A 230,686-nucleotide genomic window follows, 5' to 3' on the forward strand; every position below is an offset into this window, starting at 1 on the left:
AGCGAATTCCGCGACAAGCAAAGCCACCTCGCCATTGTGGTGGACGAGTACGGCGGCATTTCCGGGCTGGTGACGCTGGAAGATGCTCTGGAACAGATTGTCGGCGACATCCATGACGAACACGACGATGCCGATGAGGATTCGCACTGGATCAGTGAACAGGAAGACGGCACGTGGGTGGTGCAGGCCATAACCCCCATTCCCGATTTCAACGAACAGTTTGACACCCAATACAGCAACGAGGACTTCGATACCGTGGGCGGCATTGTCCTCAGCGAATTCGAGCGTATGCCCACCATCAACGAATCCATCACCATCAGCCCTTACCGTTTTACGGTCATGGCCGCCGATGCCCGCATGATCCGTGTGCTCAGGGTCGAAAAAATCCCGCATGATTAAACTGCTTTCCACCCTGCGCGGCCCTTGGGCGGCGCCTGTGCTGGCCCTGCTTGCCGGGGCGGTCTTTGTTCTGTCGTTGTCTCCCTTCAATGTCTGGGGGCTGGCGCTGCTGTCCCCCGCCTTGCTGGCGGAACTGCTGCATGGCCAGCGCCCCGGCCGCGCAGCACGCATCGGCTGGATGTACGGCATCGGCCTGTGGGCCGCCGGGGTATGGTGGCTGTACATTTCCGTGCATGACTATGGCCACACGCCGGCCTGGCTGTCGGTGATCATGGTGGGTCTGGTGGCTTTGGTCATGGGCTCGTTGACCGGGCTGATGGGTTTCCTGTATCGCCGTTTCAACCTCGATCGCCGCGCCCTGCTGACGTTCGCTCCTTTGTTCATCGGCTTCGAGTGGATGCGCAGCTGGCTGTTCACCGGGTTCCCGTGGCTCTATACCGGCTATGCCTTCCTCGACACGCCGCTGGAGCATTACGCGCCGTTGCTGGGGGTGTTTGGCGTGGGGTTGCTGGCCATTGTCAGCGCCCAGTCGGCGGCGGCGCTGCTGAAGACCGGCGGTCGCGCCTGGATGGCGGCGATATTGGCCGCGCTGGTGTGGGGCGGCAGCTTTGCCCTGTCACAGCATGTCTGGAGCAAACCGGACCTGCAACGGCAACTCAGCCTGAGCATCATCCAGGGCAATATTCCGCAAGACATGAAATGGCAGATGGAGTGGCGTGACAAGACGCTGGACATCTACCGCCAGTGGTCGAAAAACGAATGGGGCCGCGATCTGGTGATCTGGCCGGAAGCGGCGGTGCCGATGTTCCAGTACGAGGCCGCCGAGTTCCTGTCCGAGATGGAAAACAACGCGCTGACCGCGCACAGCACGCTGGTGACCGGCATTCCCTTTGCCGATCTCCGGCGGCTCGACAAGGCGGGCATTCCGCCGTTCTACAACAGCGTGGCGGCCATCGGTCAGGGCTATGGCTTGTACTTCAAGCAACGGCTGGTGCCGTTCGGGGAATACATTCCCTTTGAAAGCCTGCTGCGCAACACCATTCCCTTCTTCAGCCGCGACATGTCCAGTTTCAGCGCCGGCACGCCGGGCCAGATGCCGTTGATGGTGGGGAACTACCGGGCCGGGGCCGCCATCTGCTACGAAGTGGCTTATCCGGAACTGACGCGGCGCAATGCAACAGATGCCGACTTCCTGATCACGGTCAGCAACGACGGCTGGTTCGGGCATTCCATCGGCCCCGACCAGCATTTGCAGATGGTGCGCATGCGCTCGCTGGAAACCGGCAAATGGTTTGTGCGCGCCACCAACAACGGCATTTCGGCCATTATCAATGAGCACGGCCGGATTGTGGCGCAAGTGCCGCAATTCAAGCGCACTGTGTTGCGCGGCACGGTGTACATGACCTCGGACAAGACGCCGTATCTGCGTTGGGGCTATGCCCCGGTGATGCTGCTGGCGGGATTGATGCTGGCGGCGGGGGTTTGGCGTGTGAGAAGTGGGCAATCGGATGTCTTGTAGGTCGGGTTTCAACCCGACAACAGTCTCCGACCGAAGGGCATTGTCGGGCTGAAGCCCGACCTACAGGCGGGTGCGCCCTACTTCCGCCAGACGCTGTTCTGTTCGTTTTCTTGCCACCGACATGTCTGTCAACGAGGGCGCACGCAGTTCGCCCCTACGCTGTGATCCTGGCGTGGATGGTGTTCCAGCCCGCCTCAATTTCCCCCACCACACGCTGCATCACCTCCTCCGCTGACACCACATCGCGAATCAAGCCCTGCGACTGGCCGATGAACTGCATGCCCTGCTCCAGGTCGCCCTGCTGGGTGGCGGCCTGCAGCCGCGGCGCGGCGGCACCAAACAGGGCCAGCATGCGAATCTTGGTTGGATCCAGCAGCAAGCCCGCCAGCACTTTCCAGATCGGCACCGCCAGCGCGCGGGCGGCCAGCATGGCGTGCCATGCGGCGGGTATAATGCCCATCGGCTTGCGGGTCAGCTTTTCAGCAATGGGGGTTTTCATGTAGCGGGCGTTGAGGCCGTCAAAATGGGGGGAATAGATGGTGTCGTGCTGATCCTTGTCCACTACAGCCTGCTTGGTGCGGGCATGCACCGGACTTTCAGCACAGGTGGCAAAGCGCGAGCCCATGGCTATGGCGTCCGCCCCCAGCGCCAGCGCCGCCAGCAAACCGCGCTGGTCGGCAAAACCGCCGCAACCGATCACCGGAATCTTCACCGCATCGGCAATGGCCGGCACCAGCACCAGCGAGGTGACTTCACCGCCATGCGCCGCCGCTTCATGGCCGGTCACCAGCAAGGCATCCACGCCTTGCGCCTGCGCCGCCAGCGCGTGTTTCGCCGTGGTCACGGTGGCGATGGCCTTGCCGCCGTAGGCATGGCAGCCCGCAATCAACCAGTCGCCCTTGCCCAGTGAAAAGTTGATCACCGGCACCTTCTCCTGCAGCGCCACTTCGGCGTTTTCCTTGGCGCCGGGCATGATCAGCGCACAATTCACCCCGAACGGCTGGTCTGTGAGTTCACGCACGCGGCGGATGGAGGCGCGGGTCTGTTCCGGATTAAGGGGGCCGAGGGCGAGGATGCCCAGACCCCCGGCATTGCAGACGGCGGCGACCAGCTCCGGGGTGGAAATCCAGCTCATGCCGGGCAGGATCACGGGATAACGGATGCCGAGCAGTTCGGTGATGCGGGTTTTCATGGCAAGTCTGCGCCTGACAGAGGGTTCAGGCGCTATTTGTAACAGAGCGGACGCTTGGTTGGGAAGTGTGGATCAGGCCACGCCTTCCGGCTCCACCCCCAAAACCGCTTCCAGCTCTTCCAGTACCTCCCGGCTGTACACCGCCAGCCGTTGCAAGTGCGGCAAGGCATCGCGGCAGCCGATGAAGCCGAAGTTCAGCGTATCGACATAGCTGACCACCGTGATGTTCAGCGCATAGCCCTTGAACGGTATCGACAGCGGGAAATAGGAGTCCATGCGGTAGCCCCGGAAATACAACGGTTTCTCCGGCCCCGGCACATTGGAAATGGCGACATTGAAGGCCGGACGCACCCGCCCCGCCGCGCCCGGAATCTGTGACAGCAGCATCGGCGCCATCAGCAGGCCGGTAAACTGGATGATGGCGTCCTTCGACATGCCTTGCAGTTGCTCCTTGGCGTGCGTGGTCGAGGTGACAATGGCATTCACCCGTTCCAGCGGATCGGCGATATCGGTCGCCAGCGAGGCGAGGATCGCCCCCACCGCATTGCCGCCGCCCGGATCATCCTTAGGCCGGACATTTACCGGGAGCATGGCTGTCAGGGCATCGGCAGGCAGTTTCTCCTGTTCAAGCAGGAATCGCCGCAACGCCCCCGAACACAGCGCCAGGACCACATCATTCATGGTGCCGTGACAGGCGCGGGCGACACGTTTGAGACGCTCCACCGGGAATTGCTGGGTGGCGAAACGACGGTTGCGGCTGATCTTCTGGTTGAGCGGGGACAGCGGCGCCTGCATCGGCGCAACCAGTTGCTGGTCATGCTTGCGGGCGGACCGGATGACCGCCAGCAGGGCCGAGGCGGCGCTGCGCGAGGTTTCCAGCTGACCCTGCATGCCGTTCCACAGCGCTTCCAGCGTCGGCGGCTGCTCTTCCCGTTTTTCGCGGGGGTTGCGCGGCAGGGGCGGAATCAGGTGGAACATCGGGGTGCGGCGATCGGCGGGGTCGCTGGACAGGCTGCGCGACAAAATCTTGATGCCGGTATAACCGTCCACCAGCGCGTGATGCACCTTGAAGTAAATCGCGAAACGACCGCCCTCCAGCCCCTCGATGAAATGCACTTCCCAGGGCGGACGATGGAAGTCGATGTTGTGGCTGTGCAGGCGCGACACCAGGATGCCCAGTTCGCGCTCATCACCCGGCACGGGCAGTGCGGAACGGCGCACATGGTATTCCACGTCGAAATTGCGGTCTTCCACCCACGACTGCAACGGGTGGGTCAGCAGGTCGGGGTGACGCAGCTTGAGGTTCCACGGCGCATAGACGGTAGTGTCATGACGAACCTCCTCCATCAGTTGCCGCAGGAAATCCGGAGATGCGTCGGCGGGCGGGATGAAGGTCATCAGGCCGCCGACATGCATCATCGATTCACGGGTTTCACCGGCCAGGAACGACCAGTCCAGACTGTTGAGACGTTTTGACGCGGCCATGGTTTTTTTCCTTATGCGGACCGTCGGAATGTGGATCGAGAGTAGCAAGGCCGGGACCGGTGCTCAAGTCATGAAAGCGCGGGCGGGTGCGCCGGGTGCGACAATATGTCGCAGGCGGTGGGCAGTCCATTATCCTTATAATTCATATGTGAATTACGCCGCATGGATGACGTCGATCCCGCAACCGGAGACTGAAACCCGTGCATGCCGCCCTCGAAGACCGCTGTTCGCTGTGCCAGCCGCCGAAAAGCCCGGGAATCGGCGGGCCTTTGCTGCTGGCCATCGGTTTGCACGCGGCGCTGCTGGCCTGGCCCGGCTCGCCGGTTGTCATGCCCAAGCCGCAACACGAAATCCGGCTGCTGACGACGCTGGTCACGCCAGCCAATGCTCCGGCCGCACAAAGCATCCGGCGGGAAGCTGTTGCGACGCATCCCGCCGGATCCAACACATCGGCGTCATCGTTTTCACCAGTCCCACGCCTGAAAACCACTGCTGACAGCCCTCATCTGATGACAACCGCCGACGGCGGCATCCCCTCACCCGCTGTTGCGACGGTCGCGACGGACACCTTCCCGGAACAGGCCGACATCACGACTCCTGCCGCTGCCGCCCAATCCCAGCCCGGAATCACAAGCTCTGCGACAGCTGAGACAACGCCGCTAGAGCTGGCTGACCTGAATGTCGTCTGCCCGCAGCAACCCACGCCTGTGTACCCCTTGGCCTCCCGGCGTTTGCATGAAACCGGCCAGGTGGTGCTGAAAGTCGCCCTCGACAACGCCGGGCGCATCCTCAGCAGCGAAATCCGCCAGTCCTCCGGCTCCGGCCGCCTGGACCGCGCCGCTCAGGAAACCGTCAGGGCCTGGCGCTGCCAACCGGCCCGCCGCGACGGTCAGGCGGTGGCCGCCGTCGCCCTGCAACGCTTCGAGTTCGCCCTGCAATGACGGACTCCGCCCCGAATTCCCCTAACCCCCTTGTCACAGGAATACTTCCATGACCTTCCATCGCAACCTGCTGGCTTTATCCATCCTGACCGCACTGTCCGCCGCCGCCCATGCCGGTGACGAGCCGACCCGCCTGCCCACCATCCTGGTGACCGCTCCCGGCATGGACCAGCCGCTGCAAGTGCATACCGACCCGCGAACCCCGCGCCAACCCCTGCCCGCCCACGATGGCGCCGACTTCCTGAAGACCATCCCCGGCTTCAATGTGGTGCGTAAGAGCGGCACCGACGGCGACGCCACCTTCCGCGGGCTGGCCGGTTCACGGCTGGGCGTGCTGGTTGATGGTGAGAACATTCTGGGTGGCTGCAACGCCCGCATGGACGCCCCGACGGCGTATATTTACCCGGAAATCTACAACGCCATTACCGTGATCAAGGGACCGCAGACCGTGCAGCACGGCCCCGGCAACTCGGCCGCCACCATCCTCTTCGAGCGCAAGGTCAAGGCCTTCAGCGAACCGGGCTATCGCGGTTACGCCAGCCTGCTGGGCGGCAGCGCCGGTCGCCATGATGAAATCCTGGATGCCCAGTTCGGCAATACCCTGGGTTATGTGCAACTGACCGGCAGCAACTCCGCCTCGGGAGATTATCAGGACGGTGACGGCAACGACGTGCATTCGGAATTCAAGCGTCACAGCGTCAATGGCGCGCTAGGCTGGACTCCGGGTAAAGACTCCCGACTCGAACTCTCCGGCGCACAAAGCGATGGTGAAGCGGCGTATGCCGACCGGGGCATGGACGGCACCAAGTTCCTTCGCAACAGCGCCAGCCTGCGCGGCGAATGGAAAAACCTCGGCCCGGTCGACAAACTGGACATTCTGCTCTATGAAAACAGCGTCGACCACATCATGGATGACCAGACCCTGCGCAAGCCCGGCACCATGGGCTACGCCAACCCGAAACGCGAAACCCGCGGCGGCAAGATTGCCGGGATGTTCGCCGTGTCCTGGGAAACCACCCTGACCCTGGGGCTGGATGCGCAGGAAAACGACCACAGCTCCCGCAGCGCCCCGGCCAGCGGGGTTTACAAGGCTTGGATCAATGACGCTTCGTTCAGCCAGCAGGGAATGTTCGCCGAAATGGAACATGCCTTGGGTGAGCGTCAGCGCGTGCTGGCCGGTGCGCGTTTCGACCAATGGGAAGCGACCGACCAACGCCCCATGCTGATGGTGATGACCATGGGCGGCATGGCCATGAACCCGAACCCGACTGCCGGCCATACCCGGGATGACAATCTCAGCAGCGGCTTCTTGCGCTACGAACAGGACCTGAGCGGCAGTCCCACCACCGTGTTCGCCGGGCTCAGCCAGAGTGAGCGCTTCCCGGACTACTGGGAACTGGTGGCCAAGCGCGGCGCCACGTCCAACAGCGCCTTCGACACCGCCGCCCCGGAAAAGACCCTGCAACTGGACTTCGGCGCCCTCTACAAATCGGAGCGTACCGAGTACTCCGCCTCGCTGTTCTACAACCGCATCCAGGACTACCTGCTGGTGGACTACACCTTCATGGGCATGGACAAGATGGCCACCGGCGTCACCCGCAACATCGACGCCCGCAGCTTCGGCGGTGAGTTGGGTGCAGCCAGGGAATTCGGCGCTTGGAAAGCCGATGCGACGCTGGCCTATACCCGAGGCGACAACACCACCGATCACACCGCCCTGGCGCAGGTTTCACCGCTGGAAGTCCGCTTGGGACTGAACTATGCCGCGTCAAACTGGTCGGTCGGTGGCCTGGTGCGGCTGGTGGATGACCAGAGCCGGGTGGATATCGGCAGGGGCAACATTGTCGGCAAGGACTTGGGCAAGACTCCCGGTTTTGCGGTGTTCTCGCTGAACGGCAACTGGAAGCCCTGGCAGGACGGCACGCTCAGCGCCGGGGTGGACAACCTGTTTGACCGGACCTATGCCGAAGCCGTGAGTCGCGCCGGGGGGAACGGCATGGGCGGAGCAATTCCAGGCTATGTGCAGACCACGCGGGTCAACGAACAGGGCCGCACCTTGTGGCTGAAACTGTCGCAAAGCTTTTAAGACCCTCCGTTTGTCAGGCGTCGCCATGCCCCATTCGGAGCGACGCCTGTTTTTATGTGCAGCCATGATTGCCGGTCTTATCACAACTTGGATTGTTACCTAAAAGTTGAACTATCAATTCCGCTGGCTATTCGATAGTCTGAACAGACCGTTCCGGTATGGAGAACATAATCATGGCGAGAAAAATTCCAAGACCAAGCCACGACACGTCCTATCACCTCCGTTTAAGCACAATGCTGATCATTGTCGCCATCATCACCCACAGTCACATCGGGTTGGATATCCTGCTCTGGATGGCCGGCATCTTCGACAGTGATACTTTAAAGGAGGGCTTGACGGCCTTCAGCCGAATGACCGACCGCTTGCTGGTGATCGCCATGATCAGCGCCCTGTTTTTCGGTGTCATAGCGTTCAGGAAAAGGGAATACGCAACACAGTACTGGCTGGAAATCGGTTTTTCGCTGGCACTGATCGCCTTGATGAACGGGCCTGCTCCCTGAGCCGGGTCAGCTTATGCCATGCCGTGATTGTCCAGATAGGGATTGACCGGCTGCAGCGTCTCCGGCTCATCTGCTTCGGCGCTGCCCGTCAGCTTGATTTTCAATGACAGGTCGGTGCGCGAATCCGCGTGCAGCAAGGCCTCCTCACCGGTAATCCGGTCATCCAGGTATAGTTGGTACAGGGAGTCGTCAAAGGTCATCATGCCGGGGTACATATGGGTCTTCATCGCCTGCTTGACCTCGGACAGCTTCCCGGTCCGGATCAGCTCGGCGATATGGGCCGTGTTCAGCAAGACTTCCACAGCAGGCAGGCGCTGACCCCGTTTGTCCTTGACCAGGCGCTGACTGATGATGGCCTGCAACACCATCGACAGGTCAGCCAGCACCTGTTCACGCACGGTCTCCGGGAAAAACCCGATGATGCGGTCCAGCGCCTGGTCGGCGCTGTTGGCGTGCAAGGTGGACACCACCAGCATGCCGGTATCCGCATAAGACAACACCTGCCGCATCACTTCGGGGGTGCGGATTTCGCCGATGAACAGCACATCCGGCGCTTCACGCAGCGTGTTCTGCAAGGCCCGCTCAAAAGACTTGGTATCGACACCGACTTCCCGCTGGTTGATGACGCAGTTCTGATGCAGCAAGCGGTACTCAATGGGATCCTCGATGGTGAGGATATGGCCCCGGTCGTGCAGGTTGCGGTATTCCAGCAGTGACGCAATGGTGGTCGACTTGCCTGAGCCCGCCGCCCCCACCACCAGCACCAGCCCGCGTTGGCGCAGGATCAGGTCATAGAGCATCGGCGGCATGTTGAGCGCACCGAGCTCGGGAACCTTGTTGGCAAGGAAGCGCACCACCATCGCCACCTGCCCGCGCTGGCGGAAGACATTGGCGCGGAACCGTCCCAGTCCCGCTTTCTCAAAGGCGAAATTCAGCTCCCATTCGGACTCGAATTCCTGAATCTGGCTGTCGGTCATCAGCGAATAGATCAGTTCACGGGTTTCACCCGGTTCCAGCGACTCCGTGGTCAGGGCGCGGGTGATACCGTTGACCTTGATGCTGATGGGATTGTCCGGCGTGCAAAACATGTCCGAGGCCTTGTGCTCGCACATGACCTGCAGCACCTGGGTAATATCCTTCATGTTCGGATTCTCGTGGGAAGACAGGACTGCCTTGACGGCAAGGTATCCCAATGAACCGGGGACTGCAATGACAAGGGGTGGCGGATGAAGCGGCTCAGGGAAGACCCGCGCCGTGGATGAAGAAGTCCCAGACATCGCGGTATTGCGACTCCAGGCTGCCCTCACCGGCCAGCCAGCGCAGGGCGGCCATTGCCATCAGGGCATACAGGTCTTCCCGCAGGCGCTCCGGCGTCCGGTCGCGGCGCAAGCGTCCTGCCTGCTGTGCATCCCGGATCAGCCGGATGAACGCCGGACTGGCCCCGCATTCCGGGGACTCCGGGTGGTTGAATCGGTATTGCAGGAACGGGCCGTAGCAATCCTTGTAGGACTCCGCCCACCAGGCGCTGCCGATCAGGAACAAGTGCAGGCGGTCGAGCGGGTCCGGCATCAGCGCCAGTTGTTCCAGGATCGGTCGCGTCTCCTCGGCCACCCTCACACTGAAAAACTGCGCCACCAAGGCTTCCTTTAGCGGGAAATACGCATACAGCGTGCCGCGCGACACACCGCCGGCTTCCGCGATCTCCTCCATGGTGACCCGGGCATAGCCCTTTTCCAGAATCAGGCTCATGGCGACTTCCGCCAGATGATCACGCGTCTGCTGTCGCTTGCGCTCTCGCAAGCCGGGGGACTGGGGCATGGCAGGGACCGAAAATATTTATACAATGTTAATTTTTATACATTGTATAAATTTAGGGGTCAAGTAATAATCAGGCAGACTTACTCGGCTGACCGGAGCCGCTCATGATTCCGCTTCGTTTGTTCAAGGCTTATCTACTGTTGTCCCTGACGGTATCCGCACCGGCGTCGGCGTCGGCCGCCCCGATGCTCTGTGTTTTCGACATGGCGGGCAAGCAAGGCCCGTTGTTCGCCGCCATGAAGGAATACGCGCTCAGCGCCCGCGCCTGGGGAGCCCGTCTGGATGTCAGGGCCTATATCGACGAACGCGTCGTCGCCGAGGATTTCAAGGCGGGCCAGTGTGACGCCGTGCTGCTGACCGGCGTGCGGGCGCGGCAATTCAATTTCTTCACCGGCAGCATCGATTCCATCGGCGGGCTGCCGGATTACCCGGCGCTGAAGCAGGTGATCGCCACCCTGGCCCGCCCGGAAACCCGACCGCTGCTGCAACAAGGTGACTATGAAGTTTCCGGCCTGCTGCCGTTGGGCGCAGCCTACCTGTTCCTGCGCGACCGCCAGATCAACTCGGTGGCGAAAATGGCCGGGCGCAAAATGGCGGTGCTGGACTATGACCCGGCGCAGTTGCGCATGGTGGAGCGGATTGGCGCGCAGGCGGTGGCTTCGGATGTCACCAACTTTGCCGGAAAATTCAACAACGGCCAGGTGGACGTGGTGGCGTCCCCCGCCATCGCCTATCTGCCGCTGGAACTGTATAAGGGCGTCGGCAGCCAGGGGGTGGTGCTGAAGCTGCCGGTGGCGCAACTCACTTTCCAGATGGTGACGCGCAAGGCGCGGTTTCCCGAGGGCTTCGGCCTGTCTTCGCGGCAGTGGTTTCTGGAAAAGTTCGATCCCATGATCCGGGAAATCCGCATGGCCGAGGACGACATCCTGTTTTTCTTCCCGCCGCCCGACGGTGATGCCCCAAAGTACACGGAGATGATGCGCGAGGCTCGTATCGCCATGACACAGCAGGGCTTGTATGACCCGAAGATGATGCGACTGATGAAGAAGGTGCGCTGCCGGCAGTCGCCGGAACAGGCCGAATGCGCGGACAACCGGGAGTAAGCGCATGACCAGACCACTGATATGGCTGACGCTGGCGCTGTGCCTGAGCAACACGGCCCGGGCCGATGCTGCCGCACAGATGCTGATGAACCGCTACCAGCAGGCGCTGCGCGCACATGATGCGGCCACACTGGAAACGCTGATTGAAGACGGTGTGGCCATTGAGGTGACATGGACCGATGTCAACCCGCCGCAGCGCTTCACCCTGAGCAAGTCAGAGTATTTGCAACAGAGTCGCGCCGCTTGGCGTTACGGAACGCAGGAAAGCTATACGTTTACCGCTGTGGACTGGCAACCGGGTGCGGGTGGAGCGCCCTTGCAAGGGCAGCTCCGCGTCACCGAACGGCGCACCTTGTTCGGCAAGGACAGCGGTCAACGCAGTGACCTGGTGGTGAAACTTGCTCCAGGGGGCAAGGGCTGGAAGATCAACGGCATCCGGGCAACCGTCAGCATGTGGTGAAGGTCCGGGGCGGTCATTCAACCCTCCTCCACCCCCTCCTCACTCAACTGCAACGCCCACATTTTGGCGTAAACACCATCCTGCGCCAGCAACTCCCGATGCGCCCCGCGCTCCACGATCCGGCCATGCTCCATCACCAGAATCTCATTGGCGTCGACAATGGTGGACAGGCGATGGGCAATGATCAAGGTGGTGCGCGACGCCGAAATCTGCGCCAGTTCGCTCTGGATCGCCTTCTCGGTGCCGGAATCCAGCGCCGAGGTTGCCTCATCAAAAATCAGGATCGGCGGGTTCTTTAGAATGGTACGCGCAATCGCCACCCGTTGCTTCTCGCCGCCCGACAGCTTCAGCCCGCGCTCGCCAACGGTGGTTTCCCACTTGTCCGGCAGCGACTCGATGAAAGTCAGGATGCTGGCTGAGCGCGCCGCTTCCATCACTTCCTCCCGCGTGGCATCCGGGCGGCCATAGGCAATGTTGTAGAAAATGGTGTCATTGAACAGCACCGTATCCTGCGGCACGATGCCGATATGGGCGCGCAGGCTGGCTTGCGTCAGTTGGCGGATATCCGTGCCATTGATGCGGATAGCGCCGCTGCCAACGTCATAAAAGCGGTACAGCAGCTTCGACAGCGTCGACTTGCCCGCGCCGGAACTGCCGACCACTGCGACCGTCTGCCCGGCCGGAATGCTGAAATCCACCCCGTGCAGGATCTGCCGCTTGGCGTCATAGCCGAAATCCACCCCGGCGAATTCCACTGCCGCCGAGCGCGCCGCTAGTGGTACGGCATCCTTGCTGTCCTCGATTTCCGCATCCTCGCGCATCAGGCTGAACATGCGCTCCATGTCGGTCAGCGCCTGCTTGATCTCGCGATAGGCCATGCCCAGGATGTTCAGTGGTGCATATAACTGGATCAGGAAGGCGTTCACCGCCACCAGATCGCCCAGCGTCATGGTGCCCTTGGCGACACCGTCCGCCGCCAGCCACACCAGGATGGTAATCCCCACCGCAATAATGCCGGACTGGCCGCTGTTGAGGATGCCGATGGACATTTCATTCTTTACCGCCGCGTCTTCCCAACGCACCAGCGCGTGGTCATAACGCTTGGCTTCCCACTGTTCATTGCCGAAATACTTCACCGTTTCATAGTTCAGCAGTGAATCGACGGCGCGGGTGTTGGCCTTGGAATCCAGTTCGTTCATCTCGCGGCGGGTCTTGTTGCGCCACTCGGTCACAATCACGGTGAAGGTGGTGTAGATGACGATGGTGCCCAGGGTCACCACCGCAAAACGCCAGTCATACAACGTCACCAGGATGGCGGTGATCATGCCGATTTCGAGAATGGTGGGCAGGATGTTGAACAGCATGAAGCTGAGCAGCGACCCGATGCCGCGTGTGCCGCGCGAGATGTCGCGGGTGACGCCGCCGGTCTGGCGGTTGAGGTGATAACGCAGGCTGAGCTTGTGCAGGTGGTTGAAGGTTTCCAGCGCCACATTGCGGATGGCGCGCTGCGCCACCTTGGCGAAGACGGCGTCGCGCAGTTCGCCAAAGGCGGTGGATGCCAGCCGCAGCACGCCATACGCCAGGATCAGCCCGATCGGCACCGCCACCAGCGCCTTCGGGCCGATGGAAAGTCCGTCGACTATGTGCTTCAGGATCAACGGGATAGCCACCATCGCCACTTTCGCCAGCACCATGCAGGCCAGCGCCAGCACGACACGGGTCTTGTACTGCCACAGGTAGGGAAACAGGGTTTTCAGCGTTTGCCAGTCATTGCGGGGGGCGCCGGGAACGGCGACATCTTCAGGCAGGGTGTGGCGCATGGGTGTTCAGTCATATATTCGAAAGCGGTGGCGTAGGATACACCCGCAGGGGCGCACTGGGTGCGCCCTCGACGCCGAACATGACGCTCATTCTGTCCGTTCACGCAGTGCGCCCCTACGGTACAATGCTGGTCCCATTGGAGAACTTTTTTGCCCACACCCCGCCCCTCCTCGTCCTGGCTGCTGTTGCTGGGGGCCATTGTCGCCCTGGGGCCGCTGGCCATCGACATGTACCTGCCCGCCTTTCCGGCCATCGAACAGCAGTTCGGGCCGGGTGCGCAGCTGACGCTGTCCGGATTCTTCATCGGGCTGGTGCTGGGGCAGTTGTTTTACGGGCCGATCAGCGATCGTATCGGCCGCCGCAAGCCGCTGCTGTTCGGGCTGGCGGTCTACACCCTGACCTCCTTCGCCTGCATCTTTGCGGGCAGCCTGATTGAGCTGACGGCCTTGCGCTTCCTGCAGGCGCTGGGCGCTTGTGCGGGGATGGTGCTGAGCCGGGCGGTGGTGCGCGACCGCTGTGACGCCAAGTCGGCGGCGCAGGCGCAATCGAAGCTGATCCTGGTGATGGGACTGGCGCCGATCCTGGCCCCCAGTCTGGGCGGATTGCTGCTGGAAGTGGCGGACTGGCATGCCATTTTCGCGGTGCAGGCAGCCGCCGGGCTGCTGTTCCTGCTGTGGGCGTGGCGCAGCCTGACCGAGTCCCACGGTGAAGCGCATCGCAGTGAAAAACTGTCGGTGATGCAGGTGCTGAAAACGTTTGGTGCGCTGCTGAAGGAAAGGCGGTTCATGGGCTATACGCTGTCGTCGGGACTGGCCTTTACCGGCATGTTTGCCTATATCGCCGGGTCGCCGCAGGTGCTGATTACGCTGAAGGGGCTCAGCCCCGGCCACTATGGCATCGCCTTTGGGCTGAATGCGGCGGGATTCATCGCCGCCAGCCAGATCAACGCGCGGCTGTTGCGCCGGGTGGACATGAACTTCCTGCTGCAACGGGCCATCTGGCTGCCGGGGTTGGTCACGCTCAGCCTGCTGGGGCTGGAGTTGTCCGGCATGCTGAACCTGCCGCTATTGCTGCTGGGGTTCTTCCTCTACCTGGCCAGCCTGGGCTTCATTTCCCCCAACGCCGGGGCGGCGGCCCTGGCGACACAGCCGCAACACCGGGTGGGAGCGGCGTCCTCATTGATGGGGTCGTTGCAATTCCTGATGGCAACACTGGTCAGCGCCTGGCTGGCGCTATGGCAACGGCCGGACGCGCTGCCGCTGATGGTGGTGATGGGCGTTTGCGGTTGCGGAGCCTTTATCTGGCACCGGCTGTTATTGCATCCGGCCAGATCCAGATAAGGCCTTACTCCCCGATATCCTCCGCCCACAACTCCGGGCGCTGGGCCATGAAATCGCGCATCAGGCTGATGCAGCGTTCATCCTGATGCACCTCAATCTGCACCCCATGCGACGCCAGCCATTGCTCCTCGCCCATGAAAGAACGGTTCTCGCCAATCACCACCCGCGGAATGCCATACAGCACCGCCGCGCCGCTGCACATGGGGCACGGCGACAAGGTGGTGTAGAGCGTACATTCCCGGTAGAACTTCGCCGAACGACGCCCCGCATTCTCGAAGGCATCCATCTCGGCATGGAGGATAGTGCTGCCTTGCTGTACGCGCCGATTGTGGCCGCGCCCGACAATGACGCCGTCATGCACCAGCACCGAACCGATGGGAATGCCGCCCTCGGCCAGCCCCAGTTCGGCTTCTTCGAGTGCGGCTTGCAGGAAAGGATCCATGATATGACTCCGGTAGGCATATGCTTTCCAAAGTCACACAAAAGACGGGGTTTTTCAACCCCGGTGTTCGTGAACTACTTGCGGTTGCGGCCCAGCTGGTCATGGCTGGACACCCACTGGTCCGATACCACCGCCGAGGCCAGCGACAACTCACCGCACAGCACCGTCGCCGCCACCAGCTCAGCCAGCTTATAGACCTTATCTTTACCGGCGCAGCCCATGACTTCCAGGCATTCCCGCTGCGTGGGCAAACCCGTTCCACCGCCATAGGTGGCGACAATCAGCGACGGAATGGTCACCGAGAAATAGTAATCACCGTTGTCCTTCAGTTCCCCATAGACAAACCCCGCCGAAGACTCCGCCACATTGGCCACATCCTGACCGCAGGCAATGAACATGGCGGTAATGCCATTGGCGAAGTGCGCACCGTTGTTGACGGAGCCGGACAACAGGGTGCCCATGTTGGAAAACTGCCGCTGCTTGTGCAGCGCCGCCGCCGTGGTGTGCATGATGTTGGTGATCAGCGCCGACGGCAGGGTGATTTCCGCCACAACGCGCTTGCCACGGGTGTGCAGGCTGTTGAGCTGCGAATGTTTCTTGTCAGTATCCATTTGCGCCGCCAGCGTGAAGTGCTCCAGCCCCGGCGGCTGGTGATCCAGAATCCACATGCAGGCGTGGCGGGTGGCCTTGCTGACCATGTTCTGCCCGGCGGCGTCGCCGGTGGTGAAGTTGAAACGCAGCCAGCGCATCTTGCCGACCGCATATTGCTCGATGTTGCGCAGTTTGCCGCTGGAAGTAGTTTCTTCCGCCTGCGCCTTGATACCGTCAAAGTTCGCATCCACCCACTGCCCGAAATCACGGGCGGCGCGGGCATCCCTGAACACGAACAAGGGGGCGCGCTGCATGGCGTCGTCAATCACGGTGGTGGTGATGCCGCCCGCCTCTCGGGTCAGGCGCATGCCGCGTGAATAACTGGCCACCAGCGTGCCTTCGCTGGTGGCCATGGGGATGTAGAAATCGCCTTGTGCATGCTCGCCATTGACGCGCATCGGCCCGGCCATGCCCAGCGGTACTTGCGCCACGCCCACAAAGTTTTCGATGTTGCCGGGTAACAGCGCCGGGTCGAAGGAAAAGCCGCCAACGTGTTCCAGAGTGGCGCCGGTCTCGGCCGTCACCACGTCACGCCGGGTGGCGGCCATGTCGCGGGAATAGTCGTTTTGGGGGTCGCGGGGGAGCTTTTGCATGAAGGGATTCCTTGTTGTTATTTACATGGCTGTAGGTCGGGTTTCAACCCGACAATGCCCTTCGATCGGAGAGTGTTGTCGGGCTTAAGCCCGACCTACAGGCTAGCGGCCGAAGCGGTCACGAAACTCGCGGGGGGTGCGGCCAGTCCAGCGCCGGAAGGCCCGCGAGAAATTCGAGACATCATGATAGCCCAATTGATGGGCCACTTCCGCTACCGGCAGACGCTCTTCCACCAGCAGGCGTTCGGCGCGCAGGCGCATCTCCGTTTCCACCAGATCGCTGTAGCGCGCCTGCTCGCCCTGCAAACGGCGTTTCAGCGTGCGGGAAGACATGCTGAAACGCTCCGCCATCTGTTCCAGCGACGGCATGGCTTCGCGCACCGCGGCCAGTGTGCGCTGGACCGTCGCTTTCATGGATTCCGCCCGCATAAAACGGGCGGCGGGCGCGCGGTCAAGCCCGGCCGGGTGTAGGGATTCCTGCATCATGACCTCGATTCACCGGTTGTCCGGTGTCACACGTTGACTCGCCACTACCTTCGCACAGCCGCGACAGACAGGCATTGGTCCCCGGAACCGGCGCTCAGGTCAAAAAAGATACCTGCCCGCTCCGACGACACGCACAAAAAAGGCAGGACGCTGAAACAACGGCCTGCCCGGAAGAAACGGATAAACGATCAATGGACGCCGACGGCCGCCTTGTTCTTCAACTGGCCATACAGCTCGCCGCCCGGAGCAAACAGGATCTGCTTCCATTCCGCCAGCAGCGCCGTGGTGTCGTGGTCATTGGGGTGGAAATCGGTACGGAAGAAATCCAGATACTTCGGCACCAGGGCGGCAAACAAGCCCTTGAAGCCGAACAGGAAACGGAAGCCCTTCAGGTTCTCGCGGAAATTGAACAGCTTGCCGTCCGCCGCCAGCATGCGGCCCTGGAACACGGCCATCACCGAGAACAGGATGACGGTGGCTATCACCATGGTGAAGACACGCAGCGCATAGCTGCCCACTTCCTGCTGGTACAGGTCCCAGGCGACCGTCTTGTGTTCGTTTTCTTCCAGGGCGTGCCACATCCACATGTGCAGGATGTCCGGGTCATTCATCATGCCCTGGTGATCCTTATCGCGCAGCAATTGCTCGGCCATGATGGCCGTGTAGTGTTCCAGGCAGGCCGTCGCCGCCAGCTGCACGCTCTTCGGCAGGGTTTTGCCAACCAGCTTCAGCAGCTTGCCTACGTCACGGTCCAGCTTGTCCACCGGGAAGCCCATTTCCACCAGCATCTTGTTGTAGCTGTCATGTTCCTTGCTGTGCATGGCTTCCTGACCAATGAAGCCGGAAACCTGGGCGTTCAGCGTCGGGTCGGTAATGCGGTCACGGTAGGCGCGCACCGAGCGCACGAAGAAGAACTCCCCTTGCGGCAGCAGCGAGGAAAAGGTGTTCCAGAACGAGGACAGGAATGGATCGTTGCCGTAGAAATAGCGGGGTTTTTGTTCAGCCTTGAACTCGAAATCCAGACGACGCGGGGGAATATTGACGGTAGTGCCCAGGGCCTGACGGGAAGCGGCCTTGGGGGCCGGGGTAGCGTGAAGTTCGGTGGCGGCTGCGGTCATGATTGGCTCTCAATGTGACATTGGCTGATGTATGCATTGAAATTAACAATACGTGCGTCCGGTAAACAGGTGCGTTGGGGTCAGTTTTTTATCATTTGGGGACAGGCCGGCTTTTGGAGACCCCTGAATACCGGTAATGCCCGGTAGCGGCTTTCGTCCGCCATCCGCATAATACCCACAGAACCCTAATGGTCGTGATCATGGACAATAACAACGACACCGGGGCTGCCCCTCAAGCGCCGGCGTCCGAGACAATCATCGGCTCTTCTGCCGGCAACAGACGGCCGGAGAACTGTGAAGAAACCTGGCGTACGCTCTTCAAATTACTGCCGGTGGGCGTGTCGATTCTGGATGAGCATGGTCGCATGAAGGCCATAAACCCGGCACTGGAACAGATTCTGGACATGCGTCATGCCGACATCCTGTCTGGCAGCTATAAACAACGGCGTTATGTCCGGCCTGACGGAGAGCCGTTCAACCCCACTGACTTCCCCACCACTCGCGCCATTCAGGAAAAATCCACAATCCGGCGCGAAGTCATCGGCATCGTCACGGAGGATGAGGCGACCATCTGGGTGGAAGTCAGCGCCGCCCCCCTGCCCTTTGCCGATGCCGCCTGCGTCGCGGTCACAGTCGATATCACTGAACGCATGCAGTCCCAGGAAGAGGCTGAGGCCAGCCTGCGCTTCACCGAAGCCGTGGCCGACAACGTGCCCTGCATGCTGGGCTACTGGACCGGTGACTTGCGTTGCGCCTTTGCCAACCGGGCATACATCACCTGGTTCGGGCGCACCCCGGAGCAGATGCAGGGCATCCTTATGACGGAATTGCTGGGCCCGGAGTTGTTCGCCATGAACGAGCCCTATATCCGCGCCGTGCTGCAAGGCAAGGACCAGCAGTTCGAGCGCATGCTGACCAAGACCAATGGCGACAAATGCTGTGTCTGGGTTCAATACGTGGCGGATCGGGTGGACGGTGTCGTCATTGGCTTCTTTGTCATCACTACAGATATCACCAACTTAAAGCGGCAACAGGCGCTGGAAGCCAGCGAACGGCAATACCGCCGCCTAGCCGAGGACATGCCGCTTTTCATCGCCACCTTTCGCCCGGATGGCACGCTGACCTACGTCAATCAGGAGCTTGCCGCCTCGGTTGGCATGTCGCCTGCGGAGCTGACAGGCATCAACTTTTTCGCCTTCCTGACCCCGGAGGACCGCGAACGCGTCAAAGCCCGCCTGAAAACCCTGACACCCGATTCACCACTCGAAACCCACGAGCAGGATCAAATCCGCCTGGACGGCACCCCCGCCCTGCATCGCTGGACCAATCGCGCCTTTTTCAACAGGGAGGGTGAAGTCACGGGTTATCAGTCCGTAGGACAGGACATCACGGATCTCAAGCTGGCTGAGGAGGCATTACGGGAACTGAACCGCCATCTGGAACAACGGGTCGCCGAACGTACTTCCGAACTGGACCGGACGTGTGAGGAATTACGGCATCGTAACCAGCAATTCCGGTTACTGGCGGCTGATCTGGTTCAAACCGAAGACCGTGAGCGCCGACGCATTGCCCGACTGCTGCACGACCATAACCAGCAATTGCTGGTGGCCGCCAAGCTGATGATCGCCCGCATCCAGTACAAGATGCATGACTCCGAACTTCAGGAAGAAGCCGCGCAGGTTCAGGAAATTCTCGACCAATGCATCGAGGCCTCGCGGGAACTGACCATGGAGTTGGCGCCGCCCATTTTCCGGGATGCCGGTTTTGCAGCGGGCATCCAGTGGCTGGCGCGATGGATGATGGACAAACACGAACTGGCTGTGACGGTCCGTTGCGAAGCGCCGCTACCGCCGATTTCCGAGGAAACCAGCCTGATGCTGTTCCAGACAGTTCGGGAACTGCTGTTCAACATCGTCAAACATGCCGGTGTGCGTGAGGCAACCGTTACCCTGGAATCCATGCCGGACGGTGTAAAGATCACTGTGGCGGATCAGGGCAAGGGCTTTGAGGTGGAACGGGCGCTGGACATGCCTCACTCCTTCGGCTTCGGCCTCATCAACATCCAGGAGCGGCTGACCTTGATGGACGGCCGCCTGACCTTCGACAGTAGACCCGGTCAGGGCTCCCGCATTGAGTTGCATGCGCCATTGTACGGACTGTCCGGCCCGCACATTGATAATGGTCAAGCACACCAGATCGAGGCAGTCGCCGCTCACCGTCCAAATGCAGAGGATGACGCACTGATCCGGCTATTGGTGGTGGATGATCATGCCATATTGCGTCAGGGGATTGTGGAAATGCTGCGGCGCGAGCCGGATCTGGATATTGCCGGCGAGGCGGTGGACGGGCTGGATGCCGTGAACAAGTGCCGTGACCTGAACCCGGATGTGATCCTGATGGATGTGTCGATGCCGCGCATGAACGGTCTGGAAGCCACCCGCCACATCATGGCGGAAATGCCGGAGGTGCGGATTATCGCGCTGTCAATGCATGCCCGCTTTGAGATGGCGGAGCAGATGCTGGCGGCCGGGGCCAAGGCTTATCTGGTGAAGGATTGTCCGGTAGAGGATATTCTGGCGGAGATCAGGAAGGTTGGGTGAAGGACTGCTGCTCAATCCGTATTGATCCCGATCAGCACCTCCAGCCGCCCCGGCAACACCCGCATTGAACGGATCTCAAACTGGTTGACCAGCCGGATCAGCATCTCCCGGCTGTCCTTCAGGATCGACAAGCCCGGCAACACACTCAAATCGCTCAGGCTCATCAGCTTGTCCACCATCCACGACCGGTTGTTCAGCAAATCAATCATATGGCTTTCGTGCAGCGCCACCCGCCACAAACGCGGCCCTTCCTGGCTCAGACCGGGGAAACGCTCCAGCAGTTGCGTCATCGGCGCATATACCGGCAACTTGTTCGCCACCTTGAAGCCCCGCTTCGCCACTTGCCGGATGGCAAAGTTCGACAGCAGGTTCGCCTCGCGCATCTGCACGTCCAGCCCTTCATCCACCAAACGCAACAACAGGAATTTTTCCTCCTGCGATACCTTGCACTCCAGCACATCGAACTGCAATGTCACTGTGTACACCCAACGCTCATGATGACCATCCAGCGCCACCGTCAGGCGGTCCTTGCCGCAATCCACCGTCACGTAATCAATATAGGAATAGTCCTTCGCCATTTCACGCAGGTGCTTGTTGATCAGGTTTTCCGGCAGGGCGAGGGTCAGGGTAGATTTGCCCAGATAGGTCTGGGCCATTTGCAGGGCGGTTTCCTGCGCAATCTGAGCCGCAATGCGGGCGGTGCCGCTGGCTATCTGCGCCGAGACCCGGGCGCCGCCTTCCGCCAGATGCGCCACCATGGAAGCACCGCTGGATGTCAGCTCCAGCGCGGTGCGGGCGCGCTCCCCGGCCACTTCCACCACGGTGGCTGTGGCATCTCCGGCCGCTTCGACCACGGCGCGGGCAGTGCCACCCGCAACATCGACCATGGTCTTCGCCGCCTCACCGGCCACACCCGCCAGACCGACAGCCACATTGGTGGCTTTGTCAAATGTCCTGCGGGCAAGGGTACTTTTCGGGGCGTCGGGTTGATCGGTCATGGCTGGTCTCCGTAGCGCATGCGCCGATCATAACAGCACTGACCGCTTTCGTTGCAGGTGTGATAGGGACAAACTGCGCTTCCTGCGCCATTTTGGCTCATACCCGTAAAAACACCTCTCCCCCCTCCACCACCACCGCATACGACGGCACCTTCACCCCCGCATCCTCCAGGCACTCACCCGTTTGCAGGTTGAAGTGATGCTTGTAGATCGGTGACGCCACCACCTTCTGTCCTTGCAGATCGCCAATCAACCCGCGCGACAGCACATTGGCTTCGGAGAACGGATCGAAATTGCCCAAGGCGTAGATTTCACCGGTGGGCAGATGAAACAGCGCCACTTGCTCGCCCTTCACCAGCGCACCGACGCCAAGGTTGACGGGAATATCGTGGACTTTGCAGACTTTGACGAGATGGCTCGACATGATGATTTTCCTCTTGATGATGTAGTCCCCTCTCCCCCTGTGGGAGAGGGTTAGGGAGAGGGGTGCGGACAGTCGCTCAAACACACCGTCAACTCAGGGCCACCGCCGCACCCCTCTCCCCCGCCCTCTCCCACAAGGGGAGAGGGAGCCAATCGTGTTCGTTTGCGCTCAAACCTCCGCCACCACAATCCTCCCCTTCTTCTCCGCGACGGTGGCTGGGCGGATTTGGCCACGCTCATCAACAAACACCACATTGCTGTCGGTTTCGTCGCTGTTGACGAAGGGCTTGAAGCGCTTCAGGGTTTCCGGGTCATTGATGGCGGCCTTCCATTCGCATTCGAAGGTGTCGACCAGATACTGCATCTGCTTTTCCAGCTCTTCGCCAATGCCCAGCGAGTCGTCAATGATTACCGCCTTCAGGTATTCCAGGCCGCCTTCCATGTTGTCGCGCCAGATGCTGGTGCGTTGCAAGCGATCGGCGGTGCGGATGTAGAACATCAGGAAACGGTCGACGTACTTGATCAGCGTCTCGCGGTCGAGGTCGCTGGCCAGCAGCTCGGCGTGACGGGGTTTCATGCCGCCGTTGCCGCAGACATAGAGGTTCCAGCCCTTCTCGGTGGCGATGATGCCCACGTCCTTGCTTTGCGCTTCGGCGCATTCGCGGGTGCAACCGCTGACCGCGAACTTCAGCTTGTGCGGCGAACGCAGCCCGCGATAACGGTTTTCGATGTCGATGGCGTAGCCGACGGAATCGCCGACGCCGTAACGGCACCAGGTGGAACCGACGCAGGATTTCACTGTGCGCACCGATTTGCCATAGGCGTGGCCGGACTCGAAACCGGCATCGACCAGTTCCTTCCAGATGACGGGCAGTTGCTCCATGCGCGCGCCGAACAGGTCGATACGCTGGCCGCCGGTGATCTTGGTGTACAGGTTGTACTTCTTGGCGATGGCGCCGATGGTGATCAGTCCGTCCGGGGTAATCTCGCCGCCGGGAATGCGCGGCACGATCGAGTAGGTGCCGTCCTTCTGCATGTTCGCCAGGAAATAGTCGTTGGTGTCCTGCAGACCGGCCAGCGGCTTTTTCAGGATGTGTTCGTTCCACAGCGAGGCGAAGATGGAACCGGCGGTGGGCTTGCAGATGTCGCAGCCCAATCCCTTGCCGTGCTTGCCTATCAGGTCGTCAAAGCTGCGAATGCCTTCCACCTTGATCAGGTGGAACAGCTCCTGGCGGGAGAAGGCGAAGTGTTCGCACAGGTCCTTCTTCACTTCCACGCCGCGCTTTTCCAGCTCGCATTTGAGGATGGAGCCGGCCAGCGCCGAGCAACCGCCGCAGCTGGTCGCCAGCTTGGTGCCCGCCTTGAGGCTGGGCAGGTCTTTCACACCGCCGTCAATGGCGCTGCAGATATCGCCCTTGGTGACGTTGTTACAGGAGCAGATCACAGCCGTCATCGGCAGCGCATCCGGGCCGAAAGCCTTGCGCGGGCTGCCTTCCATCGCGGGCAAAATCAGCGCCTCCGGCTTGTCCGGCAGCTCCATGTCGTTGAGCTTGAGCTGCAGCAGATCGCCGTAGCTTTCCACGTCGCCGACCAGCACCGCGCCCAGCACTTTCTTGCCGTCGGAAGACACCACCAGCTTCTTGTAGATTTCGGCGCGGTCATCGACGTAAACATAGGTCAGGCTGCCCGGCGTGCTGGCGTGGGCGTCACCGATGGAGGCGACATCGACGCCCATCAACTTGAGCTTGGTGCTCATGTCGGCGCCCAGGAATTCCTTGTGATGACCGTTCAGCAGATGATTGCACGCGACATCGGCCATGCTGTAGCCGGGGGCGACCAGACCGTAAATCTTGTTGTCCCACAACGCGCATTCGCCAATGGCGTAGACGTCTTCGTGGCTGGTGCGGCAGACATTGTCGATGGCGATGCCGCCGCGCGGGCCGACGGTCAGGCCGGAAGACTTGGCCAGTTCGTCACGCGGGCGGATACCGGCGGAGAACAGGATCATGTCCGTTTCCAGTACCTTGCCGTCGGCAAAGTTCATGGCGTGACGGCAGGTTTGGCCATCGACGATTTCCTTGGTATTGCGTTCGGTATGCACGCCGACGCCCAAGGCTTCGATCTTGCGGCGCAGCAGGCGGCCGCCGCCGTCGTCAATCTGCACCGCCATCAGCCGGGGGGCGAATTCGACGACGTGGGTTTGCAGGCCCAGATCCTTCAGCGCCTTGGCAGCTTCCAGTCCGAGCAGTCCGCCGCCGACCACCACGCCCACCTTGGACTTGGCGGCGGCGTCGCGGATGGCTTCCAGATCTTCAATGGTGCGGTAGACCAGACAGCCTTCGCGGTCGTTGCCCGGCACCGGTGGCACGAAGGGGTAGGAGCCGGTGGCCAGCACCAGCTTGTCGAATGGCACCACTTCACCGGTGGCGGTGCTGACGGTCTTGGCCGCCAGGTCGATGCCGATGGCGCGGGTGTTCAGCTTCAGCTGGTAGCCGGTGGCGTCAAAGAAATCGTGCGGGGTGACGCTGAGGTCTTCCGCCGTCTTGCCGTTGAAGAAGGCGGAGAGTTGCACCCGGTCATACGCGGGGCGGGCCTCTTCGGCAATGACGGTGACGTGCACCATGTCCCCGGCGCGGGCGGCCAGGGTTTCCAGAAAACGTTGTCCGACCATGCCGTGACCAATCATGACTATACGCATCGCTGTCTCCTGCGGTTAATTGCTGGACGTGCCGTGCCGGTTGCGTTCCGGTCAGCACACACAGACGACGTTGTCTGCAAATAGGGTAACGGTGTTGCTGAAGTCCCACCGCCGACGACGTTGCCGGTTCGGAGGACTGGTTTGTCAGGCGGGAATCGCCTCACAGGGGATAAGTTTTTTCAGTTCTGGCTGACATGATCCACAATTCGTGCCAGCTTTCAGACATTGGCCGATTTCAGCGACATTTTTTAAATTTTGCTGACCAATGGCGCGGGTGATGGTCCTCTCCCCCACCCCGAAACAGGCGCAGATGATGCGGCCAACGTCAGCCTCCGGATCGGCGGGCTTGCCCGACAGCAGCGCACGGCGGCTCAGCGCATCCACCGGCTTGCCCAGCAGCGACTGCAACCAGGCGCGCGGCGGCAGTTCGGCTTCCGGCCCGAAGAAGGCCAGCGCCTTCAGCACGCCGTCGGCAATCCAGGCGTAACGGTGAATTCCGCGCGTAACATCCTGATATTCCAGTTTTTCTCCAACAGGATCATGCAGCCAGGCCGTAGCCCAACCGGTCCAGTCATCCGGAATATGGTCATTCGCCAGTTCGTACCGCCAGCCGTTCTCCAACCGGATGGCGACCGCATAATCCAGCGCCGGCAGCGCCAGCGGCGTTGCACTGAGCAGGTAGCCGTGCCAGGCCGCCGGGTAGATATCGGCGGCTATCGGGGTGTGCTTGTTCTCAGGCTGGCCGGATATCGGGTCCACGGCCGGATTCACCACCGCGCCGACGCGGCCGCTGCGGCTGAGCACACCGGTCCAATGCATGGGCATAAAGAGGTTGCCAGGCTTCTGGCCGTCGCTGATTTGCACACGCGCCACCGCCGAACCCCAGCGACTGCGCAGTCGCACCAGCCCCCCCTCCTTCACCCCCATTTTTTTTGCCTCATCGGGGTGCATTTCCGCAAACGGCTCACCAATATGTTGCAGCAGGCGCGGGGTCAAACCGCTTCGGGTCATGGTGTGCCACTGGTCGCGGATACGGCCGGTGTTCAGCACCAGCGGGTACTCTGCCGACAACGTATTCACCGGTGCGCGATAAGAGAGCGCGACCAACCGCGCCTTGCCGTCCGGAGTATAGAAACGGTGGTCGGCAAACAGGCGTTCGGTACCCAGCGGCGCGTCCGGCGTCACCGGCCACTGCACCGGCTTCAGCGCGTTGTATTCGCTGTTGTCCAGTTGCGCCAGCAGACCGATATTGAAGTCGCGGATACCGGTTCCGGCATTGTTTTCGAAGGCGGACAAGGCGGCGTGCTCGCGGAAAATTTGCGCCGGATGGGTGTAGTTGAAGCCATTTTTGAAGCCCAGTGACCTACCCACTTCCGCCAGCGCCCACCAGTCCGGCTTCGCGTCGCCCGGCGGCGGCAACAGTCCGCGCTGCCGGGAAATGCGGCGCTCGGAGTTGGTGACGGTTCCATCCTTCTCCCCCCAGCCCAGCGCGGGCAGGCGGATATGCGCCAGCCGCATGGTGTCAGTGTCGGCGATGCAGTCGGAGACAATAACCAGCTCGCATTTTTCCAGCGCGGCGCGCACTCGGTCGGCGTTGGGCAGCGACACCACCGGGTTGGTGGCCATAATCCACACCGCCTTGATGCGGCCGTCATGCACTGCGTCGAACAGGTCTACCGCTTTCAGGCCGGGCTTGTCCGGGATAGACGGCGACTGCCAGAAGCGCTGCACACGCTCGCGATGCGCCGGGTTTTCCAGGTCCATGTGCGCCGCCAGCATGTTCGCCAGCCCGCCCACTTCACGGCCGCCCATGGCGTTGGGCTGTCCGGTCAGTGAGAACGGGGCGGCGCCGGGCTTGCCGATGCGGCCGGTGGCGAGATGGCAGTTGATGATGGCGTTGGCCTTGTCAGTGCCCGCGCTGGACTGGTTGACGCCCATCGAATACATCGTCAGTGTGCGCTCGGTGGCGGTGAACCAGTCGAAGAAGGTTTGCAGGCGGTCGGCGGGAATGCCCAGACGCCCGGCCAGGGTGGCCCGGTCGCCGCGATCCGCTTTCGCCGACACCACGGCAGCGTCAAAGCCGGAGCAATGGGTGGCGGTGAAATGCGGGTCCACCGCCCCACGCTCCGCCAGCTCGGCCAGCAGAGCGTTGAACAGCAGCACGTCGCCACCGGACTTGATCGGCAGGTGCAGATCGGCAATTTCATTGGTCGCGGTTTCACGCGGGTCAATGACAACCACTTTCAGGTTCGGCTTTTCGGCCTTGATTGCCTTGATGCGCTGGAAAATGATCGGGTGGCACCAGGCGGTGTTAGAGCCGACCAGCACCATCAGCTCGGCATGGGCAAAATCGTCGTAACTGGCGGGCACGCTGTCGGCCCCGAAGGCGCGTTTGTAACCCGCCACCGCCGACGACATGCACAGCCGGGAATTGGTGTCGATGTTGGCGCTGCCGAGGAAGCCTTTCATCAGCTTGTTGGCGACGTAGTAATCCTCGGTCAGCAACTGCCCGGACACGTAAAAGGCAATGGCGTCCGGACCGTGCTGGTCACGGATACGCTTGAATTCCGTGGCGATTTTCGAGGTGGCGGTAGACCAGGCCACCTGCTGGCCATTGATTTCGGGAAACAGCTGCCGCCCTTCCAGACTGATGGTTTCGCCCAGCGACGAGCCCTTGGAACAGAGACGGCCAAAGTTGGCGGGATGGGCGATATCGCCCTTGATTTCCACCACCCGCGCCGAGGCGTCGGTGACGGTGGCGGTGATGCCGCAACCGACCCCGCAATACGCACAGGTGGTCTTCACAACCGCATCATCAAGCATCCGCCATCTCCCGTTTGCCAAACAGCAACTCATCACGCAGACCGGCGACATTGGTTTGCCGGCCAATCAAATCGAAATACCAGGAGCCGTCCTGGGTATCGCCGAACAGCACCGCACCCACCAGCTTGTTTTCCTTTAAAAACAGACGCTTGTACACTCCGGCGGACACATCGCGCAGCACGATCACCTCTGCATCCTTACCTGAAAAATCCCCGGCCGAGAACAGGTTGACACCGCTGACTTTCAGCGTCGTCGCCGTGGCTTTCTGCACATAACGGCTGACGCCGATTTCCGCCAGATGGGTGGCGCAGACCCGCGCTTGTTCATACAGCGGCGCCACCAGCCCGAACAGGCTGCCGCGATGCTGCACGCACTCGCCGACGGCATAGATTTTCGGATCGAACGTTTGCAGCGTGTCGCTGACCAGAATGGCCTTGTCAACCTGCAGCCCGGCCTGCTTCGCCAGCGCCACGTTAGGACGGATGCCCACCGCCATGATCACCAGATCAGTTTCCAGCAAGCTGCCGTCCTTGAACTCGATGTGGCTGAGATGTTCACTGTCACGGGCGACAATCTGTTTTGTCTGCGCACCCAGCTTGAATTTCATGCCGCGCGCGGCCAGATCGCGCTCCAGCAGGTGCGCCGCTTCGCTGTCCAGCTGGCGGTTCATCAGGCAGGAAACATCATGGATCACCGTGGCTTCCACCCCGCGCTTCAGCAGGCCGTTGGCCGCCTCCAACCCCAGCAGGCCGCCGCCGATCACCGCCACACGGCGCTTGTGCTCGGTCACGGCCAGCATGCGCTCCACATCCTGAATATCGCGGAAACTGACCACCGAAGGATGATCGTGCCCCGGCACCGGAATGATGAACGGCACCGAACCGGTGGCCAGCAGCAGTCGGTCATAAGGAAAGACCAGGCCTTCATCCGTCAGCACTTCACGGCGGGAACGGTTGATATCCACCACCGTCTGACCGGACACCAGCTCGATGCCGTGGCGCTTGTACCACTCGGGCGTGTGCAGCACGATGTCGTCGAAGTGCTTTTCCCCGGCCAGCACCGGCGACAGCATGATGCGGTTGTAGTTGCCGTAAGGCTCGCGGCCAATCACCGTGATGTCGTAGCGGTCGGGAGCCAGCTTCAGCAGCTCTTCCACCGTGCGCATCCCGGCCATGCCGTTTCCGATGACCACAAGTCTGGATTTTTTCATGGCAGTCGCCAGTCGTCCAAATGAAGGTTTCAATCCGCCATTGCAAAAGTTGCGCCAACCACACGCCCTCCTCCGCCGCAACCTCCGCATGCCTTTATATGGCGTGCGAAAACGCGAAGATCCGGATCTATGCCTGCCTGTAGTGCATCGCACCAGATCAATGCATAAATCGCCCCAAAAGCACGCCTAACGTCCCTTTTAGGGCCTTTCCCGCCGCCAATGCCGGAAAAACCCGGCTTTTCCGATGGCATGAAATTTGCTAGGAGTTAGCCAAGACTCAGGTTTCACGCAACGACGCGCTGAAAGACCTCCGATTCCGTCAACGACGACGTTATCCAAAACCCTTTAGCCCCCGTTGTGAGTACTGAACCATGAAATTCAAAACGCTCCCGCTACTCTCGTGGAACGAGCCGCGCATCCGTACGCTGCACTACACCTGGATGGCTTTTTTCATCACGTTCATTATCTGGTTCGCCGCCGCGCCGCTGATGCCCACCATCAAGGCCTACTTCCACCTCACCGACGCGCAGGTAAAAGCGCTGCTGATGCTCAACGTCGCTATCACCATCCCTACGCGGATTCTGGTGGGCGTACTGGTGGACAAATACGGCCCGCGCAAGAGTTACAGTTTCCTTCTCGCATTCTGCGGCGTGCTCTGTCTGCTGTTCGCCGCCGCCCAGTCTTTTGAATGGCTGGCCGTCACCCGTTTCCTGCTGGGTTCCGTGGGCGCGGGCTTCGTGATCGGCATCCGTCTGGTCAGCGAATGGTTCCCGGCTCGGGAAGTCGGCATTGCCGAAGGCATCTACGGCGGCTGGGGCAACTTCGGCGCAGCCGTGGCCTCGATGTCGCTGCCCGCCCTCGCCCTGGCCTTTGGCGGTGACGACGGCTGGCGCTATGCCATCGCCTGCACCGGCGTCATCGCGATCGTCTACAGCTACATCTTCTACCGTGGCGTGCGCGACACCCCTGAAGGCTCCACTTACTTCAAACCGCAAAAAGTTGGCGGCCTGGAAGTCACCAGCAAGGGCGACTTCATTGCCTACGCACTGATGAACATTCCGCTGTACCTGGCGCTGGTGGTGCTGGCCTGGCGCTTGTCCCCCGATGGACTGAAACTGCTGTCGATGAACAGCGTCTACATCGCATACGCCGTCATCGCCGCGCTGGCCGTGTATCAGTGGAGCAAGATCTGGCACGTCAACAAGCACCTGTTCACCGGTGAACATCCTGCGGCGCCGCGTTACCAGTTCAAGCAAGTGGCTATCCTCAACGTCGCCTACATGGCCTGCTTCGGATCAGAATTGGCGGTGGTGTCGATGCTGCCGATGTTCTTCATCGACAACTTCGGTGTCAGCCATGTGGTTGCGGGCATGACTGCCGGCTGCTTCGCTGTGATGAACCTGTTTGCCCGTCCGGGCGGCGGTTTCCTGTCGGATGCTTTCGGCCGTCGCAAAATGCTGCTGATTGCGCTGGGTGGACAAACCCTGGGCTACCTGCTGATGTCGCAAATGAACGGCAGCTGGTCGCTGGGTGGCGCCATTGCTGTGGTGATCGCCACCTCGGTGTTCGTGCAATGTGCTTGCGGTGCGGTCTACTCGGTGGTGCCGCTGATCCAGCGCCGCATGACCGGCCAGATTGCCGGAATGGCTGGAGCCTACGGCAACGTCGGCGGCGTCGTGTTCCTCACCGTGCTCAGCTTTATCAGCCCGGCCGCTTTCTTCGTGGTGCTGGCGGCGACCTCGGCGGTGGCTTTCCTGGGCGGCATGTTCATCAGCGAACCCAAGGGCCATATGGTGGAAAAGGATGCTGACGGCAATGTCCATCTGATCGCCGTGGAGTAAAAATGAAGTTATCCGCCCGCGCCGCCCAACTCTCCTCGCCCGGCCCCAAACCGGGCAACGACGACGCTATCGGCCTGCACCTGCCGCAGGGAAACGGCCTATCAGCCTGCACCCTCGCGGCGGCCATCGCCGACGGTGTCAGCAGCGTGGAAGGCGGGCGGATCGCGGCGGAAACCAGTGTCACCAACTTCCTCAATGACTTTTTCGCCACCCCGGCCAGCTGGTCGGTCAAGACCTCCGGCGCCAAGGTGCTGGAAGCGCTGAACCGCTGGCTGCACGGCCAAGGCCAGCATTATCAACACGCCCATCAGGCCTTCCTCACCACGTTTACCGCGCTGGTGATCCGGGGGGCCGCCGGGCACATTTTCCATATCGGCGACAGCCGTCTGTGGCGCTTGCGCGGCGACGACTGGGAATGCCTCACCACCGACCACGCACTGGTCACCCGCCACGGCAACCAGCTGACGCGGGCGCTGGGCATGGCCTGGCGCGTGGAAATGGATTACCGCGAAATCGATGTGCAACCGGGTGACATTTACCTGCTGACCACCGACGGTATTCACGGTTTCATCCCCTCGCGGGAACTGTACGACATTGTCGCCATGCGCTCGGAAACGCTGGAAGCGCGCTGCGAGGAATTGCTGGCCTGTGCCGAAGCACGTCACAGCGACGACAACCGTTCCTGCCAGCTCGTAGAGATCGTCTCGCTGCCGCCCGCCGACAAGCATGTCGCCGACGACAGCGCCCTGCCGTTGCTGCCGGACACCCTGCAACCCGGCCAGATCATTGACGGTTACCGCATCGAGGCCGAAGTGCACGCCAACGCTCGTAGCCACCTTTATCGCGTCACCGACCTGGCCAGCGGCAAGGTTTACGCCCTGAAATCACCCTCCCCCAACCTCAGCGACGACCCGGAAGCCCTGCGCGCCTTCCAGCGCGAGGACTGGATCGGCCAACGCTTCCAGCAGCAGGAGATCATCCGCACCCATGCCCCCGAACGGCCGCGTACTTTCCTGTACCTGATTCAGGACTATGTGGAAGGGCAAACCCTGCGCCAATGGCGCGCGGATAACCCGGATGCGCCGGTGGAAACGGTGATGGCCTTTGCCTTGCCGGCGGTGAAAGCCCTGCGGGCGCTGCATCGGCGGGAAACACTGCATCAGGACGTGAAGCCGGATAATTTTCTGGTGACGAAGGACGGAAAACTGGTGCTGATTGATTTCGGCAGCGCTACGGTGGGCAGCCTGAGCGAGAACCTGACTCTGCGGCCGGGAGCGGCGGAATATGCGGCGCCGGAATATGCGCTGGGCATCAGCCGCGACCAGCGGGCGGACCAGTTCGGGCTGGCGGTGATGTTTTATGAATTGCTGACCGGGCATTACCCTTATGGTGCAGGCTATGTGCAGGCGCAGAGTCCGGCGGATTTCCGCAAGGTGGGCTATGTCAGCGCCTGCAAGCACAACGCGCATGTGCCGGTGTGGCTGGATGCGGCGCTGTCGAAGGCGTTGAGCCTGAATGCGGAGCATCGCTATCCGGAGTTGAGCGAGTTTCTGGCAGATATCCGTAAGCCGAATACTGCGTTGACGCTGGCGGGGAAGCCGTGGCTGGAGCGGGATCCGGTTTTGTTCTGGAAGGTGCTGGCGGCGGTGTCGGTGGTGGGGAATCTGGTGATGGCGGGGGTGTTGCTGCGTTAGGCCGTCCATACACTGTTTGCCCTGTAGGTCGGGTTTCAACCCGACAATCTCCTTTGATCGAAGAGTGACTGTCGGGCTGAAGCCCGACCTACATTCGGGGCAACCGGAGCGGGAATACAAGTCGAGCCGATATCCGGCACATTTTTAATGCGCCCTACACGGACTGCCGTCGGCTGGATGTCGTGGGCGAATTGTCGGGTTGATTGAGCTGCGGTGTGAGTTGACGGTGAGGCTATTCACGGGGTAGGTTGACAGTCATTCAGCGCATTTTTAATTCGCCCTACACGAACCAACCTAATAAGAGATGCTATGTGGAGTAATTATAGTGGGGAGAGAAAGATAGGCTCGGATAAGCAATCTTGGTGGAGCAATAAGCGAGCAGCACAGTTTTTATATGTTCTGTTTTTCTTGATGATCGTCTCAGGTGTTTGGCGGGGAACTCTTAGCGCTAAAGGATATGAGTACTATCCTGAAATCGTGCGGATTTCGGCGCACTTAAATAGAGGCGGGGCAAAAATCATTCATCACGAATCGATTCTTAAAGGAACGACTGCGTGGTTAGGAAACAGTGTTGAATCGGTCTACTCACCAAATGAAATGTTCAAGACATACACAAAAAACCTGACTCATAACGAATGGTTATTAGCCCATATAGAAAACGAGCGGTTAATATTTTGCAAAGGAGAACTTAGCCTTCAGATAAAGTATCTGGGAACTTCTGCTCAATTTAGAACTGGGAAGTCGTTGTACAAATATTCCGAAGACTTCCAATGGCCCGACTGGGGGGGTTACTGTAAAAACATTGAGTCTACCTCACCCCCGACGGCGCCACCCCCTCCCATCGTTTAAACGCCCGCCTGAAATTCGCCACATCCGAATACCCCAGCAAAAACGCAATCTCCTGAATCGACAACCGCCCCGACTTCAAATGCTCCAGCGCCAGCATATGCCGCACCTCCTCCAGAACCAGCTTGAACGACGTCCCCTCCTCAATCAACCGCCGGTGCAGCGTGCGCGGCGTCAAATGGAACAACCGCGCCACCATCTGCAACGACGGAAAACCGTTCTGCTGCTCCAGCATCAAACGCCGCACCCGCGCCGCCATCGACACCTGCCGCGTCATCTTATCCAGCTCACGGCGGCAAATGTCCACCGCCTCTCTGAACGCCGCCGGATCGGCCATCTTCAATGGCATATCCAGTTGCGCCACCGGCAATGAAAACCCCGTCCAGCCCGCCCCGTAACGAACCCCGCACTTGCAGAATTCCTCCGCCAGCCGCGCATCCGCGTCGGACCCGGCAAAGTCAAACGCCACCTCCCGCACCTGACACGCGCCCATGGTGACGAAATCGAGGATGTTGCGGATCGACAGCACCACCGTTTCCAGGACCAGCCGCCGCACCTCGCCCAGCGGCATGGGCTCATTGAAGCGGACCCGCACCTCGTCCCCGATAGGCTGCATCTCAATCGCCACCAAGGTTGTCCGCAGCGGCAGGTAATGCTGCAACAACCCCAACACCTGCCGGATCGAACCACCGTTCATGGCGGCGTAACTCAAAATGCCGTGGGTATTGCCCAGCAGCCGCGCGCCCAGCAACAAGCCCAGCGCAGGTTCCTGCGCCAGCGTTATTGCCTCCAGTAGAAACCGGCTGAAAATGGGAAAGGACAACGTGACCACCGCTTCATCCAGCCGCGCCTCGGCCAGACCGGCTACCGCCAGCCACGGCTGGATATCCGCGCCGCGCCCCTTCACCAGATCGGCCATCTGGCGGATGTAGTAGCCGGGAAGGCTGACGTCTAGGCTGGTCATAGATGTGACTCTGGAGGATTCATGTTATGGGAATGAAGCAGAGTGGCCTGCCAAGGCTCTGTCCCGGCCTCTTCATACATGTTAAGCCTTCCCCGTTTTGCTCAACGACCGCCACCAGTCTGCATAAGCGCCCAGCGCAATCACCACCGGATTCGCACTGGCCACGGCCGGTTCCACCCCGAACCGCACCGGATTCCCCGCTTCCTCCTTGGCAAAGGTCCCGAACAACCGGTCCCAGACAATCAGCACCCCGCCGAAATTCCGGTCTACATACGGTGCATTGCTGGCATGATGCACCCGGTGATGCCGGGGCGTATTCAACACCCAGTCCAGCGGCCCCAGTGAACCCACCACCTGAGTATGCAGGAAGAACTGGTAGAAGAGGCTGCACATCTGCATGGTCATGATCATCAACGGATCAAAGCCCAGCAAGGCCAGCGGCAGCCAGAAAACCACCGCCGTAAACGGCGTCCAGGTCTGGCGCAAGGCCGTGGACAAGTTGAAATCCGGGGACGAATGGTGGGGAACATGGGCCAGCCAGAGGAAGGCGAAGCGGTGGTGAAAACGGTGAAAGGTGTAGAAGCATAGGTCTTCCAGCACAAACAGCAGCAGCCATTCCTGCCAGCCGCCATGCCCGAACAGGTGCCAGTACCCGCTGCCCAACGCCACGATCTTGAACTGAGCCGCCAGGGTGTACAGCCAGAACACCGCGTGCACCCAGAACAGGTTCACCAGCGAATAGCCGGCAAACAGCCCCAGATTGGCCAACAACTCGCTGCGCCGGTACAGCCCCTGCCCCAATGCCCGGCTCCAGCCGATTTCGGTCAGGATCAGCAACGTCCACAGAGCATACATGGCGCTGTAGATCACCGTCACCGGCGCATTCAGCGACAGCCGCACCAGTTCCCACATCTCATTCCACCGACGCGGCCAATTGCAGCAGCTGCGGATAGGACAAGTTGCCAATCAGCGTTAGCTGTGTCTTGTCCTTGATCCAGACGATGGTGGAAAACGGTCCGGTGAAACTGAGCATCCCCTTGTTCTTGCCAATGCGTACTTCCTTGCCAAACTTCATCAAGGGCGTGGTGCCGAAGGCATGCGACTGGAACAGGCTGACACGGGTGCCGCCCTGATCCATGATCATGTCCAGCATCGGCACGGTGCCTTTGGCGCGAATCATCTTCGTCACTTTCAGACCGTCGGGCAGTTTGCCGGGCTGCATAACCGTGAAATTCATGGTTCTGCGTGCCTCCTCCAGCGAAATGCCGGGATCGGCGTAGTCAAAATCTATGACCATGGCATTGGAGGGGAATTCGAAGGCAAAGGCATTGTCCAGCAAGGGTTTGTTGAAGCTGGCCTTCTTGTATTCCATGCCATACCACAGCTTCTTGTCCTTATCGAGGATCTCGACCTTCAGCGGGATGGAATAGCGCTCCACCATCCACATCTGGTGATAGTGGTGATAACCGTCATCCACCATCGGCAACACTTTCCACAGGTTGGTGTCCACCCCCGCCACTTTTTCCACACCGCTCATCGAGAAGGCATAATCACGCAACGCCACCGTGCTTTCATGAGCCAGATGCCTGAAAATCCCGTCACGATCCGGGCTGCTGATGTTGCTGACCCGCATCCCGAACAATTCGGTCGGCCACCAGACCAGACTGCGGTTGCCGTCGTACAGGAACAGACTGCCCTTGATGGAAGCGGGCGCCGTGACCTCGGCGCGTATTTTCCAGGGTTTCTGGTAGATCACGCTCTGGCGGACATCCACGGCGGGAGCATCCGGCAGGATCTTTTTCTGGACCAGCTCTCCCTCCAGGCTTTCCAGCAACAGCAGGTTATCCGTCATTTTCGAGGCAATGGAGTTGGCCCAGATGCTGGTGCAGGCGCTACAGGCCAGCAAGGCGGCCAAGACCATAATCCGGTTGTTTTTCATGTTTTCCGGCTCGCAGGAAGTCCGGCTGCCATCGCCGGTTTATGGACGTTTTAACCTGACTCGTCCAGTCAAGCAAGCCATACAAAAAATTCCGGCCAACAGTGCTAGAATCCCTGCCATGCAACCCTCCCGTCACCCGAATCCAGGAACCGCACGCACCATGGCCCGTATGCTCGCCGCCTTCGGCTTCGCCGCCTTCACCGCCACTGTCGTTAATGCCGCCACCATCGTTCCCTCCGCCCCTGTCCTCGAAAACAAGGCTTACCTGCTGATGGATTACGATTCCGGTCAGGTGCTGGCCTCCTCCAACCCGGACCAGCGCGTCGCCCCGGCCTCGTTGACCAAGATGATGACCAGCTTTCTGGTGGAACAGCGTCTGATCAAGGGCACCCTGAAGGAAACCGACCCGGTGCTGATGAGCGAATCCGCCTGGTGTCGCGGCACCAGCGCCGAATCCTGCATGTATGTGCCGGTCAACACCAGCGCCTCGGTCATCGACATGCTGCGCGGCGTCATCATCCAGTCCGGCAACGATGCGTCCAAGGCCTTGGCCGAACATCTGGCCGGCAATGAACCCGCCTTCGCCGAGATGATGAACGCCGAAGCCAAGCACCTGGGCATGAACGGCACCCACTTCGCCAACGCTACCGGCCTCTCCGACCCCAACCACTACACCACCGCACGCGACATGGGCCTGCTGGCCCACGCCATCATCAAGGACAGCAGCAAGTACTACCCCATCTATTCCGAAAAGGAATTCACCTTCAACAACATCAAGCAAGGTAACCGCAACGCCCTGCTCTACACCGACCCCACCGTCGACGGTCTCAAGACCGGCCACACTGATGAAGCCGGTTACTGCCTGGTGGCTTCCAGCAAGCGCGGCCCCATGCGTCTGATCTCGGTGGTCATGGGCACCAACGCCATGCAGGCCCGCGCCGACCAGACCCGTGCCCTGTTCAACTGGGGTTTCGCCAACTATGAAACCGCACAGGTGCGTCCCAAGGGTCAGGAACTGGGCAAGCCGGCAGTCTGGTTCGGCAAGGGCGACGCCGTCTCCATCGGCCTGGCCAGTGACATGAATGTCACCCTGCCGCGCGGCCAGAAGGACCAACTGAAGCTCACCCTGCAAGTCCCCGCCTCGCTGGACGCCCCGCTGAAGCTGGGTCAGGAAATCGGCAAGATTGTGGTGACTCTGGATGGCAAGACCGTTGCCGAACAGGCGCTGGTGACGTTGCAACCGGTGGAAGAAGCCAATTTCGTGGTCCGAATCTGGCACCACATCAAGAAATTCTTCGCCGGGCTGTTCTAACTTTTTTGTTGACCGAGACCCGCCATGACGCCTCCCGAATCACACCTCGTCCACAATATTGACGTGTGGGAACTGCCCTGCAACCACACCTTCAAGATCATGGGTGAAATGCAGTATCCGCTGGCGCAGGTGGCCGCTGAAATCGCCACCCGCCTCTGCCCCGGCTTTGATCCGGCCGGCATCACCATGCGCCCCTCCAGCGGTGGCAAGTACCTGTCGGTAACCATTGAGGTGTATCTGGAAACCCGCGAGCAGATCAACGCCCTTTACGCCGCCTTCAACGCCGCCCCTGAAATCAAGCTGGTGTACTGAGCCGTGCTGATAGTCCGACACATGGCCGGGGACTTCCAGACCGTCTGGCAGGCCATGCGTGACTTCACCGACCAGCGCACGCCGGAAACCCCGGACGAACTTTGGTTCGTGGAACATCCGCCGGTATTCACGCTAGGGCAGGCAGGTAAAACCGAACACATCCTTGCCGCCGGTGACATCCCGGTGGTGAAGACCGATCGCGGCGGCCAGGTCACTTATCACGGCCCCGGCCAACTGGTGGGTTACTGCCTGTTTGATTTGCGACGCACTGGCACCGGCGTGCGCGATTTGGTGGAATTTATTGAAGACTGCCTGGTGGATGTACTGCAGCAGAATGGCATTTCCGCCCGTGCCGACCGCGACGCCCATGGTGTTTATGTCGGCGACCGCAAGATCGCCTCACTCGGCCTGCGAATCCGCCGGGGCTGTTCGTATCACGGTTTTGCTCTGAACGTGGACATGGACCTGGAACCCTTTAACCGCATAAATCCCTGTGGATACACCGGCTTGCAGATGACCTCCGTTCACCAGGAAACCCCGGCCCCCCCCACGATGAAAACCTTGCAGGACCAGATCCGGAACTCCCTCGAAAAAACCTTCTAAAACAGTATGTTATTAACAATTATTTTACGATTCCCCTTGCATTTATATGCCTTGTATTTGTATGGTTAAGATGAAGATTCACTCCATACAAGGTATAAAACATGATCATCGAAGTATCCGGCGACATCCTCCTCACAAACGCTCAGGTTATCGCCCACGGCATCGCCCCGAATGATGACTTTGCTGTCGGTCTGGCCCACTCCCTGCGGGAGAACTGGCCTGCGCTGTATAAGGACTTTCGCCATTTCTGCCAGACTCAGCACCCCAAAGCCGGGACGCTGTGGTCTTGGATGGGTTCCGACGGCAAGGTCGTGGTCAATTTGCTGACCCAGGAAGGCGCTTATGAACACGGTCAAAAGCCCGGCCGCGCCACCACCGCACACGTCAACCACGCGCTGAAGGAACTGCACAAGTTGATTGAAAGCGAAAAGTTCAGCAGTGTTGCCCTGCCCCGCCTGTCCACCGGCGTTGGCGGTCTGGAGTGGGATGAGGTGTACCCGTTGATCCAGCATCATCTGGGTGCACTGTCCATCCCGGTGTATATCTACACCACCTATCACAAGGGACAAAAGGCCAACGAAGCCTGAAACCCTGACAATGCCGCTGACAAAAGCCCCTCCCTTTGGAGGGGCTTTTGTCTTTTTGTATCAATAGTTTTACTGAATTGTTAATGTAATACTTCAGCTTTATCGCATTCTTGCCACCATCAATCCCCAATAGCTTGACGCTGTTCACACAAGCGGCTATAGCTAAACCATAAGGGAGCTATTCATCCCATAGGCATTCGTGTCCAAGGTGGCGTCACGCGTCGGACAGGTGCACAAAAACAATGAGGTCATCATGAAAAAAATCCTTCTGGGCGCCATGCTGTGCCTCAGCCTGCCCACTACGGCCTTGGCCGCACGCGACGATCTTGATGAAATCCGGGACTCCGGCCTCAACAAGAATGAATGGCGCATGTCCAGGCACGACAAGATGCGCGGCATCAAGGTATTCGTCAAAAATGAAGAAGGGAAGAACATCCGCTCGTTCCGGGTGGAGGCCACCTTCAACTCCCCGATCGAAGATCTTGCGCGCGTTCAGGCCGACGTCGAAAGCTATACCAAATGGTACTTTGCGGTTCTGGATGCGAAACTGCTGAAAAAGGTTTCGGACAAAGAGTTTATTTTTTACATGGTCCATGACGCTCCTGTCGGCATGCCGGATCGCGATGTCGTTTTGCGCGCCGTTATTGAACCCATGACCAAGAACCGGCCGTATGTCCAGATCCGCATGTCCGCCCTGCCTGATTTCATGCCCCCCAAGCCGCCGCTGGTCCGCATGGAGGCCGAGAACTACACCGTCAAATGGACTCCGATCGGCAAGGACAAGACCCTGCTCGAATCTGAAGGCTATGTTGATCCGGGCGGAACTTCCCCGACATGGGCCATCAACTATGTGCAGGGCAAGGGGCCTTACGCCAACATGATGGGCATGTCCCGCATGCTGGACCTGCCCAAGTACAAGGACAAGGAACAGAAGGAACCCAACCCCTACAAGTTCTTCGAGTAATCCCTCGTACCATGAAAAAGGCCCGGAGAGTCCGGGCCTTTTTCATGTCCGCACCATCAGCCTAAAACAAGCGGTTCAGCCCGTTCAGCGCCGCCACACGGTAAGCTTCCGCCATGGTCGGATAGTTGAACGTGGTGTTGACGAAATACTTCAAGGTATTACCATCACCTTTCTGCAGCATGATTGCCTGGCCAATGTGCACAATTTCCGCCGCATTATTGCCAAAGCAATGAATCCCCAGGATTTGCAGCGTATCGCGGTTGAACAGTATCTTCAGCATGCCCACCGTTTCACCGGTAATCTGCGCCCGCGCCAGATGGCGGAAGAAGGCCTGCCCCACTTCATAAGGCACCCGCTCCTCGGTCAGTTGCTTCTCGGTCTTGCCGATGGAGGAAATTTCGGGAATGGTGTAGATGCCGGTGGGTACATCGTCCACATGCTCCATGTCGCCGGTGCCGGTCATGTGCGCCGCTGCGCAACGCCCTTGGTCATAGGCTGCCGAAGCCAGTGAGGGATAGCCGATGACATCGCCCACCGCCCAGATATGCGGCACCGAAGTCCGGTATTGGCGGTCAATGGCAATCTGCCCCCGGCTGTTGGCCGTCAACCCGACATTTTCCAGCCCTAGGGTATCGGTGTTGCCGGTGCGGCCGTTACACCAGAGGATGGCGTCCGCCTTGATCTTCTTGCCGGACTTCAGGTGCATCACCACACAGTCATCAAAGGTTTCCAGCTTTTCGTACTGCTCCTGGTGACGGATCAGTACGCCCAGCTCCCGCAGGTAGTACGACAGCGCATCGGCAATTTCGTCATCCAGATAGGACAGCAACTGGTTCTGGGTGTTGATCAGGTCCACCTTGTAGCCCAGCCCCACAAAAATGGAGGCATATTCGCAGCCGATGACACCCGCTCCGTAGATGATCAGCTTGTGCACCGGGTAGTCCAGCGACAGTATCTTGTCGCTGTCAAAAACGCGCGGGTGCTTGAAATCAATATCCTCCGGCTGGTAAGGCCGGCTGCCGGTGGCGATGACCGCCTGTTCAAAGGTGACTGTTTCCTTGCCGCCTTCCAGCGTCTTGATGCGCAGGGTATGGGCATCCATGAAAGTGGCCTGACCGTGATGCAGGTCGACGCGGTTGCGGTCGTAGAAACGGGTATGGACACTGACCTGTTCCTGGATAATGTTCTTGGCGCGCGCCAGCACCTGCGATACCGGCACGTTGCGCAACTCGCCAACCCGCTGGAACAACGGATCGCGCTGGTAGCGCATGATGTTGAAAACCGTCTGCCGCAGCGCCTTGGAAGGAATGGTGCCCACATGGGTGCAGTTGCCGCCCACTTCCGGACGGGCATCCACCACCGCCACCTTGCGGCCCTCCTTGGTCAGTTTCATGGCGGCGCCTTCTCCGGCGGGTCCGGCTCCAATCACAACAACATCATAATGGCTTTGCATGGGCGACAATCCTTCAGGCTGGGCATGGGTGGCAGTTTAACAGCCTTGCCGGGGCAGGTGGCAATTCGCCAAAGGTATGGTATGAATGCAAGATTGAAGCCATGCGCCAAGCCCCCTGTCAAACAAGCAGGAATTGGGGTAAAAGAAAAATACCGTACGATCGTACCATTTGCCGATTTCGCATTAGAGGGGGAAACCACATGGCATTTCACGGACATCTGGCCGTCATCACCGGCGGCGCCAGCGGCATGGGGCGTCTCGCCGCCCGCCGGCTGGCCGCCCAAGGCGCCACCGTCGCCATCATCGACATGAATGAAAAAGGCCTCGGCGAAACGGCGCATGGCCTGCGCAACATCCATCCGTACATTTGTGACGTGTCCAATCATGTCGACGTCGAGCGCACCATTGCCGACATCCAGCACCGCCACGGCCATATCGACCGGCTGATGCACTGCGCCGCCATCATGCCCATGGGCCTGCTCAATGAACTGCCCAGCACCCAGATTGTGCGCCAGATGCACATCAACTATGACGGCACGGTGTTCCTGACCAAGGCGGTGCTGCCGGAAATGCTGAAGCGCAAGACCGGTGACATCGTTATTTTCGGCTCACTGACCGGCTACCTGCCCTCGCCATGGATGGGCGCCTACAGCGCTACCAAGGCCGCCACCAACATGTACGCCCGGCAGCTGATCCGTGAGAACCGGCACAACGGCCTGCGGCTGGCCCTGGTCTGCCCGCCTGCCGTCAACACGCCTCTGCTGGATGCGGGCAAGACCCACCACGAAGGCGGCTTCCTGGCGCTGTGCAAGAAGGCCGGGCTGGTGATTGAACCAGACTTTGTGCTGGATGCCGTAGAGCACGGTCTGGAAAAAGGCCGGGAAGTCATCTATCCCGGCAAACTGGCGCAGGCCGCGCAGTTGATCAACCGCGCGGCGCCCAACTTCAGCTGGCAGGTGATGCAGTTGCTGGACAAGGCGGGCGACAGCAGCAAGTCCTGAATCGTCCCGCAAGCCCGGCTTTTTGCGCTAGAATACGGCCCTCAAAATGCGGGGATGACCATGAACGATCCAGTCAAGGTGGTACAGGGCGAGAAGCTGCGCGGCGCTGAAAAGCTGGCCCGCATTCCGGTCAAGGTCATTCCCACCGAAACCCTGCCGCGCAAGCCGGACTGGATTCGCGTCCGCATCAGCAACCCCGGTGAAGTGCAGCGTATCAAGAGCCACCTCCGGGAGCAGAAGCTGCATACGGTGTGCGAGGAAGCCGCCTGTCCCAACCTGCCGGAGTGTTTCGGCGGCGGCACCGCCACCTTCATGATCATGGGCGACATCTGCACCCGCCGCTGCCCGTTCTGCGACGTGGCCCACGGCCGCCCCAACGCACTCGATCCGGACGAACCGCGTCACCTGGCTGAGTCGGTGGCCAACCTCAAGCTGAAATATGTCGTGGTGACATCCGTGGACCGCGATGATCTGGAAGACGGCGGCGCCCAGCACTTCGTGGACTGCATCCGCGAAACCCGCGCCATGAATCCTGACATCAAGATGGAAGTGCTGGTGCCCGACTTCCGCGGCCGCATGGATATCGCCCTGCGCATCATGCGCGAGTGCCCGCCCGATGTTTTCAACCACAACATCGAAACCGTTCCGCGCATCTACAAGGCCATTCGTCCCGGCTCGGACTACCAGCACTCGCTGCAACTGCTGAAACGCTTCAAGCAGGAATGCCCGGACGTGGCCACCAAGTGCGGTCTGATGGTGGGGATTGGCGAGACGAAGGAAGAAGTGCTGGCAGTGCTGGACGACCTGCGCGCCCATGATGTGGAGCTGATTACCATCGGCCAGTACCTGCAGCCGTCCAAGAACCATGCTCCGGTCGACCGTTTTGTGCATCCCGATGAGTTCAAGGAATATGCGGACTACGGCCGCCAGCTGGGATTCACCAATATCTGGAGCGGTCCGATGGTGCGTTCTTCCTACCATGCGGACCGTCAGTTTGAAGGCAAGTCGCTTTAAACGGCCTGTACCGGCCAGCGCTCCTCACACCGCAACAACCACTCCGCCGCCCGGTCGGCTTCGCTGAACCGGGGGGCGCGCTGCAATACCCCGCTTTTTTCCCAGACATCAAACGACGTCAGCCAGCGCTGCACCATCAACTGGTCAATGGCTTGCGTAATGCGGTCCGACTGCAGGCGCGGCGTCTGCAATACCCCTACCTGCCCGCCGGCGGTCAGGCTTTCAAAAATCATCGAGATACTGTCCTCGCTGACCCAAACCTGCCCGGCCTCCTGCAATTGCTGCTCCACCCAGCCCTGCGGGGTTTCACTGGAGGTCCAGACCTTCGCATTCGGGGCAATATTGCGGATTTCCAGAAAGGTATGCTCCGGTGTGCGGCGAGAAGTCGTGATTTGCCATTGCACATCCGGGTTAGCGGCCAGCACCGCTTTCATTTGCCGAACCATGCCTTCTTCGTCCCAGCCATGATGCTTGGACGGGCCGCCCAGCAGCATCAGACCGCGATCGCTTTTCAGCGTCGACGAAGGCACCACCGGATTCAACACCCCATAGGTTCCCATGATATGCGGATGGTGGGGCGGATTGTCATGCTGCGGCATGATCACGTAATCGAACCAGGCCATGGGCAGCGACGGCTTCATCAGCACCACGGAGCGGCCGCCGGTGGCCAGACGCGCCGCCAGCAGCGGGATATGCGTGCCATGACCCGCGCCCAGCACCAGATCAGGCTTGGGATAATCGTGTGGGAAGCGGCGCAACAGGATATCCATCAGCCCGACCGGCTGCTGTCGCAGGTCAATACGAATGGTCTGAACAGGAACCAACCGCTCCATGGCGCGAATCAGACCCAGTGTTTGCTGTTCATGACCGGGCTTTCCGTCCGTCAGTTGCCAGACAATGAGTGGTGTATTCATAGGATTTGACTGCGGAAGATGAAACAGAAAGGAGAGGCCGGAGAGTTCCGGCGCTCCGGGGTGGCAGAAACCGCCCCGGAGCCTGAAGCACTTAACGTACCTGGGTCAACCACTCCAGGTGCTTGGCGTTGCGGCCGTTCACCGTGTCGAAATAGAGCTGTTGCAGACGGGTGCTGACCGGGCCGCGACTGCCGCAACCGATCTGACGGCCGTCCACTTCACGGATCGGCGTGACTTCAGCGGCGGTGCCGGTGAAGAAAGCCTCGTCCGCAATATAGACTTCATCGCGGGTAATCCGTTTTTCCACTACTTTCAGGCCCAGATCTTCGGCCAGATGGAAAATGGTGTTGCGGGTGATGCCGTTCAGGCAGGCGGTCAGCTCCGGGGTGTAGATGACATTATCCTTGACCAGGAAGATGTTCTCGCCCGAACCTTCAGCCACATAGCCTTCCGGGTCCAGCAGCATCGCTTCGTCGGCGCCGCCCGAAAGGGCTTCCTGCAACGCCAGCATCGAGTTGATGTAATGACCATTGGCCTTGGCGCGCGTCATGGAAATGTTGACGTGGTGGCGGGTGTAGGAACTGGTGCGCACCTTGATGCCGCGCTCCAGCGCTTCCTGCCCCATGTAGGCGCCCCACTCCCACGCGGCGACAATCACATGCACCTTCAGGTTGGCGGCGCGCAGGCCCATGCCCTCGGAACCGAAGAAAACCATCGGCCGCAGGTAGGCGCTGGGCAGGTTGTTTTCACGCACGGCAGCCCGTTGAGCTTCATTGATCTCGTCCTTGGAGAACGGGATCGTCATGTTCATGATGTGTGCGGAATCAAACAAGCGGTTGGTGTGTTCCTTCAGGCGGAAAATGGAGGTGCCCTGCTCCGCCTGGTAGGCGCGAACGCCTTCAAAGACACCCATGCCATAGTGCAGGGTGTGCGTCAGCACGTGGGTCTTGGCCTCACGCCAGGGAACCATTTCCCCATCAAACCAGATAACTCCGTCACGATCAGCCATACTCATGGCAACTTCTCCACAAAATCAGCGGCTTTACAGCTTGCAAAATAATCAAGGACGCCATCCGTCCACCGGACCGCGCCCACCGGGAAATCATCACACTATTTCAAACAGGTTGTTCCAGCACTGCTGTACCAGCGCCCGGATTTCAACAAATTCCGTTGGAGACACCCGGGCAGGTTGTTGCGCCAGGGCCAGACGGTGACTTTGGGCGCGAAACGCCAGATAGGCTTCCTTGAGGCGCACGGCCAGGTCGGCCGGCATGCACCCGGAGGCGGCAAAGCCGTCAAGGATTCGCACATTGTCGGGGTAGCGGGCGAGTTCGGGATACGTTTCCGCCCAAGCTAGCACGCCATATTGCACCATGAATTCTATATCGACAATACCACCGGCGTCGTGTTTCAGGTCAAACACCGCGCTATTTTTGTTTTTGGCGGTGCTGGACAGGTGATCACGCATTTTCTGGCGCATCTCCAGCACCTCGGCGCGCAGCTTGGGCAACTCCCGATGCCGGGCCAGGATGCGCAGGCGCAACTCGTCAAACAGCGCGCCCAGCGCCGCATCCCCGGCCACCAACCGCGCCCGCACCAAGGCCTGATGTTCCCAGGTCCAGGCGTGGTGCAACTGGTACTCCTCGAAGGATTTCAGGCTGCTGACCAGCATGCCGGAAGCGCCGGAGGGCCGCAGCCGCATATCCACGTCATACAACTGCCCGGCGGAGGTGGACGTGGTGAGCAGACTGATGATCTTTTGCGCCATGCGCGCATAGAACTCGCCGCCGCTGATCGGTTTCGGTCCGTTGGTATCCTCGTCATTGGCGACGTTATGCACAAACACCAGATCCAGGTCAGAACCATAACCCAGTTCGATGCCGCCCAGCTTGCCGTAACCGGCCACCATGAAGTCGCCGGTGGACAACGAGCCGTCTGCGCGCCGGGGAAAGCCATAACGGGCCGTCATCTGCTGCCAGCTCAGCGCCACCACCGACTCCAGCGCTGCTTCGGCAATCCACGACAGGTAGTCACTCACCTTCATCAGCGGCAAGGTGCCCTGCAGGTCGGAGGCGGCCACGCGCAGCACATGGCTCTTCTTGAAGATGCGCAGCACCCGCATTTGTTCTTCCACATCGTCCGGCAGCACCCGCAGCAGTTGCTGGCGCAATTCGGACAGCAGTTGCTCCTTCTGCGGCGGCATGTAAAGGGTTTCCGCATTCAGCAATTCATCCAGCAAGACTGGATAGCGGGACAGTTCTTCGGCTATCCACGGGCTGGCGGCGCACAAAGTCACCATGCGTTGCAGCGCAGCGGGATTCTCCAGCAGCATCACCAGATAGGACGTGCGGCGCAGAACCGACTCCACCAGCGGCAGGCAGCGGGCCAGCGCCAGATCGGATTCGGCGTGCGCGCCGGCCTCCTCCAGCAATAGCGGCATGAACTGGTCCAGCCGCTCACGGCTCAACAGCGGAAGGGTTCGCAAGGCACGGCCGGCTCGCAGTGACTGCAACAGCCCCGCCGATCCTTCCGGATTGCCGAAGCCTAACTCTGCCATCAGCACAGGACTAACGTCGCCGCTATCCAGCCACAAGGCCTTCGCCTTCTCACTGGCCGGGGTCACCGGCTTGGCTTCCGACCGTTCCTCCACCACCAGCCGGAATTGATCGCGGACTTTACCGCGATGACGCTCCAGCTCTGCGTAAAACGCCTGCCAATCGCCAAAACCCAAGCTGGCGGCAAGACGGGACCGCGCAGCCTCATCCACCGGCAGCAACTGGGTTTGGTGGTCCTGCACCGCCTGAATGCGATGCTCGACCTGGCGCAGGAACAGATATGACTGTGTCAGGTCATCCCGCACGGTGGCGGGCAACAACCCCAACTCCACCAGGACATTCAATACTGGCAGCAACGGACGCTGCTGCAAGGCCTTATGCACGCCGCCGCGAATCAGCTGGAAGGCCTGGGCGATGAACTCGACATCACGAATCCCCCCGGAGCCCAGCTTGACGTTGTCCGCCATGTCCTTGCGCCGGACTTCGCGCTCAATCATGCCCTTCATTTCCCGCAGGGCGGCGAACGCACTGAAATCAATGTAGCGCCGGAAGACAAAGGGACGCAGGGTGGCCAGTAACTCCTCACCGCCCGGCAGGTCTCCGGCCACGGGGCGCGCCTTGATGAAGGCATAACGCTCCCACTCACGGCCATGCTGTTCGTAGTAGCGCTCCATGGCGGCAAAGGACAGGGCCAGCGCACTGCCATCTCCCCAGGGCCGCAATCTCATGTCGATACGGAAAACAAAGCCGTCAGCGGTCTGTTGGTCAAGCAGGCGGATAATGGCCTGCCCCAGCTTGATGAAGTATTCCTGATTGCTGATGCAGGTCTTGCCCGAAGTTTCGCCGGGCTCAGCGTAGGAAAAGATCAGGTCGATATCGGAAGACAGGTTCAGCTCCTGCGCCCCCAGCTTGCCCATGCCGAGCACCACCATTTGCTGCCGGGCGCCGGAATCCTCTCCGACCGGGTCGCCGTATCGCGCCTGCAACGGGACGTTCGCGAACGCAATGGCGGCGTCCGTCGCTGCCTCGGCAAACGCCGAGAGTTCGTCCGTCAGCTCCTGCAGGGAACACAAACCGTTCACATCACGAAACACCCAGCGCAGCATCTGCTGGTTGCGATAAGCGCGAATCGCCTGCATCCAGGCCGCCTCATCGGCGCAACCGGCCAGCAGCACCGGCAATTGCTGATGAAACCATGGACGGGGCTGGGCCTGCAACAACTCGCCGGACTCCGCCATGCGCCGGAATTCCCGGGGAAAACGGCATAAAGTGGACATGGCGAAGTCGCTGGCCAGCGCCAATCGCCGGAGTCCGGCCTCTAATTGCGGAGATAGGGTGTTCCAGAAAGATTCATCGCCACACTCACGGAATGCCGCCTGGCCATCAGCCAGACGCAAGGCGATCAATGATTCCAATGCGGGGGGTAACACGTCAGCGGTCATGCCAGAATTATCCCGAGGTTGTTTCCCTCATGATAAATCCGGACTGCCGGCCGGGTCACTTGCTTTTTGCCGGCGGGCGATTCAATACACTGACATGCTGCACATGGAAATCCTGCCCCTGGCTGGCCACGACCTTGCCTTTGGCGTCCATCACCTTGATCTCCAGGCGGTGCTGGCCGCGATCCAGCTTGGCAGGGTCCAGCTTGGGGCTGTAACTATCCTTGGCCAGCCGCACACCATCAATCAGTACTTCAAAGTGATGGTCACTCCACAACTTGGGCTCCAGCTGGAAAGCTACGGCAAACGCTCCGATCCCATGGGCCAGGGTTTCATCGGCCAAGGGCCGGGAAATACCGATCTGGTAGGTTTTCGGCTCCGCATCCGCTGCTTTTGCGGTCGCTTCCGGACGGAGTTTCTTCTGAATCACATCCGGTGACAACGCCGGCACCACCATGGTTTCACGGGTTTGTACGGATTCCGACTCTCCGGACGCAGAATCGCTGAAAACCGGGTTTCCATTCTTGTCATAGGTCCTGAAAATTTCGGCCGACAGCTGACCGGACAACAGGATGGCAATACCCAACGCCAGAAGACGCATACCTTTCTCCCCAAACAAGACTTGATGATGAGTTCCAGTATAGAAAACAAAAAGGCCCGCCTAAGCGGGCCTTTTGTAACAGACCGCCCCCAAGGGGCCGTCCGCCAGCCAAATCAGCAACTGTAGTACAGGTCGAACTCGACCGGGTGCACCATGGTGCTCACCAGACGGGCTTCTTCTGTCTTCAGATCGATGTAGGCTTCCAGCATTTCCTTGGTGAACACACCGCCCTTCAGCAGGAAGTCATGGTCAGCCTTGAGGGCGGCCAGAGCAACTTCCAGGCTTTCGGCCACGGTCGGGACCTTGGCGTCTTCTTCCGGCGGCAGGTCGTACAGGTTCTTGTCGGCCGCTTCGCCCGGATGGATCTTGTTCTGGATACCGTCCAGACCGGCCATCAGCAGAGCTGCGAAGGCAAGGTACGGATTGGCAACCGGATCCGGGAAACGGGCTTCAATGCGCTTGGCCTTCGGGCTGGACACGTAGGGAATACGGATCGAGGCCGAGCGGTTGCGGGCAGAGTAAGCCAGCTTGATCGGGGCTTCGTAGTGCGGCACCAGACGCTTGTAAGAGTTGGTGGCCGGGTTGGTGATGGCGTTCAGGGCACGGGCGTGCTTGATGATACCGCCAATGAAGAACAGGGCCATTTCCGACAGACCGGCATACTGGTCGCCGGAGAACAGGTTCTTGCCATCTTTGGAGATGGAGATGTGCACGTGCATGCCGGAACCGTTGTCACCCACCATCGGCTTGGGCATGAAGGTTGCAGTCTTGCCGAAAGCATGGGCGGTATTCAGTACGGCGTACTTCAGCACCTGGACTTCGTCAGCCTTGCGCACCAGCGTGTTGAAGGACACACCGATTTCGCTCTGGCAGGACGCCACTTCGTGGTGTTGCACTTCGACGCGGCCGGGGCCCATCATGGCTTCGATGGCGTTGCACATAGCGACGCGCAGGTCTTGGCCGGAATCAACCGGGGGAACCGGGAAGTAGCCGCCCTTGACGCGGGGACGGTGGCCGGTGTTGCCGCCTTCGTAGTCATTGTTGGTGGACCAGGCGGCCTCTTCAGCAATGATTTCGTGCGACACGCCGGACATGCCGATCTTCCACTTCACTTCGTCGAAAACGAAGAATTCGGGTTCCGGACCGAAGAAGGCGGTGTCACCAATACCGGAGGCCTTCAGGTAGGCTTCGGCGCGCTTGGCGATGGAGCGCGGATCGCGTTCGTAGCCCTGCATGCTGGTCGGTTCAATGACGTCGCAGGTCACGACAACGGTCGGCTCGTCGAAGAACGGGTCCATGAAGGAAGTTTCGGGATCCGGCATCAGGATCATGTCGGAGGCTTCAATGCCTTTCCAGCCGGCAATGGAGGAGCCGTCGAACATCTTGCCGCTGACGAAGGTTTCTTCGTCCACTGTAGCGGCCGGGAAGGAAACGTGCTGTTCCTTGCCCTTGGTGTCGGTGAAGCGGAGGTCAACCCACTTGGCTTCGTGTTGCTTGATCAGGTCTAAGGTCTTGTTGGACATTTACAAAAGCTCCAGAGTTGCCGGAAATCGGGAAAATCTTATAGGTGAGTCAGTCGCGAACAGGCCCGGCTCAGCATCCGTCCACGACAGGTGCGCGTTCGGTCGGGGTGCAGTTTATAGCTTTGCCAAGGCAAAACTCAACATGAAAAGCAGCCTCGTCATTATGCCTGTTTTCGGTGCACAGACATTATAGCAAAAGTTATGCCAGCCATGCAGTTCCGTCTTGAGCAGCATGAAACACCCCAATGGCAAACATTCCGGAGCAATGTTCCGGCTATTGCTCCGCTCACGCCCCAAAAAGACGCACTAAATCAGGGCGCGGTCGCCAGCCATTGCACCGAAAAAGAACATCAGACTTTCAGCGTCAAACGCATGACACGGCCTTCATGCACGCATCCCAGATACTGGTGTCCCTGCACCCTGCACCAGGCCGGAATGTCATGCATCACGCCCGGGTCTGTAGCCAGAACCTCCAGCGTTTGTCCGGGTTGCAACTGACGCACGGCGGCTTGCACGCGAATGACCGGCATGGGGCACAACAACCGGCGCGCATCCACAACCACATCCACCAGGGGTTCAGACATACCAAGCCCTCTCCAGTTCGGCATCTGGCAGGGGAAGCACATCCAGCTCCCGCACAGCTCCGCCTGGCTCATGTATGGCCACGCGCACCCGGTCACTGTCGCGCCCCTGGCTGAAGCGGGCGGCAACACGGGCAGCCAGCAACAGATCCTGCTCCAATGGGTGACCATCAATCAATGTCAAAGGCCCGCCATGGCTAAGGATGCGGATATGTGGAAACTCCTGATGATAGCCTTCCAGAAAATTGTTCTCGCCCTCCTCGCGCCCGATCATCAGCTTGAAGTGAGGTGCGGGACGGATATGCCTGCCAACTTTCAACAACAGGATGTCATCCAGCTCATAATCCTTCTTGCCGCGTGTCGTCCATAAGTCCTTGAGCTTGCGGGAATAAGCGGCATCGGTCAGGAAGCAACAACCACCGGCCGGTTGCGACCAGTCCTCCAGCCCGAAGGATTTCGCCAGAGCAATTTGCGGAGCACGGCTGCGGCCGCTGAAACCATAGAGCTGGTCACGATCCACCCAGCCTTCGCGCTCAGGCAGGGTCGGCGGAATCAGCTTGGCGGACAGCGGTCGCAGCAGCCGGTCCTCGGCTCCGGACTCACGGGCCACCAGACGCATACTGTCGGCTTTTTGCGACTTGGGGCGCTGCCCGGGCACCTCGCCGGTAATGATGAAGTCGAAGCCCTCTTCCGCCGCCAGCTCCCGGGCCCGGTTCAGGAACAGCGTCGCCTGGCTGACCATGAACACCTTGCAGTCCAGACAGGGATTCAGATGCGCGCCGTAGCCATATTGCGGCTTCAGCACAATGCGCTTGTACTCCTCGCTGATGTCCTCGATACGCAAACGGATGCCCAGTTGCTCCGCCACCCACAGGGCGTTGTTACGTACCGGCTTGTCGGGGCTCTGGCGACGGATGGCGTGGGTGTGCCCTTCCACACAAAACCCGGTGTAGAAATTAATGCCCTCCACAGCAATGCCTTGCACCTGCATCAGCTTGACCGCGAGCATCGAGTCCAGACCGCCCGACAGCAAGGCCAGCGCACGCCGCTGAATCGCCATGCTTCACTTCCCCAACGTCAACCGGGCGCGAATTATACGGCAAACCTTGCGTGACAGTCGCTTTGCCCGATAAAGTTGGGCATTACCCACCCGCGACGGACTTTACGATGGACTGCCTGTTCTGCAAGATTGCCGCGAAACAAATTCCGGCCCGGATCGCCTTCGAAAACGAACGCGTAATCGCCTTCCACGACCTGTTTCCGCAAGCTCCAACCCATATCCTGATCATCCCCAAGGCCCACTACACTACACTGAATGATGTGCCAGCTTCTGAAGCGGCGCTGGTGGGCGAGTTGGTGACTACCGCCTCGCAACTGGCCAAAGAGCTGGATTTTGCCGAACCGGGTTATCGGGTGGTCATGAATTGCAATGCGGACGGCGGACAGAGCGTATATCACATTCACCTGCACCTGCTGGCCGGACGCCGCCTGAACTGGCCGCCGGGTTGACCCTGCGAACAGACTACGGCTTTCTCCCATTAATCCAGACCCGACAGGTTTACCATGCGCCGCTATACCCTTGCTGACCGCCTGATCGAACATGCTGACCAGGTGCTGCGCACCCTGACCCCGAACAACCAGGCCGCCCTGCGCGGCAACCCCGGAGCCCAGCGTCCCGCCACCGACCTGACCGCCGAGCAACAGCGTGAAGTGGCCGGACTGATGCGCGTCAACCACAGCGGCGAGGTCTGCGCCCAGGCGCTGTATCATGGCCAGGCGCTCACCGCCCGGCTGCCGACGGTGAGACTGGAAATGGAGCGGGCGGCGCAGGAAGAACAGGATCACTTGGCCTGGTGCGAAGACCGGCTGAAGGAACTGGGGAGCCACATCAGCATCTTCAACCCGCTGTGGTACGGACTGTCCTTCGGCATTGGCGCGGCGGCGGGCATTGCCGGAGACAAATGGAGCCTCGGCTTTGTCGCGGAGACTGAAAAGCAGGTCTGCTCCCATCTGGAAAGCCACATGCAGCGTGTACCGGCTTCGGACGAGCGCACCCACGCCATCCTGAACCAGATGCATATCGACGAAGACCATCACCGTAACCAGGCGCTGGCGGCCGGGGGGCTTGAACTGCCGCCACCCATCAAGCGCATCATGGGACTGGTCTCGAAAGTCATGACGCAAGCCAGCTATCGTGTTTAAGCTTTTGTCCAAATCCCGGCTGCTGAGCTGGCGGCTCAATTCCTACCTGCCTTATGTCGGCGCCGGTATCCGCGTTACCCGCATCAGCCCGGACTTTCAGGCCATTGATGTCCGCATGCGCCTGTACAAGGGCAATGTCAATTATGTCGGCACACACTTCGGCGGCAGCCTGTACAGCATGACCGATCCCTTCTTCATGCTGATGCTGATGGAAAACCTGGGGAATGACTACATCGTCTGGGACAAGGCCGCGCACATTGACTTCATCGCCCCGGGCCGGGGCACTGTCCACGCCAATTTCAGGATGGAAAAAGCGGAAATTGAAAGGGTTCGGCAGTTGGCTGAGAACGGCAAACCGGTGCTGCCGGAATATACCGTCCATGTAATTGATGACGAGGGCAAAACGATCGCCTGCGTCCACAAGACCCTTTATGTCCGCAGGAAAAAACGCACGATTGCCGAAAGTCAGGCTTCCTGAACAATCTCGTAATCATGGGTGATTTTGACGCCGCCGGCTGACAGCATTGCGGACGCCGAGCAGTACTTTTCCGCCGACAACTCCACCGCTTTTTTCACTTGCGAATCCTTCAACTCACGACCGGTCACTACGAAATGCAGGTGGATGGTGGTGAAAACCGCCGGAATGGTATCGGCGCGTTCCGCCTTGAGTTCGGTGCGGACATCGGTTACCTGTTGACGGGCCTTCTTCAGAATGGTCACTACGTCAAAGGATGCACAACCACCCAGCCCGATCAGCAGCAACTCCATGGGGCGCGGACCGATATTGCGACCACCATATTCCGGTGAACCATCCATCACCAGCGCATGGCCGCTGCCGGACTCCCCTACAAAGGAAACATCTTTGACCCACTGTATGGTTGCTTGCATCTTGACTCCCGCCTAATATCAAATATGACTCATGGCAATGACTGCCTGATTATTTGACTGTTTTGCCAAATAATCGCTACTGATTTTCCGTGAGTTGTCTATTATAGGGAAGTTATTCCAAGAACCAACAGGACACGAACAAGATGCCCGTCACTCCAGCTCTCGCACACATCCCCAACCTGCAAATGTTCCTGGAACAGTGCCATCTCCGCCAGTATCCTGCGCGCACCGCCATCATTCATGCCGGTGATGCCTCTGACTCCCTGTTCTTCATTGTCAAGGGGTCGGTCTCGGTCGTTATTGAAGATGACGAAGGCCGGGAGATGGTGGTGGCTTACCTGAACGCCGGGGATTTCTTTGGCGAAATGGGTCTGTTTGAAGAACGGCCCATCCGGTCCGCCTGGATTCGCGCCAAGAGCGCCTGCGAAGTGGCTGAGATCAGCTATCGCAAATTCCGGGATCTGGCCCGCCAGGATGCTGGTCTGATGTTCGCCCTCTCCGCACAACTGGCCGGCCGACTGCGCGTCACCACCCGCAAGGTCAGTGATTTGGCTTTCCTGGATGTCACCGGCCGTGTGGCCCGTTGCCTGCTCGACCTCTCCAAACAACCGGATGCACTGACTCACCCCGACGGCATGCAGATTCGCGTGACCCGTCAGGAAATCGGCCGCATTGTCGGCTGCTCACGGGAAATGGTGGGACGGGTTCTGAAATCGCTGGAAGAACAGGGACTGATTGACGTCAAGGGCAAGACGATGGTGATTTACGGCTCGCGTTAATAAGCACGGGCCTTGACGTCCGGAAAGAACATCGCTTTCAGTGCTGTACCGGGGTCTTCTTCCCTCATGAAGGCCTCACCCACCAAAAACGCATTGATATTATTGGCGCGCATCAACATCACATCCGCCGGGCTGTGAATACCGCTTTCGGTGACAATCAGACGATCCTTGGGCACCGCCTTCATCAAGGCCAAGGTCGTATTCAAGCTGACCTGGAAGGTCTTGAGATTGCGGTTGTTGATGCCGATCATCGGCGTCGGCAGTCGCAGCGCACGCTCCAGTTCACTGTAGCTGTGAACCTCCACCAGTACATCCAGATTGTAATCCCGCGCCAGCGCGTGGAACTCTGACAACTGCCCGTCGGACAAGGCCGCCACAATCAGCAAAACACAGTCTGCGCCCAAGGCCCTGGCTTCGACAATCTGGTAGGGGTCAATCACAAAGTCCTTGCGAATCACCGGCAAGCTGCAGGAATAACGCGCCGCCTGCAAATGACTGTCAGCACCCTGAAAAAAGTCGATATCGGTCAATACCGACAGGCAAGCTGCACCGGCGCGCTCATAGCTTCGGGCAATCTGCGACGGAATGAAATTCTCGCGAATGACTCCTTTGGAGGGGGAGGCCTTTTTCACTTCGGCAATGACCGCCGGATCACCGGCATCCACTTTCTTGCGCAACGCCTGATAAAAGCCGCGCACCGGACCCGCCACCCTCGCCCGGGTTTCCTGGGTCGCCAGCGAGAATTGCCGTTGACGCAACTCAACTTCTTCGGCCTTGCGCTGGAGGATGGTCCCGAGTATGTGTGAAGTCATATCTTATTTATCGCTGTCTTTATTCAGTCGCCGCAAAGGCGCGGGTAAATTCACGCAACGTAACCAGCTTTTCCAGCGCCAGCCCGCTATAAATGGCATCTTCCGCCATAGCCACGCCATGCCGCAATTGCCCCGCCGCTCCGGATACATACAGCGCCGCGCCGGCATTCAGGGCAATCATGTCGGCGGCCTTGCGCTCAGCCACCGTCTTGCGTTTGCCCAAGGCGCCTTCAATCAGCGCCAGAGAAGCGGCGGAACTGCTGACGTCCAACCCATCCAGCGGTTGCGTCTGCAAACCCGCCTCCTCAGGTTGTAGGTCATATTCACGAATTTCGCCACCTTTTAATTCAACTACATAGGTCTTTCCGGCCAGACTGATCTCATCCAGGCCATCGGCGGAATGAACCACCATTACATGCTCGGAACCGAGACGACCCAGAACCTCCGCCAGAGGACGACACCATTCCCGTGAATACACACCCAGCACCTGTCGACGGACCCCGGCGGGGTTGGTCATGGGGCCCAATACATTGAAAACGGTGCGTACACCCAGCTCACGGCGCGGGCCGATCGCATGCTTCATGGCTGCATGGTGATTGACAGCAAACATGAAGCCGACGCCCACCTCTTCAATGCACCGCGCTGTCTGCTCCGTGGTCAGTTGCAGGTTGATGCCGGCCACTTCCAGCACATCGGCGCTGCCGCTGGACGAAGACACGCCGCGATTGCCGTGCTTGGCCACGCGGATACCGGCCGCCGCCGCCACCAGCGAGGCCGCCGTCGAGACATTAAACAAATTCGCGCCGTCGCCGCCGGTGCCGACGATATCGACGGTGCGCTCCAGCGTCGTCAGGTTCACCGGATTGCACAGGGCGCGCATTACCCGCACCGCCCCCTCAATTTCATCCAGCGACTCGCCTTTCATGCGCAAGGCAATCAGCAGCCCGGCAATCTGCGCAGGCGTGCACTCCCCCGTCATCACGGAGCGCATGACCGCTTCCATATCATGCAGGGACAAGGACTGGCGTTGAGTCAACTGACCGATGGCGGAGCGGATATCCATGTCAGTTCGCCTCCAGAAAATTCTTCAGCAAGGCATGACCTTGCTCGGTCAGGATGGACTCAGGGTGAAACTGCACCCCCTCCACCGCCAATGTCTTGTGGCGGACCCCCATGATTTCATCCATGGAGCCGTCTTCGTGCTGCGTCCAGGCTGTAATTTCCAGACAGTCCGGCAAGGTGGCCCGGTCAATGATCAGGGAATGGTAGCGTGTCGCGGTCAATGGGTTGGACAGTGAACGGAACACGCCCCGGTCAGCATGGTGAATGGGGGATGTCTTGCCATGCATCACCTGCCGGGCGCGGACGACATCGCCGCCAAAAACCTGACCGATGCTTTGATGGCCAAGACATACCCCCAGCAATGGGATCTTCCCGGCAAAATGACGGATTACCGCCATGGAGATACCGGCTTCATTCGGGGAACAGGGACCCGGTGAAATCACGAGATGATCCGGCTGCAGCGCCTCGATCTGCTCCAGGGTGATTTCGTCGTTGCGATAGACACGCACATCCTCTCCCAGCTCGCCGAAATACTGGACAAGGTTATAGGTAAAAGAGTCGTAATTATCGATCATTAACAACATGCAGCCATCCGGAGTCAGGCACTGATTCAAACCCCCGATTGTAGCCCAAGCGCCTGCCTTTGGGGGCATTAAATGAGCACCGCCGCACATCTGCTGCATCAATCGCCCAAAAAAAACCCCGCACGAATGCGGGGTCTTTTTCAGTAAAACCGCATCAATGGCCGGAACCGTTAATGCTCTTCACCATGTCTTCCACCACCTTCTTGCCGTCGCCGAAGATCATCATGGTCTTGTCGAGGTAGAACAGGTCATTGTCGAGGCCGGCATAGCCAGTGGCCATGGAGCGCTTGATCACCATCACGGTCCGTGCACGGTGCGCTTCCAGAATCGGCATGCCGTAAATGGGCGAACTCGGGTCATCCTTGGCCGCCGGATTGACGACGTCGTTGGCGCCGATCACCAGCACCACGTCGGTGGACGCGAAGTCGCTGTTGATTTCGTCCATTTCCTTGACGTCCTCATAAGGCACATCGGCTTCGGCAAGCAGCACGTTCATGTGGCCGGGCATGCGGCCCGCCACCGGGTGAATGGCGTAACGCACCTTGACGCCCTTCTCCTTCAGGCTGATCGCCAGTTCCTTGACGGCGTTCTGGGCACGAGCCTGCGCCATGCCGTAACCGGGCACAATCACCACGCTGTCGGCATTGGCCATCAGGAAACCGGCGTCATCAGGAGAACCGGACTTGTAGTTCTTCTGCTTCTGATCGCCTTCCACCGCCGGACCGGCCGCCGCCGCCCCAAAGCCGCCAAACAGCACGTTCATCAGCGAGCGATTCATCGCCCTGCACATCACATAAGACAGGATGGCGCCCGACGAACCCACCAGCGAACCGGCAATGATCAGCATCGAGTTATTGAGTGTAAAGCCGATACCGGCCGCCGCCCAACCCGAAAAGGAGTTCAGCAGCGACACCACCACCGGCATGTCGCCGCCGCCGATCGGAGCAATCCAGATAAAACCGAGCAGCAAGGCCAGCACGGTCATGGCATAGAAAGCTTCCAGGCTTTCCGTGGTGAAATAGACCGTCCCGCAGGCCAGCATGGCCAATGCCAGCGAAGCCTGAACCGGTTTCACCCACGCACCCTTGACGGACTTGGCCCACTTCTTTGCGGCCAGCTTGCCATAGGCGAAGACAGAGGCCGTAAACGTAATGGCGCCGACAAAGCAGCCGATAAACAACTCGAAGCGGTGTATGCCATCGTGGTGGATGCCTTCATGCAGCACAGCGGCAACAGCAATACACACGGCGGACAAACCCACCAGAGAGTGCATCATGGCCACGGTTTCGGGCATTTGCGTCATCGGCACAGTGCGGGCGCGATACAAACCGATGGCTGCACCGGCCACCATGGCGGCAATGATCAGACCCAGCACCGGATTCGGGGCCACAAAAAAAGTCGTCAGCACGGCCAGCGCCATACCGATCATGCCGTAGCGGTTACCCATGATTGCGGTCTTAGGACCGGACAGGCCGCGGAGCGTCAGGATGAAGAGGACTGCGCCAATCAGATAGAACCAGTCAGCATATTGTGCGAAATCTTGCATGGTCGTGGCTCCTTACTTCTTTTTCTTCTTGAACATATCAAGCATGCGTTCGGTGACTGCGAAGCCGCCGAAGATGTTGATACTGGCCAGGAAGACAGCGAAAGCGCCCAGAAGGCTGGTGGGGGTGATGGCTTGCAGCGCCGACGGATCGGCCCCGGTAGACACGGCTTGCAGCATGGCGCCGACGACAATGATGCCGGACAACGCATTGGTCACCGCCATCAACGGCGTGTGCAGCGCCGGGGTGACACCCCAGACCACGTAGTAACCGACAAAAATGGCCAGCACAAACACCGTGAACACACTGATGAAGGGCACGCCGGAGGCATGTTCGACAGCCTGAGCGGCTGCCTGAGCGATTTCAGGATTCATGATTCAGCTCCTCACTTCTTCTGCAGCAGCACTTCGCCGCCGAATGTCACCAGCAACGCCTTCTGGATTTCGTCTTCACGATTGATGGCAAAAGCTCCGCTCTTGTCAAACAGGGTGACGACAAAGTTCAGCAGGTTGCGGGAATACAGGGCGGATGCTTCTGCGGCCACGGTGCCGGGGATGTTGGGAATACCGAGGATCTTGACACCGTTTTCGGTGTAGACGGTTTCACCGCACTTCGATCCCTCGACGTTGCCGCCGCTTTCCACCGCCATGTCCAGGATGATGGACCCGGCGCGCATCTTGGCGACCGTTTCGGCCTTGATCAGACGCGGCGCATTACGACCCGGTATCAGCGCCGTGGTGATGACGATGTCGGCGTTCGACACGGCCTTGTCCACAATCACCGCCTGGTCCTTCACATATTGCTCGGAGGGAATCCAGGCATAACCGCCGGTGCCGAGGGCTTTGGCCTTCTCTTCATCGGACATCGGCACATCCAGCCATTTGCCGCCCAGCGACTCCACTTGCTCCTTGGCCGTGGGTCGAAGGTCGGTGGCTTCCACGACCGCGCCGAGCCGCTTGGCGGTGGCGATCGCCTGCAACCCGGCAACACCCACACCCATGATCACGACACGGGCGGGCTTGACGGTGCCTGCCGCCGTCATCAGCATCGGGAACATGCGCTGATATTCACCGGCCGCCAGCAGCACGGACTTGTACCCGGCCAGATTGGCCTGGGAAGACAGCACGTCCATGTTCTGGGCGCGCGACAGGGTGCGCGGCAGCAGCTCCATGGCGAAGCCGGCCAGCTTGCGTGCGGCATAAGCCTCAAGGTTGGGGTTGCGGAAAGGGTCAAACATACCCACCACGGTGGCGCCTTCCTTGATCAGGGCTATTTCTTCCGGCTGGGGTGAACGCACCTTCAGCACAATATCGCTGTTTGCCAGGGTTGTTGCCGCATCTGCAGCGATGGTAGCGCCTGCAGCCACATAATCCGCGTCCGGCACACTGGCCTTGACGCCGGCTCCCGCCTGCACCACCACGGTATTTCCGGCGGCAATGAATTTCTTCACTGTTTCCGGAGTGGCGGCAACCCGCGTTTCGCCAGCGATGATTTCCGCTGGAATCCCGATTTGCATGGTCAACCCTCAATATTGAGTTTAACTTCACCGGCTGAGCAGCTTGTGGCCGCGCAACCTCCCACAAAAAGTCAAAAAGCGGGCGATTGTACCCCACCTTTTGCTGTATTTTTACCGTGAATACCCCTATTTCGGGCAATTTTCACAGTATCGCCTGTCATTGTCGGCTTGTAATTGGCCGGAAAGACTGTCGTAATCCGCAGCCACCCGAATTCTTTTGCCCTGCCATGACCCGAAACCATACCCTGGGTGTCTTGTGCGTCTTGCTGTCGGCTGTCCTGTTCTCCGCCAAATCGGTGCTGGTGAAGCTGGCCTACCAGTACCCGGTGACTCCGGAAACCCTGCTGGTCTTGCGCATGCTGTTTGCTCTGCCGTTCTTCCTGATCATGTTGTGGATGGCGCATGAACCCGGCAAACCCCTGAGTCCAAGGGAATGGCTTGGAGTGGTTCTGGCCGGAAGCGCCGGATATTACGGCGCGAGCATCCTCGATTTCTGGGGCTTGCAATACATCAGCGCCAGCCTGGAACGGCTGCTTTTGTTCATGTACCCGACCCTGACCGTGTTTATTTCCGCCATTTTCCTGCATACCCGTATCAGCCGCCGGGTGTGGCTGGCCATTGCCACCAGTTATGCGGGCATGGGCTTGGTGTTTGCCGGGGATGTTGCGGTGGACGCGCCTCATTTATGGCTGGGCAGCCTGCTGGTATTTGGCGGGGCGCTGGCCTATGCCGCCTATCTGGTCGCCAGCGGCGAGCTGATGAAGACGGTTGGAGCCGCCCGTTTTACGGCGCTGGCTTTGAGCACGGCCACGCTCTGCGCCGTGCTGCATTTCTCAGTAACCCAATCATGGACCTCACTGAACCACCTGCCCTCGCCACTATGGTTACTGTGCGCGGCCCTGGGTTTCTTCTGCACCTTCCTGCCCGCCAGCCTGATCACTCAAGGCATCCGCCATATCGGTGCCTCTTCAGCGGCCTTGATCGGAGCTGTCGGCCCGGTGTTTACCCTGATTTTCAGCGCCTTGATCCTGCAAGAAAAAGTAACCGGCCTGCAAGCGGCCGGCGGCTTGCTGGTGCTGGCTGGCGTGGTGCTGATTTCGCTAAAGCCGTCACCGCGTCCTGTGGAATAAGGCAGGCAGCCTCAGCCACCAGCCCGTAGCGAACGTAAAAAAAGCCCCAGTCCGCCAATGGACAGCACCAGAATCACAATCAGTTCAAAGGCATTCATGCTGCGAAAACTGAAGTGGATTGAAGAAATCACCCCCATGATCATCGCCGCCAGTGATCCGATGGCCATGCACCAGCCAAGAATGCTCTTGCCTTGGTAAAACACCAGTCCGACACCGATCATGAACGGAATCATGATCATGCCGGTGGTGATGGTAAACATGCCGCCGCCCCATCCCGAAAACCGGTACAAGCCGTAACCCATGCCAAAACCGGATGACACCACGATGGCGCTCAGCAGCATATAAAAGCCGCCGCACATCATCACCAAACCCAACAGGAATTCGCCCGCACCGCCTTGGGTGCCGCCCGCGCCACGCATCATGTTTCTCCGTTTAGCTGATTGCCGCCCAAAGAAAAGGGCGCATTGCGCCCTCTACTTTATACAGAAGCCCACCAATTGTCAGGGGAGGATTTCACCCTCTTCCACCACTTCTTCGCCTTTGGGCGCAATCAGGAAGTCTTCCTTGTTCAAGCCCATGGCCAGCGCATAACTGGTGGCGATGTAAACCGAGGAGTAAGTGCCCGCAAAGAGACCTATCAACATGGCCATCGAGAACCACTTCAGCGCCGGGCCGCCCAGCAACAACAAGGCCACCACCACCAGCACCACGGTTGCCACCGTCATGATGGTGCGGCGCAAGGTTTCGGTCAGCGACACATCCACAATTTCAACCGGGTCGGCCGTGCGCAGCTTGCGGAAGTTTTCACGAATCCGGTCAAACACGACGATGGTGTCGTTGAGGGAGTAACCGATCAACGCCAGTATCGCAGCCAGCACCGACAGGTCAAAAGGCCAGCCCATGATCGAAAAAATACCGACAGTAAACAGCGTGTCGTGCAGCAGGGAAGTCACCGCGCCGACCGAAAACTTGAAGCGGTAGCGGATCGCCACATACAGCATCATCAGGCCCAACGACAGCGCAACCGCCATCAAGGAATTCAGATACAGCTCCTCGCCGACCTGGGAGCCAACGGAATCGACCTGCCGCAGGGTCGCGGGGTTGCTGTTGTCCTGCCGAACCGCATCCACAACCCGCTGCCCGATGTTGCTGCCGGCTTTGTCCTGCGCCGGCATGCGGATCAGGATGTCGGTGGCGCGCCCCAGATGCTGCACAACCGCATCATGAATACCCGCCTCTTCCAGCTGGTTCTGGATAGCCATCTGCTCAACCGGCTTGGCAAAGGTCAGCTCGACAGACGTGCCGCCGGTAAAGTCCTGCCCCAGGTTCAGCCCCTTGGTGAACAACGAAACCACACCCGCCAGCACCACCAGCAGCGAGAAAATCGCCATGGGCTTGCGGAAGCGCATGAAACGGATGGTACGGTTTTCAAACATCATGGCCGTTCTCCTCAAATGCTCAGACGGTCGACGCGACGGCCGCCGTAAATGATCTGCACGACGGCGCGGGTCACGGTCAGGGCCGAGAACAGCGAACAGATAATACCGATCGACAAGGTAACCGCAAAACCTTTGATCGGGCCGGTGCCAACCGCAAACAGGATGACCGACACAATCAAAGTGGTGACATGGGCATCGATAATGGTGATGAAGGCGCGATCATAGCCCGCAATAATGGCATGATGCGGCGAGGCACCGGCCCGCAACTCCTCGCGGATGCGCTCATAAATCAGCACGTTGGCATCCACCGCCATACCCACCGTCAACACGATACCGGCAATGCCGGGCAAGGACAGCGCAGCCCCCAGGGCCGACATCACCGCCACCAGCATGGCCACGTTCATCAACAACCCGATGTTGGCGACAATGCCGAACACCCGGTAGAAAACCACCATGAACACCGCCACCAGGCTAAAGCCTACCAGCGTCGACATCAGGCCCTTGTCGATGTTTTCCTGACCCAGGCTTGGGCCAATGGTCCGTTCTTCTACGAAGTACATGGGCGCAGCCAAGGCGCCGGCGCGCAGCAGCAGCGCCAGTTCAGCACCCTCTCCGGGTGAATCAAGGCCGGTAATGCGGAACTGCGAACCCAGCATGGACTGCACGGTGGCGCGGTTGATGACCGTCTTTTCAACATAAGGCTCACGCACTTCGGTGACTTTACCGTCAAGTCCTGTCACCAGGCGCGTTCGCTGCTTGTGCTCCACAAACAACACCGCCATCTGCTTGCCGACATTATCACGGGTGGCATCGGCCATCATGCGTCCGCCGCGGCTGTCCAGCGTGATGTTGACCTGTGCGTTGGAGAATTCATCGAAACCTGACTGGGCGCCGACAACGCGCTCACCCGTGACGATTTTCTTTTTCTGCAACAGCACCGGCGCGCCGCCCATTTTATCAAAGGGGTAGATTTCGGTGCCGGGTGGCGCAATACCGGATTCCGGCGCCACGCCGCCGTTGTCCCAGTCCACAAAGCGGAATTCCAGCGTTGCGGTGCGGCCAAGTACGCGCTTGGCCTCAGCGGTATCCTGCACGCCCGGCAACTGCACAACAATACGGTTGGCGCCCTGCCGCTGCACCAGCGACTCGGCAACCCCCAGTTCATTGACGCGGTTGCGAATGGTGGTCAGGTTCTGCTCAACGGCATAATCCGTCACTTCCTTCAGCTTTTCCGGGGTAAAGCCCATATCCAGGAACATGCCGCCTTCACGTGTCGCATTGGCGAAAATGAACTCCCGGTATTCGGGCTTCAACAGTTCGGCTGCCTTGACCCGGTCTTCCTCGGACTCAAAACGGATGGCGATGCCGCTTGGGATATCAATCACCGCCCGATAGGACAGTTTGGCCTCGCGAAGCTTGGCCTTGACCTCGGAAGTATAGGTTTCCTGACGCAACTCCAGCGCCTTGGCCATATCCACTTCCAGCAGGAAGTGCACACCGCCCCGCAAGTCCAGCCCCAGCTTCATCGGCTTGGCGCCGATGGCCAGCAACCATGACGGCGTCGTCGGCGCCAAGTTCAGCGCCACGACATAACTGTCGCCCAAGGCGCGCTTCAGGACATCCTGAGCCTTTAACTGTGCATCGGCGGTTTCAACCCGCAACAAGACACCCTTGGCTTGGACTTCAGAGCCATGAAACGGAATTCCCGCCGCCTTTAGACCGGCTTCGGCACGCTCCAGAACGGATTTGTCCGTCGTTATGCCGGCATTGGCTCCCGATACCTGCAACGCCGGTTCATCCGGGTACAGGTTCGGCAAGGAATAAATGATGCTGACCAGGGCGATCAGCACAATCAGGACGTATTTCCAGGCGGGATAGCGCATTTTAGGGGTTCTTTAGTTCTGGCCGATATTTTTCAGGGTTCCGGCGGGCAACGATGCCACCACGGAACCTTTCTGGATGCGCAAGGTGACCTTGTCACCCAGATCCACGACGGCATATTCGTCATCCACCTTCTGGATTCGGCCCAGCAGGCCGCCGGCGAATACCACTTCGTCGCCCACCTTCAGACCGGCCATCAGTGTTTTGTGTTCTTTGGCGCGCTTGGATTGCGGACGCCACAGCAGGAAATAGAACACGACAAAAAACAGGCCCAGCATGACCAGATTGGCCATTCCGGCATCGGGACCGGCAGCAGCGGGTGCAGCGGCATGGGCTTCGGCAATGAACAGACTCATTGGGGATGTCTCCTAAAGGGCGGGCACGGGCAGGTCGCGACGGGCATAAAAATCTTGCACAAAGTCGTGCAATGTACCGGTTTCAATGGCAGTCCGCAAACCGGCCATCAAACGCTGGTAGTAACGCAGGTTGTGGATTGTACCCAGCATCGCCCCCAGCATCTCCCCGCATTTGTCTAAATGATGTAAGTAGGCGCGCGAGAAATTGCGGCAGGCATAGCAATCGCAGTGCGGATCGATGGGCTGCTGGTCGGTTTTGTACTGGGTGTTGCGGATGCGGACAATGCCATCCGTGACGAAATAATGGCCATTACGCGCATTGCGGGTGGGCATCACGCAATCGAACATGTCCACACCCCGGCGCACCGCTTCCACGATATCCTCCGGCTTGCCGACCCCCATCAGGTAACGCGGCTTGTCGCTTGGCAAGCGCATGGGCACATGGTTCAACACCTTGATCATTTCATCCTTGGGTTCACCGACAGACAGGCCGCCAATGGCATAGCCGTCAAAGCCGATGTCCATCAAGCCCGCCAGCGACACGTCACGCAGGTTTTCGAACATGCCGCCCTGCACGATGCCGAACAAGGCATTGGGGTTCCCTTCGTGCGCGGTTTTACACCGGGCCGCCCAGCGCAGGCTGAGCTCCATCGACTCACGGGCCTGCTGCTCCGTCGCCGGATACGGGGTGCATTCATCAAAGATCATCACAATGTCGGAATTCAGCGAGCGCTGGATCTGCATCGAAATCTCCGGCGTCAGGAAGACTTTCGAACCATCGATTGGTGACTGGAACTTGACGCCTTCCTCGCTGATCTTGCGCAAGGCACCCAGACTGAACACCTGAAAACCGCCGGAATCCGTGAGAATGGGTTTCTGCCAGTTGATGAAATCGTGCAGGCCGCCAAACTGGTTGACCACGTCCGTACCCGGACGCAGCCACAGATGGAAGGTATTGCCAAGGATGATATCGGCGCCGATATCATCAATGTCGCGCGGCAGCATGCCCTTGACGGTGCCATAAGTGCCCACCGGCATGAAAGCCGGGGTTTGCACCTTGCCGTGTTGCAGGGTGAGCTCACCGCGGCGTGCCTGGCCATCGGTGACCATCAATTTAAACTGCATGTATGTCTCCGGGACGCTCGACCAGCATGGCATCGCCATAACTGAAAAAACGGTATTGGTTTGCCACCGCCGCCTGATAGGCGGCCATGACGCGATCACGCCCGGCAAAGGCGCTGACCAGCATCAGCAAGGTGGATTCCGGCAGGTGGAAGTTGGTAAACAGCACGTCCACCACCCGCCAGTCATAACCGGGATAGATGAAGATTTGCGTATCGCCCGACCACGGCTGCAACTTACCGCCGTTGGCCTGCGCGGCAGATTCCAGCGCACGCACGCTGGTGGTGCCGATGGCGACCACTCGCCCTCCCCGCTCACGGGTGCGGCGTATCGCCTCGACGGTTTCCGGCGGCACGCTCAGCCATTCGGCATGCATGCGATGATCACGGATATCCGCCGTGCGCACCGGCTGGAAAGTGCCGGCACCCACGTGCAGCGTCACATAGGCAAACCCGCAGCCGCGCTCACGCAGGCTCCCCAGCAAGGCCTCATCAAAATGCAGACCGGCGGTAGGCGCCGCCACCGAGGCGGTGTTTTCAGGCTTGCTGTACACTGTCTGGTAGCGCTCGGCATCGGACGACCCCACACTGCGCCCCAGATATGGCGGCAGCGGCATTTCCCCGACCTCCGCCAGCACCTCGCGCACCGGCCGCGAGAACCTCAACTTAAAGAGGTCATCCACCCGCTCCAGCATTTCAGCCTGAACGCGTCCATCAGCAAAGGACAACTTCGCACCCGGCTTCGGCGACTTGCTGGCGCGCAGGTGCACCAGCGCCGTATCGTCGGCCACAATGCGCTCCACCAGCACCTCCACCCGGCCGCCGGAGGATTTCTGCCCGAACAGCCGCGCCGCCAGCACACGCGTATCATTGAACACCAGCAGGTCGCCGGGCCGCAGCCATTGCGCCAGATCCCGCACCTGCCGGTGATGCAAACCGTCCGCCGCCAGATGCAGCAAACGCGACGCCGACCGCTCCGCCAACGGGAAGCGGGCAATCAATTCATCGGGTAATTCGTAGGAAAAGTCAGTCAGTTGCATGAGTTGTATCCAACAAGGGGCGGCATTATAACAACTTTTCGCAAAAAGGCTTGACGGAGTGCGCTGGCCGCATATAATCAGCCCCGTCCTTGTGCCTGGGTGGCGGAACTGGTAGACGCAGTGGACTCAAAATCCACCGCCCGTGAGGGCGTGCCGGTTCGATTCCGGCTTCAGGCACCACAAGAATCAGAGAAAGCCCCGGCGGCGTTAGCCCCGGGGCTTTTTTCATGGGCGTTCGCCGCCATAGCCGTCCCGGTTGTCGCCCGTTATCATGTGCGCATCGCTCACCGGAGACCTTCAGCATGACCATTCCCTCTCATATAGGCACCCCGCTCAGCCCATCCGCCACCAAAGTCATGTTCCTGGGCTCCGGCGAACTGGGCAAGGAAGTAATCATTTCCCTGCAACGCCTCGGGGTGGAAGTGATTGCCGTGGATCGTTATGCCGATGCCCCCGGCCATCAGGTAGCCCATCGCGCCCATGTCATCAATATGAGCGATCCGGTCGCCCTGCGCGCCTTGATCGAGCAGGAAAAGCCGCATTTTGTCGTCCCGGAAATCGAGGCCATCGCCACCGCCGTGCTGCTGGACATTGAGCGCGAAGGCATTGCCGAAGTCATTCCCACCGCCCGCGCCGTCAACCTGACCATGAACCGCGAAGGCATCCGCCGCCTCGCGGCCGAAGAACTGGGCCTGCCCACCTCCCCCTATGCCTTCGCCAACAGCCTGGACGAGCTTCAGGCCGCTGCCGACCGCATTGGCTATCCCTGCTTCATCAAACCGGTCATGTCCTCGTCCGGCAAGGGCCAATCCAAGGTCGATCGCCGGGAAGACATTCCGGCCGCCTGGGACTATGCCGCCAGCGGTGGGCGGGTCAATCAGGGTACGGTGATTGTGGAAGGCCTGATTGAATTCGACTTTGAAATCACGCAGTTGACCGTGCGCGCCGTCGGAGCATCCGCTAGCGTCGAGACCTTCTTCTGCGACCCCATCGGACATCGGCAGGTGGCCGGTGACTATGTGGAAAGCTGGCAGCCGCAGGCGATGTCCACGCTTGCGCTGCAACGCGCCCGCGACATCTCAAAGGCGGTAACGGAAAACCTTGGCGGGCGCGGTATTTTCGGGGTGGAACTGTTCGTGAAGGGGGATGATGTCTGGTTCTCGGAAGTCAGCCCGCGCCCGCATGATACGGGGCTGGTCACCTTGTCCAGCCAATATCAGTCTGAATTCGAGATCCATGCGAAGGCGATTCTGGGATTACCGGTCAATACCGCGCTGCTCAGCCCGGCGGCCAGCGCCGTGATCTACGGCGGAATGGAAGCGACCGGCATCCGGTTTGAAGGCGTCGCAGACGCATTGAAGGTGGCGGACAGCGATATCCGTCTGTTTGGCAAGCCGGAAAGTTTTATGAAACGCCGCATGGGCGTGGCGGTTTGCCGGGCGGAAAGCACGGATGCCGCACGCAACAATGCCAAAGAGTCGGCCGCTCGGGTCAAGCCGCAAACCGCTACTGACTGATGACCTGTGGATTCCGGGGCAGCACATCTTCGCTACCCCAGAACCCAGGGTTTACTTGGGACTCCCCAATATCTCCACCGCCCGTTTCACCGGATCGGTCTTGTCATCTGCCTTCCGTTGCGGCGCCGACAGATCCACCGGCTTGCCCAGCAACACGTCCACCAGCTTGTTGGCTTCATCGCGGGTCCAGCCGTTACCCGTCAATCCGGCCACCACTGCATCACGCTGTGCGGCCAGCAACTCCGGCGGCATATCGCCCTGTTTCAACCGCGCCAGCACACCTGACCGCTGCTCGGTGGCGCGTTGCATCACGCCTCCCATCCAGTCGCTGCGCACCTGCGCCACCTTCTCGCCGGAGGCCTGCTCAATCACCTTGATTCGTGCATACAAATCCTGTGTCTGCGCCGTGCGCTCGTCTTCCAGACGCTTGACGGCCGCATCCCGTTCGGCGGTGGGCTGCGCCTTGGTCAGGGCATCACGCCAGGAGGAAAGTTCACCAATCATGTCTTTCAGCCGCGGATCATCCACCTGCTTCATCCAGAACCCATCGGCCCGTTGCGGGGCGGGGCGCTGGCCAAATACCGCCAACGGTGGAGCAATCACGGTATTCCAGCCCGCCGCGATCAGGGGGTAGCCGGTGCCCTCCCCGGACGCATGCGCCACAGACATAACCGTCGGGATGGCGACATACACCGCCGGAACGGCGGTATAAGCTGCGCTAGCCAGCGCCAGCCCAGTCGGGATCCCCGTCCCCAGCCGGAATACAGACTCGGTTGTGGCCTCCAGCACCCCCCAGGGGTAGGCCAGCCACCACCCGAAGACCCGCTTGCGGGTGCGTTCACCGGCCACCTTCATGTCTTTTTGCCAGGCATTACGCGTTCCTTTGAAAGCGAACTCACGCAGTGCTTCCTTAGTGCCAAAACGCCAAGTCTGGTCAGCATATTTATGCAGGTCGGGGAAAAAATCCGGCTTGCTGTACGTCCTGAGTGAATCGCGGGCTTTTCGCCAACCCTTTTTGGCAGACTCCTTCGGCACAACATAACCGGGGACAATCCACACGTCATACAAGCGCTGCTCTTCATCATGCATCTGCCCGCGCAGTATCAGCTCCTGCTTTTGTGGGCCGCTCAGAAAGTATCCAGCCTCGTCAGCCAGAGCCGAAGACATGCCGCCCAAACCTAACAAGACTGCCGCAGCAACCGCGGATTTACTGGCCATGATCCATACTCCAATAACGATATGCTTACAATTATTATGGCTTTTCACTCATTAAGGATGAGCATTTACGAAAACTATTTAAGCAAACAACCACTTCAAACCATCCCCCCGGGAGGACCAATCCTCCCGGGAAGCACGTTGCACCTGTTGACGTTCGGCGCGTCGTTCCGCTTTTTCGGTCTTACCGTGCGCGCCGGCCTTTTGCACCACGGCAATCAGGGTTACCCAATTACGGGGTCTTTTTTGCAGCTTCACCACCACTCGTTTCGCCATGACTGGCCTCCTCCGTTCAATAAAATCACCCCTTGACGCAGACAATCTGCCGCAGGGTGTGCACCACTTCCACCAGATCGCTCTGGTGCGCCATCACCGCCTCAATATCCTTGTAGGCGGCCGGAATCTCATCCACCACATCCTTGTCCTTGCGGCACTCAATGCCCTCCGTCTGCTCCACCATATCCTGCGTGGAAAACCGGCGTTTGGCTTCCATGCGGCTCATCCGCCGCCCCGCCCCGTGCGAGCAGGAACAGAAGGACTCCGCGTTCCCCTTGCCGCGAACAATGTAGGACTTCGCCCCCATGCTGCCGGGAATGATACCCAACTCACCGGCCTGCGCACTGATAGCCCCTTTGCGGGTAATGTAGACCTCCTCACCAAAGTGCGTCTCCCGTTCCACGTAGTTGTGGTGGCAGTTGATCGCCTCCTTGGTCAGCTCGAACGGTGGCAACACCGGCTTCAGCGCCTCCACCACCAGCCGCATCATTTCGCGGCGATTGAGCATGGCATAGTCCTGCGCCCAGCTCAGCGCCTCGACGTAATCCGCAAAATGCTGCGTGCCCTCCACCAGATAGGACAGGTCCTTGTCCGGCAGATGACCGTATTCCCGGCTCATGTCCTTGCGCGCCAACTCAATGAAATAGCGCCCGATACAATTGCCGATGCCGCGACTGCCGGAATGCAGCATCACCCAGACATCGTCCGCTTCATCCAGACAAATCTCGATGAAGTGATTACCGCCACCCAGGGTGCCCAGTTGCCGCGCCCAGGTCAGTCGAAACTGCCGCAGCATCTTCATCAAACCGGGATGCTTGCCGACAATTCGGTCAATGCCCGCATCCAGCGCGCTCAGGCTCGAAGCTTTCACGGTTTCCCGCTTGTGCTGGTCGAAGCCGACCGGCACCGCTTTTTCGATGGCGGTCCGCAGCGCCTTGGGGTTATCGGGCAACTGCCGGGCATTCAGTGACAGCCGCACCGCGTTCATGCCGCAACCGATATCGACACCAACGGCTGCCGGCACAATGGCTCCCTGGCTGGGAATCACCGAACCTACCGTGGCGCCAATTCCCACATGCACGTCCGGCATCACGGCAATATGGCGGAAGACAAACGGCAGCGCCGCCATGTTCCGCAGTTGTTGCAGCGCCTGCGGATCGACATCCGGAGTAAAGATTTTGACCGGCTTGTGACCGTTCTTTTCATTTGCGTTCAACACCAAGTGTATTGGCATCGTACACCTCACATTTTGGGTTAATCCATGCAATCGCCCGCAGCCTTGTGAGCTGTGGGCGGCCGCCCAAAGAAAAAGCCCCGGCGGGGTACGCCAGGGCTTGGTTCTCTGGCCTGAAGGCTGACTCGCCTTCAGGCCGTCTCGGTCCTGAAAGGGTCAGCGTTGCTTGAAATCTTGGCTGGCTGAGTGGGTCATCTTTCAGGAACCTCCGTCACAAATAGGGGAATGGGTCTAAGCGGCGCAATAGTAGTATCACTGATGGCAGGAATCAATATTCCTGCTGAATAATTTTCACCAGGATCGGCGGAAAAACCGGACTCAGGGAATGACCAAGCCCTCGCCTTCCCGCAATGTCCGAAATTGTTCGGGAGCTATTCCATGCCGGGCCATCGCCTGCTGCAAATCACGAACCGGTGCGTAAATGGGCTCGTCAGTCAGCTGGAAGGTATTGAAATGCATGCCCAACGACAACGCCGGGCTCAGATCCCGGTGGGCATTTACCGCATCGGCGGGATTCATATGGACTTCTTTCATCAACTCACGAGGCTCATAAGCCCCGATGGGCAACAACGCCACCCGGGGGCTGCCCAAACGCTGCCGGATCTCGGCAAAATGCGGGGAATAACCGGTATCCCCGGCAAACAGGGCATGACCATGCGGCGTCACCACGGACAATCCGCCCCACAGTGCGGCGTTACGGTCACGCATGCCACGCCCGGAAAAGTGACGGGCGGGAACATAATGCAGCGTCACGTCCTCCGAAAAAGGAAACGACTCCCACCAGTCCAGTTCAATCACGGACATGCCATAAGGACGCAAATAGGCGCCATTGCCCAGCCCGGTAATGACCGCCGGCTGGAAACGATCCTGCAGCCACAACAGCGTAGCGGTATCCAGATGGTCGTAATGGTTATGGCTCAGCAGGACGGCATGAATCGGCGGTAATTCTTCCAGTGCAATACCGGCAGGGCGCACACGCTTCGGTCCCATGGCGGCAAAGGGACTGCAGCGTTCAGCCCACACCGGGTCGGTCAGGAAGTTCCACGGCCCGATCTGGATCAGCAAGGTCGCATGGCCGACAAACCACACTTTCCAATCAGTCACATTCTCACTGAAATGCGACAGCGGCTTGTCGAATATCTCATTCGACTGGTTTTTGGGCCAGGTATCGCGCTCCCGTGTCATCAGCCAGTTGAACAACTTGGCAAAATCACGGCTGTCGCGGATCCACGGATTGAAGAAACGGCTGCCGTTATAATGATCGGCGGCAGGGCTTTGCTCAAAGTCCGGCTTTTGAAGCAACTCCCGGGTCACGGTGCGGGTTGGCAGGCTATAGGATTTGCGGGTCATGGGTATCGCACCTTCTTGGTTGAATCAGCAGATCATCGGCCCGATACAGCCAAGCCGATGTCCACTCAAGCTTATTCTACGGTTCCTGCCCGCCCGTTACGCGCCACCAGCATGTAAACCGCCGGCACCACAAACAGGGTGAAAACCGTGCCCAGCGTCATGCCGCCCACAATCACCCAACCGATCGGATGGCGGACTTCGGCTCCTGCACCGCTCGCCAACGCCAGCGGAAAGGCCCCCAGCACCATGGCGGCAGTTGTCATCAGGATGGGGCGAAGGCGCAATGTGGCCGACTCCATAATCGCCTCCAGCTTACTCTTTCCCTGCTCCTGCAACTGGTTGGCGAACTCCACCAGCAGAATGCCGTGCTTGCTGATCAGCCCCACCAACGTAATCAGGCCGATCTGACTGTACACGTTTAACGTCCCTTGCGTCAGCTTCAACGCCAACACAGCTCCCAGCAAGGCCAGCGGCACCGAGAACAGGATAATCAAGGGGTCACGGAAGCTCTCGAATTGCGCCGCCAGCACTAGATAAATGAACAGCACGGCCAATCCGAACGCCAGCGCCAGCGCATTGCCGGATGCCAGGAACTCGCGGGACTGCCCGCCCCAGTCATAACTGACCGAGGGTTTTTTCACATCCTTCATCGCAGCTTGCATGAAGGCCACTGCCTCACCCAGTGAGTAACCGGGAGCCAGACTGGCAGTGATCTTGGCCGATCGCAACTTGTTGAAATGGCTCAAGTCGGAAGGAGTGACTGTTTCGGCTTGGGTCAGCAAAGCACTCAGTGGCAGGATTTCCCCCTGCTTGTTGCGAACATGAATCTGCTGCAGTTGTTCCGGCACCTGACGTTCATCCGGCGCGAGCTGCACCATCACGTCATACTGCTCGCCATTCAGCTTGAATGTCGTAACTTTACGCCCGCCCAGCAGAGTTTCCAGGGCGCGTCCAACCTCCGCCACTTCCACCCCGACCAGCGCCGTCTTGTCACGATCCAAGGTTAGCGACAGCTGCGGCTTGTTGAGCTTCAAATCAGGAACGGCATTCATCAGGCCTGAATTCTGGCTGACCTTGCCCATTAATTCCCGGATGACCCGCCCAAGATCCTCATAACTGCCGGTCGTCTGAATAACAAAATCCAGCGGAGAACTGGAATTACCCTGCCCCAGCGACGGCGGCAGTGAAGCCATCGCCATCACCCCCGGCACTTGCCACAACTGCGGACGAACAGTATCAGCTATTTCACGGGTGCTGCGCTGACGTTGCTCCCAAGGCTTGAAACGGTTGAAGCTGATGAACTTGGTGTCATCCGGAAAGCCGGTTATCAAAAAGGTGGACTCTCGTTCGGGAAGCTTGCTGTAGATTTGCTCCACTTGCAGGCCGTAATGATCGAAATACGCAGGAGATGCCCCTTCCGGACCTATTCCTATGGACAAGATCACACCACGGTCCTCGACCGGCGACAACTCACTGGGCAGACCTTTGAACACAACCACCATCGCCCCGGACAACCCCAACGCCAGCCCCAGCACCAACCAGCGCCAGCCCAAAACAGCCTGCAAGATCCGGCGGTAAGCACGGGTCAATCCCCGCAGAAAGGTCTCAATCGCCTGATAAAGCCGATTACCCTCTCCCATATGCGGCTGCAACAAGCGCGAACTCATCATCGGCGACAAAGTCAGCGCACAAAATCCGGAGACAATGACTGCAGAAGCCAGGGTCAGGGCGAACTCGGCAAAGAGCTTGCCGGTACGGCCTTCCGTGAACGCAATCGGAGCAAAAACCGCCGCCAGTGTGAAGGTCATGGCCAGCACGGCAAAACCGATCTCTCGCGAACCCTGAATGGCCGCTTCTCGAGGATTCTTCCCCTCCTCAATGTGCCGGTAGATGTTTTCAAGCACCACGATCGAGTCATCCACCACCAGTCCGACCGCCAGCACCATCGCCAGCAAGGTCAGGGTGTTGATGGAAAACCCCATCATCTGCATGAATACCAGCGCACCGATCAACGACACCGGAATCGTCACCAGCGGGATCAGGGTGGCGCGCAGGCTACGCAGGAAAAAGAAAATAACCAGCACCACCAACCCGGCCGCCTCAAGGATGGTTCGTTCGACCGCCTGAATGGACCGCTCAATGAAAACAGATGAGTCATAAGCCAACCGGACCTTCATGCCCGCTGGCAGGCTTTCCTTAATACGAGGAAGTTCGGCGCGAACGGCCTTGGACACATCCAGCGGATTGGCCGTCGACAACTTGATAACACCCAAAGCTACAGCAGGCTCACCGTTAAACCGCGCAATACGCCGCTCATCTTCCGGAGCCACGACGATACGCGCCACATCCCCCAAACGCAGCAACAAACCGCCTTGGGAGCGCAACACTAGGGCGGAAAATTCTTCTGGCGTATTCATGTCGGTACGGGCCAGCACATCAAACTCGCGCTTCAGGCTTTCAATCCGCCCCGACGGAATTTCGACATTCTGGTTACGCAACGCTGACTCAACATCCTGGGGTGTCAAATTCAGGGAAGCCATCTTTCCGGAATCCAGCCAGATCCGCATGGCCGGACGACGCTCCCCGAATATCCGGACATCGGACACGCCCACCAAGGTTTGCAAGCGGCTCTTGACCTGCTTGTCGGCAAAGACGTTGATTTCCATCGGCGTATGCCGATCTGAAGAAAAGGCCAGCCAGATGATTGGCTGTGCATCCGCTTCGGTCTTTGTTATGACCGGCTCGTTGATATCTTGCGGCAACTTACCGCGAATCCGCGACACCCGGTCACGGACATCACTGGTCGCGCTTTCAATGTCCCGGCCGGGCTTGAAAGCAATGGTGATCTGCGCCCTGCCCGAGCGACTGCTGGAGGACAGGTAATCAATCCCTTCAATCCCGGACAATGAGTCTTCCAGCAAACGTGTCACGGTCGTTTCTATGATGGCAGCGCTGGCGCCGGTGTAGGTGGTATCCACCGTGACTGTCGGGATGTCGATATTGGGATATTCACGAACCGTCAGCCGATCGAACGCCATCAAACCAGCCAACACAATCAGCAGGTTCATGACAATCGTCAGTACCGGCCGACGAATGCACAGTTGGGGCAACTGCATTACCAGGCTCCTGTCGCAGGCACCGCCTTGATGGGCATTTCAGGCTTGGACAGCTTGTTTTGCCCGGAAATGACAATCGAATCGCCGGCCTTTATACCTTGGGTGATTTCGACTTTTCCCGGCAGACGTTGACCGGATTGAACCGGCGTCGCCACTGCCACTCCATCGATGACCTTGAATATCACCAACTTCCCACCCTGTGCCACCAATGCCTGCTCTGGCACCCATAACGCCTGTCCAGTGGCGGACATGGGGATGGCCACAGATGCCGTCATTCCTGATTTCAACCTCAAGTCCGCACCATCCAGTACGATACGCACCCAAAGCGCGCGGGTTCCGGCGTCCAGTTGCGGCTCAATGGCCGTAATCCGCCCCTTCATCTGCAATCCCTGTATGGCATCAATACGAACCATCACCTGCTGGCCAACCTTGATAGCTGCCGCCTTACCTTCAGGCAACTTGATATCCACCTTCAACGGCTTGGATGAGGACAGGTTGACCAACGACTGTCCTGGCTGAACAAACTCACCAACACTAAACTGGCGGATACCGATAACCCCGCTAAATGGTGCCTTCAGTTCGGTCTGCTGAATCCGGGCTTTCAATAAACTCAAATTAGATTTGGTCATCGCCACTTCGGCACGCTTACGTTCAACCTCCACCTCGGCAACCTGCTGACTCCGCGCAAGCTCCTGCAACCGACGCAACTCTGCATCCGCCAACAACACCGAAGCTTCCTTCCCGGCAAGCTCAGCATTCAGCAAACTGTCATCAAGCTTGACCAGCAATTGCCCCTTGCGCACCGGTTGCCCTTCAACAAAGTTGATCGACAAAACCTTGCCTGCAACTTCCGGTTTCAGGGTAATACTCTCTGATGCACGCAAGGTTCCCATCGCCTGGATAGAGGGCATGACTGAAGCTTGAGATTGAAGGCTCACCACTTCCACTACCGGTGGAGGCTTCGTTTTGCTGGCTGGTGCTGCAACGGAATGCCCAGCAAACAGGGCGAACAGGATGACGTAAAATTGAGACTGCATGACAAACCCTCACAGGATTGAACTATCCCACTGAAGGAAACGATATGGGGAGCACAAATTGTTAAATGAATAACAGCACAGACAATATCACCCGGTGCCTTGTCTGCCAGATGACAGACATAAAAAAAGCCGACATTTTTGTCGGCTTTTTTATTAACGGCAACCTTACTCGGCAGCAGGCGCAGCAACCAGCGGACGATCCACCAGTTCCACGTATGCCATCGGTGCTGCATCGCCGGCACGGAAGCCAGCCTTCAGCACACGCAGGTAACCGCCATTACGGGCTTTGTAGCGCGGACCCAGCTCGTTGAAAAGCTTGGCCACAGCTTCTTTGCTACGTGTGCGGGCAAACGCCAGACGACGATTGGCAACAGAATCAATCTTTGCCAGCGTAATCAGGGGCTCGGCAACACGGCGCAATTCCTTGGCCTTGGGCAGAGTGGTCTTGATCAGTTCGTGTTCGAACAGGGAGATTGCCATATTGGTGAACATGGCCTTACGGTGACTGCTGTTTCGACCCAGCTTGACACCACTATTACGATGACGCATGGCGTAACTTCCTCAAATCAGATTCAGCGATTAGCGGCTACGGTAGGCGAAACGGTCATCGGCGCGCAGGCTGGCGGGTGGCCAGTTATCCAGACGCATTCCGAGTGACAAGCCTTTGGAAGCCAGCACATCTTTGATTTCGGTGAGCGACTTCTTGCCCAGATTAGGAGTCTTCAGCAACTCCACTTCCGTACGTTGAACCAGATCACCAATGTAATAAATGTTTTCAGCTTTGAGGCAGTTAGCCGAACGTACCGTCAGTTCAAGGTCATCAACCGGACGGAGAAGGATCGGATCGACCTCCTCTCGGCTGGCAACCGGCTCTGGCAGCTTATCCTTCTGCAAATCAACAAACACAGAGATTTGTTGCTGCAGAATTGTGGCCGCACGACGGATAGCCTCTTCCGGCTCGATAGTCCCATTGGTTTCCAGGTCGATTACCAGTTTGTCCAGGTCAGTACGCTGTTCCACACGGGCATTTTCAACCACATAGGAAACACGCTTCACCGGGCTGTAACTGGCATCCAACTGGAGACGGCCGATAGGACGACCTTCACCTTCAGCGTACCGCGCATCAACGGGCTCATAACCACGACCACGCGTCACCTTCAACTTCATTTTCAGGTGACCATTCGCCCCGAGAGTGGCGATGTGATGATCGTTGTTTACGATTTCAACATTGTGCGGCAAACCGAGATCTGCCGCAGTAATTGAGCACGGGCCCTTCTTGTCCAGGGTCAATACAGCTTCGCTTTGTTCAAACAGCTTGATGGAAAGACCCTTCAGATTAAGCAACAGCTCAATGATGTCTTCCTGCAGGCCTTCCAGCGTGCTGTACTCATGCTCAACACCTTCAATTTCCGCTTCAACTACCGCTGCACCAGGCAACGAAGACAGAAGAATGCGGCGTAAAGCGTTGCCCAAGGTATGACCGAAACCTCTTTCAAGAGGCTCCAGCGTAACCTTTGCATGAGTCGCGCTAATAGCCTGAACAGCTATTGAGCGCGGCGTCAGAAACTCATTGGTACGCGTCATGAATGCGACCTCAAAACTAGAGCCAAGCCTTACTTGGAGTACAATTCAACAATCAAGCTTTCGTTGATTTCCGAGGGAAGATCCGAACGCTCAGGCAATGCCTTGAACGTACCTTCCATTTTGGCATAATCAACTTCCAGCCACGCAGGAGTACCACGCTGGCCAGCCAGCTCGATAGCACTCTTCACGCGCAACTGAGTCTTGGACTTCTCATAAATGGCGACAACATCACCCGGCTTAACTTGCAGGGAAGCGATGTTTACACGACGACCATTCAAAGTAACCGAACGGTGACTCACCAACTGACGAGCTTCAGAACGCGTCGCACCAAAACCCATGCGATAAACCACGTTATCAAGACGGCTTTCCAGCAATTGCAGCAAGTTTTCACCGGTAGCACCCTTCAAACGGGCAGCTTCCTTGTAATAATTGCTGAATTGACGCTCAAGCACGCCATAAATACGACGCACTTTTTGTTTTTCACGCAACTGGATACCGTAGTCAGACTGCTTACCCTTACGGGAAGCGCCATGTACGCCGGGGGGGGTATCAATTTTACACTTAGAGTCCAGGGCGCGAACACCGGACTTGAGCATCAGGTCAGTGCCTTCACGACGGGAGAGCTTGCACTTCGGACCAATATAACGAGCCATCTTTCAAGTCTCCTGGATTACACGCGGCGCTTCTTGGCGGGACGACAACCATTGTGTGGGATTGGCGTAACGTCCGTAATGCTGTTGATCTTGTAACCAACAGAATTCAGAGCACGCACCGCGGATTCGCGACCGGGGCCAGGACCCTTGACGAGCACGTCAAGATTCTTCAAACCATAATCCAGTGCAGCCTTGCCCGCAACTTCCGCAGCCACCTGGGCAGCGAAGGGGGTGGACTTACGCGAACCACGGAAGCCCTGACCACCGCTAGTGGCCCAGGCCAGTGCGTTACCTTGTCGATCGGTAATCGTCACAATGGTGTTATTAAAAGAAGCGTGAATATGCGCGATACCTTCGGAGACGGTACGAGTTACCTTCTTCCGACCGCGCTGATTGTCTTTTGCCATCTTTTAGCTTCCGAGGAAATGTTTACTTCTTGATTGCCTTGCGAGGACCCTTACGCGTACGCGCATTGGTCTTCGTACGCTGTCCACGGACAGGCAATCCACGACGGTGACGGATACCACGATAGCAACCGAGGTCCATCAACCGCTTGATGTTCATTGAAACTTGGCGGCGCAAATCACCTTCAGTAGGGATTTTTGCCACTTCTGCACGGATTGCATCCAGTTGGCTGTCTGACAGATCCTTGATCTTGGTAGTGGTTTGAATACCAACAGCCGCCAGAATTTTGGCAGATGTAGTACGACCGATACCGAAGATGTAGGTCAGCGAGATCACCGCGTGTTTGTTATCCGGAATGTTTACGCCGGCTATACGGGCCATTCACCATTCTCCACACAATACGGCATGCCATTGAGGCATGCCGCGAAAAGTGGGCGATTTTATCGCCCGAACCTGAAAAAAGCAACAGGCAGGTTTAACCCTGACGCTGTTTGTGACGCGGTTCAGCACTGCAAATGACACGAATAGTGCCATTCCGACGCACAACCTTGCAGCTTCCGCAAATCTTTTTCACAGAGGCACGAACTTTCATGGGATTTACCTGTCTGTTTACAGTTCAACGAATAAGGCCAGACCCAGTACCAACACCCTTAAGGTTAGCTTTCTTCATTAAGGACTCGTACTGGTGAGACATGAGGTGGGCTTGAACCTGGGCCATAAAGTCCATGACTACAACCACCACAATCAACAGTGAAGTACCGCCAAGGTAGAACGGCACCTTGAACGCAACCTGCAACAACATCGGCATCAAACACACAATAGTGATGTAGATGGCACCGACTAAAGTCAAACGGGTTAACACACTGTCAATGTACTTCGCAGTCTGATCACCCGGGCGGATACCCGGAATGTATGCGCCAGACCGCTTGAGATTATCTGCTACTTCCTTGGGATTGAACATCAAGGCCGTATAGAAATAGCAGAAGAAAATAATCAGCAATGCAAACAACAACAAATACAAGGGTTGCCCCGGAGAAAGCGTCAGCGCCATGTCCTGAAGAAACCGTTGAGCAACATTAGGGTTTGGAGACTGCGCAAACCACTGACCCAAACTTGCCGGGAAAAGTAATAGTGAACTGGCAAAAATTGCAGGAATAACACCAGCCATATTGATCTTAAGCGGCAAATGGCTTTGCTGGGCGGCATACAAACGTCGTCCCTGCTGCTTCTGCGCATAATTGACGGTTATTCTGCGCTGCCCTCTTTCCATGAAAACAACAGCACCCACAACAACCATGGCCAGCATGAACAAAATCAGCAAACCGATAATGCTCATCTCACCTTGGCGTGCAGACTCCAGAGACATACCTATGGCTGAAGGAATACCTGCAACAATCCCCGCAAAAATCAGCATCGAAATACCGTTGCCAACGCCACGCTCTGTAATTTGCTCACCTAACCACATCAAAAATACGGTACCGGCAACCAAGCTGACAACCGCCGGGATGTAGAACGACATTCCGGTCGTCAGTGTAATCCCCTGGCCCTGCAAGCCCGCACACATACCGACAGCTTGCACAAAGCCAAGAACCACCGTCCCATATCGCGTGTACTGGTTGATCTTTCTGCGGCCCGATTCCCCTTCCTTCTTGATTGCCTCAAGTTGGGGACTGACGGTCGTCATCAACTGCATGATGATGGACGCAGAAATATACGGCATGATTCCGAGAGCAAGAATCGACATACGCTCCAGAGCCCCTCCGGAAAACATGTTGAACAGACTCAGGATGGTATCCTTGTTCTGTTCAAACATTTGCGCAAGTCGGTCAGGGTTGATACCAGGAACAGGCACATGCGCACCAAGACGGAAAACAATCAACGCCAGAAAAAGAAAAACAATCCGACGCCATAGTTCACCCATGCCTTGTCGCATGGCGGGTGACTTCATTGCCGCTTTTGCCGCCTCGCTACGCGCATTTGCCATCGTTATTATTCCTCGACCTTACCACCGGCCGCCTCAATAGCAGCCCGGGCACCCTTAGTCACAGCAACACCCTTGACAATCACAGCGCGGTCAATGGCACCGGACAACATGATACGGGCACGAACCTTGTCCTTACGAACAAGATTTGCAGCCTTCAATGTATCAAGGGTCACATCAGCGCCATCCACAAACACTAACTCGGAAAGACGGACTTCCGCAGTATCAAGTGCACGTTGGGATGTGAAGCCAAACTTCGGAAGACGGCGATAAAGGGGCATCTGCCCGCCCTCGAAGCCAGGACGAACCTTGCCCTTGCCACGAGAGGTTTGCCCCTTCACACCGGAACCACCAGTCTTACCCAATCCGGAACCGATACCACGACCATGACGGCGAGCTACTTTCTTGGAGCCCTCAGCTGGGCTCAATTCATTCAGTTGCATCACTTATGCCTCAACTTTCACGAGGTAATACACCTTGTTGATCATGCCACGATTATCCGGAGTATCCAGAACCTCGACGGTATGACCAATACGACGAAGCCCCAAACCAAGAAGACAAAGCTTGTGGTTTTTCAGCTTGTGCGCACCAGACTTAATCTGGGTTACCTTAATAGTTGCCTGGGTCATGACATTATCCCAAAATTTCTTCGACAGACTTGCCGCGCTTTGCAGCAACCTGCTCTGGCGAAGTCATGGAAGCCAAGCCCTTGAATGTTGCATAAACAACATTGTTGGCATTGGTCGAGCCATAACACTTGGCCAAGACATTATGAACACCGGCAACTTCGAGTACGGCACGCATTGCACCGCCAGCGATTACACCAGTACCATCAGATGCAGGCTGCATGTAAATTCGAGAAGCGCCATGTTGGGCATTGATCGCATGCTGCAACGTGGTCCCGTTCAAATCGACGGAAATCATGTTACGGCGAGCTGCTTCCAATGCCTTCTGGATGGCGGCAGGCACTTCACGAGCCTTACCACGACCAAACCCGACACGACCCTTCCCATCACCGACTACGGTCAGGGCAGTGAAGGAAAAAATCCGACCACCCTTCACAACCTTAGCCACTCGATTTACAGCCACCAGCTTTTCGACAAAGCCTTCGTTTTGTTCAACTTTAGCCATGATGCACCTTAGAATTCCAGACCGCCTTCACGAGCGGCATCAGCCAAGGCCTGAATACGGCCATGATATTTGAATCCGGAACGGTCGAATGCAACACGACTAATTCCTGCTGCTTTGGCACGCTCAGCAATCAGCGCACCGACCTTCTTGGCTGCATCTACATTACCGGTATGCGACTCACGCAATGCAGCATCAAGCGTCGAAGCTTGAGCAAGTACAACCCCACCACAGGCAGAGATGACTTGCGCATAGATGTGACGCGGCGTGCGGTTCACGCACAGACGGACAGCACCCAACTCGTGAATCTTGAGTCGAGTGGCCTTGGCGCGCCGCAAGCGAGCTTCTTTCTTTTCGTTCATGGCGACCTCACGCGTTATTTCTTCTTGGCTTCCTTACGGATGACATTTTCATCCGAATACCGAATTCCCTTGCCCTTGTAAGGCTCAGGCGGACGGAAAGCACGAACATTGGCGGCCACTTGGCCGAGTAAATGCTTGTTGATCGACTTCAGGATAATCTCCGTCGGAGTCGGCGTTTCTGCCGTCACACCTTCAGGGAGATCAAAGTCGATCGGATGAGAATATCCCAGCGCGAGGTTCAGAACCTTGCCTTTGGCTGCGGCCTTGTAGCCCACACCAATCAACTGAAGTTTACGCTCAAAGCCAGCACTAACACCCTTAACCATATTATTGGCCAAAGAACGTGCAGTTCCTGTTTGCATCCAACCAGCCTGGGTTAATTCCCGGGGGGCAAACACCAACTGCTCGTTTTCAATCTTGGCTTCAACCAGGCCGTTCAGGGAGAGGGACAGTGACCCCTTGCCACCCTTTACCAGCAACTCCTGGCCATTGATAGTCACATCTACCCCTTTGGGAAGAGCAACCGGAGATTTAGCCACGCGAGACATTATGCTTCACCTATCACGATACAAGGGCAATCACTTCACCGCCCACGCCCGCAGCACGGGCAGCGCGATCAGTCATAATGCCTTTATTGGTAGAAACAATCAGAACGCCCAAACCATTCTTTACCGGAGCCAATTCATCGGACCCCTTGTAAACGCGCAAACCAGGGCGACTAACGCGCTTGATCTGCTCAATGACCGGCTTGCCTTCATAGTACTTGAGGCCCAGAGTCAGGGTTAAACCCTCAACTTCACTGGAGGCGATATAACCTTCATCGATAAGCACTTTGGCCAAGGCCACTTTCAGCTTGGACGTAGGCATGGCAACGCTTTGCTTGCGCGCCTGTTGTGCATTGCGAATGCGTGTAAGCATATCCGCAACGGTATCTTGCATGCTCATTGAACAGTCCTCTTACCAGCTAGCCTTGACAACACCAGGAACGTCACCCTGCATCACAGCTTCGCGCAACTTGTTACGGCCCAAGCCGAACTTGCGGAAAAAGCCATGAGGACGTCCGGTCAAGCCACACCGATTACGCTGACGCACGGGAGAAGCATCACGAGGCAGAGATTGCAACTTCAACATAGCCGCCCAACGATCCTCTTCAGATGCATTGACGTTGCCGATAGTCGCCTTCAACTGGCTGCGCAAGGCAGCATACTTAGCAACGGTTTTTTCGCGCTTTGCTTCGCGATTAATCATGCTTTTTTTAGCCATGACAAATACTCACTTGAAGGGGAAGCCAAAAGCACGCAGCAATGCACGACCTTGATCGTCATTGGCAGCCGTCGTAGTGATCGTGATATCCATCCCGCGAATCTTATCGATTTTATCAAAGTCGATTTCAGGGAAGACGATCTGTTCTTTGAGACCCATGCTGTAGTTTCCACGACCATCAAACGCCTTGGCGCTGAAACCGCGGAAGTCACGAATTCGAGGAATGGTGATATAGATCAACCGCTCCAGAAACTCATACATGCGCTCACCACGCAACGTAACCTTGCAACCAATCGGCCAGCCTTCACGAATCTTGAAGCCTGCGATGGATTTACGCGCGAGAGTAACAACGGGTTTCTGGCCAGAAATCAGCTGCATATCGGCCACGGCGCCATCAAGCATCTTTTTGTCTTGCGCGGCACCGCCCACTCCCATATTCAGAGTAATCTTGGTGATGCGTGGAACCTGCATCACATTATCGAGACTCAACTCAGCCAACAACTTGGCTACGAGTTCGTCTTTGTAAACTTGTCTTAGTCTGGCCATCTTCAACCAACCTGTTACTTAGCGTCTGCAATCGTATCGCCACTAGACTTGAAGACACGAACTTTTGTTTCGCCTTCCGTCTTGTAGCCGACACGATCGGCCTTTTGTGTTGCCGCGTTAAAAACCGCCACATTCGAGATATGCAGGGGCGCTTCACGCTCCTCGATACCACCCGGAAGACTGCGAGCCGGATTAGGCTTCACATGCTTCTTGACCAGGTTGATACCCGCAACTGTGACACGTCCATCAGCAACCTTGAGCACTTTGCCGCGCTTGCCTTTGTCCTTGCCAGCAATGACGATGATTTCGTCATTAGTTTTGATCTTTGCCATTTAACTCACCCTTACAGGACTTCAGGCGCCAGCGAGATGATCTTCATGAATTGCTCTGTACGCAGTTCACGCGTCACCGGCCCGAAAATACGAGTCGCGATTGGCGCACGCTGGTTATTCAACAGCACTGCTGCATTGTCATCAAAACGAATCAGAGAACCGTCAGGACGGCGAATACCAAACTTGGTACGAACCACCACGGCGTTCATGACATCGCCCTTCTTGACCTTGCCACGGGGAATTGCTTCCTTGACCGTGACCTTGATGATATCGCCCACAGAGGCATAACGACGATGAGATCCACCCAGCACCTTAATACACTGGACTCGTCTGGCACCGCTGTTATCAGCCACATCGAGCATCGTTTCGGTCTGAATCATTGTTCAACTCCAAACCTGGAATAAACCCTACGCGAAGGGGCAGCATGCTACCCAATCTTGCGCAGGGAAACAAGTAAAAATCAGCTTATTCAGCAGACTCAATCACTGCAACCAAGGTCCATGCCTTAGTCTTGGAGATGGGCCGGCATTCAGCAATCGTCACCACATCGCCTTCCTTGCACACATTATTCTCATCATGAGCATGCAGCTTGGTGGAGCGACGGATAAACTTGCCGTAAACCGGATGCTGTACACGGCGCTCGATCAGCACTGTAATGGACTTATCCATCTTGTTGCTGATGACCTTACCGGTCAGCGTACGCTGGGAAATGGTTTGCTCGGTCATATCAGCCACCCTGTTTTTCAGTCAAGACAGTTTTAATCCGTGCAATGTCCTTACGTACCTGCCCAACCTGGTGCGACTTGGCGAGTTGACCAGTGGCTTTCGCCATGCGCAGTTTAAATTGCTGGAGCTGGAGGCTATCCAACTCGGTGCGGAGCTCATCCGCAGTCTTTTGACGCAATTCTGTAGCGTTCATCACATTACCGTCCGGGATACGATGGTTGTTTTAACCGGCAGCTTGGCAGCGGCCAGCGTGAAGGCTTCACGTGCAAGCTCTTCGGAAACCCCTTCGATCTCGTACAGGATCTTGCCGGGTTGAATCTCGGCGACCCAGTACTCGACGTTGCCTTTACCATTACCCATCCGAACTTCGAGCGGCTTTTCGGTAATCGGCTTGTCCGGGAACACACGGATCCAGATTTTTCCACCACGCTTCACACGACGCGAGATCGTACGACGCGCAGCTTCAATTTGACGGGCAGTAATACGGCCGCGCTCAAGCGACTTCAGCGCAATGCTGCCAAAGGCAACAGTGCTGCCACGATGCGCAAGACCGGTATTACGACCTTTCTGAACCTTTCGGAACTTGGTGCGTTTAGGCTGTAACATCTCTTATTGCCCCTTTGCGTCCGAGTCACGACGTCCACCGCGATCACCGCGATCACCGCGATCATCACGCCCGCCGCGACGCTTGGCTGGCTTGGAATCTTCAACAGGCACTGGCTGCAGGACTTGATCCATGCCGCCAAGAATTTCGCCCTTGAAAATCCAGACTTTCACACCGATACACCCATAGGTGGTTTCAGCGCGCATGATGGAGTAGTCGATGTCCGCACGCAGGGTATGCAGGGGCACTCGGCCTTCCCGATACCATTCCGAACGGGCGATCTCAGCCCCGCCCAAACGGCCGGACACTTCCACCTTGATTCCTTTGGCGCCGGCACGCATGGTGTTTTGCACTGCGCGTTTCATGGCGCGGCGAAACATCACACGCTTCTCCAGTTGCGAAGCAATGCTTTCAGCAACCAGGCGCGCATCCAGATCAGGCTTGCGGATTTCATCAATATTGATCTGGACAGGCGTCTTCATCAACTTGGCCACTTCACGACCCAGACGCTCGACATCTTCACCTTTTTTACCGATGATGATGCCGGGACGCGCTGTGCTGATCGTGATACGAGCCGTATCAGAAGGGCGCTCAATCAGGATACGGCTGATAGCTGCATTTTTCAGTTTCTTATACAGGTACTCACGCACCTTAAGATCCGTCAGCAGATATTCCGCATAATTTTTCGGGCTGGCATACCAATTGGCATTGTGCTTTTTGACAACACCAAGACGGATACCAACTGGATGAACTTTCTGACCCATGATAGATCCCCTTATTCCGCGACTTTGACGGTGATGTGACAGGTCCGCTTGGTGATACGGTCCGCACGCCCTTTGGCACGGGGCATGATCCGCTTCAAGCTGGTCCCTTCATCGACAAATATCGTGGAGACTTTCAGTTCATCCACATCAGCGCCGTTATTATGCTCAGCGTTGGCAATTGCCGACTCCAGCACTTTCTTCAAGAAAGCAGCTGCTTTCTTGTTGCTGAACGCCAGGATATTCAGCGCTTGATCAACCGGCTTGCCGCGCACCAGATCCGCCACCAAGCGTGCTTTCTGGGCGGAAATTGGCGCGCCGCGAAGTTTAGCCACAACTTCCATTACTCACCCCTTAGCGTTTGGCTTTCTTGTCAACACCATGACCGCGATAGGTGCGGGTGGGTGCGAACTCACCGAGTTTATGTCCCACCATATGCTCGGTTACAAAAACCGGAACATGCTGGCGCCCATTGTGCACGGCGATGGTCAGACCAACCATATCCGGCAGAATCATCGAACGACGCGACCAGGTCTTGATGGGCTTCTTGGAGCTGGCTGCCAAAGCGGCTTCCACCTTCGCAAAAAGATGCGTATCTACAAACGGGCCTTTTTTAAGTGAACGAGGCACAGTTACTCTCCTTCATCCCATTACTTGCGACGATCGCGAACGATCATATTGGTCGTACGCTTGTTGCTGCGGGTCTTGTAACCCTTAGCCTTCTGACCCCATGGCGAAACAGGGTGCATACCCTTGTTACGGCCTTCACCACCACCATGCGGGTGATCAACGGGGTTCATGGCCATGCCGCGAACAGTCGGACGAATACCACGCCAGCGGCTAGCACCGGCCTTGCCCAGTACACGCAGATTATGTTCAGAGTTGCACACTTCACCCAGGGTGGCGCGGCAATCAACATGAATCTTGCGCATTTCGCCAGAGCGGAGACGGACAATGGCGTAAGCGCCATCACGACCCAGCAACTGGACGGAAGTACCGGCGGAACGGGCTACTTGCGCCCCCTTGCCGATCTTCAACTCGACACAATGCACCGTGGCACCGATCGGCATGTTGCGCAACGGCAAGGTGTTACCCACCTTGATTGGCGCATCATCACCGGACTGGACAGCGTCACCAGCCTTCAAACCTTTGGGAGCGATAATGTAACGACGCTCACCATCCGCATATTTCAGCAAAGCAATATATGCCGTGCGGTTCGGATCATACTCAAGACGCTCAACAACAGCCGGAATTCCGTCTTTGTTGCGCTTGAAGTCCACAAGACGATACAACTGCTTGTGCCCACCACCCACATGACGGGTTGTGATATGACCATTATTGTTTCGACCACCCGTCCGCTTCTTGCTTTCAACAAGTGCAGCGAAAGGACGACCCTTGTGCAGATCAGGATTTACAACCTTTTCCACAAATCGACGACCCGGTGAGGTCGGCTTACATTTTACGATTGGCATAATGCACTCCCACCCTTACTCGGCCGCGTCGGCCAACTGGATTTCTGCGCCAGCCTTCAGAGTGACATAGGCCTTCTTGATATCCGAGCGACGACCAGGACTACGACCAAAGCGCTTGTTCTTGCCCTTGATCACCGTAGTATTGACCGCCTCAACCTCGACGCCGAACAACTTTTCCACAGCCTTCTTGATTTCGAGCTTATTGGCATCCAGGCTGACCCGAAAAACCTGCTGATTGCGGGTTTCAGCAGCAATGTTTGCCTTCTCGGAGATGTGCGGGCCAAGCAGCACTTGGTACAAACGTTCGTTGTTCATCCCAATTCCACCTCAAGTTTCTTCGCAGCAGGCACCGACATCAGCACCCTGTCATAACCAATCAGACTGACAGGATCAATCGCCGCCGTATCGATAACAGCAACATTAGGAAGATTCCGAGCCGCCAGATACAGGTTTTCATCAACCGCATCCGTCACGATCAGGACATTATCAATGCCCAAACCCTTCAGCTTTTCTACCAACTCACGGGTTTTTGGACCGGAGACAGTGATATCTTCCACCAAGACCAAACGATCCTGGCGAACCAATTCAGCCAATATGCATTGCATGGCACCACGGTACATCTTGCGATTAACCTTCTGCTCCCAATTCTGCGGAACAGCCGCATGCGCCTTGCCACCACCACGCCATATCGGACTACGAATGGAACCGGCGCGCGCACGGCCTGTTCCCTTTTGGCGCCATGGCTTCTTGCCACCACCACTCACTTCAGCACGGTTCTTCTGGGCACGAGTACCCTGACGCGCTCCAGCCAGGTAAGCCGTAACGACCTGGTGAACAAGCGCCTCATTAAATTCCCTGCCGAAGGCAACTTCGGACAACTCAACAGCTGCACCGGAAACGGTCTTCAGATTCACGTTCAACCCCCCTTAGGCCTTAACCGACGGACGCACGATCACGTCGTAGCCAATTGCCCCAGGTACCGCACCCAAAACCACAAGTACGGACTTTTCAGCATCAACGGAAATCACTTCCAGACCCTGCACGGTTACACGGACATCACCCATGTGACCAGCCATCTTCTTACCCTTGAAAACACGACCCGGGCTCTGATTTTGACCAGTTGAACCATGCACACGATGCGAAACGGAGTTACCGTGCGTCGCATCCTGAGTACGGAAGTTCCAGCGCTTGACGCCACCCTGGAAACCCTTACCCTTACTGGTGCCGGTCACATCAATCTTCTGACCCGCAGCGAAGAAATCAACCCCAATCTGTCCACCAACCTGATAGGCAGCCAACTCTTCCGCACCAACTCGAAACTCCCAAACACCACGACCAGCAGCCACCTCAGCCTTGCCGAAGTGACCCGCCATAGCCTTGGTAACACGGGATGCACGACGCTCACCCGTTGTAACCTGAACAGCCTGATAGCCATCAGACTCAAGGGTCTTAATCTGGGTGATGCGGTTCGGATCGACCTCGATAACCGTCACAGGAACAGAAACACCTGCCTCTGTGAAGATCCGGGTCATGCCGCACTTACGTCCGACCAAACCAATAGCCATTTCCTCTAACCTCTTCTCAGCACAGCTTTGCAGCTACGCAATACGAATAACGATTATCCCAAGCTGATCTGCACATCTACGCCTGCAGCCAGATCCAGTTTCATCAGCGCGTCTACCGTCTTGTCGGTGGGCTGCACGATATCAACCAGTCTCTTATGGGTGCGGATTTCGTACTGGTCGCGGGCGTCCTTATTGACGTGCGGCGAAGTCAGCACATTGAAGCGTTCGATGCGGGTGGGCAGCGGAATCGGACCACAAACCTGTGCGCCAGTGCGCTTGGCGGTCTCAACGATCTCCTGAGCCGACTGATCAATCAAACGATGATCAAAGGCCTTCAGGCGGATACGGATTCTCTGGTTAGCCATTCCAGCAACTCCAAACCAAAAATAAAAAATATCCCTTTCACATACCCCGAAGGGAGCGAAAAGTATCTAATAAAGCCAGTGCCGAGATCGATGCCCCGACTGTAAGTTACACCCCGCATATCGCGGGAGCGGCATTATTCCCTGTATCCAGGCTAAATGCAATACATACTGACGTTTTTTCCTGCTAATTCCTTCTTTGTAAAAAAAGGGAGGGGCTACCCCTCCCTCTTCCCGCCAAACCATCAATTACTTGATGATCTTGGCCACAACACCGGCGCCAACAGTACGGCCGCCTTCACGAATCGCGAAGCGCAGACCTTCGTCCATGGCGATCGGATGGATCAGCTCCACCGTCATCTGGATGTTGTCACCCGGCATCACCATCTCGACACCTTCCGGCAGCTCGATGTTGCCCGTCACGTCCGTCGTACGGAAGTAGAACTGGGGACGGTAGCCCTTGAAGAACGGCGTGTGACGACCACCTTCTTCCTTGCTCAGCACGTACACTTCCGACACGAACTGGGTGTGCGGCTTGATGCTGTTCGGCTTGGCCAGAACCTGACCACGCTGAATATCTTCGCGCTTGATGCCGCGCAACAGCACGCCGACGTTTTCACCGGCACGGCCTTCATCCAGCAGCTTGCGGAACATTTCAACGCCGGTGCAGGTGGACTTGACGGTATCCTTGATACCAACAATTTCCACTTCCTCACCAACCTTGACAATGCCACGCTCAACACGACCAGTGACCACGGTACCGCGACCAGAAATCGAGAACACGTCTTCGATCGGCAGCAGGAACGGCTGGTCGATGGCGCGGGTGGGTTCCGGGATATAGGAATCCAGTGTTTCCACCAGCTTCAGGATGGCAGGAATGCCAAACGGACCTTCAGAGCCATTCAAGGCCTCCAGCGCGGAACCACGAATGATCGGGGTGTCGTCACCAGGGAAGTTGTACTTGTTCAGCAGGTCGCGGACTTCCATCTCGACCAGTTCCAGCAGCTCTTCGTCATCAACCATGTCGCACTTGTTCAGGAACACGACGATGTACGGCACGCCAACCTGACGGGACAGGAGGATGTGCTCGCGGGTCTGCGGCATGGGGCCGTCAGCAGCAGAGCAAACCAGGATCGCGCCGTCCATCTGGGCGGCACCGGTGATCATGTTCTTCACATAGTCAGCGTGACCCGGGCAGTCGACGTGGGCATAGTGACGAATGGGAGACAGGTATTCCACGTGGGCGGTGTTAATGGTGATACCACGCGCACGCTCTTCAGGGGCAGCATCGATCTGGTCGTATGCCTTGGCCTCACCGCCGTACACTTTCGCGCAAATGGTGGTAATAGCCGCCGTCAGGGTGGTCTTGCCGTGGTCAACGTGACCAATGGTGCCGACGTTTACGTGCGGCTTATCGCGTTCAAACTTGGCCTTCGCCATGATTCAATCCTCTCAAAAATAGCCATGGAGGGGGACCAGCCCCTCCACTTGATGTTTACTCGTCGTCAGACTTGCCCTTGCCAGAGAACTTGGCAATGATCGCATCAGCAACGTTACGCGGCGTTTCAGCGTAACGCGAAAACTCCATGGTAAACGTTGCGCGACCCTGGGACATGGAACGCATGTCAGTTGCATATCCGAACATTTCGGACAACGGCACCTCAGCCTTGATGGCCTTGCCGCCGCCAATCAGATCATCCATGCCTTGTACCATACCGCGACGACGGTTAAGGTCACCCATGATGTCGCCCATGTAGTCTTCCGGTGTTTCCACCTCGACCTTCATGATCGGCTCAAGCAGCACGGGGTCGGCCTTCATGAAGCCCTGACGGAATGCGATCGAACCGGCCATTTTGAAGGACAATTCATCCGAGTCGACGTCGTGGTAGGAGCCATCGAACAGCACCGCCTTGATACCCACAATCGGATAGCCAGCCAGAACACCGGTCGTCATGCGCTCTTGAATACCCTTGTCGACTGCACCGAAAAATTCCTTCGGCACGGTGCCGCCAACCACTTCCACGGCGTACTCATAGTCCTTCTCGCGGTCTTCGCCCATCGGCTCCAGACGCACATAGACGTGACCATACTTACCGCGACCACCGGTTTGACGCACGAACTTGCCTTCGGACTCCACCGTCTTGCGGATGGTTTCACGATAAGCAACCTGCGGCTTGCCGATGTTGGCTTCAACACCGAATTCGCGCTTCATGCGGTCAACCAGAATTTCCAGGTGCAATTCACCCATGCCGGAAATAATGGTTTGGCCGGACTCCTCATCTGTCTTGACGCGGAAAGACGGATCTTCCTTGGCAAGACGACCAAGAGCGATCGACATTTTTTCTTGGTCAGCCTTGGTCTTCGGCTCGACAGCCAACGAAATAACCGGCTCAGGAAATTCCATACGCTCAAGGGTGATGACATTGTTTTCATCACACAGCGTTTCACCAGTGATAACGTCCTTCATGCCTACGAACGCAGCGATGTCGCCGGCGCGCACTTCAGTCAGTTCTTCACGCTGGTTGGCGTGCATCTGCAGAATACGGCCTACGCGTTCCTTGCGCTGCTTGATCGGGTTCCAGACAGCATCGCCCGACTTGATCACACCCGAGTAAACCCGGATGAAGGTCAACGAACCGACGAACTTGTCATTCATGATCTTGAATGCGAGTGCCGCAAACGGCTCATCATCAGATGCATGACGCTCAGCAGGTGTTTCCGCCTTGTCGTCAAGAGTACCCTTGATCGCAAGCACGTCATTCGGAGCCGGCAAGTAGCGGATGACCGCATCAAGCATGGCTTGAACGCCCTTGTTCTTGAAGGCGGAGCCGCACATTACCGGCTGAATTTCACCCGCCAGAGTACGCTGACGAATAGCCTGATGAATTTCATCTTCAGTGAGGTCACCCCCCTCAAGATATTTGTTCATCAACTCTTCACTGGCTTCAGCTGCGCTTTCCACCAGATTGCCGCGCCACTTCTCGCAGACATCCTGCAGGTTAGCAGGGATGTCGCGAAGCTCGAACTTCATGCCCTGAGAAGCTTCGTCCCAATAGACAGCCTTCATGGTCACGAGATCGACAACGCCTTCGAAGTTTTCTTCAGCACCAATAGGAACCACCATGGGTACCGGATTGGCGCCGAGGCGCAACTTCATCTGCTCGACAGCGCGGAAAAAGTTGGCGCCGGTGCGATCCATCTTGTTCACGAATGCCAGACGCGGAACCCGATACTTGTTGGCTTGACGCCATACCGTTTCAGATTGGGGCTGCACGCCGCCCACCGCGCAATAAACCATGCAGGCGCCATCCAGCACACGCATGGAGCGCTCCACTTCAATCGTGAAGTCCACGTGACCCGGGGTATCAATGATATTGATACGGTGCTCGGGAAACTGGTGAGCCATACCACTCCAAAAACAGGTGGTAGCCGCAGAAGTAATGGTAATACCACGCTCCTGTTCCTGCTCCATCCAGTCCATGGTTGCAGCGCCGTCATGCACTTCACCGATCTTGTGATTCACACCCGTGTAAAACAGAATGCGCTCGGTAGTTGTCGTCTTGCCGGCATCAATATGGGCGCTGATACCGATATTCCGGTAGCGCTCCAATGGCGTAGTTCTAGCCATGTAAATATCCTCTGGATCGTTTTAGAAACGATAGTGGGAGAAGGCCTTGTTGGCTTCAGCCATACGGTGAACATCTTCACGCTTCTTGAGCGCAGCACCCTTGCCTTCTGCAGCATCCAGCAATTCGCCAGCCAGACGGAGCGCCATGGTCTTTTCGCTGCGCTTCATGGCAGCATCCACCAGCCAGCGCATCGCCAGGGCAGTACGACGGGAGGGGCGTACTTCCATGGGAACCTGATAGGTGGCACCACCGACACGGCGAGCCTTGACTTCAACCATCGGACGCACCTTTTCCAGGGTGTCCTCGAAGAATTGCACGGGATCGGGCTTGCCTTTTTGGGCAACACGCTCCAGGGCGCCGTAAACGATCCCTTCGGCAACGGATTTCTTGCCGCTATCCATCACATGATTGATGAATTTGGCAACAGTCTGGCTTCCGAATTTCGGATCAGGAAGAATTTCGCGCTTGGCGACTACACGTCTTCTGGGCATTTCTCAAAACCTTTATTGAAACTTCAGGGTTGTCCGGGACACATGCTGAGATCTTTTTGCTCAACCCGCCTGCCCGGCCTTACTACGTCCACAATTACTTCTTGGGACGTTTGGTACCGTACTTGGAACGGCTCTGGTTACGGTTTTTGACACCGGAACAGTCAAGCGAACCACGAACGGTGTGATAGCGCACACCCGGCAAGTCTTTTACACGGCCGCCGCGAATCAGAACGACGCTGTGCTCTTGGAGGTTGTGGCCTTCACCGCCGATGTAGGAGGTGACTTCAAAACCCGAGGTCAGACGAACACGGCAAACCTTGCGGAGTGCGGAGTTCGGCTTCTTGGGGGTGGTGGTATAAACGCGGGTGCAAACACCACGACGTTGCGGGCAGGCCTTGAGGGCCGGCACCTTGGACTTCTCGATCAGGTTTTGGCGACCGTGACGAATCAGCTGGTTAGTAGTTGCCATGTCGGCAGTTTCTCCCGTTAAAAAACAGATACCCTCGAAGAGGAGATAGCCTTTTCGAGGGGTACAGATAATAGGCAGACCGGAACAAGCCGTCAATCCTTATTTTTCCGGCTTTCAACGCATGGCCGGACTACTTATAGTCAGCCCGGATGCCGTCTGTCAGCGCTGTCGATGCCGTCTGATTGAAATAGACCATCTGCCCTGCCGGCAGAAGATATTCGCCCTTCGGGGACATGGTGACCATATAAAAGCGCCCTCCGTAACTGCCAATGCAGGTTTGATCCTGTAATGGCAAATCGACCACATGCTGGCATCTCACATCCAGATCCTTGAACGTATAACTACGGAACTCAGTCCCCTTCGGATACATTGCTTCCCACTCCGCGATTGACATCAATTCGGTTACTTCATCCGATGAAAACTCAGCCATATCTTCATGATTGATCACTTTACTGACCACCAGCGACTCCGACCCCGTGGGAAATGTTTTTCCAGAGTCGCGCAAATGCCTCATCTTCAACGTCTGTGACGGAATGAGGGAGAACGATTCGTTAAGTGAATCCGCCAACAGTAACCCACTCAGCGGCTTTACGTTGTAGTGGAAGGTGACCAAGCCTGCAATTTTGCCCTGCTCCTCCGTGTAGGGTGCAAACGTGTATGTCGTGTCCGTGCTGTTCGTCATCAATGCCGACTTAATCCCGGCCGCTGCATCAATGCCCTCTGTTTTAAGGATGTGCGTCCGTGTCATGACAAACGTCGTCACCAAGGGTACAAGTTCACGGCCGGAAACTACCTCTTCCTTGATGCTGACGACATCACCGGCTTTACTGTATTTGGAGCGGATGACTTTGTCCTGTAAACCCTCCGGCGTAAAGTCAAATTCATTGTCAAATGCAAACAGCGGTTGCAAGAAGGCGCTGCCTCCTGACAACGAGGCATCAGTCCCCAGCGTGGCACCGGAACCGCCTTCCGAACCACCCCCGCACCCTGCCAACGCCAGAACCATAGCCACACCGGCAATCCCGTTCACTTGTCCCATCTTCAACATCATGCATCTCCTTGTATAAACTCAAACAACCCTGACTAAACCGGTGAAGCGTTTCCCTCCGAACAGAAGTCATCATCCTGTCCGGTATTTGGCAGGCCACTTCCGCCTGTGCCTGTATCTCCGGTATTTTGCCCCCCTTCTCCCGTACCATTACCGGGATCTTCAAGATCAGGAACCTCTGCATCCGGATCAGGTTCAGGGTCTGCAACCTGGTCAGGATGATCTTTCGGAGCCGGCTTTACCCAGTGACTTTCCACGGGAGGGCTAACCATGGACGCTGTCGCCTCAACAACAACCGGAATACGGCCGGCAGCCAGCAAGCCTCCTTTGAAGGGCTCGTTGCCCCCCGCCATTAATGCCAAGCCCCCTGTAAAGAGTTTCCCGACCAAAGGGATTTTGGGTTCAAACCCATAGGTAATTCTGAGCTTGAGTACATTTGCATCCTGTATGTTGACGCCGGAAGTCGGCCCGATCTGTCGCGAACGGGACGCCAGGCCTTCATTGGGAATCGCCCGTGCACTACCGGTCCGAAGAGTTTTCTGCAGGCCGGGATCATTGAAATCATCGAAAGCCTCCAGGCTGGGACTTATGATTTCTATGCGCATGAAGGCAGCCTCGGCCGCCATGGCCGCCTTTCTGGCCAGTCCGGATGCCAACCTCGGGTCCTCCGGAAGCGCCAGATTCGGCAGTGCTCCGGAGGTGACCAGCATTGGCGTCAGCGCCCTGAACCAGGCTTCACGTATGGGCTCAGGAGTGGCGTTGTGCCTCGAACCGGCGCGGGCCGCCTCATAGCCAGCGTAGTCCAGGTTCAGGCGGGCATACTGCAGCATGATCATTTGCAAGCCCGCCATGGACATCAGCACAATCAATGGCCCCACCACCACAAACTCGGTCAGAGTAGACCCTTGCTGATGGATGGATAACAGCTTATGCACGAGTCAAACCCCGGGCTATCGCCGCCAAGCCGCTCCACTTCAAGCCATCACAATAGTTACGATCCAACCTGCCTGCCGCCAACTCCAAAGTCATGACCGTTTGAGGCGGTGCGGTGACCAGCCGCCAGGGCAGGACACAAGATTGCTGCTGCAGGGGTAAGCCTCCTGCATCCAGAAACAAGACATCAATGGCAAACCGCATACCCAGGGTGTGTATTCCGGCACAGGGGTAAAGTAACAGGGCTTCATCCCTGCCCAGGGACCGCGCGCCCAGCAAGCCCGCCAATCTGCGGGTAAATGTCACGGCAGGTGTTATTTGCAGGTAACCCGCCGGTGTCTCAACCATTGTCCCGTCCATGGCACCGTCCTTATTGAATATCCTTGAACATCATGACGATTGGAAAACCCAGCACCACAAAGGTACATGGAAAAATAAAAGCCACTAGCGGCAACAACATTTTGACCGGAGCTTCCATGGCCAGTTTTTCGGCCCGCAGAAACCGTTCAAGCCGGCGCTGTTCCGCCTGTGCCCGCAGCATGGGCCCCAAGCTCATCCCAAGGGACTCCGCCTGGACAATCGACGAAACCAGTGTCGTCACCGACGGCTCCCCGACCCTTGCCGCAAAGCCCCTCAAGGCTTCCGCTCTTAGTTTACCCGCCCGTATATCCCGGAGAATGCGCTGGAACTCTTCGCGAAGCACTCCCGGCGGGCCCTTCAAGGTCGCCTGTTTCAGGGCGCCGTTGAGGTTAAGTCCGGCCTCAACACAAAGGGTGACGATATCCAGGTAAAACGGCAGCGTTTTCAGCAGGTCCTTGCTCCGGGCGCTGATGCGCTCACCCATCCAGATCAGCGGATAAAGGAACCCCAGAGCAGCCAATCCAAACGACAGGGAGTTACCCTGGAGCTGTAAAAGCAAAGCAACGGCCCAGCCACCGGCACCTCCGACAAGCAGCCCCATGCATTGCCCCCCCAATACTTGGGCCGGAGTCAGCACATAATCCAGACCGGCTTTTTGCAAACGCTGTTCAAGCCTGACCGCCAACCTGGCCGGGATATGGTCTTGAATGTACCAGGCCATAATATGAATGCCCCACCAGCAAAGTCGAAACCCCAGAGGCGGCTGGTCCAGATAAGAGCGATCCTCGACCGGCACCGCCAGCACCAGACTGGCCAGCAACCAAAGAGACAAGCCCAGAGCAAGTCCCAGGCACAACACGAAAGGGAGGAATATCAAATTGTCCATGGCTCAGACATCAATCGCCACAATACGACGAATCAACCAAACACCCATAAACTCCAAAAAAACGATCACGGCGATCACCCCCCACCCCAACGTGGTCGTCCAGAGTTTGGCCATCGCAACCGGCTCCATACGGCTCAACACATACAGCAGTAACATCGGCAGCAAGCCAACCACCCAAGCCTGCATCTTCCCCTGCGCCGTCAAGGCAGCAATCTTGCCTTCAGCCTGGGCTATGGAGCGCATGGTGGTGGCAGTCCTGGACAATGCTTCGGCCAACTCACCGCCGGTTTCAGCCGCTATACGGATGGTCGAGACCAGCAATACCACCGTTGGCAGCGGCATGCGCCTGCCCAAGTTGCTCAATGCGGAATCAAGGGACACTCCCAGGCGCTGCTCACGAATGATCAACTCCACTTCCTGCGACAATGGCGGCGAAGACTCCTGGGCCAGTTGCATAAAGCCGGCATTCAAGCTGGCACCGGCCTTCAAGGCTCCCGAAAGGGACTGAATGGCATCCGGAAGCTGTTGCTCAAATTGTTTCTGGCGCCTGACACGGATGAACCGGTAGCCCCACCCCGGCGCCAACAGGAAAAGCACCGGCACCAGGACCGGCAACACCGGATTTCGGGCCAGTAACCACACGCCGACTGTCACCAAACCCATCAATGCAAGATTCAGCAAAACAAGTTTGCGGACATCCACGAACAGGAACAAAGCGGCCAGCTGTTGCTCCAACCTCTTGAGCCCTTCCTGATGCTTGCCCTGAGCCGCCAGATGCTCCGACGCCTCCGCCAGCACCCATGCCAGCAAAGCAGACGCCATGGCGGCCAGCAGGGAGATCAGCCAGATCATGCCCGCCCCTCCGGACCCGGAGTGCATTTGAACAAGGACAAATCAAGCGGGATTCCGGCCGCCATTAACTCCTCATAAAACGACGGCAACATGTCGCCGGGAACAAATTCCCCGAAAGTCTTGCCCTGGGCGAGGGTGATGCCCTTACGAAACCGGAAAATATCCTGCATCTGGATACGCCCGCCTTCCATACCGGTAATTTCAGAGATATAGGTAATCATGCGGGTGCCGCAAGCAAACCGGGTTTGCTGGACAATGATGTCGACCGCCGAGGCAATCTGCTCACGAATCGCGCTCAGGGGTAAATCCATGCCTGCCATCATGATGAGCGTCTCCATCCGTGACAAAGCATCGCGGGGCGTATTTGCATGGAGGGTGGTCAGGGAGCCTTCATGCCCGGTGTTCATGGCCTGCAGCATATCCAGCGCCTCCGGCCCCCGGCATTCACCAATAACAATGCGATCAGGACGCATGCGCAGGGAGTTCCTGACCAAGTCACGTATGGCAATTTGCCCCTTGCCTTCGCTGTTGGCCGGGCGCGACTCCAGCGACACCAGATGCTCGTGATCCAACTGCAACTCGGCCGCATCCTCAATGGTGACAATCCGCTCCCCTTCCGGGATGAAGTTCGACAGGACATTCAGCAAGGTCGTCTTACCGGAGCCGGTTCCCCCCGAAACCACGATATTGCGCTTGTGCAACACGCAAACTTCCAGAAAATCCGCCATCTCCGATGACAAACTGCCGAACCCGACCAGATGGGCGATGCCCAATCGCTTCCTGGAGAATTTCCGGATGGTCAGCGACGGCCCCTTCAGCGCCAGCGGAGGAATAATGGCATTAACCCGGGATCCATCCCGAAGGCGCGCATCGACCATCGGGCAGCTTTCGTCTATCCGCCGCCCAATGGGGGCCACGATACGCTCAATGACCGCCATGACGGCCTGATTGCTGCTGAATACCATCGGATGCCGAACCAGTCGCCCGCGACTCTCCACAAAAATCTCATCATGGCGGTTCACCATGATTTCCGTGACAGCATCATCAGCCAGCAATTCCTCCAGCGGCCCAAGGCCCACCGCCTCATTCAGCACCTGGCTGAGCAACAACGCCTGATCCAATTGCTCGGGAAATTCATTCCGCTGCTCCCGCAACAACTCGCGCAGCATGCGCGCGGCCTCTTCCCGCAACTGGCTGTCCGTCATTCCAGAGATGTCGGTTCGCCGCAGATCCATCCTCTGCAGCAACAGATCATGCAGTCGAGTACGCCACTCCGCCTGCAATGCGGAGACAGACGCCGAAAGACTTGGCGCTGGATCTGCCTCCATGTTGCCTGATGCGGAAATCGACTCCTTCAAGCTTGGTTCACGATCTTCCTTGACGGCGGCAGTCACCTCATCATCAGCGCTTTCCATCACGACAATCCTGTAGCCGGCAACTTCCACAACATCTTCTGGCGACAAAGGGCCTTGATGGGCTGTTTTCCGACCGTTTACCTGGACCCCACCCCCTAGGTCTTCAACCATGATGCCCAGCGGCGAACGAAACAGGCGAGCATGCTCCTTGCCCACAAACCATCCCTTGAGCGGTAACTCACACTGCGGAGACTTGCCGAGAACCGCCACATCCGGCAACGCCATCAACTCATCAGTTCCATCCCGGAATTGGATATGGACCCGGATCATGGTTGATCGCCCTCACTCTTATTATCCGAAGAGGGTACTGGCACATGAGAAGACAATGGCCGAAGCACGTTGGCATCAGCCGTCTCCCGCTGCAGCACTTTTTCGCTCTCTCCAACCACGGTTGCCAACGCCGGCCTGATGGCATCCTGCACCATGGGTGTGACAAAAATGACCAACTCACTACGGCGTGATGATTTTGATTTGCTGCTGAAAAATTTGCCCAGTAACGGAATACGTCCCAATCCGGGAACAGAGTTCTCATCCGTACCTGTTGTTTTGTTGACCAACCCACTCAAGACAATGGTTTCGCCCACTTTCATACTGAATTCGGTTTCAGTCCGCCGGGTCAACAAACCCGGTACCGTATTGACCGTGGTCGACTTGTCGAGATCACTGACCTCGGCGGCTATCCTGGCAAAAACCGTCTGATCATCACCCAGCACCGGTTCTATCTCCAGCTTGATGCCGTAATCCTTGAATTCTACCGAGGGGGTGCCAGTGGCGGATGCGGATGCAAAAGGCACCTGCCCGCCGGACAGGAAACTGGCTTTACCTTCATTCCGGCATGAAAGGATCGGGTGAGCCACCATCAAGGCTTCGCCGCTCTGCTCCAGCAAATTGATCCGGCTGTCCAGGCGAGTGGCGATGCCGAAGTACGTCTGAAACGGAGATACACGCGGAGTGGCCGGCAACCCGGTAACATCCTTCAGTACACCTGACTGAAAACCGGTGCTCTTGTGCACATCACCCGCTGCCGCCCATATCGGGCCGGCCATGTCATCAGCCCAATCCACTCCAAGACTGCTGATCCCACTCCTTGAAAACTCGATGATCCGGACATCCATATAAATCATGGTCGCGCGCTCACGGCTCTGTTCCTGCAGCATATTCACCACGGAGGGATAAGCTGCAAGCAAGCGCCCCAGTCGCTGGCGGTCATGCAAGGACACACCTTCACCCTCAACGACCAGATTGTTACCCAGCCATAGCAATCGGGCACCGGGGACTCCTGCAATCAGGCCCTTGATCTCTCTGTAAACTCTTTGCATGTTTTCAGGGAACACATGCACGTAATAGATTTTCTGCACTCCGCCGCGCCATACGCGAATCGTTGTTTCGCCGGGCCCTTTGGCGGAAATCAACAGTCCTTTGGCGCCAAGGGCGGATGCATTGACCACTTCGCTGCTGCCAACCATCACCTCTGAAATTCCAGCGCCTTCGATGAAATGCACATCCCCGGCATACAAGCGAAGCTCTTCACCTGCGGCCGGAATTTTCTCCACGGCCTCTTCAGCATGCGGTGCTGACACTCCAGACCACGCAACTAAGGACATCAAGATGACAGGGACAACCCGCTTCCGGTATTTCATAGTTGATCCCCGTAGATAATTCTCACCCCTTGTCCCGTCGCCACCGGACTTGCAACCTTGGCTCCGCCAAGCTTTACCGGCACCGTACCTGACCCCAGAACATCATTCATGCCCAGTCGATATGTACCGATAGGTTGTCGATCGCCGGGGTTGCGAAGCATTGCGGTCAATTGCCCGCCATCTCTTGCGGCAATGATCTTTCGGGCCTCCTCCGGCGTGACATCCACGGTAATCGTCGAATACTGCGCACCACCTTCCTCTTCTGTCATAACCCGCATGCGGGAGCCGGTGGCAATAACCCGAACCTGCTGCAATAAGGGAAAACTGATGGCCTGATCGTCGATGTTTACGGTAACAACCAGATCAATCAGGTCCCCAGGCTGCAACATGCCCGACAAGGAGCTGATTTCATCCACCGGCACCGTAACTGCCCGACGTCCTTTAACCACGACAGCCGACACAGCCTGTTCGCCGACCTTCTCCACCATCGACCACATGATCATTTCACCCTTGCCCATGGGCTCCTTAAGTGTTGCATTTTCAATACTTTCAAAATGCTCCGGCTTCACTGCCGCTGATTGCACCCACTCCAGGGGGATTTCTCGAACCGAGACCGTATCGGGAGTAATCGTTGCTCCTGCCGGCAACTCACTCCTCGCAACGACCACACTGGCCGTTACACTTTCATGTCGCTTGATTTCATTAATGGTTCTGTTCAGGTAGTAATTGGCGCCGATAGCGCCCGACACCCCGAAAACGACAGCAACCAACAGCACTGTGGTTTTCCGATCCAGCTTTGCAATTGGATTCATGGCGAGGAGTCCATAACAGCCAGCAATAATGAATACTTTCCATATGCAGTTTTAAACGCATCGGTCAGCATATCTCCAACACCGGGGTTAGCTGCAGATCCAATAACGACAACCAGTATTAATATCGACGTTGCCAACAGGTATTCCATCACAACACTTCCACCTTGTCTGGTTAACATTACTTCTGCCCACTCTTCATGTTGATCAGCATTGAAAACCCAGGCCTCTCATTAATTACACTAACAACCAACTCACTCGATCCATCGCTCAATATATAATAACTTCCATTTACCCCTTGCCGCTCCATTGCGTAGCCGCGACGTACAGCAGATTTAATCATTAATTCAACATCGGCCCGGGCAGCTACCTTCACCAGCATTGTTCGAAAAAAGCCATTTCCATCGCGGCTCTCGACATCAAATAATTTGACGCCGTACACACGATCAAATGGTAAAACCGTCCCAGTTGTTGCCATTGATTGATGCGAAACAACAATGTAGCCCATAAATGGCCTGGAAGGACCATCAAAAATCAGCGTGCCGATTTTCCTATTTAACTTGAAGGATACTCCGCTATTGAAAATATAAAATGGTATCCGGCGCTTTCCCAGCATCGACGACACACACGAAACCCAGCACCCGACTGATTTAAAGCCATAAATTTCAGACCGCCTCTGCTGAACAACCATATCACCCACCAATAGCTCAATAGCCACCTCTTTTCCAAAAATGCTATTCAGGTCGCTTATAGAAGCTTCCGCAGCAGCCACAGCCCTCCAACACAGAGTAATCATCAAGCAAATTATTCGCACCCGGTTTCAGTCCTCATATTTCACAAGCCTGTCCTTCGGGACAACCTCCGGATTTACCAAATTTGTTTTTACCTGGATTTCCCCGAAAATCAAACTCAATAAATTGTTTACCGTCGATATTATCGGCCTTTGCAATTTCGGATAAGGATGAAGTACAGTAGCGCGGCCAATCCTTAACTGAACATCCTGAGGTGAGCTAGATGTCCAGCTATCCCTGACTATCGAAAATTGCTGCGTCATGGTTAGCGAATCCGGCAACCAGGCATACTCTTCAAGATTATTAACTTTAACTACCACGGCGGGACTAACCAGATTTGTCGTAGAAAGACTCAAAGCACTGGTTAGTTGCCGAACTGACTTAAAGCTTTTATCGCTTATTGTATTTGTCAGAACCTTGACTGCTGTCCCATCAACCATGATTTTTCCTTTATTGGTTAGCCAGCCTTGATGATTAGCGTGCTGTTTCCATTCTGAATTGACTCCTATCCCTTGCGCCGAGAAAAAGCGATGACCGACCGTCATCCCCATTCCGGCATCATCTTCCGCCACCCCTTTGGCTTGTTCCCAAACGACATAATTGGCAGCCTCAACCACTTTCATCCTGATCTGGAGCAGCTTTCCAAGTAGCGGAATCAACACCAGGAACAGAACCACGACCATGACCCCGACTACAAATTCGACCATCGCTTGCCCGCGATTCAAATACATAGGGTGCATAGCCGCGCTACGGCACAGACAGGGCCGCACGATCCACCTCCCTCAGTGACTCCAGTCGAACCCGCCAATAAGGATTAAAAAGACTGGCTTTCTCACGACTGATGCCATTCCGATGATGCGACTGTGGACGATCAAAGTAGACTACCGCCCGCGACGAAGCCTCCATTCGATTATTCGGCATTTTCTCAAACTGCTGCAAACCGCCTCCAACTTTAACCGCCGAGCGCCCTGCCGTAGTCAGCAATTCACGCTTGGCCTTGTACAACCGAATGACAACATTCAGCACAGGCTCTTGTTTCTTCAGAATTTCGGCTGAAAGATCGTAGAATTCCGGCACTGCGGGCGCCATCGCACGACTCCCCCGCCTCGAGTCCCACAACGGACTTGACCCTGAACTCGCTGACGAGCCCGCTGGGTTGGCAGACCAGGAACCGTCAAATGAAGCAACGTCTCTGGAGTCAGCATTTCCGCCATTTTTAGAGGTTACTGAGGAGCCATAACCCACCGGATACTCTGTGTGCGCACACACCCATTTTGGCAACCTCAATTTCCTGCTCTTCCAATAACCTGTGTAAGTATGTAACGAGAATGTATCCATGCCTTTCCATTCATCCAACCCCAAGAGCTGCGTACCCCCGCGCTTGATCATCTCAAAATATGGCATGTTTGGGGTCCACTTGCTGCACTTCGCCAATCCAAACCCTTCATCCCAACGTTTTCTGGCTGCGGTAAAAGGATCACGGGAATCCATCATGACCGACTGCAACCGCATCCTTTCAGCATCAGCATATCGATCAACAAAAGACGCAAAATTATCAGAAGTAACTACATAATTAAATTTGACACCCTCCCTCCCAAGCCCGGAAGCACCCAGTATGGTAGCCGGTGTATCTTTTAACAATACCGGATAATAAAGTGTATTCAATAATCGCTGATGTTCTTTAATCGAAACATTGGCTAATTGATTCTGCAAAATGAATGCCCCCATGCTTTCCGCAATAGGCCGCATTCCAAGCGCCACCATATTACTGATTTGCACAATCGGCGCCCCAACCGGCGTCATGGGTGGAATCAACAAAGGAGAAGCACGCTGAGGAATCGGCTGAACAAACATACCCCAGGAAGCCACACTTATATTCTGCGCAACAGCCAGCTGGTTTGCTATGGCCGCGCGATTCAAATAAGCATTCAAATTCAATAATCTTGCCTGCTGAATCGCAACCGCATACGCCACGTGGTCCGCTGATGAGGTTATTTTTATTCGCTCTATCAACAGCATGCCGGTATTGAATAAATAAAAAGCACCAGAAGACAGAGCAATAATAAAAACCATCATCAGCGGTAGTGATTGGCCTCCTTGCCAGCGACTCATTAACCAAATCCCTCTGATATCCCCATTTTACCTATTGCCAACCTCGTAGTTTGACAAGGTCTTGGAACGCAGTGCTTCAACCGTCGTAGCTCCTGCTGCCGCGCGCACGCCAGCACGAGCTGCACCATTATCATTACCACCAATTTCATTGGCCGCTACTGCTGCTTGAGTTCTTACGGTTTGGCCAAAAAACCTGAATGCACCGATTGCAGCAACAGCTATCAACGCTACAATAATAATGTACTCTGTCATTCCTTGACCACGTTGGTTGAACTTTAACATACAGACTCTCCTTGGTTTTGATTTCTCGGGAACAGTACTATCGGTGTTCCGATGCAGTACTGATTATTAAAAAATACAATATATTCTGGCTTAACATCCATTGTTATCGCGCTGAACAAGTCACTTTCAAATATGTTTTATTTGAATATTACGAGCTAACGAGCTGGAAAGCTGGAAAGCTGGAAAGCTGGAAAGCTGGAAAGCTGGAAAGCTGGAAAGCTGGAAAGCTGGAAAGCTGGAAAGCTGGAAAGCTGGTTTGGCATGCTGAATCCTTTCAGTCAATGTGTCGTCCTGTTGCGAGGCATTATAGTTATCTTGAGATTTTTGTACAGGGCTTGTTATATCGTTTGATGGAATATCAATCAAAAAAATGGGCGCGATAATCGCGCCCATTTCTCTACCCAGAGAAATTACTCCCCCTGGTTCAACGCTTCGGAAAGCGCCTGCTCCACATCACTCATGCTCGGTGCAGAAGGCGTCAACGCAGCTTCAGGAACAGCCAACTCTTCCTGACGCAGGCGACGGCGCTCGGCATGATACGCAAAGCCGGTACCTGCCGGAATCAGACGCCCGACTACCACGTTTTCCTTCAAGCCACGCAAATCGTCTTCCTTGCCGGTAACCGCAGCTTCGGTCAGAACCCGGGTTGTTTCCTGGAAAGACGCAGCGGAGATGAAGGAGTCCGTAGCCAGCGAGGCCTTGGTGATCCCCATCAGTACCCGCTCGAAACGAGCCGGGAACTTGCCTTCCGACAGCGCTTCTTCGTTCTCCTCCTGCATGCGCGCGTATTCAACTTGCTCACCCTTGATGAAAGAGGTATCCCCGCCTTCAAGAATGTCCGCCTTACGCAACATCTGACGAATGATGACTTCGATATGCTTGTCGTTGATCCGCACACCTTGCAAACGGTAAACATCCTGGACTTCGTTGACGATATAGGAAGCCAGCGCCGTTTCACCCTTCAAACGCAGGATGTCATGAGGGTTCTGCGGACCATCAGAAATCACTTCGCCCCGTTGCACGCGCTCACCTTCGAACACGTTGATTGAACGCCACTTCGGAATCAGCTCCTCGTAAATCTCAGCGCCATCTTCCGGCGTGATAATAAGACGGTGCTTACCCTTGGTTTCCTTGCCAAAGCTGATGACGCCGCTTTTCTCGGCCAGGATGGCATGTTCCTTGGGACGGCGGGCTTCAAAGAGGTCGGCCACACGCGGCAGACCCCCGGTGATGTCACGGGTCTTCGACGATTCCTGAGGAATACGGCCAATAACGTCACCAATTCCAACGATGGTCCCGTCCTGTAGGCTGGTAATGGCCAAGGCAGGCAGGAAGTACATCACTGGCTGATCAGACCCTTCCAGACGCAACTGGTTGCCATGTTCGTCCGTCAGGGCGATGGCTGGCCGCAAGTCCTTGCCGGCTGCCGGACGATCCTTCGGATCGATGATTTCAATATTGGTCAGGCCTGTCAGCTCATCCGTCTGATGACGGACGGTGATGCCTTCATCCATGTGCGCAAACTTCACACGACCCGCCACTTCCGTGATGATCGGGTGGGTGTGCGGATCCCAGTTGGCGACGATCTGACCGCCCTTCACTTCCTGGCCATCCTTTACGGTAATCACAGCGCCGTAAGGCAGCTTGTAGCGCTCGCGCTCGCGGCCACGGTTATCGGCAACACCGACTTCACCTGAGCGGGAAACGGCGACCAGATTGCCGTTCAGGTGCTGTACCGTTTTGATGTTATGGAAACGGATAGTGCCGTCATTGCGAACCTGTACGCTGGAAATCGCGGAAGCCCGGCTGGCCGCACCACCAATGTGGAACGTACGCATGGTGAGCTGGGTTCCCGGCTCGCCAATCGACTGAGCCGCCATGACACCGATGGACTCGCCGATGTTCACTTGATGACCACGGGCCAGATCGCGACCGTAGCACTTGGCGCAAACACCATATCGGGTTTCACAGGTAATCACGGAGCGGGCGATGACTTCGTCAACGCCGGCTAACTCCAGCTTCTCAACCCACTTTTCATCCAGCAGGGTGCCGGCAGGCGCGATGATTTCATCATCAGAGCCCGGGATGATGACATCCACGGCCGTTACACGACCCAGTACGCGCTCACGCAAAGGCTCAACCACATCACCGCCCTGAATCAGCGGAGACATCAGCAGTCCCTTGGAAGTGCCGCAATCCACCTGGGTGATCACCAGATCCTGGGCCACATCCACCAAACGACGGGTCAGGTAACCGGAGTTCGCCGTCTTCAACGCGGTATCGGCCAGACCCTTACGGGCGCCGTGAGTCGAGATGAAGTACTGGAGAACAGTCAGGCCTTCACGGAAGTTCGCCTTGATGGGCGTTTCAATGATGGAGCCATCGGGCTTGGCCATTAGGCCACGCATACCGGCCAACTGGCGAATCTGCGCCGCACTACCCCGGGCGCCGGAGTCCGCCATGATGAAGATCGAATTGAACGATTTCTGGCTTTCCTCGTCACCCTGCTTGTTGATGACTTTTTCGGTGGACAAGTTGTCCATCATCGCCTTCGCCACCAATTCGTTGGCGCGGGACCAGATGTCGACCACCTTGTTGTAACGCTCACCTGCAGTCACCAGACCTGAGGAGAATTGGGCTTCGATTTCACGGACTTCGTCTTCCGCAGCGCCGATCAAAGTCTGCTTTTGCGGAGGAATAACCATGTCTTCCATACCGACGGACACTCCGGAATACGTCGCTTGACGGAAACCGAGGTACATCAGCTGGTCGGCAAACACCACGGTGTCCTTCAAGCCCAGCGTACGGTAGCTGGTATTGATCAGCTTCGAGATGTTCTTCTTGGTCATCGGCTGGTTGATGATGCTGAAAGGCAAACCTTCCGGCACGATATCCCACAGCATGCAGCGGCCGGGAGTGGTATCGGCAATGAAGGTGCGTTCATTGCGCAGGCCTTCGTCGTCGACCGTGACTTCACGGATACGAACCTTGACCCGTGCATGCAACTCAACTGCCTTATTGCCAAGGGCGCGGGTAACTTCGGCGAAGTCCGCGAAGATCATGCCCTCGCCTTTGGCGTTGACCCGGTCACGGCTGATGTAATACAGGCCCAACACCACGTCCTGAGACGGGACGATGATCGGGTCGCCGTTGGCAGGCGACAGGATGTTGTTGGTCGACATCATCAGCGCACGCGCTTCAAGCTGGGCTTCCAGCGTCAGCGGTACGTGTACGGCCATTTGGTCACCGTCAAAGTCGGCGTTGAAGGCGGTACAAACCAGCGGGTGCAGCTGGATGGCCTTGCCTTCGATCAGCACCGGCTCGAATGCCTGCAGGCCCAGACGGTGGAGCGTCGGCGCACGGTTCAGCATCACAGGATGTTCGCGAATCACGTCGGCCAGGATATCCCAGACCTCGGCGGTTTCGCGCTCAACCATCTTCTTGGCGGCCTTGATGGTGGTCGCCAGCCCTTTGCTTTCCAGCTTGGCGAAGATGAAGGGCTTGAACAATTCCAGAGCCATCTTCTTCGGCAGGCCGCACTGGTGCAGCCGCAGGGTCGGGCCCACCACGATCAAGGAACGACCGGAGTAATCGACACGCTTCCCGAGCAAATTCTGACGGAAGCGGCCTTGCTTACCCTTGATCATGTCAGCCAGGGACTTCAGCGGGCGCTTGTTGGAACCGGTGATGGCGCGACCGCGACGGCCGTTGTCCAGCAGGGCGTCCACAGCTTCCTGCAGCATGCGCTTCTCGTTGCGCACGATAATGTCGGGAGCGCTCAGTTCCAGCAGACGCTTCAGCCGGTTATTCCGGTTGATGACACGACGATACAGATCGTTCAGGTCAGAGGTCGCAAAACGACCGCCATCCAGCGGCACCAGCGGACGCAAATCCGGCGGCAACACCGGCAGCACCGTCATGACCATCCATTCCGGCTTGTTGCCGGAATTGGAAAAGGCTTCCATCAGCTTCAGGCGCTTCGACAGCTTCTTCAGCTTGGTTTCCGACGTGGTTTGCGGAATTTCTTCACGCAGGCGAACCACTTCGGCCTCCAGATCGATTTCCTTCAGCAGAGCCTGAATGGCTTCGGCACCCATCTTGGCGTCAAATTCGTCACCATACTCCTCGAGAGCGGTGTAATAGTCTTCATCCGACAGCAACTGGCCCTTTTCCAGCGGGGTCATGCCCGGCTCGATCACGACAAAGCTCTCGAAATAAAGAACGCGTTCAATATCGCGCAGCGTCATGTCCAGCATCAGACCAATACGGGACGGCAGCGACTTCAGGAACCAGATGTGCGCGGTCGGTGAGGCCAGTTCAATGTGCCCCATGCGCTCACGGCGAACCTTGGTCAAGGTGACTTCGACACCGCACTTTTCGCAGATGATGCCGCGAAACTTCATGCGCTTGTACTTGCCGCACAGGCACTCGTAATCCTTGATCGGACCAAATATCTTGGCGCAGAACAGGCCGTCACGTTCGGGCTTGAAAGTGCGGTAGTTGATGGTTTCCGGCTTTTTCACTTCCCCGAAGGACCACGAACGAATCATGTCCGGGGAGGCCAGACCGATGCGGATACGGTCGAATTCTGCGTCCTGACCGTCTTTTTTCAACAGGTTCAGCAAATCTTTCATGGCATTCTTTCCAGCAAATCAGGTGAACGGAGGGGAGGCATCACCTCCCCCGGCGCTGCGATGCGCTTATTCGTTATCCAACTCGATATTGATACCGAGCGACCGGATTTCCTTGATCAGCACATTGAAGGATTCGGGCATGCCCGGTTCCATGCGGTGATCGCCATCAACAATATTCTTGTAGATGCGGGTACGGCCATTCACATCATCGGACTTCACAGTCAGCATTTCCTGGAGGGTGTAAGTGGCGCCGTAAGCTTCCAGCGCCCACACTTCCATTTCCCCGAAACGCTGGCCACCGAACTGCGCCTTGCCGCCCAGCGGTTGCTGGGTAACCAGGGAGTAGGAGCCGGTGGAACGGGCGTGCATCTTGTCATCGACCAAGTGGTTCAACTTCAGCATGTACATGTAGCCGACGGTCACCTGACGGTCAAAACGCTCGCCGGTCCGACCATCGTACAGCCACTGCTGACCGTTCTCGGATTGGTCGGCGAGCCTCAGCAAAGCCTTGATTTCGCTCTCATGAGCACCATCAAATACGGGTGTCGCAATGGGCACGCCGCCGCGCAGATTGGCGGACATGTTCATCACTTCGCTGTCGGTGAGCTCGTTGAGGTCTTCCTTCTCGCCACCGATCTGATTGTAGATCTTGTCGAGGAACTCGCGCAGTTCGGATGCCTGACGCTGCTCGTCCAGCATACGCCCGATTTTCTTGCCCAATCCCTTGGCCGCCCAACCTAGGTGGGTTTCCAGAATCTGGCCCACGTTCATACGCGACGGAACGCCCAACGGATTCAGCACGATATCGACCGGATCACCGTTCTCATCGTACGGCATGTCTTCAACCGGCATGATGACCGAAACCACACCCTTGTTACCGTGACGGCCGGCCATCTTGTCACCCGGCTGGATGCGGCGCTTCACGGCCAGGTAAACCTTGACTACCTTCAGTACACCGTGGGTCAGATCGTCACCCGTGGTGATCTTGCGCTTCTTGTCTTCGAAACGGGCTTCGATTTCCTCTTCCCGCTCTTTCAGATAGGTTTGCACGCGTTCGAGCTGCTCGCCAATGGCTTCTTCCGTCGGGCGCAATTCGAACCACTTGTCAAAGGTCATGGCATTGAGGGTGTCTTCTGTCAGCAGGTCACCCTTTTTGAATCCGGCTCCGCCATTGACCGACTGCCCTTTAAGCAAGGGCAACAGACGGGAACGGGCCGCCTCTTCAAAAATGCGGAACTCTTCTTTCAAGTCCTTGCGGTAGGCATTGAGTTGTGACTTTTCAATGGCCAGCGCGCGGCTGTCCTTCTCGACACCGTCACGGGTGAAGACCTGCACATCAATGACGGTGCCCTTGGTGCCGGAAGGTACACGCAGGGAGCTGTCCTTAACATCGGAGGCTTTTTCACCGAAAATGGCGCGCAGCAGTTTCTCTTCAGGCGACAACTGGGTTTCACCCTTCGGTGTCACCTTGCCGACCAGAATGTCTCCGGCATTGACTTCAGCACCAATGTAGATGATGCCCGACTCGTCAAGCTTACTCAGTGCGGCTTCACCGACATTGGGGATATCCGCCGTAATTTCTTCCGAGCCCAGCTTGGTGTCACGGGCAATACACGACAATTCCTGAATGTGGATCGACGTAAAGCGGTCTTCCTGCACCACGCGCTCGGACAACAAGATCGAATCTTCGAAGTTGTAGCCGTTCCAGGGCATGAACGCGACGCGCATGTTCTGACCCAGCGCCAACTCACCCAGATCGACCGAGGGTCCGTCAGCGAGGATGTCGCCACGGGCCACCAGATCACCTCGATTGACGATCGGCTTCTGGTTGATACAGGTGTTCTGGTTGGAGCGGGTGTACTTGGTGAGGTTGTAGATGTCCACACCGGCTTCACCAGCTGTCATCTCATCATCATTGACGCGAATCACAATCCGGGCGGCATCGACATAATCGATTGTGCCGCCACGGGTCGCCGTCACGCAGACGCCGGAGTCACGGGCGACATAACGCTCCATGCCGGTACCGACCAGTGGCTTGTCGGCGCGCAAGGTCGGGACTGCCTGACGCTGCATGTTCGAACCCATCAAGGCGCGGTTAGCATCATCGTGTTCCAGGAACGGAATCAGCGAGGCCGCAGCCGACACCACCTGACGAGGCGAAATGTCCATGTGCGTGACTTTTTCCGGCGCCATCACCGTGAATTCATTCTTGTAACGTACAGCTACCAGATCATCGAGCAGACGGTTTTCACCATCCACGCGCGAGTCGGCCTGTGCAATGACGCACATGCTTTCCTCAATGGCGGAGAGGTATTCCGAATCATCCGTCACCTGCCCGTTCACGACCTTGCGGTATGGCGACTCCAGGAAGCCATAATCATTGGCCTTGGCGTACACGGCCAACGAATTGATCAGACCAATGTTCGGGCCTTCAGGCGTCTCAATGGGGCAGACACGGCCGTAGTGGGTCGGATGCACGTCACGGACTTCGAAGCCCGCACGTTCGCGCGTCAGACCGCCGGGGCCGAGAGCGGAAACGCGACGCTTGTGCGTGATTTCCGACAGCGGATTGTTCTGGTCCATAAACTGCGAAAGCTGGCTGGACCCGAAGAATTCCTTGATCGCTGCCGATACCGGCTTGGCGTTGATCAAGTCCTGCGGCATCAGGTTCTCACTTTCGGCAAGGCTCAGACGTTCCTTGACCGCACGTTCAACGCGCACCAGACCAACACGGAACTGGTTTTCGGTCATTTCGCCGACACAACGTACACGACGGTTGCCCAAGTGGTCGATATCGTCCACTTCACCCTTGCCGTTACGGATGTCAATCAGCGTCTTCAGCACATCAACGATATCAGTGCGGGACAAGGTGCCCTCGCCCTTGTCATCATTGCGCGTCAGCCGGCGGTTGAACTTCATGCGGCCAACCGCTGACAGGTCATAGCGCTCGGCGGTGAAGAACAGGTTCTTGAACAGGTTCTCCGCTGCATCCTTGGTGGGCGGTTCGCCTGGACGCATCATGCGGTAAATTTCAACCAAGGCATCCAGCTCGGTGCGGCTGGAATCAGCACGCAAGGTATCCGCGACAAACGGACCCCGATCCAGTTCATTGGTGTACAGCACTTCAAATGCCTGAATGCCGGCTTTCTGCAAGCGGGTCAGTACTTCAGCCGTGATCACCGTATTGCATTCGCAAACCAGCTCACCGGTCGCAGGGTGCAGCAAAGTCTTGGCCACCACCTTGCCATGTAAATAATCCGCAGGGATTTCCAAACTCTTGATGCCTGCTTTTTCAATCTCGCGGATGTGCTTGGCCGTAATACGACGGCCCGCTTCTACAATGACTTTGTCCTTGCCGCGAATTTCCAGCGAGGCGGTTTCGCCACGCAGACGTTCGGGAATGAGGTCAAAGCGATAACCGGTGTCATCATGCGAAACCTTGGTGGTTTCGAAGAACATAGCCAGTATTTCGTCTGAGCTGTATCCCAAAGCGCGCAACAGGATCGTCGCCGCCAGTTTGCGGCGACGGTCAATACGCACATATACCAGATCCTTGGCATCGAACTCGAAGTCCAGCCAGGAACCGCGATAAGGAATGATCCGTGCGTTGTATAGCAGCTTGCCGGACGAGTGTGTCTTACCCTTGTCGTGATCAAAGAACACGCCGGGACTCCGGTGCAACTGCGAAACGATGACCCGCTCGGTGCCATTGATCACGAAGGTGCCGTTGTCCGTCATCAAGGGGATTTCACCCATGTAGACTTCCTGCTCGCGGATGTCCTTGATGGTTTTCACGGAAGCTTCACGATCATAAATGATCAGGCGGATCTTAACGCGGAGCGGCGCCGCATAAGTCAGGCCGCGCAGGATGCACTCACGCACATCAAAGCCGGGATGACCCAGATGGTATTCCACGAACTCCAACGCCGCATTGCCGGAGTAGCTGACAATGGGGAAAACCGACTTGAAAGCCGCTTGCAGACCGAGGTCTTCACGACTACGCGGCTTTTTGCCGTCCTGTAGAAAGGCGCGGTAGGAGTCCACCTGGATCGCCAACAGGTAAGGCACATCCATCAGCGTGGGCAACTTGCCGAAATTTTTTCGGATGCGTTTCTTTTCGGTGTATGAGTATGCCATCTGGAGTCCTCAGCTAGACTTAACTCTATCGGGTCACCGGCTTACGCCGGTTCTTGGGTGCCTTGGGTACCCGGACATTAGTGCCCGGTCCGCCAAATTGTTCGCCATAACACGCTCAATTCGGCACAAACCGAAACCTGAACGTTTTATTGTCCAACAATCTGCCACTACAGCCTTGAATCAATTACCGAAAACAGAAAAAGGCCGGCGACCATAATGAGCCGCCAGCCATTTTTTGCGCTTTGTTCAACCGCAAGTAAGCACCGGTAAAGGCAGCTTACTTGATGTCGGCAGTAGCGCCAGCTTCTTCCAGCTTCTTCTTGACAGAAGCAGCTTCATCCTTGCTAACGCCTTCCTTAACGGTTTGCGGTGCGCCTTCAACCAGATCCTTGGCTTCTTTCAGGCCCAGGCCGGTCAGTTCACGGATCGCCTTGATGACGTTGACCTTGTTGGCGCCGAAGCTGGTCAGGATCACGTTGAATTCGGTTTGTTCTTCAACCACGGCAGCAGCAGCGGGACCCGCGGCGACAGCAACAGCAGCAGCAGACACATTAAACTTTTCTTCAAAAGCCTTGATCAGTTCGACCAGTTCCATCACCGTCTTTTCGGAAACGGCATTCAGGATTTCTTCATTGGACAGAGCCATGGTAATTCTCCACTTGGGTATGGTTCAAAATCGGGCAGAAATCAGGCGGCTTCTTCCAGCTTCTCTTTGAGAGCTGTAAACAGACGGCCAAATTTCGATACAGGCGCTTGCAGCACGGATGCCAGCATGGTCAATGCGCCTTCGCGGTTCGGCAGGCTGGCGATAACGTCAATCTGCTTCGCATCGTAACGCTGACCATTCAGGGCCAAGGCCATGACTTCCATCTTCTGGTTGTCTTTGGCAAAGTCCTTGAACAGGCGGGCTGCCGCGCCCATGTCGTTTTCCGACAGGGACAGACCAATAATGGTCGGACCAACGAGATCGTCGTTCAAGCAAGCGAAAGAGGTGCCTTCCACAGCGCGGCGGGCGAGCGTGTTGCGAACAACACGCACGTACACTTGCTGGTCGCGGGCTTTTTCGCGCAGCTTGGTCAACTGACCTACAGTCAGACCACGATAATTGGCTACCACTGCAGAGAAAGCACCGGAGGCGACTTTATTCACCTCGGCAACGATCTCTTTCTTGTCCTCTAATTTCAGAGTCACAGTAACCTCCTAACGAATTGAATGCCGACAAAATATCGGCGTTCACGCGGGGGTTAGCGTTAACTGAACCACACCGCGTCTACGCAGGCTGCTTGCGCAATTACGCACTTTCGTGCACCTGAGGTCTTTGACGCTTATTGCGTAACAAAGTCCTTGCTCGGGAAAATCCCGAAAATTCTGCTTGCCGTCTTAGGCGGACAGAGTTGCCTGATCAATCGCGAGACCCGGGCCCATGGTGGTGGACAGAGTCACTTTCTTGATATAGACACCCTTGGAGGTGGCAGGCTTGGCCTTCTTCAGATCAGCGACCAGCGCTTCCACGTTCTGTTGAATGGCTTCAGCACTGAAACCCATCTGGCCGACCGGAGCGTGAATGATGCCGCCCTTGTCAACGCGATAGCGCACTTGACCGGACTTGGCATTCTTCACCGCAGTGCCTACATCTGCCGTCACTGTGCCTACCTTGGGGTTAGGCATCAGGCCGCGGGGACCCAGAATGGTACCCAGCTTACCGACAACGCGCATGGCGTCCGGCGTGGCAATAACCACATCGAAATTCAGATCGCCGCCTTGAATGGAGGCAGCCAGGTCGTCAAAACCCACGATGTCCGCACCGGCAGCCTTAGCTGCTTCGGCATTGGCGCCCTGGGCAAACACAGCAACACGCACCGTCTTGCCGGTACCGGCAGGAAGCACGGTCGCGCCACGAACCACCTGGTCCGACTTCCGCGGATCCACGCCCAGATTCACGGCGACGTCAATCGACTCCTTGAACTTCGCGGGCGGCAGGGAATTCAGCAGACTCAGAGCTGCTTCGATGCTGTAGGTCTTGCCAGGCTGGACCTGGGCACGGATAGCTTGTTGACGCTTGCTCAACTTGGCCATGTTAAACCTCCACATCCAAACCAATGGAACGAGCCGAACCGGCAAGTGTACGAACTGCCGCATCCACATCCGCAGCCGTCAGGTCAGGCTTCTTCAGGGCAGCAATTTCTTCCAGCTGGGCGCGAGTCACCTTACCCACTTTCTGGGTATTGGGACGAGGCGAACCGCTCTTGATGCCAGCCGCCTTCTTGAGCAGATACGTGGCCGGAGGGGTCTTCATCACGAAGGTGAAGGAGCGATCACTGTAAACCGTGATCACCACCGGAATCGGCATGCCGGGTTCCAGCTTCTGGGTCGCGGCATTGAATTCCTTACAGAATGCCATGATGTTCACACCGCGTTGGCCCAGCGCAGGACCAATGGGTGGGGACGGATTGGCTTTACCAGCCGGGATTTGCAGTTTGACATATGCGTCAATTTTCTTGGCCATTTCAGACTCCGTGGGTACTAACGCCTTGCGGCTCCCCTTTGGCTAACAACAACCAGGCCGACACCAAGCCGGCCCGACAATAAACTAAACCGCCTTTTCAACCTGGGTAAATTCCAGATCCACCGGCGTTGCACGACCGAAAATCATCACCGCCACGCGGAGACGATTTTTCTCGTAATTGACTTCCTCAACAACACCATTGAAGTCAGCAAACGGCCCATCTGCCACCCGCACAACTTCGCCCGGCTCAAACAGAGTCTTGGGACGCGGAGCATCGGCATTCAGGCGCAACCGACTCAGAATCGCATCCGCTTCCCGATCCGTAATCGGGGCCGGCTTATCTGCCTTGCCACCGATAAACCCCATCACCTTCGGACAATCCTTGACCATATGCCAAGTATCGTCATTCATTTCCATGTGAACCAGCACATATCCGGGAAAGAACTTGCGCTCGCTTTTGCGTTTCACGCCATTCTTGATTTCCACTACCTCTTCCGTCGGCACCAGCACTTCACCAAAAAAGTGCTCCAGGCCGGAACGGAGAATACGATCCTGAAGGGAACGCATCACCTGCTTTTCAAACCCGGAATAGGCGTGAACAATATACCAACGCTTGCTCATATGCTTTACCTGCCTATTATGGCGGAGATCATCCAGCCGAACAGGGTATCAAGGCCCCAAAGCACCAGGGACATAACCACAACCACCGCCAATACAATCAACGTGGTTTGCCAAGTCTCATCTTTGGTCGGCCAGACAACACGCCTTGCCTCAACCTGAGCCTCCTTAAGCAGCTTAAGGAAGGACTTCCCCTGAGTGGTCACCAGTAAAACACCGGCTGCCAGCAACCCGGCTACCACCAATACGATAATACGCGCCCACGCCGGAACTTGCGGCATTGCTTCAGGGGCATAGCGATTACCCAGAGTCGCCGCAATCAGCAGGACAACAGCAAAACCCCACTTAAGGATGTTCGCACCGTTATTCGTTTTGGCATTTTCAGCTTGTGTGGTCATAAACCGTCAGCTTGACTTGGATAAGAATGGCAGGCCAGGAGGGACTCGAACCCCCAACACCCGGTTTTGGAGACCGGTGCTCTACCAATTGAACTACTGGCCTGTAACTTTTAGACAGCAAGGCCTGCACGATATGCAGGCCTTGCCAGTTGCAGCTTACTTGATGATCTTGGCCACAACACCGGCACCAACAGTACGGCCGCCTTCACGAATCGCGAAGCGCAGACCTTCATCCATGGCGATCGGATGGATAAGCTCCACCGTCATCTGGATGTTGTCACCCGGCATCACCATCTCGACACCTTCCGGCAGCTCGATGTTGCCCGTCACGTCCGTTGTACGGAAGTAGAACTGGGGACGGTAGCCCTTGAAGAACGGCGTGTGACGGCCGCCTTCTTCCTTGCTCAGCACGTACACTTCAGACACGAACTGGGTGTGAGGCTTGATGCTGTTCGGCTTGGCCAGAACCTGACCACGCTGAATGTCTTCGCGCTTGATGCCGCGCAACAGCACGCCGACGTTTTCACCGGCACGGCCTTCGTCCAGCAGCTTGCGGAACATTTCAACGCCGGTGCAGGTGGACTTCACGGTATCCTTGATACCGACGATTTCCACTTCCTCACCTACCTTGACAATGCCGCGTTCAACACGACCGGTGACCACGGTACCGCGACCAGAGATCGAGAACACATCTTCGATCGGCAGCAGGAACGGCTGGTCAATGGCGCGGGTGGGCTCTGGGATATAGGAATCCAGAGTTTCCACCAGCTTCAGGATGGCGGGAATACCAAACGGACCCTCAGAGCCATTCAAGGCTTCCAGTGCGGAACCACGAATGATCGGGGTGTCGTCACCAGGGAAGTTGTACTTGTTCAGCAGGTCGCGGACTTCCATCTCGACCAGTTCCAGCAGCTCTTCGTCATCGACCATGTCGCACTTGTTCAGGAACACGACAATGTACGGGACACCAACCTGACGGGACAGGAGGATGTGCTCACGGGTCTGCGGCATGGGGCCGTCAGCAGCAGAGCAAACCAGGATCGCACCATCCATCTGGGCGGCACCGGTGATCATGTTCTTCACATAGTCAGCGTGGCCCGGGCAGTCAACGTGGGCATAGTGACGAATGGGAGACAGGTATTCCACGTGGGCGGTGTTAATGGTGATACCACGAGCACGCTCTTCAGGGGCAGCATCGATCTGGTCGTATGCCTTGGCCTCACCACCGTACACTTTCGCGCAAATGGTGGTAATAGCCGCCGTCTGGGTGGTCTTGCCGTGGTCAACGTGACCAATGGTGCCGACGTTTACGTGCGGCTTATCGCGTTCAAACTTAGCCTTCGCCATGACAACTCTCCCCTCGTGGGTGATCTAGCCAAACATTTTGTATTAACAACAAAGGCAGAAGCGGCCATCGCCGTCTGCCTGAAATATGGAGCTCATAACCGGATTTGAACCGGTGACCTCTTCCTTACCAAGGAAGTGCTCTACCGACTGAGCTATATGAGCGTTGCAATTCAACCAACCTGGAGCGGGTGGCGGGAATCGAACCCGCACTATCAGCTTGGAAGGCTGAAGTTCTACCACTAAACTACACCCGCGCATAAATGGTGGTGGGAGAAGGATTCGAACCTTCGAAGGCTGAGCCGTCAGATTTACAGTCTGATCCCTTTGACCGCTCGGGAATCCCACCAACGCGAGGAACGAAATTATCTAGATTTAACAACAACTCGTCAAGCAACTTCGTATCCTTTTTTCGCTGGTGCCGGCAGTGGGACTCGAACTCACGACCTACTGATTACAAGTCAGTTGCTCTACCAACTGAGCTATACCGGCTTTCACGAAAAACGTGCCGCATTATACGTGTTTGCGGCACGCTGGCAACGCCTTACTGCTTAATTTTTAGGTGATTGGACGCCAATTCTGCAGCACGGATGCAGGCGCGGGCCTTATTCATGGTTTCCAGCCACTCCATTTCTGGAACCGAGTCCGCAACAACCCCTGCGCCGGCCTGCACATGCATCAGTCCGTCCTTCAAAATCGCTGTGCGAATGGCAATTGCGGTATCCATTTCCCCGTTCCAACCCAGATAACCGATGGCGCCGCCATAGACACCGCGCTTGACCGGCTCCAGCTCGTCAATGATTTCCATGGCGCGCACCTTCGGCGCACCGGACAGCGTTCCGGCTGGCAGCGTGGCTCGCAGCACGTCGATGGCTGAAACCCCCTCCTTTAGCACCCCTTCAACATTCGACACGATGTGCATGACGTGTGAGTAACGTTCGATGGCCATCTTCTCGGTGACGGTAACCTGCCCGACCTGACTGACGCGGCCAGCATCATTACGTCCCAGATCAATCAGCATCAGGTGTTCTGCAATTTCCTTGGGATCTGCCAGCAACTCTGCCGCCAGAGCATGATCATGCTCCGGCGTCTTGCCGCGCGGTCGGGTTCCGGCAATGGGGCGCACGGTTACCCTGCCCTCCTGCACCCGGGCCAGGATTTCCGGACTGGAACCGACAATGTGCGCATTGCCGCAATTGACGAAATACATGTAGGGAGAGGGATTCAGGTGGCGCAAGGCCCGGTACAAGGCCATGGGAGAATGCCCATAAGGAGCGGTGAGGCGCTGTGACGGCACCACCTGCATTACATCTCCGGCAAGGATATATTCCTTGATATGGTCGACACCGGCGCGAAATGCTTCTTCACCAAAGCTGGAACGGAAGTCGCTTTCGCGAGTCGGCGGCGCATCCGTGAGCTGCGAAGTAAAGGCTCCTGCCGTTCGCAGGCGATGCGACAACTGCTCCAGACGCTCCAGCGCCTGCATATAGGCATTGGCTTCCGTCGGGTCGGCATGGGTGATGAGATAGATGCTTTCCTTCAGATTGTCGAAAACAATCACTTCCTCCGACAGCATCAACTGGATATCGGGCATGCCGATGGGGTCGGGCTTGTTTGCCGCCGCCAACTTCTTTTCGACATAACGGACACAGTCATAGCCGAAATAGCCGACCAGCCCGCCAGTAAAACGCGGCAGGTTTGCCAAGACCGGCACCTTGAACTGTTGCTGGAACTCTTCAATGAAGGCCAACGGGTCTTCGGTACGGATATCGTCCTGCAGGATGTCGCCTTGATAAATGCGGACACTGTGCCCCGTGACCACGAGGCGGCGCTTCGACGGCAGGCCGATAATGGAATAACGGCCCCACCGCTCTCCGCCATGAACGGATTCGAAGAGGTAGCTGTAGGGCTGGTTGGCAACCTTGAGATAAACGGAAAGCGGGGTATCCAGGTCGGCCAGCAATTCAAGGGCGACGGGAATACGGTTGTAGCCCTGACGGGCGAACTCGGCAAACTGCTCGTGGGAAATCATGGCAAAGACCTTTGCGGCAAATGGCGGACAGGGGTTATGCGTGCAACACGTTCGGGGGGATCACCATCGCCAGCGGAAAACGGGGGTCATTGCCACTTCTGCCTCTATAAAGAAGTTACGGTAATTCAACTTGCTTCGGGAATCAAGACGGCGCGGCATCCAGCAGCACCCCGAGATGCGGAATGATCCACGTCGGCTCGCAGGCCTCGATGGGTTCGCCATGATTGTAGCCATAAGGCAGGGCGACACAGGGAACCCCGGCGGCGCGGGCGGCCTCAACGTCATTCCGGGAATCTCCCAGCATCAACGCCTCGCCGGGGCGGACCTCGAAATGGCGCAGGCAATGCAATAAAGGCTCGGGATGCGGTTTTTTGTGCGGCAGCGTATCGCCGCCGACAAGCAACCGGAAATCACCCAGGCAGTCCAGCGCCTCCAGCAAGGCCTTGGCCGGGGCATACGGCTTATTGGTGACGCAGGCCAGCGGAATCCCGGCCTGACGGCAAGCCTTCAGGAATTCAGGAACGCCATCATAGAAGCGGCTGAACTGGCAAACCGCCAGCTGGTAATGGCGCATGAAACCGGCCAGCAATTCATCGTGCAGGCCGGGGGCATGATGCCCGGCCTCCAGCACACAATAAACCAGCCGCGATGCACCGCGGCCGACCCAGTTGCGCACTTGCTGCTGGCTGACCTGCGCCAGGCCCAAGTCCTCCAGCGCCAGGTTCAGGCAGTGATGGATGTCGCTGGCGGAATCAACCAGTGTTCCGTCCAGGTCACACATGATCAATCGCGGGGTGAAGCCGATCAGACTGAACATGATCAGGCCTGTACGCTGCCGGCCAGCGCCAGCTCGGCGCGCATGGCGGCAACGGCGGCGCGATAATCCCCGCCCCCGAAAATGGCGGACCCGGCGACAAAGGTGTCGGCTCCGGCTTCGGCGATCTGGCGGATGTTTTTCGCCGTTACTCCGCCATCCACTTCCAGACGGATAGGCAGGCCGCTGGCATCAATCAGCTTGCGCGCCGCCGCCAGTTTTTCCAGCGTTTTGGGAATGAACTGCTGGCCGCCAAATCCGGGATTGACGCTCATCAGCAGCACCATATCGATCTTGTCCAGCACGTAATCCAGATAGTGCAAGGGCGTGGCCGGATTGAACACCAGCCCGGCCTTGCAGCCGCCGCTGCGGATCAGTTGCAGCGAACGGTCAATATGATCGGAGGCTTCGGGGTGAAAAGTAATGTAGGTAGCCCCGGCCTCGATGAAGTCACCAATGATGCGGTCGACCGGCGACACCATGAGATGCACATCGATGGGCGCGGTGACGCCATACTTGCGCAAGGCCTTGCAAACCATCGGACCCACGGTCAGGTTGGGCACATAATGGTTGTCCATGACATCGAAGTGAACGATGTCGGTTCCGGCTTCCAGCACAGCATCGACTTCAGCGCCCAGTCGGGCAAAGTCGGCGGAAAGGATGGAGGGGGCCAGCAAATAATCACGCATATCGGGTTTCCTGAATCAAAGTTGACCGGCGCGGATGGCTTCATCCAGCGCCTGAAGGCGTTCGGGTGTTCCTACATCGACCCAGGGGCCGGGATGATACTCAGCGCTGATCTGTCCGGCAGCAATGGCCTGCCGCAGCAAGGGCGCCAGCGGAGCCTTGCCCGGCGTCAGACCGTCAAACAATTGCGGCGACATCAGGCTGATCCCGGCAAAGGTGTACTTTTCAGCCCCTTCCGCCGTGATCAGCGTATCGCCGGAAGTTCGGCTGAACGCAAAGTCGCCCTGCGGATGCTGAGGCGGATTATCCACCAATAGCAAGTGGGCCAACCGCCCCTGCAATGATTGCGCCGCCAGACCGGCAAAGTCATAGCGCAGCCAGATATCGCCATTGACCAGCAGAAAAGGCTCCTGCCCCAGCAAGGGCAAGGCCTGGACGATGCCACCGGCGGTTTCCAGCGGCTCACCTTCATCTGACCAGTCGATACGGACGCCCAATCCCGAGCCATCACCCAGCGCCTCGTGCAGCTTCTGCCCCAACCAAGCGGTATTGATGACCAACTCCGTGACACCGGCAGCCTTCAAAGCCTCAATATGCCAGACGATCAAGGGCTTGCCGCCAACCGCCAGCAATGGCTTGGGCGTGGTCAGCGTCAGCGGCCGCATGCGGTTGCCGAGACCGGCCGCCAGGATCATGGCCTTCATGCCGACGCTCCTGTGCCTTCAGACTGTACATGGGCCAGGAACGGCAAGGCCTCCGGATTCTTCGCCAGATAGACCGGGACAATCCGTTCAAGCAGCCAGCCATGGAAGTTCTTCAAGTCAGGATAGTTCTGGATTTCATCCACGAAATACTTGAACACCAGCGGAATGTCGTTGAGATAGCCATGTTTGCCGTCGCGCAGGCTGAGGCGGGCAAAAATACCCAATATCTTCAGGTGGCGCTGTGCGCCCATCCAGTCAAACCAGGCTTGAAACTGTTCGGTATCCACATCTTCACCGATCTGCCCGGCCGCCAGCAGCTTTTGCCGGAACAGTTCGACCCAGCCGCTGACCCGGTTGGCGGGCCACTCGACATAGGCGTCGCGCAGCAACGAGACCAGATCATAGGTAATGGGGCCGGTGACGGCGTCCTGGAAGTCGATGACGCCGAGTCGGCCGGTGGGCAAGACCATCAAGTTGCGTGAGTGATAGTCACGATGAACAAAGACCGTCGGCTGTTGCAACACGGTATCGGCAATGCGGCGGCAGATGTCGTCGATCAGCGCCACTTCCTCAGGCTGAAGGTCCAGATCCAGATAGCGGGCGACGAACCAGTCGCGGAACAACGACATTTCCGTCATCAGCCGGGCATGGTCGTAGGGCGGCAGCGGGTAGTCGCAGGGGTGGGGGCTGGACAGCAAGTGCAACAACTCGTCCATGGCCTGTCCGTAGAGTTCGTCGACGCTGTTATCGTTGAGACACGGGCGCAGCATGGTATCGCCGAGATCACTGAGCAACATGAAGCCCTGCTCGAAATCGACCGCGATTACTTCCGGCACATGCACCTGATGGGCAAACAATGCGCGGGCGATGGACACAAAAGGCCGGGAGTTTTCCTTCTCGGGCGGGGCGTCAACGCAGATCAGGCTGCCCTGCCCGTGTTGCAGGCGGAAATAGCGGCGGAAGCTGGCATCACCGGATACCATGTCCAGGGCGGCGGCGGGATTGAACGGGGTATGGGTGCGAACCCAGGCGGACGACCACGCATAAAGCGCGTTACGGCGTTGGTCAACAGCGATGGCGCAATCTTCCATTACAAAAACTCATGGCTGAAAGGGACGAAGTTTTCTATTATCCCCGAGCTTTGCCCTGAACCCAAGTTGGATCATGCGCCGGACCCTGATTTTCTTAGTGCTACCCCTACTTCCCGCCCTGGCCGGCGCCGGCGAAGCCATCAACTACGCCCGTTTGGGCTGGATGGACAAGAAAACGATTGCCGCCAAGCCTGAAAACGAACGGCCGGCGCTGGCAACCTCCTGCCATGGAACGTGGGTGACACCCATTCCGCTGGGCGTCCGGCCAGCCAAGCCAACCGAAAGCCCGGTCGCCGGCGAGGCGGTCTGGGTCTATTTTGATCCTGATGGCGCGTCCCGCCTGCGCGGCGACGTGCGCATATCCCAGCCCGGCCGCCTGATCCAGGCAGATAATGCCGAACTTTCCACAGGGCGGGACAATGGCCGTTTTACCGGCAACATCCTGCTGGCCGAGCCGGGGCTGGTATTATCCGGACAGCAGGCCGACCTGGACTTGACCGGGAAAACCGCCCATCTGGACAGCGTCGAGTTCGTGTCGACGCTGCTGAACGCCCACGGCAAGGCCACCACGGTCGACCGCAAGGCCAATGGAGAGTTGAACTTTGACAGGGTGGAGTATTCAACCTGCGAGCCGGACAAGCGGGTCTGGTATTTCTCTGCACGCAAACTGAGGCTGGACCCGACGACCGGCCGGGGCACTGTACAACAGGCCAAACTGCACCTGATGGGCGCGCCGCTGGTCAACATTCCCTACTTCAACTTCCCGATTGATGATCGTCGGATGACGGGCATGCTGGTGCCGCGCTTTGGCACCACCAACGACGGCGGCTTCGATTTCGCCCAACCTGTATATCTGAACCTGGCGCCCAACTACGACATGACGCTGACGCCGCGCCTGTTGTCCCGGCGCGGACTGATGGTGGAAAGTGAATTCCGTTATCTGCTGGAGGATGCCGGACAAGGGGAGCTGCATTTGGCGATGCTGCCCGGCGACAAGCTTTATCAGGACAACGACCGGCGGCAGGCCGCCTGGCGGCATCAATACCGCAACGGCAATATCCGGATGGGGACCGTGGCCAATTATGTCTCCGACAACGCCTATTTTACCGATCTGGGCACCGACCTCAGCCAGAGCAGCACCACCCACCAGGAACGCACCGGTGAAGTGGAGTACACCGCTGGGTACTGGAGCTTGCTGGGGCGGGTTCAGGGATTTCAGACGATTGACCCGCTGTTAAGCGATATCAGCAAGCCCTATGCCCGCCTGCCGCAACTACTGCTGCGGGCCGGACTGCCCCTGCAACGGGGATTTTCCGCGCGCTTGCTGAGCGAGCTGACTTATTTCAGCCGGACCGTCAACGATGGCAGCGGCGTGGAGGTCAATGGCGCCCGCTGGCGTCTTGAGCCGCGACTGGACTACCGTGCGCAACAGCCTTGGGGGTATCTCAACCCCGCCGTCAGTGTCCGCCAGCTGGCCTACGAACTGGATGGGGCGGCCGGTGCGCCCGACGTCATCAACAACGCCGCCTTCAGTCTGGACAGCGGGTTGACGCTGGAGCGGCAAGGCAGCCGCTTCCTGCAAACGCTGGAGCCCCGGGTGTTCTATGCTTTTTCACCCTATACCGACCAAAGCGACCTGCCCAACTTCGACACCGCCACCTCCACCTTCAGTTTTGCGCAGCTGTTTCGTCCCAGCCGGTTTTCCGGGGGTGACCGCATTGATGACACCCACCAGGTTTCCCTGGGTCTGACCAGCCGCTGGCTGGACAATGACGACGGTCATGAACGCCTGCGGGCCTCCGTGGGCGAGATTTTCTACCTGCGTGACCGCAAGGTCCGCCTCAACGCCACCGACCCGGTTGACACCTCCCGGACTTCCGGCATGGCGGGTGAACTGGCGCTGCAACTGAACCGCGACTGGTCTGGCTCCGCCGACAGCTTGTGGACGCCGGATCTGAAGGCGGCGCAATTCGGTCTGCAACTGCATTATCTGCCGGAGAGCGCGGACCGCCTGTTTAACGTGGGCTACAATTACCGCCGGGAAATAGTGGCGCTGAACCAGAAGGCCCTGAGCCAGGCCACCGCCTCCATCATCCACCCGCTGAATCATCAATGGCAGATCATGGGCCTGATGCAATATGATCTGGAAAACGACTCTCCCCAAGACCGACTGCTGGGTCTGCGCTATGACGCCTGCTGCTGGCGACTTTCGTTCTATCAGCGGCAATTCCTGACAGATCCGGACAATATCAGCGCCGCCAATCTGAAACGCACCGCCTTCTTCATTGAAATCACCCTGAAGGGACTGGCGGGTGTTTCCTCCGGCATCAACGACCTGCTGTCCAGCCGGGTCTTCGGCTACGGCCAGATCCAGGACTCACAACGCTCCTCCATCCGAGATTTCCGCTAATGCGCTTTATCCTTGCCCCTCTTGTCGCCATCCTGCTTGCCACACCGGCCTTTGCCGGCAGCCCGTTGAACCGTATTGCCGCCGTCGTGGATGACGATGCTATTCTGGAAACCGAGGTGAAGCAACGGATTGCCGATGTGGAGCATCAATTCAGTGTCCGTCGGCAGACCCTGCCGGATGCCGCCGACCTGCGCAACCAGGTCATGGAGCAACTGATTCTGCAGCGCTTGCAACTGGGGCAGGCCGAACGCGCCGGGGTCCGCATTGACGACAATACCCTGAACGCCTCACTCACCGACATCGCCCGCCAGAACGGCATGACGCTGGAGCAGTTCCGCCAGCGGCTGGAAACCGAGAAGCCCGGCAGCTATAGCGATGTGCGCGACCAGGTGCGCAACGAGATGATTGTCAGCCGTTACCGCAATCGCCGGCTTCAGGACCGCATCCGTATTACCGATCAGGATATCGACAGTTTTCTGGCATCCCCGCAGGGCGAAGCGGCGCTGGCCACCGAGTACCGGCTGGCGCATATCCTGATCAGCGTTCCCGAAGCCGCGACTCCGCCACAACAGGATGAGGCCCGCCGGAAAGCCGAAGAAGCGTTAGCCGCCCTGCGGGCCGGCCAAGCGCTGGAACAGGTGGCAGCCCGGTTCTCCAGCGGCGACAGCGCCTTGAAGGGCGGTGACCTGGGCTGGCGCAAGGAGGCCCAGTTGCCAACCCTGTTTGCCGATCAGGTTCGTGGTCTGAAAAAAGGGGAATTCTCCGGGCCGGTCCGGACACCGGCCGGATTTCACGTTCTGGCGATGCTGGACCGTCGCGGGGCCGAGCAGATGGTGGTTCATCAACGGCAGGTACGGCACATTCTCGTCAAGCCATCGGAAATCCTTTCGCTGGAAGACGCCCAGCAAAAAGCATCGGACCTTCGCTCGCGGCTGGACAAGGACCCCGCCGATTTTCCGAACCTGGCCAGGACCTATTCCGATGACCCCGGCTCCGCCCGCAATGGCGGTGATGTCGGCTGGGTCAGCCCCGGTGAAATGGTGGGTTCGTTTGAAACCATGATGAACCAGACAGCCGTTAACAGCATCAGTCCGGTGTTTGAAAGCCAGTTCGGCTGGCACATTCTGCAAGTGCTGGGTGAGCGCGACCAGGACATGACCCGCGAATACCGGCGCAACCTGGCGCGGCAGGCGCTTTACGGCCGTAAATTTGATGAAGCCCTGGAACTGTGGATGCGTGAAATCCGCGCTGAAGCTTATGTCGAAATCAAGGCGGCGGAAGCCCCCTGATGCGCCTGCCGCTGTTGCTCACGGCCGGTGAACCGGCGGGAATCGGCCCGGACCTGTGCGTGCAGATCATGCAGCAGGCCATGTCCCTGCCCTGCGTGATCGTTGCTGATCGTGAGTTGCTGCGGCAGCGAGCCACCCGGCTCGGGCTGGCCATCAACCTGCATGACTGGCAGCCGGGCCAGCGTGCCGGGCTGTTGCCTGCGGGTGAGGCCTACGTCTGGCATGTGCACTTGCATGAACCCGTGGAGTGCGGCGTGCTCAATGCCGCCAACAGCGCTTATGTGCTGACCACACTGGACCTCGCCGCCAACGCCTGTCTTTCCGGCTCGGCGGCGGGCATGGTCACCGCGCCGGTGCAGAAGTCCATCATCAACGAAGCCGGAATTCACTTCAGCGGCCACACCGAATTCCTGCAGGAACTGTGCGGCGTGCCCAAAGTGGTGATGATGCTGGCCTGCCCCGGACTGCGGGTGGCGCTGGCCACCACACACCTGCCGCTGCGGGCAGTGGCGGACGCCATTACCCCGGATACGCTGCGGCAGGTGATCCGCATTCTGGACCATGACCTGAAGCACCATTTCGGCATCGCCTCGCCCAACATTCTGGTTTGCGGCCTGAACCCGCATGCCGGGGAAGGCGGACATCTGGGCGACGAGGAAATCCGGGTCATCAACCCCACCCTGAAGGAATTGCGGGCCGAAGGCATCCGGTTGAGTGAAGCCCTGCCCGCCGACACCCTGTTCACCCCCAAGTACCTTGCCACCGCCGATGCCGTGCTGGCGATGTATCACGATCAGGGACTGCCGGTGCTGAAGGCGCGCGGTTTTGGCGAGGCGGTGAACGTGACGCTGGGGCTACCGATCGTGCGCACTTCCGTGGACCATGGCACGGCGTTGTCGCTGGCCGGAACCGGGCGGGCAGAGTCAGGCAGCCTGCTGGCGGCATTGAGGATGGCGGGGGAAATGGCTTATCGTCGCCCGGACCAGGCTGGCACCACACCGCCGCCCTGACCGGGGCGCGCGGCATCAACCCTTGGGCCTGGCAGCCCTACTCACAGGCTCGCAAGGCTTGCTTTTTGCCTCCCTGCATACGCACCAGTTTCTCCTTGACCAGCCGGTATTCGGTGAGCCCGCCATTCGGCAGCGCCGCATCAGCCGCCGCCGGGAGGGTGAATACCTTGCCGTCATAGGCGGCCACCACGGTTTCTGTGGATGTCCGCTTGGCGGCCCCTTCCCCGCCGCTGATATGCAGGCTATCGCCGTTGAGTATCCAGGTTGCCACGTCCTGAGTGCAGTCGGTCACGGCCCAGACCCCGTTCAGGCTCTGCACCAGGGCCAGACGGCGACCGGCAAATATCTTCACTTGGTCATCATTCCAGTCCTTGAGGCGGCTCAGTTGCTGTGAAGCGGACTGAAGCAGCAATTCCGCCTCCTCCGGACTTCCCTGCAGCCGGGCAGATTCCGCCAGGCCCAGCCGTTTTTTGGCGGCAGGCAACTCCTTTTTGAACTTGTCGGTATAGAGCGCCATGGCTTCAGTGGCGACGGCGCGCGTTTCCTCTGCCTTCAGCAAGGACTGGCGAAGACCGGCGCTCGCCTGCGGATCCCGGCTCAACCGGATCTTTTCCCGATAATAGTCAATGCTGCTGTCCGCCTCTTGCTGTGACTTGGCCAGCGTCGGGAGAACCTTGTCCAGTTCCGCCAGCAACTGCCGCGACTGCATCTCCACCAAACGGGACTGGCTGGCGGGCTGATAGTAGAACCAGCCGGCCGCCGCACCCGCCACCGTCAACAGTGTCAACAACCAGGGCAGGCGGCGACGGGAGGCCGAGCTTCGCGGACGGAGCAAGAGCACCGCATCCGGTTTGGCATCCGGCCCGTCCGGCCTGACCGCATCCTCGGGCATTTCCAGATACTTTTTCCAGGCCGCAATGGAAGGCGGCCGGTCCTCGGTGCGCACCGCCAGGCCGACATCAATGGCATGCAGGATATTGCGGGGGTATTGTCCGGCATGTGTCTGCCACAGCGGTTCGACCGCGTCATGACAGATGCGGACCGCCGAGGCCGGCGGCGCATGGCCGGTGATCAACTTGTACAGCAACGCCGAAAGCGCATAAATATCAGTCCATGCCCCCTGACGGCCGCTTTCGTCATATTGCTCGATTGGCGCATAACCGGCCTTGAGAATGACCGTCACGCTTTCGGATTTGTCGACAATGCGTCGCGCCGCCCCGAAATCCAGCAGCATCGGCTGGCCGTTCTTGAGGATGAACACATTGTCCGGCGAAATGTCACGATGATAGATCTGACGCTCGTGCAGGTAGGAAAGCGCGGGCAACAAACCGTCAAGCAGTGCATGGATCAGCTTCGGGGAGTCGGCCGCCGTCAGATCCGGCAACAGGCGTGACAGCGGTTCGCCCTCATAAAACGGCATCACCATATAAGCCGTGCCGTTTTCCTCCCAGAAATGCAGCACCTGCACCAGTCCGGGATGATTCAGTTCTGACAGCAGCATGGCTTCCTTGACGAAACAGCGCATGCCCAGGGAGAACAAGTCTTCGTCCTTTTCGGATCTCAAACGCACCGCATGGGAGTTGACGCGGTCCAGCATGGCGGACGGGAAAAACTCCTTGATGGCGACATGGCGGCCGGTGACATCCTGCACGGCCCGGTAAACAATGCCGAAACCGCCAATGCCCAAAACGGCTTCAATGGTAAAGTTGCCCACCCGGATGCCCGGCTCCAGCGCTGCGCCATGCATGGTATTCTGGCCCCCCGCCTCGGCAGCCGTAGGGCCGGACCGGACAGAGGTTATTTCTTCTTCATTCGCCACGGGGAGAATTCCTGTGCAGGCCAATGGATTTCGCCCGCTTCTGACGCCAAGACTGCCACAGCCGTCCGGATGCGCCAAGACGCAATAACAACAGAAAACCCGACGCCGGGGGACAAACGTCCGGTTTTGCCCTAGAATTCAGCCCCAGCCCACCAGATCAGTCCCGACATGTCTCTTGACCTGCAAGGCCACACCGCCCGCAAGCGTTTTGGCCAGAATTTCCTGCACGACGAAAACATCATCCGTCGCATTGTCCAGTGCTTCGCCCCGGTGCCCGGCCAGCATGTGGTCGAGATCGGCCCCGGCCTGGGCGCGCTGACCCGTCACCTGCTGTCCTTCCTCAGCGAAATGCACGTGGTGGAGCTGGACCGGGATCTGGCCGCGCGCCTGCCCCATACCTTCGCCGGTCAGGGCACACTGCATATCCATCAGGCCGACGCGCTGGACTTTGATTTCAGCACGCTGGTCAAGGACGGGGAAAAATTGCGCATCATCGGCAACCTGCCCTACAACATTTCCACCCCGCTGATTTTCCACCTGCTGACCTTTGCCGGGCGGGTGGAGGACATGTGCTTCATGCTGCAAAAGGAAGTGGTGGACCGCCTGGCCGCCGAACCCGGCACCGCCGATTACGGCCGGTTGGGGGTGATGGTGCAGTACCGTTGCCGCGTGGACTGGCTGTTGGCCGTGCCGCCGGGCGCGTTCAACCCGCCGCCCAAAGTGCAGTCCGCGGTGGTAAAGCTGACACCGCACACCGTCTCGCCCTATACTTGTGACAATGAACCCTTGCTCGGCCAAGTCGTGGCCGCCGCCTTCAACCAGCGTCGCAAGACCTTGCGCAATGCCCTGAAATCGTTGGCCGCCGATGAAGACTTTGCCGCCGTCGGCATTGATCCCGGCCTGCGCGGTGAAGTGCTGAGCGTGGAACAGTTTGTCCGTCTCACCAATCAGTTGAACCGTCATGTCCAATAATGAAGCCCGGATCCGGGTTAATGTGAAATCCGAATTCGTCCCGGAGCAGTCTGACCCCGGCACCGAACGTTATGTCTTTGCCTACCACATCGCCATTACCAATGAAGGTGAGGAACCGGCGCGGCTGTTGACTCGTCACTGGGTGATTACCGACGGCGAAGCCAAGGTGGAGGAAGTTCGCGGCGACGGCGTGGTGGGGCAACAACCCTCGATTGCCCCCGGCGAAACCTACGAATACAGCAGCGGCGCCATCCTGAAGACTCCGGTGGGCAGCATGCAGGGTTCCTACGGCATGATTGACGAGCACGGCGAACGCTTCGAAGCGCCGATTCCGGTGTTCCGCCTGGCCGTTCCACGCATGGTGCACTGATGGCCGATTACGCCATTGGCGATATCCAGGGCTGCGCGGATTCCTTCAACGCTCTGTTGAAGGAAATCCGCTTCAACGCCGACGCCGACCGCTTGTGGCTGGCCGGCGATCTGGTGGCGCGCGGACCGGACTCACTGACCGTGCTGCGTCAGGTGAAGGCCATGGGCGACAATGTGCGCGTGGTGCTGGGCAACCACGACCTGCATTTGCTGGCGGGCTGGTACGGCTTCAGCCCCATCAAGAAGAAGGACGGCACCGCCCCCATTATCGAGGCCAAGGATGGTAAGGAACTGATTGACTGGCTGCGCCGCCAGCCGCTGTTCCTGGACATTCCGGAGCATCAGGCGGTGCTGACCCATGCCGGGATTCCCCCCTGCTGGAGCCTGGCGCAAACGCGGGTGCTGGCGGCGGAAGTGTCGGCGGTGTTGCGGCATGACGATCTGGTGAAGCAGTTTCTGGGCGGCATGTACGGCAACAGCCCCAACTTGTGGCACGAACACCTGACCAGCACCCGGCGCTGGCGGGTGATTACCAATTACCTGACCCGGATGCGTCTGGTGAGTCTGGCGGGGGAACTGGAGTTCAGTTTCAAGGAGGATTTGGGCAGTGATTTGCCGGAGGGATTCCACCCTTGGTTCTCGTTGCCGAATCCGTCGCTTAAAGGGGTGCGCGTGCTGTTTGGGCATTGGGCGGCGCTGGAAGGCAGCGGGCCGCAGCATCCGATTATTGCGCTGGACGGGGGGTGCGTTTGGGGGGGGACGTTGCTGGCTTACCGGCTGGATGATGGGGCTTTTTTCAGTACGAAGGAAGGGTGTGAGGATTGTGGGTTGGGGTGAGCCAATGAAATTTATTTGTCCAGACTGCCAGACTACAAACCAAATATGTACTGACACCCATGTATCCTGTGGCAAATGCCACGCTTTACTCTCCGATAAAACTTATGGCCCTCTTGCTCAAAATAACGGATCAGTCACCGGATATATTGTTACAGCAATCATTGCCATCACAGGTACGTTGTATACCGTAAAACACATTGAAGACACGGATCAAATCGTTGCTTCAGCCAGCCATCCCAGTCTTTCATATCGACGTTTCCCTATGCCTATCGAATATGAATTAGTCAAAACTTGTGTAGAAGGAGCGAGGAAAACACTTACCATTTCCGAGTACAGGCATAAGCAAACAGTCTGCCTTTGCATCATCGACAGAGCAACAAAAGCATTGACTTTTCATGAATACATACAAAGCCCACCCAAATTTGCTCAAGCATTTCGTGAACAGCAAGCATCATGCCTTGAAACGATCAAATGAACGGTTCATCATGAATAGGTTTTGCCCATTATTATGGGTTAATGCTCACAAATGAGGCAGCACTGAAAGGACTTACGGCACTTCCAGCGCTGATTGATTTATCGACTGCGGGGAGGATTGTTGCCGCGTCCACCGCCAGATGGATTCCCAGTCGTGCTCGGTCCATTGTCCGGGCGAGGTGTATTGTACTGAATCATGTCGTTCTCCTAAAGTTAAGGCACCTCATGGCGCCAGAGATCAGACTACAACGAGAGAATGGGACAAATGGGGACAAAAGATCAGAAACGCACTGTAGAACTTCAAAAGGAGCTCAGGTTGATTGCTGCTAGGCTTGGCCTTTCGCTTCCTAAACTTGCAGACAAAATTTTTGACAAATCCTATTCTCCCAGTAATGCTGAAGAGGAGGATCAACTCCGTATTCGCTTTCGTGAAAGTTTCAAAAAACAGCTAGAACGAAAAACCACTAATCCAGATTTTCTTTCACATCACATCGACACAATTAGTCGAACTTCGGAATTTCGCGATGCCCACCTAGTATTTCCAACGTACATTAAATCAGACAGCTTAGATAACGAGCTACGTGAAACTCTAGAAAAAATATCTAGAGAGCTATCCTTTTGCATCTCCAACAAAGATTGATTCTGAACTATTAATACCCCCGAACCGGAAACTTTACGGGGAATAATCAGGATTTCGAACCATAGACCATGGAGTCTTATTGCTTTTCACCATCCAGCCCAACTTCAGCATGCCATAAAACCATTAATTTTTAAATTAGTCGCACCAAACAATCAAATGGCTTGATTACACCAGACTGATCCATTAATAACTAACGAAAATCAATCTGTCTGCACTGTTTTGTATTTGCATAAAAATCCTCCGACTCAAGCCCTTAAAAATTTAACTCTGGCACGCCCCCTGCATGTCCCTTCCCTGACAGCCCGCCCCACCGCTGTCGCCAAAGCCGGCCCGGTTATCCCCGTTTGCAAAAAGCAACGAACACCGCCAAGCCGACTTTAAAAAACGCGTCTAAGCTGAGAATCAGGAAGCCCTTTTCGGGTGCAGAACGACAACACGAGGTCATGCCATGAGCCTGTTTCGTCACTACCAATCCCGCTACGACCAAAGCCGGCCGGAAGAACTGACGCTGGAAGAATACCTGAACCTGTGCAAACGGGACCCCGCCGCCTACGCCACCGCCCCCGAGCGCATGCTGCTGGCCATCGGCGAACCGGAGCTGGATGACACCAGCCGCGACCCGCGCCTTTCGCGCATCTTTTCCAACAAGATCATCCGCCGTTACCCCGCCTTCAACGAGTTCTATGGCATGGAAGACGCCATAGAGCAGATCGTGGCCTACTTCCGCCACGCCGCGCAGGGTCTGGAAGAAAAGAAGCAGATCCTGTACCTGCTGGGACCGGTGGGCGGCGGCAAAAGCTCGCTGGCGGAGCGGCTGAAGGCGCTGATTGAGAAGACGCCCTTCTACGCCATCAAGGATTCGCCGGTGAACGAATCGCCCCTGGGCCTGTTCAATATCGAAGAAGACGGCGACATCCTGGAACAGGACTACGGCATTCCCAAACGCTACCTGCGCGGCATCATGTCGCCGTGGGCGGTGAAACGGCTGAAGGAATTCGGCGGCGACATCAGCCAATTCCGCGTGGTGAAGCTGTACCCCGCCATCCTGCACCAACTGGCCGTGTCCAAGACCGAGCCGGGGGATGAGAACAACCAGGATATTTCCGCGCTGGTGGGCAAGGTGGACATCCGCAAGCTGGAAGACTTCCCGCAGAGCGATGCCGACGCCTATTCCTTCTCCGGCGGGCTGTGCAAGGCCAATCGCGGCCTGATGGAATTCGTGGAAATGTTCAAGGCGCCGATCAAGGTGCTGCACCCGCTGCTGACCGCCACGCAGGAAGGCAACTACAACGGCACCGAGGCCATTGGCCCCATCCCGTTTGACGGCGTGGTGCTGGCGCACTCCAACGAGTCGGAATGGCTGAATTTCCGCAACAACAAGAACAACGAGGCCTTCATTGACCGGATTTTCATCGTCAAGGTGCCGTATTGCCTGCGGGTCACCGAGGAAATCCTGATCTACCAGAAGCTGCTGGACAACTCCTCGCTCAGCGCCAACCCCTGCGCCCCGGACACGCTGAAAATGCTGGCGCAGTTCACCGTGTTGTCGCGGCTGAAGGAGCCGGAAAACTCCAGCCTGTTCTCGAAAATGCGCATCTACGACGGCGAGAACCTGAAGGATACCGACCCGCGCGCCAAGTCCTATCAGGAGTATCGCGATACGGCCGGGGTTGACGAAGGCATGAACGGCCTGTCGACCCGCTTCGCCTTCAAGATCCTGTCCAAGGTGTTCAATTACGATATCAGCGAGATCGCCGCCAATCCGGTGCATTTGCTGCACGTTCTGGAAATGCAGATTGAGCAGGAACAGTTCGCCAAGGACACCGCCGCCCGTTACCTGCGCTTCCTGAAGGAGTACATGGCGCCGCGCTATGTCGAGTTTATCGGCAAGGAAATCCAGACAGCGTATCTGGAGTCGTATTCCGAATATGGCCAGAACATCTTCGACCGCTATGTGCAGTACGCCGATTTCTGGATCCAGGACCAGGAATTCCGCGACCCCGATACCGGCGAAATCTTCAACCGCCAAGCGCTGAACGAGGAACTGGAGAAGATCGAGAAACCGGCCGGGATTTCCAACCCCAAGGACTTCCGCAACGAAGTGGTCAACTTCGTGCTGCGCGCCCGCGCCAACAACAACGGCAAGAACCCGACATGGATGTCTTACGAAAAACTGCGCACGGTGATCGAGAAGAAGATGTTCTCCAACACCGAAGACCTGCTGCCAGTGATTTCCTTCAATCCGAAGGCCTCGAAGTCGGACCAGCAGAAGCACCAGGACTTTGTACGCCGCATGACCGACCGCGGTTATACCGAGAAACAAGTGCGGTTGTTGTGTGAGTGGTATTTGCGGTTCCGCAAAGCGCAGTAACGGAGGTTCAATGAGCTACATCATCGACCGCCGCCTGAACGGCCGGCACAAGAGCATGGTCAACCGCCAGCGCTTTCTGGACCGTTACAAGGCGCAGATCCGGGAATCGGTGTCGGACGCCGCCGGCAAGCGCAGCATTACCGACATGGATCGCGGCGAGTCGGTGACGCTGCCCACGCGCGACATTTCCGAGCCGGTGTTCCACCACGGGCCGGGCGGCTCGCGGGACATGGTGCATCCCGGCAACAAGGAGTTCATTACCGGCGACAAGGTGCCGCGTCCGCAGGGCGGCGCGGGCGGCCAGGGTGGCGGCAAGGCCGGGAACTCCGGCGATGGCGAGGACGACTTCACCTTTACCCTGTCGCAGGAGGAGTTCCTCAATTTCCTGTTTGAAGACCTGGCGCTGCCGAATCTGGTGAAGCGGCGGCTGGCCGGGGTGGAAACCTGGGAATGGCAAAGCGCCGGGATTGTGTCGGAGGGCAATCCGGCGAAGATCAACATTGTGCGCAGCCTGCGGGCGGCCACCTCGCGGCGCATTGCGCTGGGCGCGGGCAAGCGGCGGCTGATTGCCGAACATGAGGCCGAACTGGCGGCGCTGCTGGAACGTGAAGCCTCCCCCGAGCGCAACGAGCGGATTCGCGAGCTCAAGGCGGAGATTGTGAAACTGAAGATCCGGCTGGAGAAGCTGCCTTTCATCGATACCTTCGACCTGCGTTACAACCACCACATCAAGGTGCCGAAACCGACGGCGCAGGCAGTGATGTTCTGCATCATGGACGTGTCCGGTTCCATGAGCCAGGCCACCAAGGACATGGCGAAACGTTTCTTCCTGCTGCTGTACCTGTTCCTGAAACGCAACTACCGCAAGATTGAACTGGTGTTCATCCGCCACCACACCAGCGCCAAGGCCGTGGATGAGCAGGAGTTTTTCTACTCGCGGGAAACCGGCGGCACCATAGTCTCCAGCGCGCTGAAACTGATGGACGAGATCATTGCCGAACGCTATTCGCCGGAACAATGGAACATCTATGCGGCCCAGGCCTCCGACGGCGACAACTGGAGCGATGACTCACCACTGTGCCAGGATATCCTGACCCAGCACATCATGCCGGCGCTGCAATACTTCGCCTATATCGAGATTACGCCGCGCCAGCATCAGGCGTTGTGGGAGTCGTACACCGAGGTGGAGGCCGCCTTCCCCGACACCTTCGCCATGCAACAGATTATTGAGCCGACCGACATCTATCCGGTATTCCGCGAACTGTTTGCGAGGCAACCCGCATGACAAAACCGATTTCCAGCGGTTCCGAATGGTCCTTCGGGCTGATTGGCGAGTACGACGCGGCGATCAAGGCCATCGCGCACGACGAATTCGGGCTGGACACCTACCCCAACCAGATCGAGGTGATCACTGCCGAGCAGATGATGGATGCCTATTCCTCGGTGGGCATGCCGATCGGCTATCACCACTGGTCTTTCGGCAAGCATTTCGTCAATACCGAGAATGCCTACCAGCGCGGGCAGATGGGGCTGGCCTACGAGATCGTCATCAACTCCGACCCCTGCATTGCCTACCTGATGGAAGAAAACACCATGACCATGCAGGCGCTGGTAATTGCGCACGCCTGCTATGGCCACAATTCCTTCTTCAAGGGCAACTACCTGTTCCGCACCTGGACCGATGCGGGCAGCATCATTGATTACCTGGTGTTTGCGCGGAACTACATCCGCAAGTGTGAGGAGCGGCATGGCGTGCAGGAAGTGGAATTGCTGCTGGACTCCTGCCATGCGCTGATGAACTACGGCGTGGACCGCTACAAACGGCCCTACCCGATCTCCGCCGAGGCCGAACGCTTGCGGCAGGAAGAACGCGAGGAAGCGCTGCAGGCGCAGGTCAACGACCTGTGGCGCACCATTCCGCAGAAACACAAGCAGCACGCCCATGAACAAGGACGGTTTCCGCCCGAGCCGCAGGAAAACCTGCTCTATTTTTTCGAGAAGAACGCGCCGCTGCTGGAACCGTGGCAACGCGAGATTGTGCGCATCGTGCGCAAGGTGGCGCAGTACTTCTACCCCCAGCGACAAACACAGGTGATGAACGAAGGCTGGGCCACCTTCTGGCACTACACGCTGCTGAACCGCCTGTACGACAAGGGACTGGTGACCGACGGCTTCATGCTGGAATTCCTGCAATCGCATACCGCCGTGGTGTTCCAGCCGCCCTTTGATGCGCCCTACTACCGGGGCATCAACCCGTATGCGCTGGGTTTCGCCATGTTCCAGGACATCAAGCGCATCTGCGAACACCCCACCGAGGAAGACCGGCAATGGTTTCCCGATTTTGCGGGCGGCGACTGGCTGAAGACAGTCAAGTTTGCGATGCAGAATTTCAAGGACGAAAGCTTTGTACTGCAGTTCCTGAGCCCGAAGGTGATGCGCGATTTCCACCTGTTCAATGTGGTGGATAACGAACACAAGGACTCGCTGGAGATCGGCGCCATCCATGATGATCCCGGTTTCCGCAAGATTCGTCAGGCGCTGTCCAACCAGTACAACCTGAGCATGAACGAACCGAACATCCAGGTCTGGGACGTCAACCTGCGCGGCGACCGATCGCTGACACTGCGTCATCAACGTCACCAGAACCGGCCGCTGGCCGGCAGCTCCGCCGAGGTGGTGAAGCATCTGCACCGGCTGTGGAAGTTTGATGTGCATCTGGAAAGCTGGAACGACCAGCAACGGGTGGAGACGCTTTCCTGTGCGGCCGACGGGGTTCACACCCGGAACTGAAGTCCGATGCGGATTTGTTACGTATCCCTATGTTTTTCAGGGCTCGGCCCTTGCGCTCCGGCGGATAGCAGCCATAATTTTTCATGACATTTATCCAGGAACAGGCAGAACTCCCGTTCCGGCTGCTCCACCCACGGAAGGATCAGATCATGAAAACCAGCGCCACACTGCACTGCTACGGATTCAGCGACCACCACCGCACCATCATCAAGTCCCTGTTGCAAACTTTTGGACAAATGCCAGGTTCGGTCTGGACCTATGTGGACCATGACGCCGCCGACGTGGTGCTGGTGGACTGCGATAATCCGCAAGCGGTGTGGGATGCCACCGAAGGCCGGCTGGAAGGCTTGTTCCTGGTAGCGTGCTCCAACCGAAATGTGCGTTGCCCCGGCGCACGCCACTTTCTGCCCAAACCGCTGCGTCCGCGCGACCTGGTGACGCTGCTGAACTCGCTGGACAATGCCCAGGAGGCCGCCATCCCGGTGTTGAGCCGCCCGCTCATCGTGAGTTCTAAGCCGCCGGAAGACGACCTTTCCCCTTTTCAGGTCCTGACCTGAAAACCACCCCGCCACGCTCTCCGCGATATTTTGTGACCGGGTTCAAATCCTTGCCCGGCAATGCTTTCAGACCGAAATGACTCTCCGGTCACAAATCCGGAAAATAGTTGCGGATAGCGTGAAGCCGGTCTCGAAACACGGCTTGTCCGTGCCGGTGGCGGGGCCATACTGGAGTCACTTCCACAGCCTGGCCGGATTTCCGGGGGCTGTATCTGAGGCATCCGGAGAACGAAAATGAAAACCGCCGCCACCCTGCATTGCCATGGATTCAACGAACACGACCGCACCGTCATCAAGTCCGTATTGCTGTCGTTCGGCAACCTGCCGCATTCCGTCTGGTCCTATGCCGAAGCGGAACTGGCCGATCTGGTGCTGGTGGATTGCGACAACCTGCTGGCCGTGCGTGATGTGGCCCGGGGCCGCATCCACGGCAAGCATGTCGTCGCCTGTTCCGCTCGGGGTGCCTCTTGCGACGGGGCGCAGCAGCAACTGGATAAACCCGTGCGGCCCCGTCACGTCATTGACCTGCTGCTGGCGCTGGATGCCGGGGCGGATTTCCCGTCGCACCCGGCCGCCAATGATGCCGCCGCAGAGCCGATGATGATGTTTCCCGCCATGTTCTGAGCTGTCCCGCAACGCCTCCCTCCTTCCTTAGCGCCCCGAATCGGGGCGCGCCACAGCGGCGACATTTGCAATCCCGGACCATTAACAGACAGGACGGGATTCCCTGCACGGTTTATTTTGTTAAACTTGACGCCGACAGACCTGTTCTTCCTGCGAAATAAAGTATAAGAAGTCCGACAATCAGGGCAAACATCTTCCCGGTTGCGGTTAAAATATCGCCGTTGTCTGTCCCAATTATTAGTACAACAAACGCTTTCAAGGATGCATCCCGATGAAGACAGTCGCTGACCTGTTCGCCAATAATCACGTGATCCTGGGCAAAACCGCACCGGTTGACCGGCACTTTGTCCATGTGGAAAAATGGCCCGGCGACAGTCCCGACGGCTCCTGCACCTGGGTGAAGAGCGTTGAGCCCGGCCAGCTCCAGAACGAATACTGGGTGGCCCGCGAAAAGAACCTGTTGTTGTTACTGAAGAAACTGCCGCAAGTCGTGCACCTGCGTAAGGATGGCGACAACAGTGAGAACACACACCACACGGTCAATACCCGGGATGCCGGGATTCCGCTGGAAAGCTGGCTGAAAATGAAGCCGCAGCATCTGGCCAGCCGCCAAACCCTGGAACACCCCTTCGCCCATATCGGCGCGTTTCTGCGGCTGGCGCGCGGACTGATTACCGCCCTGAAGTCCATTCACCGCGAAGGCGTCATCCACGCCAATCTCGATCCGTCCAATATCTGCCTGCCTTACCAACCGTTCCCGTTCCGGTTTGACGACGGCATTCGTCCCGATCATGCGAATATCAGCCTGATTGACTTCATGTTCGCCATCAGCACCACCTTGCGGCTGTACCGGCCGCTGGCCATCAAACCGCTGGCTCCGCCTTCCAGTCACTCCAGCCTGTTCCGGCAGGCGCTGGAAAACGACATGGCCTCCCAGCGCGCCGACGCCGTGCAGTCGCTGGACTACAGCGTTGACCTGTATGCGCTGGGCCACCTGCTGGAAGAAATTTTCCAGCGCGGGCTGATCTACCCCGGCAACATGCAGTCGCAGATGGAAATGACCATCTACAACCTGATTCAGGAATTGCTGGGTTTCGACGAAGGCATCCCAGACTGGGTCAGTGAAAAATACGGCTCCACACTGCCGCATGACATCTATCTCAAGCGTATCGACAACATGTTGTCGCTGGACCCGCACGCCGATAACCACGAACACGACATGTTACTGCTGGACCCGACCCAAGGGCTGGAAGATGAAGATGAAACGGCGGAAGAACCGTATCCTCATGCCGAACCCCACCAGCCGTCCCCGGAAAACAAGGACCCTACTGGAGAATCCCTGCTGATGACCGCCAGCGAACCGCTCAGCGCCTCCCCTGCCGCCCGTAAACCCACCGCCGGACTCTCCTCTTATTTCGAGATCAACACCTGGTTGGTGGTCGCTGGCCTGATGCTGGCCCAGGCCGTGGGTTTCATTTATCACAAGGGCGACAGCCTCAACCTCGACGTTTTCTCCACCCTGCTTTTGATGGCGGCTGTCACCGGCGGCCTGTTGCTGGCCATGCGACTGCTGGCGCCGGAGGGCAGCCTGATCCGTCATATTGAAGGCGAAGTGGCGCTTCCGGGGGAGCCCGGATTTGCAGGCTTTGATGCCGCCCCCCCGCGTCAACTGCGTGACGATGAGTATATCCATGTCAGTCCGCTGGTGGTGGTGGCGGCGCTGGCGGCGGTGCAGGGCTCCGCTTTTCTGTACGCCCATGGCGACAGCATGGGGCTGGATGTGTTGCCGTCCATCCTGCTGACACTGGCGGCCGGTTTCGGTTTTGCCGCGATCAAGGTCTGGTATGACCGCTTTGTCACGCCCAAACCGATAACCGTGATTGATGACGACGGGGACGAAACACCGGCAGCGATGGACAATGACGGCGCCAAGGCGGTCATTGCCGCAGTGGCTCAGGTGGAGAAAGTCCAGGCATATGAACCGCCGGAGGATGCCATTCCCGTGTTGCCGGTGCTGGCCGCTGTCGCACCGGTCGCCGTGATGACTGAAACCCTGATCACCCTGCCGGAAGAAGTGCCTGAAACGGCTGCGGAACACCCGGCCGAAGTGACGCCGACGCCTGCGGAAACCGAAGAAGTCCCCGCCGAACCGGCTGCCCTGCCGGTGGTCGAAGAAATACGCCCCGTTGTCACGGAAGTTCTGCCGATTGAAGAAGACGCGCCGGTGCTGGCGGAACCAGTCCCGACCGCTGCGGTGATTTCCCTGGATAAGCCACGGGAAACGGCAGTCGCGGCAGCAAGCGCCCCTTTGGCGCAGCCTGAAGTTGCCGCCCTGCCGCTGGCGGCGCGCACCGCCCATGCAGACCCGGCCGAAGACGCCGCCCTGTTGCCGGACGCCGATGGAACGGTTGCCGCGCCAAAGCATCTGGAACTGGACAACCGCGTCGTCATTGTCGTGGTGCTGCTGCTGTTGCTGCTCTTTTTCTACCTGAGCAGGCCGGACAAAAGCCCTGCTGTGAACGTGGTAAGCGCGCCGCCGCAACCCGCCCCGGAAGTGGTTGAAGCGCCGATGGTGGAAGACCTGGGCCTGCCGGAGGCGGTGCCCGCCGTTGAACCGGAAGCTCCGACCAGCATGCCGACCGACACCACCATTCTGGATTCACTGAAGGCACAGGCCAAGCCGCGCACGGCCGCCGTAAAACCGGCCAAGCCGCAAACCGCCGCCAAGCCGGGCAAGGCCGCCGAAGCTGAAGAGACCGAAACAACCACGGAAACCGTCGCTGAAACCGCCCCCGAAGCACCGGCAGCCGAAGCCGCCAAACCCGCCGATGCCGTGAAACCGGCAGAGGCCGTGGCTGCTGCTCCGGCCGCACCCGCCAAACCGCTGGGCAACCCGTTGGCGCAGGCCCAGAACATCATGGGCTGGCACTACTTCAAGGGCATTACCGTGCCGAAAGACATGCCGGAAGCCTTGAACTGGTTCCGCAAGTCGGCGGAGATGGGCGATGCCAGCGGCCAGTTCAACCTGGGCATGATGTACGCCAACGGATACGGCACCGCCAAAAACCATACTGAAGCCGCCCGCTGGTTCAAGCTGGCTGCCGACCAGGGCAAAGCCAACGCCATGCTGAACCTGGGCCAGATGTACCTGGCCGGACGCGGCGTGGAGCAGAATACGGCGGAAGGCATTCGCTTGCTGAAACTGTCGGCAGAAAAAGGCGACAAGAACGCTCAGGCCAACCTGGACGCCATTGCCCGCAGCGGCAAGGGGATGGCCGCGCCCTGAGCCCCCCTGACCCGGCAAAAACTCCCGCCCCGCGCGGGAGTTTTTGTTTGCGGGCGCAGCGCAAGTGATTGCCCGCATGCCACACTCCCACGCACCCCATCCGGAAAACCGACATGCTGCAACTTGATTTCATCACCACCCTGGCGGTGGCCACGCTGGTGCTGTGGCTGGGCGAAGCGCTGCAACGCCGCGTCCCCCTCTTCCATCGCTACAACCTGCCCGCACCGGTGCTGGGCGGTCTGGTGGTGGCGCTGCTGATGCTGGCCGGGCGGCAGACCGGCCTAACAACCCCGGCCTTCGACATGTCCGCCAAGACGCCGCTGATGATTGCCTTCTTCACCACCATCGGCCTGGGAGCCAGCCTGGGCCTGCTGCAACGCGGTGGTCGGCTGGTGCTGGTGTTTTTCCTGATTGCGGTGCTGGGAGCCGTTTTGCAAAACCTGACGGGTGCCGGAGTCGCGGTGTTGCTGGGCGAAAAACCCTTGTTTGGCGTACTGGCCGGCTCCGTGACCCTCACCGGCGGCCCCGCCACCGGGCTGGCCTTTGCCCCGCAGTTTGAAGTGGCCGGCGTGCAAGGTGCGGAAGCCATTGCCGTGGCGGCGGCCATGCTCGGCATTCTCTGCGGCGGACTGGTCGGTGCACCGGTGGGCACCTGGCTGATCCAGCGCTTTCACGCCCGCACGCCCGGTCTGGCGGAGGCCGCCGCCGGGGTGCTGAAAATCACCATGCAGCAGGCCATCGACTATCGCGCCCTAACCGCCGAAGACCTGCTGAAAGCCTTGGGCGTGATCCTGCTGGCGATGTGGCTGGGCGGCGGCATCAGCGCCTGGATACAGGCGCAGGGCCTGACCTTGCCCGCCTACATCGGGGCCATGATCGCCGCCGCCATCATCCGCAACATTGACGACCGCCAACGCTGGCTGAGGCTGTCGGAACCGGCGGTGGAAGCCTTGGGCGGCATGGCGCTGAGCTACTTCCTGGTGCTGTCGCTGATGTCACTGGAACTGTGGAAGCTGGCCGCCGCCGCCCTGCCCTTGCTGGTGATTTTGCTGGCGCAGGCGCTGCTGGTGGCGGTGATGTGCATTGCCTTGGTCTATCCGCTAACCGGGCGCAATTATGAAAGCGCGGTAATGGGCAGCGGCTTCTGCGGTTTCATGATGGGCACCACCGCCAACGCCATGGCCAACATGGACGCCCTGACCCGCCGCTATGGTCCGGCCCCGCAAGCTTTTCTGGCCGTGCCGCTGGTGGGGGCGTTCTTTATCGACTTCGCCAACACGCTGCTGGTGCAAGGGTGCCTGGTGTGGCTGAAATAGGCGCTTCATCTCCATATTTCTTGCGAGATTGACCGTCATACTGCCCCCGGAATCCCGTGAAACACGACCGAGGACATGCCCGTGCGATTGTTCCGCATCCGCTACAAGCTGTTTCTGGCCATTGCCGGCATCAATGCCTGCCTGGTGACGGGCACCTTTGTCTTCAACACGGTCAGTTTTGAAAAGCACTTCGCCAATTATCTGGGGCAGCAGGAACTGGCCCGGCAAGTGCCGTTGATGGGGGCGCTGGCCGGTGAATACCGCGAAAACGGCGTCTGGGAATATTACCGTCACGACCCGAAACGGTTTCACGACCTGATCGACCAATACAACACCGGGCCGGGTGATGCACCGCCGCAACGCCGTCACCGCAACGGACTGGACGATGCCCCCGGACCGGGCCATCCCTTTTTCCCCGGAGGGCGGCCGCCAGGCATCCCCGGCAGCCATGACGGCCCTCCCGAAAATCTGCGGCCACAACGGCCTGCAACAGAACATCTGGTGCTGCTGGACCGTGACCTGAGCATTGTGGTTGGCCCGCAACGCCTGCCCGCCGATGCCGTGATGGCCCCCATCAACGTCAACGGACAAGTGGCCGGCTATCTGGCCTACCTGCCGCAACGGGAACTGGTGCGCAGCGGCGAGCAGGTCTTTGCGCAACAACAAAAACTGATCTTCATCCGCGTCGCCGTGGGCATGGGCCTGGGGTCCTTCCTGATGGCGTTCGGCATTGCCTGGTGGCTGAGCCGACCCTTGAAAGAACTGACCCGCGGCACCCACGCCCTCACCGCCGGCCAGCTGGATACCCGGCTGGACATCCCCGGACGCGACGAACTGTCGCTGCTGGCCTCGGACTTCAACCGGCTGGCGGAGGCGCTGCAAGCCAACCAGGCCTCACGCAAGCGCTGGATTGCCGACATTGCCCATGAACTGCGCACGCCGCTGGCGGTGTTGCGCGGCGAGATCGAGGCGTTGCAGGACGGCATCCGCCAGCCGACGCCACAGAACCTGCTGTCGTTGGCGCAGGAAGTACAGCGGCTGTCGCGGCTGGTGGAAGACCTGCACACCCTGTCGCAGTCGGATCAGGGCGCGCTGAGCTATCACCAGGAGACTGTTGATCTGGGGGAACTGATTACAGAGGTGGTGGACCAGCACCAGCGGCGGCTGGACGCAGGCGGAATATCGGTGGATCTGCAGCTGAGCCCGGGCCTGACCGTGTGGGGCGACTCCGCCCGGCTGGCGCAATTGCTGGCCAACCTGATGCAAAACACCCTGCGCTATACCGATGCGCCTGGCACGTTACGAATCAGCCTCAGCAGGGTCTATAACCGGGTGCATCTGGAGTGGGAAGACTCCAGCCCCGGTGTCTCCGAGCAGGACCTGCCGCATTTAACCGAGCGCCTGTTCCGGGTGGAGTCCTCACGCAATCGCGCCACCGGCGGCTCGGGTCTGGGGCTGTCCATTGCCAAGGCCATTGCCGACGCCCATGATGCCGCCATGCGCCCGCGCGCCAGTGCGCTGGGCGGACTTTGCTGGGAACTGGTGTTCCCCCTGCACACCCCGGAAGCCAGCCATGCCTGAACATATCCTGATTGTGGACGATGAAATCAAGATTGCCGAATTGCTGCGGGATTACCTGCACAGCCACGGCTACTCCACCACGCTGGTGCACCATGGCAACGACGTTGAAGCCGCCATGCAGGCCCGCCGCCCCGACCTGATGCTGCTGGACCTGATGCTGCCCGGCCGTTCGGGGCTGGACATCTGCAAGGAGGTCCGGCAGCACTCGTCCCTGCCGATCATCATGGTGACGGCGCGGGTGGAAGAGATAGACCGCCTGCTGGGACTGGAGCTGGGCGCCGATGATTACATCTGCAAACCCTTCAGCCCCCGGGAAGTGGTGGCCCGCGTCAAGACCGTGCTGCGCCGCGCCCATCCACCGGCCGACGCCACGCAGGAGAAACTGCAGCTGGATGAGGAACGCTATGCGGCCCGTCTGCTGGGTCACGACCTGGAGCTGACGGCTGTGGAATTCCACCTGCTGAAAACGCTGGCGGCGCGGCCCGGACGCATCTTCAACCGTGAACAGTTGATGGACTCGATGTATGGCGACAACCGCATCGTTGCCGACCGCACCATTGACAGCCATATCAAGAAAATCCGCCGTAAAATAGCTGCAGTGTTGCCCGAGCGCGAACTGATCCATGCGGTTTATAGTGTTGGCTACAAGTTTGAGTGGTCATAGTTTGATGACCGATACATTAACGCGCTGGCCAAAAAGAGCTGACTCCATGGAAACCGGTAATCTGATGTCTTCACCTGAAAAACCCCAGCCGGTGCTGGATTTTGCTACCCGCAAGGCGGTGCTGTTTGCGCTGGTGGCGGAGCGCTTGTCCGCGTTTTATGAGCATGGGGTGTGGATGAATGACCGTCAGGGGGCCAGTCTGGCGGCGTCGTGGTTGTCACGGGCGAAGATACGATTGCCGCCGGAGGATGGCCGTTTGCTGGCGCAGCTGAGTGATGAGTTTGCGCGGCATTTGGCCGGTTCGTTGTCGCGGGAGGCGGGGTTATATACGGCTTATGAGATGATGGAGGCGCTGGACCCGCGGCATCAGTCGCCGCATGCGCAGGCGATGCTGGAGGAGTGTGAGAGGTTGTTGGCGGAGGCGGAAGGTCGGGAGTGATTGGAAATGGCAATGCGTTGTTACAGTTTTGGCTGGGGCGCGTAAAGGGCGTTTGTTGTCACTTTTGCCCTTTTGCTCTACATTAAAGATGTTGTAAAACAGTACTTTGACGCCAAACGCCAGAGTTATGCACCAGTTATTGGTGTTCAATACAAAAGGCGTCATTCATGGATAGTCGCGAAGTCATAGACAGGGAAATAACCAGCCTGAAGCTAGAAGAGAAAATTTCCCTAGTCAGCCTGCACAAGTACGAGCCAATACTGAAAGAGGTCATTTCCAGGTTCACAACCCTAGGCAAAGGTGCGGAAAGCAAGCTTTGGCTCTGGGAGAACTTCAAAGAGCCAATTGCTAGCGCACAACCATATGACGCGATTGAAATGCTTCGTGCTTTGGTTCCACCTAATGAGCAAGTGTGGTTCATTGCCGAGGATTTCTGTCGCACGAAGAAGAACGGTAATTTCTGGCTGTATGAAGGTACTGTCGGCCCCATATGCACACTCTTAGATAACCTGCAGTCCTTTGAGCTTTATTTGGCCTCAAAGAAATATGAGTGGCTCCTGTGTATAAACCACCATCAGGTAGTAATTGCGTCGGGCGGTGAAATGCCTGAAAAGCTAATTGCCGCCTAACAAGTCAAGTCAATGCAGCCGACCCCGTACCCGGGCGGCTGATTTCCAACGTTATGCAAGACGAAATTTAGAGAGATCATATGCCAAGTGAAATATGCAACTGTTTTGAGCCATGCTACACAAATAAAAAGTGGCGCACAGAACTAAAGGTTCACCCAGACACTCAAGATCGCTCAATTGCCGAGTGGAGTGACTTATTACTCTTGATTGACGAAGCGGCAAATGACCAGCGTGAAGTCTTTGATCCTGCTAAAGATCTTGGGTCAAATTCGTGGCATAAAATTTCGACTCTACCCCCTGAAATCTCTAAACTTAAACATGTGAAGCACTTGCTGCTTTATGGTAGCAATCTCACTTGGCTACCACCCGAAATTGGAGATATGGAGTCTCTAACTGAGTTTACGCCATACACATCATACAGATTACACTGATTTCCTTTCGAACTTACTTATTGTAAAAATCTGAAAGCAAGCACCGTTAGCACGCGTGCTTTATATGGGAATTATAAGTTTCGGTCACCATTCCCTTTGCTTAAAGGGAACCCTGTAGACTTATATCGCGATAGAGCAAGATGTAGTCTTTGCAGGAGTAAAGCATCTGATCGTGATCTCAATCAAGTTTGGCTTTCACTTAAAGTGGCAACAGATGTTTTACCTCTATTGGTTCATGTTTGCTCCAAAGAATGCCTACAGAAATTGCCTAAAGCTAATGGTGAGTATATAACCGAGCCACATAAAGGTGGCTTAGGGTTATCACAACCTCCCAGGCATTGGTAGTGTGAAATAGGCATCGAGGCGAAATACCCAAAAAATTCACACCATAGAAAGTTGGTGAGCTTCGCTGGCAGAGGTTACAAGCTTGTAGCTGGCCGTGAAGCAAGGCATCATCCGGAAATAGTGGCGCGCCGCCTTCGGGCCGTGACGCTGAAATGATCAACAGGGAACAAAGGGCTTAATCTGCGCCCTTGACAGGAATCACCATGCCTTACCACTTTACTCCGCCAGCCCCCGAAGACCCGCATGATGAAAAGCTACTGGCGGATGTTGAACAATATGGACTTCACATCCTCGGCATCTTTGCAGAAGACAACGAACCGGAATATGCCTTCTCTGTCGGCCTCTACTACCGCTACCGCCACCCTGAAATTTTGCTCATCGGCCTTAACTCGAACACAGCCAAAGACCTGATTAATGACGTTGCCGCGCTCATTCAGGAAGGAGCCACATTCCAGCCAGGCAACATCTATGACGAGATCATCCGTGGTTATCCCGTCACCTTTATAGCAGTCGATTTTGCCCATTACCGCGAGTACCTGGGTTACGCAAACTGGTTCTACCGTTCCCTCCCCGCGCCCTACCCGGCCCTGCAAATGGTGTGGCCGGATAAGGAAGGCCGATTTCCTTGGCAAAGCGGCTATGACGAATCCTTTCGCCATGTGCAGCCACTGCTGGGCTCCGCCCCCAAGGAGAAATCAGGATCAGAGCGAAATACCCCCTGAAGTTGACGGGTTGCCTTTGATGCTCCAAGATGAAAGTTATCAGGGCCAAGCGCATCCCCTTCGAGGTTGATATGGCTGCCAAATCCGTAGAAGTTCTACTTGAAGACATCCGTCTTCTGTCGGAGGAAAATCACGCATTGGTGCAGGCCGTTCGCACCTTGACCCGGCAAACCTTGAATGCCGTCCAGGAAGAGGTCAAGTACGGTGGCATTCTCCTCTCCTCGGCAGGCACCCCATTCGGCGGCGTGTTCGCCTACAAGCAGCACGTCTCTGTGGAGTTCAGCCAGGGAGCGTCAATCACCGACCCGCACGGACTCCTGGAAGGCTCCGGCAAGGGTCGCCGCCACATCAAGCTGCGCACCGCCGGAGATATCTCCGCCAAGCATCTTGCCGAGTACCTGAAACTGGCCCTCCAAGCCGCTGGCGGGACTGACGGCTCAACGGGATAAACGCACATCCCTCAAGGGCATCACCATGATCCGTATGGCATTATTGATTCTTTCCCTCCTTATTCTCGGCTGCGCATCACGCAGTGAACTGGCCAGGAATTCGTTGCAGGTTCAGCCCGGCATGAAAGCGGATGAATTGAGCCGGGTTCTGGGTGAACCGATTATCCGCCAGACCCAAGGAAATGTTGAAGCCTGGCAGTACTGCGTCACCGACCATTCCGGATTTGAGGCCAATCTGCACGTACTGGTCTGGTTGCGGTCCGGCATCGTGATCGGCAAAAGGGTCCAGAAGAAAGCCAAAATGGGAACCTGTTTGACCAATCTGATCTACGTGCGTTGGGAAGATGCCCCCCAAGCGCCAAGATGACCTTCGGGAACACCATAATCCCTTCAACAGTCAACGCCCTCCCCCCAACGATCAACCCGCCGCAATCACGCGCTGAGCGTGCCAAGCCAACCGGCTCTGCCCTGCCTCAACACGCACCCCAGTGCAGTACGCACTATGCGGTCTAACGAACGGAACTGATCGCTGCATCCTTCTAAGGTCATGACCATGGAGAACTTTGCTTGATTTGGCGCTCTCCGGTGCGTCGGGCAATCCGAATTTCCGTCAGCACCCGCGCCATGACACAAGAACAGAAGGCTGACTATGAACAAGCGGGAATCCGCCACCATCCTGATCGTTGACGATGAGCCCCGCAACATCCGCTTGCTGGAGGCCCTGCTCCACCTTGAAGGCTATACCACGCGTGACGCGGCAAGCGGCGAAGAGGCGCTGGCCTCCATTAAACAGCAGGCGCCCGACTTGATCCTGCTCGACATCATGATGCCCGGAATGACGGGTTATCAGGTGGCAAGCGCCCTGAAATCCGATCCCGTCACCGCCAATATTCCCATCATCATGGTGACCGCCCAAACCGACCGCGAGGCCCGCCTGGCCGGTCTCAATGCCGGGGCGGAAGAGTTTCTGACCAAACCCGTTGACCGGGCCGAACTGTGGGTACGGGTGCGCAACCTGTTGCGGCTCAAGGAGTATGGCGACTTTCTGGCCAACCATAACCGGATACTCAATGAGCAGGTGACATTGCGCACGGCTCAACTCGAAGAAGCCTACCGCGACACCGTCTTTACGCTGGTTCGGGCGGCAGAACGGAAGGATGAAGAAACCGGTCACCACGTTCGCCGCATCAGCCACTACTGCCAGGTTCTGGCGGAAGCCATGAACCTGCCGCTGGATTTCAGCACGGCCATTTTTCACGCCAGCCCCATGCACGATATCGGCAAGATCGGCATACCCGATCATATCCTGTTGAAACCGGGTGCGTTTACACCGGAGGAATGGGCGGTGATGAAGACTCACTGCGCGCTGGGCGAGGGCATCCTGTCCAGCGGTACGTCGCCCTACACCCAGATGGGGGCGGAGATTGCCCTGAACCACCACGAACACTGGGATGGCAGCGGTTACCCCAACGGCCTGGAGGGAACGGCGATTCCACTGGCCGCCAGGATCATGCAGATTTGTGATGTGTATGACGCGCTGCGCAGCCAGCGCCCCTACAAGCCCCCCTTCGATCACGAACGCACCGTCGGCATCATCACCCAGGGTGATGGCCGCACCCGGCCGACGCATTTTGACCCGGCAGTGCTGACCGCCTTTACGGCGCAGGCCGATCGCTTTGCAGCCATCTACGACCACTTCGTCACTCAAGAGCAATCCCGACCGGATAGCCTCCAGGGAAGCATGGCATGAAAAAACTGACGATCGAGAACAAGCTCATCAGCGGACTGTTTGCCGCACTGGCTTTACTCCTGATTTCCGGGGGGCTGATGTACCGCTCACTACAGCGTTATATCGAAACCTCGCACGAAGTCACCCGCACTTACCAGGTTCTGGACGCGCTGGGCGATGTGCGGTCGGGCCTTCGCGAAATGGAGAGTGAGCAGCGCAGTTACCTGATTACCAGTGAAGGCTTTACCCGAAATGCGCGTGCAATAGAAATCGGCAAGATCCGCGAAATACTGGCCCGCGTCGGCGCGCTGACCGCCGATAACCCGAAGCAGCAGTTGCGCAGCGTGACATTGGCCAAACTGGCCGAAGAGCGGATTCAACTATTGGACGGCATTGTCACCATCTATCGCAATCAGGGATTTGACGACGCCCGTGACACCATGAAAACCGGTTCGTCCCGCAGTGGCATGGACGTGATGCTGAAACACCTCAAAGTCATGGAAGACGAGGAACGCCTGTTGCTGATGCTGCGCAACGATGCCGTGGAAAGTAATGCCGTCAGCGCGAAACTGGTTGGCACCCTGCTGGTGGGGCTGGCGCTGGCCGGTCTGTTACTGTTGTGGTGGCGCATCCGAAGTGAAGAACGGCAGCGGCAGGCAACGGAGACCGCCGTTCATGAGAGCGAATTTCTCAAGCAGATCCTGAATTTGCTGCCGGTCGGCGTCATTGTTACCGATGCGTCCGGGAAGATCATCCAGATTAACCCCGCTGCCCGGGAAATCTGGGGGGTGGCCCATTATGCGGACAATTCCGAGCCGCTTGCGGAATACGAGGGCTGGTGGCCGGAAACCGGAAAACGCTTGGCGGCAGATGAATGGGCGCTGGCGCGGACGCTGAAAACCGGCGAAACGGTTCGAGACGAACTGGTGGATATCCGCAGCAGCGACGGGGTGCGCAAGACCATCTACACCAGCGCCATGCCGATCCGAAACTCGGCAGGGCGTATTGTCAGCGGGCTGACCGTCAACGTGGATGTCACCATCTTCAAGCGGACCGAAAAGCTGCTGCGGGCCGCCGCGTCGTTTGATGAGACGCAGGGCAATGCCGTGGCCTTGTTCTCGGCCAGCTTCGACCGCCGGAAAATCCTGGATGGGCTGCTGGCCCTGCTGGCTGGCCGGCATCCACTGCCGGTTTCAGCCCTGTACGGGTTTGACGAATGGAGCGGACGCTATCACTGTGAGGCGGCGCATGGCCTGGGAGAAGACATGCCGCGCGAGTTTGCCCTCGGCGATGGCATGCTGGGACAAGCGGCGGAAACCGGTGAAACCACGGTTCTCAATTGCGCCACCCTGACCCTGAAAACCGGGGTGGCGGACTTCGCCCCGGCGCTGGTGTTGATGATTCCGGTCAGTTATCAGGGCCGCCGTATTGCGGTGTTGGTGCTGGCGGCTAGTCGTGAGCTGGATGCCGGTGACCGGGGGTTTCTCGACAGGCTGGCCGTCACCCTGGGTGTCGCTCTCGACAATCTTCGCCAGTACGACGACTTGCGGGCGCTGGCCGAGAAGTTGCGGGCCAACAGCGAAGAGATAGCGCTGAAGAACCACCAGCTCGAAGAGGCGGGCCGGATGAAGTCCGAGTTCCTCGCCAACATGTCACACGAGTTGCGGACACCGCTGAACGCCATCATCGGATTCTCCGAAGTGCTGAAGGACGGGCTGATGGGGGCGCTGTCCAAACAGCAGAGCGAGTCCGTAAATGACATTTTCACCAGCGGTATCCATCTGCTGTCGCTGATCAATGACATTCTCGATCTGTCGAAGGTTGAGGCCGGCAAGATGACGCTGGAACTTGAGCCTCTGGAGCCGTCCGCCCTTGTCCAGTCCGGCTTGCAGGTCGTGCGTGAGAAAGCCATGGCGCATCGGCTCGGCCTGACGTCCGAGGTGGCAGAGGGTCTGGGGGATATCTGGCTTGATGAACGCAAGGTCAAGCAAATTATCTACAACCTGCTCTCGAATGCGGTCAAGTTCACGCCGGAAGGAGGGAGTGTGCATGTCGCGGCGCGGCGGGTCGGGCGCGATGTGATGCCGCAGGGGGACTTCGATCACTACCTTGAACTGACGGTGCGCGACACCGGCATTGGCATTTCTGCCGAAGACCAGAAGCAGCTGTTTACCCCGTTTACCCAGATAGACAGCAAGCTGTCGCGCCGCTATGCGGGAACGGGGCTTGGGCTGGCCATGGTGAAGCGGCTGGCCGAGCTGCACGGCGGGAAGGTGGTGCTCCAGAGTGCGCCGGGAGCCGGTTCGACGTTTACCGTCTGGCTGCCCTGGCGACTGGAAGGCCATGCCTTGGCCACCGGGCTGACGGCTGCCGCGCCGGTTCGGGATGTTATGGCCGGTGTCCTCACGCCGCTGCCGGTTGTTGCCGGCATCCAGCCGCTGGCGCTGGTCGTGGAGGAGGATGACAAGGCCGCCACATTGATGCGCCTGCAACTTGAGAATTCAGGATTCCGCGTGGTGCGGACCGTGACGGCCGAGTCGGCGCTGGAGCTGGCCGTGGCGGAATGCCCGGACCTGATCACGCTGGATATCGAATTGCCGGGCATGAACGGCTGGGATTTCCTGGAACAGCTCAAACAACATCCGGCATGTGCCAGTGTGCCCGTGGTCATCGTTTCCATTGTCGCCGACCGCATTCGCGGCCTGTCACTCGGCGCCAATCAGGTCCTGCAAAAACCGGTCAGCAGCCAGGAGCTGGCAAGTGCGCTGGCGGCGCTGGGCTTCAAGGAAGGCGAACGCCGCACGGTCCTGGTCGTTGACGATGATCCCAAGGCCGTGCAACTGCTGTGCGCCTATCTCGATCCGATCGGCTATCGTGTGCTATCGGCCTTTGGCGGGCAGGAGGGTATTGAAGTGGCGCGCCGCCAGCCCCCGGATTTGCTGGTGCTGGACCTGATGATGCCGGAGATCAGTGGCTTCGACGTGGTTGAAGCGTTGAAGCGGGACGCGGCGACGGCGAACATCCCGATCATTGTCGTCACGGCAAAGCAGGTTACCGAAGACGATCGAAAGCGGCTCAATGGCGATGTCCTGAAGGTGATTGAGAAATCCGAGTTCAAACACGTCACCTTTGTTGAGGAAGTGAAACGGGCGATGTCCGGGAAGGTGAAATAAGATGGCGCGTATTCTGGTAGTTGAGGACAACCCCGTGAACATGAAGCTGGCCGTTTTCCTGCTGGAGTCGGCCGGCCACGAAGTGCGGCAATCCATCGATGCCGAGGATGGCATCCGCGTGGCGCACGAGTGGCTTCCACAGCTGATTCTGATGGATGTGCAACTGCCCGGCATCAATGGCCTGAGTGCGACCCAGCTGCTGCGCAGTGACCCCGCCACGCAGGACATTAGGATCATTGCGCTGACGGCCTTTGCCATGAGCGGCGACCGCGAGAAATTCAAGGCGGCCGGTTGTGACGGCTATATTGCCAAGCCGATCCGTTACCAGAACTTTCTGGAGGTGGTCGGGGGGTTTGTATAGCCACTCTTCATCACCCCCGGCTGCAAGCGCCGTTGCCGGGTTGAAAACCGCCGCTCGTCCTTGAAAACAATCCGTTCGTCCCCCCGCCACGATTTCCTCATTTCCTCCACAATTGCTGCCATTTTGCAGGCGACACTGGGTTCATCGAAAGAACCGCGTGGAGCACTCATCATGAACATGAAACTCATCACCCCGAACCTGCCCACCGACACGCCGCCCCGGCCACGTATCAGCACCCGCGACTGGTTTCCGGAAGCCAATCTGTTGCGGCGACTGGCGATCAGTGAAACCGGGTTCATTTTCGATCCGGTGAGCGGCCAAAGTTTTTCTACCGGCGAAACCGGTGTCGCGGTGCTGAAACTGGCCCGCGATACCGAATGGCTTGACGACTTGATTCAACAACTGTGCACGGAATACGACGGCAACCCCGGCCAGATTGAACGCGATCTGCAAGATTTTGCCGCCCGATTGAAGGAGCTGATCAAATGAAACTGACCATTGCCGTGACCGGCATGAACGGTCGCGCCGACAACCCCGGCCCCGGCATCGCCGTGGCCCGCTGCCTGAAGGAAGCCGCCGGTTTCGAGGTGCGCATCGTCGGCCTGGGCTACGAGGCGCTGGACCCGGGCCTGTATCTGGACGACCTGATCGATGCCGCCTGGCTGCTGCCCTATCCCTCGCACGGGGAGGAAGCCTTCCTGGCGCGGCTGACCGCCATTCATGAAGAGGAGAAGATTGACGTCATCATTCCCTGCCTGGATGCCGAACTGCCGGTGTTCGTGCGTATCGCCCCGGCGCTGTCCGACCTGGGCATCCGCCACTTCCTGCCCAGCCGCGACCAGCTGCTGCTGCGCGGCAAGGACCAGCTGCCTGCGCTGGCCGAACGCACCGGCCTGCTGGCTCCGGCCACCAAGGCCATCTACACCCCCGAGTTCTTCTATCAGGCCGAAGCCGCCGGATTCCGCTTCCCGCTGGTGGTGAAAGGCCTGTTCTATGACGCCAAGGTGGCCCACAACGCCGTCGACGCCATTGCCGCCTTCCACCATATCGCCCACGACTGGGGCATGCCGGTGCTGGTGCAGCAGTTCCTGACCGGGGAGGAAGTGAACCTGGCCGGGGTGGGTGACGGCAAGGGCGGTCTGGCCGGAGCGGTGATGATGAAGAAACGCGCCCTGACCGAGAAGGGCAAGGCCTGGGCCGGGGTGTCGATTGATGACCCCGAACTGCTGGCCGCTGCGCAGAAACTATGCGAGGCCACGCACTGGCAAGGCGGCTTCGAGCTGGAAATGCTGTGTGATGCGGAAGGCCGCCATCACCTGATCGAGATCAACCCCCGCTTCCCGGCCTGGATCTATTTCTCCGCCGGGGTGGGCCGCAACCTGCCGGAGCAACTGGTGAAACTGGCGCTGGACCAGAAAGTGCCGCCGCTGCCGCCCGCTGAGGCGGGCATGATGTTCATCCGCTACGCCATGGAAGTCATGGTGCCGCTGTCGCAATTCGAAGCCGTCACCATGCACGCCCGGAGACTGTCATGACTACCCTGAAACACTGGATCGCCCCCACCATCGTCCGTCACGGCGGCGCGGGACTCAACAAATTCGGCGGTGTCCGCCAGTCGCTGTACCTGGACGCCATTGACGGCGTGCCGGTCAGCCAGCTCATCGAGCGCTTCGGTTCGCCGCTGTTCGTGATGTCGGAAGCGCGCCTGCGCGAAACGGCCCGCCGCATGCGCCGCGCCTTCACCTCGCGCTATCCGAAGGTGCGCTTCGGCTGGTCATACAAGACCAACTACCTGAACGCGGTGTGCGGCATCCTGCACCAGGAAGGCTTCGAGGCGGAGGTGGTGTCGGGCTTCGAATACGAGAAAGCGCGGACGCTGGGGGTTCCCGGTCACCGCATCATCTTCAACGGCCCGCTGAAGACCCGCGAGGATCTGCAACGCGCCGTCAGCGAACGCGCCCAGATCCATATTGACCATCTGGACGAATTGTACCTGCTGGAAGCGGTGGTTCGCGACGCCGGGCTGCGCGACTTCCCGGTCGCCATCCGCCTCAACTTCGATACCGGTTACAGCGAACCGTGGAGCCGCTTCGGCTTCAACCTGGAAACCGGCCAGGCCATGGACGCGGCCCGCCGCATCGCCAACAGTCCGTGGCTGCAACTGACGGGACTGCACAACCACATCGGCACCTACATTACCGACCCGCGCGCCTACAGCGCACAGGTGCGGATCATGGCGGGCTTTGTCACAGCGGTGGAAGCAGCCACCGGCTGCACCATCCGCTTCCTTGACACCGGCGGCGGCTTTGCCTCGCGCAATTCACTGCAAGGCGTCTACCTGCCGCCGGAACAGGTGGTGCCGTCCATCGAGCAGTACGCGGACGCCATCTGCAACACCCTGCATGAGTGCTTCCGCGACCGCGAGGCGCAAGGCAAGCCGCTGCCGGAACTGATCCTGGAGTCCGGGCGCGCGGTGGTGGATGAATCGGCCTGGCTGCTCAGCTCCGTGGTCGCCAACAAGCGGCTGGCGGACGGTCGGCGCGGACTGGTGGTGGATGCCGGGGTGAACGTGCTGTTCACCGCCTTCTGGTACAACCACGACGTGCGCCTGACCAAGCCCGCCGAGGGGCTGCCGGAAGAAACCGTGATCTACGGCCCGATGTGCATGAACATTGACGTGCTGCGCCAGTCGCTGAAGCTGCCGCCACTGTCGCCGGGCGAGGTGCTGGCCTTCTGGCCGGTGGGCGCCTACAACAATACCCAATGGATGCAGTTCATTGCCTACCGCCCCGCCGTGGTGATGGTGCGCGAGAACGGCAGCGTTGATATCTTGCGGCGTCGGGAAAAGCTGCAGGACATCACCGATCTGGAAAGCCTGCCCGACGGGCTGCAGCCAAACTTCAAGGACTGACGCCATGCCCTTCCCCTCCCCGCTGCTGCGCGCGCTGGGCATGAGCTACGGCTGGACGCTGCTGACCCCGTCGGCGGCGGCCGGCGGCCTGTTCCTGCTGGTGACGCTGCTGAATCCGGTACAGGGACTGGCGGGCCTGCTGGGCTGCCTCAGCGCCCTAGTCTGCGCCCGCTGGCAGCGTCAGGATGACAGCCTGCTGCCGGTGCACGGCTTCAACGGGCTGTTGACCGGGCTGCTGCTGGGCGGCATGCCGCTGGCCGTGGTCACTCTGGCGGCCTGTTCGGCGATGGGCGGGCTGCTGGCCTCGCTGCTGACGCAGCTGATTGGCGCGGCAACCTGGCCGCTGTTGCGGGTGCCGGTGCTGAGCCTGCCGTTCGTGGCGGCGGGCTGGTTGCTGATGCTGGCGCTGCACGGTCAGGCTGCCGCGGCCGTGACCCCGTTGCAGCCGTTGTTCGGCGGGGCCATGGACCGCTTCCTGACAACGCTGGGGTCCATCCTGATGCAGCCGCAACCGCTGGCGGGCCTGATGTTCCTGCTGTGCATCACCGTCGTCTCCCGATGGCTGGCGCTGATGGCGCTGCTGGGGTATCTGGTTTCAGCGCTGCCCGCCCTGCTGCCCGGTTTCCCCGGCCTCAGTCATTCCGCCGCCTTCAATGCCCTGCTGACCGCCATGGCGCTGGGCGGCCTGTTTGCCATCCCTGGTCCCGTCAGCCTGCTGCTGGCCGTCACCGGCAGCCTTTTGACCGTGCTGCTGGATGCCGCCCTGAGCCGACTGACCGGTCTGGCGGGGCTGGTGCCGCTGTCGCTGCCCTTCGTGCTGACCACCGCGCTGGGACTGCACGCCGCTCGTCAGGCCGGACAACCCGGCGTCCACCCCGAACATCCCCGCATCCCGGAACGCACGCTGGAAAACCGGCACATGGAGGAAGCCCGTGTCGGCCGCAGCGGCACCCTGCCGCTGATGCTGCCGGTCAACGGTGACTGGGATATCTATCAGGGCTTTGACGGCGAGCATACCCATCAGGGCCCGTGGCGGCATGCCATCGATCTGATCGTCACCGAAGGCGGCCTCAGCTTCCACCACGACGGCAGTGACCTGAGCCACTACTACGCCTTCGGCCTGCCGGTCTTGTCACCATGCCATGGGCAGGTGGCCGGGCTGGTCAACGATATTCCGGACAACCTCCCCGGCGCCATGAACCTGGAACAGAACTGGGGCAATTACCTGCTGGTGCGGCTGGCCAGCGGCGTTTGCGTGCTGTTGGCGCACCTGCAGCAAGGCAGTATTAGCGTACAGCCCGGCGACTGGCTGAAACCCGGCGACCCGGTCGGGCTGTGCGGCAACTCCGGCCGCTCACCGCAACCGCACCTGCACCTGTCGGTGGTGGAGTACGCCCATCCTGCGGCTAGTACGCTCCCCTTCCATCTCTGCGGCCTGAATCTGCTGGAGAACGGGGCGCGTCGCTTCGTGCTTAACCATATTCCGCAAACCGGCGACCGGCTGGAGAACGCCTGGGCGGGTCCGGTGCTGCCCCTGAGCCTGCAGCCCGGCCGCCAGCTGCACTTCACAGACGACTCCGGGCAGATTCATCCGCTCAATGTCCAGGCCACCCTCGACGGCCGCTTCCGCATCCAGGGCCGCCGCGCGCATGCACTGGCGGACAATACCCCGACGGTGCTGGCCTGCTACGGCCGTGACGGCGGCTTCGACCGTTTCCTGAACCTGTGGCTGCTGGCCGCCGGGTTCAGCCCCGCCTCGGAAAAAGTCAGCCAGTGGCAGGACCGGCCGCCACTGCGATTGCTGCCGCTGTCGCTGTGGCGCGGGCTGGCCTTCTGCTGCCCCGGACTGGTCAGCCTGCGCAGCGTTTACCAACGCGACTGGGACAACACCCGCGGGCAATGGCGGCAGTGCGGCGAACATCGCCTGTTCGGCCTGCCCCTGCTGCAAACCACGGCCTGGATTTCCCCCGCCTTGGGGCTGGTGCGGCTGGAGGCCCTTATGGGCCAACGGCAGTGGCTGTTCAACCTCACCCGCAGCGCCCGTCTGGGCGACACCGGCATTCCCGCCATCAGCCTTGACCTTCACACTCCGGCCGGAGAAACCCCATGAACCTGAAACCCCTCGCCGCCGCCTTGTTGACGCTGCAAACCCTGCCCGCTTTAGCGGATGAAACCAAAAACAGCGCCAGCCTCGAGTTGACCGGCCTGCAATACCAGGGATCATCGTTACGCACCCAACTGCAGCAGCAGAAACTGAATCTGGGCCTGCAAGCCTCACCCGCCTTCGGCTTGAACCTGGGGCTGGGGGAAAGCACGGTGGATTACCAAAGTGCATCAAGCTTGAAGGAGCGCGGCCTGTCGCTGTCCGTGGGCGGTTTGTCAGCAACCCGGCAGTGGGCGTGGCGTCTGGGCGGCATCCGGCTGGACGACACCCAGACCGGCAATCCTGACCTCCGCACCCAAAGCCTTCAGGCCGGGCTGGGCTGGTGGCCAACGCCCGAGCGGTTGCTGGATGCCGGGTACAGCCGCACCCGGCTAGACAACGGCATCCTCATTGACCAGCTGACGCCGATGGTGGGCGGCAGCTTCAACCGGCAATACACCTGGCTGCAGTTGCGCGGTTATTTCCAGCAATTCAGCCAACCGTCGGAAGGCCTGGAGACCGCCGCCAGCGCCGAGCTGAAAGTGACGCAATGGCTGGACCCCGGCTCCGCCTTCAAGCCACGCACCCTGCAGGCCATGGTGCAGGGCGGCAAGCGACTGTATGGCGTCGATACCGATGCCGGTGAGCTCTACAGCCTGCCGTATATCCAGACAGCGTCCGCCTGGGCCGGAGCCGGTTGGCGGCTGGGGGAACACGTGGACCTGACCGGGCTGGCCGGCGTCTCCAAGGCCCACAGCGTTTCGCTGGCCGACACCCTGAAATCGCGCTTTATCTATCTCAACCTGTCCACCCATTGGTAAGAACGGAGTACCCGACCATGAACCCCAAAATCACCTTGCTGCCCATTTTGTTCGGCGTGCTGCTGGCCACAACGGCCCATGCCGGAGAAGCCGACTGGGCCAAATCCTACCAGCAGGAAAGCACCGGCAAGAACGCCGAAGCACTGGCCGCCCTGGAGGCCATCGACAAGGACGAAGACACGCACCTGATGATGTTGCGGCGCGGCTGGCTGAACTATCAGCTGGGCCGCCATGATGAATCGCTCAAGTCCTATACCGCCGCCGTCAACCGCTACCCGCGTTCCGTGGAAGCCCTGCTGGGACAAACCCTGCCGCTGCTGGCCACCCGGCGCTGGGACGAAGCCGCTGCGCAAGCCCGCAAGGCGCTGGAGACTGCTCCCTGGAACTACACCGCCGCCACCCGGCTGATGGTGGCGCTGGAAGCGAAGAAGGACTGGAAGGAACTAGCGAAACTGAGCGGCGACATGGCTGAGCGCTTCCCCTCCGACGCCACGGTGCGGGTGTATCTGGCGCGGGCGGAAACTGCCCTGGGCTGGAAGAATGAAGCCGCCGGCAGTTGGCAGGAGGTCCTGAACCGCGTGCCGGGGCATATTGAGGCCAAAAAGAACCTGGGACGCCCCTGAACTATCCAGGGCATCAGGTCAAACCGTCTGGGAGGAAGACTCGCCCGGACCGGGCGTCAGCTCAGGGATGTTTTGCCCGCACCTTGAATGTCACGTCCACCGCCGCCGGAATCTGGTCGGTGGCCGCCCACTCGCCCTGACCCACGCCAAACACGGTGCGGTCAATGCGGGTGAAACCTTCGGCCACCGCCCGGTTACCGGTGATGGCCAGCTTGAAGTCCAGCGTCAGCGGCGAGGTCTTGCCGCGCAGGCTTAGCTCGCCCTGCGCCGAATAATGGCCGGGACCCAGCCGCGTGAAGCGCGACGCCTTGAACACCGCTTGCGGAAAATGCCCGGCATCGAACCAGTCCTCGCCCGGCAAGGCACCGTCACGCTGCTCATCACCGGAAGCCACCGAAGCCAGGTCCACACTCACCTTGATGGAAGAATCCGCCAGCGCATCGGGACTGAAGACAATGTCCGCCGTCCACTGCCGGAACCGTCCCTCAACCGGAGTTCCGGACCAGGAGGTACGGAACTCCAGCGCGGAACCCGCTTCTACCTGCCATTTCACCGGTTTGGCAGACGCCTCCAGTATTTCCGGCCGCGCAGCCACCGGCTCAGGGGCGGCTACTGCAGCAATCGCCTCAGCCGGCGGCGGAATGACCGGCGCTTCCGGGAGCACAGGCGTTTGCTGCACCATCCGGGGCTCGGTGACGGGTGCATTCGGATCGCCCCCGCCGCGTGCATCCGGCAAGCGGGGGAAGAAAAAACCGGCGGCGAAAATACCCGCTGCGGCCAATAACAGCAACCACAGGCGCGGCTCGCCCCAGCCGGGACGAGCGCCGGGGGCCATATGGCCCAGCACCGTATCCTTCACCAGCAACTGATGCTTCAGCACCGCTCCGACATGCATCACCAGCATGGCCAGCATCAACACGGCCAGCAGGCCGTGAGCACCGGCCGCCGCATCATGCCAAAGTTCCCGCGCAGTGGGGGACAGCTCCGCCAGCCAGGGCAAATGCGGCCACGGCAGCACCCCGAACAGCACGGTAGGAATGGAGGTGCGGCTGGTGGATACCAGCACCCAACCGGTGAGCGGCAAACCGAACAGCACCGCATACAACGCCACATGCGCCAGCCCGGCGGCTTTTTTCTCCCACACCGGCATAGCTTCCGGCAAGGCCGGGGGCCGGTGCGTCAGCCGCCAGACCAGACGCAACACCACCAGCGCCAGCAGGATGAAGCCGATGGACTTGTGCAACTGGAACAGCGCAAACACGGCAGGACCCTTGGGCAGGTCCTCCATACGCCAGCCCAGGGCCAGTTGGAAGAACACGGCGGCCGCCATGAACCAGTGCAGCAGCACGGCCACCGGGGTATATCGATTGCGTGTGGCCGCCATGGCTGGCCCCCTGACAGATTATTTCTTGAGGAATTCCACGTCGATCAGCAGCTCCACATCATCGGCGATGGCGGGCGCATACAAGGTGGAACCGAACTGGGTACGCTTGATCACCGTCTTCGCGCTGAAACCCGCCCGGTTCAGGCCGAACATATCCTTGCCAAAACCGTTGAAGGTGACATCCAGCGTCACCGGCTTGGTGACACCGGCCAAGGTGAGGTTGCCGGTCATGGTGCCCTTGCCGCCGCCGGTATGCTTGATGGCTGTGGACACAAAGGTGGCCGTCGGGTTGACGTCAGCCTTCAGGAACTCCACAGGGAACTCCTTGTCAGCCTTGGCTAAACCGGTATTCATCGACTTGGTGTCCACCGTCACCTTGACCTTGGCGGATTCCGGCGACTTGGGATCATAGTCAAAGGAGGCGTCAAATTTGTCAAAGCGGAAGGTATAGAGGGAATATCCATGGTGCATGACGCGGGCGGTGATGCTGGCGTGGGTCTTTTCCAGCACATAGCTGCCGGCGGGCATGGCGGCCGGGTCGGCATTGGGCGCAGCCAGCGCCACGGGGGAAGCAAGAACAGACACGGCCAGCAAGGCGGGAGCAAAGAAACGGGACATGGGTTGACTCCGGGTGATGGGGTGATATCGGCCCCTTTTCCGGAAAAGGTCATGGGGCAGCGGATGAGCCGACAATACGCCCCGCCCCCACCCCCGACAAGCACGACTCCGTTGATAGCTTGTTTCCGGAACGAGAACACCCGGCTAGCGCGCGCCCAGTTTTCCGGCGTTGTAAATGATGCCGCCGCGCTGGGCATAAGCCTGCAGCACCGCGCAGGACTCCGCCCGCAGCATGTCGCGGGTCACATTGACGCCCATCGACTGCAAGGCGGTTTCCCAGTTCGGGGGCTTGTTGCCTTCATCAAAACCAATGGCGCGCACATCTTCATCACGCGCTGACAGCAACACCGACTTCACCCCCGACCAATGAATGCCGCCCAGGCACATGCTGCACGGCTCGGCGCTGCTGACCAGTTGCCAGCGGCCGCCGTCCGCCCCCAGGTTGATTTGTCCCAGCCGCTGCTGCGCGATGCTGATGGCCAGCATCTCGGCATGGGCCAGCGACAGCCCGGAGGCCATGACCAGATTGACCCCCACGCCCGCCAGCAGGCCGGAACGCTGGTCAAACACGGCGGCGCCAAAGGGACCGCCGGTATTGGCGAGGACATTGCGGGCGGCCAGTTCAATGGCCAGGGACATGCGCGCGGCGGGCGTTTCGTAAAAGCGCGGCCCGTCCTCCAGGTAGGCGGAGAGCCAGTCAGGTAACGTCAATTTCAGCTGGATGCTCATCGGTCACTTTCCGGTGTGAGTGGTGCAGGTGTGTACCTTACGCCGGGAGGGGGGGAAGTCAAGGAACGGGATAACAGAAATAGAAAAGGCGCACGGGTGTGCGCCTTTTTATCGATCAACGAGCTTGAATCAAACCGCCTTGGACACCGATGCCATCTGCTCCTTGCGCATCATCTTGTCACTCTTCCAGCCCGGCCCCTTCACAAACACCCGGAAGTCATAACCACTGTCGCGGAAGTCACGGAACATCTCGCCCCACTCATGCACTTGCAGGTAGATCGGGTTCAGCGAGTGCGGCTGGCGTTCGGTAAGGCCGTACTTGATCACGCCCGCCTTCTCTTCCGGCACAAAGGTTCCGAAAATCTTGTCCCAGATGATCAGCACGCCGCCAAAGTTGGTGTCGATTTGCGCCGGGTTGCTGCCATGGTGAACCCGGTGGTGCGACGGGGTGTTGAAGACCGCACCCAGCTTGTCCAGCGGGCTCTTGGTTTCGGTGTGCAGGAAGAACTGGTAAGCCAGGTTCAGTTCAATGGCCAGCGTCACCCAGTTCTTGTCAAAACCCACCAGCGCCACCGGCACCCACCAGAACATCCACGCGCCGTTGAAGACCATGGTGAAGTTCTGACGCAGCGCCGTCGAATAGTTCATGCGCTCGGCGGAATGGTGTGTCACATGCGAGGTCCAGAACCAGCGCACCTTGTGCATCATGAAATGGCAGAGGTAAAAACTGGCATCCACCACCAGGAAAATCAACAGGATGCTCCACACACCATGCACCGGCTGGTACTGGAAGCCGAACTGGTACACCCAGTCGAAGAAAACCCGGATGAACAACGCCACCGCAATGCCGTCCACAATCTTGTAGTTGGCGCCCATCGTCAGGTTGGTGATCGTTTCCTTGAACGAGTACATCTCCGGACGGCCCTTGCGGTGCCAGTAGTAAGCCTCGGCGGCGATGACGCCAAGAAACACCGCTCCGGCCAGGCCGATGAACAGCAGCGCGTGCAGGATGTCATTCATGGTGGAACCCTCAATATTTTGTCGTTGTTCGATGAGGCCATTCTGCCGTATGCTTCGTGTACCGTATTGACATAGTTCGCCGTGTTATTGACATAGTTCGCCAATCTTGCGAGGCACTTGATGCAGGGCATTTACGTCGCCAGCGACCTGACCGGTCTGGTGCTGGCCTATCTGGATAAAAACGGGGTGGCCGCGCCGGATATCCGCCGCCGCATTGCCGCCTGGCCGCAGCATACGCAGATGCCCATGGAGGACTGGTGGGAGTTGCTGGAAACCTTGCAGGCGCAACTGCACGAGCCGGGGCTGGGGTTGAAGATCGGGGCGTGCATCCAGCCGGAACATACGGGGGTGCTGGCTTACCTGATCATGCATTGCAGTTCGCTGGGCGAGGCGCTGTTGCGTTTTCAGCGCTACCAGAAGCTGTTGCACAACATGTCGGAGGTGCTGCTGGACAGCGACGGGCAGGTGCTGAAGATGAGTTGGGATGCTGACCTGGGCATTTCCACGCATCTGTCGAATGAAGTGTTCATGGGCGGTTTGACCACGTTTGTGCGTCAGATCGTGTCGGATGACGCTGCGATCCGTTTTGGCCCGAAGGCGATCCACTTTACGCATGCCGCGCCCTTCCCCGAGGCAATGTATCAGTCGGTGCTGGGCTGTCCAGTGTATTTCAGCCAGCCTAGGGTGGCGATTGAGCTGGATATGGCGTTGCTGGCGCTGCCGATCAATACCCGGAATCCGTTTTTGCTGGAGTTGCTGGAGAAGCAGGCGGAGGCGTTGCTGGACCGGTCGGAACGGCCGGATGCGTTTCTGGACAGTGTGCAGTCGGTGTGTGTGGAGATGCTGAATAACGGGATTCCGACGCTGGAGGCGGTAGCGCGGCGGTTGAATTTGTCGACGCGGACGTTGCACCGGCGGTTGGAAGAGCGGGGGTTGAATTTCAACGGGATGCTGCGGGAGACGCGGTTCCGGTTGGCGAAGCATTATCTGGAGGATCCGAGGCTGGATTTGAACCAGATTGCGTTTTTGCTGGGGTATTCGGAGCAGAGTGCGTTTACGAGGGCGTTTCGGGGGTGGGCGGGGGTGTCGCCGATGAGGTATAGGAGAAGGTTGGTGGCTGGTTGACGGGGGTGGGTTGAGATGCTAGCTTTCGGGGATTACGTCCTATGAATTAAGGTAGCGCAACAAGAAGGCAATCCTTGCAAGATGTTGATTTCTGAGGGTTTTTTAAAGGAACAAACAGAGCTTGCGACAAAGTATTTTGCGAACTCTGTCGTCGGTTTTCAGTTTTGGGCATTAGTGAGCGCCGTGCAGAACCAGCAAAACGTGAAATGGTTCCTTCAAGGAGCAGTCGTAGGGGCTGTAACGGCTCCATTTGCCATCGGCATTTACCTTTATTTCGGCTGGTTAATGCTTATCGTCGGCTCAATTGTGGCTACGTTCAAAAGCAGTCTTGTCGGCAAGCTGCGTTTGTGGGGGTTCTTGGCAGGTAGCACGTGTAGTGCCTTGTTTACATTGAGCGTCCTCTAGCCATTGATAGGCAAAACCGGGGACGAAGAAATCGTAGCCCGAATGACAATGCGGGACCCATCCCGCAGCCGGACATGACGCCGGATATGACAACCGGCATCTCCCGGTTGTGTAGCAGATGATGCGGTCACAGTGAAATCCGGTACGCGAGATTTTCGAAGGTGTGTGGAGATGCTTCATAACGGGATTCCGACACTGGATGCGGTGGCGCGCCACTACAGTGGCCACAGAGCCTGGCTTGGCGTCATCCTACCCAAGCCAGTATCCTGTCTCGCCTTCCATTTCCATGCTCAGAAAGTCACTTCATGAAAAAACTCCTGATTCTGCTGGCCGTCCTGCATGCCCCACAGGCCATCTGCGACACAACCAAAACCTCCACCGTATTTCGCTACACCCCGCCCGCCACAGCGTCAAGCAAGGTCACGGCAGTTGATGCCATCACCCGCGCCTTTGCCAATCATCAAAGCAACATTCAGGTCAACGGCACTGGTGTTGTCACAAAGCTGCTGCCGGACGACAACCACGGCAGCAGGCATCAGAAATTCCTGATCCGGCTGCCGTCCGGCCTCAGCCTGCTGATTGCCCACAACATCGACCTCGCCGCCAGACTAAGCCCCCTGAAGCCGGGTGATTCAGTTGAGTTCTATGGCGAGTACGAGTGGAACCCCCAAGGCGGGGTTGTACACTGGACTCATCCGGACCCTCGAGGCTCCCATGCTTCCGGCTGGTTAAGGATTAACTGATGTCTAAGAAATCATAGCCCAATGCTAATGCGGGAATCCAAAAACCCACTCACCCTTCCCGCCAGTTCCATTGGCTGCTCCAGCGAAAGATCGTGCCCTGCATTCGGCATCACCGCCAACACCGCATTCGGCAGATGCGTCGCCAAATCCACCCGCGCCGCACGCCCGGCCAACTCGTCATTGCCGCCAAACAGCAACAGCGTCGGGCTGCTGATCCTGAACAACCGCTGCTCGGTTGAATGCCGCAACGCCATCGACATCAGCAGAAACAGATTACGGCGGGTCGACGGCATCGCACGCACATCCCGCTCAATGGCCCGCACCCGTTCCGGGTGGGCCGCAATGAACGCGGGCGAAAGGACCTGATGCACAAGGCAGACTTCAAAAGCAACCTGGCCTTTACTCAGGCAATTCGAAAATGTCAGCAGCCGCCTGACCGTCCGCCAGGAAACCGCCTCCGGCCCCGGCAAGGTTGAGGCAAGGATGAGGCTGCCGGTGCGGGCAGGCGCATCCATGGCCAGCCAGCTGGCAACCATTCCGCCCAGCGACAGGCCAAACACATGCGCCCGTTCAATCTGCAAATAATCAAGCAGGGCCAGGGCGTCCGCCGCCATGGCGCGCGTTGAGTGCAGCAGCGGTACGTCACTGGAGCGGCCCACACCGCGCGGATCGAACATCACCACCGGATGCAACCGCGATAGCTCTCCGGCGAAATATCCCCACAAGCTCATGGAACCGCCCAAGGGCCGGTTGAGCAAAACGGGCAGCCCCGCATGCTGCTGCCCCAGCCGCGAGTAGGCCAGCCTCCCGCCATCCGGCAACGGCGCAAAGCCAGCATCCGCGCGGGGACTCACAAGGCCGCCATTTCGTTGAGCGCCTGCTGCATCAACCCTTGCACATGCCGCGCGGCCTGTAACGGGTCTGCATCCGCCGCAATATGCACAGGCGGCAGCAAGCGCAGGCGCAGCGGAAACGGCAGCGGCAGGTAGGGCAGCCAAGGGCCAAGCGCAACGCCCCAAGGCAACGCAAAGGCAACCGGGAAACGCTCCAGCCGGGCCCATTGTTGCAGGCGCAGGAACCGGGCAATTGCTTTGCCTTCCGTGAAGATATACGCGCAACGGTGTGCGCCCTGAACCACCACCGGAATAATCGGCACCCCATTGGCACGCGCCACTTCAATGAAGCCGGTGCGCGGCAACAAGATGACTTCGTTGCGGCGGCTGGAATGACGGTAGGCTTCAAGGTCGCCGCCGGGATACACCAGCACCTTCCCGCCTGCCGCCAGTATGCGGTTGGCATTGCCGCGGTTGGCCGAGACCGCGCCAAGCTTTTGCAGCAGACGGCCCAGCGGCGTAAATTGGCGCATGGGAAAATCATGGGCCAGGGCAAACAAGGGGCTGGCCGGTCCCAGCGCGCGCCATAACACCGACAGCGTGCACAGTAAATCCGGCCCGAAAATGCCGCCGTTATGGTTGGCCACAAATAGCGCCGGGCCCTGGGGCAGATGCTCCAGCCCCTCGGTGTGCAGGCGCAAATAGTGACGACTGAGGGCTTCCATGGCTGGCAGCAGCGAGGCAATGAAGTCGGGGCTGCGGCGGTCGAGGTCGTCGGGGTGATAGCGCGTCATGAGGCCTCCTTAACCCAGTAGCCGCATGGCCCGCGTAACGGCTGACGGCGTCACCCGCGTCAGGGCGGCAGCCAGCTTCAGGCTCTGTGGCAGCAAACCCGCCCCGCCCATCAGCAGCCTGCGGCTGGGCGCCCAGCGGCTGGCGCGGTAGAGCAGACCGGCCCGCCGGATCTGGCCGGCAATATCCTGACCAATACGGCGATGATAGTGGCCCGCATCCAGCCCCGCGAGATAGTGGCCGGCCGCCAGCACCCCGCTGTGCAGCGCAATGCCCATGCCATCCCCCGTAAACGAGGAAATCACCCCGAACTGGTCTCCCAGACGGTAGATGCCGGACACCTTGCCGACAGGCGGTTGATAGACAAAGCCGTAAGGCACGCGGTAAACGGACAGGGGGTGCTCCAGCAAGGGCGTGGCATCCGACAGCCTTCGCTGCAAGTGCGGGCAACTGCGCAACAGGATATGCAGCAGGCACTCCCAGGTGCCGCCGCACTCCATGAGCCAGCTCCGCTCAACCAGCAAGCAGAGATTGACCTGGTTATTCTCCACCTGTTGCAGTCCGGCATAGCCACGATCGAACAGCACCAGTTCCACATGACCGGCCAGTGCGCGTCGCTGTTCGCTATTCACGTCGAAATACATCTTGAAGCCGACCAGGTCTTCCGGCGCTGTCTCAGGTTCACGCCGCAGCCCGCGCATATCCTGCTTGCCGGTGGCCAGAAACAGGGTGCTTGTGCGCACTGACCCGGCGCTCTGGAAGTCGACAACGATGGAGCCGGTGGTGCTGGCAACACTGGCGCGGTGGCCGCGCCACAGCTGTGCGCCATTCTGGCGGGCCTGATCCAGCAGTGCTTCGTCCAGCTGAAAGCGCGACAGCCCCAGCCCCGTGAACGGTAAGGCGGTTTCGACAATATGCTTCTGGTAGATGAGGCGCAGGCGGGAGGTGACATGCCCCCCGAACGCATCCAGATCCAGCCCCAGCCGCCGCAGATAGCGCTGGGTTTCCGTACTGAGAAAATCGCCGCAAATCTTGTGCGCGGCCGCCGCCTCGCGCTCCAGGATCAACACTTCCCGACCGGCCTTGGCCAGCACGCAGGCGGCTCCGGCTCCGGCCAGTCCGCCACCGACGACAACCACTTCCGCAGTCGCAGGCAGCTGCCGGGTAAACGGCACGGTTGGCGCGGCGGTCATTTCAGCCGCCCCACGCACAGGCGGAAAGGTACGTGCCAGCGGATGTCCGCCAGAATGCCCGCCTTCGCCAGCAAGGCCTGCCAGTCAGCGCGCCGGAAACTGCGCGCCACCGAGACCGCCCCGTCATGCTGGACAACCGGATGCCAGCGCGCCAACCACGCCAGCACCGTGTAGCCATAGTAAGCCACGGGATGACGCTGCAGGTCAGCGATGAACCAGCCGCGCCGGGCATGCTGTTCCATCCATTGCAGGAACTGCACGACTTGGGTATCGGTCAGGTGATGGGTGAACTGCGAACTGACAATGAAGTCGGGCGGCGGGTCCGGTAAGAACGTGAAGACATCCCCGGTGCGATAGGTGATGTTCATGTCAGGCGGCGTGACCTGCCGGGCGGCGACGGCGCTGTTCGGATTCATGTCGATGCCTTGCAGCGTGACCTTGAACCCGCGCCGGGCGGCCGTGCGGTGAATCAGCCGCAGCAAGTCGCCCTGCCCGCAGGCAACATCCAGGATGCTGACGGAAGCACCGGCAGGCAGGCAGCGGATGGCCTGCTCCAGCCAGTCCAGGGTCGACTGGTGCGTCCGGGTCAGGCAGTTGACGGCGGCCAGATCGGCCAGGCACTGCTGATAGTCTGCGCTACTGATGTCGTCGTTATCCATCAGTTCGGGTTGGGTGCTGCGTTTCCATAAATGGTTCATGATTTTAACCCGTCATCCGGAAGCGAAAGGTTTCGGCCACCATGCCCGGGCCAAAGGCCATGGCCAGACCACGGGCGTTGGGGCGCGGCTGGCGCAGCATGTCCTGCAACACGAACATGACCGTCGCCGATGACATGTTGCCGTAGTCGTGCAATATGCGGCGGGAACGGCTCAGATCATCCGGCGTCAGTCCCAGCCCGGACTCCACGGCATCCAGTACCGAGCGACCACCGGGATGGATCGCCCATAGTTCAAAATCGGTGACTTGCCCGCCGCGCAAGATCCGGTTGCCGCCTGCGGGCGACCTGTCATCGCGCAGGGTCTGGTTGATCCGCTGCGGCACCTGGCCGGAGAGGTGCATGTTGAAACCGTGATCGCCGATGTGCCAGGTGATGTGGCCGCTGCTGTCGGGAATGATGATCGCCAGAAAGTCCTCCATGGCGATACCGACAGGCTGCGCGGTCACCAGCGCCGCACTGGCGCCGTCACCAAACAGCATCAGCGCCAGCAGGTTGTTCAGGTCGCTGCTTTCCTGCAGGTGCAGCGAACACAATTCAAGATTGACCACCAGCACGCGCGCCGCCGGATTGGTGTGGACGGCCTGATAAGCCAACCGCAGCGCCGGTACGGCGGCGGAACAGCCCATAAAACCGATCAGCGTTCGCTGTACATCGGGTTGCAGGCCCAGGGCCGACGCCAGTTGCAGATCCAGGCCGGGGGCCGTAAAGCCGGTGCAGGACGCAACGACCAGATGTGTGATGCCTTCCAGCATGCCGGTCGGCATCTCCTGTTTCAGTGCAGTCACGGCACGTGTCGCCAGACGCAGCGCTTCGGTTTCGTAGAGGGCCATGCGCGCCGCTGTTCCGGGAAAACGGCCACGCGGGTAGAAGCCGCCCGCATCGACGTCCTGACCGTTGCCGCGTCCGTCCATCCGCATGAAGGAATAACGGTGGGCAATCCCTGAACGTTCCGCCATGCGGTCGAACAGTTGACGGCTGCGCGGCTCGGGCAGCATGGTGCGCATGACGGCATTGATCGGTTGGTGAATATCGTGCTCGGGGACGGCGGTGCCGATCCCGTTAATGTGGGCAGTTGTCATGCTGTGCTCGCCGGGTGCCGGATGATTGCAACCAACAGCCCGGCAGGAGTCCGGGCTGTCCTGACCTTGGCGGGGAGGATGGCCATTTTTAAAGACATGATGAGTGTGCCTAAACGTGGCGGTCAGATTCCGCAACGATAGGCCGAAACCCGTGGGCCATCTGTGCGGCTACCCACATTGGTGCGCGATCCATACAGGACAGGAACAGCATCGCGACAAGGATTCGGATGCGGACCGGTCAAAGCATGTCACGCTGTTCCATCACGAAGATGAGGATGCAGCGATGTTCGCCCTGTTGATGAAATGGATGCAAGCCAAGCATCTTTTACCGAAAATCTCCGAAACGGAGCGTCAGGCGCTGGAGGCCGGCGATGTCTGGATCGAAGGTGGTTTTTTTGCAGGGAAGCCCGATTTCAACCGGATTCTCCGCCAACCCTATGCAGTGCTCACGGTTGAGGAACAGGCGTTTCTGGATGGTCCCTGTAACGCACTGCTCGCCATGGTTGACGCCTACGAGGTCGCCCGGACGCGTAAAGTTCCCGAGGATGTCCTGGCGTTCATCAAGGCCCATGGCTTTATGGGGTTGCTGATTCCCAAGCGCTACGGCGGCAAGGAGTTTTCGCCGCTGGCGATTTCCACCATCATGGCCAAGCTCAATACCCATTCCTTCACGGTCGGCACCTACGTGATGATTCCCAACTCCCTGGGGGCGGCCGAACTGATCAGCCATTACGGAACTGACGCCCAAAAAGACAGTTATCTGCCCAAACTGGCTACAGGTGAATACGTTCCCTGCTTTGGACTAACCGAACCCACTGCCGGTTCGGATGCCGCCAGTATCAAGGCGGAGGGTGCACTGTTTCGGGATGAGGCCGGTGAGCTGCAGATCCGGCTCAATTTCCGCAAGCGCTATATTACGCTGGCGCCAACGGCCAATTTGGTCACGCTCGCCTGCCGCCTTAAAGACCCCGGAAACCTTCTGGGTAAAGGGGAGGATGTCGGTATTACCACGGTGCTGATTCACAAAGGGACGCCGGGGTTTGTCTCGGGAGACCATCATGACCCGATCGGCGAAGCCTTCGATAACGGCCCTCTCACCGGTGTGAACGTCATCATCCCCGTCAGCCATATCATTGGCGGCGCCGCCAATGCGGGCAACGGCTGGCGCATGCTCATGGAGCAGCTGGCCGGGGGTCGGGCGGTCAGCCTGCCGGCGGGGGCAATCGGCTCGGCGAAGCGGGTGGTGGCCACGGTGGGCGCGTACTCCATGGTGCGTCAACAATTCGGTATCGCGATTGGCCATATGGAGGGCGTTGAAGAAAAAGTCGGCAAGATTGCCGCGCTGACTTACCTGCTGGAAGCGTCCCGGGTGTTTGGCTGCTCGGCATTGAATGCGGGTATTCATCCGCCCGTTGTCTCTGCCGTGCTCAAGACCTATACCACTGAGATTGCCCGCAATCTGGGTCAGGACGGGATGGATATCTGTGCGGGTGCAGGCGTCATGCAAGGACCCAATAATATTCTCGCCAAGGGGTATTGTTCGGCGGCGGTCGGTGTAACGGTGGAAGGCGCGAATATTCTGACCCGCACGCTCATCATCTTTGGCCAAGGAGCCATCCGCTGCCATCCGTTTGCATTGAAGGTGGTGGACAGTGTAGTGAATAAAGAGGTATCTGCGTTCAGGAGCGCCTTGCTTGCCTGGATGATACAGTTTGTCGCCGGGTTAATCCGAACCGTTTTTTTGGGGTTGACCCGTGGCCGACTGATGACGCTACCCGATGTGGCTGTGGAAACCGGCACATACTACCGGCGTATTGCCTGGGCGGCGGCCCGCTTTGGTTTTCTGACGAACATGGCGATGTTTGCCATTGGCGGCAAGCTCAAGGCGCGCGGCAAGTTGACGGGGCGCTATGCCGATGTGCTGGCCTGGATGCTGATGGCGACAGCGACGTTGCGGCGTTTTGAGGCCGAAGGCCGACGGGCGGAAGACCTGCCCCTGGTGCACTATGCACTTACCCATGCACTCAGTGAAATGCAGAAAGCCTTTGAAGGTATCTACGCCAATTTTGACGGGGTGATTGGTCATGTATTGCGTTTCTTTGCGACCTTGCCGCTGCGATTGAATCCGCTGGCAGCGCCCCCTGATGATGCGATGAGTCATGCGGCGGCGCGCTGTATTCAAACCTGTAACTCGCAATATCTGCGTCTTACCGAGGGTATTTACAAGCCCGAAGAAGGCTCGCCCGGTCTGGGGCGTTTGCAGTATGCATTCCGCCTGAGCAGTGAGATAGCGCCCATCCTGACCAAAATCCGGGAAGCCCAATTGCGAAAAACGCTACCCAAAGGTGCGGCCGAAGAGTTGGCTGACCTTGCCGCCGCGAATGGCGTCATCAGTCATGATGAGGCCGGGCAGGTGGTGCTCGCCAGGGCGACTGGTTTGAGTGCGATTGAAGTGGATGTGTTCAGACCAGAGCAGTATTACGCGGCCAGCAGGGGACTGGCAGGTATTTATACGGAGACGCCCTGCACCCCCCGTCAGACCTTATCCAGCGACTTTTCTGCAGGGGCTGTGAATACAACGCCAGATTGACCCCCGGCACGCCCGCCGCCCTAGCGGTCGAACAGCTGACAGTTGCGCTGATCGAGCAGTATGGGGTACATCTGGGCGGTATCGCCATAGGCGGGAAGAGGAAGTGGGTCATGACGGCGATGCCCGCAACGTCACCCACTCCTCCGCCGCACTGGGATGGATGCCGATGGTTGAGTCGAACACCGCCTTTGTCGCTCCGGCACGCATCGCCACGGCAAACCCCTGCATCATTTCCGCCGCATCCTCCCCGACCATGTGCATGCCCAGCACCCGGTCGGTGTTCCGCTCCACCACCATCTTCATCAGGGTCTTTTCATCCAGACCGGACAAGGCGTTTTTCATGGGTTTGAAAACGGTTTTGTAGATGTCGATTTCCTTGAATTCGGCGCGGGCCTGTGCTTCGGTCAGGCCGACAGTGCTGACCGGCGGCTGGCAGAAAATGGCCGTGGGAATGTGGTCATAATCCACCGGCTTTGCCGATTTACCATACAGCACCTGCGCCAGCGCCACGCCTTCGGCAATGGCAACCGGCGTCAGCTTGACTCGGTCGGTCACATCACCGATGGCATACACCGACTGCGCTGAGCTTTGATACTGCTCGTTGACCTTGATCGCGTGGTGTTCGTCCAATTCAACGTCCAGTGCTTCCAGCCCCAGTCCGCCGGAATTCGGGGTGCGGCCAATGGCATACATCACCAGTCCGGCCTGCAAAGTGCTGCCATCCGCCAGCCGCAAGACATAGCCAGCATCTGCTTTTTCAACGGACTTGATCTCGGTATTGAACAAGATGGTGATGCCTTGCCTGACCATGGCTTCGGCCAGAAAATCCCGGATATCATCATCAAAACCGTTCAGTATCTTGTCGTCGCGATTGCAAACCGTGGTCTTGACGCCCAGCCCGTGCAGAATCCCGGCAAATTCCACCGCGATATAGCCGCCGCCAACGATGACAATACTGTCGGGTAACTTTTCGAGAGAAAACAGGTCGTTGGAAGTCACGACCAGTTCCTTGCCGCGGATGTCGGGCGTCACCGGCCGCCCGCCGGTGGCGATCAGGGTACGTTCGCTACGGTAGGCTTTGCCATTGACTTCAACCGTGTGTGCATCCAGCACCTTCGCCTTTCCGGACAGAACCGTCACGCCCGAAGTTTGCAGCAGTTTGTTGTAGACCGCGTGCAGGCGCTCGACTTCGCGGTTCTTGGCGGTCATCAGGCTGGGCCAGTCGAAGCCGGGTTGGTCCATCGTCCAGCCGAATCCGGGGGCGGCGGCAAAATCCGCCCGGAACTGCGAGGCGTAGACAAACAGCTTCTTGGGTACACAGCCGGCATTGATGCAGGTTCCGCCCAGAGACCGCTGCTCGGCAATGGCGACGCGTGCCCCACAGTCTGCCGCCATGCGCGCTGCACGCACGCCGCCGGAACCCGCGCCGATGACAAACAGGTCATAGTCATAGTTCGTCATGGTTGTCTTCCTTAAGTCCGGGCAGCATCGTGCTGTTGGGTCAGGTAGGCCAGCAAGGTATCGGCATCACTGGTGGTAAAGGGATCGTCAGGGCAGTTGTCGCACTGGCCGGGCTCGCTGAACAGCTTGAGTATCTTCATGTCCCGGACAATCATGGAATAGCGCCAGGACCGGCTGCCGAAGCCCAGATTGTCCTTTTTCACCAGCATGCCCATGGCGCGGCTGAATTCACCGTTACCGTCCGGAAGCATCCTGACGTGGCGGATATCCAGGTGCAGGCCCCATTGATACATGACAAAGGCATCATTCACCGCCAGGCAGTAAACCTCATCCACCCCCAGATCCTTCAAAGCCTGATAGCGGGCTTCATAGCCGGGCAGATGCTTGTTGGAACAAGTGGGCGTAAAAGCACCGGGCACGGCCAGAATGACGCAGGTTTTCCCTTTGAAGATCTCGGTGCTGCTGACATCCTGCCAGCGGAAAGGGTTATCACCGGCGATACTGTCGTCACGAACGCGGGTTTTGAACAGGATTTCCGGAACAGTGGCAGGCATGATGACGCTCCTTGGGACAATAGTCAGCGCAGGGGAACCGTTCCCCCGTCGTTCAGGTAACTGAAACCGGCGTCGTGCGGCCCAGCAGCGAATCGCCGATCAGGGCCTTGGCCTGTTCGCGCTCACTGTCGCTATGGGTGTGCACCATCAGCACGACATTGCCGGACTTGATGGCATCCCGGACCAGCTCGGAAAACACCCCTTCCTTCCGGGATACTTCGCCCCCCGGAGTATCCGTGGCGGCGGCGCCGGCGGCAGCGCCCGCCAGCCCGCCAATGGAAGCAAACCACCCCATCATGACCAGCGGCGCCACCACCGGACTGGCGACAAACAAGGTCACACTGGACGCCCACAGCATGACGGTGCCCAGCGCGCCGGCCCCGGCGCCAATGGCCGTGCCGATGGCGCCATCGACCAGCATGTCCTTCAGGACCTCATCGCTGCCTTCCTCCACAAACGGTTGCGAGCTTTCGTTCAGGATGCTGATATTGGCATTCGCAATGCCGACAGCCAGCAAGCGGTTACGGGTCGACTCGGCCGCGAGGTGATCAGGATAAATCGCCGAGACGGTATGGGTGGAAACCGGAGCCGGTGGTACGGCATGGCCGGCAACCGGCATCGTGCCGGGATGATCTTCAGGGGTAATATTCATAGCGCCCTCAGCAGGTGGAGGCCGGGACTTCGGGAAGCCAGGCCTTTTGAAAACAAATAGGATATTCAGATTTCCGAGCCCAGTTTCCGGGTCAGATCGGCCAGGTTTTCCATCAGTTGCCGGATCAGCTCCCGGGTAGGCACATCCACCAGCACACCTTCTGTATCAAAGACTTTGCAGGCGTTGGCGATCATCACTTCGGGCTGGTTGACCGGCAGCATGTCGAGCGTGATGAAGGTCTGCCGCAGGTGGTATTGCGCCCGCGCCGAACCAAACAAGCCGATGGATGCCCCCATCACCGCGACCGGTTTGCCGGTCCAGGCGCTGTCACCATAGGGGCGGGAGGCGCAATCAATGGCATTTTTCAGCACGCCGGGGACGGAGTAGTTGTATTCCGGGGTGGCGAGAACAATCGCGTCGGCAGCCCGGATCTGTTTCTTGAACTCCATCAATCGGGGAGCGGGATCTTCCTCGCTGTCCTGGTTGTACAGGGAAATACCCGCCAGATCGAAAATGTCCATACGGACACCGTCAGGAAGCAGGCTCTGCGCCGCCACCAGCGCGGCGCGGTTGTACGAGGCCCTGCGAAGGCTGCCGGGAATGCCGAGAAAACAGAGCGGTGCGTCCATCTAGGAAACCCTTGGCCGGATACTCCGGCTGCATATGACTAGCAAGAGGCGACCTTAACAACGACCGGGGGCTTCGTCTGTTCGTTCACGAACACAGGCCTGGCGGCCTCAACGTCTCAAGGGGAAATCCGGGGGCTGCTATTTATCAACCCGCAACCATCGAACCAGGGTTTCATAGAGCAAGGCCGGCTTCACCGGCTTGCTGACAAAGTCATTCATCCCCGCAGCAAAACACTGCTCCCGCACATCCGCCCAGGCGTTGGCCGTAAACACGATAATGGGAATGTGCTGCGTCAGGGGGTTGGCGCGGATGCAACGCGTGGCCTCCTGGCCGTCCATGACCGGCATCTGCAAGTCCATCAGCACCATATCCACCGGTTGATGCTTCAGCACCTCCAGGGCTTCACGGCCATCCGCCGCTATCAGTACCTTTACCCCCACCCGTTCCAGCAAGGCGGCAGCCACCTGCTGGTTAATCAGGTTGTCCTCCGCCAACAGGACACGGGCGCCCTGCAACGCATGGTATTCCGGCCTGCCAACCGTCGTGACGGGCGCAGAACCGCCCGGCTTGCTGACACCGGCGCGGGCAAGACGGGCGCTAAACCAGAACGTGCTGCCTTTCCCCGGCTCACTGCTGACCCCCACCTCGCCGCCCATCATCTGCACCAGCTGCCGGCTGATGGTGAGGCCCAGCCCGGTGCCCCCGTATTGACGGGTAGTTGAGCTGTCTGCCTGCTGGAATGGCTGGAAGATTTGGCCCAACTGCTCCGCCGTCATGCCGATGCCGTAATCCTTTACTTCAAAGCGCAACAGGCACGAATCCGCATTTGCAGAGGGCATGAATACCCGGACGTGGATCACGGAGTCATGGGAAAACTTAATGGCGTTATTGACGAAATTCAGCAAAATCTGGTTCAGGCGCAGCGGGTCGCCACGCAATTGACAGGCTACATCCCCGGCAATGTCCACATGCAGGCGCAAGCCCCGTTCGGCGGCGCTTTCGGCCGTCAGCGTCATCAGGGAATGGACCACGGTATCCAGGGTGAAATCCACATTCTCCAGCAGCAGCTTGCCGGATTCAATCTTGGAAAAGTCGAGGATGTTATCAATCAGCGCCAGCAGGTGCTGCCCGGACAGATGAATTTTTTCCACATAATCACGCTGCTGCGGATCCAGTTTGGTGCCCAGCACCAGATAGGCCATGCCAATGACGCTGTTCATCGGCGTGCGGATTTCGTGGCTCATGTTGGCCAGGAAATCGCTCTTGGCCAGGGTGGCGGTCTCAGCAATGCGGGCATGCTGCTTGGCCTCGACCAGCAGTTGGTTGATGGTTTCCAGATCGGCCGTCCGTTCACGGATACGCTGCTCCAGGGTCGCGTTCAGGCTCATGATCTTTTGCTCGGCCTGCTTCTGGGCAGTAATGTCCTGGACAGTGCCCTGCAGCCCGATAACCTCCTGGCGGTCGTTGCGCAGCGCTTCGCCCCTCGCCCGCACCCAGCGCCTGGGGCTCGTGTCACGACTCAGTTCCAGATCAATTTCATAGGACTCACCAGTCCTGAGGCATTGCTGCACGATTGCTGTCAGCCGGGCGCCGCTTTCCGGGGTGTAGTTCTTCTGGTCTTCTTCGTAGGTGGGCGGCAGTGTACCGGGCTGTTTGTCATAGATGCGGTAAAGCTCATCCGACCACCAGATGGCGTCGGAAACGGCATCCCAGCGCCAGTTGCCCAGACGGGCCACACGCTGGGCATCCCGCAGCCAGACTTCCCTGTCCTGAAGCTCGGCGGTCCGTTGCGCCACCCGCTGTTCAAGCGTGTCATTCAGCTCGCGCATGGCCTGCTCGGCCTGGGTGCGTTCAATGGCAATGCTGGCCAGATGCGCCGTCTGTTCAATGACGAGAATGTCGGCTGCCGTGGGGGTATGGGGATGGGAATGATAGATGGCAAAGGTGCCCAGCACCTTTCGTGTGGACGAGAGGATCGGCTGCGACCAGCAGGCTCCCAGCCCCGCCCTGGCCGCCAGGTCGGTATAAGGCGCCCAATACGGGTGCGTGGCGATATCACTGACAATGACACGCTCTCCGGTCACCGCCGCCGTTCCGCAGGAACCCACGCCGATACCGATTTCCAGGGTGTAGAGGGCGTCATTGTAATAATCCGGCAAGCTGGGGCCGGCGCCGGGACGGAAATGCCTGCCGGTGCTGTCCAGCAATAAAATGCTGCAAATGGCGGTAGGGCTCAGCGCTTCCATGCCGAGCACTATGGCATCCAGGATGGTCTGCAACGGTTGCCCGCCGGCCAGTAACTCCAGGGTCTGGCTGCGAAAGCGCTCGTAATGCTCGGAACGCTTGCGCTCGGTAATGTCCTTGACGGTCGTGACATACCCGGTGATGTTGCCTGCCTCATCCCTGACTTCGGACGGGCCGATCAGCGCCGGGAAACGTTCGCCATCGCGACGCATGAAGGTCAGGTCAAACGTGGCCTTCTTGCCGTCCAGCATCATTTGGAAAGCGGCCTGGATGTTGGTCAGCTCTTCCGGCGGCCAAAAGGAAAACGGCACGGTCTGGCCGATCAGTTCCTCCTCGGTCAAATCCACCATGCGGCAAAAGGCGGGGTTGGTCCTGGCAAAACGGCCGTGTTCGTCCAGCAGCACAAAGCCATCCTGCATGGAGTTGAGCAAATCGGTAATAAATCCGGTGGCGGCCTTGAGTTCCTGCTCCATGACCTCATGACTCCTGCGGGCGGACTGGTTCACTGACTGCCTTCCTGATACTTAAATCCCTATGCAATCATACACGCTAAACCACGGCCTGGCAGATAGCCGTTAACGGCAAGGCACGCTTGGGCATTAGCCTTGCTACAATGACGCCACCATCCTTCAGCCGCATCCGGAATCCCCATGTTCACCACCGCCTTCTCCCCCCGCTTCTACGAAACCGATGCCTTCGGCCACGTCAACAACACCGTCGTTACCGGCTGGTTCGAAACCGCGCGCGAACCCATCTTCCGTATTTTCACCCCCGACATGGACATCAAGGCGCTGAGCATGATCCTGGCCCGCGTCGAGGTTGATTACGTGGCGCAGATTCATTATGGCAGCGAGGTCACGGTCAACACCGGCATTGAAAAGATCGGCAACTCGTCGTTTACCGTCTGGCATGAAGCCTTCCAGAAAGGGGTTGTGGTGGCGCGGGGCAGAGCGGTGCAAGTGCACTTTGACTTCGCCGGGCAAAAGTCATCTCCTCTGCCCGAGCACCTGCGGCTGGCACTGGAACAACATCTCAGTCCGGTTTGACTCTTAACGCTTCCGGGCCAGCCAGATCAAGTGCCGGGCACCTTTGTTACCATGGGCGCGCACTGGCACCTGCTCTACCTGAAAATGCGCCTTCTTCAGACGGATGGTGAACATCGGGTCCGGTCCGGCCGACCACACCGCCAGCATGCCGCCGGGGCGTAAGGCCGACATGGCGGCATCCAGCCCCGCCGGGGAATACAACCAGTCATTCTCTTTGTGCGTCAGGCCCTGCGGACCGTTATCCACATCCAGCAGAATGGCGTCAAAGGCGGCCTGCTCCGTTTTCAGCACCTGCGCTACATCTCCGACAAACACGATGGCTCGCGGGTCCTGCAAGGGGTTGCCGGCATGTTCGCCAAGTGGCCCGCGATTCCACTCCACCACGCCGGGCACCAGTTCAGCCACCACCACTTCAGCCGCGGGGCCCAGATGCTTCAGGGCGGCTGCCAGCGTAAAGCCCATGCCCAGCCCGCCAATCAGCACGCGCGGCCGGGTGCAGCCGGCCAAACGGGTGCAGGTGATTTCAGCCAGCTTGTCTTCCGAACCGTGTGCGCGGGAATGCATGAGTTCGCCGCCGCCGGCAATCTTGATGGCAAAGTGCGGACCTTCACGAAACAGGCGCAGTTCCCCGCCGTTATTGGGAATGGCGGCAGTATCGAGAAGTTCGGGACGGTTCATGCGGACGCTCGGCCAGGCGGAAATGATGGGTGCATAGGGTACGGGTTTTCCTGCCCCAAGGGAAATAGGGGCAGGCCGTTTCTGTCCGGGTACGCTGCCGCACAGACCGTCACCCCCTCCCGTACTATTCTGGTTGCCTAATCCCACTGTTGGAGCCAGACCATGTCTGACCATGCCCTGAGAACCGGAGGGTTAGCGGCCTGCGCCCTGGCCGGGCTGTTGTTGTTTGGTTCTGCACTCGCCGATCCTTCGGAAAAATCCCGTCACAATCCGGGTGGCGACAACCGCGGCCCCGGAAAAAGCACCAGCCATGCCAGCCATCACGACCAAAAACGCAAGCCTAAGCGTGTCTATTACCCGGTTAAAGACACACGATATAACCAGGTGGTTTTCCACTTCGACGATCAGCGCCGGGGTAGTGTCCGGGAATATTACCGAACGGAATTCAGCAAGGGACATTGCCCGCCAGGCTTGCGCAAAAAGGGCAACAATTGCCTGCCCAGAGGCCTCACCCGACACTGGCAGGTAGGGCAGCCATTGCCACGGGATGTCATTTTCTACTCGGTGCCGCAGCCCGTGGTGGTGCAATTGGGCGCGCCGCCGTCCGGCCACCGTTATGTGCGCGTGGCCGGTGACATCCTGCTGATTGCCCTCGGCACCGCCATGGTGGTCGATGCCATTCAGGACATCGGCGGACAGTAGACACCTATCGCTGAGGGGCGATCCCGCCCCCCCTTGGCCACCGATTACTTCCCGATCACCACCTCGCCAATCTCCACCCGGTCGCTCGGCTGGGTCAGCCTGACCGTCAGGTATTCATCCTTCTGCTGCCTGGTGCCGAAATTGGTGCTGAGCCGTACCTGCAAGGTGGTGCCGTTGCTGACGGTTTGCGAGCGGTCGCCGAAATAGTTGGTGTGCACCACGTACTTGCCAGCCGCCGCCTTCTTCAACGAAAACTCCTCCGGTCCGAAGCCGCCGGTAAAGTCGGCGGACATGCGCCCGCCCTGCCCGGTCAGCGGATTGCCGTAATACGCCTCCTCGCCCAAGGCATCGGTCACATGCAGGTCAATGTCGGTGTTGTCGGCATCCCAGGCCAGCGTGACGCGCATCGCCACCGGCAGGTTGCGCAACAGGCGCGGGTCCATGCCACTGGTGTTAAGGTGCTTGGGGCTGGTGGCGAGAATGGCGTTCATCTCGGCCAGGGCAATCTGTTCGACATCCGGGAACCGGCCGTTCCACGGACGCGACACCACTTGCCACAGGCTGTCCACTGCTTGCTGCGGCTGACCGGCCGCCGCCTGCGCCAAGCCCAGGTCGCGCCAGGACTGAGGTTCGTTCGGGGCCAGCGCCAGCACTTTCTGCAGCACCGGTATGGCCAGCAGCGGCTGCCCGGCCTGTTGCAGGCGATAGGCCAGCACGCGCAGGATGTGGCGGTTTTCCAGATTCATTTCCGCCAGGTTGGACAGCACCCGCAACGCCAGCTCCGGCTTGCCCTTGCTGAGCAGGATATCGGCCACGTCCAGGTAGAAGGCGGTGCTGTTGCGCCATTCTGGGCGGGCTTGCAGATACAGCCCGTAGACATCCGCCGGATTGGCGGTGCGCAGGGTACGGGTGTAAGGAGCGTCGGGCTGCCAGGGCGTCAGCGTGATGCGCCCGGCGACCGGGGAGCTGTCGCCCTTGTCGCGCAAATCCATGAGCTCATCCATTTCCGCAGACGGCGCCATGGCAGCGGGCGCCGGTGACGCCGCCAGGTTGCGCGCCCCCCTTCGTTCCGAGCGGGCGGCCCCCGCCATCTGTTCCTGCACTTGCATTGGGGCATTCATGCGCCCCATGGCCGGAGCCGCCATGGCATCGTTCATTTCCGCCTTCCTCTTCGCCAGCGGCTTGGGCTGCCGGGAGAAGTCGCGCTCCCACCAGCGCACCTTGTCCTCAAAGCGGGACACTACGTTTTCCAGATGCGACCTGCGCTCCTGCTGCTGACTCTTGACGCGGTTGGCCATCAGTTGCCGGTATTCCGCCATCAGCGACTCCGGCGGCGTGATCTCGTGGTTCACATAGTCCCAGACCTGATCCAGTACAATCAGCGAGGTTTCCGGCGTCACCAGATTGAAACGACGGCCCAGGTTGCGGATCGCCTCGCGGTTGCCTTCCGGGTCGGCCTGCAAATCGGCCAGTTGCAGCACAGCCCAGCGGGTGGCGGCCAGCGCTCCTTCCGCGTTGTTGGTTAACGGAACATCCACGGTGCGGTGCTGTCCGTCGGCCTGCACCAAATCCAGTTGCAGACGACCGGTGGCGCCGTTCAGCACGCCCGCCAGCGTCAGCAGGCCGCTCTCGGGATGACGCGACAAGGCGGTAACCTGCCCCACGCCTTCCCCCGACCAGCCCGCCAGCCGTAAACGCTGCCCAGCCACGGCCGCCACCGCTTCCTCAGCCGACAGGCGCGTCAGGTCCAACAAGGCGCCGCCGCTTTTTTCCGCCAACTGCCGCAAGGCGGTGTTGTTGTTGCTGACGGCGGCGCTCACCGCAAATAAGGGCGCGCGCGACTCCGCCAACTTGCCGCCGCCGTAATTCACCAGCCCGTCACCCACCAGCAGGTTCAGCGCCGTGCCCGCCGGGGCGGACAAGGCCTCTGCCGAGGTTGCCCCGTCATAAACCACGCGGCCCAGCGCCTGCCGCAGGGCGCTCCAGTCCCCGTTCCTGATGCTGAACGTCCCGGCATGCTCGGCGGTGTCCCGCGCCAGCACCAGTTGCACTTCGGTATTACTCCAGCGCCGGAACAGTTGCTCCAGCATCGCCAGCTCACGGGCATGATTGCGCTGCTCGCCGGAACCGGAAGCATCCCACACCAGTCCGATGCGGCGCGGAACCGAACGCGGCAGCACCGCCTCGCCATCCGCCACCGGCACCTCGGCATAGAAATAGGTTTGCTGGTTGAAGTACTGCGTGGCCACCACCGGGCGGCCACTCGTCGTTTCGTCCAGCGCCACGGTGAACTCGCGGTCGGACACCAGCTTGCCCGGCGTCAGCACAGCGTTGATCACACCTTCCGAGGACGACAGCTGCAGACCGGCTGCGGCATCCAGGCCATGTACCTGCTGCACGCTGCGCCCGGCCACCTGCAGGCGCACTTCCACATCCGGCAGGGCGCCGCTGAATTGCAGCGGCAGCCGGTACAGCGCCTGGCCCCGTTGCACCGGCAAGGTCTCGACAATTTCCAGCACCACCCGCCGTGTGCCGTTGGCGGGCAACGGATACACGCGCAGCTTGTAGTTGTTGCCTTGGGTCACTTCCAGCAAGGCCGGATCAACGCGGCGACGGATGGTGTCCTCGAACACTTGCTGGCCCTTGGCCTTGTCCACCGGCACCGCGTCGCGCAGCTCGCCGTTGATGTCCAGTGCGAACCCGGCCACCGACTGGCCGTCATAGAGCGGGAATTGCAGTTCACCTTCCAGCACCTGCGGGTTGGGGTTGCGGAAGGTCATTTCGATACGGGTATAAGCTGCATGACCGGCTACCTCGCCGCGCACCATCACCCGTTCCAGCACAATCGGCGCATGCGCCCCGGCGGCCACCAGTTGCGGGCGCAGCTTACCGGGCATGGGCAGCATCTCCGTACCGGGGGCCATTTTTATCAACTTCGCATCGGCTGCCGGAGCCGCCGCTGCACGCGGTTGGGGCAATACTGAAATATCGGGACGGGTCTGGGCGAACGCCATGCTCAATGCACTGAGCGTCAGCGTGGCGTAAAGGGCGCGCTTGAGGGGTTTGGAGGTCATGGCCTGAATCCTGGCAGGTGGAAGATACAGGGGTAAACGCGGGGGGTTGGGAAAAGGGGTTAAATCCGGTTGAAAATTTTTTCAGGAATGCTTTCCCACCAGCCACCAGGTTTCCATCTCCCCCTTTCCCTTGACGTAAATGGAGCCGCGCAGCTCGCAATAGAACTGATCCTGCACCCGCTCACGGCTTTCAGCGCTGATCTGCACCCGCCCCGGCTCGCCGTGCGACTCCATACGGCTGGCGGTGTTGACGGTGTCGCCCCAGACATCATAGGTAAAGCGCATGGCGCCGATGACCCCGGCAATCACCGGCCCGGTATGCATGCCCAGCCGCAAGTCCAGCGCAATGCCGGTTTCGTGGCGGATGGCCTTCACCTCCTCCACCAAGTCCAGCGCCAGTTGCGCCATGACATGCGCGTGGTCGTGGCGCGGGTCGGGTGCGCCGGAGATGACCATGTAGGCATCGCCGATGGTCTTGATCTTCTCCGCACCGGCGGCATTCACCCGGGCGTCAAAACGGGTGAAAATCTTCTCCAGCAGCCCTACCACCACCTCCGGGTCATGCTGCGATGCCCAAGGCGTGAATCCGGCAATATCCGCAAACAACACCGTCACTTCCGGGTGATGGTCGGCAATCATGCGGTCGCGGTCGCGCAACTCCAGCGCAATCTTGCGCGGCAGCACCGCATGCAGCAGGCGGTCTGAACGTTCACGCTCCACGATCAGGTTTTGCTCGCTGCGCAACACCTCTTTCTGGAACACCGCCAGAATGATGACAATGGCTTCCAGCGCCATCACGGCATTGATCATGCGCATGGTGGACAGCATCCAGTCCGGGACGTTTTCCAGCGGCAACACCGCCTGCCCGGATACCGCCATGCTGCCCAGCAGGATCAGCATCGCTCCGCTGATAAAGGTGAAACGCGGCAGAGTCTCCTTCTGTGAATAGAGTGTTCGCGCCAGCACCGCCGCCACCAGCGCATACATGCCCACCCCCAGCGCATTGCCGGTTATCCACACCAGCACTCCGACATGGGCTTCCAGCGTCACCATCAGCCATAACCGCGCCTGTGCGTGCGCCCCCAGCGAGGCGGCCCACATGCCCATGCCATAGCAGGCCATGGCCCCCAGGTTCAGGTAGGTCAGTACCTGGCCTTCTCGAGCCAGGGTGATCAGCGTCAGCAGCACGTAAAAAGCCGAGATGACCAGGGATGCGCCCAACGAATAGCGCGCCAGCCGTTCCCGACGATGAAGGTCGTGATCCGTGGCTGTGGGCATGGGGGTCAGCAGATCCAGCCAGAAACCGCGATCCGGACGGCGCAGATAATTGCGGGGGTCGAAGGCGCAGTCGTCGTCAGGCTTTTTCATGAGGGAGTGCGGCACCGGTCGGGAGGGATTCTATCAAACAGGAAAAGCAGCGCCGGTGCAATGCAGGCTGTCACGGCAGATTATCCAGCAGTCGGTGCATCTCGGTCCGGACCACCGCATAACACTCACAAACCCGGCTTTCCAGCCCTGCACGGTTCATCACGGTAATATGGCCGCGCCGGTAGCGGATGAAGCCGGCCTGCTGCAACTTGCCGGCGGCTTCGGTAATGCCCTCGCGACGCACACCCAACATGCCGGAAATCATTTCCTGCGTCATCACCAGTTCCGGCGTGGACAGGCGGTCCAACGTCAGCAACAGCCAGCGGCACAGTTGTTGTTCAATACTGTGGTGCCGGTTACAGGCAGCGGTCTGCTGAATCTGGGTCATTAATGCCTGGGTGTAACGCAACAATATGCGCATCAGCATGCCGCCGCGCTGGAACTCCGCCAGCAACACAGTGCGCTCCAACCGGTAAGCATTTCCCGCAGTCTGCACCATTGCCGAACTGGCCGTGGTGTTGCCGCCCAGAAACAAGGACACGCCGACCATGCCCTCGCAACCCACTCCGGACGCCTCCGCCGAAGCCCCTGACTCCATTACATAGTGCAGAGAGACAATGGCCGTGGTTGGAAAATAGGCATAAGTCAATTGCCCGCCTGGCTCATAAAGCATGGCGCCCAGACGCAACGACGTCAGTTCCAGATGCGGAGCCAGACGCTGCCACGCCTCGTCATCCAGTGCGGCAAGCAGGCGGTTTGCGGTTAGGTGTTGTGGTGACTGCATGTCCGGTCCTACCCCCAGCAAGCTTGACCGCTTACTTTTCCGTGAATTCCACACCAATGCCGCGATAGCCAATGTACCGGAAGGCATGATCAAACATCGGCTCACCGCTGACCCGGAACTGCCGCTGTGTGCCGTCCGGCGCCTTCCGGGTGAACACGAAGTCCAGAAACGGCTGCCGCGCGTCAATCGTGGCCCGTAACCGCGCTCGTTCAGCCTCATTCCAGCCAGTAAGCAGGTGATCGCCATGATCATCCACAGCAAAGGAATCCACCTGAATGCCCAGCATCTCCAGCACCGGGCCGGACACTTTGGAGAATTGCCCGTGCTCATCCTGCTCCCAGTACCAGTCCGACGCCAGTTCAGTCAGGCTGCGGTACCGGGCCTCACTTTCGCGCAGTTCGGCAGTGCGCTCCTCCACTTTCTGCTCCAGCAGCCGACTGTACTCTTCCAGTTTTTTGTAGAGCAGCCGCACTTCCAGCATGTTGTGGATGCGCATGCGTACTTCCACCAGATCAAAGGGTTTGCTGATGAAGTCCTTGGCGCCTGCCTGCAGGGCGCGCAACTTGTGACCAGGCTGTGCGGTCAGCACGATCACTGGCAGATAACCGTCCGCCGCATTGGTCTTCAGGCCCTCCATGACCTGAAAGCCGTCCATGACCGGCATTTGCAGATCCAGCAGGATCAGGTCATAGGCATTCCGCCGGTGCAGCGCGCAAACCTCGGCCGGATTTTCGGTGGATGTCAGGTGCAGATAACCGCTCTCGCTCAACACCTGTTGCAGCAGTTCAATATTTGACGCCTGATCATCCACAATCAGGATGCGGGCATTCAGGATTTCTCCGGGACTGATCATAGGTTCTTTTCCTCAAAAGCCAGGCGATCAGCGTAGGCCACTTCAAAGGCCACATCCAGGGCCTCCAGGAACTCAGCAACCTTGATCGGTTTGGTCAAATAGCGGAAGAATCCTGCTTCCAGCCCCTTCTCAATATCATGCCTCATGGCGTTGGCGCTCAGCGCCAGCACGGGAATATGGCGGGTCAACGGGTCCGTCGCCAGCAGGCGGCGCGCTTGGTAACCATTGATGCCGGGCAGGTTGATATCCATCAGGATCACATCAGGGCGGTGGATGCGGGCCATGTCCATGCCGCCCTGCCCGTCCACCGCGCTAAGGAGGCGGATATGCGGACGCCGGGTCATGATTTCCTCGACCAGCAGGCGGTTGGCCGGATTATCCTCGACATACAGCATTGTCAGCTGCGCCGCTGAACGGGCCGTGACTTCAACAGCCGCCGGCGCCTGAGCCGCCGGAGCGATAGCCCGGGGGACATCCGTCAGCATCAGTTCGATGCGGAACTCACTGCCCTGACCCACATCGCTTTCCACCCCGATGCGGCCTCCCATCAGCTCCATCAGGCGCTTGCTGACCACCAGACCGATACCAGTGCCTTCCTCGGCGCCGCCCTCCTGCCCCAGCCGGTTGAAGGGCTGAAACAACTGCTCCAGTTTTTCCGGCGCAAGCCCCAAGCCGGTGTCCCGGACACAGACAAAAATATGACCCTCTGCCCCGGCAGCGCAGGAAACCACCACGCTGCCTTCCGGCGTGTTGTACTTGATGGCGTTGGACAACAGGTTGACCAGCACCTGCTTCAACCTTGTCCGGTCAGCCCTTACATAAAACGGCAAGTTAAACCGGGGGAAGGTCAGGCGGATGCCCCGTTGTTGCGCCATGGGCTCCACCATGGCCCGGCATTCCTGCATCACCTCAGCCAGTGACAACGGCTCCAGGGACATTGACAACTTGCCGGACTCAATCAGGGCCAGATCGAGAATCTCATTGACCAGTTCCAGCAAATACCAGCCCGCCTTGAGTATCTGGTCCAGATTGCGGCGCTGGTTAGCCGTGGGCTCAGGTGAGCCGGACTCCAGCAACTGCGTGAAACCGAGAATGGCGCTGAGCGGCGTGCGCAGCTCATGGCTCATGCTGGACAGAAAGTCGGATTTGGCGAGGTTGGCTTTGTCCGCCAGCAGCCTGGCGTTTTGCAGTTCGGTATTCTTGCTCTTCAACAAGTCATCCAGCCGCATCCGCTCGGTAATATCGTGCAGCACCATGTGCTGCTCGCCATCTTCCGCATTATCTCCGGCGGCCACCGTAACCAGATGCACCCAGGCATGACCGCCATGACGCCGGTTCAAGCGCAGTTCACAGGCATGGGGCTCGCCGGGGGCAAAGAACTGCTTGCGGTACAGGTAATAGATATCCTGGTGCGACTTGTCGATGAAGCGGCTGAAGCGCTCACCCGCCAAATCGGCGCGAGTTTCACCCATCAGGGCGGCGGCAGCGATATTGGCCTCCACAATCCGGCCTTCCCCGCTGACCGTGCAGTAACCCACCGGAGCCAGATCGTAGAGATCAAAATACCGAGACCGTGCGGCATCCAGCAACAACTGGGTGTGCCGCAACTCTTCGTTTTGCATTTCCAGTTCAATCTGGTGCACCTGCAAGGTGTACAAGGCCTTGCGCATGGCTTCCGGCGACAGTTGTTCAGAACTGACTATCAGCAGCGCCTCCTTTTCCAGCAACCGCGCCTCCGCCTGCACACGCAACGCCAAGGCCGGGTCATTACCGGCGGGAGGCTCTTCCTGTTTCAGATTAAGATCGGTCATCCGGCGTCTCCTTCTTGGGGCTGTGGCTGCCATCCTTGGCCCGCTCCGTAGTGGCAATGGCGTACATTTGCCCGGCGGCATTGAACAGCGCGGTGGATGTCTGTGAAATATCAACCAGCGTCCCGTCTTTCGCCAGCCGCCGGGTCTGGAACGGCTCCAGCGTTTCCGCCTGACTCAGCAGCAAAGCGCGGGACAGGGATTTCTCCTTCTGATCCGGGGGAGTCCGGTCCCGTTCATTCATCTGCAAAGCTTCTGCTTCAGTCCAGCCATAGAGGCGCTCCGCACCCGGATTCCAGGCAATGATGCGCCCGCTCAGGTCCTGCACGGTAATGGCGTCATAGGCGTCGCGCACCACCACCGCCAGCCGCAACAGGTCGTTGGCCTTGTGCAGCGCCTCGCGGGTGCGCACCATTTCGGAAATGTCCACAAACGTAATCACCACGCCTTCAATCACGTTATCCAGCGTGCGGTACGGCAGTATCCGCATCGTATAAATCTTGCCTTCTGTGGTCTGTACATCAATTTCCTTGAGGATCAGAGTGCTCAGCACCGTCTGCGCATCACTCACCAGACTGTCATAACCCTTCAGGTTGGAAACGATATGACCTACCGGCCGGCCCACATCGCTCAGGATGAGATTGATGATCTGGGTGGCGGCAGGGGTGAAACGCAGGATTCGCAGGTTGTGGTCCACAAAAATGGTGCCTATGCCGGTGCCCGCCAGCAGGTTGTTCATATCATTGTTGGCGCGCGACAGATCCGCCACCTTGGTCTGCAATTCGGTATTGACGGTGGTCAGTTCCTCATTGATGGACTGCAACTCTTCCTTGGAGGTTTCCAGCTCCTCATTGGTGGACTGCAATTCCTCGTTGACAGACTGCATTTCCTCGTTCGACGACTTCAACTCCTCGTTGGCCGTTTCCAGCTCCTCATTGGCGGCCTGCAGGTATTCCTCCTTGGCCTGCAACTCGGCATTAAGTTCTGCAATCATGGCACCCGCGTCAGCGCCGCGACCGTCGTCAACCGTTCCCGCCGGCAAACCCGCAGCGCTTCCGGCAGCGGGTTCCGGCACCTCGTCCAGAATCACCAGAAACAAGTCGGACTCGAAAGCCGGGGATGGCCCCGTGACCACCGGACAGACGCTCAGATTGACCAGGCTGAAATGGCCGTTGGTCTTGACGCGCAGGCTCTCCACACGGATGCGTTCCTTGCCGGCGACTGCCTTGCGTAAAACGGTCGTCAATTCGCGTCGAAGACCTTCGCGCGCCATTTTCAGGATATTGTTGATGCCCGCCTCGCCGGGCGTCGGCTCCAGATACATGCCGGTGCGGCCGTACAGATAAAGAATATCCCCCTGGCTGTTGACCAACGCCCCGGCCGGAGCCAACTGCTCCACCAAGGTCCGTTCCACCAGTTCCCGCAATGACGGTTTGACCGGCTGTACAGCCTTGCCCGGTGAAGATGACGGCAGTGTCAGGTCCCGCATGTGCTCGTGGGTCATGAACCGGCCCAGCGCCGCCCGCTGCGCGCCCTGAAAATCTTCCTTGCGCTGGAATACCTTGGATTTTCGGTCCAGCACGGCAAAGAGATCGCCGCATTCGCCCACCGTCTCGGACGACCCCAGGAACAGCACTCCACCAGCGCTCAGCGCGTAATGAAACAGGGCTATCAGCTTCCGCTGCAAATCCGTGTCCAGATAAATCAAAAGATTACGGCAGGTGATCAGGTCCAGCCGGGAAAAGGGAGGATTCTTGATCACGTCATGCTCGGAAAAAACCAGCATGTCGCGGATTTCCTTGTGCACCCGATAAGCGCAGCCATCCGCTTCGGGGGTGAAAAATCGCGCCAGCCGCTCCGGCGTAATATCGGCGCTGATACCCGCCAGATAAACTCCGGCGCGAGCCGCACCAATGGCGCGGCTGTCCATGTCCGTCGCAAAAATCTGCACCCGGTTATTCTGCTTCAGTCGCTCCAGGCTTTCTTTCAGCAAAATGGCCAGGCTGTAGGCCTCCTCCCCGGTGGAGCAACCGCAACACCAGACGCGGATTACCTCCCCGGCGGACTTGCCCTTGATGATTTTGGCCAACGCTTGCGCTTCCAGCGCCTGAAAAGCATCAGGATCGCGGAAAAAGCTGGTGACACCGATCAGCAAGTCGTGAAACAAAGCATCCACTTCAACCGGCGTTTGCTGCAGAAGCTTGACGTAACCCTCCAGGGTTTCAACCTGGTGAACCGCCATGCGCCTTTCAATGCGACGTAAAATGGTGCTGGGCTTGTATTGGGAGAAATCGTGTCCGGTGCAGTTCCGCAACAACACAAAGACTTTTTTCAAGGCGCCTTCGTGCTGTATTCCCGCCCCGCGTGCAGGCCGGTGGGGTTTGCTGAAGGCGTGCGCCACATAAGCCATCAGTTGTGCGGGCATGTCGGCTGGGGCCAGCTCAAAATCCACGGTGCCGGTGGCCAGGGCGCTACGGGGCATGCCGTCAAAGGCGCTGGACTCCGGGGTCTGTACCATGACCATGCCGCCTTCGCCCTTGATGGCCCGCAATCCCTGCGAGCCGTCGCTGCCGGTGCCGGAAAGGACAATACCAATGGCCCGCTCCCGCTGGTCCTCCGCCAGTGACCTGAAAAGGAAGTCGATGGGCTGCCGGTGCCCGCGCGGCTCGGCTGGCTCCAGCAATTGCAGGGTGCCGTTCAGGAACGCCATGTCACGGTTGGGGGGAATGATATAGGCACAATTGACCTGCACCGTCATGCCGTCCACCACCTCGTAAACCGTCATCCGGGTACAGCGCTGCATCAACTCGGCCAGAATGCTCTGATGATCCGGCGCCAGGTGCTGCACCAGTACAAAGGCCATGCCGGGGGCGCGGTCGGTCGGCATTCCGGCAAAAAAAGCCTCAAAAGCCGCCAAGCCTCCTGCTGATGCACCGATGCCCACGATTGGGAACCCGGTGCTGATGCGGTCAACCGGCACGCGCGGCGGGGGTTGGCCGGGATCACCGGCAACAGGCTTGACGGGGGATGCAGCGGCTTCTTTGCCTGAGGTCAAGATGTTCTCCGATAACAATGGTTGGCCTGCTGACCATTCAAGTGGCAACCAGTGTAGTCCTTCCGGTGCATCAGAAACGGGAAGCGTAAAAATATGACTGTCAAACTGGAATATTGCGGCGTTGAAGCGGGGATTTTCGCTGCAGGAGCGTCCATGGCGGGCAACCGGGGCTAAGGCCACCCGCCTTTTCGCTTACCGGTTGGTTCCGGATTCAACGGTTTACTGCGGTGTGGGCGGTACGATAATGACGGTATCGCCACCTGTCTTGCCGGTTTTACCGGTATCACCTGTGGCGCCCTGCTCACCCGTTTCCCCTTGGGCGCCTGTATAGCCGGTTTGTCCGCTGGCGCCCTGCTTGCCGGTATAGCCGGTATCACCCTGACTGCCCTGGAAGCCGGTCGCCCCTTGGCTGCCTTGATTGCCTTGCGCTCCGGTTTCACCTGGTGGGCCGGGAGGACCGGGAATGGCGGCAGGAACCACTACGGTGGTTTCGGCGGGAGGACGATTACATGCTGCCAAGGCAAGAGCCATCACCAGGACGGCCAGCGGCGTTGAATACTTCATGTCTGCACCTGTTTTGAGAAGCGGTGGAAAAAACCGCACGGTGCATTGTGAGCGCAAAGGATGAGTCGCTCTGTTCGGTGGGGCACACAGCATGCCGGGCATTGGCGCAGATGCTGATTCCCTGCCCCGTTTAATGGCCCGAATGATCCCCCCGCGGAATTTCACCCGGCAAATGCATCACCAACTCGTATCCGGCGGGATTGGAAATCAAAAGCCGGGCCAACTCCGCAGTCATCACCGGCAATGCCGTGAAATGGGTCTTGCCCTCCACCAGCACGCAGTGCAGCCGGGTATTGCGGGTCTCACGACACAACTCCCGTGCGTCATTGGCATTGCCCGGATAGTCCTTGCCTTCAATCACAAAGGTGGGTTTGGTAATACCGTCCAGCCAATGCACCGGTGAGCGCAGGCTTCGCTCCTTGCGGTCAAGATTGGCGAAATTGACCGGAATGAGTTGTCCATAATTCTCAATGTCGGCGACCGGTCCGAAAGCAAAAACCGCCCGGAAGCGTGCGCTGGCCTCGGACGTGAGCAGGGCCAAGGTGCCGCCGGTGCTGTGTCCGCCCAGATAGATACGGTCCGGGTCCACATACGGCAATTCGGCAAGGCGATCGGCAGCGGCCAGCACATCATCCACCTCACCCAGAAAGAATTCCTTGGCGCCGGGATTGCGGTTGCCGCCGCGCAGGGTGGGGAACATCATGATGAACCCGGCGTCGCGAAAGCCGCTGGCCGTCTGGTCACTGCCGTTCTGCGGTTCCCAGAAGTTGTCGAGGGTGCTGGTGTCGCCGCCGGTGAGCCAGATAATGGCCGGATGTCGTTTGTTGTCGTTCGGGTTTGGCGTGACAAAAGCCGCCAACTGCTGCTGGTTGCTGGTGTAATCAGCGCGGACAAACAGGTTGGACGGCGGATTCGGTAGTATCGGGTGATCGCCCTCCGTCACCGCAATGGCCGTATAGAAACCCGCCCGGGCTTGGGAGAGGGTTTCCTTAGGTTCGGAGGCTGCCTTTTCCTGATCCGCCTGCTGTCGTTCGGTCAGTTCCCGGCGCTTTTTGTCGTTTTCCTGAATGCGGCGGGTGATTTCGGCGTAAGTGCGCTTGTCGATGCAGCGATGCTCGCGGTCAATCTCATAGCCTTGGTCAACGGCATCTGCCAGCGCTTCTGGGGTCAGCAGTGGCGGACCGGCGCAGAATGCCGGGTCATAAGGGTTCTTGGGCTCATGAGTGCTGGTCAGGAAGACCACGCCGGCGCCGACCATGGCGGCTATCGAGTACACGAACAGCTTGTTCATTCTGGCTCCCTGGCTTCAATGGCCATGTTTTGGCTGGCGTCTATGGAGAGGATAAAATAGCTGACGTTGTTGTCGCGTTGTAGTAAAAATTAACGAAATACCGCTCCCTGGATTTCCGATTGGGGGCAGGTCACAAGCCCAACAGCCCTGGAAGGAGTGTCTCTCACATGGCCAAACGTAGTGTTACCGGTTTCAGCCTTCAGGATCTGGGCGATTATTTGGGAGCCGTGTGTATTTTACCCGGGCTGCTTGTCGCCGAGGTTCGGGCCAAGGCGAAGGGTTGGCGAGTCGACACGGAATGGTCCTTCTCGGATCCGAAGAAGATTGAAGAACGATTCGTTCGGGGGACAAAAACTTATTATCGGTATGCGGGTAAAACGTGGATTATCAAGGATTCTAATACCCGCTGAACCTCTGATTGGCCGTCAACGTAGGGCAAGTTTCTTCCTTGACACATACGCTGGCACGGGAATTGTGCCCAACTCATAAATCCGGCGTACTTTTACTGCGTGCTCTTCCCCTACGTTTTCTTAATATAATCAACAGTCGCCGCAATAACCAGCATATCAAACGCAAACCAGACCGGGATCACGCCAACCAGAATAACCCCCGTATAACCAAATGAATAACCGTAACCAACGATGATGGCGGCAACCACAGACAACATGAAACCCAACGCGGGGTACATATCCAGTAGTTTCTGTGACTTACCCTGCACAAACATGAACAATTCCAACGGAGGCGTCGTGTCGATCGCCGACCTCATGCGGCGGAGCGTATACCAGACCTGGCAATAAAAGGCTGCCATAAAAAGCACTGACACCGAAGCAAATCGCAAGACATAATCCAGCCTTTTCAGCCAGAGTGCCACGGAATAAACCACAACAGCCAGAATGACGGAAAAGGCATACTTGTTAATCATGTTCATCAAAAAGCCCTCTGGCTCACCACAAACTTCAACTCGGCCGCACAGTCCAGATAACAAATGAAGCACATTGTTCTAGCCCGCATCATAAATCCGGCGCAATATTATTGCGCCCTACGTTGGCTTTTTCAGTCAAGTATTAATATACTTTCTACAAACGACTTGGACTTCGCTCTTTTCAACCTAGCCTGTTCGCAAGAAAAAAGAGCCTCTCGCAATAAAGAATAAAAAACATCTTTTGACATCCTATTATCTGCAGGAAAATCTATTGACTCCACTGAAAATCGGTATATTAATCCCCCCGCCCCTCCGTATCCCCTTCCCCATCTCAGCTGAATTTTATAGACCGAAGAATCCACTAGAAGAATATAATTATTAGGAGGCGCACCGGTGCTCTCTGGCATCTCTCCTCGGCCACCTAACTCAAAAAAATCAATACCACGCTCCTCATCGAAAAACCAACCTTGTGGAGTAACCAGCGGTATTTTCCCGCTTACACCCAGCAGCCTTCTATATCTTGGGAAATCGCTATTTTCATAAAATATTCTTTCAACAAACGGCATAACTCACCCTAAGTCTCGTAGGATAATGGTATGGCCGTCATTATGTGTGAGCCTGGCATTAACGAACTCAGTCGAAGCGAGAAAGAAAGAAAGGGGCCATACCATCATCTTACTTTTTTAAATTCATTTTTCGAAAACGGAAAAGAAAAGGGGCGTCTTCGCGCCCCTCCCCTTTCACCTCACTCCCACGACTTCTTCAAAATCGCCAACGCCTCTTCATAATCCGTCTCCTTCGGATTGAAGATAATCGACCCATCATTAATCGTCAGCTCCGCCACATGCTCCAGCTGATCCAGCGAAACCTTACCGGTCTCCTTCAGCGTACGCGGCAGCTTGCAACGCGAATACAACTCATCACGCATCGACTTGATATGCGCAATCGCCTTCAACGCCCGCTGTGCCTTCGGCGTCGCCGCATACACATCGGCCCCGGCCAACGGCAGCAACAACTCACCAATACGATCCGCACTGGTTTCCAGGTTGTATTCCAGCACATACGGCAGGAACAGGCTCATGCACAGACCATGCGGCAAATGGCACACCGCGCCCAGCGAATGACCCAGCGCATGCACCAGACCCACCATCGAATTCGAGAACGCCGCCCCAGCCATGGTCGAGGCCTGCGCCAGCTCCAGACGACCTTCCGCATCCTTCGGATCTTCCATCACCTTCATCAGGTTCTGGCTGATCTTGCTGATGGCAGCGGTAGCGTAGGCATCGCTCATCGGGTTGTGGGCCATGCAGGTGAAGGCTTCCACCGCATGCGTCAGCGCATCCATACCGGTCATGGCAGTGATGTGCGGCGGCAGCGTAATGGTCATGCGCGAATCCAGCACGGCGGCATTCGGCATCAGGAAGTAGGAGGTGAACGGCATCTTCACGCCCTTTTCCTTGTCGGCAATCACCGCCACCAAGGTCACTTCCGAACCGGTGCCGGAAGTGGTCGGAACCACGAAGAACGGCTTCAGCGGACGCTTCAGGTTGTGCGCGCCCATGTACTTCATCAGGTCGTCGCCGCCTTCGGTGACGAGGATGTTGACGCCCTTGGAGGTGTCGATCACGGAGCCGCCGCCGATGGCGATGATGGCGTCACAGTTGTTGGCGCGGAACATCGTGGCGGCGTCGCGCACGGTGGTCAGGCTGCTGTCGGGCGGCACGTCGTCATAAATGGCGGCAATGACGGACTCGGCGCCTTCAAAGGCGGCTTCGACGTGGGCCAGCAAACCGGCGCCGCGCACGCCCTTGTCGGTGATGATCATGGGACGCTTGGCTTGCAGCGTCGACAGCTCGAACGGGATGTGTTCCAGCGCCATGTGACCGGCGACGATTTTGACGGGACAAAAGAATTCGTAGTAAGGCTTGGCCATGGTGCATCAGCTCCGTGTCAGGAAAAGTTTGCCCACCAGCGCGTAAATGCGGGCGGCTTTCTGGATTTTGTCGCTCAGTTGCAGATTGGTCGGGTAGCGCTTCACGGCGCGTTCGGCCACCAGCTTTGGCAGGATCAGGGCTTCCATACGGTCCAGGCAGCGCACCAGACGGATGGCGTAGGACACTTCGCCGTCGGCCACCATACGGTCGTTGGCGAAGGCGCGGGCAGTGCTTTCCTGGAAGGTGAACACCAGGAAGGCATGGGCCAGGTGCTTGACCTTGATGCTGAGACCGGGACGTGCGGTGCTGCCGTTGGCCAGTTCCAGCGTGCCATGGTTGGTGACGCGCACGCGGAAGGACGGACCGGCGGGCATCACGATCATTTCGATTTCCAGACCGGCGGGAAAGGCGGCGACTTCGCGGGCGATTTCGTCATCGACTTCACTGGCGGCGACCAGCCCCTTGCCGATCACTTCCATCATGATCGTGACATAGAGCCGTTGCAGTTCGAGCAGGAGTTTCTGTTTGTTCACGGGGGTACACCTCCTGGTGAGAATTGTTAGACAAGAACGGGATGCGGGGACACTAGCATCCGTCTTGCGGTGCGGCAATAGATTACGCCGGGAAGGCGTTACGGAATATGGAGAAGCGTTGTCATTGGCCGTTTTCTACGCGAATTCCGTCGGAAATGCGACCATCAGGTTGCACGATGACAGTGTCGCCCGCCTTGAGCCCGGTCAGTATTTCCGCCTGCAGGCCATTACGATGACCGACCGTGACTGGCGTCATTTTCGCCCGGCCGTCCTTCAGCGTGAACACCGCCCAGCCCTCGCCCTGCCGGAACAGCGCGGCAGTAGGCGCTTGTAGGATGTTTTCGCCCTGCCACAACAGGAAACGGGCTTCGAGACGGTAGCCGTCGCCCAGCCGCCGCCATTGCTCCGGCGGCGAGGCGATGTCCAGCACCACGGTGACGCGCTGTTCGTCCACACCCAGCGCCGAAACGCGGGTGAAGCCCACCGGCTCAATGCGGCGGACGGTGGCGGCCAGCGGTTCGCCGCCCCACCGCTCCAATGTCGCGGCCATGCCGGGCTGCAATTGTACGGCGTCGGAACTGAGCACATCCACCACCACTTCCAGCGCGGCGGGATCGCCCACTTCCAGCACCGGCGCACCGGCCATGATCACGCCTTCGCTGTCGCGCAGCAGGCGCAGCAGCGCACCGGAGGCCGGGGATTTCAGCGCCAGCACGCCCTGCCGCGACACGCCGTCGTCTCCGGCGAAGCGCAATGCGGTGCGGGCGGCTTGCAGGTCGTGGCGGGCGACATCTTCGCCAAAACGGGCGGAACGCAGCGTCGCCTCGGAGCGCTGGCTGGCGGCGCGGGCAGCGGCTAATTGTTGTTCGGTGACGGCCTGAGTGGGCAGCAGTTTTTGCAGGCGTTCAAGTTCGGTCTTGGCGAGGGTGGCGTCGGTACGGGCGGCGCTGACCGATTCGGCGGCAGCGGACAGACCGGCGCCGGCCGCCTCGACACGGGCTTGCGCTTCGGCGCGGCGGCGGTCGTCGAGGGCTTCCGCGCGCAGCGGCTCCAGTTGCGCCAGGGTTTGCCCGGATTGCACAGTGTCACCCACCTTGGCGGTGACGCGGCGCAGGTAGCCGGAAATCGGCGCGGAGAGGACAAAGCGGTCGCGCACGCGGGCGCGGCCCTCTTCTTCCAGCGTCACTTGCAGCGGTTCTACGGCAACCTTGGCGGTTTCGACGCGCAATGGCGAGGGCATCAGGCCCCAGACCAGCAGGGCGGTGAGGGTCAAGGCGATCAGGGCCCAGATCAGATGACGGGGTTTCGGGGTTTTCATGCCAAGGTTCCATCAAAAAGTCCCCTCTCCCCCTGTGGGAGAGGGTTAGGGAGAGGGGTGCGGAAAGTCGCCTGAGCACACCGGCGGTTCCAGCACCACCGCCGTACCCCTCTCCCCGGCCCTCTCCCACAAGGGGAGAGGGAGTTCGTCATGCTCGATTTGGAATCACGCACTCTTCAACACTCCCACCATATCCAGCTCCGCAATTTTCCGCCACGCCACCACACCCGACGCCACCGCCGACACCACCACCACCGCCGATGAAAAGGCGATGTTGTAGGCACTGATCACCAGCGGAATACGGTACAGATCCGTTTGCAGGTTGCCCGCCATAAACTGGCACAACCCCACCCCGAACAATACCCCCAGCGGCAACGCCAGCAAGGTCAGCGCCGCCAGTTCCCCCAGCAGGATATAAGCCGCTTCCTGCCGGGTATAGCCCAGCACGCGCAGGCTGGCCAGTTCGCGGCTGCGTTCGGCCAGCGCCATGCGCACGGTGTTGTAGACCACGCCGAAGGCGATCACCGCACCCATCACGGCATTGATCAGGGTGAAGGTCAGCAGCACCCGCTGCATCGTCTCGTTGAAACTTTCAATCAGGGTGTGGCGCAGGTTCACCGCCGCCACGCCAGGCATCTCGCGCAGGCGCCGGTAGATGCTGTCGGCCTGCCGGTCATCAATCGCCAGCAAGGCGCTGCTGATGGCCGGGCCTTCGCGCAGCAGCCGGTTCAGCGCCGCCTGCCGCAGGTAGACGCCCATGCCCATGTATTGCTGCGTCAGCGCTGCCACCCGCACCTCACGCACCGGCCGACCGCCTTCCAGCACTTCCACCCGCAGCGAATCGCCCGCCTTCACCCCCAGCTTGCGCGCCAGATGCTCGTTCAGCAACAGGCCGTCGTCGGGCAAGGCCAGCGGCCGCAGATCCAGATCCAGCACCTGCTGCAGGCGCCGCTGGTCAGGCATGCCCTGCAACGCAGTGCGGTAGCTGCGATGCCCGTGACGCAGGCGCACGGCGACGCTGCGCTGCCCTTCCGCATACAACACGCCGGGCATGGCGCGCAGACTGCCCAGCGCCCGTTCCGGCCGGGTCTGGGTGAATACCACTTCCACGTCCTGGCGCATGGTCTGGTGGAACTGCACGAACATCATCTGCTGCACCGCGTCCTGCTGGAAGTTGCCGACCATCATGATGCCCACCGCCAGCGCCATGCCGGTCACCGCCAACAAGGCGCGGGCCGGACGGCGTGACCAGTGGCGCAAAATCATCCGCTCCGGCGCGCCCAGCCAGCGGCGCAGGCCGATACGTTCCAGCCAGGTCAGGCGGTAGCGTTCCGGCGGTTCGGGGCGCATCGACTCGGCGGGCGGCATGGCGGCGGCGGACAACACTGCCCGCGCCGTTCCGGCCAGCGTCGCCAGCAGGGTCAGCAAGGCCACCGGCAGCAGCCACGGGGTATTCAGGTTATAGATCAGTTCCGGGAAGCGGTAATAGTCGGTGTAGACCCCGGTCATCAACTGCCCCAGCCACGCACCCAGCGCAAAGCCGCCCAGAATGCCCAGCCCGGTGATGATCAGGATCAGTTGCCCGTAATGCACCGCCACGGCGCGGCTGCTGTAGCCGAAGGCCTTCAGCAAGGCGATCACCGGCCGTTGCGTGCTGACCATCCGCGTCACCACCACGTTCAGCAGGAAGGCCGCCACCGACAGGAAGATCACCGGAAACAGCCAGGCCATGGTGCGCAGCTGTTCGAACTCTTCGGTCAGGAACTTGTTGGACAGCTGGTCCTCGCGGCTGATGACGCCGATGCCGCCCCAGCGCGCCAGCAGCAGGTCCAAACGTTGTATCACCGCCGCTTCCGAAACCCGCGGCTGCAGGCTCAGCACCAGGCTGTTGAACGCGCCGTCGAGGTTGAAAGCTTTGGCCAGCGGCTTGCGCGGCATCCACAGCACACCGAAATGACGGTAGTCCGGCATCATCGCGCCCGGTGCAATCTGGTAGATGAATTCCGGGGAAATGGCGATGCCGGTGACATGCAGCACCCGCTGCCGCCCGTTCAGCACCGCCGTTAGCGTCGAGCCGGGATGCAGGCGGTGCGCTTCGGCAAAGGCATCGCTGATCAGCACCTCGTCTTCCTGCCAGTCACCGGGCATCTGCCCTTCAATGATGTACAGCCGGTTCAGCTGCGGCTGCCCGCTGTCCGGCATCGACACCAGTTGCCCGGTCACCGGGTCGCCAAAACCCGGCACGGTCAGGCTGACCGGCGCCGTGATGCGCGTTTCCACCACCGCGACTTCCGGCCAGCGCGTCACCGGCTCCGCTACCGCTTCCGGGGCGCGGGTCAGATTGGCGAAGAGATGGGCGAAACGGGTGTCACGGTAAAAACGGTCGCGGGTCTGCTGCAACGAATCGTAGGTGGACACGCTCATCACGCACACCCCCACCCCAGCCACGATCACCAGCAGGATCGCCAGCGCCTGGCCGCGCATCTGCCACAGCTCGCGCCACAGCTTGCGGTGCAGGACGGGCAGCTTCACCAGTGGATGTCCTTGGGTGACTTGGGATGCGGGTTGCTGCGCACGTCGCTGATGCGGCCATCGGACAGCACCATCACCCGGTCGGCCATGTCGGCGATGGCGGCGTTGTGGGTAATGACAGCCGTCGTGGTGCCGAGGGTGCGGTTCACGGTTTGCAGAGCTTCCAGCACAATCAGGCCGGTCTGCGAATCCAGCGCGCCGGTGGGTTCATCACACAGCAACACCTGCGGGCGCTTGGCGATGGCGCGGGCAATGGCCACACGCTGCTGCTGACCGCCGGAGAGTTGGGCGGGAAAATGGTCGGCGCGGTCACTGAGACCGACCAGCTCCAGCGCCTCGTCGGGCGACATGGAATCGGCGGCGATTTCCGTCACTACCTCCACGTTTTCGCGGGCGGTGAGGCTAGCAATGAGGTTATAGAACTGGAAGACGAAGCCGACATGATGGCGGCGGTATTCGGTCAGCTCGCGCTCGCTGACACGCGTCAGGTCGTGGCCGCCATACTGCACTTCGCCAGAGGTGGCTGTATCGAGGCCACCGAGGATATTCAGCAGCGTCGATTTGCCGGAGCCGGACGCGCCCAGCAGCACCACCAGTTCACCGCGATACAGGTCCAGATCCACGCCGCGCAGGGCATGGATCTGCTGCTCACCCATGTCGTAGGTTTTGGTGAGGGCGCGGGCGCGGAAGACGAGGTCGGGCATGGGGGTTCCGGGGGCAAGAGTCCCCTCTCCCCTTGTGGGAGAGGGTTAGGGAGAGGGGTGCGGAAAGTCTCCCGAACACACCGACAGTTCAAGCGCGACCGCCGTACCCCTCTCCCCGGCCCTCTCCCACAAGGGGAGAGGGAGATTTAGTGATCCCACGATCATATCCCTCCCCGGCCCCCCGCTCTACCCCTGCCTCGCCTCCTTCTTCCCCAGCGGCTCCGGCCGCAGGTCTTCAATTTGGTAAGGCCTGCTGCCGTAAGTCCGGTTGCGCGGTGAATCCGGCAGCACTGGGTACGGGCCGGTGACCACATGGCGCCTTAGCCGGGCATAGGCCCGCAAGGCCTTCTCCAGCACCGGCCGCACATAACGCGGCGGCACGGGTGCCTTTACCGCGTTCAGGAACGGCAGGTCGTTGTCGAACAGACTGTAGATCACCGGCGAAGCCTTGCCGCGCAGCACCGGAGGCAGCCAGCCTTCAAAAATGGCGATGGTGGCCGCTGCGACTTGGGCGCTATCGTCGTTGGGTACGAAGGTTTTGCGCTTGTATTTGTCCACCCACAGATCATAGGCATGCTTGCTCTCGGGAATCCCGGTCAGGTTCATGCGCTCGCCCAGCCCGGCCCAGAAATGAAACCAGGCTTGCTGCTCGTGCGGGGTCATGGGGCGCTTGCCGTAATGGGTGGTCCAGCGGATCGGGAATTCAATGAAGGTCCACAGCACAAACAGGAAATCGTCCTGGGCAATACGGTAATGCCCGTGGCTCTTGTTGACGCGTTCAATGGCGCGGCTGCCGATCTCGCCATCCCAGCCGGAATCCATGATGTGCGTCATCAGCAGGCGGGTGTCGTCGTAGCGTTTCTGGCCACTCTTGCTGAACTGGCCGGTGGCGTTCAGCACCTTGGCGACAGTGGCGCTGCCGTAAGTGTAGAACAGGGCCAGCTCCAGCGCGCGCTGGAAATCCCAAGGGAATTCATAGGCGGTCAGCAAATGGATAATGCGCTGGCAATCACGTTTGGCGTCCAGCCCTGCGATTTCCCGGGCAACCTCGGGATTAGGCTGGAGGAACAGGCGCTTGCTGTAGATGGCGGACATGGAAACCCTCTCGACGGTTATTCTTCTGACGCCCGGAACGCGGCATCTGTATTTCCGATATTGCGCCGTGTCCATGACCGCCGTTAAGCACCAAACCCGCCCACATGGGTACATATCACGCCAATATGGCGTTTTCCGCACCCCATCAGCACGTCATCAGCCAATCTTGCGGGGTCTGTCCGGTCCAGCGTTTGAAGGCGCGGCGGAAGGCGGACACATCCTGATAACCCAGCGTCGCCGCCACCGACGCCACGGTATGCCCGGGCAGTTCCAGATGCAGTTGCGCCTGACGGCACAGCTCCCCGTCCAGCAATTGCTGGTAGACACACTGCTCCGCCGCCAGATGCCGGGTCAGGCTGCGCGCGGACAGATGCAGCGCCGCCGCCACTTCCGTAATGGTCCACAACTGCCCCGGATGCTGCTGTAACACCCGCTCGACACGCGTCCGCCAGGTTTCACGCGTCTCCAGGCTGGCGCGCTGGCGTTCGCATTGCCGGATGGCCCCGGCATGCACTTCGGGGTCGGCAAAGGGATTGGAGGTATCCAGCTCCGTCAGCGGCAGGCGCAGGCAGGTCTGTTCCTGCCCGAAAACCACCTGCCCGTGCAAGAATTCGGCATAATGCGCCGCATGCACAGGCGCGTTGTAACCCAGCCCGATTTCCGCCCCCGTCACCGCCCGACCCAGCGGTTGCTCGATCACCCAGAAGATCGAGGCGATCAACGCCTCCATCAGGAAGATGCCCACCGGGTCATAGGGAATGTCGCTGAACAGGGTCAGTTGCAGATGATGGCCGTCAATGGCGCGACTCATAGTCACCACCGGCAGGCGCAGGATGCCGAAGTGTTCCAGTACGTCCAGCGCCAGTCGCGGTGTCGGTGCGGAGGATGCCGCCACACCCATCGCGCCGTGCGCCGACAGCGGCATGTGGCAACCGACCTGCAAACCCAGCGCCGGGTTGCCGGATAGCGCCAGCGCGTTGAGAATAATTCGGTACTGGTCGGGCGCGGAAATCAGGGCGTCCAGCTGGAATAGCTGCCGGGCCGTCACCGCCGATCCGGCCAGCAGGCGCAAGACTCCCGCCTCGTCCAGGCGGAGTTCGCGGACGAGCATGCGGGAGTAGGTGGCGGGGAAATCGGGGGGCATGCGGAATCAGCCTCATGTCCCCTCTCCCCCTGTGGGAGAGGGCTAGGGAGAGGGGTGCGGAACGTCGCCAAGACACACCTGCAGTTCAAGCACCACTGCCGTACCCCTCTCCCCGGCCCTCTCCCACAAGGGGAGAGGGAGGTTCATTATTGAAATTCAAGCATTGATAATAGCCCCATCAATCCTCCATAGCACAGCCTCCATCTCTCCCAAAACCTCATGATTCCAGAATCGCAGCACACGAAAGCCTTCTCCCTCCAGATGCTGCTGACGAAGACGGTCGTAGGCCAGTTGGTCCGGCTCAGCATGATGCCCGCCATCCAGTTCGATAATCAGTTTGTGGGTAAAGGAGACGAAATCGGCAATGTAGGGGCCGATGGGGGCTTGGCGGCGGAATTTGCAGCCGAAACGACCGGCTCGGAGCATTGACCAAAGCAGCTTTTCAGCGTCGGTCATGTTTGAACGTAGATACTTTGCGTTTTCCAATACTGACATGCTCTTCTTCCATAAAGAAATCCCCTCTCCCCCTGTGGGAGAGGGTTAGGGAGAGGGGTGCGGAACGTCGCCAAGACACACCTGCAGTTCAGCAACTACCGCAGTACCCCTCTCCCCGGCCCTCTCCCACAAGGGGAGAGGGAGTTACATCATCAATGCAGCTTCTGCTTCCCAAACACCAAACGTCCCTGCTCCACATCCGCCATGATGGTATCCCCGGCCACAAATTCCCCGGCCAGCAGCTTCTGCGCCAGCGGGTTTTCAAAACCGGTCTGGATGGCGCGCTTCAACGGCCGCGCACCATACACCGGGTCGTAACCGGCCACGATCAGCTGTTCCATCGCCGACGTCGTCAGCTCCAGTTTCAGATCGCGTTCAGCCAACCGCTTGCGCAGGCGTTCCAATTGAATCTCGGCAATGCCCTGGATCTGGCTTTCCTCCAGCGGATGGAACACCACCACCTCATCAATGCGGTTGATGAATTCCGGGCGGAAATGCTCGCCCACCACTTCCATCACCGCCAGCTTGATGTGGTCGTACTGCTTCTCCTCGCTGAAGTTACGGATCACATCCGAACCCAGGTTAGAAGTCATGATGATCACCGTGTTCTTGAAGTCGACGGTACGGCCCTGACCATCCGTCAGGCGACCATCTTCCAACACCTGCAGCAGCACGTTGAACACGTCCGGATGCGCCTTCTCGACCTCATCCAGCAAAATCACCGAGTACGGCTTGCGACGCACGGCTTCGGTCAGATAACCGCCTTCCTCGTAACCGACATAGCCGGGAGGTGCGCCTATCAGGCGGGAGACGCTGTGCTTCTCCATGAATTCCGACATGTCGATACGCACGATCGAGTCTTCGGTATCAAACAGGAAGGTCGCCAGCGCCTTGCACAGCTCGGTCTTGCCGACGCCGGTGGGGCCGAGGAACAGGAACGAACCGGTCGGCCGGTTGGGGTCGGACAGCCCGGCGCGGGACCGGCGCACGGCATTGGCGACGGCAGTTACCGCCTCGTGCTGGCCCACCACCCGCGAATGCAGCGACTCTTCCATGCGCAGCAGCTTCTCGCGCTCGCCTTCCATCATCTTGCTGACGGGAATGCCGGTGGCCTTCGCCACCACTTCGGCAATTTCAACCTCGGTCACCTTGCTGCGCAGCAGCTTGTGGGTGCCCTGTTCCACTTGCTGCGACTGGCTCAGCTGCTTTTCCAGTTCGGGAATGACACCGTATTTCAGACGCGACATTTCCGCCATGTCGCCGGTGCGCTGCGCCTTTTCGAAGTCGAAGCGGGCCTTGTCCAGTTCCTCCTTGATCTGCTGCGCACCCTTGACGCTGGCCTTCTCGGCCTGCCATATCTCGTTGAGGTCAGCGTATTCGCGTTCCATTTTCTCGATGGTCTGTTCCAGCGTTTCCAGACGGGCGACGGAGGCCTTGTCCTTCTCCTGCTTCAGCGCTTCCCGCTCCATCTTCAGCTGGATCAGGCGGCGGTCGAGCTTGTCCATCTCCTCGGGCTTGGAGTCCATTTCCATGCGGATGCGCGAGGCGGCTTCGTCGATCAGGTCGATGGCCTTGTCCGGCAGCTTGCGGTCGGTGATGTAGCGGTGCGACATCTTGGCGGCGGCGATGATCGCCGGGTCGGTGATGTCGACGCCGTGGTGCAGTTCATAACGCTCCTTCAGGCCGCGCAGGATGGCGATGGTGTCTTCCACCGACGGCTCGTCCACCAGCACCTTCTGGAAACGGCGCTCCAGCGCGGCATCCTTCTCGATGTACTGGCGGTATTCGTCCAGCGTCGTCGCGCCGACGCAGTGAAGCTCACCGCGCGCCAGGGCGGGCTTGAGCATGTTACCCGCGTCCATCGCGCCTTCAGCCTTGCCTGCGCCGACCATGGTGTGCAGTTCGTCGATAAACAAGATGACATTGCCTTCCTGCTTCGCCAGATCGCTCAGCACTGCTTTCAGGCGCTCCTCGAATTCGCCCCGGAACTTGGCGCCGGCAATCAGCGCGCCCATGTCCAGCGACAGCACCTTCTTGTTCTTCAGCCCTTCCGGCACTTCACCGTTGACGATGCGCTGCGCCAGCCCTTCGACAATGGCGGTCTTGCCGACGCCCGGTTCACCAATCAGCACCGGATTGTTCTTGGTGCGGCGCGACAACACCTGGATGGTGCGGCGGATTTCATCGTCACGGCCAATCACCGGGTCCAGCTTGCCGGCGGCGGCACGCTCGGTGAGGTCGATGGTGTACTTGCCCAGGGCGCGGCGGTTGTCTTCGGCGTTGGCGTCAGTCACGGGTTCATCTCCACGAATGGTCTGGATGGCGGCATTCAGCTTGTTCTTGTCGACGCCGCTTTGTTGCAGCGCCTTGGCCACGGCACCGCCGGCTTCCAGCATGGCCAGGATCGCCAACTCACTGGCGATGAACTGGTCCTGTTTCTTCTGCGCCAGCTTGTCGGCCAGATTCAGCACTTTGGACAGTTCCTGCCCCACCTGCACTTCGCCGGTGGGGTTCTTGATCACCGCCACGCCTTCCAGCAGCTCGTTCAGCTTGCGTTCCAGCGTGGCAATGTTGCCTCCGGACTGGCTGAGCAGCGGCCGGGTGCTGCCGTCCTGTTGCTGCAGCAAGGCCAGCAGCAAGTGGGCGGGTTCGATGGTGGTATGGTCACGGCCGACAGCCAGCGACTGGGCATCACTGAGGGCCTGTTGCAGTTTCGCGGTCAATTTGTCGAAGCGCATGGTTGGTCTCATTCACACAGCAATAGTGGGGTTGTTGTAGAGATGAGGTATAGACCCTTTATTTCAAGCGTGGGATTTTTTCTTTTTTTATCGTGATTTTTTGGATTGAAAAACAGACTATTGTCCACAAGTGCCGTCAGGGGAGAATTGATCATGAATACGGATTTGCTGCTGCGCGTGTTGTCGCTCTGCGTGCTGCTGGCTTCCGCCGAAACACTGCACGGCATTTTCCGCGCCGCCGTTATCGTGCCTCGTATCGGCAAGAAACGGGCATTGAAAATCAGCATCGTCACCGGCTCGCTGCTGGCTTTCGCGGTCTGTTGGTTCGTGGTGCCGGGAATGGGTATCCGGGGCACCGGGCCTTTGCTCGGGCTGGGCGTCACGATTGCGCTGTTCATGGCGTCATTCGACGTGATGCTGGGCAAACTCGTGCTGAAACGGCCGTGGCGGAAAGCATTTATCGACTTCGATCCCCGGGCCGGGAATTACCTGCTGTTCGGGGTGTTGCTGCTGATCACATTCCCCTGGGTGGTGATGGCGCTGCGCTGAGCGCCATCATGGTTACTCAGGCCACCCGCTCCACCCTCGCCGCCACATACTTGTGCCACGGCGTTCCCGCCAGGAAATCCCGCCGCGTGCAATCGGTCAGTTCATTCGGCGCCACCCCCATCCGCACGGTCTTTCCGTCCGCATCCACATAATCCAGCCCCTGCCCGTTCGGCAGCGACAAGCTGCCCCGCGGCAGCATCTCCGAGATTTCCACCGGCACCACCACCGACCCGCGCCGCGTGCTGAGCATGACCTGTTCACCGTCCTTGCAGCCCAAAGCCTCGGCATCGGACGGGTTCATCCGCAGCGTGCCGTACCGGCCCTTGCGGTGCCAGCCGGTGTTGCGCACCGTGGTGTTGCTGGTGTCGCTACGTCGCTCACCCGCCGCCAGAATGAAGGGATAATCGGTATCCCTCGGCAATCCTTCGCTGGCCAGCTTTGCCAATTCGGGCAACAGCTCCGGGATATGCAGGTTGATGCGATGTCCCGGATAGCCGATCGCCTTCCAGCTTTCCTCATGATTTGTCTCGGCGAACACCACGCCGGACGGCGTATTGAGGATGGCGTCGAACAGCCGGTTGCCCGCCAGCGGCAGCAAACCGCCAAAACCGGCCCGCGCCGAAGACTGGCGGTTACCCTGCACGAACAACAGCGACAAGGCCCAGGTCACCGACGCCTGTTCCATGCCCTGCGGCAGGGTCTGCCCCAGCGTGCGGTAAATCAGGATCGGCGCGTAGTTCATCAGCTTCGGCTTGATCGCCACGGCGGCAAAAAAAGCGGCGGTAAAGGCCTGACGGCCCAACTTCAGCGCCAGCCGCAACGGCAGGTAATCCATTTCCCCGATCTCGCCCATGGCCTCCAGCAGGCGGGCGTAAATTTCGGCTTCGGACAGCGTGCCGGGCAACGGGTTGAACAAGGGCTGGCGCACCTGAAAGACATTGCGCGGAAATTCCAGATTGAAGAAGGTGGCTTCCGCCTTCTCGAACTGGCTGCTGGCGGGCAGCACATAATCGGCTTGTCGCGCCGTTTCGGTCATCGCCACATCCACCACCACCGACAGTTCCAGCGCGCGGAAGGCCTCGCGCATGCGCTGGCTGTCGGCCAGGGAATGCACCGGGTTGCCGCTCTGCACCAGCATCGCCCGGAATCGTTTCGGGTGGTCGGTGAGGATTTCCTCAGGAATGACGTTGCAGGGAATCAGGCCGATGATGATCTTGGAGTTGGTCACCGGACTGCGCCGTTCCACCCGCTTCACCGGCGTCTTCGACGAGGTGTTGCTGTCGCCCTTGCTGGCCTTGGACAGCGACAGGAAGGGCACGAAGGCGTTGGCCGTGCCGCGACGTCCGTAGTTGCCGGTCAGCACCCACAGCAGGCGTTGCAGGTAGCTCACCAGCGTCGAATGCACGTTCATCTGCACGCCCAGATCCTCGAACACCGACACGCTTTCCGCTGCCGCAATGCAGCGCGCCGCCTCGCGGATCAGGCTCTCGTCCACACCGCAAACCTTGGCGTAATCGGCCACCGGTATTGCCTTCAGCACCGGTTCAATCTGTTCAAAACCGCTGGTGTGCGCCGCCACCCAGTCCCGCTTCACCAACCCTTCCTGCACCATCACCCCGGCCATCGCCGCCAGGCACCAGGCATCGGTCCCCGGCTTCACCGCCAGATGGTAATCCGCCATGCGCGCCGTCTCGCTCCTGCGCGGGTCCAGCACAATCATCTTGCGCTTGGGGTCATTCTCGATCTCGCGCAGCAGCACGCGGGTGCGGGCGAAGCCGTGCGACTGCCACGGATTCTTGCCGACAAACACCGATACCTCGGCATGTTCGAAATCACCGTGGTTGCCGCTGCCAAACATCTTGCCGCCCACCCAGAACTCGCCGGTCTTCTCCTGCGCCAGCGCATTGGAGCGGTATTTGTTGCCCACCGCCTTCAACAGGCAATCGGCATAGGCCCCGCCGAGATGGTTGCCCTGACCTCCGCCGCCGTAATAGAGAATGCTCTCGCCGCCGTATTGGGACTTGATCTGCTTGAACTTCGCCGCAATTTCCCGGATAGCGGTGTCCCACGGAATGGCTTCATACGAACCATCCGGACGACGGCGCATCGGCGACGTCAGCCGGTCGGCTCCGTTCTGGTAGTAATTCATGCGCTGCGACTTCTCGCAGACATAGCCTTGCGAACCGGGATGATCGTCATCCCCGCGAATTTTCAGGATCTGGCGGCCATCCTCGCCCCCGGTCTGCACCTCCAGACCGCAATTCAGGCTACAGAGGATGCAGGCGGTTTTCTTCCAGGCTTCGGGCTGGGCGTGCGACATGGCTGAACTCCGGCGGACAGGCGAAACAATAAACAAGAAGGGATTAACCCTGTTGAATCGACTATAAGTTCCATTTTGGAACCCGTCAATGACAGCGGGGGCGCAAACACCGGGGAAAAGATGAACGGGGAGTCACGCAGGAAGCGGCCCCACCGGAATCACCCGCGCGGGGCCCACAGAATCCCTCAGGTTCCGGTCTCGATCGGCAACCCCTCCGCCTTCGCCTTGCGCGTCCCGCCAGCCAGCACCACCACCTCCCGCCCCGCATCAAACCCATCCAGCAGCATCGCCGCGCGCGGCGCCTTCGTCCCGCCGCCGCACAACACATACACCGGCTCCCCGACCGGCACCGCCGCCAGCAACTCCGCCGACAGCCCGTCAATCGGCCGGTTCACCGCCCCTTGCAAATGCCCTTCCGCAAAGGACTTGGCATCCCGTACATCCCAAATGGTCGCGGCTTGGGAAAGATCAAGTTCGGTAATGGGAAGTTCACGGATCATGGAATTTCTCTGTAGCGGAAGTAGATTCCCGCCTGCGCAGGAATGATGAAAGACTGGATTCTACATAAAAAAATGCCGTCCGCAGCCAACTGTCTGAGCGTGAAAAAATCCGCAGAAACAAAAACGCCGCCAGACAAGGCGGCGCTAACCATAACCAACGGACAGCGAGTTTTGGCGAAGGACACGGTTTTTGCTTCCTTTTTGCCAAGACAAATAAGGAAGGCCCGCGGCAGGCGGATGCCGGTAGCCAACCAAACCACCGAAGTGCTTGGCAGAGAGGGCGCACGCAGTGCGCCCCTACGGCAAGGTCAGGAACACGTGTTTAGCCACAACTCCCCACCGCCCCGCACGCACTACAAAAATCACACCCATCCTTCCGGATCACCGTGTAATTCCCGCACTCCCCGCATCTTGCCCCCGCCATCACCGGCCGCTCCCCCTCCTCCTTGGGCGCCTGCAAAATCCCCATCTCCCGCAGCGGATACCCCCGCTCATCCAGCACCCCCAGCATGGCATAACGGTGAATAACCAACCGTGCCACATAAGCCACCGTCGACGGCCAGTTCTGCTGCCGCCGCGTGCCGGGAATGAACGCCCACATATCGCCCAACGGCTCCGGATAATTCAACAACTTGCGCAGCTTCATGCCGATCCACGCCGGGTCCATCACCCGCATGTCCAGCGACAGTAACTGCGCCAGCCCGTCCAGCGCGCGCGGATAATTGCCCGACAGCCACATCGAATACGGCCGCGTCACCCCGTCCGGCAGCGTGATTTCCTTCAGCCCCAGCACAAACTCTTCACCCGTGGCGGCATTGGTCACATCTACCGTCCACGACAGCGTGCCGTCGGTGCCGGTCTTCGGCTCCTGCTGGCTGAACAGCGCGTCCAGAACCGGATGCGGTTCGGTATGGTCAAATGCGCCTAACTTCTCACAACGGTAGCGCACCAGCTGAGCAAAAGCGGCAACGATGCCCGGCATCACCTTACCTTCCCCGTGTGGCGGGAAAGGCAGCGTAAAGGAACCTTCACCCACCGTCTTCGCCAGCACATCCAGCTTCAGTTTCAGCCAGGCGCGGTCGTTGGCGCGCATGTCCATCGACAGCGTTTTCGCCACGGCCCCCAGGCCGCGCGGCTGGTCCGCGCCGTTGACCCAGACTTCGAACGGGAAGGCGCGGTCCTTGTCGTCGCGGGTATGGCCGACAAACAGCGCAAACTGCCCTTGCGGCGACTCCAGCAGGTAGGTCCAGGCTTCGTTGCCATCGGGCAGCGTCGGCCGGCCAGGCCAGCGCAGGCTGGCCAGCACCGGCGCGGGCAGGGCATGAATGGTCAAACGCGTATTGGCGGCGTCCAGTTCCACATCCTGCGGGGTCTTGGCGTCCTTCGGGGCAGAGGCGCTGTCCACCGACAGCACCGAGCCCAGCACGCTGTTGGGGCGATAGGTCGCCAGCCCCTTCAGCCCGGCCTTCCACGCCGTCATGTACAGGTCTTCAAACTCGGTATAGGGGTAATCGGCAGGCACGTTCACCGTCTTGGAAATGCTGGTGTCGACATAGGGGGCCACGGCGGCCACCATGTCCTTGTGCGCCTGCGCGCTCATGTCCAGCGCGGTAACGAAATAGTCCGGCAGGTGCTTCACATCGCCGCCCAGATGCTTGTACAAGCGCCAGGCATGGTCTTCCACCGCATATTCCTTGAAGGTGCCGTCGGGCATGCGTTTTTTACGGGTGTACGTCCACGAGAACGGTGGCTCAATACCGTTGGAAGCGTTGTCGGCAAAAGCCAGCGAGATGGTGCCGGTGGGCGCGATCGACAGCAGGTGCGAGTTGCGAAGGCCGTGCTTGCGGATCTGCTTCTTGATCTCGTCCGGCAGGCGGGTGGCGAAGCTTTCACCACTCAGGTACTTGTCGGCGTCAAATAACGGGAATGCACCGCGCTCCTTCGCCAGCTCCACCGAGGCCAGATATGCATGGTCGCGCAGGAAGATCGATATTTTCCCGGCCATGTCACGGGCTTCGGCGGTGTCGTAACGCAGGCGCAGCATGATCAGCGCATCGCCCAAGCCGGTGAAGCCCAGGCCGACGCGGCGCTTGTTGGCGGCTTCCTGCGCCTGCGCGGGCAAGGGCCAATGCGTGGAATCCAGCACGTTGTCCAGCATGCGCACCGACACGGCGATATTGACGGCAAAAGCAGTGAAATCGAATGCTGCCTTGTCACTGTAGGCGTCGCGGACAAAACGCGTCAGGTCGATGGAGCCGAGGCAGCAGCAGCCGTAGGGCGGAAGCGGTTGTTCAGCGCACGGGTTGGTCGCCTCAATCGTTTCGCAATACGACAGGTTGTTGTCCTTGTTCATGCGATCCAGGAACAGGATGCCCGGCTCGGCATGGTCATAGGTGGAACGCATGATCTGGTCCCACAACTCCCGCGCCCGCACCTTGCGGTACACCCACTGCCCGTCCTCGCGCTGCCACGCGCCCTTCTCCTTCCATTCCGGCGACGGCTCGGCCTTGTGCGCCAGCTCGACATCGCCGTCGGCTTCCACCGCCTGCATGAAGGCATCCGTCACCCCCACCGAGATATTGAAGTTACGCAGGTCGCCCTCGTCCTTGGCGTGGATGAAGGCTTCAATATCGGGATGGTCGCAGCGCAGCACGCCCATCTGCGCCCCGCGCCGCGCCCCGGCGGACTCCACGGTTTCGCAGGAGCGGTCGAAGACGCGCATGTACGACACCGGGCCGCTTGCCCGCGACTGCGTGCCCTTCACGAACGCGCCGGAGGGCCGGATACTGGAAAAGTCATAGCCTACGCCGCCACCGCGCCGCATGGTCTCGGCGGCTTCGGCCAGCGCCGTGTAGATGCCGGGACGGCCATCGACAGACTCAGTAACCGCATCGCCCACCGGTTGCACGAAACAATTGATGAGGGTGGCGGTGAGACGGGTGCCGGCGGCGGAGTTGATGCGGCCGGCGGGGACAAAACCGTTTTCCTGGGTTTCGAAGAAACGCTGCTCCCAGTCGGCGCGCACGGACTCATCCTCGACACGGGCCAGAGCCTTGGCGACACGCAATCGCACATCCTGGACGGAAAGCTCATCGCCCTTGGCGTATTTTTCCAGCAGGATTTCGGCGGAAATGGGTTGGGCAGGCAAGGCAGTGACCGGACGCTGGTCAGCAGGCAGGGATTCACGGGCAGTCATGACGGGGTTCCAGGATGTGGCGAAGGATTTCCGCCAGAATACGCCTGCCGCCACTAAAAGTGAACCGGGATATTAAAACTATAAATTGATACAAATCAATGACTTAATAATTTCACTTGTGTTTTCAAAAGGATACAAACACAAGATATAGTGCTATCAGCGCGACAGCATTTGTCGCGCTGATAACCCGGCTCAGGGAGCCGGTGATGCAGGGACTGCCGGAGCCTCGGGGGGCAAAGGCACCAGCTTTTTGCCGGACTCCACCCGGCCGCGCACCTGCACTTCCACCCGGCGGTCGGGGCGCAGGCAGTCAATCAACTCACACTTGACCAGCTTGTCGGAACAATCATCCCGGCGGGTCACCGGCTCTGCGGAGCCTTTGCCCTCGGCGCTGATGACCGTTGCCGGCAACCCTTCCTCCACCATCACTTTTTTCACGGCGTCGGCGCGGCGCTTTGACAACTGCAAATTGGCCTGGGGCGAGCCTACCCGGTCGGTATGCCCGACAATGGTGATGCGCAACTCCAGCGGATTCCGGTTTTTGAGGGACGCTGCCAGAATCGTCACCGCGTCACGGCCCTCGGAGGTCAGCTTGTCATCACCAAAGCGGAAGGACGCATCACTGTTCAATACCAGCGGCGTGTAGACGGTCTCCACGCCAAAGCGCTGGGGTGGTGGTGGCGGTGCAGGCAGCGGGATGCTGGCCAGCGCACCCGAGGGAACAACAACCGCGCCGGTAGTGGCGGCCGGCGGCTCGGGCGACATCACCATGTCGATGCCCTTATTGCCCTCTATAGGTTTTTCCTCAACAACTGGCTTGGCATTGAGCGGCTTCTTTTTTGCCTTCTTTTCTTCTTCCAGCGCCAGCTTTTTGCGAATCTGGATGAATTCAGGCTCGCATTCCGCCAGCGCCAGTTCCGGACGCCACTCCACGGTGCGCCAGCATTGATTGTAGCCGTTGCGCACCAGTTCCCCGTCGGGCTCGGTGAGATAGCCAGGGTAGCGGGTAGCGGCGGTTTCCGCATGCAGACTGGCAGGCAGGGCCAGCATCAGCGCCAGCCCGAGGAGGATGTTTTGTTTCATAAAAAGCGCCTTGAAGTCCATGCCGGTTTACCAACGGTACTGCAGATTGAGATGCAGCGCCTGCTCGCTGCTGGCGGCGCTGAGGTGGCCATCCAGACCGCCCCAGACCGACAGTCCGGGCAGCAGGTACACCTCCGCCCCCAAGGCGATATCCACCGCCGTGCCGTTGTCCGGCGTTCCAGCCACCTGAAAGACCGGCTGCGCACCGGCCAGGGTCACCTGCTGGATCAGCTGGTCGTCCCCCAGGTGCTGCTTGACCGCCACCGCCCCTTGCAACTGCATGAAGTAGTTCCCCAGGAACAACCACGGCTTGCTCACTTCAACCCCGATCCCGACCTCCCCGGTGCGGGCGCTGGCGGCCTCCACCTGCAAACCGGACACCGGCGCCTGGCTTTCGGCAAAGGCATCGCGCTTCACCACCTGCAGCGTGGCCTGCACAAACGGGCGTATGCCGAAGTTGCCCTTGTGGAAACCGCGGCCGGCCTCCATCAGGGCCGTAACGGTGGAAACCGGAACGCTGGATACCGGACTTTCCCCGGTCAGCGCCACGGTCCGCCGCATGTCGCTTTCAGAACGGCCCAAGCCCAGCGCCATCTTCCATTGCAAACCGTTGTTGCCGTCAAAGCGGGCATAGGTTCCGGCAAACACCCCGGATTGCGAGCCGGAAGCCGCACGGCCGCTGAAACTGACATCGGCCTCTTCCTGCCCCAGCGCAAAACCCAGCAACAGGTTCTCGGACCAGTAACCGTCCGCACCGATCATCAGGGTCTGGCCATCGGTGGTGCTGGCGGCCGAGCCGATGCTGTCATCCCCCGAGAGGTCCTTGCTCAATTGCAGCGTTTCCAGCCACAGGCCTTCCACCCGTGAAATCGCGGCCGTTGTTTCCGACTCCCCCGGCCCGCGCGAGGTGCTGCCCAGGCGGCTGGCGCGCTGCGACAGGGCGCGGGTAAAGCGCAGGCTGTCGAGCGCAGCCATACCGGCCGGAGCCAGCAGGACATCCCCGTGCAATGTATCGTAGGCGGCCCGGGCCTGCTCGATGTCCAGACCGGCCACGGCATTGGCCAGCGTCGCCGTGTCCGGCATCGCATCAAGGGCCGTGGCGACAGCCTGCTGGTTATCCGTCATGCTGACAGTCACAAAACCCGTGTTGTTGCGTTTCAGCTTCAGGTTCACATGGTCGGGCGAATAACTGACGCTGGCATCCAGGAACACCAGGTCATTTTTCAGTTCGGAAAAGGTGCCGTTGACGGCCGTCGCGGTGAGCAAGGTGTAGGTGCTGGACGGCGCATAATTGCCCGGCAAGGCAATGATGTGCAGCGTGCCGTCCAGATTAGCCGTACCGCCTACCACGATCTTATCGTTCGTAAGGTCAGCCTCAACCTCCATGTCCAGCACCGACTTGGCATCCAGGGTCAGGTCACCGCCCAGCGTCAGCGTGCCGATTGAGTTGCCGGGCGCCAGGGTCCCCTGCTGTGACAGCAGATTGCCGCCCAGTGTTCCTGTCCCTTGCAGGCGGGTACCGGCATTCAGGCGAAGGTTGCCGCCCAGCCGGCTGTCCAGCCTCAGGCTGCCTGCATCCAGCGTGGTCTGCCCGGCAAAGGCGGCGCTGTCAGCCGTCAAACGCAGTTGACCGGCGCCCAGCTTGCGGATATCACCCGCGCCGGTCAGCAGCCCGCTATACGTCAGGTCATCGGAGCGGTTGAGGGTCAGGCGCGCATTGGCATTGACTGTGGCATTGCCCAGCAGCAGGCCGGTCACCCCTCCATTGCCGATTTCCAGATCACCGCCCTGAACTTCCACCGTATTGGCGCCCAGCAAGGACGTCAATGTCAGCTTTCCGGCTCCGTCCTTGAGGAAACGGCCGTTGCCGGCAATCAAGCCAGTGTAATGAATATCAAAGCCCTGCGTGTCCAAGCCTCCGGATGCGCCCAGACGGATATCACGCAGGTCGGAAAAAGCCGCCTCGTAACGCAGGTAGCCGCCGTCCAGAATCAGGTCGCCGCTTCCCAGGCGTGCATTGCTGTCCACAGCCAGCCGGCCATGCTCGACAATCGCGCCGCCGGTCATGGTGTTCTGGCCGCTGAGCACGGTGACACCGCTCCCGCGCTGAACCAGAGTACCTTCGCCACGGAAGTCAGCATCAATATTGACTGCATCGCTGCGGTTAAACACGACACGTGAACCAATGACGGCGGTGACTTCACCGGAAATATCCCCGCTCAGCCCGCCCACACCGATTTCCATTTCGCCGCTATTGAGCCGGGTGCCTCCGGTATGGGACAAACTCCCGGTCACCGACAACTTGCCAGGTCCTGTTTTCTGCACGATGCCATCACCGGAAACCCCGCCATCAAAGACCGCATCATTACTCCGGTCAAAGATCAAGCGGCTGCCGGCCGCCAGATCCACATCACCGCTGAGGCTGCCGGTTGTGCCGCCCAGCCCAATCCGCAACGCGCCGCCTTCCACATGGAATACCCCGGCGAATTCCTGCTCGTTGGTCAGCACCAGTTCACCTTGCGCCAGCTTGTAGACTTGCCCGTCGCCGCTAATAACGCCGTCATACTGCGTAATATCGCTGCGGCCGAACACCAGACGCCCGTTGACGCCCACGGTCACATCGCCGGTCAGCACCCCGGCCAGACCCTGACCGACGCGCAAGGTTCCGGCATCGACCTGCGTGCCGCCGGTATGGCTCATCACGCCCTGCATCACCAGCGTCCCGTCGTCAATCTTGGTCAACCGGCCTGAGCCATTGACATCCCCCTGAAACGCAAAACTATTGCCGTTCTGCACCGCCATGCTGCCGCCGGCGGCGGCAATCTGTACGCTGCGATCAATATGGCCGTCCAGCAGCAGCCCGCCGCCGTCCAGCGTAAAGTCTCCCAGACCCAGGGCCAGCGCATTGCCGGCTCCAACCTGCCCGCCTTCCACCTTCAGGCCGCCCAGAAAGGTGTTGGCCCGGTCCGGCCGCAGCCACAGCAATCCATCACCTTGCTTCAAGACTTGGCCTTCACCACTGATGGTCCCGGCCAACTGCGTCACACCGGCCTTGTCCACCACCAGGGCGGCGTTCTGGCTAAGCGCGATATCACCGGACAACGAGCCCTGCGTACCGCCATTCCCGATCTGGAACGTGCCTTCACGCACCGCTATACCGGACCCCAAGGCCAGATCCCCGGTCAGCAAGAACCGCCCGCTGCCTTCCTTGACCAGCCGGCTGGTGTCACTCTGTCCGGTAATCGCACCGGAGGAGCGGACATCAAAGCTGCCGGTATGAACCACGCCGTCACCATCCACCAGCACAATCGGCCGCAGTTCGTCGGTATCCGTCGCAACTCTCAGGCCGCCGCCGCCCATAAGGTACAAATCTCCGCCGCCTATCGCATCGGGGCGCGCCAGCTCCAGATAACTCTCCGGCCCATAGACCAGCGTGCGGCCGCTATAGGTATTGGCCTGATTGAGCACCAGCGTTCCCGGTCCGTATTTGACCAGACCGCCGTCACCGCTGATGACTCCGTCATAAACCTGGCGTTCCGAGGTGGTCATGATGCCGCCACCGCCCAGCAGGTTGATGTTCAGGTGACTGTCTCCGGCCGACAGCAGCGCCCCCCCGGCCAGGGTAAATTGTCCACGCCCAACGGCGGCATCCTGGCCAATAACCAGCGCCACTCCCGCCCCGACCGTGGTGCCGCCCTGATAGGTGTTCACACCATTCAACACCTGGATGGTGTACATCGACATATTGAGGGGATTGAAATCGGCGGGAAGCCGCTTGCGGTAGAAATTGAGCGCGCCATCTCCGGAGATCAAACCTTCGAACTGGCCGTTCAAAGGCTTGTTTGCGTCATTGAACTCCATGGCGACATTAAGCCGGTGGCCGTTATTCAGCCCCAAACCGCCGCTACCGGTGATGCTGATCACCTCCTGGTCCGTCTGACTCAAGCTGTAGGAGCCGGTTTCCACCCGCAGCGCGCCACGGCCGATGGACCCTGACACCGCCGCTCCCCGGATCAGGGTGTCACCGCTGCCTTCCTGAGGCGCCGCCAGTTCGATAGTGCCGGTTCCGCTGAAAATCAGCGGCGCAAACGCCGTATTGTCGGACCGGTGCCAACCCTCGATCCTGTTATTCAACACCACATGGTTATCGGTATGTATGACACCCTGCTGATGGTCTCCGGGCAAACCTGAAGCGACAAGGCGCATGGCCCTGAGATCAGTCATATCGGCGGACAGATCCAGCGTACCTTCATTCAACCGCAGTTCGGCTCGCCCCAGCCGTGAGTCCCTGTCAATACTGACAACCCCTTGAGTCAGCAGCCAGTCACCATCGAACGCCGTATCGCGGCTCACGACCAGACGACCATCCCCCTGCTTCTCCAGTATGCCCGTACCTGCCACGACCCCCTTCAGGTCGACCTCAATCTCTTCCTGTGACCCGGACGTCACCCGGATTACGCCTCCACCCGAGTTGATGACCAGATTTCGCGCCATCTCCATGGATTTCTGCATACTGAGCACGCCACCGTCGAGCACGACCTGACCGCCGGGGCTGCCCAGATTGGCGTCCTTTTCAATATTCAGGAAGGCGTCCTGAACATAGGTGTCGCCGCTGTAGGAGTTGTCGCCACGCAAGCGCACATCGCCGCCGGTGACCAGCACGTTCCAGCGTTGAAAATCCTCCGCACCGGCCAGACCGCTGCCTACACTGTCCGTGATCGCATCCCGGATTTCGGCAAACCCATTGCTGCGGCCGCGCAGAACCAGATTGCCCGACCCCTGCAGAAACACCCCGGTTCCGGCTGACTGGCCGCCGTCACTGCCGTTAACGGTATTGCCTTCAAGTCTCGTCGCTCCGGTCAGGGACAGCCCTCCGCCGTCGACTACGAACACCGCCCCGCCCAGGCCCGCGCCGCCACCGCCCTGACCGGCTTGCCCCAAGCCGCCGCCCACACCGCCAGCGCCCGCTACAACACCGGCGCCGCCGCCGCCGCCAAAACCGCCGGTTCCTCCCGCCTGAGCCTGGCTGCTGCCACCGCCGCCGCCAAAACCGCCAGCGCCTGCAGTACCGGTCACGCTGCCGCCCCCGCCGCCGCCAAATCCGCCATTACCCGCAGTTCCGGCAACACTGCCGCCCCCGCCGCCGCCAAACCCACCATTTCCTGCAGCATCGGCAATACTGCCGCCCCCGCCGCCAAAAACACCCCCACGACCACCTTGGCCTGCCGTCGCGGACTGGCCATTGAAACCGCCGCCGCCGCCCGATATTTCACCCGCACCTCCGCCGCCGCCAAGCGCACCGCCGTTACCGGCGGCGCCTCCCGGGACGGCCGCACCATTGCCGCCACTGCCGGCTATCCACAACAATCCGTCCTGACCGGCTTGGCCGGACGGTGTTCCCGGACTGCCGCCCTGGGTCTGGCCACCACCACCACCGGCCAACAAGCCGCCACTCCCCCCGTCCCGAAGCCCGCCGCCTCCCCCTCCAGCTGCACCACCACTCCCCCCGTCACCCTGAAAGCCGCCACCGCCGCCGCCCAAGGAGCCACCATCACCACCCAATCCGCCGCCGCCGCCGCCCGTCCCGGCACCTCCAGCGCCACCAACAGCCTCGTTCTCATTAAGGACCACATTATTCAGAATAACGTCGGCGCGGGCATTCACAAATACCGCGCCACCCGCGCCCAAGCCGCCGCCGCCACCATCCCGGCCATCACCACCCTGGGCCGCACCCCGGATAATGGCCAGGTCATTAATCTGCACCAGCACCCTAGGTCCCACAGTATCTGTCCCGGCGCCGATCATGAACACCCGGTCCCCGCCCGAGCCTTCCAGCACATGCCCGGAACCCTTGATGGAAACCGTGTTCAGCACCGGCGGCAACGCGCCGCTCAAGCGGATATCATCCAGGATTTCAATAAAATGCGGCCCGCTGGTGGCGTTGACCTGTTGGATGGCGAGCGTCAGGTCCGCTTCGCTGAGTACACGGAACGTCGACGCCATTGAGGCCGGAGAAACAGATAAAGAAGCTATCGCCACCGCCAAGGACAACGGTGACGGACGAAAGAGACGCCTTGAGAATTCAGACACAGATCAACTTCCCTGATGTTATTGGAATTTATAGAGATACCACCCTGACTGACAATCGGTCGGCGCCGAATTACCCTGGCCGGAAACAAGTTTAGCCATGGAGCAGCCGTCAAGGCATTGTTATTGGATTAATAGGTTTATGCTGCTGGAAGGCTATCACCGGGCCAAAGGCCAGGCAATAGTGGAATGAGGCCGTTCAGACCTGCAAGTCCATGCATTTGTTATGTTTAACGACTTTGTGACAGGCTTCAGGTTATCGACACCAGCAGGGAGGCGACATGCCCGCCAAACCATTCCGCTGTCGCGAGGTCGCCTGAAGGCGGGGTAATGTCAGGGGACGCATTATCGGATTGCGCCATCAGCCCCATGTAACTGCCCATGCGGTTCAGATCCCCGGGCGTGACACCGGTCGGCATCAGGGGCATGCCAGTCCACAGCATGCCGTGCTGCATGGCAAAGAGATGTATCTGCATCAACACCGACAGTTTGTCGCCGCTGAGTCCGCTGGAGTTGGTGAATCCGGCCGCCAGCTTGCCTTTCCAGCCCTGCTGCAACCAGATGCGGGAAGTGTCGTCCATAAACTGCTTGAAGGCGGCGGAGGCGCTGCCCATATAGGTCGGGCAACCGAAAATCAGGGCGTCGGCCTGCTGCAAAGCTTCCCAGTCCACGGCATCCACCGGCATCAATCGGCTCGCGACCCCGTCCACGGACGCCGCACCTCGATGAATGAATTCCGCCAGCCGTGCGGTATGGCCATAAGCACTGTGATACACCACCACCAGGTTCCGCCGCTCTTGCATGTAAAGCTCCGGGGCTAGCCCAGCCAGATGACAGACGCCATGCGCCCGGTCTGGCTGTTCCGCCGGTAAGAATAGAATCGAGCGGCATCGGTGTAGGTGCACAGGCCGCCACCGCTGACCATGCCAACTCCGGCGCGTGTCAGGCGCTGGCGCGCCAGTTCATAAATGTCGGCCAGGTACTTGCCGGGCTGCGCCGTGGCGTCAAAGGCGCTGGCGGCTGACGGGTCAACGGCCAGAAAGGCCTGGCGCACATCCTCACCCACCTCAAAGGCATCAGGGCCAATAGCCGGACCCAGCCAGCACAACACTTCGGCGGGACTTTCGAACTTTGCCAGGGTATTTTCCAGAACACCATGACACAAACCGCGCCAACCGGCATGCGCCACGGCCACCCGGGTTCCCGTCTCATTGCAAAAGAAGACCGGCAAGCAATCCGCCGTCATCACCACGCACGGCAGTCCGCGCTGGGTGGTGGTGACGGCATCGGCTTCAGGCACCAGTTGGGCGCGTTTCTTGGGCTCGCTGAAGGCATCCACAACTTCAGTACCGTGAACCTGCTGCAGCCATTGCGGAGGGCCGCACGGGGCAATATCGTTCAACCGCGTGAAAAGTTGGCGGCGGTTGTCGACCACGGCGGGAGCTTCGTCACCGACATGAAAGGCCAGGTTGAAGCTGTCGTATGGCGCCTGGCTGACACCGCCCTGACGGGTGGTGACCACAGCCCGGACATTGGCAGGCGCAGGCCAGTCCGGAAGGATCAGGGAGTCCTCGGCATGCATGTTGCAACCCTCGGCGGGATTAACGGATTGTGCGGCGAGTGTAACAGAGAGTCACCCGCCGCTTGACGGCATTGTCCTACAACTTTAGTGGCGTATCACGGCCAACCGGCGTCAGGATGCCCCGCACTTCGAAGCCCGCTTTGGCGCGGACTTCACCGCTTTCTGTCCGTAACTCCAGCCGGTACCGGCCGCGCTGCGGAGCCCAGGCGACGGGCTCTCCGGCATCCGCAAGCCGCTTGCCGTTCAGCCACAATTGCAGGTTTTCACCGCCGGTGCGGGCGCGCAGCATCACCTTTTGCACTTGAACGGGCATGTCAGGGTCCAGCGCGATGATGGTGCCGTCGACCGGATAGATAATGCGCGCCACGGTATCGGCCTCGTACTGAACACGGTCCTGCTGCGTGCCGCCGCGGAACCATTCCTGCACCGGCGGCAGCGCCACACCGTCAAAGGACACTGTCTGCTGCACCACGCCGACGGGCGGCGGCGGCGGACCCGCATACTCACCAGCCTGTTCCAGACGGCTTATCACTGCCTGCCACACCGGGGCCGCACCGCTGACCCCGGACACATCGCGCATCGGCCTTCCCTGCATGTTGCCCACCCAAACCGCCACCGTGTAATGCCAGGAAAAGCCGACGCACCAGTTGTCGCGCATGTCCTTGCTGGTGCCGGTCTTGACAGCGGACCAGAACGGCGTTGCCAACGGGTTTTCGTAGCCGAAGGTGAGGCTGCGGGCGTTGCGGTCGCTGAGGATGTTGGAAACAATGAAGCTTGTTTGAGGCGACAGGCGCGGGGCATCCGCAGACGGCGGGAAATGTCCTCCCCCCGCAACCAGACGCGCCGGGGACCACGCGCCGCCGTTGGCAAGCGCGCGGTAGGCATTGGCCAGCTCCCACAGCGTAATGTCCGCGCCGCCTAAGGCCAGCGCAGTGCCATAAAATTCGGCATCCTCCTTTAGACCGAAGCCATAACCACGAAGTTCCTGCCAGAAGGCATCGACGCCGGTCAATTGCAGCGCGCGCACTGCCGGGACATTCAGCGACGAGGCAAGCGCCGTGCGCACCGTCACCGGGCCCTTGAAGTCGTGCTCGTAGTTCTGCGGCACATACAGCCCGCGCTCGGTGGCGATGTTGACCGGGCTGTCGTCCAGCACCGTGGCGGCGGTCAGACGGTTCTGCTCCAGCGCCAGACCGTACAGGAAGGGCTTCAGCGTCGATCCGGCCTGCCGTTGCGCCTGCACGCTGTCCACCCACAGGCTGTCGTCGTCCAGGCCGCTGTTGCCAACATAGGCCAAGACCTCGCCGCTGCGGTTGTCCAGCACCAGCACCGCGCCGCCGTTGGCCTGTTGCGCCTGCAAGGACACCAGCTGCTCGCGCAGCGCTTCTTCGGCGAAGCGTTGCAGGCGGCGGTCCAGCGTCGTGTTCACATCCTGCCCCGCCGTTGTCAGCAAACGTGAGGCCAGGCTGAGCAGCGCGGGATCGTCATCCAACCCGAGACTGCGGTTGCGCAGGCGGCTGTCGGCCAATGCATGCACGGCCGGGCAGTCGGCGTCATAACCGGCGGCGATCAGCACGCAGGCGCGCTTCGCCGCCTGTGCGGGCGTCATGTTCGGGGAAGACAACAGGCTGACCAGCAGGATGCTTTCGGCGCGGTCCAGCCCGGCGGGCCGCTTGCCAAACAGCGCCTGGCTGGCGGCGTCGATGCCTTGCAGGTCGCCGCGCCATTGCGTCAGGTTTAGGTAGGCTTCCAGGATGCGGTCCTTGCCCCAACGGGCGTCCAGCGCCCGGGCGGCGCGCAGTTGCCGCCACTTGCGGTCCAGCGGACGGCCGCCGGTGCGCCACGCCAGCGACGGGTCGAGCAAGGCGGCGGTCTGCATGCTGAGCGTGCTGGCGCCGCGTGTGCGCTGTCCGGTCAGGTACTTCATCGTGGCGCGGGTGAATGCCCCCCAATCGACACCATGATGCTGGTAAAAGTCGCGATCCTCGACGAAAATGAGCGCATCCACCAGCGCCGGCGACACCCGGTCCAGCGGCGTCCAGTCCAGCCGGTGCGCGGTCTTGTCCTGCCGCTGCCGGATCAGCACCTCGCCATGCCGGTCGAGCAAGGCGGCATAGGACGACCGCCAGCCCGACTTGACGGCCTCGAAATCGGGAACCGCCGCTTCCGCCCGCGCCACCGGCCACAACAGCAGCCAAAGCAGGCATAACCAGACCCGGCTTAACCTGGAACCGCCTCGGGTCACGGGGCGACGGTCCAGTTGCTGTTCGGCAGCATGCCGTAGACATCCGGGGCGTACATCGACTCCACCCGCGTCGGCGGCAGGCGGAATTCCCCGGCCTGGTTCAGGCGCACGGTATAGCTGATTTCCCAGTCCGCGTCCTTGCCCAGATACTCGTAGTAGGCGCGGTAGGCATCGGCGGCGAACTCGACGAATTCCGGCCACCAGCCGCTGCTGTCGTTTTCCGAGAGCAAGGCGCTGTCCCGCTTCAGCCCGCGCCCCAGCAGCACCGCGCCAGCCGGGACCGGGTCGTTGACCACCACCCAGCCCATGTCCTGAGCGGCGACAATGCGCAGCTTGATGCGTGCGACATCGCCCATGCTCCACTGCCCCTTCACCTTCTGCGTCACCGGCTCCACGGTCTTGCTGACGGTGTAGCCCTTGAAGTCGGGTCGGGTGACCGGCACCGGCGCGCGCGCCAGCACCCGCAGCCACGGCTTGCCGCCGCCATCGTGTTGCACATTCAGGGTGGAATTCGCCTTCGGCCACGGCAGGCTCAGAGTCGGATCCACCGGGTTCATGCTGACAGCGGGGATCACCGGCTGCGGATCCACCGCCCAATCGTGACGGCGGTTCTCTCCGGCCAGCGTGGCGCGGGTCTGGCCGTTCACCGGCAGCACGCCCTCATTGAAACGCGTCAGCGCCATGCCGCCCCACAGGTTGGCCTGCGTATCCTGCCAGTGACCGTCCTTCTGGTGGCGCAGCAGGCCGCGCACCAGCAAGGGCAAATCCTGCTCCCACGCCTTGTCGCCCAGCACGCTCAGGATCAATCGCGCCTGCAGCTGCTCGTTGCTGTCGAACCACCACCAACGCTCCGCACGGCGCTCGTTGAGCACCAGCACGCTGCTGCCCGCCTGCGTCAGTTGCGCCCGTAGCTGGCGGTCAACTTCCTTCAGACGCGTCTCGCGGTTGGCGAGGCCGGGGACGCTGCGCAGCAGCTCGCGCCAGTCGATCAGGATATGCGTATCCCACATCGCGGGCTGGATGCGGATGTTGTCCAGCATCACTGGTTTGAAGCGGTTGTATTGCGCCAGCAGGCTCATTGCCTGCATCTGCCGCTGGATCAGGTCCTGACGGTTGTCGTAGATCCAGTATTCGTAGGTGGCCTTGGGCAGCTTGCCCTGCACGTAGTTTTCCAGCCCGGTCAGCATTCGCTCACGGCTCTCCGCCGGAATCGTCCAGTTCAGCGCCTTGGCCAGACGCAGCACATGCACGGTCAGGAACGCTGAGCCCTTGCCGCCGGGGAAGAAGGCCGCGAGACCGTCCTGATCCAGATAGGTCGGCAGGTCACCCATGATGTCCGTCCACAGCGCCGGGTTTTGCAGGCCTGCGGCCTTGGTCGTCTTCTGCTCCAGACACAGATAGATATAGTCGCGGAACCATTGCCGCACCGGCTCCAGCGTGCCGGTCAGGGTGGGTTGCAGGTCGAGGTCGATCCTGCCCTCCTCCACGCTGCCCGCGGGCAACGTCAGCGGCAGTGCATAGGGAACGCCCGGCGACAGCTGGGTCAGCGCCCCGGCCAGTGTTTGCAACGGCACGGCGGTCAGCACCTGCTGCGACACCTTCAGCCGGTCGCTGAAATGCGGACTGACCGCGCTGATTTCCCACGTCAGGTTCTCGATACGCTTCGGAACCGTCACTGGCACCATCACCCGCGTCGACTGGCCTCCGGGCAGGTCCAGCACTTTCACAAAGTCTTTCGCCAGCGCCGGGGAACGCACAGTCAGCGTCACCGCTTCCGGCTGGTCGCTGCTGTTGCGCACGGTGAACTCGGCCTGATAGCGGTCCCCCTGCCGCACCACCGTCGGCAGGCCGCTCAGCACCTGCAGATCGCGGGTGCTGCGGATGGTCGCCGAGCCGTTGCCGAACTGGTCGCGGCTGGACGCCACCGCCACGACGCGGAAGGCCGACAGCGAGTCATTCAACGGGAAGCTGAACGTGGCCTTGCCCTCGGCATCCACCGTCGCGGTCGCCTTCCAGTACACCAGGCTGTCCAGCAATTCACGGGTGGAAGCGCCGCGACCGCCGCCGCCGCCCGAGGGCAGCGCCTTCTTGCCGAAATGCCGTTTGCCCACCACCTGCAACTGGTTGGTGGCGGTATTCAGGTCATAGGCGCGGGCGTTGACCAGCGATGGCAGCGGATCCCAGGAGTTATTGTCGGCAAGTTCCAGCAGCGCTTCGTCCACCACCGCCAGGGTCACCTCGGTATTGGCTGGCAAGCGTTCGCGCCCGGTGGCGTTACTCACCTGCACGGTGGCCTGTACCGTTTCGCGGGGATGGTACACGGCCTTGTCGGTCTGCACCTTCACCCCCAGCTTATAGCCTTCCCAACCCACTTTCAGCTGTGCGATGCCCAGCTTGAAGGCTGGCTTGCCCAGATCAACCAGCGCCGTCGGCTGGATGGCATTGTTGCGGCCGCGCACCACCATCACCGAGACGTAGACATTAGGCGCGTAGTCCGGCTTCACCGGCACGCTCACTACCGGGTCCTTGCCGTCCAGAGTGGTCACGAAACTGTCCA

General features: G+C 59.2%; 213 protein-coding genes and 6 tRNA genes (2 of these 219 running past the window's edge). 65 read left to right on the forward strand and 154 right to left on the reverse strand.

From position 1 onward, the window contains the following. Together Q7T36_RS12145 and lnt are read left to right on the forward strand one after the other, a co-directional pair. Positions 1-399, forward strand: the 3' portion of a protein-coding gene (locus Q7T36_RS12145; RefSeq protein WP_304848700.1) for an HlyC/CorC family transporter. It extends 450 nt beyond the left edge of the window; only the last 399 of its 849 coding nucleotides appear in the window; its start codon lies off the left edge, out of view; its stop codon occupies positions 397-399. After that, the gene (lnt, locus tag Q7T36_RS12150) at positions 392-1,918 is read left to right on the forward strand and encodes an apolipoprotein N-acyltransferase (RefSeq protein ID WP_304848703.1); all 1,527 of its coding nucleotides are present in this window, start codon (positions 392-394) and stop codon (positions 1,916-1,918) included. The genes Q7T36_RS12145 and lnt overlap by 8 nt, the downstream gene beginning before the upstream one ends. A gap of 154 nt (positions 1,919-2,072) precedes the next feature. Here the strand turns inward: lnt and Q7T36_RS12155 are convergent, their stop codons facing one another. Next, positions 2,073-3,110, reverse strand: coding sequence for a nitronate monooxygenase family protein (locus Q7T36_RS12155; protein WP_304848707.1), 1,038 nt, complete (start codon positions 3,108-3,110; stop codon positions 2,073-2,075). A 72-nt stretch (positions 3,111-3,182) separates the two neighbouring features. After that, positions 3,183-4,595, reverse strand: a complete 1,413-nt coding sequence (locus Q7T36_RS12160; RefSeq protein WP_304848710.1) for a wax ester/triacylglycerol synthase family O-acyltransferase — start codon at positions 4,593-4,595, stop codon at positions 3,183-3,185. Positions 4,596-4,795: 200 nt separating this feature from the next. On the opposite strand from Q7T36_RS12160, the gene Q7T36_RS12165 reads away from it, so the two are divergent. The 3 genes from Q7T36_RS12165 (at position 4,796) to Q7T36_RS12175 (ending at position 8,122) form a co-directional block, all read left to right on the forward strand. Then, positions 4,796-5,536 (forward strand): TonB family protein, encoded by a 741-nt coding sequence (locus Q7T36_RS12165; RefSeq protein WP_304848713.1) that lies wholly within the window; start codon positions 4,796-4,798, stop codon positions 5,534-5,536. Positions 5,537-5,585: 49 nt separating this feature from the next. Next, a complete protein-coding gene (locus tag Q7T36_RS12170; protein ID WP_304848716.1) occupies positions 5,586-7,622 on the forward strand; it encodes a TonB-dependent copper receptor in 2,037 nt (678 codons plus the stop codon). A gap of 173 nt (positions 7,623-7,795) precedes the next feature. Next, entirely contained in the window at positions 7,796-8,122 is a 327-nt protein-coding gene (locus Q7T36_RS12175; protein ID WP_304848719.1) for a hypothetical protein, read from the forward strand. An 11-nt stretch (positions 8,123-8,133) separates the two neighbouring features. On the opposite strand, the gene Q7T36_RS12180 is transcribed toward Q7T36_RS12175, so the two are convergent. Together Q7T36_RS12180 and Q7T36_RS12185 are read right to left on the reverse strand one after the other, a co-directional pair. After that, positions 8,134-9,264: a PilT/PilU family type 4a pilus ATPase gene (locus tag Q7T36_RS12180; RefSeq protein ID WP_304848722.1), complete on the reverse strand. Its 1,131-nt coding sequence runs from the start codon at positions 9,262-9,264 to the stop codon at positions 8,134-8,136. Between the two features lie 94 nt (positions 9,265-9,358). Beyond that, positions 9,359-9,940 (reverse strand): TetR/AcrR family transcriptional regulator, encoded by a 582-nt coding sequence (locus Q7T36_RS12185; protein ID WP_304848725.1) that lies wholly within the window; start codon positions 9,938-9,940, stop codon positions 9,359-9,361. A gap of 104 nt (positions 9,941-10,044) precedes the next feature. Between Q7T36_RS12185 and Q7T36_RS12190 the strand changes: the two genes are divergently transcribed. Together Q7T36_RS12190 and Q7T36_RS12195 are read left to right on the forward strand one after the other, a co-directional pair. Next, on the forward strand, positions 10,045-11,043 hold the full coding sequence (locus tag Q7T36_RS12190) for a putative solute-binding protein (protein ID WP_304848727.1): 999 nt from the start codon (positions 10,045-10,047) through the stop codon (positions 11,041-11,043). A gap of 4 nt (positions 11,044-11,047) precedes the next feature. Beyond that, a complete protein-coding gene (locus Q7T36_RS12195; RefSeq protein ID WP_304848730.1) occupies positions 11,048-11,503 on the forward strand; it encodes a hypothetical protein in 456 nt (151 codons plus the stop codon). A gap of 17 nt (positions 11,504-11,520) precedes the next feature. On the opposite strand, the gene Q7T36_RS12200 is transcribed toward Q7T36_RS12195, so the two are convergent. Continuing rightward, complete coding sequence (locus Q7T36_RS12200) at positions 11,521-13,323, reverse strand: ABC transporter ATP-binding protein/permease (RefSeq protein WP_304848733.1); 1,803 nt, start codon at positions 13,321-13,323, stop codon at positions 11,521-11,523. Between the two features lie 150 nt (positions 13,324-13,473). Between Q7T36_RS12200 and Q7T36_RS12205 the strand changes: the two genes are divergently transcribed. Further along, positions 13,474-14,664 (forward strand): multidrug effflux MFS transporter, encoded by a 1,191-nt coding sequence (locus Q7T36_RS12205; RefSeq protein WP_304848736.1) that lies wholly within the window; start codon positions 13,474-13,476, stop codon positions 14,662-14,664. Between the two features lie 4 nt (positions 14,665-14,668). Here Q7T36_RS12205 and Q7T36_RS12210 read toward each other — a convergent pair whose 3' ends face one another. From Q7T36_RS12210 to Q7T36_RS12225, 4 genes are all read right to left on the reverse strand, one after another. Beyond that, positions 14,669-15,106 (reverse strand): nucleoside deaminase, encoded by a 438-nt coding sequence (locus tag Q7T36_RS12210; RefSeq protein WP_304848739.1) that lies wholly within the window; start codon positions 15,104-15,106, stop codon positions 14,669-14,671. Positions 15,107-15,180: 74 nt separating this feature from the next. Further along, on the reverse strand, positions 15,181-16,350 hold the full coding sequence (locus Q7T36_RS12215) for a hydroxymethylglutaryl-CoA reductase (protein WP_304848742.1): 1,170 nt from the start codon (positions 16,348-16,350) through the stop codon (positions 15,181-15,183). Between the two features lie 102 nt (positions 16,351-16,452). Beyond that, a complete protein-coding gene (locus tag Q7T36_RS12220) occupies positions 16,453-16,836 on the reverse strand; it encodes a helix-turn-helix transcriptional regulator (RefSeq protein WP_304848745.1) in 384 nt (127 codons plus the stop codon). A 188-nt stretch (positions 16,837-17,024) separates the two neighbouring features. Then, positions 17,025-17,954, reverse strand: coding sequence for a metal-dependent hydrolase (locus tag Q7T36_RS12225; protein WP_304848748.1), 930 nt, complete (start codon positions 17,952-17,954; stop codon positions 17,025-17,027). 200 nt (positions 17,955-18,154) lie between these two features. On the opposite strand from Q7T36_RS12225, the gene Q7T36_RS12230 reads away from it, so the two are divergent. After that, positions 18,155-20,554, forward strand: coding sequence for a PAS domain S-box protein (locus Q7T36_RS12230; RefSeq protein ID WP_304848751.1), 2,400 nt, complete (start codon positions 18,155-18,157; stop codon positions 20,552-20,554). Positions 20,555-20,565: 11 nt separating this feature from the next. On the opposite strand, the gene Q7T36_RS12235 is transcribed toward Q7T36_RS12230, so the two are convergent. From Q7T36_RS12235 to Q7T36_RS12255, 5 genes are all read right to left on the reverse strand, one after another. Next, on the reverse strand, positions 20,566-21,552 hold the full coding sequence (locus tag Q7T36_RS12235) for a hypothetical protein (protein WP_304848753.1): 987 nt from the start codon (positions 21,550-21,552) through the stop codon (positions 20,566-20,568). A gap of 97 nt (positions 21,553-21,649) precedes the next feature. After that, on the reverse strand, positions 21,650-21,976 hold the full coding sequence (nirD, locus tag Q7T36_RS12240) for a nitrite reductase small subunit NirD (protein ID WP_304848755.1): 327 nt from the start codon (positions 21,974-21,976) through the stop codon (positions 21,650-21,652). Positions 21,977-22,144: 168 nt separating this feature from the next. Beyond that, on the reverse strand, positions 22,145-24,673 hold the full coding sequence (gene nirB / locus Q7T36_RS12245; protein ID WP_304848757.1) for a nitrite reductase large subunit NirB: 2,529 nt from the start codon (positions 24,671-24,673) through the stop codon (positions 22,145-22,147). A gap of 144 nt (positions 24,674-24,817) precedes the next feature. Beyond that, entirely contained in the window at positions 24,818-27,529 is a 2,712-nt protein-coding gene (locus tag Q7T36_RS12250) for a molybdopterin-dependent oxidoreductase (protein ID WP_370690115.1), read from the reverse strand. Further along, positions 27,489-28,706 (reverse strand): NAD(P)/FAD-dependent oxidoreductase, encoded by a 1,218-nt coding sequence (locus Q7T36_RS12255; RefSeq protein WP_304848760.1) that lies wholly within the window; start codon positions 28,704-28,706, stop codon positions 27,489-27,491. Before Q7T36_RS12255 ends, Q7T36_RS12250 begins: the two co-directional genes overlap by 41 nt. Positions 28,707-29,077: 371 nt before the next feature. On the opposite strand from Q7T36_RS12255, the gene Q7T36_RS12260 reads away from it, so the two are divergent. Beyond that, entirely contained in the window at positions 29,078-30,547 is a 1,470-nt protein-coding gene (locus Q7T36_RS12260) for an MFS transporter (RefSeq protein WP_304848763.1), read from the forward strand. 2 nt (positions 30,548-30,549) lie between these two features. Further along, a complete protein-coding gene (locus tag Q7T36_RS12265; protein ID WP_304848766.1) occupies positions 30,550-32,241 on the forward strand; it encodes a bifunctional protein-serine/threonine kinase/phosphatase in 1,692 nt (563 codons plus the stop codon). Positions 32,242-33,049: 808 nt separating this feature from the next. Here the strand turns inward: Q7T36_RS12265 and Q7T36_RS12270 are convergent. The 3 genes from Q7T36_RS12270 to Q7T36_RS12280 form a co-directional block, all read right to left on the reverse strand. Then, positions 33,050-34,051 (reverse strand): AraC family transcriptional regulator, encoded by a 1,002-nt coding sequence (locus tag Q7T36_RS12270; protein WP_304848769.1) that lies wholly within the window; start codon positions 34,049-34,051, stop codon positions 33,050-33,052. Between the two features lie 81 nt (positions 34,052-34,132). Further along, entirely contained in the window at positions 34,133-34,963 is an 831-nt protein-coding gene (locus tag Q7T36_RS12275; protein WP_304848772.1) for a sterol desaturase family protein, read from the reverse strand. A 1-nt stretch (position 34,964) separates the two neighbouring features. Beyond that, positions 34,965-35,990, reverse strand: a complete 1,026-nt coding sequence (locus Q7T36_RS12280) for a sigma-E factor regulatory protein RseB domain-containing protein (protein WP_304848775.1) — start codon at positions 35,988-35,990, stop codon at positions 34,965-34,967. Between the two features lie 169 nt (positions 35,991-36,159). Here Q7T36_RS12280 and Q7T36_RS12285 point away from each other — a divergent pair, with 169 nt between their 5' ends. The 5 genes from Q7T36_RS12285 (at position 36,160) to Q7T36_RS12305 (ending at position 39,768) form a co-directional block, all read left to right on the forward strand. Further along, positions 36,160-37,302: a D-alanyl-D-alanine carboxypeptidase family protein gene (locus Q7T36_RS12285; RefSeq protein WP_304849735.1), complete on the forward strand. Its 1,143-nt coding sequence runs from the start codon at positions 36,160-36,162 to the stop codon at positions 37,300-37,302. Between the two features lie 24 nt (positions 37,303-37,326). After that, positions 37,327-37,614, forward strand: coding sequence for a YbeD family protein (locus tag Q7T36_RS12290; protein WP_304848778.1), 288 nt, complete (start codon positions 37,327-37,329; stop codon positions 37,612-37,614). Between the two features lie 21 nt (positions 37,615-37,635). Then, positions 37,636-38,217, forward strand: a complete 582-nt coding sequence (gene lipB, locus Q7T36_RS12295) for a lipoyl(octanoyl) transferase LipB (protein ID WP_370690132.1) — start codon at positions 37,636-37,638, stop codon at positions 38,215-38,217. Positions 38,218-38,318: 101 nt separating this feature from the next. Beyond that, positions 38,319-38,804: a macro domain-containing protein gene (locus Q7T36_RS12300; protein WP_304848784.1), complete on the forward strand. Its 486-nt coding sequence runs from the start codon at positions 38,319-38,321 to the stop codon at positions 38,802-38,804. 253 nt (positions 38,805-39,057) lie between these two features. Beyond that, positions 39,058-39,768, forward strand: coding sequence for an START domain-containing protein (locus Q7T36_RS12305; RefSeq protein WP_304848787.1), 711 nt, complete (start codon positions 39,058-39,060; stop codon positions 39,766-39,768). 61 nt (positions 39,769-39,829) lie between these two features. On the opposite strand, the gene sthA is transcribed toward Q7T36_RS12305, so the two are convergent. Next, on the reverse strand, positions 39,830-41,221 hold the full coding sequence (gene sthA / locus Q7T36_RS12310; protein ID WP_304848790.1) for a Si-specific NAD(P)(+) transhydrogenase: 1,392 nt from the start codon (positions 41,219-41,221) through the stop codon (positions 39,830-39,832). Between the two features lie 200 nt (positions 41,222-41,421). On the opposite strand from sthA, the gene Q7T36_RS12315 reads away from it, so the two are divergent. Beyond that, on the forward strand, positions 41,422-42,222 hold the full coding sequence (locus Q7T36_RS12315) for an SDR family oxidoreductase (RefSeq protein ID WP_304848793.1): 801 nt from the start codon (positions 41,422-41,424) through the stop codon (positions 42,220-42,222). A 60-nt stretch (positions 42,223-42,282) separates the two neighbouring features. After that, a complete protein-coding gene (lipA, locus tag Q7T36_RS12320; RefSeq protein ID WP_304848796.1) occupies positions 42,283-43,236 on the forward strand; it encodes a lipoyl synthase in 954 nt (317 codons plus the stop codon). On the opposite strand, the gene Q7T36_RS12325 is transcribed toward lipA, so the two are convergent. From Q7T36_RS12325 to Q7T36_RS12355, 7 genes are all read right to left on the reverse strand, one after another. Further along, positions 43,233-44,150, reverse strand: coding sequence for a mitochondrial fission ELM1 family protein (locus Q7T36_RS12325; RefSeq protein ID WP_304848800.1), 918 nt, complete (start codon positions 44,148-44,150; stop codon positions 43,233-43,235). The genes lipA and Q7T36_RS12325 overlap by 4 nt on opposite strands. 91 nt (positions 44,151-44,241) lie before the next feature. Further along, positions 44,242-45,165 (reverse strand): branched-chain amino acid transaminase, encoded by a 924-nt coding sequence (locus Q7T36_RS12330; RefSeq protein WP_304848803.1) that lies wholly within the window; start codon positions 45,163-45,165, stop codon positions 44,242-44,244. A gap of 90 nt (positions 45,166-45,255) precedes the next feature. Beyond that, positions 45,256-48,147, reverse strand: coding sequence for a bifunctional [glutamate--ammonia ligase]-adenylyl-L-tyrosine phosphorylase/[glutamate--ammonia-ligase] adenylyltransferase (gene glnE / locus Q7T36_RS12335; protein WP_304848806.1), 2,892 nt, complete (start codon positions 48,145-48,147; stop codon positions 45,256-45,258). A gap of 55 nt (positions 48,148-48,202) precedes the next feature. Then, positions 48,203-48,745 (reverse strand): hypothetical protein, encoded by a 543-nt coding sequence (locus Q7T36_RS12340; protein ID WP_304848809.1) that lies wholly within the window; start codon positions 48,743-48,745, stop codon positions 48,203-48,205. A 113-nt stretch (positions 48,746-48,858) separates the two neighbouring features. Continuing rightward, the gene (gene glnA, locus Q7T36_RS12345; RefSeq protein ID WP_304848812.1) at positions 48,859-50,268 is read right to left on the reverse strand and encodes a type I glutamate--ammonia ligase; all 1,410 of its coding nucleotides are present in this window, start codon (positions 50,266-50,268) and stop codon (positions 48,859-48,861) included. 350 nt (positions 50,269-50,618) lie between these two features. Continuing rightward, positions 50,619-50,852 carry a sulfurtransferase TusA family protein gene (locus tag Q7T36_RS12350; RefSeq protein ID WP_304848815.1) on the reverse strand — a complete coding sequence of 78 codons (234 nt, stop codon included), beginning with the start codon at positions 50,850-50,852 and terminating at the stop codon, positions 50,619-50,621. After that, the gene (locus tag Q7T36_RS12355) at positions 50,845-51,909 is read right to left on the reverse strand and encodes a hypothetical protein (protein ID WP_304848818.1); all 1,065 of its coding nucleotides are present in this window, start codon (positions 51,907-51,909) and stop codon (positions 50,845-50,847) included. Before Q7T36_RS12355 ends, Q7T36_RS12350 begins: the two co-directional genes overlap by 8 nt. A 107-nt stretch (positions 51,910-52,016) precedes the next feature. Here Q7T36_RS12355 and Q7T36_RS12360 point away from each other — a divergent pair, with 107 nt between their 5' ends. The 3 genes from Q7T36_RS12360 to Q7T36_RS12370 are packed head-to-tail and all read left to right on the forward strand — an operon-like array spanning position 52,017 to position 53,529. Further along, positions 52,017-52,358: a histidine triad nucleotide-binding protein gene (locus Q7T36_RS12360; protein ID WP_304848821.1), complete on the forward strand. Its 342-nt coding sequence runs from the start codon at positions 52,017-52,019 to the stop codon at positions 52,356-52,358. 54 nt (positions 52,359-52,412) lie between these two features. Continuing rightward, complete coding sequence (gene coq7, locus Q7T36_RS12365) at positions 52,413-53,051, forward strand: 2-polyprenyl-3-methyl-6-methoxy-1,4-benzoquinone monooxygenase (protein ID WP_304848825.1); 639 nt, start codon at positions 52,413-52,415, stop codon at positions 53,049-53,051. Continuing rightward, positions 53,044-53,529, forward strand: coding sequence for a DUF4442 domain-containing protein (locus Q7T36_RS12370; protein ID WP_304848828.1), 486 nt, complete (start codon positions 53,044-53,046; stop codon positions 53,527-53,529). The genes coq7 and Q7T36_RS12370 overlap by 8 nt, the downstream gene beginning before the upstream one ends. Here Q7T36_RS12370 and Q7T36_RS12375 read toward each other — a convergent pair. Beyond that, on the reverse strand, positions 53,517-53,939 hold the full coding sequence (locus Q7T36_RS12375; protein WP_304848831.1) for an OsmC family protein: 423 nt from the start codon (positions 53,937-53,939) through the stop codon (positions 53,517-53,519). The two genes, Q7T36_RS12370 and Q7T36_RS12375, sit on opposite strands and share 13 nt — an antisense overlap. A gap of 143 nt (positions 53,940-54,082) precedes the next feature. Here Q7T36_RS12375 and crp point away from each other — a divergent pair, with 143 nt between their 5' ends. After that, on the forward strand, positions 54,083-54,718 hold the full coding sequence (crp, locus tag Q7T36_RS12380; RefSeq protein WP_304848834.1) for a cAMP-activated global transcriptional regulator CRP: 636 nt from the start codon (positions 54,083-54,085) through the stop codon (positions 54,716-54,718). Here the strand turns inward: crp and trpC are convergent. From trpC to Q7T36_RS12410, 6 genes are all read right to left on the reverse strand, one after another. Further along, positions 54,715-55,530, reverse strand: a complete 816-nt coding sequence (gene trpC / locus Q7T36_RS12385; protein WP_304848837.1) for an indole-3-glycerol phosphate synthase TrpC — start codon at positions 55,528-55,530, stop codon at positions 54,715-54,717. The two genes, crp and trpC, sit on opposite strands and share 4 nt — an antisense overlap. Before the next feature lie 19 nt (positions 55,531-55,549). Continuing rightward, positions 55,550-56,593 (reverse strand): anthranilate phosphoribosyltransferase, encoded by a 1,044-nt coding sequence (gene trpD, locus Q7T36_RS12390; RefSeq protein ID WP_304848841.1) that lies wholly within the window; start codon positions 56,591-56,593, stop codon positions 55,550-55,552. Between the two features lies 1 nt (position 56,594). Continuing rightward, on the reverse strand, positions 56,595-57,176 hold the full coding sequence (locus Q7T36_RS12395) for an aminodeoxychorismate/anthranilate synthase component II (protein WP_304848844.1): 582 nt from the start codon (positions 57,174-57,176) through the stop codon (positions 56,595-56,597). 154 nt (positions 57,177-57,330) lie between these two features. After that, entirely contained in the window at positions 57,331-58,722 is a 1,392-nt protein-coding gene (locus Q7T36_RS12400) for an NAD(P)(+) transhydrogenase (Re/Si-specific) subunit beta (protein ID WP_304848847.1), read from the reverse strand. A gap of 12 nt (positions 58,723-58,734) precedes the next feature. Beyond that, a complete protein-coding gene (locus tag Q7T36_RS12405) occupies positions 58,735-59,094 on the reverse strand; it encodes a proton-translocating transhydrogenase family protein (RefSeq protein ID WP_304848850.1) in 360 nt (119 codons plus the stop codon). 11 nt (positions 59,095-59,105) lie between these two features. After that, the gene (locus tag Q7T36_RS12410) at positions 59,106-60,236 is read right to left on the reverse strand and encodes a Re/Si-specific NAD(P)(+) transhydrogenase subunit alpha (RefSeq protein ID WP_304848853.1); all 1,131 of its coding nucleotides are present in this window, start codon (positions 60,234-60,236) and stop codon (positions 59,106-59,108) included. Positions 60,237-60,463: 227 nt separating this feature from the next. Between Q7T36_RS12410 and Q7T36_RS12415 the strand changes: the two genes are divergently transcribed. Beyond that, positions 60,464-61,366 carry a DMT family transporter gene (locus Q7T36_RS12415; RefSeq protein ID WP_304848856.1) on the forward strand — a complete coding sequence of 301 codons (903 nt, stop codon included), beginning with the start codon at positions 60,464-60,466 and terminating at the stop codon, positions 61,364-61,366. Between the two features lie 11 nt (positions 61,367-61,377). Here Q7T36_RS12415 and Q7T36_RS12420 read toward each other — a convergent pair whose 3' ends face one another. The 6 genes from Q7T36_RS12420 to queA form a co-directional block, all read right to left on the reverse strand. Next, positions 61,378-61,788, reverse strand: coding sequence for a hypothetical protein (locus Q7T36_RS12420; protein ID WP_304848859.1), 411 nt, complete (start codon positions 61,786-61,788; stop codon positions 61,378-61,380). Positions 61,789-61,866: 78 nt separating this feature from the next. Further along, on the reverse strand, positions 61,867-62,805 hold the full coding sequence (secF, locus tag Q7T36_RS12425; RefSeq protein ID WP_304848862.1) for a protein translocase subunit SecF: 939 nt from the start codon (positions 62,803-62,805) through the stop codon (positions 61,867-61,869). An 11-nt stretch (positions 62,806-62,816) separates the two neighbouring features. After that, entirely contained in the window at positions 62,817-64,688 is a 1,872-nt protein-coding gene (gene secD / locus Q7T36_RS12430) for a protein translocase subunit SecD (RefSeq protein WP_304848865.1), read from the reverse strand. A 12-nt stretch (positions 64,689-64,700) separates the two neighbouring features. Continuing rightward, a complete protein-coding gene (gene yajC, locus Q7T36_RS12435; RefSeq protein ID WP_304848868.1) occupies positions 64,701-65,042 on the reverse strand; it encodes a preprotein translocase subunit YajC in 342 nt (113 codons plus the stop codon). 12 nt (positions 65,043-65,054) lie between these two features. Next, the gene (tgt, locus tag Q7T36_RS12440) at positions 65,055-66,167 is read right to left on the reverse strand and encodes a tRNA guanosine(34) transglycosylase Tgt (protein ID WP_304848871.1); all 1,113 of its coding nucleotides are present in this window, start codon (positions 66,165-66,167) and stop codon (positions 65,055-65,057) included. After that, positions 66,157-67,203: a tRNA preQ1(34) S-adenosylmethionine ribosyltransferase-isomerase QueA gene (queA, locus tag Q7T36_RS12445; protein ID WP_304848874.1), complete on the reverse strand. Its 1,047-nt coding sequence runs from the start codon at positions 67,201-67,203 to the stop codon at positions 66,157-66,159. The genes tgt and queA overlap by 11 nt, the downstream gene beginning before the upstream one ends. Before the next feature lie 93 nt (positions 67,204-67,296). Between queA and Q7T36_RS12450 the strand changes: the two genes are divergently transcribed. Further along, positions 67,297-67,383, forward strand: a tRNA-Leu gene (locus tag Q7T36_RS12450). 122 nt (positions 67,384-67,505) lie between these two features. Then, the gene (purT, locus tag Q7T36_RS12455) at positions 67,506-68,720 is read left to right on the forward strand and encodes a formate-dependent phosphoribosylglycinamide formyltransferase (protein ID WP_370690117.1); all 1,215 of its coding nucleotides are present in this window, start codon (positions 67,506-67,508) and stop codon (positions 68,718-68,720) included. A 51-nt stretch (positions 68,721-68,771) separates the two neighbouring features. Here purT and Q7T36_RS12460 read toward each other — a convergent pair whose 3' ends face one another. The 71 genes from Q7T36_RS12460 to Q7T36_RS12810 form a co-directional block, all read right to left on the reverse strand. Continuing rightward, positions 68,772-69,938, reverse strand: a complete 1,167-nt coding sequence (locus Q7T36_RS12460) for a hypothetical protein (protein WP_304848877.1) — start codon at positions 69,936-69,938, stop codon at positions 68,772-68,774. 78 nt (positions 69,939-70,016) lie between these two features. Next, the gene (locus tag Q7T36_RS12465) at positions 70,017-70,211 is read right to left on the reverse strand and encodes a hypothetical protein (RefSeq protein WP_304848880.1); all 195 of its coding nucleotides are present in this window, start codon (positions 70,209-70,211) and stop codon (positions 70,017-70,019) included. A gap of 25 nt (positions 70,212-70,236) precedes the next feature. After that, entirely contained in the window at positions 70,237-71,445 is a 1,209-nt protein-coding gene (locus Q7T36_RS12470; RefSeq protein WP_304848883.1) for an RtcB family protein, read from the reverse strand. 318 nt (positions 71,446-71,763) lie between these two features. Beyond that, positions 71,764-72,795, reverse strand: a complete 1,032-nt coding sequence (locus tag Q7T36_RS12475; RefSeq protein WP_304848886.1) for an MBL fold metallo-hydrolase — start codon at positions 72,793-72,795, stop codon at positions 71,764-71,766. 71 nt (positions 72,796-72,866) lie between these two features. After that, positions 72,867-75,911 (reverse strand): efflux RND transporter permease subunit, encoded by a 3,045-nt coding sequence (locus Q7T36_RS12480; RefSeq protein ID WP_304848889.1) that lies wholly within the window; start codon positions 75,909-75,911, stop codon positions 72,867-72,869. Next, positions 75,911-76,948, reverse strand: a complete 1,038-nt coding sequence (locus Q7T36_RS12485) for an efflux RND transporter periplasmic adaptor subunit (RefSeq protein WP_304848893.1) — start codon at positions 76,946-76,948, stop codon at positions 75,911-75,913. The genes Q7T36_RS12480 and Q7T36_RS12485 overlap by 1 nt, the downstream gene beginning before the upstream one ends. A 165-nt stretch (positions 76,949-77,113) precedes the next feature. After that, positions 77,114-77,497: a 50S ribosomal protein L17 gene (gene rplQ, locus Q7T36_RS12490; protein ID WP_304848896.1), complete on the reverse strand. Its 384-nt coding sequence runs from the start codon at positions 77,495-77,497 to the stop codon at positions 77,114-77,116. A 30-nt stretch (positions 77,498-77,527) separates the two neighbouring features. Further along, complete coding sequence (gene rpoA / locus Q7T36_RS12495) at positions 77,528-78,532, reverse strand: DNA-directed RNA polymerase subunit alpha (RefSeq protein WP_304848899.1); 1,005 nt, start codon at positions 78,530-78,532, stop codon at positions 77,528-77,530. A gap of 29 nt (positions 78,533-78,561) precedes the next feature. Next, the gene (gene rpsD / locus Q7T36_RS12500) at positions 78,562-79,185 is read right to left on the reverse strand and encodes a 30S ribosomal protein S4 (protein ID WP_304848902.1); all 624 of its coding nucleotides are present in this window, start codon (positions 79,183-79,185) and stop codon (positions 78,562-78,564) included. A 17-nt stretch (positions 79,186-79,202) separates the two neighbouring features. Then, on the reverse strand, positions 79,203-79,592 hold the full coding sequence (gene rpsK, locus Q7T36_RS12505; protein ID WP_130410570.1) for a 30S ribosomal protein S11: 390 nt from the start codon (positions 79,590-79,592) through the stop codon (positions 79,203-79,205). 22 nt (positions 79,593-79,614) lie between these two features. Then, on the reverse strand, positions 79,615-79,971 hold the full coding sequence (gene rpsM, locus Q7T36_RS12510) for a 30S ribosomal protein S13 (protein WP_130410571.1): 357 nt from the start codon (positions 79,969-79,971) through the stop codon (positions 79,615-79,617). A 94-nt stretch (positions 79,972-80,065) separates the two neighbouring features. Further along, entirely contained in the window at positions 80,066-80,182 is a 117-nt protein-coding gene (rpmJ, locus tag Q7T36_RS12515) for a 50S ribosomal protein L36 (protein ID WP_107865087.1), read from the reverse strand. A gap of 24 nt (positions 80,183-80,206) precedes the next feature. Then, positions 80,207-81,574: a preprotein translocase subunit SecY gene (secY, locus tag Q7T36_RS12520; RefSeq protein WP_370690118.1), complete on the reverse strand. Its 1,368-nt coding sequence runs from the start codon at positions 81,572-81,574 to the stop codon at positions 80,207-80,209. A gap of 5 nt (positions 81,575-81,579) precedes the next feature. Next, positions 81,580-82,014: a 50S ribosomal protein L15 gene (rplO, locus tag Q7T36_RS12525; protein WP_304848915.1), complete on the reverse strand. Its 435-nt coding sequence runs from the start codon at positions 82,012-82,014 to the stop codon at positions 81,580-81,582. Positions 82,015-82,017: 3 nt separating this feature from the next. After that, positions 82,018-82,200, reverse strand: a complete 183-nt coding sequence (rpmD, locus tag Q7T36_RS12530; RefSeq protein WP_304848917.1) for a 50S ribosomal protein L30 — start codon at positions 82,198-82,200, stop codon at positions 82,018-82,020. A gap of 4 nt (positions 82,201-82,204) precedes the next feature. Next, positions 82,205-82,702 carry a 30S ribosomal protein S5 gene (rpsE, locus tag Q7T36_RS12535; RefSeq protein ID WP_304848920.1) on the reverse strand — a complete coding sequence of 166 codons (498 nt, stop codon included), beginning with the start codon at positions 82,700-82,702 and terminating at the stop codon, positions 82,205-82,207. 8 nt (positions 82,703-82,710) lie between these two features. Beyond that, positions 82,711-83,061, reverse strand: a complete 351-nt coding sequence (rplR, locus tag Q7T36_RS12540) for a 50S ribosomal protein L18 (protein WP_304848923.1) — start codon at positions 83,059-83,061, stop codon at positions 82,711-82,713. A gap of 14 nt (positions 83,062-83,075) precedes the next feature. Next, positions 83,076-83,609, reverse strand: a complete 534-nt coding sequence (gene rplF / locus Q7T36_RS12545) for a 50S ribosomal protein L6 (RefSeq protein WP_304848926.1) — start codon at positions 83,607-83,609, stop codon at positions 83,076-83,078. A gap of 13 nt (positions 83,610-83,622) precedes the next feature. After that, positions 83,623-84,006, reverse strand: a complete 384-nt coding sequence (gene rpsH, locus Q7T36_RS12550) for a 30S ribosomal protein S8 (protein ID WP_304848928.1) — start codon at positions 84,004-84,006, stop codon at positions 83,623-83,625. 12 nt (positions 84,007-84,018) lie between these two features. Next, positions 84,019-84,324 (reverse strand): 30S ribosomal protein S14, encoded by a 306-nt coding sequence (gene rpsN, locus Q7T36_RS12555; RefSeq protein ID WP_304848930.1) that lies wholly within the window; start codon positions 84,322-84,324, stop codon positions 84,019-84,021. Positions 84,325-84,333: 9 nt separating this feature from the next. Continuing rightward, a complete protein-coding gene (rplE, locus tag Q7T36_RS12560; RefSeq protein ID WP_304848932.1) occupies positions 84,334-84,870 on the reverse strand; it encodes a 50S ribosomal protein L5 in 537 nt (178 codons plus the stop codon). A gap of 14 nt (positions 84,871-84,884) precedes the next feature. Beyond that, the gene (rplX, locus tag Q7T36_RS12565; protein ID WP_304848934.1) at positions 84,885-85,202 is read right to left on the reverse strand and encodes a 50S ribosomal protein L24; all 318 of its coding nucleotides are present in this window, start codon (positions 85,200-85,202) and stop codon (positions 84,885-84,887) included. Between the two features lie 11 nt (positions 85,203-85,213). Beyond that, entirely contained in the window at positions 85,214-85,582 is a 369-nt protein-coding gene (rplN, locus tag Q7T36_RS12570) for a 50S ribosomal protein L14 (protein WP_130410581.1), read from the reverse strand. Positions 85,583-85,667: 85 nt separating this feature from the next. Continuing rightward, on the reverse strand, positions 85,668-85,928 hold the full coding sequence (gene rpsQ / locus Q7T36_RS12575; protein WP_304848939.1) for a 30S ribosomal protein S17: 261 nt from the start codon (positions 85,926-85,928) through the stop codon (positions 85,668-85,670). A 1-nt stretch (position 85,929) separates the two neighbouring features. Next, positions 85,930-86,121, reverse strand: coding sequence for a 50S ribosomal protein L29 (gene rpmC, locus Q7T36_RS12580; protein WP_130410583.1), 192 nt, complete (start codon positions 86,119-86,121; stop codon positions 85,930-85,932). Continuing rightward, entirely contained in the window at positions 86,121-86,534 is a 414-nt protein-coding gene (rplP, locus tag Q7T36_RS12585) for a 50S ribosomal protein L16 (RefSeq protein ID WP_304848945.1), read from the reverse strand. The genes rpmC and rplP overlap by 1 nt, the downstream gene beginning before the upstream one ends. Positions 86,535-86,537: 3 nt before the next feature. Continuing rightward, complete coding sequence (gene rpsC / locus Q7T36_RS12590) at positions 86,538-87,296, reverse strand: 30S ribosomal protein S3 (protein ID WP_304848948.1); 759 nt, start codon at positions 87,294-87,296, stop codon at positions 86,538-86,540. Between the two features lie 11 nt (positions 87,297-87,307). Then, positions 87,308-87,637 carry a 50S ribosomal protein L22 gene (gene rplV, locus Q7T36_RS12595; protein ID WP_304848951.1) on the reverse strand — a complete coding sequence of 110 codons (330 nt, stop codon included), beginning with the start codon at positions 87,635-87,637 and terminating at the stop codon, positions 87,308-87,310. A gap of 10 nt (positions 87,638-87,647) precedes the next feature. Further along, positions 87,648-87,923: a 30S ribosomal protein S19 gene (gene rpsS, locus Q7T36_RS12600; RefSeq protein ID WP_304848954.1), complete on the reverse strand. Its 276-nt coding sequence runs from the start codon at positions 87,921-87,923 to the stop codon at positions 87,648-87,650. Positions 87,924-87,943: 20 nt separating this feature from the next. After that, positions 87,944-88,765 carry a 50S ribosomal protein L2 gene (gene rplB, locus Q7T36_RS12605; RefSeq protein WP_304848957.1) on the reverse strand — a complete coding sequence of 274 codons (822 nt, stop codon included), beginning with the start codon at positions 88,763-88,765 and terminating at the stop codon, positions 87,944-87,946. A gap of 15 nt (positions 88,766-88,780) precedes the next feature. Beyond that, the gene (gene rplW / locus Q7T36_RS12610) at positions 88,781-89,080 is read right to left on the reverse strand and encodes a 50S ribosomal protein L23 (RefSeq protein ID WP_304848960.1); all 300 of its coding nucleotides are present in this window, start codon (positions 89,078-89,080) and stop codon (positions 88,781-88,783) included. Further along, positions 89,077-89,679, reverse strand: coding sequence for a 50S ribosomal protein L4 (rplD, locus tag Q7T36_RS12615; RefSeq protein WP_304848963.1), 603 nt, complete (start codon positions 89,677-89,679; stop codon positions 89,077-89,079). Before rplD ends, rplW begins: the two co-directional genes overlap by 4 nt. Before the next feature lie 12 nt (positions 89,680-89,691). After that, positions 89,692-90,330, reverse strand: coding sequence for a 50S ribosomal protein L3 (gene rplC, locus Q7T36_RS12620; RefSeq protein WP_304848966.1), 639 nt, complete (start codon positions 90,328-90,330; stop codon positions 89,692-89,694). A gap of 53 nt (positions 90,331-90,383) precedes the next feature. Then, on the reverse strand, positions 90,384-90,695 hold the full coding sequence (gene rpsJ, locus Q7T36_RS12625; protein ID WP_130410592.1) for a 30S ribosomal protein S10: 312 nt from the start codon (positions 90,693-90,695) through the stop codon (positions 90,384-90,386). Positions 90,696-90,941: 246 nt separating this feature from the next. Next, positions 90,942-92,132, reverse strand: a complete 1,191-nt coding sequence (gene tuf / locus Q7T36_RS12630) for an elongation factor Tu (RefSeq protein ID WP_304848969.1) — start codon at positions 92,130-92,132, stop codon at positions 90,942-90,944. Positions 92,133-92,187: 55 nt separating this feature from the next. Continuing rightward, positions 92,188-94,320, reverse strand: a complete 2,133-nt coding sequence (gene fusA, locus Q7T36_RS12635; RefSeq protein ID WP_304848972.1) for an elongation factor G — start codon at positions 94,318-94,320, stop codon at positions 92,188-92,190. Between the two features lie 21 nt (positions 94,321-94,341). Next, positions 94,342-94,812: a 30S ribosomal protein S7 gene (gene rpsG / locus Q7T36_RS12640; protein ID WP_304848975.1), complete on the reverse strand. Its 471-nt coding sequence runs from the start codon at positions 94,810-94,812 to the stop codon at positions 94,342-94,344. Between the two features lie 94 nt (positions 94,813-94,906). Further along, positions 94,907-95,281 carry a 30S ribosomal protein S12 gene (rpsL, locus tag Q7T36_RS12645; protein ID WP_304848978.1) on the reverse strand — a complete coding sequence of 125 codons (375 nt, stop codon included), beginning with the start codon at positions 95,279-95,281 and terminating at the stop codon, positions 94,907-94,909. Positions 95,282-95,411: 130 nt separating this feature from the next. Beyond that, positions 95,412-96,332: a hypothetical protein gene (locus Q7T36_RS12650; protein ID WP_304848981.1), complete on the reverse strand. Its 921-nt coding sequence runs from the start codon at positions 96,330-96,332 to the stop codon at positions 95,412-95,414. Positions 96,333-96,364: 32 nt separating this feature from the next. Beyond that, positions 96,365-97,264 carry a TadE/TadG family type IV pilus assembly protein gene (locus Q7T36_RS12655; RefSeq protein ID WP_304848984.1) on the reverse strand — a complete coding sequence of 300 codons (900 nt, stop codon included), beginning with the start codon at positions 97,262-97,264 and terminating at the stop codon, positions 96,365-96,367. Further along, entirely contained in the window at positions 97,257-97,622 is a 366-nt protein-coding gene (locus Q7T36_RS12660) for a DUF192 domain-containing protein (protein WP_304848987.1), read from the reverse strand. Before Q7T36_RS12660 ends, Q7T36_RS12655 begins: the two co-directional genes overlap by 8 nt. Before the next feature lie 10 nt (positions 97,623-97,632). Further along, positions 97,633-98,508 carry a type II secretion system F family protein gene (locus tag Q7T36_RS12665; RefSeq protein WP_304848990.1) on the reverse strand — a complete coding sequence of 292 codons (876 nt, stop codon included), beginning with the start codon at positions 98,506-98,508 and terminating at the stop codon, positions 97,633-97,635. A gap of 3 nt (positions 98,509-98,511) precedes the next feature. Next, a complete protein-coding gene (locus Q7T36_RS12670; protein ID WP_304848993.1) occupies positions 98,512-99,360 on the reverse strand; it encodes a type II secretion system F family protein in 849 nt (282 codons plus the stop codon). Beyond that, the gene (locus Q7T36_RS12675; protein WP_304848996.1) at positions 99,357-101,045 is read right to left on the reverse strand and encodes an ATPase, T2SS/T4P/T4SS family; all 1,689 of its coding nucleotides are present in this window, start codon (positions 101,043-101,045) and stop codon (positions 99,357-99,359) included. The genes Q7T36_RS12670 and Q7T36_RS12675 overlap by 4 nt, the downstream gene beginning before the upstream one ends. Then, positions 101,042-102,415: a type II and III secretion system protein family protein gene (locus Q7T36_RS12680; RefSeq protein WP_304848999.1), complete on the reverse strand. Its 1,374-nt coding sequence runs from the start codon at positions 102,413-102,415 to the stop codon at positions 101,042-101,044. The genes Q7T36_RS12675 and Q7T36_RS12680 overlap by 4 nt, the downstream gene beginning before the upstream one ends. Next, positions 102,412-103,227 carry a Flp pilus assembly protein CpaB gene (gene cpaB, locus Q7T36_RS12685; protein ID WP_304849002.1) on the reverse strand — a complete coding sequence of 272 codons (816 nt, stop codon included), beginning with the start codon at positions 103,225-103,227 and terminating at the stop codon, positions 102,412-102,414. The genes Q7T36_RS12680 and cpaB overlap by 4 nt, the downstream gene beginning before the upstream one ends. Further along, entirely contained in the window at positions 103,224-103,376 is a 153-nt protein-coding gene (locus Q7T36_RS12690; RefSeq protein ID WP_304849005.1) for a hypothetical protein, read from the reverse strand. The genes cpaB and Q7T36_RS12690 overlap by 4 nt, the downstream gene beginning before the upstream one ends. Before the next feature lie 29 nt (positions 103,377-103,405). Then, a complete protein-coding gene (locus tag Q7T36_RS12695; protein WP_304849008.1) occupies positions 103,406-104,023 on the reverse strand; it encodes a hypothetical protein in 618 nt (205 codons plus the stop codon). A gap of 21 nt (positions 104,024-104,044) precedes the next feature. Next, positions 104,045-104,746 carry a hypothetical protein gene (locus tag Q7T36_RS12700; RefSeq protein ID WP_304849011.1) on the reverse strand — a complete coding sequence of 234 codons (702 nt, stop codon included), beginning with the start codon at positions 104,744-104,746 and terminating at the stop codon, positions 104,045-104,047. Between the two features lie 16 nt (positions 104,747-104,762). Then, positions 104,763-106,127: a hypothetical protein gene (locus Q7T36_RS12705; RefSeq protein ID WP_304849014.1), complete on the reverse strand. Its 1,365-nt coding sequence runs from the start codon at positions 106,125-106,127 to the stop codon at positions 104,763-104,765. Positions 106,128-106,154: 27 nt separating this feature from the next. Continuing rightward, positions 106,155-106,409, reverse strand: a complete 255-nt coding sequence (locus Q7T36_RS12710; RefSeq protein WP_304849017.1) for a Flp family type IVb pilin — start codon at positions 106,407-106,409, stop codon at positions 106,155-106,157. Positions 106,410-106,535: 126 nt separating this feature from the next. Beyond that, positions 106,536-106,802 carry a hypothetical protein gene (locus tag Q7T36_RS12715; RefSeq protein ID WP_304849019.1) on the reverse strand — a complete coding sequence of 89 codons (267 nt, stop codon included), beginning with the start codon at positions 106,800-106,802 and terminating at the stop codon, positions 106,536-106,538. Between the two features lie 17 nt (positions 106,803-106,819). Beyond that, a complete protein-coding gene (gene rpoC / locus Q7T36_RS12720) occupies positions 106,820-111,043 on the reverse strand; it encodes a DNA-directed RNA polymerase subunit beta' (protein ID WP_304849022.1) in 4,224 nt (1,407 codons plus the stop codon). Between the two features lie 66 nt (positions 111,044-111,109). Next, positions 111,110-115,180 (reverse strand): DNA-directed RNA polymerase subunit beta, encoded by a 4,071-nt coding sequence (gene rpoB / locus Q7T36_RS12725; RefSeq protein WP_304849025.1) that lies wholly within the window; start codon positions 115,178-115,180, stop codon positions 111,110-111,112. Between the two features lie 277 nt (positions 115,181-115,457). Beyond that, a complete protein-coding gene (gene rplL / locus Q7T36_RS12730; protein ID WP_304849028.1) occupies positions 115,458-115,826 on the reverse strand; it encodes a 50S ribosomal protein L7/L12 in 369 nt (122 codons plus the stop codon). Positions 115,827-115,867: 41 nt separating this feature from the next. After that, positions 115,868-116,371, reverse strand: coding sequence for a 50S ribosomal protein L10 (rplJ, locus tag Q7T36_RS12735; RefSeq protein ID WP_304849031.1), 504 nt, complete (start codon positions 116,369-116,371; stop codon positions 115,868-115,870). A gap of 189 nt (positions 116,372-116,560) precedes the next feature. Further along, positions 116,561-117,256: a 50S ribosomal protein L1 gene (gene rplA / locus Q7T36_RS12740; RefSeq protein ID WP_304849034.1), complete on the reverse strand. Its 696-nt coding sequence runs from the start codon at positions 117,254-117,256 to the stop codon at positions 116,561-116,563. 1 nt (position 117,257) lies between these two features. Next, positions 117,258-117,686, reverse strand: coding sequence for a 50S ribosomal protein L11 (gene rplK / locus Q7T36_RS12745; RefSeq protein WP_304849037.1), 429 nt, complete (start codon positions 117,684-117,686; stop codon positions 117,258-117,260). An 84-nt stretch (positions 117,687-117,770) separates the two neighbouring features. After that, positions 117,771-118,307, reverse strand: a complete 537-nt coding sequence (gene nusG / locus Q7T36_RS12750; protein ID WP_304849040.1) for a transcription termination/antitermination protein NusG — start codon at positions 118,305-118,307, stop codon at positions 117,771-117,773. Positions 118,308-118,312: 5 nt separating this feature from the next. After that, positions 118,313-118,702, reverse strand: a complete 390-nt coding sequence (secE, locus tag Q7T36_RS12755; protein ID WP_304849043.1) for a preprotein translocase subunit SecE — start codon at positions 118,700-118,702, stop codon at positions 118,313-118,315. Positions 118,703-118,729: 27 nt separating this feature from the next. Next, positions 118,730-118,805, reverse strand: a tRNA-Trp gene (locus Q7T36_RS12760). Between the two features lie 53 nt (positions 118,806-118,858). Then, on the reverse strand, positions 118,859-120,049 hold the full coding sequence (tuf, locus tag Q7T36_RS12765) for an elongation factor Tu (protein WP_304849047.1): 1,191 nt from the start codon (positions 120,047-120,049) through the stop codon (positions 118,859-118,861). An 86-nt stretch (positions 120,050-120,135) separates the two neighbouring features. Further along, positions 120,136-120,211: transfer RNA gene (locus tag Q7T36_RS12770), tRNA-Thr, on the reverse strand. 18 nt (positions 120,212-120,229) lie between these two features. Further along, a tRNA-Gly gene (locus tag Q7T36_RS12775) sits at positions 120,230-120,303 on the reverse strand. A 7-nt stretch (positions 120,304-120,310) separates the two neighbouring features. Continuing rightward, a tRNA-Tyr gene (locus Q7T36_RS12780) sits at positions 120,311-120,395 on the reverse strand. 67 nt (positions 120,396-120,462) lie between these two features. Beyond that, positions 120,463-120,538, reverse strand: a tRNA-Thr gene (locus Q7T36_RS12785). A gap of 52 nt (positions 120,539-120,590) precedes the next feature. Further along, positions 120,591-122,078, reverse strand: a complete 1,488-nt coding sequence (trpE, locus tag Q7T36_RS12790) for an anthranilate synthase component I (RefSeq protein WP_304849049.1) — start codon at positions 122,076-122,078, stop codon at positions 120,591-120,593. Positions 122,079-122,220: 142 nt separating this feature from the next. Continuing rightward, positions 122,221-122,895, reverse strand: coding sequence for a phosphoglycolate phosphatase (locus Q7T36_RS12795; protein WP_304849053.1), 675 nt, complete (start codon positions 122,893-122,895; stop codon positions 122,221-122,223). Positions 122,896-122,897: 2 nt separating this feature from the next. After that, complete coding sequence (gene rpe, locus Q7T36_RS12800) at positions 122,898-123,581, reverse strand: ribulose-phosphate 3-epimerase (protein ID WP_304849057.1); 684 nt, start codon at positions 123,579-123,581, stop codon at positions 122,898-122,900. 15 nt (positions 123,582-123,596) lie between these two features. Next, complete coding sequence (gene murU / locus Q7T36_RS12805; RefSeq protein WP_304849060.1) at positions 123,597-124,283, reverse strand: N-acetylmuramate alpha-1-phosphate uridylyltransferase MurU; 687 nt, start codon at positions 124,281-124,283, stop codon at positions 123,597-123,599. Next, a complete protein-coding gene (locus tag Q7T36_RS12810) occupies positions 124,280-125,374 on the reverse strand; it encodes an aminoglycoside phosphotransferase family protein (RefSeq protein ID WP_304849062.1) in 1,095 nt (364 codons plus the stop codon). The genes murU and Q7T36_RS12810 overlap by 4 nt, the downstream gene beginning before the upstream one ends. A 97-nt stretch (positions 125,375-125,471) precedes the next feature. On the opposite strand from Q7T36_RS12810, the gene Q7T36_RS12815 reads away from it, so the two are divergent. The 3 genes from Q7T36_RS12815 to pdxA are packed head-to-tail and all read left to right on the forward strand — an operon-like array spanning position 125,472 to position 130,083. Continuing rightward, positions 125,472-127,784, forward strand: coding sequence for an LPS-assembly protein LptD (locus Q7T36_RS12815; RefSeq protein WP_304849065.1), 2,313 nt, complete (start codon positions 125,472-125,474; stop codon positions 127,782-127,784). Further along, positions 127,784-129,073: a peptidylprolyl isomerase gene (locus Q7T36_RS12820; RefSeq protein ID WP_304849069.1), complete on the forward strand. Its 1,290-nt coding sequence runs from the start codon at positions 127,784-127,786 to the stop codon at positions 129,071-129,073. Before Q7T36_RS12815 ends, Q7T36_RS12820 begins: the two co-directional genes overlap by 1 nt. Then, on the forward strand, positions 129,073-130,083 hold the full coding sequence (gene pdxA, locus Q7T36_RS12825) for a 4-hydroxythreonine-4-phosphate dehydrogenase PdxA (RefSeq protein ID WP_304849073.1): 1,011 nt from the start codon (positions 129,073-129,075) through the stop codon (positions 130,081-130,083). The genes Q7T36_RS12820 and pdxA overlap by 1 nt, the downstream gene beginning before the upstream one ends. A gap of 37 nt (positions 130,084-130,120) precedes the next feature. On the opposite strand, the gene Q7T36_RS12830 is transcribed toward pdxA, so the two are convergent. After that, positions 130,121-131,902, reverse strand: a complete 1,782-nt coding sequence (locus Q7T36_RS12830) for a serine/threonine-protein kinase (RefSeq protein WP_304849076.1) — start codon at positions 131,900-131,902, stop codon at positions 130,121-130,123. 168 nt (positions 131,903-132,070) lie between these two features. Between Q7T36_RS12830 and rsmA the strand changes: the two genes are divergently transcribed. From rsmA to Q7T36_RS12970, 28 genes are all read left to right on the forward strand, one after another. After that, positions 132,071-132,874 (forward strand): 16S rRNA (adenine(1518)-N(6)/adenine(1519)-N(6))-dimethyltransferase RsmA, encoded by an 804-nt coding sequence (gene rsmA, locus Q7T36_RS12835; RefSeq protein ID WP_304849079.1) that lies wholly within the window; start codon positions 132,071-132,073, stop codon positions 132,872-132,874. Further along, on the forward strand, positions 132,864-133,244 hold the full coding sequence (apaG, locus tag Q7T36_RS12840) for a Co2+/Mg2+ efflux protein ApaG (RefSeq protein WP_304849082.1): 381 nt from the start codon (positions 132,864-132,866) through the stop codon (positions 133,242-133,244). The genes rsmA and apaG overlap by 11 nt, the downstream gene beginning before the upstream one ends. Continuing rightward, positions 133,244-134,080: a symmetrical bis(5'-nucleosyl)-tetraphosphatase gene (locus Q7T36_RS12845; protein ID WP_304849085.1), complete on the forward strand. Its 837-nt coding sequence runs from the start codon at positions 133,244-133,246 to the stop codon at positions 134,078-134,080. Before apaG ends, Q7T36_RS12845 begins: the two co-directional genes overlap by 1 nt. A 4-nt stretch (positions 134,081-134,084) precedes the next feature. Then, positions 134,085-134,555 (forward strand): hypothetical protein, encoded by a 471-nt coding sequence (locus Q7T36_RS12850; RefSeq protein ID WP_304849088.1) that lies wholly within the window; start codon positions 134,085-134,087, stop codon positions 134,553-134,555. A 264-nt stretch (positions 134,556-134,819) separates the two neighbouring features. After that, on the forward strand, positions 134,820-135,194 hold the full coding sequence (locus Q7T36_RS12855) for a hypothetical protein (RefSeq protein WP_304849090.1): 375 nt from the start codon (positions 134,820-134,822) through the stop codon (positions 135,192-135,194). A gap of 448 nt (positions 135,195-135,642) precedes the next feature. Then, complete coding sequence (locus Q7T36_RS12860; protein ID WP_304849093.1) at positions 135,643-137,565, forward strand: PrkA family serine protein kinase; 1,923 nt, start codon at positions 135,643-135,645, stop codon at positions 137,563-137,565. A 10-nt stretch (positions 137,566-137,575) separates the two neighbouring features. Further along, entirely contained in the window at positions 137,576-138,850 is a 1,275-nt protein-coding gene (locus tag Q7T36_RS12865) for a YeaH/YhbH family protein (protein ID WP_304849096.1), read from the forward strand. Continuing rightward, positions 138,847-140,355 carry a SpoVR family protein gene (locus Q7T36_RS12870; protein ID WP_304849101.1) on the forward strand — a complete coding sequence of 503 codons (1,509 nt, stop codon included), beginning with the start codon at positions 138,847-138,849 and terminating at the stop codon, positions 140,353-140,355. The genes Q7T36_RS12865 and Q7T36_RS12870 overlap by 4 nt, the downstream gene beginning before the upstream one ends. A gap of 149 nt (positions 140,356-140,504) precedes the next feature. Beyond that, complete coding sequence (locus tag Q7T36_RS12875) at positions 140,505-140,912, forward strand: hypothetical protein (protein WP_304849104.1); 408 nt, start codon at positions 140,505-140,507, stop codon at positions 140,910-140,912. A gap of 234 nt (positions 140,913-141,146) precedes the next feature. Further along, positions 141,147-141,536: a hypothetical protein gene (locus Q7T36_RS12880; RefSeq protein ID WP_304849107.1), complete on the forward strand. Its 390-nt coding sequence runs from the start codon at positions 141,147-141,149 to the stop codon at positions 141,534-141,536. A 271-nt stretch (positions 141,537-141,807) separates the two neighbouring features. Then, entirely contained in the window at positions 141,808-144,822 is a 3,015-nt protein-coding gene (locus Q7T36_RS12885; protein WP_304849110.1) for a Sel1-like repeat-containing protein kinase family protein, read from the forward strand. 113 nt (positions 144,823-144,935) lie between these two features. Further along, positions 144,936-146,138, forward strand: coding sequence for a sodium/glutamate symporter (gene gltS, locus Q7T36_RS12890; RefSeq protein WP_304849113.1), 1,203 nt, complete (start codon positions 144,936-144,938; stop codon positions 146,136-146,138). A 75-nt stretch (positions 146,139-146,213) separates the two neighbouring features. Then, complete coding sequence (locus Q7T36_RS12895) at positions 146,214-147,719, forward strand: ATP-binding protein (RefSeq protein ID WP_304849116.1); 1,506 nt, start codon at positions 146,214-146,216, stop codon at positions 147,717-147,719. Further along, complete coding sequence (locus Q7T36_RS12900; protein ID WP_304849119.1) at positions 147,712-148,383, forward strand: response regulator; 672 nt, start codon at positions 147,712-147,714, stop codon at positions 148,381-148,383. The genes Q7T36_RS12895 and Q7T36_RS12900 overlap by 8 nt, the downstream gene beginning before the upstream one ends. A gap of 46 nt (positions 148,384-148,429) precedes the next feature. Continuing rightward, positions 148,430-148,822 (forward strand): hypothetical protein, encoded by a 393-nt coding sequence (locus tag Q7T36_RS12905; protein ID WP_304849122.1) that lies wholly within the window; start codon positions 148,430-148,432, stop codon positions 148,820-148,822. A 167-nt stretch (positions 148,823-148,989) separates the two neighbouring features. Beyond that, complete coding sequence (locus Q7T36_RS12910; protein WP_304849125.1) at positions 148,990-149,451, forward strand: DUF6756 family protein; 462 nt, start codon at positions 148,990-148,992, stop codon at positions 149,449-149,451. Positions 149,452-150,430: 979 nt separating this feature from the next. Further along, positions 150,431-150,949 (forward strand): DUF4262 domain-containing protein, encoded by a 519-nt coding sequence (locus Q7T36_RS12915; RefSeq protein ID WP_304849128.1) that lies wholly within the window; start codon positions 150,431-150,433, stop codon positions 150,947-150,949. Positions 150,950-150,978: 29 nt separating this feature from the next. Then, positions 150,979-151,398, forward strand: coding sequence for a DUF1801 domain-containing protein (locus tag Q7T36_RS12920; RefSeq protein WP_304849131.1), 420 nt, complete (start codon positions 150,979-150,981; stop codon positions 151,396-151,398). A 25-nt stretch (positions 151,399-151,423) separates the two neighbouring features. Beyond that, positions 151,424-151,765 (forward strand): outer membrane protein assembly factor BamE, encoded by a 342-nt coding sequence (locus Q7T36_RS12925; protein WP_304849134.1) that lies wholly within the window; start codon positions 151,424-151,426, stop codon positions 151,763-151,765. Positions 151,766-152,047: 282 nt separating this feature from the next. After that, positions 152,048-153,148, forward strand: coding sequence for a two-component system response regulator (locus Q7T36_RS12930; RefSeq protein ID WP_304849137.1), 1,101 nt, complete (start codon positions 152,048-152,050; stop codon positions 153,146-153,148). Beyond that, positions 153,145-156,300, forward strand: coding sequence for a response regulator (locus Q7T36_RS12935; RefSeq protein ID WP_304849140.1), 3,156 nt, complete (start codon positions 153,145-153,147; stop codon positions 156,298-156,300). The genes Q7T36_RS12930 and Q7T36_RS12935 overlap by 4 nt, the downstream gene beginning before the upstream one ends. 1 nt (position 156,301) lies before the next feature. Beyond that, entirely contained in the window at positions 156,302-156,661 is a 360-nt protein-coding gene (locus Q7T36_RS12940) for a response regulator (protein ID WP_304849143.1), read from the forward strand. A 171-nt stretch (positions 156,662-156,832) separates the two neighbouring features. Further along, positions 156,833-157,150 (forward strand): PqqD family protein, encoded by a 318-nt coding sequence (locus Q7T36_RS12945; RefSeq protein ID WP_304849146.1) that lies wholly within the window; start codon positions 156,833-156,835, stop codon positions 157,148-157,150. After that, a complete protein-coding gene (locus Q7T36_RS12950; protein WP_304849149.1) occupies positions 157,147-158,196 on the forward strand; it encodes an ATP-grasp domain-containing protein in 1,050 nt (349 codons plus the stop codon). The genes Q7T36_RS12945 and Q7T36_RS12950 overlap by 4 nt, the downstream gene beginning before the upstream one ends. Then, the gene (locus tag Q7T36_RS12955; RefSeq protein WP_304849152.1) at positions 158,193-159,572 is read left to right on the forward strand and encodes an alanine racemase; all 1,380 of its coding nucleotides are present in this window, start codon (positions 158,193-158,195) and stop codon (positions 159,570-159,572) included. Before Q7T36_RS12950 ends, Q7T36_RS12955 begins: the two co-directional genes overlap by 4 nt. A 4-nt stretch (positions 159,573-159,576) precedes the next feature. Further along, positions 159,577-161,682: an urea transporter gene (locus tag Q7T36_RS12960; protein ID WP_304849154.1), complete on the forward strand. Its 2,106-nt coding sequence runs from the start codon at positions 159,577-159,579 to the stop codon at positions 161,680-161,682. Next, positions 161,679-162,536, forward strand: a complete 858-nt coding sequence (locus tag Q7T36_RS12965) for a hypothetical protein (protein ID WP_304849157.1) — start codon at positions 161,679-161,681, stop codon at positions 162,534-162,536. The genes Q7T36_RS12960 and Q7T36_RS12965 overlap by 4 nt, the downstream gene beginning before the upstream one ends. Positions 162,537-162,553: 17 nt before the next feature. Then, on the forward strand, positions 162,554-163,159 hold the full coding sequence (locus Q7T36_RS12970; protein WP_304849160.1) for a lipopolysaccharide assembly protein LapB: 606 nt from the start codon (positions 162,554-162,556) through the stop codon (positions 163,157-163,159). 61 nt (positions 163,160-163,220) lie between these two features. Here the strand turns inward: Q7T36_RS12970 and Q7T36_RS12975 are convergent, their stop codons facing one another. The 4 genes from Q7T36_RS12975 to Q7T36_RS12990 form a co-directional block, all read right to left on the reverse strand. Beyond that, positions 163,221-164,543: a YceI family protein gene (locus Q7T36_RS12975; RefSeq protein WP_304849163.1), complete on the reverse strand. Its 1,323-nt coding sequence runs from the start codon at positions 164,541-164,543 to the stop codon at positions 163,221-163,223. Between the two features lie 18 nt (positions 164,544-164,561). Beyond that, positions 164,562-165,161, reverse strand: coding sequence for a YceI family protein (locus Q7T36_RS12980; protein ID WP_304849166.1), 600 nt, complete (start codon positions 165,159-165,161; stop codon positions 164,562-164,564). A gap of 144 nt (positions 165,162-165,305) precedes the next feature. Beyond that, on the reverse strand, positions 165,306-165,890 hold the full coding sequence (locus tag Q7T36_RS12985; RefSeq protein ID WP_304849169.1) for a nucleoside deaminase: 585 nt from the start codon (positions 165,888-165,890) through the stop codon (positions 165,306-165,308). A gap of 129 nt (positions 165,891-166,019) precedes the next feature. Next, entirely contained in the window at positions 166,020-166,910 is an 891-nt protein-coding gene (locus Q7T36_RS12990; protein ID WP_304849172.1) for a sterol desaturase family protein, read from the reverse strand. A gap of 120 nt (positions 166,911-167,030) precedes the next feature. Here Q7T36_RS12990 and Q7T36_RS12995 point away from each other — a divergent pair, with 120 nt between their 5' ends. From Q7T36_RS12995 to Q7T36_RS13005, 3 genes are all read left to right on the forward strand, one after another. Further along, positions 167,031-168,035 (forward strand): AraC family transcriptional regulator, encoded by a 1,005-nt coding sequence (locus tag Q7T36_RS12995; protein ID WP_304849175.1) that lies wholly within the window; start codon positions 167,031-167,033, stop codon positions 168,033-168,035. A gap of 81 nt (positions 168,036-168,116) precedes the next feature. Further along, positions 168,117-168,440, forward strand: coding sequence for a hypothetical protein (locus tag Q7T36_RS13000; RefSeq protein ID WP_304849178.1), 324 nt, complete (start codon positions 168,117-168,119; stop codon positions 168,438-168,440). A gap of 305 nt (positions 168,441-168,745) precedes the next feature. Then, a complete protein-coding gene (locus Q7T36_RS13005; RefSeq protein ID WP_304849181.1) occupies positions 168,746-169,183 on the forward strand; it encodes a DUF3465 domain-containing protein in 438 nt (145 codons plus the stop codon). An 11-nt stretch (positions 169,184-169,194) separates the two neighbouring features. Here Q7T36_RS13005 and Q7T36_RS13010 read toward each other — a convergent pair whose 3' ends face one another. The 5 genes from Q7T36_RS13010 to Q7T36_RS13030 are packed head-to-tail and all read right to left on the reverse strand — an operon-like array spanning position 169,195 to position 173,798. After that, positions 169,195-170,037 (reverse strand): alpha/beta fold hydrolase, encoded by an 843-nt coding sequence (locus Q7T36_RS13010; RefSeq protein WP_304849183.1) that lies wholly within the window; start codon positions 170,035-170,037, stop codon positions 169,195-169,197. Then, positions 170,034-170,810: a 1-acyl-sn-glycerol-3-phosphate acyltransferase gene (locus Q7T36_RS13015; RefSeq protein ID WP_304849188.1), complete on the reverse strand. Its 777-nt coding sequence runs from the start codon at positions 170,808-170,810 to the stop codon at positions 170,034-170,036. The genes Q7T36_RS13010 and Q7T36_RS13015 overlap by 4 nt, the downstream gene beginning before the upstream one ends. A gap of 9 nt (positions 170,811-170,819) precedes the next feature. Next, positions 170,820-172,001 carry an NAD(P)/FAD-dependent oxidoreductase gene (locus Q7T36_RS13020; protein WP_304849191.1) on the reverse strand — a complete coding sequence of 394 codons (1,182 nt, stop codon included), beginning with the start codon at positions 171,999-172,001 and terminating at the stop codon, positions 170,820-170,822. After that, entirely contained in the window at positions 171,998-172,699 is a 702-nt protein-coding gene (locus tag Q7T36_RS13025; RefSeq protein WP_304849194.1) for a methyltransferase domain-containing protein, read from the reverse strand. Before Q7T36_RS13025 ends, Q7T36_RS13020 begins: the two co-directional genes overlap by 4 nt. 4 nt (positions 172,700-172,703) lie before the next feature. Beyond that, positions 172,704-173,798 carry a type III polyketide synthase gene (locus Q7T36_RS13030; RefSeq protein ID WP_304849197.1) on the reverse strand — a complete coding sequence of 365 codons (1,095 nt, stop codon included), beginning with the start codon at positions 173,796-173,798 and terminating at the stop codon, positions 172,704-172,706. A 283-nt stretch (positions 173,799-174,081) separates the two neighbouring features. On the opposite strand from Q7T36_RS13030, the gene Q7T36_RS13035 reads away from it, so the two are divergent. Next, positions 174,082-176,388, forward strand: coding sequence for an acyl-CoA dehydrogenase (locus tag Q7T36_RS13035; RefSeq protein ID WP_304849200.1), 2,307 nt, complete (start codon positions 174,082-174,084; stop codon positions 176,386-176,388). A 108-nt stretch (positions 176,389-176,496) separates the two neighbouring features. On the opposite strand, the gene gorA is transcribed toward Q7T36_RS13035, so the two are convergent. The 5 genes from gorA to Q7T36_RS13060 form a co-directional block, all read right to left on the reverse strand. Then, entirely contained in the window at positions 176,497-177,849 is a 1,353-nt protein-coding gene (gene gorA / locus Q7T36_RS13040; RefSeq protein ID WP_304849204.1) for a glutathione-disulfide reductase, read from the reverse strand. A gap of 11 nt (positions 177,850-177,860) precedes the next feature. Then, positions 177,861-178,403: a peroxiredoxin gene (locus Q7T36_RS13045; RefSeq protein WP_304849208.1), complete on the reverse strand. Its 543-nt coding sequence runs from the start codon at positions 178,401-178,403 to the stop codon at positions 177,861-177,863. Between the two features lie 52 nt (positions 178,404-178,455). After that, complete coding sequence (locus tag Q7T36_RS13050) at positions 178,456-179,055, reverse strand: hypothetical protein (protein ID WP_304849211.1); 600 nt, start codon at positions 179,053-179,055, stop codon at positions 178,456-178,458. Positions 179,056-179,120: 65 nt separating this feature from the next. After that, complete coding sequence (locus Q7T36_RS13055) at positions 179,121-179,684, reverse strand: NADPH-dependent FMN reductase (RefSeq protein WP_304849214.1); 564 nt, start codon at positions 179,682-179,684, stop codon at positions 179,121-179,123. Positions 179,685-179,822: 138 nt separating this feature from the next. Then, a complete protein-coding gene (locus Q7T36_RS13060) occupies positions 179,823-182,402 on the reverse strand; it encodes a PAS domain S-box protein (RefSeq protein ID WP_304849217.1) in 2,580 nt (859 codons plus the stop codon). Positions 182,403-182,579: 177 nt separating this feature from the next. Here Q7T36_RS13060 and Q7T36_RS13065 point away from each other — a divergent pair, with 177 nt between their 5' ends. Next, on the forward strand, positions 182,580-182,975 hold the full coding sequence (locus tag Q7T36_RS13065) for a thioesterase family protein (protein ID WP_304849219.1): 396 nt from the start codon (positions 182,580-182,582) through the stop codon (positions 182,973-182,975). A 3-nt stretch (positions 182,976-182,978) separates the two neighbouring features. Here the strand turns inward: Q7T36_RS13065 and Q7T36_RS13070 are convergent, their stop codons facing one another. Then, the gene (locus tag Q7T36_RS13070; RefSeq protein ID WP_304849222.1) at positions 182,979-183,653 is read right to left on the reverse strand and encodes a spermidine synthase; all 675 of its coding nucleotides are present in this window, start codon (positions 183,651-183,653) and stop codon (positions 182,979-182,981) included. Positions 183,654-183,815: 162 nt separating this feature from the next. On the opposite strand from Q7T36_RS13070, the gene Q7T36_RS13075 reads away from it, so the two are divergent. Continuing rightward, a complete protein-coding gene (locus Q7T36_RS13075) occupies positions 183,816-184,355 on the forward strand; it encodes an RcnB family protein (protein WP_304849224.1) in 540 nt (179 codons plus the stop codon). 44 nt (positions 184,356-184,399) lie between these two features. Here the strand turns inward: Q7T36_RS13075 and Q7T36_RS13080 are convergent, their stop codons facing one another. From Q7T36_RS13080 to Q7T36_RS13115, 8 genes are all read right to left on the reverse strand, one after another. Beyond that, complete coding sequence (locus Q7T36_RS13080) at positions 184,400-187,429, reverse strand: VIT domain-containing protein (RefSeq protein ID WP_304849227.1); 3,030 nt, start codon at positions 187,427-187,429, stop codon at positions 184,400-184,402. Positions 187,430-187,510: 81 nt separating this feature from the next. After that, positions 187,511-188,797 (reverse strand): adenylate/guanylate cyclase domain-containing protein, encoded by a 1,287-nt coding sequence (locus tag Q7T36_RS13085; RefSeq protein ID WP_304849230.1) that lies wholly within the window; start codon positions 188,795-188,797, stop codon positions 187,511-187,513. A gap of 70 nt (positions 188,798-188,867) precedes the next feature. After that, positions 188,868-189,581 carry a Crp/Fnr family transcriptional regulator gene (locus Q7T36_RS13090; RefSeq protein WP_304849232.1) on the reverse strand — a complete coding sequence of 238 codons (714 nt, stop codon included), beginning with the start codon at positions 189,579-189,581 and terminating at the stop codon, positions 188,868-188,870. Between the two features lie 31 nt (positions 189,582-189,612). Continuing rightward, a complete protein-coding gene (locus Q7T36_RS13095) occupies positions 189,613-190,434 on the reverse strand; it encodes a response regulator (RefSeq protein WP_304849235.1) in 822 nt (273 codons plus the stop codon). After that, positions 190,431-192,245, reverse strand: coding sequence for a PAS domain-containing hybrid sensor histidine kinase/response regulator (locus Q7T36_RS13100; protein ID WP_304849238.1), 1,815 nt, complete (start codon positions 192,243-192,245; stop codon positions 190,431-190,433). The genes Q7T36_RS13095 and Q7T36_RS13100 overlap by 4 nt, the downstream gene beginning before the upstream one ends. Then, on the reverse strand, positions 192,232-195,297 hold the full coding sequence (locus tag Q7T36_RS13105; protein ID WP_304849241.1) for a chemotaxis protein CheB: 3,066 nt from the start codon (positions 195,295-195,297) through the stop codon (positions 192,232-192,234). Before Q7T36_RS13105 ends, Q7T36_RS13100 begins: the two co-directional genes overlap by 14 nt. A gap of 219 nt (positions 195,298-195,516) precedes the next feature. Continuing rightward, positions 195,517-195,861 carry a hypothetical protein gene (locus Q7T36_RS13110; RefSeq protein WP_304849244.1) on the reverse strand — a complete coding sequence of 115 codons (345 nt, stop codon included), beginning with the start codon at positions 195,859-195,861 and terminating at the stop codon, positions 195,517-195,519. A gap of 130 nt (positions 195,862-195,991) precedes the next feature. Then, complete coding sequence (locus Q7T36_RS13115; RefSeq protein WP_304849247.1) at positions 195,992-197,152, reverse strand: S9 family peptidase; 1,161 nt, start codon at positions 197,150-197,152, stop codon at positions 195,992-195,994. Between the two features lie 167 nt (positions 197,153-197,319). Here Q7T36_RS13115 and Q7T36_RS13120 point away from each other — a divergent pair, with 167 nt between their 5' ends. Continuing rightward, entirely contained in the window at positions 197,320-197,562 is a 243-nt protein-coding gene (locus tag Q7T36_RS13120; protein ID WP_304849250.1) for a hypothetical protein, read from the forward strand. Between the two features lie 110 nt (positions 197,563-197,672). Here the strand turns inward: Q7T36_RS13120 and Q7T36_RS13125 are convergent, their stop codons facing one another. From Q7T36_RS13125 to clpB, 11 genes are all read right to left on the reverse strand, one after another. Next, positions 197,673-198,080, reverse strand: a complete 408-nt coding sequence (locus Q7T36_RS13125) for a hypothetical protein (protein ID WP_304849254.1) — start codon at positions 198,078-198,080, stop codon at positions 197,673-197,675. 125 nt (positions 198,081-198,205) lie between these two features. Continuing rightward, positions 198,206-198,640, reverse strand: a complete 435-nt coding sequence (locus Q7T36_RS13130) for a hypothetical protein (RefSeq protein WP_304849257.1) — start codon at positions 198,638-198,640, stop codon at positions 198,206-198,208. Positions 198,641-198,819: 179 nt separating this feature from the next. Continuing rightward, the gene (locus Q7T36_RS13135; RefSeq protein WP_304849260.1) at positions 198,820-200,007 is read right to left on the reverse strand and encodes an iron-containing alcohol dehydrogenase; all 1,188 of its coding nucleotides are present in this window, start codon (positions 200,005-200,007) and stop codon (positions 198,820-198,822) included. A 6-nt stretch (positions 200,008-200,013) separates the two neighbouring features. Further along, positions 200,014-200,490: a hypothetical protein gene (locus Q7T36_RS13140; RefSeq protein WP_304849744.1), complete on the reverse strand. Its 477-nt coding sequence runs from the start codon at positions 200,488-200,490 to the stop codon at positions 200,014-200,016. Between the two features lie 172 nt (positions 200,491-200,662). Further along, complete coding sequence (locus tag Q7T36_RS13145; RefSeq protein WP_304849263.1) at positions 200,663-201,859, reverse strand: efflux RND transporter periplasmic adaptor subunit; 1,197 nt, start codon at positions 201,857-201,859, stop codon at positions 200,663-200,665. A gap of 165 nt (positions 201,860-202,024) precedes the next feature. Further along, positions 202,025-204,391, reverse strand: a complete 2,367-nt coding sequence (locus Q7T36_RS13150; RefSeq protein WP_304849267.1) for an ABC transporter permease — start codon at positions 204,389-204,391, stop codon at positions 202,025-202,027. Continuing rightward, positions 204,388-205,095, reverse strand: a complete 708-nt coding sequence (locus Q7T36_RS13155) for an ABC transporter ATP-binding protein (RefSeq protein WP_304849271.1) — start codon at positions 205,093-205,095, stop codon at positions 204,388-204,390. Before Q7T36_RS13155 ends, Q7T36_RS13150 begins: the two co-directional genes overlap by 4 nt. A gap of 186 nt (positions 205,096-205,281) precedes the next feature. Next, complete coding sequence (locus tag Q7T36_RS13160) at positions 205,282-206,190, reverse strand: oxygenase MpaB family protein (protein WP_304849273.1); 909 nt, start codon at positions 206,188-206,190, stop codon at positions 205,282-205,284. 145 nt (positions 206,191-206,335) lie between these two features. Then, positions 206,336-207,334 carry an AraC family transcriptional regulator gene (locus Q7T36_RS13165; protein WP_304849276.1) on the reverse strand — a complete coding sequence of 333 codons (999 nt, stop codon included), beginning with the start codon at positions 207,332-207,334 and terminating at the stop codon, positions 206,336-206,338. 156 nt (positions 207,335-207,490) lie between these two features. Next, a complete protein-coding gene (locus Q7T36_RS13170) occupies positions 207,491-207,829 on the reverse strand; it encodes an endonuclease domain-containing protein (protein ID WP_304849279.1) in 339 nt (112 codons plus the stop codon). Between the two features lie 152 nt (positions 207,830-207,981). Then, the gene (gene clpB, locus Q7T36_RS13175; RefSeq protein ID WP_304849282.1) at positions 207,982-210,567 is read right to left on the reverse strand and encodes an ATP-dependent chaperone ClpB; all 2,586 of its coding nucleotides are present in this window, start codon (positions 210,565-210,567) and stop codon (positions 207,982-207,984) included. A gap of 153 nt (positions 210,568-210,720) precedes the next feature. On the opposite strand from clpB, the gene Q7T36_RS13180 reads away from it, so the two are divergent. Next, a complete protein-coding gene (locus tag Q7T36_RS13180; protein ID WP_304849285.1) occupies positions 210,721-211,116 on the forward strand; it encodes a hypothetical protein in 396 nt (131 codons plus the stop codon). A gap of 16 nt (positions 211,117-211,132) precedes the next feature. On the opposite strand, the gene Q7T36_RS13185 is transcribed toward Q7T36_RS13180, so the two are convergent. The 6 genes from Q7T36_RS13185 to Q7T36_RS13210 form a co-directional block, all read right to left on the reverse strand. Then, on the reverse strand, positions 211,133-213,436 hold the full coding sequence (locus Q7T36_RS13185) for a molybdopterin-dependent oxidoreductase (RefSeq protein WP_304849288.1): 2,304 nt from the start codon (positions 213,434-213,436) through the stop codon (positions 211,133-211,135). Positions 213,437-213,621: 185 nt separating this feature from the next. Beyond that, positions 213,622-213,936, reverse strand: a complete 315-nt coding sequence (locus tag Q7T36_RS13190; RefSeq protein ID WP_304849291.1) for a rhodanese-like domain-containing protein — start codon at positions 213,934-213,936, stop codon at positions 213,622-213,624. Beyond that, the gene (locus tag Q7T36_RS13195; protein ID WP_304849294.1) at positions 213,933-214,187 is read right to left on the reverse strand and encodes a hypothetical protein; all 255 of its coding nucleotides are present in this window, start codon (positions 214,185-214,187) and stop codon (positions 213,933-213,935) included. Before Q7T36_RS13195 ends, Q7T36_RS13190 begins: the two co-directional genes overlap by 4 nt. 71 nt (positions 214,188-214,258) lie before the next feature. Next, positions 214,259-217,132: an adenosylcobalamin-dependent ribonucleoside-diphosphate reductase gene (locus tag Q7T36_RS13200; RefSeq protein ID WP_304849297.1), complete on the reverse strand. Its 2,874-nt coding sequence runs from the start codon at positions 217,130-217,132 to the stop codon at positions 214,259-214,261. Between the two features lie 192 nt (positions 217,133-217,324). Further along, positions 217,325-218,215, reverse strand: a complete 891-nt coding sequence (locus Q7T36_RS13205) for an OmpA family protein (RefSeq protein WP_304849300.1) — start codon at positions 218,213-218,215, stop codon at positions 217,325-217,327. A 27-nt stretch (positions 218,216-218,242) separates the two neighbouring features. After that, entirely contained in the window at positions 218,243-223,156 is a 4,914-nt protein-coding gene (locus Q7T36_RS13210) for an autotransporter-associated beta strand repeat-containing protein (RefSeq protein ID WP_304849303.1), read from the reverse strand. Here Q7T36_RS13210 and Q7T36_RS13215 point away from each other — a divergent pair. Further along, the gene (locus Q7T36_RS13215) at positions 223,148-224,221 is read left to right on the forward strand and encodes a hypothetical protein (RefSeq protein ID WP_304849306.1); all 1,074 of its coding nucleotides are present in this window, start codon (positions 223,148-223,150) and stop codon (positions 224,219-224,221) included. The genes Q7T36_RS13210 and Q7T36_RS13215 overlap by 9 nt on opposite strands. A 332-nt stretch (positions 224,222-224,553) precedes the next feature. On the opposite strand, the gene Q7T36_RS13220 is transcribed toward Q7T36_RS13215, so the two are convergent. From Q7T36_RS13220 to Q7T36_RS13235, 4 genes are all read right to left on the reverse strand, one after another. Continuing rightward, positions 224,554-225,105, reverse strand: coding sequence for a flavodoxin family protein (locus Q7T36_RS13220; protein WP_304849309.1), 552 nt, complete (start codon positions 225,103-225,105; stop codon positions 224,554-224,556). A gap of 14 nt (positions 225,106-225,119) precedes the next feature. Continuing rightward, entirely contained in the window at positions 225,120-225,884 is a 765-nt protein-coding gene (gene pgeF / locus Q7T36_RS13225) for a peptidoglycan editing factor PgeF (RefSeq protein WP_304849312.1), read from the reverse strand. A gap of 76 nt (positions 225,885-225,960) precedes the next feature. Then, positions 225,961-228,129, reverse strand: a complete 2,169-nt coding sequence (gene pbpC, locus Q7T36_RS13230) for a penicillin-binding protein 1C (protein ID WP_304849315.1) — start codon at positions 228,127-228,129, stop codon at positions 225,961-225,963. Next, positions 228,126-230,686 carry the end of an alpha-2-macroglobulin gene (locus tag Q7T36_RS13235; RefSeq protein WP_304849318.1) on the reverse strand. 3,238 nt of this gene lie beyond the right edge of the window, so the window shows 2,561 of its 5,799 coding nt (coding positions 3,239-5,799); its start codon lies off the right edge, out of view — the gene reads right to left on this strand; it ends in the stop codon at positions 228,126-228,128. Before Q7T36_RS13235 ends, pbpC begins: the two co-directional genes overlap by 4 nt.

It is taken from the genome of Fluviicoccus sp. (genome assembly GCF_030646115.1).
Taxonomy (GTDB): Bacteria; Pseudomonadota; Gammaproteobacteria; order Pseudomonadales; family Moraxellaceae; genus Fluviicoccus.

Bases quoted from the DNA above. Each gene is read 5' to 3' on its own strand.
- Q7T36_RS12990 (WP_304849172.1), bottom strand. From the start codon at position 166,910: ATGAATGACATCCTGCACGCGCTGCTGTTCATCGGCCTGGCCGGAGCG.
- Q7T36_RS12170 (WP_304848716.1), top strand. From the start codon at position 5,586: ATGACCTTCCATCGCAACCTGCTGGCTTTATCCATCCTGACCGCACTG.
- Q7T36_RS12340 (WP_304848809.1), bottom strand. From the start codon at position 48,745: ATGCGTCTTCTGGCGTTGGGTATTGCCATCCTGTTGTCCGGTCAGCTG.
- rpsN (WP_304848930.1), bottom strand. From the start codon at position 84,324: ATGGCTAAAAAAAGCATGATTAATCGCGAAGCAAAGCGCGAAAAAACC.
- Q7T36_RS13165 (WP_304849276.1), bottom strand. From the start codon at position 207,334: ATGCCCCCCGATTTCCCCGCCACCTACTCCCGCATGCTCGTCCGCGAA.
- rplW (WP_304848960.1), bottom strand. From the start codon at position 89,080: ATGAACAACGAACGTTTGTACCAAGTGCTGCTTGGCCCGCACATCTCC.
- trpD (WP_304848841.1), bottom strand. From the start codon at position 56,593: ATGGATATCCGCTCCGCCATCGGTCAGTTGACTCAACGCCAGTCCTTG.
- Q7T36_RS13055 (WP_304849214.1), bottom strand. From the start codon at position 179,684: ATGGACGCACCGCTCTGTTTTCTCGGCATTCCCGGCAGCCTTCGCAGG.
- Q7T36_RS12185 (WP_304848725.1), bottom strand. From the start codon at position 9,940: ATGCCCCAGTCCCCCGGCTTGCGAGAGCGCAAGCGACAGCAGACGCGT.
- Q7T36_RS12195 (WP_304848730.1), top strand. From the start codon at position 11,048: ATGACCAGACCACTGATATGGCTGACGCTGGCGCTGTGCCTGAGCAAC.
- Q7T36_RS13100 (WP_304849238.1), bottom strand. From the start codon at position 192,245: ATGACCGATCTTAATCTGAAACAGGAAGAGCCTCCCGCCGGTAATGAC.
- Q7T36_RS12885 (WP_304849110.1), top strand. From the start codon at position 141,808: ATGAAGACAGTCGCTGACCTGTTCGCCAATAATCACGTGATCCTGGGC.
- rpsC (WP_304848948.1), bottom strand. From the start codon at position 87,296: ATGGGTCAGAAAGTTCATCCAGTTGGTATCCGTCTTGGTGTTGTCAAA.
- Q7T36_RS12845 (WP_304849085.1), top strand. From the start codon at position 133,244: ATGGCCGATTACGCCATTGGCGATATCCAGGGCTGCGCGGATTCCTTC.
- rpsM (WP_130410571.1), bottom strand. From the start codon at position 79,971: ATGGCCCGTATAGCCGGCGTAAACATTCCGGATAACAAACACGCGGTG.
- Q7T36_RS12940 (WP_304849143.1), top strand. From the start codon at position 156,302: ATGGCGCGTATTCTGGTAGTTGAGGACAACCCCGTGAACATGAAGCTG.
- Q7T36_RS12955 (WP_304849152.1), top strand. From the start codon at position 158,193: ATGACTACCCTGAAACACTGGATCGCCCCCACCATCGTCCGTCACGGC.
- Q7T36_RS13185 (WP_304849288.1), bottom strand. From the start codon at position 213,436: ATGTCGCACGCCCAGCCCGAAGCCTGGAAGAAAACCGCCTGCATCCTC.
- Q7T36_RS13065 (WP_304849219.1), top strand. From the start codon at position 182,580: ATGTTCACCACCGCCTTCTCCCCCCGCTTCTACGAAACCGATGCCTTC.
- rplQ (WP_304848896.1), bottom strand. From the start codon at position 77,497: ATGCGTCATCGTAATAGTGGTGTCAAGCTGGGTCGAAACAGCAGTCAC.
- rpsK (WP_130410570.1), bottom strand. From the start codon at position 79,592: ATGGCAAAAGACAATCAGCGCGGTCGGAAGAAGGTAACTCGTACCGTC.
- Q7T36_RS12220 (WP_304848745.1), bottom strand. From the start codon at position 16,836: ATGATGCAGGAATCCCTACACCCGGCCGGGCTTGACCGCGCGCCCGCC.
- Q7T36_RS12965 (WP_304849157.1), top strand. From the start codon at position 161,679: ATGAACCTGAAACCCCTCGCCGCCGCCTTGTTGACGCTGCAAACCCTG.
- secF (WP_304848862.1), bottom strand. From the start codon at position 62,805: ATGATGTTTGAAAACCGTACCATCCGTTTCATGCGCTTCCGCAAGCCC.
- Q7T36_RS12360 (WP_304848821.1), top strand. From the start codon at position 52,017: ATGGACTGCCTGTTCTGCAAGATTGCCGCGAAACAAATTCCGGCCCGG.
- coq7 (WP_304848825.1), top strand. From the start codon at position 52,413: ATGCGCCGCTATACCCTTGCTGACCGCCTGATCGAACATGCTGACCAG.
- Q7T36_RS13025 (WP_304849194.1), bottom strand. From the start codon at position 172,699: ATGAACCATTTATGGAAACGCAGCACCCAACCCGAACTGATGGATAAC.
- Q7T36_RS13180 (WP_304849285.1), top strand. From the start codon at position 210,721: ATGAATACGGATTTGCTGCTGCGCGTGTTGTCGCTCTGCGTGCTGCTG.
- Q7T36_RS12180 (WP_304848722.1), bottom strand. From the start codon at position 9,264: ATGAAGGATATTACCCAGGTGCTGCAGGTCATGTGCGAGCACAAGGCC.
- Q7T36_RS13075 (WP_304849224.1), top strand. From the start codon at position 183,816: ATGTCTGACCATGCCCTGAGAACCGGAGGGTTAGCGGCCTGCGCCCTG.
- Q7T36_RS13145 (WP_304849263.1), bottom strand. From the start codon at position 201,859: ATGAAAACCCCGAAACCCCGTCATCTGATCTGGGCCCTGATCGCCTTG.
- Q7T36_RS13060 (WP_304849217.1), bottom strand. From the start codon at position 182,402: ATGGAGCAGGAACTCAAGGCCGCCACCGGATTTATTACCGATTTGCTC.
- Q7T36_RS12285 (WP_304849735.1), top strand. From the start codon at position 36,160: ATGCTCGCCGCCTTCGGCTTCGCCGCCTTCACCGCCACTGTCGTTAAT.
- Q7T36_RS12375 (WP_304848831.1), bottom strand. From the start codon at position 53,939: ATGCAAGCAACCATACAGTGGGTCAAAGATGTTTCCTTTGTAGGGGAG.
- tgt (WP_304848871.1), bottom strand. From the start codon at position 66,167: ATGCAGTTTAAATTGATGGTCACCGATGGCCAGGCACGCCGCGGTGAG.
- rplK (WP_304849037.1), bottom strand. From the start codon at position 117,686: ATGGCCAAGAAAATTGACGCATATGTCAAACTGCAAATCCCGGCTGGT.
- fusA (WP_304848972.1), bottom strand. From the start codon at position 94,320: ATGGCTAGAACTACGCCATTGGAGCGCTACCGGAATATCGGTATCAGC.
- Q7T36_RS12230 (WP_304848751.1), top strand. From the start codon at position 18,155: ATGGACAATAACAACGACACCGGGGCTGCCCCTCAAGCGCCGGCGTCC.
- gltS (WP_304849113.1), top strand. From the start codon at position 144,936: ATGCTGCAACTTGATTTCATCACCACCCTGGCGGTGGCCACGCTGGTG.
- rpsD (WP_304848902.1), bottom strand. From the start codon at position 79,185: ATGGCTCGTTATATTGGTCCGAAGTGCAAGCTCTCCCGTCGTGAAGGC.
- Q7T36_RS12460 (WP_304848877.1), bottom strand. From the start codon at position 69,938: ATGGCCAGTAAATCCGCGGTTGCTGCGGCAGTCTTGTTAGGTTTGGGC.
- Q7T36_RS12915 (WP_304849128.1), top strand. From the start codon at position 150,431: ATGCCTTACCACTTTACTCCGCCAGCCCCCGAAGACCCGCATGATGAA.
- Q7T36_RS13085 (WP_304849230.1), bottom strand. From the start codon at position 188,797: ATGAAAAAGCCTGACGACGACTGCGCCTTCGACCCCCGCAATTATCTG.
- glnE (WP_304848806.1), bottom strand. From the start codon at position 48,147: ATGACCGCTGACGTGTTACCCCCCGCATTGGAATCATTGATCGCCTTG.
- Q7T36_RS12350 (WP_304848815.1), bottom strand. From the start codon at position 50,852: ATGTCTGAACCCCTGGTGGATGTGGTTGTGGATGCGCGCCGGTTGTTG.
- Q7T36_RS12860 (WP_304849093.1), top strand. From the start codon at position 135,643: ATGAGCCTGTTTCGTCACTACCAATCCCGCTACGACCAAAGCCGGCCG.
- rplR (WP_304848923.1), bottom strand. From the start codon at position 83,061: ATGAACGAAAAGAAAGAAGCTCGCTTGCGGCGCGCCAAGGCCACTCGA.
- Q7T36_RS12865 (WP_304849096.1), top strand. From the start codon at position 137,576: ATGAGCTACATCATCGACCGCCGCCTGAACGGCCGGCACAAGAGCATG.
- Q7T36_RS12875 (WP_304849104.1), top strand. From the start codon at position 140,505: ATGAAAACCAGCGCCACACTGCACTGCTACGGATTCAGCGACCACCAC.
- Q7T36_RS12470 (WP_304848883.1), bottom strand. From the start codon at position 71,445: ATGCCAATACACTTGGTGTTGAACGCAAATGAAAAGAACGGTCACAAG.
- secY (WP_370690118.1), bottom strand. From the start codon at position 81,574: ATGGCAAATGCGCGTAGCGAGGCGGCAAAAGCGGCAATGAAGTCACCC.
- glnA (WP_304848812.1), bottom strand. From the start codon at position 50,268: ATGTCCAACAAGACCTTAGACCTGATCAAGCAACACGAAGCCAAGTGG.
- rpoB (WP_304849025.1), bottom strand. From the start codon at position 115,180: ATGGCATACTCATACACCGAAAAGAAACGCATCCGAAAAAATTTCGGC.
- Q7T36_RS12475 (WP_304848886.1), bottom strand. From the start codon at position 72,795: ATGACCCGCAAATCCTATAGCCTGCCAACCCGCACCGTGACCCGGGAG.
- rplF (WP_304848926.1), bottom strand. From the start codon at position 83,609: ATGTCTCGCGTGGCTAAATCTCCGGTTGCTCTTCCCAAAGGGGTAGAT.
- rpmD (WP_304848917.1), bottom strand. From the start codon at position 82,200: ATGACCCAGGCAACTATTAAGGTAACCCAGATTAAGTCTGGTGCGCAC.
- clpB (WP_304849282.1), bottom strand. From the start codon at position 210,567: ATGCGCTTCGACAAATTGACCGCGAAACTGCAACAGGCCCTCAGTGAT.
- Q7T36_RS12715 (WP_304849019.1), bottom strand. From the start codon at position 106,802: ATGGGCGCGATTATCGCGCCCATTTTTTTGATTGATATTCCATCAAAC.
- Q7T36_RS12280 (WP_304848775.1), bottom strand. From the start codon at position 35,990: ATGAAAAACAACCGGATTATGGTCTTGGCCGCCTTGCTGGCCTGTAGC.
- rpsE (WP_304848920.1), bottom strand. From the start codon at position 82,702: ATGGCTAAAGTTGAACAAAACGAAGGCTTTGTCGAAAAGCTGGTGGCT.
- nirD (WP_304848755.1), bottom strand. From the start codon at position 21,976: ATGTCGAGCCATCTCGTCAAAGTCTGCAAAGTCCACGATATTCCCGTC.
- Q7T36_RS12710 (WP_304849017.1), bottom strand. From the start codon at position 106,409: ATGTTAAAGTTCAACCAACGTGGTCAAGGAATGACAGAGTACATTATT.
- Q7T36_RS13020 (WP_304849191.1), bottom strand. From the start codon at position 172,001: ATGACCGCCGCGCCAACCGTGCCGTTTACCCGGCAGCTGCCTGCGACT.
- Q7T36_RS13135 (WP_304849260.1), bottom strand. From the start codon at position 200,007: ATGGCCAAGCCTTACTACGAATTCTTTTGTCCCGTCAAAATCGTCGCC.
- Q7T36_RS12265 (WP_304848766.1), top strand. From the start codon at position 30,550: ATGAAGTTATCCGCCCGCGCCGCCCAACTCTCCTCGCCCGGCCCCAAA.
- Q7T36_RS13130 (WP_304849257.1), bottom strand. From the start codon at position 198,640: ATGCCGTTTGTTGAAAGAATATTTTATGAAAATAGCGATTTCCCAAGA.
- Q7T36_RS12190 (WP_304848727.1), top strand. From the start codon at position 10,045: ATGATTCCGCTTCGTTTGTTCAAGGCTTATCTACTGTTGTCCCTGACG.
- Q7T36_RS12690 (WP_304849005.1), bottom strand. From the start codon at position 103,376: ATGGAATACCTGTTGGCAACGTCGATATTAATACTGGTTGTCGTTATT.
- lnt (WP_304848703.1), top strand. From the start codon at position 392: ATGATTAAACTGCTTTCCACCCTGCGCGGCCCTTGGGCGGCGCCTGTG.
- Q7T36_RS12700 (WP_304849011.1), bottom strand. From the start codon at position 104,746: ATGTATTTGAATCGCGGGCAAGCGATGGTCGAATTTGTAGTCGGGGTC.
- Q7T36_RS13170 (WP_304849279.1), bottom strand. From the start codon at position 207,829: ATGTCAGTATTGGAAAACGCAAAGTATCTACGTTCAAACATGACCGAC.
- Q7T36_RS12330 (WP_304848803.1), bottom strand. From the start codon at position 45,165: ATGAGTATGGCTGATCGTGACGGAGTTATCTGGTTTGATGGGGAAATG.
- Q7T36_RS12995 (WP_304849175.1), top strand. From the start codon at position 167,031: ATGCAGGGCATTTACGTCGCCAGCGACCTGACCGGTCTGGTGCTGGCC.
- Q7T36_RS12935 (WP_304849140.1), top strand. From the start codon at position 153,145: ATGAAAAAACTGACGATCGAGAACAAGCTCATCAGCGGACTGTTTGCC.
- Q7T36_RS12810 (WP_304849062.1), bottom strand. From the start codon at position 125,374: ATGGAAGATTGCGCCATCGCTGTTGACCAACGCCGTAACGCGCTTTAT.
- Q7T36_RS13080 (WP_304849227.1), bottom strand. From the start codon at position 187,429: ATGACCTCCAAACCCCTCAAGCGCGCCCTTTACGCCACGCTGACGCTC.
- Q7T36_RS12850 (WP_304849088.1), top strand. From the start codon at position 134,085: ATGAAATTTATTTGTCCAGACTGCCAGACTACAAACCAAATATGTACT.
- Q7T36_RS12485 (WP_304848893.1), bottom strand. From the start codon at position 76,948: ATGCAGTCTCAATTTTACGTCATCCTGTTCGCCCTGTTTGCTGGGCAT.
- rsmA (WP_304849079.1), top strand. From the start codon at position 132,071: ATGTCTCTTGACCTGCAAGGCCACACCGCCCGCAAGCGTTTTGGCCAG.
- rplO (WP_304848915.1), bottom strand. From the start codon at position 82,014: ATGCAACTGAATGAATTGAGCCCAGCTGAGGGCTCCAAGAAAGTAGCT.
- Q7T36_RS13110 (WP_304849244.1), bottom strand. From the start codon at position 195,861: ATGAAGTATTCAACGCCGCTGGCCGTCCTGGTGATGGCTCTTGCCTTG.
- rpsQ (WP_304848939.1), bottom strand. From the start codon at position 85,928: ATGACCGAGCAAACCATTTCCCAGCGTACGCTGACCGGTAAGGTCATC.
- Q7T36_RS13155 (WP_304849271.1), bottom strand. From the start codon at position 205,095: ATGCCCGACCTCGTCTTCCGCGCCCGCGCCCTCACCAAAACCTACGAC.
- Q7T36_RS12985 (WP_304849169.1), bottom strand. From the start codon at position 165,890: ATGAGCATCCAGCTGAAATTGACGTTACCTGACTGGCTCTCCGCCTAC.
- Q7T36_RS12945 (WP_304849146.1), top strand. From the start codon at position 156,833: ATGAACATGAAACTCATCACCCCGAACCTGCCCACCGACACGCCGCCC.
- Q7T36_RS13205 (WP_304849300.1), bottom strand. From the start codon at position 218,215: ATGAAACAAAACATCCTCCTCGGGCTGGCGCTGATGCTGGCCCTGCCT.
- Q7T36_RS13050 (WP_304849211.1), bottom strand. From the start codon at position 179,055: ATGAATATTACCCCTGAAGATCATCCCGGCACGATGCCGGTTGCCGGC.
- rpsH (WP_304848928.1), bottom strand. From the start codon at position 84,006: ATGAGCATGCAAGATACCGTTGCGGATATGCTTACACGCATTCGCAAT.
- Q7T36_RS12950 (WP_304849149.1), top strand. From the start codon at position 157,147: ATGAAACTGACCATTGCCGTGACCGGCATGAACGGTCGCGCCGACAAC.
- Q7T36_RS12325 (WP_304848800.1), bottom strand. From the start codon at position 44,150: ATGAATACACCACTCATTGTCTGGCAACTGACGGACGGAAAGCCCGGT.
- Q7T36_RS13220 (WP_304849309.1), bottom strand. From the start codon at position 225,105: ATGCAAGAGCGGCGGAACCTGGTGGTGGTGTATCACAGTGCTTATGGC.
- Q7T36_RS12910 (WP_304849125.1), top strand. From the start codon at position 148,990: ATGGATAGTCGCGAAGTCATAGACAGGGAAATAACCAGCCTGAAGCTA.
- secE (WP_304849043.1), bottom strand. From the start codon at position 118,702: ATGACCACACAAGCTGAAAATGCCAAAACGAATAACGGTGCGAACATC.
- Q7T36_RS12650 (WP_304848981.1), bottom strand. From the start codon at position 96,332: ATGATGTTGAAGATGGGACAAGTGAACGGGATTGCCGGTGTGGCTATG.
- Q7T36_RS12665 (WP_304848990.1), bottom strand. From the start codon at position 98,508: ATGGACAATTTGATATTCCTCCCTTTCGTGTTGTGCCTGGGACTTGCT.
- Q7T36_RS12895 (WP_304849116.1), top strand. From the start codon at position 146,214: ATGCCCGTGCGATTGTTCCGCATCCGCTACAAGCTGTTTCTGGCCATT.
- Q7T36_RS12275 (WP_304848772.1), bottom strand. From the start codon at position 34,963: ATGTGGGAACTGGTGCGGCTGTCGCTGAATGCGCCGGTGACGGTGATC.
- gorA (WP_304849204.1), bottom strand. From the start codon at position 177,849: ATGACGAACTATGACTATGACCTGTTTGTCATCGGCGCGGGTTCCGGC.
- queA (WP_304848874.1), bottom strand. From the start codon at position 67,203: ATGCAACTGACTGACTTTTCCTACGAATTACCCGATGAATTGATTGCC.
- rplN (WP_130410581.1), bottom strand. From the start codon at position 85,582: ATGATTCAGACCGAAACGATGCTCGATGTGGCTGATAACAGCGGTGCC.
- rplV (WP_304848951.1), bottom strand. From the start codon at position 87,637: ATGGAAGTTGTGGCTAAACTTCGCGGCGCGCCAATTTCCGCCCAGAAA.
- Q7T36_RS13045 (WP_304849208.1), bottom strand. From the start codon at position 178,403: ATGCCTGCCACTGTTCCGGAAATCCTGTTCAAAACCCGCGTTCGTGAC.
- Q7T36_RS12260 (WP_304848763.1), top strand. From the start codon at position 29,078: ATGAAATTCAAAACGCTCCCGCTACTCTCGTGGAACGAGCCGCGCATC.
- Q7T36_RS12210 (WP_304848739.1), bottom strand. From the start codon at position 15,106: ATGGATCCTTTCCTGCAAGCCGCACTCGAAGAAGCCGAACTGGGGCTG.
- Q7T36_RS12660 (WP_304848987.1), bottom strand. From the start codon at position 97,622: ATGGACGGGACAATGGTTGAGACACCGGCGGGTTACCTGCAAATAACA.
- Q7T36_RS12855 (WP_304849090.1), top strand. From the start codon at position 134,820: ATGGGGACAAAAGATCAGAAACGCACTGTAGAACTTCAAAAGGAGCTC.
- rplP (WP_304848945.1), bottom strand. From the start codon at position 86,534: ATGTTACAGCCTAAACGCACCAAGTTCCGAAAGGTTCAGAAAGGTCGT.
- rplC (WP_304848966.1), bottom strand. From the start codon at position 90,330: ATGGCTATTGGTTTGGTCGGACGTAAGTGCGGCATGACCCGGATCTTC.
- Q7T36_RS13030 (WP_304849197.1), bottom strand. From the start codon at position 173,798: ATGACAACTGCCCACATTAACGGGATCGGCACCGCCGTCCCCGAGCAC.
- apaG (WP_304849082.1), top strand. From the start codon at position 132,864: ATGTCCAATAATGAAGCCCGGATCCGGGTTAATGTGAAATCCGAATTC.
- Q7T36_RS12480 (WP_304848889.1), bottom strand. From the start codon at position 75,911: ATGCAGTTGCCCCAACTGTGCATTCGTCGGCCGGTACTGACGATTGTC.
- Q7T36_RS12155 (WP_304848707.1), bottom strand. From the start codon at position 3,110: ATGAAAACCCGCATCACCGAACTGCTCGGCATCCGTTATCCCGTGATC.
- cpaB (WP_304849002.1), bottom strand. From the start codon at position 103,227: ATGAATCCAATTGCAAAGCTGGATCGGAAAACCACAGTGCTGTTGGTT.
- Q7T36_RS12795 (WP_304849053.1), bottom strand. From the start codon at position 122,895: ATGTTCAGTCTGATCGGCTTCACCCCGCGATTGATCATGTGTGACCTG.
- Q7T36_RS12215 (WP_304848742.1), bottom strand. From the start codon at position 16,350: ATGCAAAAGCTCCCCCGCGACCCCCAAAACGACTATTCCCGCGACATG.
- Q7T36_RS12980 (WP_304849166.1), bottom strand. From the start codon at position 165,161: ATGTCCCGTTTCTTTGCTCCCGCCTTGCTGGCCGTGTCTGTTCTTGCT.
- Q7T36_RS12400 (WP_304848847.1), bottom strand. From the start codon at position 58,722: ATGCAAGATTTCGCACAATATGCTGACTGGTTCTATCTGATTGGCGCA.
- rpmJ (WP_107865087.1), bottom strand. From the start codon at position 80,182: ATGAAAGTTCGTGCCTCTGTGAAAAAGATTTGCGGAAGCTGCAAGGTT.
- Q7T36_RS12235 (WP_304848753.1), bottom strand. From the start codon at position 21,552: ATGACCGATCAACCCGACGCCCCGAAAAGTACCCTTGCCCGCAGGACA.
- Q7T36_RS12465 (WP_304848880.1), bottom strand. From the start codon at position 70,211: ATGGCGAAACGAGTGGTGGTGAAGCTGCAAAAAAGACCCCGTAATTGG.
- rpmC (WP_130410583.1), bottom strand. From the start codon at position 86,121: ATGAACGCTACAGAATTGCGTCAAAAGACTGCGGATGAGCTCCGCACC.
- nusG (WP_304849040.1), bottom strand. From the start codon at position 118,307: ATGAGCAAGCGTTGGTATATTGTTCACGCCTATTCCGGGTTTGAAAAG.
- tuf (WP_304849047.1), bottom strand. From the start codon at position 120,049: ATGGCGAAGGCTAAGTTTGAACGCGATAAGCCGCACGTAAACGTCGGC.
- Q7T36_RS12250 (WP_370690115.1), bottom strand. From the start codon at position 27,529: ATGAGTTGCTGTTTGGCAAACGGGAGATGGCGGATGCTTGATGATGCG.
- secD (WP_304848865.1), bottom strand. From the start codon at position 64,688: ATGCGCTATCCCGCCTGGAAATACGTCCTGATTGTGCTGATCGCCCTG.
- rpsL (WP_304848978.1), bottom strand. From the start codon at position 95,281: ATGGCAACTACTAACCAGCTGATTCGTCACGGTCGCCAAAACCTGATC.
- Q7T36_RS13015 (WP_304849188.1), bottom strand. From the start codon at position 170,810: ATGACGCGCTATCACCCCGACGACCTCGACCGCCGCAGCCCCGACTTC.
- Q7T36_RS12160 (WP_304848710.1), bottom strand. From the start codon at position 4,595: ATGGCCGCGTCAAAACGTCTCAACAGTCTGGACTGGTCGTTCCTGGCC.
- Q7T36_RS12880 (WP_304849107.1), top strand. From the start codon at position 141,147: ATGAAAACCGCCGCCACCCTGCATTGCCATGGATTCAACGAACACGAC.
- rplL (WP_304849028.1), bottom strand. From the start codon at position 115,826: ATGGCTCTGTCCAATGAAGAAATCCTGAATGCCGTTTCCGAAAAGACG.
- Q7T36_RS12975 (WP_304849163.1), bottom strand. From the start codon at position 164,543: ATGGCGGCCACACGCAATCGATATACCCCGGTGGCCGTGCTGCTGCAC.
- Q7T36_RS12290 (WP_304848778.1), top strand. From the start codon at position 37,327: ATGACGCCTCCCGAATCACACCTCGTCCACAATATTGACGTGTGGGAA.
- lipA (WP_304848796.1), top strand. From the start codon at position 42,283: ATGAACGATCCAGTCAAGGTGGTACAGGGCGAGAAGCTGCGCGGCGCT.
- Q7T36_RS12900 (WP_304849119.1), top strand. From the start codon at position 147,712: ATGCCTGAACATATCCTGATTGTGGACGATGAAATCAAGATTGCCGAA.
- rplE (WP_304848932.1), bottom strand. From the start codon at position 84,870: ATGGCCAGACTAAGACAAGTTTACAAAGACGAACTCGTAGCCAAGTTG.
- Q7T36_RS12820 (WP_304849069.1), top strand. From the start codon at position 127,784: ATGCGCTTTATCCTTGCCCCTCTTGTCGCCATCCTGCTTGCCACACCG.
- tuf (WP_304848969.1), bottom strand. From the start codon at position 92,132: ATGGCGAAGGCCAAGTTTGAACGCGATAAGCCGCACGTAAACGTCGGC.
- Q7T36_RS12255 (WP_304848760.1), bottom strand. From the start codon at position 28,706: ATGAAAAAATCCAGACTTGTGGTCATCGGAAACGGCATGGCCGGGATG.
- Q7T36_RS12270 (WP_304848769.1), bottom strand. From the start codon at position 34,051: ATGACCAGCCTAGACGTCAGCCTTCCCGGCTACTACATCCGCCAGATG.
- Q7T36_RS12300 (WP_304848784.1), top strand. From the start codon at position 38,319: ATGATCATCGAAGTATCCGGCGACATCCTCCTCACAAACGCTCAGGTT.
- Q7T36_RS13190 (WP_304849291.1), bottom strand. From the start codon at position 213,936: ATGATCCGTGAACTTCCCATTACCGAACTTGATCTTTCCCAAGCCGCG.
- rpsG (WP_304848975.1), bottom strand. From the start codon at position 94,812: ATGCCCAGAAGACGTGTAGTCGCCAAGCGCGAAATTCTTCCTGATCCG.
- Q7T36_RS12410 (WP_304848853.1), bottom strand. From the start codon at position 60,236: ATGCAAATCGGGATTCCAGCGGAAATCATCGCTGGCGAAACGCGGGTT.
- Q7T36_RS13160 (WP_304849273.1), bottom strand. From the start codon at position 206,190: ATGTCCGCCATCTACAGCAAGCGCCTGTTCCTCCAGCCTAATCCCGAG.
- trpE (WP_304849049.1), bottom strand. From the start codon at position 122,078: ATGATTTCCCACGAGCAGTTTGCCGAGTTCGCCCGTCAGGGCTACAAC.
- Q7T36_RS12415 (WP_304848856.1), top strand. From the start codon at position 60,464: ATGACCCGAAACCATACCCTGGGTGTCTTGTGCGTCTTGCTGTCGGCT.
- rpoA (WP_304848899.1), bottom strand. From the start codon at position 78,532: ATGACGCGTACCAATGAGTTTCTGACGCCGCGCTCAATAGCTGTTCAG.
- crp (WP_304848834.1), top strand. From the start codon at position 54,083: ATGCCCGTCACTCCAGCTCTCGCACACATCCCCAACCTGCAAATGTTC.
- rpoC (WP_304849022.1), bottom strand. From the start codon at position 111,043: ATGAAAGATTTGCTGAACCTGTTGAAAAAAGACGGTCAGGACGCAGAA.
- Q7T36_RS12225 (WP_304848748.1), bottom strand. From the start codon at position 17,954: ATGACCGCAGCCGCCACCGAACTTCACGCTACCCCGGCCCCCAAGGCC.
- rplX (WP_304848934.1), bottom strand. From the start codon at position 85,202: ATGGCAAAGATCAAAACTAATGACGAAATCATCGTCATTGCTGGCAAG.
- Q7T36_RS13035 (WP_304849200.1), top strand. From the start codon at position 174,082: ATGTTCGCCCTGTTGATGAAATGGATGCAAGCCAAGCATCTTTTACCG.
- lipB (WP_370690132.1), top strand. From the start codon at position 37,636: ATGGCCGGGGACTTCCAGACCGTCTGGCAGGCCATGCGTGACTTCACC.
- Q7T36_RS12905 (WP_304849122.1), top strand. From the start codon at position 148,430: ATGGAAACCGGTAATCTGATGTCTTCACCTGAAAAACCCCAGCCGGTG.
- Q7T36_RS13140 (WP_304849744.1), bottom strand. From the start codon at position 200,490: ATGATGGAAGTGATCGGCAAGGGGCTGGTCGCCGCCAGTGAAGTCGAT.
- nirB (WP_304848757.1), bottom strand. From the start codon at position 24,673: ATGCGTATAGTCATGATTGGTCACGGCATGGTCGGACAACGTTTTCTG.
- Q7T36_RS12680 (WP_304848999.1), bottom strand. From the start codon at position 102,415: ATGAAATACCGGAAGCGGGTTGTCCCTGTCATCTTGATGTCCTTAGTT.
- Q7T36_RS13005 (WP_304849181.1), top strand. From the start codon at position 168,746: ATGAAAAAACTCCTGATTCTGCTGGCCGTCCTGCATGCCCCACAGGCC.
- Q7T36_RS12970 (WP_304849160.1), top strand. From the start codon at position 162,554: ATGAACCCCAAAATCACCTTGCTGCCCATTTTGTTCGGCGTGCTGCTG.
- Q7T36_RS13200 (WP_304849297.1), bottom strand. From the start codon at position 217,132: ATGACTGCCCGTGAATCCCTGCCTGCTGACCAGCGTCCGGTCACTGCC.
- Q7T36_RS12705 (WP_304849014.1), bottom strand. From the start codon at position 106,127: ATGAGTCGCTGGCAAGGAGGCCAATCACTACCGCTGATGATGGTTTTT.
- Q7T36_RS13090 (WP_304849232.1), bottom strand. From the start codon at position 189,581: ATGCAGTCACCACAACACCTAACCGCAAACCGCCTGCTTGCCGCACTG.
- Q7T36_RS12925 (WP_304849134.1), top strand. From the start codon at position 151,424: ATGATCCGTATGGCATTATTGATTCTTTCCCTCCTTATTCTCGGCTGC.
- Q7T36_RS12315 (WP_304848793.1), top strand. From the start codon at position 41,422: ATGGCATTTCACGGACATCTGGCCGTCATCACCGGCGGCGCCAGCGGC.
- Q7T36_RS13000 (WP_304849178.1), top strand. From the start codon at position 168,117: ATGTTGATTTCTGAGGGTTTTTTAAAGGAACAAACAGAGCTTGCGACA.
- Q7T36_RS12355 (WP_304848818.1), bottom strand. From the start codon at position 51,909: ATGGCGATTCAGCGGCGTGCGCTGGCCTTGCTGTCGGGCGGTCTGGAC.
- Q7T36_RS12870 (WP_304849101.1), top strand. From the start codon at position 138,847: ATGACAAAACCGATTTCCAGCGGTTCCGAATGGTCCTTCGGGCTGATT.
- Q7T36_RS12920 (WP_304849131.1), top strand. From the start codon at position 150,979: ATGAAAGTTATCAGGGCCAAGCGCATCCCCTTCGAGGTTGATATGGCT.
- rpsJ (WP_130410592.1), bottom strand. From the start codon at position 90,695: ATGGCTAACCAGAGAATCCGTATCCGCCTGAAGGCCTTTGATCATCGT.
- Q7T36_RS13120 (WP_304849250.1), top strand. From the start codon at position 197,320: ATGGCCAAACGTAGTGTTACCGGTTTCAGCCTTCAGGATCTGGGCGAT.
- rpe (WP_304849057.1), bottom strand. From the start codon at position 123,581: ATGCGTGATTATTTGCTGGCCCCCTCCATCCTTTCCGCCGACTTTGCC.
- Q7T36_RS12405 (WP_304848850.1), bottom strand. From the start codon at position 59,094: ATGAATCCTGAAATCGCTCAGGCAGCCGCTCAGGCTGTCGAACATGCC.
- Q7T36_RS12305 (WP_304848787.1), top strand. From the start codon at position 39,058: ATGAAAAAAATCCTTCTGGGCGCCATGCTGTGCCTCAGCCTGCCCACT.
- Q7T36_RS13115 (WP_304849247.1), bottom strand. From the start codon at position 197,152: ATGAACAAGCTGTTCGTGTACTCGATAGCCGCCATGGTCGGCGCCGGC.
- Q7T36_RS12175 (WP_304848719.1), top strand. From the start codon at position 7,796: ATGGCGAGAAAAATTCCAAGACCAAGCCACGACACGTCCTATCACCTC.
- Q7T36_RS12960 (WP_304849154.1), top strand. From the start codon at position 159,577: ATGCCCTTCCCCTCCCCGCTGCTGCGCGCGCTGGGCATGAGCTACGGC.
- Q7T36_RS13095 (WP_304849235.1), bottom strand. From the start codon at position 190,434: ATGATCAGTCCCGGAGAAATCCTGAATGCCCGCATCCTGATTGTGGAT.
- Q7T36_RS12675 (WP_304848996.1), bottom strand. From the start codon at position 101,045: ATGATCCGGGTCCATATCCAATTCCGGGATGGAACTGATGAGTTGATG.
- sthA (WP_304848790.1), bottom strand. From the start codon at position 41,221: ATGCAAAGCCATTATGATGTTGTTGTGATTGGAGCCGGACCCGCCGGA.
- trpC (WP_304848837.1), bottom strand. From the start codon at position 55,530: ATGACTTCACACATACTCGGGACCATCCTCCAGCGCAAGGCCGAAGAA.
- Q7T36_RS13070 (WP_304849222.1), bottom strand. From the start codon at position 183,653: ATGAACCGTCCCGAACTTCTCGATACTGCCGCCATTCCCAATAACGGC.
- rplA (WP_304849034.1), bottom strand. From the start codon at position 117,256: ATGGCCAAGTTGAGCAAGCGTCAACAAGCTATCCGTGCCCAGGTCCAG.
- Q7T36_RS12930 (WP_304849137.1), top strand. From the start codon at position 152,048: ATGAACAAGCGGGAATCCGCCACCATCCTGATCGTTGACGATGAGCCC.
- Q7T36_RS12200 (WP_304848733.1), bottom strand. From the start codon at position 13,323: ATGCGCCACACCCTGCCTGAAGATGTCGCCGTTCCCGGCGCCCCCCGC.
- pdxA (WP_304849073.1), top strand. From the start codon at position 129,073: ATGCGCCTGCCGCTGTTGCTCACGGCCGGTGAACCGGCGGGAATCGGC.
- pgeF (WP_304849312.1), bottom strand. From the start codon at position 225,884: ATGCATGCCGAGGACTCCCTGATCCTTCCGGACTGGCCTGCGCCTGCC.
- Q7T36_RS12395 (WP_304848844.1), bottom strand. From the start codon at position 57,176: ATGTTGTTAATGATCGATAATTACGACTCTTTTACCTATAACCTTGTC.
- rplB (WP_304848957.1), bottom strand. From the start codon at position 88,765: ATGCCAATCGTAAAATGTAAGCCGACCTCACCGGGTCGTCGATTTGTG.
- Q7T36_RS12670 (WP_304848993.1), bottom strand. From the start codon at position 99,360: ATGATCTGGCTGATCTCCCTGCTGGCCGCCATGGCGTCTGCTTTGCTG.
- Q7T36_RS12420 (WP_304848859.1), bottom strand. From the start codon at position 61,788: ATGATGCGTGGCGCGGGCGGCACCCAAGGCGGTGCGGGCGAATTCCTG.
- yajC (WP_304848868.1), bottom strand. From the start codon at position 65,042: ATGAGTCTGTTCATTGCCGAAGCCCATGCCGCTGCACCCGCTGCTGCC.
- purT (WP_370690117.1), top strand. From the start codon at position 67,506: ATGACCATTCCCTCTCATATAGGCACCCCGCTCAGCCCATCCGCCACC.
- murU (WP_304849060.1), bottom strand. From the start codon at position 124,283: ATGAAGGCCATGATCCTGGCGGCCGGTCTCGGCAACCGCATGCGGCCG.
- Q7T36_RS13125 (WP_304849254.1), bottom strand. From the start codon at position 198,080: ATGAACATGATTAACAAGTATGCCTTTTCCGTCATTCTGGCTGTTGTG.